The organism is Zavarzinia compransoris, from assembly GCF_003173055.1.
Classification (GTDB): domain Bacteria; phylum Pseudomonadota; class Alphaproteobacteria; order Zavarziniales; family Zavarziniaceae; genus Zavarzinia; species Zavarzinia compransoris.
Genome location: NZ_QGLF01000002.1, coordinates 1 through 225,667 on the forward strand (window position 1 = coordinate 1; position 225,667 = coordinate 225,667).

Sequence of the window (225,667 nt, forward strand, 5' to 3'; positions counted from 1 at the left end):
GACCACCACGTTGATAGGCCGGAGGTCGAAGTCTAGTAATAGGCGAAGCCGACCGGTACTAATCGCTCGATAGAGCTCTATCGCAAGACTGCGCAAGCAGTCGCCGTCATGTCCGGCGAGGAAAACGTCGAAAGACCGACCCTCAACAGGCAACACTCCTTCACGCAAGCACGCATCCCCGTCATTCGGGCCCATTATCCGGGCCAAACCTTCGAGAACTATAATCTGTATGCTTCGCTGGCCTGGTGGTCTTAGCGAGGGCCCCAACACCCGATCCCATCTCGAACTCGGCCGTGAAATCCCTCCGCGCCAATGGTACTNTCAACAAACCTCACAGATCCACAATTCATCACCCATCACCGCGGGGTGGAGCAGCCCGGTAGCTCGTCAGGCTCATAACCTGAAGGCCGTCAGTTCAAATCTGGCCCCCGCAACCAAAATTTCCAATAAACTCATACACTTGACAAAAGGCCGCCCGGAAGGGGCGGCCTTTTTAGCTTAGCGCAACGCTAACACATTTTGACCGCGTTCCCGTTCCGTGCTGATAATGGCGCATCTCCAGGTTATGGCGGGCGCTTTCTCATGCAGCGGCACGAGATTCTCGGCGGCAAGGTCCAGCTCTACCGGCGCGTCGACGGCGGTAACTGGCATTGCTCGGCCTCCGTAGGCGGCAAGCAGCGCCGCACGACCACGAAACAGGACAGTCTTGCGCTGGCCAAGCAGGTCGCTGAGGACTGGTATCTGGGCTTGCGGGGCAAGCTGCACGCCGGCCTGCTCAAATCCGAGAAGACCTTCCGGCACGCGGCCGACCAGTTCCTGCGCGAATACGAGATCATTACCGAGGGGGAGCGTAGCAAGCGCTGGACCGAGGGGCACGCCATCCGCCTGCGGGTGCATCTGTTGCCGTTCTTCGGCGACCTCGGGCTGTCCGAGATCTCGGCGGGCAAGGTGCAGGACTATCGCGTGCACCGAATCTCGACGCGGATGGAGCCGAACCCCCATTCGCGCAGCAATCGGCCCTTGAAGGACAAGCCGCCGGCCCGTAGCACGCTGCATAACGAGACCGTGACGTTGCGCATGGTGCTGCGCACCGCCGTCAATCACGGCTGGCTGTCCCATGTACCCGATATCTCGACGCCCTACAGGGCCTCGGCCAAGGTCGAGCATCGGGCGTGGTTCAGTCCCGCAGAATACAAGCAACTCTACAAGGCGACCGGCGCCTATGCCAAGGCGCCGTTCCGTGACCGTTTCCGCTGGAGTGCCGAGCAGGTTCATGACTACGTCTTGTTCATGGCCAACACGGGCTTGCGGCCGGACGAGGCCGCGAACCTCGAACATCGGGATGTCGAGATCGTCGTCGACGAGGAAACCGGCCAGCGCATTCTCGAGATCGAGGTGCGTGGCAAGCGGGGCGTGGGCTTCTGCAAGAGCATGCCGAATGCGGTGCGGCCTTATGAGCGCTTGCTGGGCCGGGCGAAGCCTGTTGAGGTGATCAGCCGTCAGCGGAAGCTGCGGATGCGCAGGGCCGGCGAGGAAATTCCGACTGAGGCGCCGACGAAAGCCTATCCGCAGCAGACGGACAAGGTGTTCCCGGGCAATCACATCAAGCTGTTCAACAGCCTGCTGGAGCGCGAGAAGTTGAAGCTCGATCGCGATGGCAAGGCGCGCACGGCGTACAGCTTGCGGCACACTTACATCTGTCTCCGGCTTATGGAAGGTGCCGATGTTTATGCGGTGGCACGGAACTGCCGGACCAGCGTGGAGATGATCCAGAAGTACTACGCTGCGCACATCAAGAATATGATCAGCGCGGCGGCGGTGAATGTGCGCCGGGCCAAACCTGGCGGCCGGCGTAAGGCACTGCCGGTGGCGTTCGAGGACGATCTATAGTCGACATGGTCAAAGCGCCGCGCGGCGGCGCGCAGGCACACCCCCCGGGGGTGTGCCTGGCATGGGCGCCCTTGCGGCGCTCATGCCAGGGTCGGGGGCGTCAGGCTTGGTTGTCATCTGCTTCGGGCTGTGCTTCATCGCCTAAAAATGCGTCGATGGCCGTGAGGAACTCGGCAGTGATCTCGGGCGGTGCCTCGTGTGTTCTATAAGCTCGGCGCGGATCGTGTCGCTGCATGCGTCTGTAGCGCTCGATCGTCATCAGGATATGGCGCGGCTGGCCATCGTTCAGGAGGATGACGGGGGCGTGGTCCGCTTCGGACGCCACGGTTGCCGGATCATTCCGCCATTCGGCTTCGGAAAACTCGCGCATGGGCGCCTCGTCGTTGAAAATGGTCGAGCGATTATATCGGGGCCACGCGGCGACCGGCACCCCGTAGGGGTGCCGCCGAATTTTTTGGGAGGGTGAGGCTCATGCGAGCCACTTCTCGACCCGCAGGGTACGGACGCAGGTGAACTCTCCGGTGTTGGCCGTTCCAGCACTCGCCGATGGCTTGCCCCTGAAGGAGAAAAGGCGAAGGGGGGCGGCGGTGCCGGTGCGTGGCCTGAGGCGCGCGTCGGGTCAGAGGCTGGGCGTCATGGCGGGAGCGATGGGGCCCGCTCAGGCCCGGCTCGCATAATTGCCCCATACCCGGAAGAGTAGTGTTGCTACCGAAGCCCGTCCACCAAAGCAGACGCCGATCCACAAGGGATCGAGGTGAAAGGGATGTGCACACCTGATGCACCGTTCCGGCGCCTGTCGTATCGAAAATTTATCTTTATATTTCAATGGGTTATTTCTTATGAAATGGAGAGGGCCTTCGACCGGATTCTCTCAGATTCACAACATCTAACCCAACCTATTGAAATTATTGAATTTTTATGCATCTCAAATTCACAGCCCAGAATTCAATAATTTCTCGAATTCTCTCAAGATTCCTGTAACCTATTGAATATAAATAGGTTTTATGGCGTCTCGGATTTTCTCGGGGAAAGTGCCGGAACGGCGGGAAATAATACATCTCATGGTAGCAATGCCGGGCTGTGCTCCGGAGGGAGTACAGCCTTCGCTCCTCAAATTTGCCGTCAGTCGCGAGGAATAAAGACCGGAAGACACCGCGTTTTCGATGATGCGTGCTGCGAATTTCATCTGCCGATATTGGGATTGGGGGGCGCTCGAAGACCCCTTTCTTCCTTCAGCGGTGGCCTTTGTCCGACGTTCCGATCGTCGCGATCAGGCCGAACCGAGGCATGGAATGCGCGCCAGGACAGGTGCGACGGGCGGTGCAACGCCGAGCACGACGCAAGAATATTCAGGCGCCAAATAGGCGATGAACTCCCGTCTGCCATCGAGATATTCGCGCACCAGACGGTCGTCGAGGTCGGGGTCCAGATAGGTCGTGTAGCCGGCCTTGAACATTTCAGCCTGCACCTGGCGTGCCGCCGAGGCCATTATAGCTTCCCATTCTTCGGGCGTGCGCATCTCGCTTCTCCGGTCAGAAGTGGACAATTTGACGGAGGCGAAGCGGCTCTTTCTCTGGCTTTTTCGCCTTAAGGATGGACCAAAACTCCGCATCTCGGCGCGGGAAATTGACCAATATGGTAGTCTAAAACGGCACAAAGACACGATGAGGCCGAGCATGAATCGCGGCACGATTGCGGCGTCTGCGGAGGTTCTGCCTACGCCCGAGGCGATTGACGCCGCCTTCACCTCGAGCCGCATCCAGGGCCTTGAAGGTGATCCCGACGATGACGCGGCCTTGCTCGCGCATGGTCGGGGTGAACTGACATCCGGTGAAACAAGGCAACGCCTGATCGACCGATACAGCACGCGCCGACGCCGGACATCGACAAAAGATCCCTATCTTCTCTCGACAGGGGCGCTGCGCAACAGGCTTGGCATCAGCGATCCGGCAACGCTGGAGCGCGCGGAAAAGGGTCTGGTCGACCTGCGCATGGCCCGTATCGACATCGACGGGCCGCGCGGCGCTTATACCTTCGCGCGTCTGAAGGAGACGCACCGCTATCTGTTCCAGGATCTCTACGACTGGGCGGGAGAGGCCCGCACTGTCACCTTGGCCAAGGCTGGATTTGATCGGCGCGCCTGCACCGCCTTCGCCCGCCCCGCCGACATCGAACCCATCGGCCATGAAATCTTCGGGCGTCTTGGCGAGCGGAACGCACTGAAAGGCTTGTCCCGGCCTGATTTCGTCGACAGCGTCACCGGCTTGTTCGCGGACGTGAACATGTTGCACCCGTTCCGCGAAGGCAACGGGCGCACCCAGGAAGCGTTCGTCAAGGCCATCGGGTGCGATGCCGGTCATCCGATCGATCTGGGCGCCGTCACCCTCGAGCGGATGATCCGCGTGTCCATCGACGCAACTGGGGGCGACCGGACGGCGATGCGCCAGATGTTCTCAGAAGCGACCGATCCACGGCAGGTCGGGATTCTCAACGCGGCAATCGCCGCGATCGCGACAAGGTTGCACGACTGGAATGAGCGCTTCATTGCGATCACGACACCGGGCCAGCACTATGAAGGGGTCTTGGCCGGTGTGTCGAGGCAGGGCGACACTTTCCTGTTTCGCACCGATGTCGAGATCTTCGTGGGCTGGGCGAGGGACCTGCCGGCGTCGGCGCGATCGGGTGACCGCATTGCGTTTGGGGCCCGAGGGGCGCCGTCACGTGTCGCCTGACGCGCTCCCGGGACCTGTTCTGGCTGAGGCCCTGGCAGTAGATGCTTTCCATCATGTAACCCATTGTGCCGGCGCGGTTGCGACTACGCCGATGGTGGATATCGCGGAGGAAGTCGGTCACGGCGATGTAGCCACCTGCGTAGCCGCGATCTTTCAACTCCTGGAACAGCCGCCGACCGGACAGGCCGGGATAGGTTGCGATGCGCTCGCGCAGGTAGGTGGCAAAGGGATCGATCACCGTACGGCGCGGCTGCCGCGGCCCATAGGCGGGTGCCTCCATGTCGCGGTCGATGTACTTGCGCACCGTCTTGCGATCGGTGCCGGTCTGTCGGGCAATCGCCGACACCGACAGCCCTTGTCGATGCAAATCCAGGATCATCACCAGCTCCCCGAGCTTGATCACCGAAGCGCCCTCCCGACCATCGGGAGGAGCATCGGCAACATCGCGCCGCCAGTCTTCCGGGGCGCGCCCCGGAAGACCGGCGCGGCACCTCAAACTGGGGAAGATTCAAGCGGCACTTCTGGGGAGAATTGCTCCGGCATCAACACTGGCGATCACCTGAGCCATGAGCCCCGGCACTGGCCAGGCCACGCGGTGTCGGCAAGGCCGGCGCCGGCATCTGGGTGATCCTGCTGCAGGTCGGGCAGATGTACTTGGGCCGGACATGGCGGATGACCTTGAAGTGGCCGGGTACATAGTCCAGCACCTCAGTGACATCCTCACCCAGGCAGGCCATCGGGCCGTCGCAGGCCGTGCAGGTACAGGCTGGCGTGTGAACGACATCTTCACGCGGCAGATGGGGCGGCAACGGCCGCCGATGCGGGCGCGACTTGCTGCCGCTCGCGGGTTCGGCGGGGCTCTCAGCCCCGGCTTCCGCCTCGATGGTCTCCAGCTCTTCAAGGGTCAGTTCGAGTTGCTCGATCTCGCGGTCGAGCGGACACCTCGAATAACCAGCTTGATGGCGGCGTCGGACATGAATCCGGCGCCGTGATGGCCCGTGTCGGGTCGGGCCTGGGGTTTGAATGGGCTTTTGGTCGGGGAAGCCTGCCCCACACCAGGGCCCCCTTCAGGCCGCCGGCTGGTGCTCGGCCAGCCAGATATAGCGCCTGACGTTGTAGGCGAGATTGGCGAGAGCGATCTTCGTGGTGGCCCTGGCCATGCCGATGGTCCGGACCACCAGGCCGAAGGCATGTTTCTGGTGGGCGAAGACGCCCTCCACGGCGGAGCGTATCTTCGATCTTGCCCGGTTGGCCTTCTTCTGGGGCCCGGTCAGATCCTGGCCGGGCCGGCGACGGAAGTGGATCCTGGAACGAAGGCCCCGGGCGTCGAGGAACGCTTCGTTGGCCCTGGTCCGGTAGGCGGTATCCGCCCAGACATCGCTCGCCGTGTTGCGGGCCATCACCGCCGGCAGCTGGGCACCGTCATGGGCCGCCGCCGAGGTGACGCTGAAGCCCCGGATCAGGCGATGCGCCTTGTCGATGCCGATATGGTTCTTGTAGCCGAACACCGGAATGGCAATCTCCACCCGGGCCTTGGTGCCGTCTGCCTTGCTCTTCCTTGCCTTGGCGCGCTTCAGTGTCCAGCGGGCATCGCGGTCCTTCTGGGCCAATTTGGCCGGTTTGGCCCGCCAGTCCTCCGGGATCCGTCCTTCCTTCAAGGCGGCCTTCTCCGCGTCCGTATTGCGCTGGCGCGGGGCGGCGATGATCGAGGCATCGACGATCTGGCCCGACATGGCCAAGTAGCCCTTGCCCTTCAGCCAGCCATCGAAGTCGGCGAAAAGATCCCGGATCACGCCGGCCTTGGTCAGGTGCTCGCGATACAGCCAGATCGTCTTGGCGTCAGGCACCGCATCCTCGAGCCCGAGACGCAGGAAACGCATAAACGACAGCCGGTCCCGGATCTGGAATTCAGTGGCGTCATCCGACAGCGTGTAGAGCGTCTGTAGGATCAGGATCCTGAACATCAGCACCGGGTCATAGGGCGGGCGCCCGCCCTTCGCGCCATCGGACCGCTTCAGTGCCGCCACCAGACGGGGCCGGAAGATCTCGAAGTCCACCAGGCTGGCCAGCTTCACCAGCGGATCCCCCGTCTCCGACAGCAGCCGATACCGCTCATCCAGATCGAAAAACCCCGGCTGACCCATGACGCCCCTCCATGGAGAACACCGCCCCATGGAATCATGAAACCGGTCACGTTGCAGCGGTTTTTAGAGGTGTCCGAGCCGCTCCGAGGATTGGCCGAACTGCATCCGCCGGAGGCGGGCCAGCTGGATCTTCAGCTTCTCCATCTCGAGGCTGCGCAACCGCGCCGCCGCCTTCACCGCCTTCAACTCGGCCTGGAGTGCCAGGGCGAAGGCCTGCAAAGCGGCGGAGGCTTGCGGCAGGGAAGCGGTCTCGAGCGACATGGCGTAGTCTACCATGCCACCTGTGGCATCCCAATGGCTGTCGTTCAGTCATGACGATATCGGCACCATCGGCGCCGCCGGCGCGACGGTCCGGCGCCAGTCCATGCCCTCGATCAGCAGGGCCAGTTGCGCTGAGGTCAGTTGATATTGCCCATCGGCCAGCGGCGGCCAGACGAAGCTGCCTTTCTCCAGGCGCTTGGCGATCAGGCACAGGCCGGAACCATCCCACCACAGGGCCTTCAGCCGGTCGCCACGCTTGCCGCGGAACAAGAACAGGTGGCCCGAGAAGGGATCCTGGTGGATCATCTCCTTGGCCTTTGCCGCCAGGCCATCGAAGCCGTTGCGCATATCGACCGGCCGGCAGGCGAGATAGACCCGGGTGCCCGGTGCAAGCGCGATCACAGCGCGCCCTTCACCACCGTCAGCAAGCGCTGCAGGGCCTCAGGCTCGATACCTTCGCGCCCCTTGAGCCGGGTGCCGTTGGGCAGTGCAATCTCGGCTTCGCCATCGCGTGCGGCGCGGCGTCTTCGTTTTGCCGGGTCGACCGTCCGGGTCGGCCCGGCCCCTTCGGACGGTGAACCGATCGTCGCCAGCGGGATGAAACGGAGATCTTCCGCCGAGCCGCCGGCGGCGGCCACGGCGACGGCACGGCGGATCGCTCGCCAACCATAGAGGACACTCTCCGCGACACCATGGCGCCGCGACACCGATGCGACCGTCGCGCCGGGCTGATCCGTCTCGGCAAGCAAGGCAGCCTTCTCGGCCTCGCTCCATCGCCGACGCCGCTCGACACGGGAAATCACTTCAACCTCGCCACCCACCAGAGCCTCCTTCTGGACTCCGAAAGGAGCCCGCAGAGATCTCACGAGGCAGCATCTCCCCCGGCCAGCGCAACACCCATCGTTACGGTGATCACCGGGCGCTTACCCCTGTCAGCCAATTACCGTTCCTGTACAATCAGAATTTAACCCCTATGGAATCTCCCACGAGTCAGCCCGTCAGGGAACCTGTATAGGCTGCATAGCAAAGAAAGGTCCTCTACTCTTTCTAGGCAAGTCCTGGATCTCGTGATATTCAGAGTGGAAAAAACAATTCGTCTCCATACCGATATGCAATTGATCATGCCGCGAGGATAAATTCATGAAGGCGATTCTCGTTGCTGGTGGAGCAGGTTACATTGGCGCGCAAACTTGCAAGCAGCTTGCAGCAGCTGGATTTTTACCAGTTACCATAGACAATCTGTCTACTGGTTATCGTCAGGCCGTCAAATGGGGGCCGCTTGTTGAAGCGGACATCAGAGACCGAAATGCCATCGCGAGCACCGTTGCCCAATACGATATCAGAGCGGCCATGCACTTCGCAGCGTGCAGCTTGGTCGGTGAGAGTGTGCAGAATCCGGTAAAATATTACGATAACAACATCGGCGCTGCAGTTTCATTTGCCTCAGGTCTGATTGAAAGTGGGGTCAAGAGTCTGATATTTTCTTCAACTGCTGCAGTATATGGCATCCCTAAGACAGATTTAATTACGGAAGATCATCCCACAATACCAATCAATCCTTATGGGGCTACCAAGTTAGCTTTTGAGCAAGCACTGCATTGGATTGCTCGCTCTTCAGATTTAACCTTCACCGTTCTGCGTTACTTCAACGCCAGCGGTGCGGATCTCGATGGGGAAATCGGCGAAAGCCACGATCCAGAAACGCATTTGATCCCCCTCCTGAGCAAAGCGGCAATCGGATCAGGTGCGCCGCTGAGTATTTTTGGCTCCGACTACCCCACACCGGACGGCACTCCGATCCGGGACTATATTCATGTCGTCGATCTCGCAGCCGCCCATATAGCGGCGCTCCAAAGAATGCTGAGCGGCGGGAGCAGCAGCATTTTCAATGTCGGTACAGGTGTTGGCGCCTCCGTCGCCGAAGTCATTCGAACTGCTGAATCTATCCTGGCGAAGGAAATGCCCCGCAGGATCGGCCCCCGCCGCGAAGGCGATCCCGCAGTTCTGGTTGCCGACCCAAGCCGGATCCTACATTCACTGGATTGGGCACCGAGGTTTAGCGACCTTCACACGATCATCCTGACAGCGATGTGGTGGCAGAAGAATCGCTTCTATTGACGGGGATTTCTGCGGAGCACCTCGGGCCCGATTGCGCGTCACCGGAGTCTATAAAGCGAATACCATCCCCTTCGATGACCGCGGCTGTGAGCAGGCCAGTTAAGTAGGCGCCGGTGTCGATCCCGATCCTGTTGTCTCTGATATCAGGGGTGGCGGATGGCGAATGTCCGTGAATGATAAGGGCGCCATGTTCCGCCCGACTGCGCAGAAAAGTGTCACGGATCCACATCAGGTCTTCGGGTGACTGTGCATCAAGAGCCACGCCCGGTAGGACACCGGCGTGGGCAAAGAAGAAGGGGCCATGGTGGTGGCAAAAGGAAGTTGCTTGGAGAAACGCCAAATGTTCCGGAGGCATATGGCTAAGCAGAGCTTCTGATACCTTGCGCCAGTCGGAGGGCCTCACGGGCAGCCCCTGCAAAGCTTTATAAGATCTCAATGTTTCAAGGCCGCCAAAATTGGCCCATTCGGGACCAAGGCTTGGTTCGCTTAAGAAACGGAGCATCACATCTTCGTGGTTTCCCCTAAGGAATATGCAAGTTTCCGACTGAAGGCTGTCTTTCAACTTCGGCGATGACAGGAGGTCGAGGACCTTGCGGCTTTCGGGCCCCCGATCAACATAGTCGCCAAGGAATACAATACTGACTCGCCCGTTATAGCCGCGCCGATCGAGGGCGATTTGCGGGAGCAGGCGGCCGAGGCAATCGAATCGCCCATGGATGTCGCCGATGGCATAAATGCGCTCTCCAGGTGGCAAGGTATAAGCGGGCCGCCCTCCGGCTGAACCGGCTTTTCCGCTGAAGGCGGCAATGCTCCTTTTCAGGAATCTCATGCTTTGAGCCGCCGTGACGTAGCTTGGGCCAGAGCGAAACCGACAATAGTGGCAAGGCAAATGGCGATGGCTGGGATTTGGAATGAAAAATCGACCAGCGAGTGGATGCTCGCCAGCAGAATAGCGGCAAGCCCGAGAGCGGGCCAAACACTATTGGCCCAACTTCTTTTGCGCATTCCCGGCCAAAGCTGACAGCAAATCGCGAGCATCGCAGCAAATATCGATAAGGCTCCCGGAAGCCCAAGGCCAAAGAGAAACTCAAGATAAAGATTGTGAGCCTTGTCGAACAACTTATCGCTGATTCCCAATCGATCATCCCGGACCAGTCGGAAGCTTTCCTCGAACGCGCCAAAGCCCGTCCCCACCAACGGTCTGTTGGCTATACCTTCGGCTAGAATTTCGATGACGGCTTCGCGTTCGTAATCTTGTAGCCCTTGCTTTTGCAATCTATCCGATAGAGGGGCGATCGAAATCGAAGCTATCAACATGACCAAGCCAGTAACCGGGAGCAATATCGAAGCACGGGGCCGCATTCTCGTGCCACGCCTAACCAAAGCCAATGCGAAGAATGCAAGGCCCAGTAAGGAAGCCAGGAGCCCCCCCCTCGACAACGTCAACGCCGTAGCCGACAGCAGGATTATCGCCGTGGCTACTAGAATCCAAAAACGCCAGTCCGCCAGATCTATTCTGGCGCGGCGACCTGCCCCCAATTGATTAAGGGCAAGATGTGCAGCTAGCGCACAGGCAACGATTGCCCAAAGGCCACAATATGAGGCGAAATTGTTTCTATTCGTGAAAGTTCCGGTAACGACCCCCGGATACGCTGTGGCATATCCAAAAAGAGTACGATTGCCGTCAAGCCAGTTCCCAATGCCAAAGAGGCCATTGCAAACCGCCGCAGCCAAGCCGGCGTAGAGTACGATTTTCATGTCGGCTTGGCGGGATCCGACAAGTACGGCCACCAAGCCGAAGATCCCGTAAGCCAGCATATCTAGTGCGCCCTCTATCGTCAGCGAGGGATTCACACTGATACTCCCTGCAACGGGTATCGAAATTGCTTCAGCAGTTTCACGCCATAGTGGATGGCTGATGCCGCCCCCCCACTGCCCCGCTTGCAGCAACATCCAGGCGACAGATCCACCGTAAAAAAGCCCGGGCAGTGCGATTTTGCGCAACAAGGTGGAGCTGAACAACCCTCCTGCGGCAAGCAGGCTGGCATAGCCGGCAGCGCACCCGGCAATCGACCAGATCACATAACGAGGTACCTCCGCGTTGGAGGCGAAGGGGAGGGGGCTGAGCGCTACCACAAGCGAAAGCACGACAACCAGCGGCAGAGTCGGCCAGCGCGAAGGTTTGGAAGGGGCGGACTGAAGCGGCAATTGTTGCACAGCAGCGATCATGTTTCGTCTCATACCGTTCCGGTAGATTGCCACAGATAGCCAACGGTATCATACACGGCAAATTGCCCCGGCCATTCAATCATCGCCGTGTTTTGGCGCCGAAATGGTGGATGAGCTGTTGCAGCAAATCCATAGGCGTCGCAAAAAACCTCGGCCCATATTAAATTGGGCTCGCCCGACGCATTAGGCGTAACCGCTATATGATATGCATAGGGAAGATGAGGCTGCGTGCTCGGTTTCAATATCCTGTTGCATTCGCTGCGGCAGAGTCTCAGGACGCCCCCTGTCAGTAGGCAGTTCTGGGGGCAACATGTGTGTGAAGGAGGGGGCCGGCTTCCGGTCCGATGACGAGGCCGAAGGGGGCGAGCAAAGTGCTTTGCGAAAGATTTTTCAACCAAGCCCGCCACCTGTTAAGGGCCCTGACGGCAGTGTCTATATTGGCTGTCAGCGCGTGCGATACGCCATCAGGGCTGCCGCTGAGGGAAAGTTTCCAGCCGGAGGCCGGGAGGGTAGATGTCACTAACTCCTACGAAGTGGGATCTGGTGACAAGTTGCGCATGACTGTCTTCAACGAGACACCGCTCTCGGGCGAATTTGTCATTGCAAGTGACGGCTCTCTTGCCTTGCCGCTTATTGGCAGTGTAGATGCGGCTGGCTTGACCCCGCGAGAACTCGAGAAGAGAATCGCTGAACACTTCCGCGATGGCTATCTGCGTGATCCGCGCATAAGTATTGAAGTGCTGAACTATCGGCCTTTCTACATATATGGAGAGGTCCAAAAAGGTGGTGAGTATCCCTATGCGGTCAGTATGAGCGTGTTGACGGCTGTCGCTTTGGCCGGTGGTTATACCTACCGTGCGGATACCCGTCGTGTAGTTATCACGCGCAATGGCGAAAAGGTGGGGGTGCCAACATCAGAGAATTTGCAGATTTTGCCGGGAGATATTGTCGAGATTCCAGAGCGCTTTTTCTGAGATACCTGTTTGGGAACTCTGCACAGCCGATCCGGCTGATATTCTCCCACCGCCTGGCGTCGGCGGTCGTGAGAGTTTCTCGCCGGTTCCCAATCCTCGGGTCCTCAAAAAGCGTTGGTCGGTGTCCCGATGATAAACCTGCGAAAAGCTGCTTTACGTGGTTATCTAGGGCGTTTCTCTGGAACTCATGATCGAAGGAGGCGAACGTGTTTGTGAAGAAATTTCTGCTGGCAACGACCGCGGCCAGCAGCTTGCTGTTTGCGCAAGCGCACATGGTCTATGCTGCGGAGGACGCAGTGATTGTTGAGGCGCAGACTGATGGTTCCGCCATCGTTGCCTTACCCGACGGCACCAAGGCGACCCTTCAGGAAGCGATCGTCAACTTGATTGACAATGCAGTTGCGACCGGTAATCCACTGATTATACAGGCGGCCATCAGTCAGTCTGTGTCTTCTATTGTCACCAATAACGGGGGTGCTTCCGCTATACCGTCGGCGGCGGCAGTCGTTCAGATCAGAACCTTGACCGCAGCCGTTATTGCATACGCGCGAGCGAGACTTGGTTCCATTACCGGCCTTAGCGACAACGAAAGCGCAGGATTGTCCGGTGTCATACTGGAAAGTGCGATCTCCGCGCTTCGGACCTCGATGACCGCGGCGCCCGATGTTGCCGCAGCGATTGTCGAGTGGACCGTCGCCTTCGCCAAGCTTCCAGCAGCCCTGGCTGCGGCTCCGGCAGGTGGCCCATTGCAAACGTCTCGCCTTGATCCGAATGCAATTACATTGGATGGCGTGGCCGAGCAGGCCGCAGCCGTCAATGCGGCGATAAGGAATGCGATCATAGAGAGGCCGGTCGTCAGCCCGAACCGTCAACCCGGATAGATCAGCCTTCCAGGGGCATTGCCGGGTATTTGTTTGTCAAAGATGTTCCCGGTCGTGGGGCTTTTTAAAAAGGGGATTCCTGATGGATGCGACCAAGAGCCAGAAGACAGACAGAGCCGGGCTCGTCGTCGATGTCAAGATTTTGGCGCTGGTGGGGATGGCAGCCATCCCCGGCGTGGCTCAGGCACAAGAGGGCGGCTTGGGACCAACTGGTGTACATGTGGGGGCTTTCCTCTTCGAACCCTCCGTCACGTTGTCTGAAGTCTATGATGACAATATTTTCGCGACCGATGGCGGCCAAGAGGATGATTTCATCACATCCATAGAGCCTGCCCTTGAAATCTCAAGCCTATGGTCGCGACACGCGCTCAACTTCAAAACAGGTATTGCAAGTTCGTTTTACGCCCACAACAGCTCAGAAAATCATACGAATTTTTTTGCTACCCTGGAGGGCAAGCTGGACATAACCAGACTTTCCAATTTCAGCGCAAAAATTAACTATCAAAAGCTCATTGAAGCTCGCACCGACACCAATGCAAATCCAAATGCGGCGGAGGCAACTGAATATCAGCGGTACGATGCCGGCTTGCTGTTCACGCAACAGTTCAACCGCTTCACCCTTAAAATTGGCGGCGCTGCTACTTATTTTGATTATGACGATACCGAGACACGTTCGGGCACGCCCATTGACAATGACGCTCGCGACCGGACCGACGTGGCTGGAACGTTGGATCTGGGGTATGAGTTCAGTCCAGGTTACAGCGCCTTCGTTCGACAAACCGTTGATTGGCGGAAGTATGAACGCAGCGTTGCCAGTGGTCGGGATTCAGCTGGTTACACAACAGACTTCGGTGTGCGACTGGAGGTAACGCGGATCATTGCCGCGGAGGTTTTCGGTGGCTACATGGTGCGCAACTACGATAGCTTCGAGGACCAGTCTGGTTTCAGCTTTGGCGCCAATCTGATTTATGATGTTGCTGAAGGCACTCGTATCCAATTGAACGCTGGTCGCGATTTTCAGGAAACGACAGCAATTGGAGCGTCAGGCTATCTTGTGTCTACGCTGTTCGCGAAGGTCGAGCATGAGGTGCTGCGCGACCAAGTGATTAGGGCGCAGGTCTCCTATACGAATAATGACTATTCCGGTATCGATCGCAAGGAAGACATCTACGGAGGCGGGTTTGGCTATATGTGGTATTTTGGCCAACGCATCTCCTTGGGGGTCAACTACGATTACCAGACACGGGATTCTTCCGTGGTCGACAGCGACTATGCGCGCAACAAAATCAGCCTTGACGTGACGCTGCGATATTGAAAATGGACAAGATTTTATTCTTGTCCGTCGTATCGTATATACATTAATCCTTATTAAGGATCCCATCTCATCATGAGCCGTCGTGAGCGTGGTAACTTTATCGATGGTGAATCTGATGTTCATGATTATCAGATCAATGTGCCTATTGATTTTACCGCCATCGTGAATAATCTTCGTCGTCATTTCTGGGGTATGGTCGGTATCTTTCTCATTGTTGTGGCCTTAGTCGTCGCTTACACACTGACACGGCCTGTACTATACAGGGCAACGGCTCAGGTGTTAGTTGATCAGGCGCAGCGCATTGTCGACATTGAAAGCGTTATTCCTGATATGCCGCTGACAGGAGCCATGGATCTCAACAACGAGGTTCAAATCCTGACTTCCACAGTGTTTGCCGAGCGATTGGTCCATAAGCTCAAGCTGCTTGAAGATCCTGAGTTCAATGCGGCGATACGCCCACCGAAAGAAGATATCCTGGGTCTTGCCTGGGCCAAGACATGGATCAAAGCCACCATCCGCGATTTGGGTATCGCTGGTGAAGGGGAGCTTCAGGAGCTTCCGCCGACAGCGGCCGACCAGTTGAGGGATACCATCCGTGTCCTGCAAGGTGTGATTTCGGTTGAAGTTATCCGTCTCAGTAAGGTCATCGCGATTTCTGTGGAAGTTTCCGATCCGCAGAAAGCTGCCCGTCTCGCCAATGCTATTGCGGACGAATATGTTGTCGACCAGCTCGAAGCGCGATTTGAGGCGACGGCGAAGGCTAACAACTGGCTGAATGAACGGCTAACGGAGCTTCGGGAAACTGTCCAAGCCGCCGAGCGGGCCGCCTCGGCCTTTGCGACGGAGCAGGGTATCTTCGAGACCGGTGGTAACGGTGAAGCCACCATTGACAAGCGGCTTTCCGAAATCAATACGCAGTTGTTGACCGCTCGGGCCGATCTCGCGCAGAGGGAGGCTCGGGTCCGGACCATGCGCGACAAGTTGGCGCGCGGCCGGGGCAGCGAAGCCTTTGGTGAGGTGGCTGATTCCAGCGCCATTCAAGCCTTGCGCGACAAACGCGCGGAACTGGCCCGCAAGCGCAGCGAGCTGCTCAGTCGCTACGGCGAACGTCATCCGGATGTGCTGAAGGTGAATGACGAGATTGCTGCGACGGACTCACAAATCAACGCGGAAATCCGTCGGCAGGCGGCCATTCTCGAGAATGAGTTGCAGGTGGCTAGTGCCCGGGTCCAGGTGCTAGAGGCAGAACTGAAGGCTATTGAAGACGAAGCATCTCGCACGAATTTGGCTCGGGTCAAGCTGCGCGAACTGCGCATGACAGCGGAGAGCTCACGAAAGCTTTATGAGACATTTTTGAATCGTTTCAATGAGACCGGCCAGCAGAGTGACCTTGAGGCGCCGAAAGCGCGGGTGATCAGTCGCGCGATTAGCGTCAATATTCCTTCGTCGCCCAAGACTGCGCTGAATGTCGCAATCGGTATCGTCCTTGGTACTCTCGTCGCCGTCGGCATTGCGGTATTGCGCGATCTCCTCGATCGGGGCATCCGCACGCGCCAGCAATTCGAGGAGCAATTTGGTATCGGCGTTCTCTCGGCTATTCCTGCCAATGGCCCCGTTCCCCACCGGGCACGGCGTCGGCGGTTCGGCCGTCGAGATCCGACACTCTCTGTTATCGACAAGCCGATGTCCGCCTTCGCCGAAGCCATTCGAACCCTGCGTTCGGCTGTCGCCATCGCGAATGTCGACAAACCCATTAAGACGCTGTTGGTAACTTCTTCCCTGCCCAATGAAGGCAAGACCACAACCGCTATTGCCATCGCACGCTCGGCTGCGCAGGGCGGGGCCAGGGTATTGTTTATTGATGCGGATATGCGGCGCCCATGTGGCGGCGCAATTCTTCTCGGCAGGGAAGAACAAGTCGCGGTTGGTTTTGTCGACTATCTTGCCGGCAATACCGAGCTTGAGGCTACCCTGCACAAAGATACCAAATCAGAGGTCGATGTCATCGTCCCCGGGTATCGGGCGACCAATCCAAGCGATCTCATAGCCTCGGCAGCGTTCAAACGCTTCCTAAATGAATGGGCCGCAACGACGTATGACCTTGTGGTCATCGATTCGTCGCCGCTCCTGCCGGTGGTTGATCCCCGTGCTTTGTCGACTATTTGCGACGCCACGATTTTCGTCACTCGTTGGAATAAGACACCACGGGATGCCATCCGCGCTGGGCTCAATTACCTTGGTGAGTATCACGCCAATCTCAGTGGTGCGATTCTGACTATGGTCGATCTGAAACAGATGGCTCGCTACGGCTATGGCGACACTTATTATTACTATAGACAGTACTCGAATTATTATACTGAGAAATAGAAAAATGACGATAGGCATCTTGATCGGACGCATCTTTCCTGCCGCCGTCATGGCGGTAGCGGCTGCCATATTGACAACGGCTGGCTTCGACCATCTTCGGCAGTTCGAGACTGGTCGAGAAATTCAGCGCCTGCGTAAGGTGATCGAGGATGCCGCCGCTGCCAATGACGAGGGGGCCGGGCAGCGGATCCTGACCGCGACCGAAGCCATCCTGACCTATCCCCATGCGGGTAATTTCGACTCCCGGACACAGGAAAAAGCGGCAATTGCCCTTACTACCGCCTTTCAATTTTGCGTGATCCAACAGCGCTGTTCCTCTGAAAAGCGCGAAGCCATGGCCGAGGGGGCCCAGGGATTCATCAAGACTCGATTGGCGGGCGCTCCAGCGGACACGTATTCGTGGATGCGTATTGCCTGGGTGCACTTGCTATCCGGGCGTCCCTGGTACGATCTGCGTCCCTATATGCGAATGGTCATCCGAACGGGTGTCTATGAACCCGCCCTCATCCGGGCGAGCCTCGCGATCATGATGCCGTTCTGGAATGACCTTGACGACGAGGAGCGCCTCTCTGTCCGTGGTATTGCCAGGCGGACCTACGGACTTCCCGGTGAACGCCGCCATCTGGCTGCCCAAGCCGTCGCAAAACTTGCCACTCCGGGTTGGAGTGTGATCATGGCCGACATGTTGGTCGATTCTAGGGCAGCCGAGGATATAAATCGGGAAATGCGGATACTGCTGCGCAGGAACTGATGCCCCCCCCCGGAAACCCGACTGTTCGACGCTACGGAAGTCTATGCCTGCGGATTCCGACGAAGCCGGCCAGGTATTCCAATCAATCACCGGCCCCCCATTCCGATTGTGCCCCTCCGGGGTGGGCCGCCTTTCGGCGGCGGTGTTGATCGCGGATGATAGTATGAGGGTAAGCGTCCGGACACCTCGAAGAACCGGCTGTATCCCTCCGGTGAGGGCCGTGGTCTGTGCTTTCGGTCGTCAGGTCGCTTTGGGCTTACGGCGGGTCCATTTGCGGGCGATTTGATGAAGCTCTGTAAGCATCCGGTGAGGACCGCGGAACCGGGGTTTCGTTAGCTGGCGGGCAGCGCCTGGGGTGCTTCATCGGCCTCGCTGAGGTCGCGATGGACGCTGTCGCGGATAACGCGGGTCGTAACATCGTTGAGATACTCCATGAGGGCGGTGTTGAGTTCCTGGAACTCCGGCCACAGAACTTGGTCTAGGAAGAGTTTGGGGACGCGCAGCATAACGGTCGTAAGGCGCTGCCTTGGGAGCCGATATGGCTTCAGCCCATAGCAGCCACGTCTCTCCACACTCACTCCCCCGATGGTAGTAGATGGATCTATGCTAGCTCTCGACACGCTATATGTTATAAATGTGTTGTCGTGTGTCGGGCGTTGGCGGGGTGCCGACAGGTTCGCCGACGGATGTGGTGCCGTATGAGTTCCGGAAGGCTTGCAAAGAATACAGTAGCCCTTTTCACCCGTCAGATTCTTGTCGTCGCAATCAATTTATATTCAGTCCGGGCGCTCCTTGCGGCATTGGGCATTAACGACTTCGCCTTGTTCAATGTCATCGTGAGCGTGGTCATGTTAGGCTCGTTTCTGCCCGGAGCATTGGGGACAATCACCCAGAGATATTTTTCCTTCTCGATCGGCCAGGGAGACGGCGCGGCCCTGAAACGGGTTCATGACGCGAGCCTGCTGCTGTGTGCCGCCGCCACTCTTCTCATTGCTCTCGGCCTGGAAACGCTGGGAACGTGGTTTGTCGCCCATCACCTGGCAGTCGGCCCAGAGAGGTCGTTTGTGGCTCAGGCACTTTTCCAACTTACGATCTTGTCGTTCATTGTCAGTAATTTCTCGGGCCTCTATTCCTCGATCGTCATGGCCCATGAAGACATGCATGTCTTTGCGCTCTTCTCGGTCATCGATGCCATTCTGCGCCTCGGGGCAGTGCTGTGTATCGAGTTGCTCGCCGCTGACGGGCTGATCGTCTACGGCCTTATGCTTTGCGGCATATCTGCCGGGCTTGCGGCCGCATACTGGATTTTCTGCAGCCGGCGCTACGCTGAATGCCGGCCGGGCCGGATCCGCCTTGAGACGGCGACCTTGCGCGAAATGCTCGGGTTCGCGGGCTGGACGGTCTTCGGGCAGATTACAACGGTAAGTCGCAATCAGGCGGTGACCGTCCTGATAAACCAGGCCTTCAACCCAGCGACAGTGGCAGCAAGGGCGCTGGCGGTTTCGGTCTCGGCGCAGGCCCTGGCTTTTTCCACCAACTTCTCGGCCGCCCTGCATCCGCCGATCATCAAGGCCCATGCCGCGGGCGAGAGCGAAAGGATGTTCTTCCTGATCTTCGCCGGTTCGAAGATCACCTTCTTTCTGGTTTGGATGGGGACGTTGCCGATGATGGCCATCATGCCGGGGATACTGGCCCTTTGGCTGGGCGACTACCCAGTGGAAACTGTGTTGTTCACGCGGCTGGCATTGATCGAGAACGTGATCGTGGCGATCAGCTTCCCCTTGATGACCGCGGCGCGGGCGACCGGGCAAATGCGGCTTTACGAAATATCGCTCGGATCATTGCAGCTTCTGGTCCTGGTTCTCTCGTGGCTGCTGGTCCGCGCCGGCTATCCTGCTTATTCCGTCTATCTCGCTGCCATCGCCGTCAACTTGGCAATGTTCGCTGTCCGGTTGGCCATCGTTAGCAATCTCACCGGATTGCCTGCCGCGGTCTACCTGCGAAGGGTCCTGCTTCCGGTTCTGCTTGTGGTCGGGGTTTCATCCGGTCTGGTCATGGCCATCATGTATCTGGCACCTGGGGCCGAGGCGCTGGTGTTGGCCCCGGGCTCTCTTGGGGCGGCGGCCTTGATCTGCATATTGCCGGCGTGTGTCATCTATGTCCTTGGCCTGACGGGGAGTGAACGGCGCACGCTGCATGTCGCTATCCGGCGCAGGCTGGCAAAATTCGGAGGACGCCCTTGAAGATCCTGGCACTGGGCGCCACCGGGGCGATCGGTGGCCGACTGATCGAGACCCTCGGCTCGCAAGAACACGAGATCTGCGTGACAACGCGCCGCGCGCGCGGTCCGGCGGGCCCGGTCAGATACATTCAAGGCAATGCGCAGGACGACGCTTTCCTGGGCAGGCTCTTGGAGCAGGACTGGGATGTGATTGTAGATTTCATGGTCTATGATACTGCCAGCTTCCACCGCCGGGTAGATGCCCTTCTGGGGGCGACCGGGCAGTATATCTTTACCAGTTCCGCCCGCGTCTTCGCGGATTCCTCGGTTCCGCTCGACGAACGTTCGCCCCGGCTTCTCGACGTTTCCTCGGATGCTACCTTCCTTGCCACAGACGAATATGCCCTGACCAAGGCCCGGCAGGAGGATATTCTGCACGCCTCCGGCCAAGGTAACTGGACGATCATCCGGCCCTACATCACCTTCGGTGAAGGCCGGCTGCAATTGGGCACGCTGGAGAAGGAGGGCTGGCTCTACCGGGCACTGCACGGCAGGAGCATCGTCTTTTGTGACGCGCTGGTGAGTAAATGGACAACGATGACCGATGGGGGCGATGTCGCGCGGATGATCGCGGCGCTTGTCGGCAACCCGGGAGCACTTGGTGAGGATTTCAATCTCACCGGGAGCAAGGCGATGACTTGGGGAGACGTGCTCTCCCTTTATCTTGACGGGATTGAGCTACACCTTGGTGTGCGACCGAAAATCGTTCTTCAGAGCCTGGAAAATTTCTGCCGGTCCAGTCATTCGGTGCCGCAAGTTACATACGACCGAATGTATGATCGCCGCTTCGATCCGGCAAAGATCGGCCAACTGTTTGATCTGAGCAGCCTCACCGATTGCTTGCCGACCCTCAAGGCCCGCCTGCGCGCACAACTGGACAGCGGCAATTTTCTGTCGCCTGACTGGCGGGCAGAAGGCCTGCGAGATCGGGAACTGGGGGAACGGGCTGCCCTGCGCGAGATATCCGGCAGCAAGCCGAAGCTGCGCTATCTGTACTACAGATATTTCCCGCGCGGAATGGCCAGGATGACGAGGGGACAATGACGCATTACACTGACGAGAAGCAGGCTCAGGTCGTGATTGCCCTGCTGAAAGGGCATGGCATTCGGCATGTAATCGCCTCGCCAGGCACGACGAATATGGCCTTCGTGGGCAGCATTCAAACCGATCCGTTTTTCCGGGTCTACTCGGCCGTTGATGAAAGGTCTGCGGCCTACATGGCCTGCGGCTTAGCCGCCGAATTGGATGCCCCGGTTGTCCTTAGTTGCACGGGGGCTACGGCATCGCGCAACTACATGCCGGGCCTAACCGAAGCCTTCTACCGCAAGCTCCCGGTCCTCGCCCTGACTGCGATGCAGGGGCGAGACCGTGCCGGTCATCACATCGCCCAGGTCATCGATCGGAGTTCATTGCCGAAGGATGTGGTCACGCTCAGCGTCGACTTGCCTGTCGTTAAGGATGCCGACGACATCTGGGCCTGCGAGATGAAGGTCAATCGCGCGATCCTGGAGTTGACCCGGCGCGGCGGCGGACCGGTGCATATCAACCTGCCTACCACCTACAGTCGGGCTTTCAACGAACAGGAGTTGCCGGCCTATCGCCTGATCAACCGTTGGACCCTTGATGATGGTTCGTTGCCCGTGCTCGGTGGCCGGGTGGGGGTGTTCATCGGCGCGCACAAAACCTGGACGGCCGAGGCGACCGACACGCTGGACAGATTCTGCGAAATCAACGACGCCGCCGTCTTCTGTGACCACACCAGCGGCTATCACGGCAAGTACCGCATTCTCAGTGCCCTGATTGGTGGGCAGGAGGGGGCTGACCAGTCTCCTATCCGGCCCGATGTCATGATCCATATTGGTGAGGTTTCGGGGGACTACGAAACCCACTCGCTGGCCGGCAAGGAGGTCTGGCGAGTCAGCCCCGATGGCGAGATCCGCGATACCTTCCGCAAGCTACGTCATGTCTTCGAGATGTCCGAGCAACGGTTCTTCAGCCTGTATTCCCAAGGCGCCCCTCGAGCGACCTCGTTCCATGAAACATGCAAGGCGGCACTGGCGGAGAAGCGGGCCAAGATGCCGGATCTACCTTTCTCGAACCTCTGGCTAGCCTCGCAATTCGCGCACCGTATCCCCGAAGGGGCGGTGGTCCATTTCGCGATCTTGAACAGTTTGAGGGCGTGGAATTTCTTCGATCTTCCGGAAGGCGTCCGCACGGCCTCGAATGTGGGCGGGTTCGGCATCGACGGCTGCATGTCCTCGCTGGTCGGGGCTTCGCTGGCCGATCCCGATCGGCTGTTCTTCCTGGTAACCGGCGATCTGGCCTTCTTCTACGACATGAATTCGCTGGGTAGCCGGCATCTTGGCCCCAATGTCCGCATCCTGCTTGTCAACAACGGCAAAGGGACAGAATTCACGCAGCACAATCATCCCGGCTCGGCGTTCGGCGACGAAGCGAACAGATTCATCGCGGCGGACGGCCATTTCGGCCAAAAATCCCGTCAACTGGTCAAGGGCTATGCGGAAGCGCTGGGGATGGAGTATGTCTCCATCTCGGGCAAACAGGAAGGCGAGGCGGCGGCCATGAGACTGCTTGCGCCCGGAATGCAGGGCCGCCCTATCCTGGTGGAGGCTTTCGTGGATGCCTCCGACGAAAGCAACGCATTGAAGATGATCAGAAATCTCGACCCAAGCCGGAAGATGATGGCCCGTCAGATCGTCAAGGGCATCCTCGGCCCCGGCGGGATCCGGACAGCAAAGCGCATTCTCGGCAGGTGAGTTGGGCCCTCACTATTGGGTGCAGTCAAGGGGGCTGCACGGTCACTTTACGGAATGGGGGCCTACGAGATTTGCGTGTGGATAATGATTGGGGGGGCCCTTTACCACGCTGTTGGTTGGGTATCGGCTACCGCAACTCCCCGGCGAGGTAAGTGCCCGTTGATCGGAGCAAGTAATGGGCGTTGTGGACAAACCGGTCGAGCACGGCTGTGGCTGATAAAGCCTTGCTCGGGGATTACGACAGCAGTCTCAGAGAAAGTTGATTTGCTTCAAGGCAGAGGTTTTGATAAAAATTTCTGGAATCCAGGCTCTTTAGGACAGATTAATATAGGGTTCGACAATGGCCCCAACGATTTCTCTGGTGCTATGCACGATTGGCGAAACCGAAAAATTGCCTCGGTTGGCCCATTCTCTATCGCGTCAAACTTCGCGTGATTTCGATATTGTTATTGTCGATCAAAGCACGCCGGGGCGAATTAATCCTTTTCTTCAGTCTTTGCCGAATTGGCTTCGCGTCACCGTTGTCCGTTCTCCGCGGGGGCTCTCCCGGGCACGCAATGTCGGGCTTGCATCGGCGCACGGGGAAATCATTGGCATGCCAGATGACGATGCTTGGTTGCCTGCGGGGTTGATTGCCGAGATCGCGGACAGGTTCAGGGGCAACCCGCATCTTGCGGCTATATCGGGTGTCACTCGAGATGATCGAGGCGAACTTTCAAATGGAAGTTTTCATAGAGAATCAATGGACATAACAAAAAAAACTGTCTGGAAAGCTGGTAATTCCAACGGTATTTTCTTTCGCATTGAGGCTGCCCGAAGCATTGGCGGTTTCAACGAAACATTGGGGATCGGATCCGGCACGCCTTTCGGATCCGGAGAGGAAACGGATTTTCTGCTTAGACTGATTGCTGCCGGCTACAGCTGCCGTTTTGAGTCAAATCTCGTTGTACATCACGATCAGGTCGACCAAAACGTAACGGCGGCCACTCTCCGGCGAGCCCATCTTTACGCGGCGGGTTATGGTCGGGTGCTCCGCCTGCATGGCTATTCGTTCCCATTCATAACTTGGCGTTGCGTTCGCAGCCTCGTGGCAGCGGCAAAGGCTGCCGTCAACGGTCAAGTGAACGAAGCACGCCGGCGACTGATATGGTGCAGAGGTATGATGGAGGGGTATTTTCGCCGGTATCCAGAAGAAATGCTCAGAAGGTAGCACCCAAGTTGGCCCGGTAAATCTTTTCGATTGCATCTACCATCACGGTGATCGAGAAGCGCTTGACCGCATCCAGGGATTCTTTTCGGGCCGCTTTCATAGCGTCCTCTGATTCCATCATCCTGAGGATGTCGGCAGCAATCGCTTTAGCATCAGAAGGGGCGCCGATGAGTCGACGAGACTCTGGAAAAATTGTCTCGGAGCCTGCATTGCGAACACTGACTATCGGCATGCCGACTGCGCACGCTTCAAGAAAAACGTAAGGTAAGGACTCGTATCGGCTCGTATGAACCATGATGTCGATGTCATGGAGACGACTGACGAAATCAATTTGGCCTGGGCAATCGATGATTTCTCCAAGCCCGTTTGTGGCGATGAAGGATCTCACTTGCCCATCCATCGGTCCGTCGCCGAATAGTACTCCCCTGGTGTGAGGTTGCTGGCGGTGAACCAACTTGACGCACTCCAGGAAAGTGAGAGGGTTTTTCTGGTAGGCGAGGCGCCCAACGAAGCCAAGAACAATGCCTGGTTTGCATCGCGCTACCCGGCCGGCCTCCGCTTTTTGTAAGATCAGGGACGGATCAACGCCGTTCGGGATACAGGCAAGGCGGCCCCGACGAACGCCAATCCGGAGGGCATATTTCTCTTCGTCCGGTGAGACCGCGATGACATTGTTGTGAGAGCGGCTGATGATGTGCTCTGCGGTCGCAAGTGCGCAACGCTTCATCGGACTCAGCGTTGGATCCATGCCGCGATAGGCATGCGGTGTGAAAATGGTCGCGGCGTAGGACTGGTGCACCATGCTTGCGATGAAGCCAGCCTTGGTTGAGTGAGCGTGCAGTAGTCTCTGGGACCGCCTTCCGTTCTGACTGGAAATTTTTCTCAATCGCGTCGCGACGAGTAGATCCGTAAGGTGCGGGGAACGCGACATGTCCAGTCTAATGGCTCGCGCGGGATCAATTCGTGAAAGCCTTTCCTGGAATAGACTATCACTCCGCAGCATGGAATATATCAATCTGGGGCTGTGGCCTCGCTGTAGAAGTTGGTCGAACAAGTCCAGGACATGTCGCGCTGATCCGCCGCCCGTGCTCTCGATCAAGAGATCTACAGCAATGCTACCAGTCTCGTTCACGAGAAATACTCCCTGAAGACCTGCTGATAGCGAGTGGCGGCCAAGTCCCAATCAAATCTGGCGCTGAACGCAATCCGCGACTGCCGCGCGAGGGGGGTATCCTCGACGCCCAATACCTGTACCATGGCATCGGCCAGTTCGCCATTGTTGGAAGGATCTATCAGCAGTGCGTCGGGCGGGCTGACCTCTGGCAGGGATGTAACGTTGGATGTTATTACCCTACAGCCGCAGGCGGTTGCCTCGATAACTGGCAACCCAAACCCCTCATAGAGGGAGGGAAAGACAAAACCTGCCGCACCAGAATAGAGGCAAGCGAGATCGTCGTCCGAAATAGGCCCAACGTTGATGATTGTGGGATCTTCAGTCCGTATTCGAACATTTGAAAAGACGCGGAGGTTCGACGCTTGTCCGAAAGTAACCAGTTTTGCTTCCGGTTGTAAATTTGAGACCGCTTGCCAAGCCCTTATTATGCTTCCGGTGTTTTTCCGAGGATCTGAGCCAAGAAAAGCCACAAGATAAGCACAAGCTGGAATGCCCAGCCGCATTTGAGCTTCGTGAACGGCCTCATTCGTTCGCCGGTGAAATTGCTTTGTAACACCTGAAGAAATTGTCGTGACCCTATCGGGACGAGCGCCATAGTGCTCGATCAGACGTCCGCGGGTAAAGTTTGAAACGACAACGATATGTGAGGCGCGGCTGACATGCCGTGCGACAATGAAATCATAGAGCCTTGCAAAGCTGCTCGAGAACCATTGGGGGCCATCTACGAAAGCAATATCGTGCACGGTAACGATATGGTTCGGATGACAGATCGGCCCCGACGTCGAAGGGCTCCACAGCCTCCTGCCCTTTGCGCGCAACGGCAAGGTAACTTGTTCCCAGAGATGGCCACGTGCACCCGAAGCTGATATCGGGCGCGCAAGCTCTATGTCGGATAGTCGATTGATGATTTCCTGCGCGACCCGCTTTTGTCCGTTTGATGGAACGCCGAGGACGCGGGCATTGACGAGAATGGATGTGGAAGAATGCGTATTTTTTGTCATCTCTTCCCCTCGACAGGCTGGCGATGCGCGAGGGCGCGTAAATCTCTTGCCTGAGCCATATGACGCCGACGCTCCGCCGGAGTCCAATTGCCGGCTGTGCGATTCAATCCGCGCTCCGATTGTTGGGGAAGCGAGAGCGCAGCCAGAATATAGAATAAGGACCCCAGTTCGAACACATGCAGTGAGACGGACGCCCCGATAAGCATACCCAGCATTCCGAAACGACAGGCTCTCATCAGAATTACATTGGCTTCCGTTTGACCTTGGGGGGCTACGACAATACCGCGAATGAACAGGGCATATGCGAGTGTGCCAAGGAGGCCCAAGTTCGAGAGCAATGTGAAAACAAAGCTCGATGTTCGGACACTCCCGATACCTATTCCTAGCCCCATGGTATCTAGAAAATTGGAAAATGCACTGCTATTCAGGCGGCTGCGGCTCGCACCCGAATCCGAATCCATTTTCGATAGCAGCATCTCGTCAATTACCATGGCTACTTGATCCAGCACTTTTGGCGCGAAAGCGTCAATGGTGAGGTAGGTGAATGACAATGTAAGCATGATCCCGAAGACCAGCCTCAGGAAAGTTGTCTCTTGCCGGGCTAAAAATTTGTAAATTCCTGCGAATATAACAAGAAATAATGCCACCACTATCGAGATGTACGCGGTACTTGATGTTGAAATCAACAAAAGACAAATAGTCGAAATGAATAGCGGTCTTGTTATTCGCAGTCTGTAGCCATGAAGATAAAGGCTCATTAAAATACCGCTGATGGCCATCGAATAGATTGAATACATGGAAGCTTCTGGAAACAGTCCGCTGATTCGTTTCAATCCTGCGACTGTGCTAGCCTGCCAGGTTATGTAGTTGGCAGATCTCAGCCAGTCCAGAAGAAAGCTCGTTCCTGTGTGGAAGGTGGCCAAATCGAGCAATGACGTGAGGACATGAAAGAAACCCAATAGCACTAAAGTATCAAGAATCTTACCACGGCTTCTGAGGGAAGCATTCGCAACAGTCGTAGATACCCCGGCAAAAAGCAAAACTTGTCCGACTGCGTATACTGTCTGAGTAATGTTGCCTGAGCTGAATTCTAGCTGCTGAATGGAGAACAGGGAGGCGGATTGGCTATCGCGCGAAATTGGATATACCCAAATATCCCCATAAAACAGTGGCGCGATGATGAACGCGGCGAAGATGCCATAAGCGATGGCCAACAGCAGCCAGAACCCTGGAGACGAGGGCGCAAGTGCAGATAGAAGGCCGAATCTTCGATGCCGTTGGAGCAATAGTCTCAGTACGACAAAGCCGGTAAAGAGCGGTGCTGCCAGTACCGATGCGCCACCAAGGGCTGGCAGGTTGACTGCAGCGCTGCTGCCGAGAAGTGTCAGCAGCATGGCTATTGTGACGGTTCTGTAAGCGTCACCGAATATGGCAAAGAAGCCAAGGGCGATTACCAGCACGCCAACCAGCGTTGGTTCCATGAAGCCCTACCCCTTCTGCTGCAGGATTCGACGGAGAATAGGCATATAGTGATCGAGAATCATGGCTCCCACCATGGGACACAACAATCCGGCAGCGACTCCCACTGTAGCTCCGGTCAGCGCTACGCTGGATGAAGGGTGTGGGGCCAGACGGCCAAGAATATTTAGGGCTGCATTTTGAAAGAGAATATGGAACAGGAGGATGCTCATGGTGTGGCGGCCGACACGCGTTAGAAAAGAGGCGAGTATCTCCGTGGACGCTACCAACTGTCCCAGCATCAGGACCATAATGGCTCCAGCAACTCCGCCGATCATTGCAAGCAGGTAGGGGGACATCACGCGCATGTTGAGGTCCGTGCGCGCCCCCAAAATGAATACACTGACAGTTGCGAGAATGGAAATGACAAGAAGCGCCCACATCGGGACATGCGCCAATAGACGATTGCTGGCAACCAAGTGCCCTACGAGGCAAAAGAGTAGGGCTACCGGAACAAGGTCAATGTTCCAGATCCAGCCAAGCGATCCTGCGACCCCCGGTCGGCGCAGCATCTCGACTGGCGGATCAGGCAATTGCAACGCGCCATACGCCAGCAGCAAGATTATGGCCAGATCAATACATTTGGCCATCAAGCCTAGATTTCGCTGCCATCTCCCAACAATCCATTGAGCTGACAGGAGCGTGAGGAAAAGAGCGGGCAGGAACCAGAGTTGAGACGATGACGACGTTGCCCCCGTACCCCAGAGCACCCCGATAAACGCAAGCAGCGCATCCTCTTTACGTACCAGGGCTTTTACAAGCGAGAGAGCCGCGCCGAATAGAAGAAAAGGAGCAATAATTCTAAAGAATAATTTATTAAAATCTACGCCATCTGGCTTAATAAGGAAACCGCTGATAAAAAAAAATGCCGCAACATGGAATAAAAATATAAAATTAATTAAAGTAGGTGACATGTCAGCAAGAATTGGGTTGTGTCCAATGACCACTAGAAGCATCGCAATGCCGCGCGAGGTATCTAGACCAGGATTTCGCTCTATCATGACAAGGCACCTCAAAGCGCCAGTATTACGCGGGAGGTATGGAGCGCAAGCGTGCTCGGTGAGGCTGGACTCTCTTTGACTTAGAATTTCAACGAATTCAGCAAGAAATTTGAAGAAACCAGCCTTTCCTGCTCCAGAATTTTGTAAACCACATCATAATCTATCACATTTTTAGGAGGGAGGCTGCCAGCGTAGATCATGCGGTCTATTAATCCCAGCTTCTTTAACAAGCTTGAAATTCTGTAATTTCCTCTTTCTTTATTTACTATGCAAACGAACTGTTTTCTGAAAATTATAGAAAATGCAACCCCATGGAATGATGTGGTTACGACGTAATCGGTACCGCTGAAAAGACCAAGAAATTTCTGAGGGGAGATGGCGGCGTATTTATTGAATAAATCGGCCTTTTCGATACTAGATGCAGAGAATATTATTTTGGGAATATTTATTTTTTTGGAAATAAATGTGGATAATTTTCTTGCCCATGTGTCTTTTTTTACTTGATAAACAAGAATATATTTTTCATCTTGCGTTCGTGAAATAATATTGTTAAAGACAGATGAATCGACTAATAATGTTGGGTCAAGTACTGTTCTTACTTCGCAGTACGCTAATTTCTGTATCTTGTCCTGCAAAATATCCTCTCGAACACCGATGGATGAAAATTTCTGCAGTTCGGTTTGATGCGTAGAGAGTTCGACGGAATCGTCCTCTCTATCGACCTCCATACTTGCAGCATAGGCTATAATCTTTGATTCTTCTCTTCGATCAAAATTTCCAAAGAAAACTGGATCTCCATTTGTGATCGTCGAATTCCATATTTGATCACTACCCAACACAAAGAAATCATATTCTTTTTTGAATGCACCATTAAAATATTTTATCGATGATAGAACTAGATTGTTATTAATAAATTTTTCGAATCTTTTGTGTTTTATAAATCTTTGGGGGAAGAGGATAACCCCGCCTATCAGGCTGCGCAAATTCTTGTAAGCGGCGAAAGGTTCATATGGATAAATCAAGTAGTCAGGTCGATAATCGATTATCTCGACTTGATATCCGTTTTCACTCAAGAAATTTTGAAGCGCATACGCTTGCAACACTGCGCCATGGTTGTGCGCGCAATGGAAGGTAAGTATCCCGATCTTCATTTCTTCTCCCCGAAAAGATATTTTAAGGAAACTCTAATTTGGTTGGGCTGCATCAGGGGACTACCGCAACGGGGGGCATGAAGGTTGGCCCTAGGATTTCCAACTGTGGCTCCACCCACGTCATAACATGATGGCTGGCCAAGTCGCACGCTGATTGCGTGGTGAAATTAGAAGAACATGCAGCCAGTGATCCATGGCGAGCTTGATCAGGGTACGCTTGCGCTTTTGCCGTCGGAGCGCCCTCAGGAGCTGGAGTGCTGCCCAAAAGAGCCGCAGTCGCCCGCTTACGCGACTGCCATCTGGCCGAACGGCATCATAAGGCACCAAACGCAAACGTGGTATTCTTGCTCGATGTAACGCTACTTCAATATCCGAATGGTAGTCGCGTCCCCCAACAAAACCGTTCTCTGACATCCGTGCGCCAACAGGCTCTGTGTGCGTGACAGGCCAAGCGTCAATGACCGCAAAATCATCGGGTGTTTCGAAAACAAGATTGCACCATACGAGATCAATACCGCTTTCGAGACCGCTTTCGTAAAGTGGGAAAATTTGCCGCAAGGCTTCACGATGAAAAATAGGGCACATCATTTCAATAAAATTAACATGACGCAGCAGAAATTTTGGTTGCTGAAGAAGTCCAGCATATGAGGAATAACTACTCCAGCCTAATGCTGGTTGTGAAATTTTCAATTTCCATTCACGAGCGACGGAAAAAAAGCCATCGATCGTCTCTGTATTTGCAAGGACATCCTCATCCATAAGGCAAATATAGTCATAGTGATCAATCAATTCAGCATGATCACGCAGGAACCCTGCATAGCCGGCCACCTTGGGGCCAGGACGATGCTCAAAAAAAAGTCCTGGGCCAGACTCCGGCGACACGTCCGGATCATAGGCGCTCAAGAAAATATCATACCCTCGCATCCCTAAGGCCAAGGGCACGGTCCATTCTCGATGAAGACTACGCTTTCCTATTCTGGAGACGATAAGTCCGCGCTCGACAATCTCTGAAATCGCTCCGGTATTCTCCATGGTATCTCCACTCATGGGGCATTCCTCTTCGAGATAAAGAAGACAGAATTTGTATTTGTGAAGTCAAGCCCGTTAAGCGCCCTCACTGAGGCTTCTATCCTGGATCCCACTGTAACGGAAAGCGACAGATCAAAGGTCACACGGACGCCTCGAACAATCCCTTTGCGGTTGACGGCTGCGAAGAAGGTCTGATGGTTCTCGGCTTTTGGGGCTGATCCGCCCCTGTGCTCTTATTCAGGCCACCGGCCGCCGATGCTCCACCAGCCAGATGTAGCGCCTGATGTTGTAGGCGAGGATGGCCAGGGCAATCTTCGTGGTGGTCCTGGCGATGCCGATGGTCCGGACCACGAGGCCGAAGGCATGTTTCTGATGGGCGAAGACACCTTCCACGGCAGAACGCACCTTCGATCGTAAGCGGTGTCCGCGTCACACCTTGCCTTTGAAGTTCCAGGGCATGAGTTCGTCGATGCGGCTTTGCTTATGGCCGTTGACGATGGCGGCGAGCGTGGCGGCCAGATAGGCAAACGGATCAACGGTATCAGCTTGCAGGTCTCGACCAGGGAAGCGATGACGGCCCAGTTCTCGGCACCGGCGTCATGTCCGGCGAAGAGTGCATTCTTGCGATTGAGGGCGATCGGACGGATCGTGCGCTCAACCGTGTTGCTGTCGACTTCGATGCGGCCGTCGGCCAGGAACAGGCAGAGCCCGTACCAATAGCGGGCGAGATAGCCCAGGGCCTCGCCGAGCGGTGATTTCGTCGAACAGCGGGCATGGTGATGGGCGAGTCAAGCCTCGAACTCGGCCACGAGCGGTGCCGATCTTTCGCCCCTGGCGGCCAGGCGTTGGTCGGGGGCAAGGCCCCGGATCCCGGCCTGGGAGTGTTGATGCCGGAGCAATTCTCCCCAGAAGTGCCGTTTGAATCTTCCCCAGTTTGAGGTGCCTCGCCGGTCTTCCGGGGCGCGCCCCGGAAGACCGGCGGCGCGATGTTGCCGATGCTCCTCCCGATGGTCGGGAGGGCGCTTCGGTGATCAAGCTCGGAGAGAGATGGTGATGATCCTGGATTTGCATCGACAAGGCCTGTCGGTGTCGGTGATCGCCCGACAGACCGGCACTGATCGCAAGACGGAGCGCAAGTACATCGACCGCGGCATGGAGGCACCCGCCTATGGACCACGGCAGCCGCACCGCACGGTGATCGACCCCTTTGCCGCCTACCTGCGCGAGCGCGTGGCAGCCTATCCCGGCCTGTCCGGCCGGCGGCTGTTCCGGGAGTTGAAGGATCGTGGCTACGCCGGTGGCTACACCGCCGTGACCGGCTTCCTCCGCGATATCCGGCCCGCACCGCAGCCGGGCTACGAGGTGCGCTTCGAGACGGCTCCCGGCGAACAGGCGCAGGTCGATTTCGCCCAATTCCGGGTGGTCTTTGCCGATGAGCCGATGACCCCGCGGATCGTTTGGCTGTTTTCCATGGTGCTCGGCTACAGCCGCCTGATCTGGGCGCGCTTCGTCCTGCACCAGGATCTGCCGACAGTTCTGCGCTGCCATTCCGCCGCCTTCGAAGCCATTGGCGGCGTGCCGCGCGAGATCCTTTACGACCGCATGAAGACGGCGGTCACCGACGAGGGCGATGCCGCCCTTCGCGCCATCGGACCGCTTCAGCACCGCCACCAGCCGGGGCCGGAAGACCTCGAAATCCACCATGACGCACCCCGTCGTGAACACAAGCCTATGGAATCATGAAACCGGCAAGGCGGCTTTGGTTTTTAGAGGCGTCCGAGCGTCGTCCCTCATCCCGGGTCCTTACGGCATTTCAGTCACAGCCTATGATTTTCATGATGCTCAATAGGCGCCCTGTCTGCGAAGAACAACCCTTACCGTTTTCAGTAGAATGACGACATCGTACCAGAGGGTCCAGTTCTGAACATAAATGCGATCAAGTTCCACACGGCGGCCATAATCGACATCGTTGCGTCCGCTGACTTGCCAAAGACCAGTAATGCCCGGTTTCAGTGCCAAGTAGAAACTTTTGCTGAGACCATAGCGATCAAGCTCAGCTTCAACAACGGGGCGTGGCCCAACCAAGCTCATCTCTCCGCGCAAGACATTAAACAATTGAGGCAGTTCGTCGAGACTCGAGCGCCGGAGAAAATTCCCGATTGGGGTGATGCGGGGGTCGTTTTTCAACTTATAGTCACGATTCCATTCTTCTCGGGCGGCCGGGTCGCTTGCCAGCAACGTCTCCAGAACCTGGGCCGAATTCGTGACCATCGAACGGAACTTGAGGCACCTGAAACGTTCGCCATTCTGTCCGATGCGCCAATGGCCATATAGCATGGGGCCGCCGTCACGCCTGACCACCAAGCCAATCGCGAGAAGAACCGGGCTTAGGGCGGCGATCAAAGCCAGTGACCCCATTATATCCAAAAGCCGCTTGCAGAAACGGGGGAGGGGCCGCGCGAAATTGTCTTGGGTGTGCAGTACAACCATCTGGCTCGAGTGATGATGGCTCATCGCCATACCCTGTATGGGTATCCCCTTGAACTGCGCAACGATGTCAACCGCCGTCAGCTTTGCCGAGAGCAGGCGGGCAACCTCGCTATCGGTTTCAAGCCTCTCAGGCGGCAGGGCAATGACGATGTGATACCGGTCGCTGCCGCACAGCCGATCAACGATCTGCGAAGTGAAGGGGATGGTGGGGATGCAGCCATCGCTCTGCCGTGAGTGCGATCGCTCGGCGGGGCCCGCATCGACTACGAACGCGATGTCAGCCCCGCTCGCCACATCGCCCTGGAGCGCGGACGCGATATCGATTGCGTTTTGTCCCACGCCAATAACCACGGTAGGGGAGCGGAACAGGCCCAAGCCATCCAAGAGCAGCATGAGGCCGTAGCGAACTGACCAGAACAGGAGAAAAAAGGCGCCCCATGATAATGGCGGCAAAAAAAACAGCCGAGGGGAACCAGCATTGGCTAGAAGCGCTATGTCCGTCAGCGCACCAAAGCAGAAAAACTGGAATGAAACCCTCATGCCCTCGAGAAGGGGGCGCCGGCATCGAGCATCGATCTTCGCCAGATACAGAACACCGGCAATGGCGAGCACAACGAAATGGTCAACAGCGAGTGGGGGGGGGGGGGGCTGCCCCACCGCCGCCAATCCCCAGATCCATCGCCAAGATCAAGGCGGGATGGCGAACAGCAGCAGCACTGACGGCTACGGCCAAAAGGCCGGAAAGCAGAATCGATAAGCGAGAGATCCGGGCGAAATAGGCGGGCTTGCGAAACTTCCGGATCAGTTCCCCGGTAAAAACAGCGTCTCCATCACTGCTCGCCGTCAGGCGCTCGGTCGTTAGCGACATATACCCTCACTCCCCTAAGCGACGGGACGAAAGGTAGCACGCTGAATTCGCCCCTAACGGGCAAACTCCACCATTATGATGATTTCCATTGAGGTGCTGCGCCGCGACTAAACCACGGCAATAGATCGGACTGCCAGCATGGGCCGGTCACGCGAATGTAACGCAGGCGGGTTCATGTCCTCAGTACAAAATCGGGTGCTGCCCATTCAGGATTTGCAATTATAAATTGCTGCCAGTCCATATGGGGAGTTTTTAATCCACTTGTTGATGCTGTGTATATACGCCTCGATCTCGAATGTAATAAAAGATGGTTTTCTCAGAATATTTTATTATGATTTTATCATATCTCCGGAATTGCCTCCATTTACTGGCTGAGCGATAGTGAGGCGCCTTCTTTATTCTTCGGGTGATGGGTCGATATAGGCACAGATGGAGCGCGAGGCGCCTCACGCCGCTAAATGCACCCATTATGAAAGCTTTAAGCGTCATTCGCTATCATGGCCTCATTCCGAGCATGGAGGCAGGGATGCTTACGATTGTCGCCGTTACAGCCAGCCTCGCGGGCCTCGCCGCGGGCCGGTTTCTGTCGTGCAAGGCATGGGTCGCGCTGACGCTGGTGATCGGGGGAATGCTCCCGCTCGCCGAAATCGCTTGTGGCGCATCGGCACTGTCAATGACTGTACGAGCTGGCGTCGCTATCGCGATGTTTCAGCTCTCGGCTCTCCTAATCACCGCCATGACCCACAATCAAACTGCCACGGCGGTGCGGGGGTAGATTTCCACCGTCAATCGGCTTGAGTCATTTCAGCCGCTTAATCGTCATGGCGCTATCATCTGCTCGGGCTGAGGTTGACCGATCCTCAACGAGCAGTAACCAGTCCTCGCCCCTGATAGCGGTAAGGTCTATACTCTCCCTGGCCCCCGCCCGCTCCCGCCAGCCACGCAGTCGCGATCGCGCAGCCGATGCTTGTTCAGGCTCGCTGGTGATGTTGGCTTCCTTCAGGCCGAGGGCAAATCCTTCCAGCAAAATCCGCAGCAGCGCTTCCTGATCCTGTGCAGTCGTCGCCAAGCGAACTCGCTGACATAGAACAGAGAGGGACCGATCGTCGGCATCCAATGTCGCGATTGAGGCCTGCCCGTCCTGACGATGCTTCACCGATGGGATTTCGGGAAAAGTGACCTGATAGGGGCACGGTGGCAGGGTGACAGCAGATCCGATGGCGCCTTCGCCTCGGGCAGCATGTGCCGTCAGGGTCTGGCCGAAAACGAGTAGGGAAACGAGGAAAACCACACTCGCCGGCGGTCGAGCAGAAAACGGCATACACCACTCCACCCGTTCCAGGTCTGTTGCGGGACATGACGTCTATAGCATAGAAGCATTGGGGCAATCATGAAGCGTTGGCGAAATTCGGCCTGCGCATGGCCGCGAAGGACTTCACGATATCCACGTTGACCCAGACCAATGGGTTGGCGCGGCTCTGGATCGCGGTAAAGGAGTAGCCGCTAGCATCCCAAGTCACCATCTTGTTGGTCATATTGTCGAGCACATAGTCGGTGTTCTCAATGGTGACGACCAGTACTGCGTGGGTTCCCGACTTCAAGCCATAGACCAAGGCGAGGCGCATGGCTGACCGATCATAACCTTTCGAAATCATCAGTTTCATTTTGGCCAGGGCTATATCCTCACAATCGCCAGAGCCATTGGATGGCGACCAGTAATCCTCCTGGCCGAACTTGACTTGATCCGAAACATAGCGAGTCTGCCGATTGACCGTATAATTCACGTCATCAGCGACGGTGAAATCGATCGGCTTCCCTGTGATGGCTGTCGGGCTGGGGATATCGCACAACTCCGGCATCTCGAAGCAGGCCGCAGCAAACCCCTCCGGCGCTGCAGCGATCGGCCCCTCGACCAACACTTCATCAGCCCTGGCGACCGCGACAGTGGCCATGAGGATGCAGGAAGCCTGCAGCAGAAGAAGGATGGCGGTCCGGAGTGGCGAGAACATGATCGACCTCGTTGGCTACGAGATAGATCGTAAATTAAAACCGTTTTGGATGTATTAACACCCAAAGCGGTTATTGGGCCAATCTCGATCCCTCAACCAATCCCGCGGTTAGGCGCATATAAGCGGTGGGAAAGAGAACGAAGCGGACCGTCGTCACCGAATTTTGGTGAAATTTTCCGGTCTGAAAGGGGGCTGGCTGTGAAAGCCCCCAGCTCTAGACGGGAAGAGTCTCTGATCGCCGTTCTTCCCCTTCGTCGCCGAGTGATGGTAAGCATAACGGTTCGCGATCCGTCGTCAGCGGGGCGGGTCAGCGCCTCAATTTTAGAAGCCAGTGAGCGGCCGCACATCCAATGGCTGCGCCAATAGTCGAGGCTAACCAATTGTCGAGCCGGGGTCCTCTGCCGGGGATGAGGAACTGGCACAATTCAAGCAGCCCAGAGATGGCAAACATTAGAACCACAGTTGGCCAGAAGCTGATCCTCGGCCACGAGAGCTTAACGAAAAAGGTCGCCCCCGCGAACGCCAGGATATGCTCGAAATTGCCCGACGCCCCAGTGTGTGGTCGTAGGTTACCGGGTAGCAATGATAGTACTGCAATTGCCAGCAAGCAGGACACTGCGACAGAGCGCAAAGCGAGGCGCATATTAAAGACCTTTCAGGAAACGAACCACACTTCATACAACCCTATCCTCGCCAATCCGCGTTGCCAGCCTTAAGCTGGATGTAACTTCCTTCTGCGGGATGGGCCGCCCACCCGCGCTAAGCTCCGCGTCGGAATGTATCGCGATGCCGCGTAGCTTGTTCCGCTGCATCCTTGACCTGGTTGACGATCAACGTCCAGGAAGGTCATGCCCTCGCTGAAAGCGGGGGCAGATCGCCCGAGGAGTCGACAAGGAAAACATGCCCTTAGCGTTGTAAAATGGGCTGGAGGCATGCCATCGCGTGCCGCCATGATAGTCGGGGATACCGATCGTGCCATGGCAACTGCTATCGCAACGGCATGCAGCCTTCCGGTTGAAGCGGACTTAGGTTATTCTGTCAACAATCGGGGGCGGATGGGCCGACGAACTGGAAAATCCGCATGAGCATGGTGAATGCCTCGGATCCCTCGGTCTCTGACGCCGATCCGATTGGTGGAGCGATCTCCAATTTCTCCCTGAATGCGAGACGACAGGCCGCCGCCAAGAGAAAGCATTAAAGTGGTCATGAGTTTTCTTCAGACCGACGCTGCGGCGCGGGGGTTTACCCAGTCCATCGAGGATTGCGCTGGGGGCGCGGTCAACGGTTCCGCTCTCGACCGTCGTCTGACAGAGACACGGGCGATCGTGGCACGGCTTGCGGATCAGACCAGGACCGGCGCCCTCCCGCATTTCACGATCCCCTATCGCATCGACGATCTCGATCGCCAGACCGAAATAGCGACCCGAGTCGCAGCCGACTGTAATCAAGTCGTTTTCCTCGGCACCGGCGGTTCCTCGCTCGGGCCGCAGGCAATCGCCCAATTGGTGCAGACGCCGTTCGGTGGCCCGGCGGGCCGCCCCCGCCTCGGCTTCCTCGACAATCTCGACGCGATTAGTCTTGCCGCGTCTCTCGATACGGGGGACATCGCAAACACCCATTTCCTCGTCGCCTCCAAATCTGGCAGTACCGCCGAGACGATCACCCAACTCCTCGTTGTCATCGATGCTCTGGAACAGGCGGGGTTTCGCCGGGATTCGATCGGCAGGCGCTTCACAGTGATCACGGAGCCTCGGAGCAACCTGCTTCGCAATTTGGCCGAGCGTTTTGGTGCCACCGTGATCGATCATGATCCCGATCTCGGCGGCCGCTACGCGGTGCTGTCGGTCATCGGCGCTCTGCCCGCGCTGATTCTTGGACTGGACCCGCGTGCGCTTCGCCGCGGCGCGGCACGAACGTTTGAACAGAACATCAACGCCGCCGATCCGATGCTCGCGCCGGCCGCCGTCGGCGCAGCGGTCTCGATCGCGGCTGCCGATAGCGGGCTGCCGCAGACCGTGTTTTTCGGCTTTGGTGACCGACTCGAACGCCTCGCCGCCTGGTGGCGCCAGCTCTGGGCGGAAAGCCTCGGCAAGCACGGCAAAGGCACAACGCCAATTACCGCGATTGGCCCCGTCGATCAGCACAGCCAGCTTCAGCTTTACCTCGACGGGCCGGCAGACAAGCTCTTCACCGTGGTTGATCTGGCAACCAAGGGCCAGGGGGGCGTCGTTCGCGCCGACCTCGCCGATGATCCGAGCCTCGCCTTCCTGGCGGGCCGGCATATTGGCGACGTTGTCGCCGCCCAGGCACGGGCGACCGCCGATACGCTGGTGAAGTTCGGCCGCCCCGTGCGCCGCCTGACCATCCCGCATTTCGACGTCGAGGCCTTAGGCAGCCTATTCATGCATTTCACGCTGGAGACGATCGTCGCCGCCGCCTTGCTGAATGTCGATCCTTTCGATCAGCCGGCGGTCGAGGACGGCAAGATCCTGACCCGCCAGTATCTGATGCAGGACAAGGCCTGAATGCATAGCGGCGCGGCATGAGGGCATCACGCCTTGGCGCATCCGCCGTCTCTCCAAGGCGATTGGATCGCGGAAACTCACTTGTCGATGTTGTCGCCTTCAAGGGTGCGATCCTGAAGGAGGTCCTTGATGAAATGCTGCCGGTTCCAGACCAGGCGGCCGATATACATCTCGTTGTTGAGGATGCCGTTCGCGGTCACCCCTGAAGGCAAGGACGTCGACGATCTGCGACCCATCGGTGATCAGCGCGGCGATAGCTGCGTGCAGTCTGCCGTCGACGACTGAGGCGAAAACGACACCAGCGTCATCGACATCAAAATCGCCGAAGAAGGCCTTGGTGTCCAGGCGTTGACGGGTGCATCGACCTCATATTCAGAAGAGACCTGATGGCGCTTGTCGGTCATCTTTGTCGTCCTTCAGGACTTTGTCGATTTCAGCGAGCATGAAGGCGCGCAGCTCGGGCGGCGTTTCCTCTATCGCATAGACCTTGCGGGGATCGCTGTTGGTCAACCGCTCATCGTCATCGATGCTCATCAGCACGAACCTCGGTTTGCGATACTGCGTGATCTGCACGGGTGCTTTCGCGGCGGCGGATGTGACCGTCCGGATATCCTTGAGCAGGTTGTTGGTGGAGAAGGTTTTCATGGGCGGCCTCGATACTGTCGATAATCGGGAATTATCGACAATGTGGCCGGAAAGTGAGTGTGAAGACGTCGCGCAGGCCCCTACCCTGCCCGATCAGCTCGCGCGTGCGTCCGGCAAAGGACTGCCGGCCAACCAATGTCGGACCACGGTCTGATAGTCGACGAACGGCAGGTCGTCGTCGTGCCCCAGCCGGTCCTGGATGGCGGGAAGATCTACCAGGAAGCGCTGATAGTGGGCAAATACGCCGGCGCCACCAAGGACGGCGGTTCCTGCCCCTGCGTGGGTGGCGAGCCAGTTGCGTACCTTCGTGACCACGTTGCGCGGGTCATCCTTATGGGCCTGGATGTCGTTACCGGCAATGTCCGAAATGAATCGCTGGTAGCGGTGCCTCTCGGTGTCGAGGATCAAGGCAATCTTGCGTTGCTGGACCGTGCCGCCATATGCTTTTGCCCCGAGAAACAGCCCCAGCTCCAGCGGCATATTGAACCGAGCCAAGCCGCTGTCCGGATCCACACCGGCCCTACTGATGTCGTGAATGCCATAGGGGGTTTCGCGGATAATGCCGACGATCTTAGCCAAGCGCGACTGCGCCGAATCCTCGATCTCCAGGGCCATGCGAACCTGATAGCCGAGCGCCATCACGGTAAATACGATAGCCTGGTAGAGTGGACGGTAGGCATCGTCGAAGGGACAGTTCAGGAAGACTTCCGGGAGCGGACGCTTCCCGGCTTGGTTAGCCAAGGGCCGCTTGCTCCTTTTCACGCCTCTCCGCCAGTACGGCGGCCACCGCGGCTGCGATCGCCCGGCGCCGTGCCGGCTTCGGCTGGAGGCGCGGTTCAACGACGACGAATTCCGTCCCGGTGACTTCCGCGGCCTCCCGCAAGGTGACGACGCGATAGCCCGGCGCCGACCTAGCCGTGTGGTACGTTTTTACCTTTCGATTTGCCATCGCTCACTTGTCCCATCCAGATGATGAAAAGATAAGGCTCCCCGCCCTGTGCTGCAAGGGACATGGTCCTCTTGCGGATTCCGACGAAGCTGGCCAGGTATTCCAATCAATCACCGGCCCCTTGTTCCGATTTGAAATCAGCCCCTTTGGGGTGTGAACCTGGGTCGTCAGGGATGTTGTCGCGTGGTCGTGGTGTGGATCAAACGGTTGGTGAAGAAGCCTCGGCCATGACGACGCGCAGCGCCCCCGTAGGCGGCGAAGCGCAAGGTGCGGGAGGTGCCTGTGCACCCACCGGGATAACCCACGTAAAGTCGATGACGGGGATCCCGCAGGGCTGGAAATTTTTACCATGACGCGCTACATGACTATCTACATGGTCAGGAGCGAGACATGGATGCGATCAGTCTGGCTGATGCCAAGGCTCGTCTGAGCGAGTTGATCGCTCGGATCGAGGCTGGTCACTCCATCGACATCACCCGCGGCAAGCCGGTTGCGCGACTCATCGCGGTGGTCAGGCCACGCAAAGCCATCGATGCCGCGCTGCTTCAATCGCTGACAGCAGGGATGCCGCCGCAGCCCCAGAGTGCCGCCGACCTCGTGCGCTTGATGCGGGATGGCGATCGCTACTGATGATCATCTCGACACATCGCTGATCGTCGCGGCGCTCTCCAACGAAGCGATGACGCCGCGCGTTCAAACCTGGTTGGCGGAGCAGGATCCGGCGCAGTTCCTGATCAGCGATTGGACTGTCGCGGAGATATCCTCCGCCATGGCGATCAAGCTGCGGACCGGACAAATCGGCCTGGAACAGCGCGCGGCGGCTCTCGCCATGTTCAATCAGCTGGTCGCCGAGAGCCTCACCGTGCTGCCCGTAACAAACGGGCAGTTGCGGGCTGCTGCGAACTTTGCTGGACAACATACCCTCGGGCTTCGGGCCGGCGACGCGCTGCATCTTGCCATCGCATCGGAAAACGGCGCGCGGGTGCATACGCTCGACCAGCGGCTTGCCGAAGCTGGCCCGGCGCTCGGCGTACCGACTGCTTTATTTGCTTGAACTCCTGATCGCTGGGGCACGAGGAGATAGAGATGGAAACCGCGAATTTCCCTCCCGACTACATGGCTGCCGGTGCCACCGAACGCGTTGCCAAAGCAACGGAGGCAACCCGCCAAGCGTTGAAAGCTCTGGCGACTGTCTGTGTGTGTTGCACCAGATTCCATCGGCATTGATGCGCCAAGTTGTTCCCTAATTCAGCACAAATTCTCACACATAAAATTTTCTGTGACGAATATAGCAATAAATATCAAATAGATAGAGATTCAACAATCTGCCTCATAACCTGAAGGCCGTCAGTTCAAATCTGGCCCCCGCAACCAAATAAAGCCCGCACAAGCAATCGCTTGGCGGGCTTTTTGTTGTCTTTCCAATCCGCCCAGCCGAGCCCGTGGAAGCGACGTGGAAGCACCACAGAGGAAAGCGTGGCGTAGATGGTAGCGGCAATACGTCGCAGTAGGCATCATCGGCCGAACTGACCTGACCCCCGTGCTTCATCCAGCTGGAAGCAGAGATCCGTGGTTAGTGTAGTGGCCCCCTCTACATGCGGATTCCGACGCTATCCGGGGTATTCCGATTTGGAGCCGGCCACCGTTCATGCCCCAACGGAAAACAGGAAGCGCCCGATGCACACCAGCTTGTTTTCCAGGCGTAGTTGTACCGAGACGGTGGTAATGCGCCTCCCCGTCCGCACGACATTTGGCACGGCGCAAATCGTGCCGGCGAAAGCCGGCCGCAGGTAATCGAAGGTAAGCGTGGAGCAAGTCGGCAGCTCACCCCTCCCCAAGGAGCGTGCCAGATGAGTAGCTGCAACCACTTCGCCAAAGCTGGCAAGAACGCCACCATGGAAAGTCCGGATCATGGGGTTGCCGACATGAACTTCGCAAAAATCCATGAAGTAACGAGTCTTGCCGTCCACGGTCTCCTCGGTCAATCCCAGAAACTGATGAAAAGGTACCGCCGTACACTCCGGCATTTCCCGCGCCAATTCCGTCATGCTGCACTCCCTTGCGTCGAGTCGAACGCCGGCCCCAGGGTATCGATGGCAAAGGAGCCGGTAACCGTTGCAAGCGGCGTCTTGTTATCTAGCGCATAGCCTCGGCCGGCGATAAAGGCGACACTGTCCGTCCGGTCGATGCATTCGACCACCGCACGCAGGCCACTGCCCGCCGGAATAGGACGCAGGTAATCGACGCGCAGGTCGATGGTGGCGATCGGCCGGAGTGAGCCGAGCGCGGAGAAGATGGCCAGTCCGCACGTCGTGTCGAGCAGAGTCACCAAGGTGCCCCGGTGCAACGCTCCGCGGCCATCGGCCAGCGTCTCGGAAAACGGCATCGTCATTTCAGCCTTGGCGTTGGCCACTGCCACCACATCGATGCCGAAGGCGTTGAACAGCGGATGCTGTTTGCCGAAAAATGCCTTGGCAATGGCGGCAGCATGGTCCAGTTCCGGTTTCATATGCGACATGCCTCCTTCGCTGTGTCTCGCTGCGCATAATATCGCCGTTCTGCCTCGACCGGGATATATCCGATCGGCTCTAGAAGACCGAGATTGTTGAACCAGCCCACCTATTCGAGGGGCGTGAACTCGACGGTCTCGAAGGAGCGCCACGGCCTTGTAGAGGCCGTTGGGCGATGGGAGTGCGCATGAAGTGGACCGGCCGCGTTGCAAAGTGGCGTTGAGGATCTTGACGATCCCACCTTGGCAGACGCCCTTCTCGACCGCCTCGTTCACAACGCCCAGGGTTGGGTGAATCGGCTGGCGGCAGCCGGCGAAAGATGGGGTGACAAACAATCATTTTGGTGTATGTGGCCGCCAATATGAATATTTATCGGTCGTCAAGCCCCTGCCCTGGCGGGGGGGAGGGGAATAGAGCGATGCACTTCCTGAACACACTGTCGAACAGCAGCCCAGGGGCCATCCTCGACGAAGTCCTGTTCTTCATCGACACGGGCCCCGGCTATGTGGTGACCGTCATCGGCCTTTTCCTCGTCTGGTTCGCCTGGCGAGCGCTGATGAAATAAGTAGTGGCGCCCGTCGCCCGGCCGCTTGAACGCGAACTGACGCTGTGTCGCCAGAAGCGCTTCGAAGCGCGCGTCCGCGCCGCCTGGCTTCGCCACGATGCCCATGTCGAGGATACCGACTTCCGTGTCGTCCATGGCCTCGCGTGGCGGGCTCCTCCTCAAGCTCGCCCGTTGCGACTGGATCCGCGAGCGCCATGGAGAAGGCGCGGGAACCAGACCAGAGGCGTGGGCGGCGTGACTCAAATCAACTCGCCTCCGACAACCCCGGCGCGGTTCAAATTGGCTGGCGGCACCAGTGCAAACCAAGTGACAATAAATCATACCGGGTTATATTGTTGCCAACATGAATGTTTATCGGTCGGTCGACAAAGTTCCTGCCGCAGTGGGGCGTAAGGGGGTCTAAAATGACTGCAAAATCGAAACACGGAAAATCAATCACTGCCTGGCGCAGGCTCTTGGTGTCCGTCGGTCATGGAGCGCTGCTCGTTTCGGTCTTTCTCTCAGCCAGTCCGGCAGCAGAAGCACAGGACGCGGTTCCTGTTTCGAGCGACCAGTTTGGCCTCGGCAACCGCGCGGTCGCCGAATCCAATTTCCGCCTCGACTTCTTCGGTGGCGCGGACGAGAACGGTGGCACCTATGGCGGTGCACCCAGCCTGACCATTCCGCTGGGCGATCAGCTCGGCCTGCAGGTCGACGGCGTCGCCGGCGTGACTGCGGACGAGATCGGCTTTGCCGGCGGCGCCGCCCAGCTGTTCTACCGTGACCCGCAGAAGTTCCTGATCGGCGTCGCCGCCGGCGGCGTCTATGTCGACAGCGTGGCGCAATACGGCGTCGCGGCGATCGCCGAATATTATCTCGACAATGTCACCCTCGAAGGCATGGTCGGCTACGAGACGGGCGACGCCATCGAAGGCCTCTACGGCCGTGCCGGCCTGTCGGTCTATGCCAACCCGAACCTCCGTCTCGGCGGCGGCGTCAGCTACTCACGCGGCAATGAGCTGGGCGGCGACGTCCAGGTCGAAGCGCTGCTGACCGACATCCCGGGCATGGTGCTCTATGCCACCGGTATCTTTGACCAGCAGGGCGCCATGGGCCTGGCCGGTCTGCGCTTCTACCTGAATTCGAGCACCAACCTGCTGACCACTGACCGCACCAAGCAGCAGTCGGAACCGACCCTGATCGACATGCACCGTCACCTGAACCGGCCGAACTTCCTGTTCTCGGCGGGCTCTGGCTTCGGCATCCGGCAGATCAGCCTGGTGGGTGGCGCGCTCAACGGCCGCGACGGCTTCGGCGACGTGGGTGGCGGTGGCGGCGGCGGCGGCGGTGGCGGCGGCGGTGGCGGCGGCGGCGGCGGTGGCGGCGGCGGCGGCGGTGGCCAGACCCAGGCTTGCGGCACCACCGACGGCCTGATCTGCTCGATCGAGAAGGTGCTGCACAACCTGACCGACAACACCATCCTGCAACCGGTGACCAACCTGGTCGGTGCCCTCGTCGATCCGCAGACCGGCGTGCTCTCGCCGCTGACCAAGCCGCTCGACTCGATCACCGATGTCGAGACCGGGGCGCTTGGCCCCGTGACCGAAATCGTCGATACGCTGGTCGGGCCGGAGAAGGGCCTGCTCGACCCGACCCTCGATGCCGTCAACGACCTGCTCACGGGTAATACCCGCTCGACCACCGACGGCGGGTTGATCGACCTCGTGCAGGGCACGGTGGGCAATCTGCTGGACAATACTCCGCTCGCCTTCGTCGGCAATCTGGTGGATACCCTGGTCGATCCCGACAGCGGGGCGCTCGCCGTCCTGACCGGGCCGCTGAACGGCCTGACGGACATCGATACCGGCGGCCTCGGCGCCGTGACCGAACTCGTCGATGCGCTGGCCGGGCCGGAGAAGGGCCTGCTCGACCCGACCCTCGATGCCGTTAACGACCTGCTCGGCGGTCCGAGTGCGGCGGCCGACAACGACGGGCTGATCGACGTGGTCGATGGTACGGTGGGCAATCTGCTGGACAATACCCCGCTCGCCTTCGTCGGCAATCTGGTGGGCGGCCTCGTCGATCCGCAGACCGGCGTGCTCTCGCCGCTGACCGCGCCGCTGAATGACATCACCCGGGGCCAGAGCGGCGTTCTCGGCCCGGTCACCACCCTGGTCGACAATCTGGTAGGGGCAGATCAGGGCGCGCTGGATCCGACCCTCGACGCGGTAAACGATCTGCTCAGCTTCTGAGCGAACGTCTCTTCGACCGTTTCCGTCGGCGGTCGAAGGGGGCCGGCCCTCGCGGCACCAGGGAAGGTAAGGACCGACAGCCCCTCGGTTCTTGCCTTCTCGCGTCAGTGCGATGCTTGGCCATGGCTTCCATCTTTCGAAAGCCCAGCTCGTGGGTCAATTCTTTCACGCCCGACTGTCCGACCCCAGGGGCCCACTCCAATACGGGGCCAATCTTCGATGCCGATTGACATCCAGCATCGCCTTGCGGCGATCCCGGGGCCGGGCGCCACCCACGTCACAGCCCGTACCAATTGCGCAGGCTGCGCACCCGATTGGCATTGATCGAGAAATAGAAAGCGATCTGCCCGTCAGAAAGGCCGAGATCGATCAGCGCCGCGAGGCTGCTGGGGGAAACGGGCCACCGGACACCCTGGAGGGGAGGCGTATCCGGCGGCACCGCAGCGAATTGATCGCGGGCAATTGCCAGTTTCATTATTGTCATCGTCCTCTCCTTTCGGAAACCGCACTCGATCTAAAAAACGACCAAAAAATCACTCCGAGAAGACTCGATACGCCGTTGAACAGTCACTCGTGTCACCCAGGGGGCGGCCGGCGCGCCCACCGAGTTGGTAACGGCGACCCTTCGGGTGCTGCGATGATCGCGGTGCCGTCGGGTGTCCGGGTCTGGCTCTCGGTCGGTCGGACGGACATGCGTCGGGGCATGAACGGCCTGGCGTTTCAGGTCCAGGAGGCGCTCGGGCGTGATCCTCATGCCGGCGATCTCTTCGTGTTCCGGGGTGCCAGGGGCAACCTGGTTAAGGTTCTCTGGCACGATGGTTTAGGCATGTCGCTTTACGCCGAGCGGCTGGAGAAGGGCCGGTTCATCTGGCCCTCGCCAGCCGGTGGCGCGGTCGCGATCGCGCCGGCGCAGCTGGGCTAACATGCTGGAAGGGATCGACTGGCGCAATCCCCGGCACAGCTGGCGTCCGCAGCACGCCGGTTGACTGCGACGGGGTGGCTCACAGGCATGATCCGGGGTTGCCTGGGCGGCGGGATGTGATCTTATTGATCCCATGGATGGCGCGTCGAACGAGATCGAGGCCCTGCGGACCGCCCTGGCGGCGGCCGAGGCCCGGGCCTTGGCGGCAGAGGCAGTCGCGGCGGCGACACAGGCCAAGGTCTCCGGCGACCAGGCGCTGATCACCCACTTGAAGCTCGAGATCGAGAAGCTGCGCCGGCAGATCTATGGCCAGCGATCGGAACGCTCGGCGCGCCTGTTCGACCAAATGGAGTTGGTGCTCGAGGAGCTGGAGGCCTCGGCCAGCGAAGACGACCTCGCGGCCGAGATGGCTGTCGCCAAGGCGAGCGTGGTTGCAGGCCATGTCCGCCAGCGCCCGTCGCGCCAGCCCTTCCCCGAACACCTGCCGCGCGAGCGGGTGGCCCTGCCGGCGCCGGCGTCATGCCCCTGCTGCGGCGGCACCAAGCTCTCCAAGCTTGGGGGAAGACATCACCGAGACCCTGGAGGTCATCCTCCGGCAGTGGAAGGTCATCCAGACCGTGCGGGAGAAGGTCTCGTGCCGGGACTGCGAGGCCATCGCTCAAGCGCCGGCGCCGTTCCATCCGACACCCTGCGGCTGGGCCGGGCCCAACCTGCTGGCGACGGTCCTGTTCGAGAAGTTCGGCCAGCATCAGCCGCTGAACCGCCAGGCCGAGCGCTACGCCCGGGAAGGCGTGCCGCTCAGCCTCTCGACCCTGGCCGATCAGGTCGGCGCTTGCGCCTTCGCCCTGGCGCCACTCTTTGCGCGTATCGAGGCCCACACACTGGCCGCCGAGCGGCTGCACGGCGACGACACAACGGTGCCGGTGCTGGCCCCGGGGCAAGACCGACATCGGGCGGCTCTGGACCTATGTCCGCGACGATCGCCCCTTCGGCGGGCCGGCGCCGCCGGCCGCGGTGTTCCACTACTCGCGCGATCGAACCGGCGAGCATCCCCACCGGCACCTGTCGACCTATGCCGGCATTCTGCAGGCCGACGCCTATGGCGGCTACAACAAGCTCTACGAGGCAGGCCGTCAGCCGGGAACCGTCAACGAAGCGGCTTGCTGGGCTCATTCGCGCCGGAAGTTCTTCGTCCTGGCCGATATCGCCGCCGGCGCCAGGAAACGGGCGCAGGGCAAGACCGCGGTGATCTCGCCGCTGGCGATCGAGGCCGCCCGGCGCATGGACGCGGTGTTCGCGATCGAGCGCGAGATCAACGGCCACATGGCCGCCGAGCGCAAGTCCGTCCGCCAGGATCTCAGCATGCCCCTGGTCGCCGCTCTCGAAGCTTGGATGCGCGAGGAACGCGCCCGGCTGTCCGGCGGCAACGACGTCGCCAAGGCCATGGACTACATGCTCAGGCGCTGGACCGCGTTCACGCGCTTCCTCGACGACGGCCGGATCTGTCTCACGAACAATGCCGCCGAGCGTGCCCTGCGCGGCATTGCCCTGGGCAGACGGTCCTGGCTCTTCGCCGGCTCCGGCCGCGGCGGTGAGCGCGCCGCCGTCATGTACAGCCTGATCGTCACCGCCCGGATGAACGACGTCGACCCGCAGGCCTGGCTGGCCGACATCCTCGCCCGCATCGCGGAACATCCCGCGCACCGGCTCGACGAACTCCTGCCCTGGAACTGGAACATCGGCGGCCGCACCACCGACAGGAATGCCGCATGACGACCACGGCCATCGCCCGTCTCAAGATCAAGCTCGACGACGTGAAGCCCGCGGTCATGCGGCGGATCGAGGTGCCGCTGGCCCTGCGGCTCGACCGCTTGCATCTTGTCCTGCAAGTGGCACTCGGTTGGACCGACAGTCATCTCTACGAGTTCCGCTTCCGGGACGTCGGCTTCGGCATTCCTGATCCGGACTGGGAGCACGACATCCTCGATGCCCGCAAGGCCAAGCTCGAGGCTGTCATCGCCGATACCGGTGCCCGCAGCTTCAAATATCTATACAACTTCGGCGACGGCTGGGAACATACGGTCAAGGTCGAGAAGATCGCGCCGGCCACGCCCGATGTCGATTATCCTCTCCTGCTCGGCGCCAGCGGGCGCTGCCCGCCCGAAGATGTGGGGGGGGGGGCCGTGGGGATACCAGGAGTTCCTCGAAGCCCTGGCCGATCCTGACCATGAGCAGCATAACGACATGATCACCTGGGCCGGTGAGGACTACGACCCGGATTACCTCGCCCCGGCGGCGATACAGGACGAACTCCATCAACTCGCCCGGAAATGGACCCGCCGCAAGACCAAGGCGAGCTGACAGCCGGAAACGCAAGCCACGGCCCCCGCCGGATGGATACATACCAGCGGCGCGATCAGATCGAGATCGAGCACTTCACCGGTTAAGAGACAAAGCACTGTCGGCGGCGCGGTACGCAGCCGCGATATGGCCGGCCATGAAGGCTTCCGCCCGTTCGAGCGCCGCGAGGTCGAGCCCTGTATCCCAACCCTCTGCCGCCAGCCTGCGGGCGAGCGCCAGGGTCGAGACATTGCCCTTGGCGCCCGGAGCATAGGGGCAGCCGCCCAAGCCGCCGATGGCGCTGTCGAAGGTGCGGATGCCGTAAGTCAGCGCCACCCCGACATTGTCGAGGGCAAGGCCGCCCGTGTCGTGGAAATGGCCGGCCAGCAGCGACGGTGCGATCGAACGGGACAGGGACGCCAGCAATAGCTCGACGGATTTGGGCGTGCCCCGGCCGATCGTATCGCCGAGCGAAACCTCATAGCAGCCCATGCCGAGCAGCGCCGCCGTGACCCGCTCGACCGCGGCCGGGGCGACCGGCCCGTCATAGGGACATTCGACGATGCAGGAGACATAGCCCCGCAGCGGCAATCCGGCCGCCCGGGCCGCCTCGGCCACGGGGGCAAAACGCTCCAGGCTCTCGGCGATCGAGCAGTTGATGTTCTTCCGGCTGAAACCTTCCGAGGCCGAGGCGAAGATGGCCGCCTCGTCGGCACCGGCCGCCAGTGCCGCCTGGAAGCCGCGCAGATTGGGCGTCAGCACGGCATAGCGGATACCGGCCGCCCGCCGGATGCCGGCCATCACCTCGGCGGCGTCCGCCATCTGCGGCACCCATTTGGGCGAGACAAAGCTGGTCGCCTCGATCCGGGTCAGGCCGGTTTCGGACAGGCGGTCGATCAAGGCGATCTTGTCCGCGGTCGGCACGAAGCCGGCCTCGTTCTGCAAGCCGTCGCGCGGGCCGACTTCATAGATGGTGACGGGCTCAGACAAGGCTGTCCTCCACCGGCGCACCCTCGGCCGCCTGCGGGGCGAAATCGACCAGCAGGGTGCCGTCGTCGACCGTGTCACCCACTGTGCAATGCACGGCCTCGACCACGCCGTCGGCGGCGGCGCGCAGGCTGTGCTCCATCTTCATCGCCTCCATGACGACCAGGATGTCGCCCTTGGCGACCGTGCTGCCCGCGGTCACCGGGACCGAGCGGACGACGCCGGTCATGGGGGCGACGATCCGGTTCTCGGCCGCACCGCCCGTGTGCTCCACCGCCAGCGGGTCGATCAGGGCGAAATCACTGATCCTGCCGTCGAGCAGCAAGGAAACCGCATCGCCGACATGGGCCACTTTGGCGTCGAGGTTGCGCCCGCCCTGGCGTGCCCGCAAGCCGTCCGGACCGACTGCGACAGCCTCGAAGACGGTGGAACACCCGCCGTCCTCGACCGCGATTTGGCCTGCGCCGAGCAGGCGGAGGTCGCGGGCGACGAGGTCGTCGCCGGAGACGAATTCGACCCGCACGGTGCCGGTGCCCCACAGGCGGAAGCCGAACTGCGGCCGCGCCGGGTCGAGGTCGAGGGCGGTCATCGCCGCGAACAGAATGGCGGCATCGTCCGGCGGCGCGGCGGCGGTCAGCGCCTCCTGCTTCCGCCCGATCAGGCCGGTGTCCATCTTGCCCACTGCGAAATCGGTGTCGCGGCACAGCGCCTGGAGGAGGCTCAGGTTGGTCGCGGTGCCGGCGACATGGGTCGCGGCCAGGGCCCGGCGCAGGCGGAACAGGGCGTCGGCCCGGCTCGGCCCCTGGGCGGTGAGCTTGGCGATCATGGGATCGTAATGGGCGCTGATGCGGTCGCCCGCGCGCACCCCGGTGTCGATCCGGGCCGTTTCCGGGAAGGCGACATGGAGCAGGGGGCCGGGGGCGGGCAGGAAGCCCTTGCCCGGGTCCTCGGCATAGAGGCGGGCCTCGAAGGCGTGACCGTTCAGGGGAATCTCGTCCTGGGTCAGCGGCAGCGGCTCGCCGGCGGCGACGCGGAGCTGCCATTCGACGAGGTCGAGGCCGGTGATCGCCTCGGTCACCGGATGTTCGACCTGGAGCCGCGTGTTCATCTCCATGAACCAGAAGCCGTCGGGGCGGAGCGGGCCGGAACCGTCGACGATGAATTCGATCGTGCCGGCATTGTGATAGGAGACCGCCTTGGCCGCCTTCACCGCCGCCGCCGTCATGGCGGCGCGCAGCTCCGCGGTCATGCCGGGGGCGGGGGCTTCCTCGATCACCTTCTGATGGCGGCGTTGCAGGGAACAGTCGCGCTCGTAGAGGTGCACGACCGTGCCGAAGCGGTCGCCGAAGACCTGGACCTCGATATGGCGCGGGCTCGTCACATAACGTTCGATCAGCACGGCGCCGTCGCCGAAGCTGGCGCGGCCCTCGCGCTGGGCGCCTTCCAGCGCCGCGGCGAAATCGGCCGGCTTTTCGACCAGCCGCATGCCCTTGCCGCCACCGCCGGCGCGCGCCTTGATCAGCACCGGATAGCCGATCTTGTCCGCCTCGGCGGCCAGGAAGTCGGCGTCCTGGCGCTCGCCGTGATAGCCGGGCACGACGGGGACGCCGGCCTCGATCATCAGCGCCTTGGCGGCGTCCTTGAGCCCCATGGCGCGGATCGAGGCGGGCGAGGGGCCGATGAACACGAGGCCGGCCGCTTCGACCGCTTCGACGAAGCCGGGGTTTTCAGACAGGAAGCCGTAGCCCGGGTGGATCGCCTGGGCCCCGGTGGCGAGCGCCGCTTCGATGATGCGCTCGCCCTTGAGATAGCTCTCGGCCGCAGGCGCCGGGCCGATGTGCACGGCCTCGTCGGCCAGCGCCCGGTGGCGGGCATTGCTGTCGGCGTCCGAATAGACGGCGACGGTGGCGATGCCCATGCGGCGTGCGGTGTCGATCACCCGGCAGGCGATTTCGCCACGGTTGGCGATCAGGATCTTCTGGAACATCCGCCCCTCCTCACATGCGGAACACGCCGAAGCGCGTTTCCTCGATGGGCGCGTTCAGCGCCGCGCGGAGCGACAGGGCGACCACGTCGCGGGTCTGGCGCGGGTCGATGATGCCGTCGTCCCACAGCCGCGCCGAGGCATAGAGCGGGTGCGACTGGGTTTCGAACTGGTCGATCACCGGTTGTTTGAAGACGGCCTCTTCTTCCGTACTCCAACTGCCGCCGCGGGCTTCGACGGCGGCGCGGCGCACGGTCGCCAGCACGCCCGCCGCCTGTTCGCCGCCCATGACCGAGATCCGGGCATTGGGCCACATCCACAGGAAGCGCGGGCCATAGGCGCGGCCGCACATGCCGTAATTGCCGGCCCCGAAGGAGCCGCCGACGATCACGGTGACCTTGGGCACCGCCGCGGTCGAGACCGCATTGACCAGCTTGGCGCCGTCGCGGGCGATGCCGCCCGCCTCGTATTTCGAGCCGACCATGAAACCGGTGATGTTCTGCAGGAACAGCAGCGGGATCTTGCGCTGGCAGCACAGCCCGATGAAATGGGCGCCCTTCTGCGAGCTTTCCGAAAACAGCACGCCGTTGTTGCCGAGGATGCCGACGGGGATGCCGTCGATATGGGCGAAGCCGCAGACCAGGGTGGTGCCGAAGCGTTCCTTGAATTCCTCGAAATCCGAACCGTCGACGATCCGCCCGATCACTTCGCGGATGTCGTAGGGGGTGCGGGCATCGGCCGGCACCACGCCCAGGATCTCCTCCGGGTCCATGGCCGGCGCCACGGCGGGGCGGAGCGGGATCGCCGGTGCCGGCGGCAGGCCCAGGTTGCGCACCGCCTGGCGGGCCAGGGCGATGGCATGGGCGTCGTTCTCCGCCAGATAGTCGGCGACGCCGGAGAGGCGGGTATGGGTGTCGCCACCGCCCAGCGTCTCGGCATCCACCACTTCGCCGGTCGCGGCCTTCACCAGGGGCGGGCCGGCCAGGAAGATGGTGCCCTGTTCCTTGACGATGATGGTCTGGTCGCTCATCGCCGGGACATAGGCGCCGCCCGCGGTGCAGGAGCCCATGACCACGGCGATCTGGGCGATGCCCCGGGCCGACATATTGGCCTGGTTGAAGAAGATGCGGCCGAAATGGTCGCGGTCGGGGAAGACCTCGTCCTGGTTCGGCAGGTTGGCGCCGCCGGAATCGACCAGATAGAGGCAGGGCAGGTTGTTCTCGGCTGCGATCTCCTGCGCCCGCAGGTGCTTCTTCACGGTGAGCGGATAATAGGTGCCGCCCTTCACCGTGGCGTCGTTGCAGAGGATCAGGCAATCGCGCCCGGCCACCTTGCCGATGCCGCCGATCACCCCGGCCGCCGGGATCTCGGTGTCATAGACACCTTCGGCGGCGAACAGGCCGATCTCCAGGAACGGGCTGCCGGGGTCGAGCAGCCGGGCGACCCGCTCGCGGGGCAGGAGCTTGCCGCGGGCGACATGGCGGGCGCGCGACTTCTCGTCGCCGCCCTTCACGGTCTTTTCGGCGAGGGCCGCGAACTCACGGACCAGGCCGGCCATGCGCGCGGCATTGGCGGCGAAGCCGGGATCGTTCGGGTTGAGCTTGCTGGTGAGCCGGGCCATGGCGGGTCTCAGGCCGTCTGGGCGAAGATTTCGCGGCCGATCAGCATGCGCCGGATCTCCGACGTGCCGGCGCCGATCTCGTAGAGCTTGGCATCGCGCAGCAGGCGGCCGGTGGCGTAATCGTTGATATAGCCGTTGCCGCCCAGGCATTGGATCGCTTCCAGCGCCGCCTGGGTCGCCTTTTCGGCGGCATAGAGGATGCAGCCGGCGCTGTCCTTCCGCGTCGTCTCGCCCCGGTCGCAGGCGGCGGCCACGGCATAGACATAGGCCCGACAGGCATTCATCGTCGTATACATGTCGGCGAGTTTGCCCTGCATGAGCTGGAAGGTGCCGATCGGCTTGCCGAACTGCTCGCGCTCGTGGACATAGGGCACGACGATGTCGAGCGCCGCCGCCATGATGCCGAGCGGGCCGGCCGCCAGCACGACGCGCTCGTAGTCGAGGCCGGACATCAGGATGTTCACGCCCTTGCCCTCTTCGCCGAGGACATTCTCGAAGGGCACCAGGCAATCCTGGAACACCAGCTCGCAGGTGTTGGAGCCGCGCATGCCGAGCTTGTCGAGCTTCTGCGCGGTCGAGAAACCGGTCATGCCGCGCTCGACCAGGAAGGCGGTGATGCCGCGCGGCCCGGCCTCCGGATCGGTCTTGGCATAGACGATCAGGGTCGAGGCGTCGGGACCGTTGGTGATCCACATCTTGTTGCCGTTCAGCACGTAGCCGTCGTTCTGCTTCCGCGCGCGGAGCTTCATCGAGACGACGTCGGAACCGGCACCCGGCTCCGACATGGCGAGCGAGCCGACATGCTCGCCCGACATCAGCTTGGGCAGATATTTCGCCTTCTGCTCGGCATTGCCCCAGCGGCGGAGCTGGTTGACGCAGAGGTTGGAATGGGCGCCGTAGGACAGGCCGACGGAGGCGGAAGCGCGCGAAATCTCCTCGATCGCGACGCAATGGGCGAGATAGCCCATGCCGGTGCCACCGTACGCCTCCGGCACCGTGATGCCGAGCAGGCCGAGGGCGCCGAACTTCTGCCACAGGTCGGCCGGGAATTCGTTGTCGGCGTCGATCTGCCGGGCCCGCGGCGCGATCTCCTCGGCGGCGAAACGGCGGACCGTGGCGCGCAGCGCGTCGATTTCCTCGCCCAAGCCGAAATTCATGACGGCGTCGAACATTGTTTCCTCCCGAATGCGCAGTGCCGACGCCTTGCGCCGACAGTTCTGGTGCCGGATTGCACGGTGGACAGCGCCGCCCGTCGCGGCCCACCGTCCGCACCAACCCGTCCGGGCGTGGGCGGTTTTTGTCCTGTCCGACGACGCAGCCACCATAGTGGCCGGAAGCGGGCGGGTCGGCAGGACTTCCTCTCCTCATTTGTGGTTGGTTACCCCGGAGAGCCCAACCTGTCTGAAAACTAGCGTGGCGCCGATTGCCGTCCCCGCCAATTCCTGTGCAGAATGCGCCACGACAGGTGGCCCATGCCCAAGATAACCTCGATCCCCCGAACGCCCGCCGCCTTCGTCCGTGCCATCGTTTCCGTCTACGAGCGCCGGAGCATGGACCCGGGGCCGGCGCTGCGCCAGGCTGGCATTCCGCCGGAGGTCCTGGCGGCGCCGGACGGGCGGGTCGCCATCGAACCCTTCGAAGCACTGTCGAGCCATGCCATGCGCGAGCTCGACGACGAGGCGCTGGGCTGGTTCTCGCGCCGCCTGCCCTGGGGCAGCTACGGCATGCTGCTGCGCGCCTCGCTGCCGTCGCCGGGGCTCGATGTGGCGATCCGGCGCTGGTGCCGGCATCACGGGCTTTTGACTGAAGACGTCGCCCTGGAGCTTCGGGTCGAGGGGGCGGAAGCGGTGGTCCGGGCACATGAAGCGGTCGACCTCGGCGCGCTTAGGGAATTCTGCCTGGCTGGCCTGTTGCGCAACCTGCACGGCGTCGCCTGCTGGCTGGCGGATTCCCGGATCGCGCTGAATGCCGCGCGCTTCCCCTGTCCACGACCGGCCCATGCCGAAGCCTATGACCTGATGTTCGGGGGCGAGATCGCCTTCGATGCGCCCGCGGCCGAGCTTCGCTTCGATGCCGCCTATCTCGAGCTTCCCGTGGTGCGCGACGACGCGGTGCTGCGCCGGCTGCTGCACAAGCCGATTTTCCTGATGGCACGGCAATATCGGCGCGACCGCCTGCTGTCGCAGCGGATCAGCAGCGTGATCGCGGCTAGCGGGGCCGTCTCGCCCAGTGCCGAAGCGATCGCCGGCCAGCTCGCCCTGTCGCCGCGCAGCCTGCAACGCCATCTCCAGGAGGAGGGCACCTCGCTCCTCGACCTCAAGGCCAAGGCCCGGCGGCTCAGGGCTGAAGAATTGCTGCGCCGGGGCGACATTCCGCTGAAGCGGGTCGCCCGCCTCGCCGGCTACGGCGACGAGTCGAGCTTCGGCCGTGCCTTCCGCCGCTGGACCGGGCAGAGCCCGGGCGAATTCCGCCGGCGTGCCGTCCCCGCCGATGTCCCGCCGCCGGCCCGCGGGCGCGATCCGGGAAAATCCGGCAGGTGACCGGAGGCCCCGACCCTTCCTAAGGCGGGGCCTCCGCTGATCTTGCTGTAGGATCCCGATGGCGCTGCTTGCCCGCCATCGGGATCAGGTCAGGAAACTTCATTTTCGGGAGGGTCGAAAATAGGAGCCCTGATCGCCCACTATCGCGCGAACGACTGACGAGTACTGTCGTCTTCGTCTTCAGCGATGCGAATGGCCTCGGAAGGGAGTGGCGCTTTGCCCAGAACGTCGTCCGAGATCTTTTCTGCGATCATAATGGTGGGGGCATTGGTGTTGCCCCCGACCAATGTCGGCATGACGGACGCATCAACGACACGGAGGTTGGCCACGCCATGGACTCGGCAGCGTTCGTCAACCACGGCCATGGAGTCCGTACCCATTCGAGCGGAACCGACTGGATGGTAAATGGTCTCCGCATGGGCGCGCAGCCAGCTGTCCAGCTCCCCGTCACTGCGTACCGCCTCACCGGGTTCCAATTCAACGCCCAGATAGGGCTGCATCGCTCGTTGCTTGAGTACGTCACGCACGATACGCACAGCGTCCCGCATGGTCCGGCGATCGACTTCGCTCTCGAAGTAGTTCGGTTGAATGATGGCATGATCGGTAGGGTCTGCCGAACGCAAGCCAATGTAGCCGCGGCTCTCGGGCCGGAGCTGGCAGAGATGCACGGTGAAGCCATGGCCGGGCGACTTCTCGCGCCCATGGTCCTGCATCACCGCTGCCAAGAAGTGAAGCTGGACATCTGGAATTTCCAGCCCCGGCCTGGTTTTGATGAAGGCTCCCGATTCCAGTCCGTTCGATCGAGCGAGGCCCTTCTTGAACAACAGATATTGCATGCCGGTGAGAGTCTGGGCTACCGGCTTGGATTGGCTATGCAGCGTAATCGGCAACAGGCAGCGATTGATCACCGTGGCATCGAGATGATCTTGGAGGTTTTTACCGACACCAGGAAGATCGATCAATACATCAATGCCGTGCCTCTTCAACTCGGCCGCCGGGCCGATCCCCGACAGCATCAGAAGCTGTGGCGAGTTGACGGCGCCGCCCGCGAGGATAACTTCACGAGCGGCCTTCATGGTGTGCCGCCGGCCACCCTGCAAATATTCGACACCGATCGCCTTGCGCCCCTCCATGATGACTCGCGTCGCCAGCGCCTCCACGATCACCGCGAGGTTGGGGCGACCCAGGGCCGGCCGAAGATAGGCTACCGCTGCGCTGCAACGCCGACCGTCCCGAATGGTCAACTGGTAGGGGCCGAAACCCTCTTGCTGACGGCCGTTGAAATCGTCCGTCTGCTTGTGACCAGCCTGGACGCCGGCCTCGACAAATGCCTCGAAGAGAGGGTTCGTCCGCTCGGCATGGCTGACGATGAGCGGGCCCTTACCGCCATGGAAGGCATCGATCGCGCCTTCATTGCCTTCGCTTCGCTTGAAGTATGGCAGAACGTCGGAGTAGCCCCAGCCCGTCAGGCCAAGCTGGCGCCATTGATCGTAGTCACGGCCATGTCCGCGAATGTAAATCATGCCATTGATCGACGATGAGCCGCCTAGAACCTTACCGCGCGGCCAAAACAGAGACCGCCCGTCGAGATGCTCCTGCCGTTCGGTATGGTAGTACCAATTTGCCTTGGTGCCGCCTAATAGTTTTATTACACCAGCAGGCATGTGAATAAGTGGGCTTTTATCCTTCCCGCCGGCTTCCAGCAACAGGACCTTGTTTTTCGGATCTGCCGACAATCTATTTGCCAGCACGCAGCCGGCGCTGCCGCCACCTACGATGATGTAGTCGAAATCCGCCATTTTTTGCTTTTCCTCCCGGTGCAATTCAATCCGCGCGGCGACCGTATGGCATCGGCCAACGCAGAGCTTTGGCGGCTTGGCGGCCGCCGAAGGCTTCCCCTTATCGTTAGGCTATCGGCTGGAGGACAGGGCCTACCCGAACGGGGAGGGGAGAATGCTTTTGATTGCGCGATAATTGAGAGCGTGCGGATATCGAAGAGCCTGCATGGTGTCGGAGGTCTTCGCCCAGAAACATTCCGCAATACGGGAGGCAGGAACGTGAACGAAGCAATAAATTGGGCGCACAGCGGCCCGGATGTTTTCGAGAAGATTCCGCTCGAAGATATCGATGTGTCGAATCCCGAATTGTTCCGGGACAATGTGGCTGAAAAACTGTTCTCTCGGCTGCGGAAGGAGGACCCTGTTCACTTCTGCAAGACGAGCATGTTCGGGCCATATTGGTCCGTGACGAAGTTCAAGGATATCGTCCAGGTCGAGACGAATCCCAAGGTCTACTCGTCCGACCATAGTTACGGCGGCATCACCATCATCGACGGCGAATCCAATTCCGCCGTGGTCTTGCCGATGTTCATCGCGATGGACCCGCCGAAGCATGACGTTCAGCGCAAGGCGGTCAGCCCCGTGGTTGCCCCCGAAAATCTGGCGAAATTGGAAGGGTTGATCCGGCAGAGAACGGCCCGGGCCTTGGCCGAGCTGCCGGTGAATGAAACTTTCAATTGGGTCGAGCTGGTTTCCAAGAATCTGACGACGCAGATGCTGGCGACGCTATTCGACTTTCCCTGGGAAGACCGTGCCAAGCTCACATATTGGTCGGATGTGACCACGGCGCTGCGCGGCACCGGCCTCGTCGATACGGAAGAGCAGCGCATGGCCATTCTGGGGGAATGTGCCGCCTATATGACCCGTCTGTGGAATGAGCGGGTGAATGCCGAACCAGGAAACGACCTGATTTCGCTCCTCGCCCATTCGGATGCGACGCGAAACATGGCGCCCGAGGAATTCATGGGCAATGTCCTGCTCTTGATCGTCGGCGGCAATGACACGACCAGAAATACCATGAGCGGTAGCGTGCTGGCGCTCAATACGCACATGGCGGAATATGAAAAGCTCTGTGCGAATCCGTCGCTGATTCCGTCGATGGTTTCCGAAACCATCCGGTGGCAAACGCCCCTGTCCCACATGAGGAGGACTGCCCTGGAGGACACCGAACTCGGCGGCAAATTGATCCGCAAGGGGGACAAGGTCGTCATGTGGTACGCGTCGGGCAATCGCGACGAGGACGAGATCGAGAACGCCAATTCCTATCTCATTGATCGGGCACAGCCTCGTCATCACCTGTCGTTCGGCTTTGGCATCCACCGCTGCGTGGGCAACAGGCTGGCGGAATTGCAGCTTCGCATCGTATGGGAAGAGGCTTTGAAACGCTGGCCGAAGGCGGGTCAGATCCAGGTCGTGGGCGAGCCCAAGCGGGTCCTCTCTCCCTTCGTGCAGGGGTACGAATCGCTGCCTGTCCGCATCGCGGCGTGATCTGGTTCGTCTATTTTCGGGCGCCGACGGATCGGCGTCGGCGCCCGCGGAACAATAACAAGGAGGCCATCAGCTCCTGTTACCTTCGGCGAGTCATCGCCGGGTTGGAGCGCCAGAAGTTGGCCTGATAGCGAGGAGATAAATCATGTTCGATGTCACTTTCATTTCGCCCGATGGCCACGCCACGAAGGTGCAGGTCGCCGAAGGGCAAACACTGATGCAGGCAGCCGTTCACAATTCGGTGCCCGGGATCGATGCCGACTGCGGCGGCAGTTGCGCTTGTGCGACATGCCATGTGTATGTGGAGCCGGTCTGGATTGATCGTCTGCCGCCGCAGCAGGAAGCGGAAAAGTCTCTACTTCAGTTTGCCAATGCGGTCGAAGACAACTCGAGGCTGGCGTGCCAAGTCACGATCAATGAAAGCCTGAACGGCCTGACTGTGCGGGTCCCCGTTGCCCAGCACTAACAGGGAGACGGAGAAAATGCGGTGGAAGTGACGCCGGTGCGGCAGGTCCCCTGCGCGGCTATCACGGCAAGCATTGCTGAGGCGCCGATGGGAGCGTGCGTTCTCTTGATGGCGCCGCCCGGGTGGCGGCTACCTGGAGAGATTTTCGGGAATTAAGGATTTGCGTATCCGGCGGCCCTTATCCTCCACAGCCGGTACGCCACTTGCCCCGGGATGCCTTCGTGTTGCGATGGCATCCTGGGGCTCTTTTTTGAATCAACGTCAACATCCGTCCTGGCTCGCCTCCGAACATTCGTCTTTCCATATATTGTCGGGGCAAGAAACCAGCCAATAATCACCTGAGGGGAATCATATGCGCGGGCTTATGCAGGATCGACAGCTTCTCATTTCTTCATTTCTGACATTCGCCGCCAGGAATCATGGAGAACGGCAAATTGTGACGCGGACGGTCGAGGGGCAGATCCACCGCTACACTTATGCCGATTGCGAGCGCCGATCGCGCCAGGTCGCCAACGTGCTGAAGAGCTTCGGGCTCGGCTTGGGCGATACGGTGGGCACGCTCGCCTGGAACACCTACCGCCACCTGGAACTCTGGTATGGCGTCTCTGGCTCGGGGATGGTCTGCCACACGATCAACCCGCGCCTGTTTCCCGAGCAGATCGCCTATATCGTCAATCACGCCGGCGACAAGGCCCTGTTCGTCGACCTCACCTTCGTGCCGCTGATCGAGAAGCTGGCCGACAAGCTGCCCTCGATCCGGCATTTCGTAATCATGACCGACCGGGCGCATATGCCCACGACCACGATCCCCAACGCCCTCTGCTACGAGGATCTGGTCGAGGCCGCCTCGGCCGACTTCGAATGGCCGGAGTTCGACGAGAACACCGCGTCCTCGCTCTGCTACACCTCGGGCACCACGGGCAATCCCAAAGGTGTGCTCTATTCGCACCGTTCGACCGCGCTGCATTCGATGGTCGCCAACAATGCCGATGCGCTGGGTATGCGCTCGGCCGACGTGGTGCTGCCGGTCGTGCCCATGTTCCATGCCAACGCCTGGTCGATCCCCTATGGCGCGCCCATGGCCGGCGCCAAGATCGTCCTGCCGGGCGCTGCAATGGACGGTGCCAGCATCTATGAGCTGCTGGAGACCGAAGGCGTCACCATGACGGCGGCGGTGCCGACCGTCTGGCTCATGCTGCTCCAGCACCTCGAGAAGGACGAGAACCGCAGGCTCTCCACATTGAAGCGCGTCGTCATTGGTGGTTCTGCCGCGCCACGCTCGATGATCGAGACCTTCGAGACCAAATATGGCGTCACCGTCTGCCACGCCTGGGGCATGACCGAGATGAGCCCGCTCGGCACGCTCGGTGCGCTGAAGGCGGGAATGGAGAAGCTGCCGCTCGACAAGCGCCTGGACATCCAGTGCAAGCAGGGCCGCGCCGTCTTCTGTGTCGAGATGAAAATTACCGACGACGACGGCAACGAGCTACCGCGCGACGGCAAGGCCTTCGGCCACCTGAAGGTGCGCGGCCCCTGGATCGCCGGCGCCTACCTCAAGGGGGACGGCGGTAATATCCTCGACGGGGACGGCTACTTCGATACCGGCGACGTCGCCACCATCGATCCCGAGGGCTTCATGCAGATCACCGATCGGGCCAAGGACGTGATCAAGTCGGGCGGCGAATGGATCTCCTCGATCGACCTCGAAAACGCCGCGGTCGGCCATCCCGCGATCGCCGAGGCGGCGGTGATCGGCGTCTTCCATCCGAAGTGGGACGAGCGCCCGTTGCTGATCGTCGTGCGCAAGCCCGGCAAAGATGTCGCCAAGGGTGAACTGCTTGCCTTTCTGGTCGGCAAAATCGCCAAATGGTGGATGCCGGACGATGTCGTCTTCGTCGACGAACTGCCCCACACCGCGACCGGCAAGCTGCTGAAGACCCGGCTGCGCGAGCAATTCAAGGACTATAAGCTCCCGGTGACCGCGACAGCGGGGTGAGGCATTGCCTCTTGGGAACGGAAGTGGGGGCATCAGTGACCGAAGGGGGAGCCGCCCCGGGCTGTTGGAAGCAGCAGCGATGCTGATGAACTGCAAGAAGCGACCGCTCGCCGGTGTTCGGTCTCGGCGACGGTCCTGTGATGTTGCGCGATCGGCCCTTCAGCGAGTCATGTCTTTCCCCCCTCGCTGACGGCCAGGCGCCGGAACACGCCCGGCGATGTTCCTGTCCAGCGCTTGAATGCGTGCGAGAAATTGGCCAGATCGCTGTAGCCAAGGGTCAGCGCGATGGCGTCCAGTGTTATCGTCGCGTCGGCAAGCATGAGTTTCGCCCGGTCCCTCGACGTCTCGTCGAGAAGAGCGCTGAACGTGGTGCCCGCATCCGCCAGCCGCCGCTTCAGTGTGCTGACCGAGAGATTCATGGCTTTCGCCACCTCGTCGATGCGGATCAGGCCCGGCCGTGCCTCCAGCCGCCAGCGCACCCGGGCGGCGATCTCGTCGGGCATGCTTTTGCTCGACTGCAGGGCCGTCAGGCTGGCCACTGCGCTGTTGTAGGCAATTGGGTCGGCGAAGCGGCAGACCGTTTCCAGCGTCTCGCGCGGCACCGCAATGTAATGCATGGGCGCATCGAAGCGCAGTCCGACGGCAAGACTGTCGGGATGATCCGCCAACCCCTCAGGCATGGGCCAGGCGATGTGAAACGTCAGTTCCAGCGCCTCGCTTGACAGAATCCTCAGCAGGCGGATGAAGGCGGCAGCGCAATAGAACAGGGGCAGGCGGTCGAGAACCGGATCGCCGGAATCGATGGTCAGCATGATCAGCACGGCTTCCTCACGCTCGAGGAAAGTCGCGCTGATGACATTCGAGATCAGCGGCAGGAATTTCAGCAGATGCAGCGCTTCACTGACCGAGCTGGCGCTGACCAGGGGCAGGCTCAGCAGACTGCTCGAGGTGAGGCGCACTTTCTTGCCGGCGAAATAGCCGATGCAGGATGCCTTGTCGGCATCGAGGTCGGGGCAGGCTTCCCGGAACCAGCGCATGGGCGCCTGCGCCCCGGGGACCTCGATCGCCGGGAGTTCGATCCCCTCCCGCGCTAGGATGGCTCGGAACCGCGCCTGTTCCCCCTCGCCCAGAACTCCGGACTCAAGCAGCTGCAAGAGGACATGCATCGGCAGGCCCGGCTCCCGGCGCTGGATGAGGAAACGCATTTGATCTGTTCTCACAAAAAACTGACCCAGATCAACATAGCCGAGCGATCAGGCTGCGCACAAGATGAGCGGCAATGAAAGCAATATCTACAGCCAACATTGGTTGAACAATGGGGAGTCAGGGCATGGGCAAGATCATTTTCGTCGAGCATGACGGCACGGTGCATGAAGCTAGGCTGATCGAAGGCCAGTCCCTCATGCAGGTGGCGACGGCCCATTGGGTACCCGGCATCGGTGGCGATTGCAGCGGCGCCTGTGCCTGCGGCACCTGTCATGTGATCGTGGACGACCAATGGCTCCCGGCCCTCGGCCCGCAGGGCGACGAGGAGGCACGGATGCTGAGCATGTCGCCGGAACGCCAGCCGGCCTCGCGCCTTGCCTGCCAGATTAAACTGTCGGCGGCGATGGACGGCATGACCGTTCGCCTGCCCGAATTCCAGATGTGATCCCGGACTTCCCCCTACGACAGGCCAAGCCATGACCATTCTCGACAAAGTGATCGCCACTGCTCAGGCGACGGTTCTCGACAGGGCGATCACCACGGCGCAGTCCGTCATCCCCATGAGCTTGCAATTCCGCAGCGTACATCTCTATGAGAAACTGAGGCGCATGGCTTTCGCCGATGCCCGGCCGCCCACCTTCGCCGAGCGCCCCTTGCCCGATGTCGCCGACCTGCCCTTGGAGCAGATAGACCTGAGCAGCCCCTTCCTGTTCCGCCAGGGCCGCTGGCAATCCTACTTCAAGCGCCTGCGCGAGGAGGCGCCGGTCCATTACCAGCCGAACAGCGCCTTCGGCCCCTTTTGGTCGGTGACGCGCTATGAGGACATTCTCCATGTCGACAAGAGCCACGACCTGTTCTCGGCCGAACCCTTCATCGTCCTGGGGGAACCGCCGAAGGGCATGAACCTTGAGATGTTCATCGCCATGGACCCGCCAAGGCATGATCACCAGCGCCAGGCCGTGCAGGGGGTAGTGGCCCCCAAGAACTTGAAGGAGATGGAGGGCCTGATCCGCCAGCGCGTGCAGGACGTGCTGGACAATCTGCCGGTCGGCAAGGCTTTCAACTGGGTGGACCATGTCTCGATCGAGCTGACCTCGCGAATGCTGGCGACCCTTCTCGATTTTCCCTACGAACAGCGACGAAAGCTGGTCTATTGGTCGGATCTGTTGGCGGGCAGCGCCGAGACCACGGGCGGACCGCTCGATCTCGACGAACTGATGAATGGCGCCATCGACATGGCCCGCCATTTCAAGGCGCTCTGGCACGACAAGGCGGCGCGGTCGGCCGCCGGGGAAGCACCCGGCTTCGACCTGATTACCCAGATGCAATGCCACGAGAGCACCAGGGACCTGATCAAGCGGCCGATGGAATTTATCGGCAACCTTGCCCTGCTGATCGTCGGAGGCAATGACACCACACGCAATTCGATGTCGGCCGGCGTGCTGGCCATGAACCGCTTCCCGGACCAGTTCGAGAAACTGAAGGCGGACCCCGGCCTCATCCCCAACATGGTGTCGGAAATCATCCGCTGGCAGACCCCGCTCGCCTATATGCGGCGCGTCGCCAAGAAGGACACCATGCTGAACGGCCAGTTCATCCGGAAGGGCGACAAGGTGGTTATGTGGTATGCCTCCGGCAACCGCGATGAAAGCGTGTTCGAGCGCCCCGACGATTTCATTATCGACCGGGCCAACGCCCGCAACCATATGTCCTTCGGTTTCGGCGTCCACCGCTGCATGGGCAACCGCTTGGCGGAACTGCAGTTGCGCATCCTGTGGGAGGAATTGCTGACCCGCTTCGAGCGGATCGAAACCCTGGGCGAGCCGACCATGGTGCAGTCGAACTTTATCCGGGGTTACGACACGCTGATGGTGAGGCTGGCGGAAAGGAAGTAACGGCCGACGCCCCACCCTCGATTTCTGGTCCCGAAACTTGCCTGCCCTTGGCTATTCGGAGCCTGTTGATCGGCGGTTGGCGCTCCAGGAATTGTTTGGCAACCTTTGTTCTCTGGCCGAACCGCCGGAGCGGGATGAGCACCCCTCCCCGACCGGGTAGGGGGGGGGTGTCAGTCGATGTGCTAGGCTGAAAAAAATCGCCAGTAAGATGCAAAATGGTGAGCGGGAGGAATAATGAACGTCAAGACTCTGGCCGTCGCTTTCGGCGCGATGGTTGCACTTTCCGGGTCGGCCTTTGCGAAGGTAAGCCAGTCGGAGGCGGACCGTCTCGGCAAGGATCTCACGCCGGTCGGTGCGATCAAGGCGGGCAACGCCGATGGCTCAATTCCGGCATGGACGGGTGGGATTACGACACCGCCGGCCGGCTATACGCCCGGCATGCACCATATCAGTCCGTATTCGGCGGACCCTCTCAAATTCGCCATTACCGGTGCCAATGCCGACCAGTATAAGGGCAAGATTCCCGACGGCCAGTTCGCCATGCTGAAGGCCTATCCTGGGTATAAGCTCAACGTCTACCAGACTCGGCGATCCTGTTCGCTGCCCGAGCGGGTCTACGAGGCAGGCAGGCTCAATGCGGTTTCCGCGACCATGACCGAAGATGAAAACGGTCTCAACGGCGCGATTGTCGGCAATCCGTTTCCTATTCCCAAATCTGGTGTCGAGGTCGTCTGGAACCATCGCCTTCGCTATCGCGGTTTCAAGATTCGGCGCTATTTCAACACCGCCGCGGTCAACCGAGACGGAAGCTTCACTTCCATCAAGACGCAGGACGAAGCGATCCTTCATTACTCCGGCCCCGGCATCAATGCGATCGGCGATGTCACTGACGTCAGTCAACTCAAGAATATCGCCATTTCCTATTTGAACATTACGACTTCTCCGGCCCGTCTCGCCGGTTCGGTCATCCTGGTCCATGACACGATCAACGCGAAAGAATTGCCGCGCCAAGCCTGGCAATATAATCCTGGCACGAGGCGCGTATTGCGCGCACCCGAGTTGTCTTACGACAACCCGCTCTTCAATAGCGATGGCCTGGCGACGACCGATCAGTTCGACATGTTCAATGGCGCGACCGATCGCTTCACATGGGAACTGAAGCCGCAGCGGGAAATGTATATCGGCTACAATGCCTATGAATTGATGTCCGATAAACATAGCTATAAGGATATCCTGCCCGCGAATTTTGTGAATCCGGATTACAGTCGTTACGAACTGCATCGCGTATGGGTGGTGGAGGCGAAAGTCAAGGAGGGGGTCAGGCATGTATATGCCCGCAGGACGATGTATTTCGACGAAGACAGTTGGAATCTTGTGGCCTCCGACCTTTACGATGCCCGGGGGTCTCTGTGGCGGTTCCAGGAAGGCCCGATCGTCAACTACTACGATATTCCGCTCTGCTCATCGGCCATCGAAGTGAATTACGATCTCCAGTCCGGGCGCTATATCGCCTTCAGTCTGAAGAACGAAGAAAAGATGCTGAACTGGAATGTTCAGGATCTCGACGCCGGGCAATTCACGCCCGATGCGATGCGTCGTCTCGGACAGAACTGATATCGATGTAAAACCCAGCCGGGAAGCCTCTGTTCGTCTCGATGCTTCCCGGCATGATGGTGGTGTCTGTGCGTAGTGGGGGACGGGGGGCTCGCGGTCGGTTGCCAAAGGGCTATCACATGAAACATGTGGTATGAAAATTAATAATAGAACGGGGAAGGAGAGGGAAATGCTCGAGGTCTGGAACACGAGAGTGATGGGCACAAGGGTTCCATGGTCGGTTGCCGCAATGGCCGCAGTGGGTGTTCTGGCTTTGACAACGGCAGCAGCAGCCTATGATTTTGAGATCGGTGACGAGGTCACAGGCTCCGTTCAAACGGTCCTTTCGGTCGGTGCGCAGATGCGGATGGCCGACAGAGATCCTCGGAATTACGGCTATTATTATGGTGGCTTGAGCAATGTTTCGGATATTGATGACGGGAATTTAAATTACGACAAATATGACCTGATCAGTCAGGTCAGCACCATTTCGAGCGAGTTGAAACTGAAGTGGCGAAATTACTTCGCTTTCTTCAGGGGGGCCGCGTTCTACGATTCTGTCGCGGCCAATAACGATCTTGCGGACTTCAAGCCGGAACTTCGCCCCTATACCAGCGGTCGCTACCCGGAGGGGGCTGACAACAGGGCGGATTGGGACGCAGAGCTTCTCGACTATTACGTCGGTGGTAATTTCGACCTCGGGGGGCGGAATCTCACCGTCAAGGTTGGCAGCCAAATCCTGAACTGGGGTGAAGCGCTGTTCACTATCAACGGCATTTCCATCGTCAATCCTCTTGACGTAAAGAAAATCCGTGTTCCAGGCGCCGAACTGAAGGATGCGCTTATTCCCGTTCCCATGATTTCCGTGGGACTGGATCTCGCAAATAATCTTTCGATGGAGGCCTTCTATCAGTTGGATTTCAAACCCTTCAAGCTCGACGCTTGCGGCAGTTTCTTTTCGACGACGGATAATTTCTGTGACGGGGTAAAATACGTCACTACGACGGAAGATCCATTTGATCCCAGATCGTATACCGCCGGTACCGGGATGAGGACAACCGACTACGACAATCCGAACAAGATCATCACGGCAGCAAATTTCCCGATGTATGTGGAGGACGATCCTGACGTCCATGATTGGGGGGTGGCGCTCAAATATTTCTCACCAGACTTGAATAATACTGAATTTCAATTCTATTTTGCGCGCTATACTTCCAGACTGCCTTCTGCTTACTGGCAATCGCCGGACAAATTCGCGGATGGAACAGGGCAGATCAATGCCGCCGCTCTGCCTGTGCCCCTGGTTCAGGGCTTGCTGGATCAACTCGGCGTCGACCAGTTGAATGTGTTGACATCGGCCCTTTCTGGCTTGCTTGGCGGGCCGGTGACGGATCTTGTCGGGGCGCTGACGAACCCGCTGACGGGAGCCTTGATCCAGCCGCCGTTCGGGACGTCGCCCCCGTCGAAGGTCCTGGAGAACCTCGACAACGGTCGATTCACGACCTATTATCCGAGCGGGCTGAATATGCTCGGTTTTGCCTTCAACACGACCTATGACCCGCTTGGTGTCGCCATCAATGCCGAGGTGAGTTGGAAGCATGATGTGCCCATTCTGATTTCTGAATCGGCGATCGTCACCAACGTGTATAACGCTGCAGGTGGCGTTCCCATCAGCCAGGGAACGAAGGCAAAGACGCCTGTCTGCATCGGAACCATCTGCGTGCCGAATCCGGGGATAGCCCCCTTCGTCGATCCCGGCTTCCACAATCCGGACGGTCAGTTCATTCCCGGTCGGCGCATCGACTTCGCCGAGAAGCATGAGGTCTGGCAGGCGGCGGTGCGCTTCACCAAGATCTTCGGCGGGTCCAGTTTCGTGACGCGCCTGCTCGGCGCGAACCAACTCTTCGCCCTCGTGGAACTCGGGGCGATTCATGTCGATCTGGATCCCAACGTACAATATGCCGGCTACGGTCAAACCGGATTTACCGGGTTTTCGACCCGACCGTTGCTCGGTGTCGTACCCTCCATCGCGGCCACAGACCTGGGTGTTCCGTTCTACGCGACGGCCAAGGAGCCGACCCAATGGTCGGGGGGTATTCAAGGGTTGTTCTTTTGGGATTATCCCGGGGTTTTTGATGGTGTCACACTGACGCCGTCGATCGGGTTTTCCCATGGCATCTTTGGCAATACACCGGCTTCCCTTCCGGGGTTTACGAAAAGTGTAACATCAATGAATTTTGGTCTTAAAATTAACTATCTCGACAACTGGGCGATGAATATCAATTACTTTAAAAGTTGGGGCGGCGGTTCCGGGGGCTCCGGCGGCGCATCACGGAACCCTTATATCGACCGAGATTTTATCGGCGTGAATGTGGCTTATTCTTTCTGACATCAAACGCGTGCGGTGGGGCCCCCCCCGACAGTACGCGAACTCACCCCGGGGCGCCCTTGTTCTCCTCCGCGCCCCGGGGTATTTTTTTCTTCTAGGGAGAACAAAAAGTGACGCACATATTCCTCGATGGGAACGCAGGGCAATTCTCTATCGATGAGAGCTTGCCAGACGAATTGAAGCGCGAGAGTATACTGGGCGAGATTTTTCTGCGTCATCACAACAAGAGTATCTTTCTCCTGGAGGCTCCGGCCGGCTACGGCAAATCGACCCTAATTCAGCAATGGCGTCGAGCTTTGACGGAGAAAGGAGAAAGAAGTTTTTACCTGTGCTTTTCGCGCAAGGACAATAATCCAAGTTCTCTAAAGTTAAATTTGCTTGGTGTATTGAAATCAGAATGGTCAATTGATTTACCAGGCAGTATTCAGAATCTCGATCTGTCGGCACTGATGAATCACCTGCTTGGAACTGTGAGTGGCGGTGGCACCGGGGTCACTCTTTTCCTGGACAGTTGTGAGGCCGTCGTTAATCCGCATGTTCTCAGATATATCGCGCGGGCGATAGAATCCTGTCCGGCAACGGTTCGCTTCGTACTGTCCGGAAGGACGGCCATACGAGTCCCCCGTGCCAAGGCTGTACTCTCGGGTGAACTCGTTCGACTTAGCGCGCAAGATCTCGCCTTTACCCGCTCCGAAATTGCCCGCATAGCAGACAGATGGCGTGGTTCGCCATTGGCGGAAAATGAACTTGATGCGATCTATCAGAAGACTGGCGGCTGGCCGGTCATGCTGCGGCTGGCAAGTCTGGAATGGCGAAGGCTCGATGATCCCGCGAAATTGCGGGAAGCATTGTCAGGGGCGAATGAAATCGTTTCGGCCTACTTCATGGAAGAAGTGCTGGAAAAATTGCCTTGCGCTCACCGCGAACTGCTTCTGAAATCCAGTCCACTCGAAGTCGTGTCGACGGCGTTATGTCGGTCGGCGACGGGCCTGGTCCAAGCGGCCTCTCTTCTAGAGGAGCTGGAAAGGCAGTGGTTTCTCGTTCATCGCGGCGCCCGGTCCGAAGAATTTGCCGCTTTTCATCCGCTTCTTCGAGAGTTTCTCCTCTCAAGGCTCCAGGTCGAATATCCCGGGGCTTTCGAGCGGATCCTTCTGAAGGCTGCTATCTGGTTTCGGCAGCAGGATCAGGTCGACATGGCAATGGACCATGCAATACGAGGCGGTCACGTCGGTTGGGCTTGCGAGTACCTGTCACCACTCATCTTCGATCTTGGATTCAAGTTGGGACAATTTTCGAATATTGGCCGGTGGGCACAATATTTGACGCAAGAGCAATTGCGGCATTACCCTTCTCTGAAACTCGGATTGGTATGGCTGAATATCTTCAACAATCCAGATGTGGCCGCCGGTCTGTTGAGCGGTATGACGGAGAAGGATGTTGCGGTCGGAACCAGTGAAGAAGAGGCGCATGCGAATTTTGCGATGGCGAGGGCGGTATTGGCAACGACTTCCGATAAGTACGTTGATGCCTGGAATTATTTTCGGGACTGGGACCGAAGACATCCCGAATTGACATATCAGCGCGCGAATGTGCTGACGGCCTGGGCCTATACGGCCTATGCTCTCAAACGCATTCGTGATGCTAAGCGCCTCTGCGATGCTGCGGGCGAAGCAATCGAACGAAGTGATGCTCATTTGGCTGGATTGTGGCTCCCGATTATAAGGGCGCGGCTGGCTCTGTTTGAAGGGAAACCGGGTGAAGTCGAACAAATTGTAACGAGGGTAATTGCCGGTGGCTCCGTTGTTCGGGGGCAGGACAAGCAAGCGTGGGGGCTCCTGAATGTATGCTTGGCCGAAGCGCGTTACATGCAGGGCGAGGTTCCTGGCGCGCTTGATGCGCTCGGGCAATTCTCCGGCGGTCAGATCCGGAACGACGTCACGGTCGAGATGGCCTTCGCCGTGGCGCGACTTAAGGGGCGCCTTGCTCTGGCGAGGGGTGATTTTCGCCGAGCCATTCAATCGCTGAGGGCGGACCTTCAGGCTTCCCGGGCGGCTGGCATGACCCGCCTCACAGATCTGATTGCCGGCGAACTCACCACTGTCCTTTTGTGCGCAGGACGTATTCGGGACGCCTGGCGAATTGAGAAAGACCATGACCTTAGTGTGCCGGCGGGCGAAAGCAAAGCTCCCTCGCTTGAGGAGAGGCAATTGGTTCAGGCTCGCCTAATGATATCTCATCAAGAATATAACCGAGCAGCAGCATTGGCCATGAATCTTTATTCGCGAGCCACATCAATGGGTAATTTTGGTCTTACTATTACTTCACAGTGTGTTGCCGCTTTGGCGCGGTGGCATTTGGGCCAGCGACAAGACGCGCATCGCCTCATGGTCAATGCGAGAATGACGGCAAGCGGTTCTGGATGTCAGCAGATATTTGAGGATGAAGTCAAATATTTGAAGCCAATTCAAGATGATGTGGTGTCCGAGTGGTGTGAATCGAGTGAAATTGCTGATAACGAAATTTCAACGCCGACAGGGGATTCGGTACTTTCAGCCAGGGAAAAGCAGGTAATATTTTTCGTTTCGAAGGGACTTTCAAATATAGAAATTGCAAAAATTCTCCTTGTTTCAAGCGAAACAGTGAAGTTTCACGTAAAAAATATTACTCGAAAATTAGATGCAAAAAATAGAATTAACGCTGTAGAAATCGCACACGATATTGGGTTGCTGGGCAGGGGTCGTGAATAGAATTTATTAAAAGAAATAAGATCGTGATGCGAAAATTAGATCAATTTCTGATATTGAATTTTTTAATTTTATGCCATTTCGCGGAGTGGCGGCCTTTCTTCTTAATATTGCATGGGTCATGGGAGCGCTCGTGGATCTCAAGCAAATCCGTTATGTGGTTGCCGCCGCTGAATGTCGAAGTTTCCGACGTGCCGCCCAGCAACTGCGGGTTCAGCCGTCCGCCGTCAGCAAACGCATCCTGGAACTCGAGGCTCGGCTCGGTGTAGCGCTGTTTGTGCGCACCACGAGCGGCGTAACCTTGACCGAAGCTGGACGGTGCTTTGTCGTCCAAGCACGCAAGGGGGTGGACCAACTGGATGCGGCTGCGACGCTGGCCAAGTCTATGGGACGCGGTGAATTCGCCGTTCTTCGAGTCGGCTTCTTTTCTCCCCTGGCGTCTGGTTTCCTGGCTCGGCTGGCCGCGGTTCATCGGGGGCGGGAGCCGGGGGTCCGTCTGGACTGGAACGAAGGCATTCAGCCCGACCTCGTCCGGGCAATCGAACGCCAGGAACTCGATGTCGCGTTTGTCTGCGACGGTTCCGCCGCTCCAGGCTGCGAGACCGTGCCGTTGTGGCTGGAGCGGTTGTTCGTCGTGATGCCGGCGGGGGAACTCCTCTCCGAGAAAGCAGAGATCCGATGGCAGGATCTTGAGGGCCAACATTTTATTGTCAGTGACACCGAACCGGGATGCCGCATGCACGAATTCCTTGTCCGCCATTTGTCCGCCCCCGGTCACGAAGTCAGCATCGAGCGTTGTCGCGTCGGCCTGCTGAGCCTCTATCAGCTCGTGGCTTTGGGGCGGGGATTCGCCTTGACCGCGGAGACGGCCACCGTCTCCATTGCGGGGACCGTATGCCGTCCGCTTGTCGCCTCACCAATGACCTTCGTCGCGATCTGGTGGCGCGCTAACCAGAGTCCTGCTCTGAGGAAATTCATTGATCTTGCCCGTTCTCTTTCGCCGGAGCACGGGTTGACATAAAGTGCGTGGTGGACGACGCTGGTCTGGCGTTACGCGCTTTCGCGAACCCCCTGTCTGTCGCGATGAATCGCTGCAACATCGGGACGATCAGCTTGAGCGGGTCGCTGACCGGCTGCCCCGTGTGGCGGCCAAGCGCCTCGGCGTAGGCGACGAGGTCGCGGTGAAGCGATGCCGGCAGTTCCACCGTCGCTTTGACGGGCCGGTCGTCCTCGATCGGGCCGAGCTTGAGCTTGGTCATGGGGTCTCTCCATAGGGGGGGATGACGAGGTCGCGGGTGACGACGACCCGGACCGGGAAGCCGGGCCGGATGGTGACGGTGGGCGGCACCGAGAGTTCGCGGCTGACGATCCGCTGGCCTGCGTCGTCGGCCGTGTCCTGAGAGCCGTTCCGCAGGGCGGAGAGCAGGGCGTTACCGCTGTCCGATGCCAGTTCCGAGCCGATCGAGAGTAGCGTCGAGAGAGTGGCAGCTTTGGCCACGTTCTCCCAGTGATCGTCGACCTGGTCCTCCAGCCCGGCGTAACCGGCAACGTCCGATCCCGGCAGGCGCTCGAGCACGATCGAAGAACCGTCCGGCCGGATCAGCCGGGTCCAAACCAGCAGCACCCGGCGCTGGCCGGCGTCGGCACCACCCTGGTACTGGCCGATCAGGCGCGAGCCCTGGGGGATCAGCAGGCGCTGTCCCGTCGGGCTGTCATAGACGGCCTCGGTCACCTGGGCTGTGACCTGCCCGGGCAGGTCGGAGCGGATGCCGGTCAGCAGCGCCGCGGCGATGACGCTGCCCGCCTGCAGGACGGCACTTGAGGCGGGCGGCGACACCCTGTCGGGGGCGGTGGTCCGGCGATCGACAGGGGCTTCGAGGAGTGCCTGGTGCCGATCCGTCGCGGCGTCTCTGCTCGCGAGCGCCGCCGCCGTCCCGGATGCCGAGCCAGCCGGCGCCGGCGGCGATAGCCGCGCCGTCACGCCGACGAACAGCTTGCTGGCATCGGCCGCGGCGGCATCCTGCCGGCGCTGCTGCTCGCCGGGATCGACGGCTGGCGGGACATCGGGCCGTCCCTGTTGCCCGAGAACCGCTCTCCCGAAATCCCCCGGCAGCGGCGGCCCCAGCTGCGGCACGGCGCCATAGTCGTGCGGCAGCGCCGCGAGGCCGTCGGCCGTGGTGCGCACGTCGGTGCTGAAGAGCTCGGCCGGGGCGTTGGTGCCCTGCCGGCTGCCGAGCGCGTAGATCAGCGCGGCACCCAGGGTGCCGCCGGCGACGAGGCCGAGCAGGACCACGACCCGGCGCGACAGCCGCTTCACCGGCCGCCGGTCGCCGCGGAGCCGCATGGCGTCTTCCGGTGGCGTGGCGCCGGTCATGACGCGGGCCTGCTGTCGGTGCGGACGATCCGCACCTTCTGCTGGGGCTCGGCACCGAGGCGGAGCTCGGCGGCGGCGAACAGGCGGTCGACGATCATGTGGCGGCCGCGCACCCGGTAGTTCACCAGTTCGGCACCGCCGTCGGCACCGACGACGAAGAGTGGCGGCATCTCGCCCTGGCCGATACCGGCGGGGAACTCGATATAGACCTGCCGGCCGTCGTCGAAGGCGCGGAGCGGCCGCCAAGGCGGCGTATCGCCCTCGATCGCATAGCGGAAGTTCAGGGCGGCGATGTCGATGCCCTCGGCGACCGGCCGGACGGCATCGGCCGCATCGTTCCGGCGGCGGAGGGCCAGCAACTCGTCCTGTGGATAGGACCAGGAGACGGAAGCCATATAGGTCGAGGGCGTCGCCTGTAGCTCGACGTGATAAGTCCGCCGGTCGGTATTGATCACCAGGTTGGTGGCGATGTCGGCGCGGATCGGCTTGACCAGGATATGGATCCGCTTGCTCTCTGCCATACCGCTCTCGGTATCACCGATGATCCAGCGCACGGTATCGCCGGCGGCGATCGGCCCGGTGCCGGCCAGTTGCTCGCCCGGCTGCAAGGCGATGTCCGAGATCCGGCCGGGGGCGGCATAGACCTGGTAGAGGGCACCGTCGGTGAAGGGATAGACCTGCACTGCGTTGACGAAGCCGTCCCGTACCGGCTGGATGCGCGCGGCCGCATTGGCCTGTTCCACCCGCACCGCCGGGGCAGCCGGTTCCGGCCGCGGGCGCTCGCTGGGGAGGGGCCGCAACTGCCCCGGCAGGGGCAGCGGACGGGGCACGTCGACGACAGTCACCGGCGCCGGCGGGTCGGCGGCTCGCACCGCCGGTGCGGCATCGTCGTAGCGGATGGCGGGCGGTGCCTGGCCGGCGCAGGCCCCGAGGGCGAAGGTGCCCAAGAGAGCAAGCAGGACGATCGGGCGGATCATGGCGTGAGCTCCTTCGACCAGTCGATGGCATTGACGAAGATGCCGAGCGGGTTCTTGCGCAGATGGTCGGCATCGGCAGGCGGGCGGATGGCGATCGTGAGGATGGCGCTCCAGCGCTCGGTGGCGGCGAGCTGGCCGCTCTCGTAGCGCTTCTCGCTCCAGGCGATGCGGAAGCTGTCGGGCGAGGCGCGGATCACGCTGGAGACCTCGACGGAGACCTGCTGCTTGCCGACCCTGGCGAAGGGATCGGCAACCCTGGCGAAGTCGTTGAGGGCCAGCGCCCCGCGGTCTGTGGTGAAGTCGTAAGCGCGCAGCCAGTTCTGGCGGAGCACGATGGGGTCGGCGGGCACGCTACGGACCTGCTCGATGAAGCGGGCCAGGTGGAAGGCGATCTGGGCATCGGCCGGCTGGTAGTCCGGCGTCGCTGGGGCGATGCTACGGGCTTCCCCCAGCCGGTCGACCTCGACCACCCAGGGCACGATGGTGCCCCGCGCCGACTGCCAGACCAGGGCGGCGGCGAAGCCGCCGGCCAGGATCAGGCAACCGAAGGCGATCAGGCGCCAGTTGCGGGCCTGGGCGCGGGCGGAACCGATCCGCTCGTCCCAGACCTGGGCGGCGCGCTGGTAGGGGGTATCGGGTTCCGGCGTCCTGCCGTAGCGGACGGATGCGCGCTTGAACATCAGCGGTCACCTTCGGTGAGGGAGATGGAGGTGTCGCCGCCATGGCCGTCGGTGGCACGGATGGCATGGGCAGCGGTAGTGGCGCCCTGATGCAGGCTTTGGGCGCGCTGCATGCGCCGCGCCCAGGCGGGGGCAGCAGAAGGGCCTTCAGGCACGGGGGTGGCGTCGCCGGCGACCGTTCCAGCGGTGGAACTGCCGCCCGTCGCCGCGAAGGCGCTGCGCGCTCCTTCCCGGGCAGCCTCACCCATCGCGGCGGACGACCTGGCGGCGACAGTCTTGAAGGGCCGGGAGGCGGCAGCCGCTCCGGCCCTTGCGACGCCGGCAAGGCCATGAGCAACACGGGCCGCACCACTCTCGCCGGCGGCCCCGAGGGCGTAGGCGGTGGAGGCGCCGCCGGTCATGCCGGCACCGGCCCTGGCGCTGGCGGTGGCTGCACCGGCAGCGGCCCCGGCCGTTATGCGGGCGGCCGCCGCTCCGGCGGCGAGGGTCCCACCGGCGGCCAGGGCGGTGCCGACGGCCGAGCCGGCGCCGAGCTGCGGCCCGCCGGAGACGAGGCCATTGGCGATGCCGGGCCCGAAGATGCCGAGGCCGAGCATGGCCAGCGAGGCGAGGACGATCGCCATGGCTTCGTCGATGGTTGGCTGCTCGCCGCCGAAGCCGGCGGTGAACTCGCCGAACAGGCTGGAGGCGATGCCGACGATCACGGCGAGGACCAGCACCTTGATGCCGGAGGAGACGACATTGCCGAGCACCCGCTCGGCGATGAAGGCGGACTTGCCGAACAGGCCGAAGGGGATCAGCACGAAGCCGGCGAGGGTGGTGAGCTTGAACTCGATCAGGGTAACGAAGAGCTGCACCGAGAGGACGAAGAAGGCGAGCAGCACCAGGACCCAGGCGAGCAGCAGGCAGGCGATCTGGATGAAGTTCTCGAAGAAGGACCAGTAGCCCATCAGGTCGGACAGGGCCTGGAGCAGGGGCTGGCCGGCATCAAGGCCGGTCTGGGCGACGCGGCCGGGCCGCAGCAGGTCTTCGATGGCAAGGGCCGAGCCGCTGGCCGTCAGGCCCAGCCCCGCGAAGCTCTCGAAGACCACGCGGGCGAGCGTGTTCCAGTTGCCGATCAGATAGGCGAAGACGCCGACGAAGAGGGTCTTCTTCACCAAGCGGGCGAGAATGTCCTCGTCGGCACCCCAGGCCCAGAACAGGGCGGCCAGCGTCATGTCGATGGCGATCAGCGTTGTAGCGAGCCAGGCGACCTCGCCGTGGAGCAGGCCGAAGCCTGAATCGATGTAACGGGTGAAGACTTCCAGGAAGCGGTCGATGACGCCGGTGCCCTCCATGACGCGGTCCCGCCGTCAATCGTGGAACATGCGGGCGCTGCCCGGCACATAGCCGGTGCCGGGGGTGAGGAAGCGGCGGCGCTGCTCCCGTCCCTGCTCGGCGGCGGCGGCCCGCTCGGCCTCGGCGATGGCATCGGCCCTGCCGTTGGCGGCTACCACGGCGGTCAGGTCGGCGAGTTGCTGGGCCTGGAGGGCGAGCAGCTGGTTGCCGGCCTGGGTGGCCTGCAAGGCCCCGGCGGCATCCTGGCTGGCGCCCAAGAGGGCCGCCGTCTCGAGCCGGTTGGTGTCGATATTGCCGACGACTCCGGCCTGCACCCGCATGGCATCCTGAAGCCCGGCCACGGTATTGGACCAGCGCGCCCTGGCGCCGTCGATCAATTGCCGGTCCGTCGCCGAGATCGAGGCGGTGCCATAGGTGGTGGCGAAAGCCTGGTCGATCTGCTGAACGTCATAGGCGATGTTCCGGGCCTGCATCAGCAGGGACTGGGTGCGCTGGACCGAATACTGAAGTTCCCGCAGCGCGGTATAGGGCAGGCTCATAAGATTGCGGGCCTCGTTGATCAGCATCTGCGCCTCGTTCTGCAGCGAGACGATCTGGTTGTTGATCTGCTCGAGCGCCCGCGCGGCCTGGATCACGTTCTCGGCATAGTTCGAGGGATCGAAGACGATCCAGGCGGCCCGCGCCGGCGGCGCCAGCATGAGGGCGGCCGCGAGGCTCGCGGCAATCAGGGATTTGCGCGTCATGGCGCCACCTCATCGGAGTTGAGATTGTCTAGAGAGGGGATCAGGTCCGCGGCCCAGTCGAGGCCGCGCCGGCGCAGCCAGGCTTCGGCGAAGGCTTCGCGGCTCGTGGCCAACACCTCGTCGATCGCGGCGTGATCGGCTTTGGACGAGGCGGCGGTGAAGGCCAGCGCCACCTCGCCGAGGCCGAGTTCGAACAGGCGGTTGCCTTGGCGGGATTGGCAGTAGTAGTCGCGCTTCGGGATAGCCCGGGCGAGGATCTCGATCTGCCGGTCGTTGAGGCCGAAGCGGCGGTAGATCGCGGCGATCTGCGGCTCGACCGCGCGGGCGTTGGGCAGCAGCAGGCGGGTCTGGCAGCTCTCGATAATGGCCGGCGCAATCGCGGCGCCGTCGATATCGGCAAGGCTCTGCGTGGCGAAGATGACGCTGGCGTTCTTCTTGCGCAGGGTCTTCAGCCATTCCCGGATCTGCCCGGCGAAATCCTCGTCGTCGATGGCGAGCCAGGCTTCGTCGATCACGATCAGCGCCGGCGCACTGTCGAGGCGGGCCTCGATCCGGTGGAACAGATAGGCGAGCACGGCGGGCGCCGCGGCCGTGCCGATCAGGCCCTCGATCTCGAAGGCCTGGACATCGGCATCGCCAAGGTCCTCGCTGTCGGCATCGAGCAGCCGGCCGAAGGCGCCGCCCAGGCAATAGGGGCGCAGGGCCTGCTTCAGCCTGGCGGATTGGAGCAGCACCGAAACACCGGTCAGGGTGCGCTCCGCGACGGGTGCCGAAGCCAGCGAGGTCAGGGCCGACCACAGGTGTTCCTTGACCTCCGGCGTGGCCGGCACGCCCTCGCGGCGCAGGATGCCCGCCAGCCAGTCGGCAGCCCAGGCGCGGCCGGCGGTGTCGTCGATTTTTGCCAGGGGCTGGAAGGCGACGGTGGCCTCGCCGGCGATGCGGCCGCCGAGGTCATGCCAGTCGCCGCCCATGGCGAGCACCGCGGCCCGGATCGAGCCGCCGAAGTCGAAAGCGAAGATCCGGGCATCCTGGTAGCGGCGGAACTGCAGGGCCATCAGGGCGAGCAGCACCGACTTGCCGGCGCCGGTCGGCCCGACCACCAGGGCGTGGCCGACATCCCCGACATGCAGAGAAAACCGGAACGGGGTCGAGCCTTCGGTCTTGCCGAAGAGCAGAGGGGGCGCTGCCAGATGCTCGTCCCGTTCCGGCCCCGCCCACACCGCGGAGAGCGGCATCATGTGGGCGAGATTGATTGTGGAGAGCGGCGGTTGCCGCACGTTGGCGTAAGCATGGCCGGGCAGGGAGCCGAGCCAGGCCTCGACCGCATTGACCGTCTCCACCATGCAGGTGAAGTCGCGGGCCTCGATCGCCTTGGCGACGAGGCGGAGCTTCTCGTCGGCGAGGCGGGGATCCTCGTCCCAGACCGTGACCGTGGCGGTGACATAGGCGGCGCCGACGACATCGGCCCCCAGCTCCTGCAAGGCGAGATCGGCATCGGCCGCCTTGTTGGCGGCATCGGAATCCTGCAGGGCGGAGGCTTCGTTGGTCATCACCTCCTTCAGGATGGCGGCGATGCTCTTCCTCTTGGCGAACCACTGGCGGCGGATGCGGCCGAGCAGCTTCGCGGCATAGGGCTTGTCGAGCATGATCGCCCTTGTCGACCAGCGGTAAGGCAGGGCGAGGCGGTTCAGGTCGTCGAGGATGCCGGGCGTGGTCTGCCCCGGGAAGCCGAACACGGTGAGGGTGCGGAGATGGGCATCGCCCAGGCGCGGGGCGAGGCCGCCGGCCAGCGGCCGGTCGGCGAGGATCGCATCGAGATAGACGGGCACCTCGGGCACGGCCACCCGGTGGCGCGCGGTCGAGACGGTCGAATGGAGATAGGTCAGGGTCTCGGCGTCATCGAGCCAGGCGCAGGCCGGCATGATGCCCTCGACCAGTTGCAGCAGGCGCTCGGTCCGGTCGATGAACCCGTTCAAGACCTCGCGGCCATGACGGACCTCGCCGCCCTCTGGCGTGACATAGAGCAGACGCTCGGCCCGGGCGGCGCTCTCGGCCGGCGGCAGATAGAGCAGGGTCAGGAAGTAGTGGGATTCGAAGTGCGCGCCCTCTTCCTCGAACATGGCCTTGCGCTCGGCCTCGACCAGGGCCGAGGCCGGGTCGGGGAAGCGGCTGTCGGGATAGGCTTCAATAGGCACGCGCTGCGCCTCGACGAAGACGGCCCAGCCGGAGCCGAGGCGGCGGAAGGCGCCGTTCAGCCGGTTGGCGGCGGCCGCCAGTTCCGCGGGCTCGGAGGATTCGAGGTCCGGGCCGCGGAAGCGGGCGGTCCGTTGCAGGGAACCGTCCTTGTCGAGCACCACGCCGGGCGCCACCAGGGCGGCCCAGGGCAGGAAGTCGGCCAGGCGGTCGGCGCGGCGGCGATACTCGGCGAGATGCATCATGGTCTCAGACGTCCAGGTGCGACGGGATGCGCAGGTGGCGGCGCATGGCATCGACGAAGAGGGGATCGCGCCTGGCCGCCCAGGCGGCGGCGAGATGGCCCAGCGCGAAGAAGACGAGCCCGACTAGCCAGAGCCGGAGGCCCAGCCCCAGGGCCGCAGCCAGCGTGCCGTTCAGGATGGCAATCGAACGGGGTGCGCCGCCGAGCAGGATCGGCTCGGTCAGGGCGCGATGCACCGGGGCGGTGAAGCCGGGCAGGTCCATCAGACCAGCGCCCCGCCGCCGAAGGAGAAGAACGACAGGAAGAAGCTCGAGGCCGCGAAGGCGATGCTGAGGCCGAAGACGATCTGGATCATCCGCCGTGCCCCGCCGGAAGTATCGCCGAAGGCGAGCGCCAGGCCGGTGACGATGATGATCATCACGGCGATGATCTTGGCGACGGGGCCTTCGATGGAGAGCAGGATGCTCTGAAGCGGCGCTTCCCACGGCATGGAGGAACCGGCGGCCCGGGCCGTCCCGGAGAGGACAAGGGCCATGAAGCCCGCGGCCGCAGGGCCAAGGCGGCGGACAAGGGAAGTGTTCATGAGTGCTCTCCTGGAATGTCGTCGGTGGCAGGCTTCAAGCGGTAGTCGCCGTCCGGGCCGAGGCCGGTGACGCGGGCGAGTTCGGCCAGGCGGCGGTTGCTGCCCCGGCCGGCGAGCACGGCGATGACGTCGATGGTCTCGGCGATCAGCGCCCGGGGCACGGTGACCACCGCTTCCTGGATCAGCTGCTCGAGACGGCGGAGAGCGCCGAGGGCATTGCCGGCATGGATGGTGCCGATGCCGCCGGGATGGCCGGTGCCCCAGGCCTTCAGCAGGTCGAGGGCCTCGGGTCCCCGGACCTCGCCGATCGGGATGCGGTCGGGGCGCAGCCGGAGCGCCGAGCGGACGAGGTCGGAGAGAGAGGCGACGCCGTCCTTGGTGCGCAGAGCGACGAGGTTCGGCGCGGCGCACTGAAGTTCCCGCGTATCCTCGATCAGCACGATGCGGTCGCCGCTGCCGGCGACTTCCGCCAGCAGGGCGTTGGTCAGCGTGGTCTTGCCCGTCGAGGTGCCGCCGGCGACCAGGATGTTGAGGCGGCCCCTGACGGCTCGGCGGAGCGTCTCCGCCTGGGGCTCGGTCATGATGCCGGCGGCGACATAATCGGCGAGGGTGAAGACGGCGATCGCAGGCTTGCGGATCGAGAAGGCGGGGCCGGAGACCACGGGCGGCAGCAGGCCCTCCAAGCGCTCGCCGGTCAGCGGCAGTTCGGCGGAGAGCCGGGGCGCGCCGGCATGGGTCTCGACGCCGACGTGATGGGCGACCAGGCGGATGATCCGCTCGCCCTCGGCAGGGGACAGGCTCTCGCCGGTCGCCGCCATGCCGCCGGCGAGGCGGTCGATCCAGAGGGAACCGTCCGGGTTCAGCATCACCTCGGCGATGCCGGGATCGTCGAGGAAGCCGGCGATGGCGGGGCCAAGTGCGGTCCGCAGCATGCGGGTGCTGCGGTCGAGTGCTGGCTTGTCCGGTAGCTGAGACATCCGATCCCCCTCGCGTGACGCGACGGGGATGATTAGAGGGGGCGGACTCCGCTCCACTTCAACAAGGGGAATCCGGGCGTCGTAGCCTGGCGTGAAAAGACAGGCTACGGGATCAGCCCGCGTCCTTACCCTCGACATCGTCGGGGATTTCCTGGCGGAGGGCCGGGCCCTTGGCGAGGCGCCGGCCGAGTGCCGCGACGAAGGCGTCATAGCGCTCGCCGCCCTTGGCGCGGGCGGCAGCCTGCGTCGGCTCCGGCAGGGGCGGCGTGGCGATGAGCCAGTGGCGGACGAAGAGGGCGATGGTCTCGACCATGATGGTCTGGTCGCGTTCCACGCGCTGCAATTGCCTGCCCAGGTGATCGAGGCGGCGGGCCAGGGCCGCCTCCTGCCGTTCGGCGCCGTCGGGCGACAGGAAGGAAGCGATCGCAGCTTCCGCGATCATGGAGAGGGATTGCTGGCGTCTCGCCGCATAGTCGGCGAGCAGGCGCATGACGTCGGTATCGAGATAGACCGAGAGCCTTTCTTTCTTCATGGGTGCCCCTCAGAGTTCGATGCCGTCGCCGGGGTCCATCGCCGCCTGGCGGGCGACCTGCCTCATGGCACGGCGCGCGCTGCGCAGGCGGACGGCGTCCTCGTCCGGGTCGTCCGGCGGGTCGGGATCGAACTCGTTGAGGTCCGGCCTCGGGTTGGCGATGGGCTCAGGGTCTTCCAGCTCCGGCTGGCGGCGCTGGCCGCCGCTGACCGCTTCGTCGTCGGTGAAGAGCGGGGCTTCCTCTTCCTGCCCGCGAGGTGACGGGCGGGAGGGAAGCGGCAAGCCGGTCCAGTCGTCCGGGCTCGGTGTATTGCTGGCGCCGGTTGCCGGCGGCGGCAATATCCGTTCCCGAAAGCGCCTGTCCTCGAAGTAGCGGGTCTTGCGCGCCCGGATCGGCGGGATGCCGGCGACCATGACGATCTCGTCATCGGGCGGCAGCTGCATGATCTCACCGGGGGTAAGCAGGGGCCGGGCCGTCTCGGCCCGGGAGATCATCAGATGGCCGAGCCAGGGGCTCAGCCGGTGGCCGGCATAGTTCTTCATAGCCCGCAGTTCGGTCGCGGTACCCAGGGCATCGGAGACGCGCTTCGCAGTCCGCTCGTCATTGGTGGCGAAGCTGACCCTGACATGGCAGTTGTCCAGGATCGCATTGTTGGGGCCGTAGGCCTTCTCGATCTGGTTCAGGGACTGGGCGATCAGGAAGCTCTTCAAGCCATAGCCGGCCATGAAGGCCAGCGCACTCTCGAAGAAGTCGAGCCGGCCCAGCGCCGGGAATTCGTCGAGCATGAACAGCACCCGGTGGCGCTTCGCCTTCTCCTGCAGGTCCTCGGTCAGGCGCCGGCCGATCTGATTCAGGATCAGCCGGATCAGGGGCTTGGTGCGGCTGATGTCGGACGGCGGCACCACGAGGTAGAGGGTGGTCGGGGAATCGCCCGTGACGAGATCGGCGATCCGCCAGTCGCATTGCCGGGTCACCGTGGCGACCACGGGATCGCGGTAGAGCCCGAGGAACGACATGGCGGTGGAGAGCACGCCGGAACGTTCGTTCTCGGACTTGTTGAGCAACTCCCGGGCGGCCGAGGCCACCACCGGGTGCGGCCCGGCTTCGCCCAGGTGCCGGGTGGCCATCATGGCGGCCAGCGTCGCCTCGATCGGGCGCCGCGGGTCGGACAGGAAGGCGGCGACGCCGACGAGGGTTTTGTCCTTCTCGGCGTAGAGGACGTGAAGGATGGCACCGACCAGCAGGGAATGGCTGGTCTTCTCCCAATGGTTCCGCCGCTCGAGCGAACCCTCGGGGTCGACCAATACGTCGGCGACGTTCTGGACGTCCCGCACTTCCCATTCTCCGCGCCGGACCTCGAGCAGCGGGTTGTAGGCGGCCGACGCCGCATTGGTCGGGTCGAACAGCAGCACCCTGCCGTGCCGGGCGCGGAAGCCCGCCGTCAGGGTCCAGTTCTCGCCCTTGATGTCATGGACGATGGCGGAGCCCGGCCAGGTCAGCAGGGTCGGCACCACGAGGCCGACGCCCTTGCCCGAGCGGGTCGGGGCGAAGCAGAGCACATGCTCCGGACCGTCGTGGCGGAGGTAGTCCTTGCCGAGGCGGCCGAGCATCACACCATCCGCGCCCGTGAGGCCAGCCGCCGCGATCTCCTCCGGCATTGCCCAGCGGGCGGAGCCGTAGGTCGCGACATTCTTCGCTTCCCGGGCCCGCCAGACCGACATGCCGATGGCGATCGCGATCGCAAGAAGACCACCCGAGGCGGCGATCAGGCCGCCGGTCTCGAAGATGCCAGGGGCATAAGCGTCGAAGAAGTACCACCACCAGAACAGGGCCGGCGGGTAGTAAATCGGCATGCCGGCGATATGGAACCAGGGAGTGCCCAACTGGTCCTGGTAGCCCAGCTGCCAGGCCGCCCACTGCGTGGCACCCCAGATCGACAGCAGCACGATCAGGAAGACGGCCAGGATCTGGCCCCAGAGGATCTTTGTTGCCGACATGCTGCCACTTAAGATAGTGGGCGGAATTACAAAGTGAGGCGCAACAGAAGGGCGCTCAATAGAAACTCTTTATTGATCGGTACGTGGAGGGAATTGGCGAGGAAGCGCGTATAATTTGGCTTCTTTGCGGGTTGCATTGGCTGACGAGTAAAGAAATCGCGCCGTAAAAATTTTCGGCGCGATATGATATTACTTCATATCTATGTTATTTATTGATGCTGGAGAAAATATCATCTCCCATACCGTCGGCGATGTTGGGAATTATGATCTTTGGGTCCGTGCAACCGTTCTGTCTGTAAGGATCCGCATGGCCCAGAAGAACGCGATTTTCCACATTAAGGAGGTGATGGAAAGAAAAGCTAACATGACTAGAACGGGCGTGGCAGGTCCGCAAAGTAGCTCGCTAAGGGGCAGAAGGTTGGCTTTTTGCACTACCTCTGGCCCTACCTTCCAGACAGGGACGGCATAGAACCAGGATTCCAGGCCGGAGATAGCCAGAAAGAGCAGCAGAAACACGGTCGGTATGTCGTTATTGGTGCGCCATCGTTTGGGGAATTTCTTAGATATATGAGAGATCGCTAATTTGAGGCGAAAATAAGTCGTTTTGATCTGTTCTAAATCTGACGGCATTTTGTGCTCCTTGCCTCATATTGATTGCGCTGAATACTAGCGTTGAATTGATATATTGAGTAGTGATATCAGAGGTGATTCGTGAATTTCATGATCGCGAAACACCTCAAATTGCTGATGAATCCTTCAGTGAAGTGTCGCGGATATAGGTTGCATCATTTGTGAGCGAGTCAGGCGGAAAAAGGAATGCAGCGGAAAAAGGAATGCGTTGGCATAGTATGCCAATTATGCTATCGTGTAGCCTCAAACTAATGCTGTAAGATGCCGCCATGCCCACGCGCAACGTCGTGCTGACCGAACATCATGAGGCCGTCATCGACCGGCTGGTGAAATCCGGCCGCTATCAGAATGCCAGCGAGGTGCTGCGCGAGGGCCTGCGCCTGATCGAGCAGCGGGAAGCGCTCGATGCAGCGAAGCTCGACGCCTTGCGGGAGTCCGCACGGGTCGGGTTCGGCGATCTGGAGGAAGGGCGGTTTGTCAGCCTGACGAGCGATACCCTGGACGAGTTCGTCGGTAACCTGGGCCGGGAGGCCGAGGCGAGGGTGCGCAAGGTAGGCCGATAACTGTGGCTGCCGAACTCCGCCTCTCGGCGACGGCCCGGGAGGACATCGTCGACCTGCTCGCCTGGACGACCGAGCATTTCGGGGAACAGGCCCGCCTGCGCTATGAGCGTCTGATCGTGACCGCCCTGCGCGATCTCGCCGAGGATCCCGAGCGGATGGGCAGCATCGACCGCGCCGAACTCGGCCTGCATGTCCGTAGCTATCACCTGCGCCACAGCCGCGACCGGGTGCCTGGCGAGAAGGGCGTCGTTCGCCGTCCCCGGCATTTCCTGCTGTACCGCGTCTCACCCGCCGGCGTGATCGGTGTCGGCCGCGTGCTGCACGACGCGATGGAACTCGATCGCCATCTGCCGTCGCTCTACGGCGACGAATAGGCCTTACAAGCCGAGACCCTTCTTCCGTCCTGAGTTCCAGTCGATGCCGCCGTCAGGCCGGCCGATGCCGCTCACCTGCTGACCGAGGCGCTTCTCGATGGCTGGTGACCAGGGCACGAGCTTGAACCCGAGGCCGTCGTCGATCATGGCGAAGCTGCCGGAGGCGAGCGCGAAGCGCCGACGATAGAGGCCCGAGATGGGACTGCTGGGTTCCGGTTGCTCGAAGGCAAGGCCGGTCTCCTTGGCCAGGGTCTCGCCGAGCGCGTCGACCTCCCGGCGCCGAAGCGTATCGAGCAGGTTGCGGGCATAGATGACACGCTGGTCTGTTCGGCGGGCGAGGCCTTGCTCGGTGAGATGATTGGTTCGCCGCGCCAGGGCTTCGCGCACCTCCGCGCCGAAGCCGGTTTCGGCCAGGGGCAAGGGATCGCGCGAGACGGCCTGACGGTCGAGCCAGGTGGCGCCGGCCGCGGTGACCTGCTGTTCCAGCGAATAGTCCGAATGGGTCGCCAGCATCATGTGGTGCCGGCCCCCTTTGTCGGTGAACCTTCGCAGCTCGACGATCGAGCCCGGCGCACTGTCGCCCGCGGCATCGAGGTCGGGCAGGCGGAGGTGATGGGTGCGACCGTCGGTGCCGTCGACGATGGCGAAGGCCGTGCCCTTCAATTCGTCGTCCAGGCCCCGCTCGACGAGGCGGCCGATGATCGGGGCGTCTTGCTGTTCGCCGGCGAGGACATAGCTGGAGGCGGCGCGTTCGATCCCCTGTTCGGCGAGGCCGCGGTGAATGCGCTTGATGACGTCGCCGCGTTCGCCGAGTTTCCGCAGTGTGGCCTCGGCTTCTTCCGCCATCACCCATTGGCCGGGGCCGAATTCCCGGGCGAGGCCGAGGGCTTCGAGCTTCCGGAGCCGGCCCACCTTCAGGACATGGAAGGCGTCGGGCTGCTCGCCGGCGCGCGGGGCGAGGTCGATGAGCCCGAGGCCGCCATCATGGCGCAGTTGCCGGTCGAGCGCGGTCCAGCGTTCGCTCTCCACCTGCTGTTCCAGCGCACGGCGGATCTCGTGGTCGGTGCGGGGCCCCAGTTCCCGCGTGATCAGGTCGCGGGCCCGATCGCGGAGGCCCTGCTTGATGTAGTCCCGGGCGATGACGAGGTTCTCGCCGTCGTCGCGCACGCCGCGCACCAGGATGTGGAGATGGGGGTGGCCCGTGTTCCAGTGATCGACGGCGACCCAGTCGAGCTTGGTGCCGAGATCCTGTTCGGCCTGGGCCATCAGGTCGCGGGCGAAGCCGCGCAGGTCCGCCATCTCGGGGGAATCGTCGGGTGAGACGATGAAGCGGAAGTGATGGCGATCGTCCTTGCAGCGCTCGGCGAAAGCCTTGCCGTCGGCCTCATCGGTGGCAGGGCCGAACAGCCTGGCCTTCTCACCGTCGCGGGTGACGCCGTCCCGCCGCAGGTAGGCGATATGGGGCGCGAGCGAGGCGCCCCGCAGGCCGGCGCGGACGACACGGGCCTTGATCACGGCGCCGCGTGTCCGGCCGGTGATCAGCCGGTTGGCGATGACGGTGGCTCGCTTGCCCCGACCGAAGTGGGAGCGGTTTCCCTTTGAGATCTTGCCGGCCCGGGAGACAGTGCCGCCGGCCTTCCGTGTGGCGGCCAGCGCCTGGGCGACGAAGGGCCGGACGCGCTGGGCCTGGGGCGATCGGATGCGTCCCGGTCGGATGCGGAAGTCGTCATCCGTCATCGCCGACTTCCTGCACCTCGCGCGAGAAGCGCGGATCGCCTCGGTTTGAAGGCCGGCAGTGAGGTGCGGTGGAACGGCACACATCGCGGATCGTGGGTGTAAGTCCTTGAACTTGCTGCATCCCCATCCGCCACACCTCGCATTCCTTTATCCTGCCTTAGTGCTATCGCGTGCCGGTTCTCCCCTCGGATCACGCTGTGATGTTCAGAATTACGATCGGCAATAGAGCATTTCATGGGCGTGCCCTCGGAATGAAGAGGCCCGATGAGGCCGGCGCGAGGCTGACGACAGTCGCCGTCGCGCTGCCATCGGCTTGCCGACGCGGCGCCAGCCGATCGTCGGTGGACGGCACGCCGGCTGTGGTGATGAAGAGCGGTGCCGAGGTCCAGGCGTGACCGGCCGGGCGTAGCCCGCCGGCAGCCGGGATCGCAGCCGTGCCGTCGATCGCCGGCTGCAGGGCGGCGACATAGGCGACGGTTTCGGAGGGCAGGGCGCGGCCGGTCGACAGATGGTCCGCGTAGCGGCCGGGGCCGGTATGATAGGCCGCGAGGAAGCCGAAGGCGCCGAAGCGATCGTACATCTCGCGCAAGTAAGCCGTGCCCGCCATGACGTTGTCGCCCGGCTCGAACGGATCCGCGCCCAAGGCGTAGCGGGCGCGAAGATCCGCCCACGTCTCCGGCATCACCTGCATCAGGCCCATGGCACCGGCGACGGAGACGGCGCGTGGATCGCCGCCGCTCTCCGCCCGGATGACGGCGCGGATCCAGGCCTCGGGCAGGCCGAAGGCCAGCGAGGCCGCTGCAATGTGCCGGTCGATCCCGCTGTCGTCGGTGGGGCTCTCCGCTGTTGCCGCGAGGACTTTCGGCGGCAGCGAGGCGATGCCGGGAAGGAGAAGGAGCAGGGCGAAGCCCGCGAGCTTCGATGCCCGGCGGCGAAGCGGCAGCATCGTTCAGGCCTTGTCGGCGTGCCTCGACGGGCGGCTCCAGTGCAGCGACCAAGCCGTGCCATCGGCACCGGCCTGGAACAGATTGGCGCGGATCGGCTGCACGAAGACGGGATCGTCGATCTGCAAGGCGAGGAAGTCGCCGGCCCGCTCGCCGGTGCGCTTCCAGGCGGCGCCGATCTCCGGCCCATCGGCATGGTCGAGGTGAATGCGGAAGGCCGGCGAAGCTCCGGCCTCCGCATGTTCGACGGGCACGAGAACGACGTCGATGTCGAAGGCGAGGCTGCGGATGCGGCCGGTGAAGCCGGTCTCCGTGCGGGTGAACTCACCGATCTGCGGCATGGGATGCTCCTGTTGCTGGGCTTGGGAGGGGAGGTTCGGCCCGCTGCGGCGAGGCCTTCGGCTCGCTGTCGGGCGGCTCGATCCAGAGCGGGACGGCGACGCCGATCACGGCGGACAGCGGCAAGGGGCCGAAGTAGCGGCCGTCCAGGCTGTCGCGGATCTCGGGGTTCAGCAGGAAGATCTCGTCGGCGTCGAGTCGGCGGCAGCCCTGCCAGACCGGCAGGACGCGGCCGCGCCGGTCGTGCGCTAGTGCGCTGGCGACTGGTGCGCTGTCGATCGTGACGGCGGCATCGACCCGGCACACTGTCTGCCCAGTGAGGGCCGCGACATGCTTCAGCAGGGGCACGCCATCTGGCAGGTAGCCGCCGTCCGCCAGGAAGCGCGCCAGCGCGTCCGGCGGGGCCACGGCGACGACGTCGCCGATGGCCGGCAAGGCACCCGGAAGGATCAGATAGAGCCCGATAGGCGTGCTGGCCGAGGCATTCCAGAGTAGTCGGGGCGTCACCGGACGGAGCGCCGGGGCGACGAGGGCGGCGGCCGCAAGGCCCGCCGTCACGAGGATGCCGGCGCGGGTCATGGCAGGATGCTCCGGCGTTTCAGCCAGGCGCGATGACGAAGCAGCGTGTAGGGGCGCGGCTCGCCACCGGCGAGCAGCCGATGGTGCATGTGACGCCAATGGTCCGGTGCGACGGCAGCGGGCGGAACGCCCTGCGCCCCGATCGCATCGATCAGGCGGAACACCTGCTCGACCTTCGGCCAGCCCTCGGCGGTTAGCAGGATCTCCGCACCGGGGCGGACGAAAGGCAGGCTCTGGTGCGGAGCACCGGCCGGTAGGGCGCGCAGGATGTCGAGCCGGGAGAACACGGCACCATCATCGCCGGCAGTCCAGCGGACGAAGGCGAAGACGGCGTCCGGCGCGAAGCCGACGACGCGGCGGTGGCTGTCGGGCATGCGCTCGGCGATGTAGTCGCCGAAGCGCAGCCAGTATTCGCATTGCTTCTCGCGCCAGGTCAGTTCGACTGTCGTCAGCCCGGCGAAGGGATCGGTGGCGGACATCATGGCTGTCCTCCATCGGCTTCCGGGAAGTGACGCTCCAGCAGGTCGCGCAGCATGTCGGCGACGGTCAGGCCGCGTGCGAAGGCCGCGATCTTGATCCGGCCGCGCAGCGCCGGCGTGACGTCGATGGTCAGGCGTGCCGTGAAGGCCCGGGCGTCAGCCCGGCCTTTCGGCTCGGGCGTTTTCACCCAGCGCTCGGCGTCGCCGGGCCGCGCGGCGAAGACGCGCTTGCCCGTCATGGCGCGAGCCTCCCGACCTCGGCGGCAAGGGCAGCGATCTCGTCCGCCGCGATACTGTCCGCATTGATCTCCGCGGCAAGACGGCCCGTCCGGGCGGCATCGGCGAAGACGATGCGCTGCCCGACGGTGGCCGCCAGCACCGGGGGATCGTGATCTGCCAGCGTGGCGGCGGTCTCCCGGGCGATCACCGTGCGCGCGGCGCAGCGGTTGAGCACGAAGCGCGCGGTGAGGCCCGGCTTGAAGAGGCCCGCCTCGTCGAGGAGGCGCAGCATTTCGGCCGAGGCCCAGCCGTCGAAAGGCGAGGGCTGGACGGGGATCAGCACGACCTCGGCCGCCAGCAGGGCGGAGCGCATCAGCGCGGCGACCCGAGGCGGCCCGTCGATGATCAGGTGATCGACATCGCCGGCCAGGCTCGGCACTTCCCGGTGCAGCGTCTCGCGCGGCAGGCCCACCGTCCCGAACAGGCGCCCGGACCCGCTCCGGGCGCGCTGGGCGGCCCAGTCGAGCGCGGAACCCTGCGGGTCCGCATCGACCAGCAGGACCCTCCTTCCTTCCCGGGCCCATTGTCCCGCGAGATGCAGGGCGAGGGTGGTCTTGCCGGTGCCGCCCTTCTGGTTCAGGAGGGCGACGATCATGGCGCCCGTCCCTGGCCGATGTTGTCCCGGCTTTGCACCGGACCAACATCATCAATGTTAGATTCTACGTTAGAGTCTAAGTTAAGGGAGCGTTTTTTCGTTCCGGCGCAATAGGTTACGGGTGGTTTGGGTTCCTGATAGCACGAGTCCCGGGTTCCCGATAGCACGATAGCCGGGGTTCCCGATAGCACGAGGGGTTCCACAGGATATCCACAGGGTTCCGGTTCGAAGGCGAGCAGCAGGCGGCCGCTCGCATCGGCCTGCGCCGAGAGCCTGTAACCGGGCAGGGGCTGGCGGCGGATGATGTCGCGCAGTTCGAACGCGAAGCGCTTGAAGGGCGAGAGACAGCCGGACTTCTGGTGCAGATGGCGGAAGTCGAGGCGCCAGCCATGGGGCTGGCGGCCGCCGTGCTTGCGCACCAGGCGGTAGAGCCAGCGGTCCAGTCCGCCGGTTAATCGGAAGTAGGCCCGGTCGATGGTCAGCACCAGGGCATCGCCCAGGACGGCCCGGTAGAACCAGTCGGGCACGATCAGTTCGATGCCGGCAGGACGGCCGTGGCCGTCCGCCCGCTCGACCCATTCGTTGATCCAGGAGAAGCGATGCAGGCGCCGCTCGCTGGCTTGGCGCAGCGAGGTGGCGATACTGGTCGATTGCAGGCGGTCGAAGGCGGCGCGGAGACGCTGATAGTCCCGCAGCGAGGTGCCCCGGCCGATGAAGGTCAGGATCTCATAGGGACTGGCCGCCATCAGGCGCGAGGTGCGGAGGCCCGCATCGCGCGCCTCGACGATCTGGCTGGCGGCCCAGATCAGCACGTCGGCATCCCAGATCGTGGCCATGCCGTGTTCGGCGACGGCCTCGACCCGGATGGTGACATCGCCCGAGCGGAAGTCGATGGGCGTGGTGCGGGGTGTCTTGGCCAGGCTGAAGAAGGGATAGGCCATCAGATCCTGGGCATCGCGCGGGGCGAGGTCGCCGGGCAGGGCGCGGAACAGTTCGAGCTGTTCGCGCTCCGACCGGCGGGGATGGCGATGGGACATCGTGGGATCCCGCTCTCAGCGCCGGGGCTTGCCGGCATAGGGAATGAGGTCCGGCTTCTGGCGCTTGGCCGGCAGCACGGTGCCCCGGCCGGGATCCGAGGTGGAGGTCTTGGCACCGCGGTCGGCCCAGGCTTGCAGGTCTTCGAGGGCGTAGACGACGCGGCCGCCGAGCTTGCGATAGGCGGGGCCGGTGCCATAGGTCCGGTGCTTCTCGAGGGTGCGGCCGGACAGGCTCAGGAAGCGGGCGGCTTCGGGGGTGCGCAGGAAGCGCGGCGGCAGGCCGGCGGGATTGGCGGACACGATCGAACCTCCGTGGGTGAGGCCGTCCGGATCGGTGAGGGACGGCGGTCAGGGAGGAGGCTGGCGGAGAAGGACAGCGCGGAGGGATGGTGAAGGCGACGGACGGATTATCGCCACCCCCGCCCTATCGGCGTCGGCGGAGCAGGCGGCGGTAGCCGCCGCGCAGCAGGGCGAGACCGTCCCGGACGAGACGGATCGTGGTGTCGCGAAGCGGGCAGGTCTTCCAAGGAAAGGCGGCGATGCGGCGAAGGCCGAAGAGCGCCTCGGCGATCGCCCGATAGGCCGCGCCGGTGCAGTGACCGTCGAGGGCGCGCAGGACCTGCCGCAGGCGGCAGCGGCGCTGCGGCGTGAGTCGAGTGTCGGGCGGCACGGTGCCCGATGCCCGGATCAGGCGCGCCACGGCATCCAGCCGACCCGCGCCGTGCCGGTCGAGAATGACAAGCGCAGCGAGCATCCGGCCCGGCGCCGGACCGCCCGATATCAGGACGCGGAGGTCGCTCCCGGCGACGATGCCCGGCTGGTCACCGTCGAGGCCAGCGGCGACGATCTCGATCACGGGCAGTGGCGCCGCTTCTCCCGCTTGGGGGAACAGCGGCGCCGGCACGAGCAGGACAAGGCCAGGGTCGATCTCGGGCGCCCAGAAGACGCGGGCCTGATCGGCGGGGAGGTCAGGATCGACAGGGAAACAGGAGGCCCCAGCGGGCACGGAAGGCGGCCCTTGCTGCAGGATCGTCAGGGCCGGCCATCAGGGCGGCGTAGTCACGCCGGTAGTCGGAATTGCGGCGCAGGAATTCCCAGGCGAGATCCGGGGCGGCGAGATTGTCGAGGTAATCGTAGGCCTGGGGATCCCTCCACAGGGATGGGGGTGTGTTCATCAACGCCCTCCTGTTTTCAGCATGGTCAATGCTCGGAAAACGAGTTTTCAGAAAAGGCGTGGCGGGGGAAGTCCTCGCAACGGCAACGGGTGATGCCGAAATTCGGTCACTGTCCGGGGGTATTTGCACCCGGGATCATAACGTCTCTATAGCCCTGCCCGGCGAGCCAGCGGGCACGGGCGAGGTGGCTGTCGTAGACGAGGCGCGCCCGTTTCGGTTCGATACCTGCGTCGATGCCGAAGACCAGCGACACGGCCTCGCGCCAGTCGGCGCCTTCCGCAGCGGCATCGAGCAGCCGGAAATAGCGCCCGGTCTGCTGCCGGTCGTAGTCCGTGAGCGCCGGCTGATCCGGTGCGTGATCCTGGAATGCTTGCGTCATGCTTGCCCCCATGACGATGGCGGTCACGTTAGCCAGTTTGACGCTCGTCTCAAGGCCGATTGATCCTGCTTCGGCGAGAGATGTCGTCGAAGATGAGGGCATTCGCGCCGGATTCGGTCGGGTGCCGATTTGTAGAGAATACTCCGTGGCGGAATACTCGACAAGCTCGTGTCCTCTGGGACATGGAGATACGAGAGATCCTGGCGCAGAATCTGAAGCGGCATCGGAAGGCACAAGGCCTGTCGCAGGAAGAGCTTGCCCATCGCGCCGGAATCGACCGGACCTATGTCAGTTCGCTGGAGCGCCGTGTCTATGCCGCCGGCATCGACGTCGTCGACCGCCTGGCCAAGGTCCTCGGCCTTGAGGCCGCGGATCTGCTTCGCCGGCCATGAGGGTCAACGGACAGTTCCGGGAGAGGAGATAGGGGTTTGGGGAAAGAGGTGGAGGGAACCGTCCCTCTTTCCCCATGGGAGGGCGTTTGAGGGAGGGGCGAGCCCCTCCCTCATGGGGTGAGCGGCGAGAGGGGGCTTGCCCTCTTTCGTCAGCGGAGGCGGCCGGTCGATCCGGCCGGCGCCGCTTCCGATCGAGGCGAAGGTCAGAGGCGGCATCCGCCGCCTCTGACCTGCCTCTCAGTCGGTATCCGGACCGCTGGACTCCGGATCGAGGTCGTCGTTCCCGTAGACCGCCTGGATCACCGCCATCAGGTGCCGTCCTCCGATCTCGAGACGGCGTTGCGCGGCGAGGATGCTCACGGCGGCCTCGTTCGCCTCGAGTGCGCGGATCGTCTCTTCCATGTCGTCATGCGGCCCGAGGTTTTCGAGCGCGATGACGTCGCCATCCTCGTCGTAGCCGCCGTGAAGATACATCGGTGCCGTCTTCAGCCTTTCGGCAGCAAGTTCGGCTGAGCGGATGAGGCGGAAGCCTTCTTCCCGCTGCTTCCAGTATTCGGTGCTGCCGCCGTCGATGGGCGTGATCTTGTGCTGAATCATGAGATGTTTCCTTTCGCTCTCTGACGGAAGGAACCCGCACCGGCGCATCGAGGGGTCAGGGACGGCGCAAGCCGCCGCTGCGCGGCGAGCGGAGGAACCGATTTACAGGTGTCGTCCTTCAGGGCGGCGCCTGTAAATTGGAGGGGCCGCTCGTCCTTGACGCCGGAGAGGCGGTGCCATGATGGGCCGTCAGAGAGAGAAGAGAGCCCGCGGCCCCGACCAGGGGCCGCGTCCGTCACGGGAGAGTTTGAGAGGGGAGGCTTGCCCCCTTATCATGAGGACATCCGGCCGGTCGATCCGGCTGGAGGTCCTGTCGATGCCGTCAGCAACTGCCGTCGCCGGCAGCGAGGTGGGTTCACGCTTGCTCGGATCCTCGTGGCAGAGATCCCCGCCCGGCCGGGGCCGGGCGGTGTGCTCCCGGCAGCTCAGTCGCCGTTGGCCTTGCGGCCGCGCGACCAGATGAGCGAGTAGCCTTCCCCGTCCTCGTCGTCGAACAGGTTGGCGTAGATCGGGGCGGTGAAGCTCGGGTCGTCCAGCTTCAGGCCGAGGTAGCTGCGCCCCTCGTTGGACTTCTTGGTCCAGGCGGCCCCGATCTCGGCCCGGCCGACCAGGATGCGGTGGCTGGGGGCGTTGTCGCCGTTGCCCTTGTTCTCGGGCACGATGCGGACGTTCCTGGCCTGGACGGAGAGGGTGACGATCTCGCCGGTGTATTCGTTGCCGGACTTCTTGAAGGTACCGATGGTGGCCATGTGAGTTCTCCTTGGTCTGTCTCGAGCCCGCGACCATCGCGGCCTCGATGGCGATCGGCAGGCCGAAGGCGATCGACGCCGCACCCGCTTGCGGGCCGGAACGAAGAGGAGGGCGGCGGCGGGACGCTTTCTTGCCTCGCGAGGAATGCGGGCTTGCCTGCAGGGGAAGAAAGTGGCCAGGCGACGTTGCGGCACAGGCGATCGAGGCGAAGCCGGCCTTCGGCCAGATCAAGCCCTCGAGAGGCCGTGGGGGCGGGTGACGGGACCTCCGAAGGCCAGGGAGGGCTCATAGGGCCATCTGGGAACATCGGGATCGAGGCAAGGCGCCGGTGGGTTTCTCATCTCGGTCTTGGCCATATCGCGTGGTGCCGGGATGAGAGAGGGACTTCGGCCTCGCCATCTACCGTGTCCTGGTCGGCCGGGCCGGGATCGGGGCGTTGGCGAATGGTTGGCAGCGTGGGGTGTCTGCGTGCCGCTGAATGGGGCGATGAGCCGCAACGGGTGACGCACCGACCTGTTCGACGACGAGGACGAGGAAGGTTGCCTTTCTCGGGCCTTCCGTGGGCATGGCCGGCAGCGGTGGGGCCGTCAGGGGTGCTCCGTCCGGCTGGGCCGGGCGGGGGTCTTACCATGAGCGTCACTTGCCAGGCTGGCCTTGGCCAGCCATCTGCATCCAGGCGCCGCTGCCGGTGACCGCGGCACCCATGATCGAACAGGCGAGCTGCCAGCCCTCTGACGGCACGATCAACACGGAGAGACCGTAGACGGTGCTGTAGCCGGCGATGGCTGCCGGCACAGCAAACATCAGAGCGACGGTGATCTGGAGCCAGTTCGGGCGAACGGTGGCGACAAGCCATTGCCCGGCGGCGAGTGTGATGCCGCCGGTGATGCTGCCGAGCAGGAAAGCCGGGACGATGCCGGTGCCCTGGTCGAAGGCCCAGAGGCCGACAGTCATGCCGGCGAACAGGGGGAGTGCAAAGCGGGCTAGGCTGAACAGCAGCCAGCAGAGGAACAGGGAGCCGGCGAGCGAGCCGACGATGCCGAGCGCAATCATGGCGGTGGCCTCCGTGCAAAGGGCGAACGGTTGCGCCAGCCACCACCTCCAAGGCGCAGGTTGAAGAATAGCATGGCCTGGACAAGACCGGAACGTCCGGTCGTCGATGTGACGATCAGCATTGCCGTGAAACAGTATTCCCGGCTTCACGGCAAATCGGCTTTACGGAAAGGCGGCGCTCACGCGCCCTTCGGGATGCGCCAGACCGGGATGCCGGCCATCCGGGCCTTGTCGGCGAGATTGTCCTGGATGCCGGTGCCGGGGAAGACCAGGACCCCGATCGGCAGTTCGGCCAGCATGGCGTCGTTCCGCTTGAACGGGGCGGCCTTCGCATGCTTGGTCCAGTCGGGCCGAAAGGCGATCTGCGTGACCTTGCGGGTGTCGGCCCAGCGGGCGGCGATGTGCTCCGCCCCCTTGGGCGAGCCACCGTGCAGGAGGACCATGTCGGGGTGGCGGGCGTGGACCTTGTCGAGGCGCTCCCAGATCGTGTGGTAGTCGTTGTAGTCGAGCCCGCCGGTGACGGCGATCTTCGGCCCGTTCGGCAGGAGGACCGTGGTGTCGGCCTTGTGTTTGGCGGAGAGGAAATCCCGGCTGTCGATCATGCTGGCGGTCAGCATGGTGCGGTTGACCTTGGAGCCGGAGCGGGGGCGCCAGATCGAGCCGGTGTGGCGTTCGAAGTGGTCGGCGGCCTGGTCGCGGAAGAATTCCATGCCGTTCCGCCGTTCGATCAGCGTGATGCCTTCGGCGGTCAGGCGCTCGAGTTCGACCGATCGGACTTCGGAACCATCCTGTTCCCGCTGGCTGCGGCGCTGCTCCTGCTCGTTGGCGTCGAGATCGCGTTCGATGCGATCGATCGCGCGGTGGAACAGGTTCACGGTGGCCCAAAGCAGGTCGTCGAGATCGGCTTCGAGGCGGGTGTCGCGCAGGCTGGTGACGAGAGCGTCGAAGATGTCGGCGACGGCGCCGGTGACGATGCGGGCTTCGGGCAGGGGCCTCGGGTCGGGTTCGTCCTCGAAGGGGCGGTGGCCGTAGAGCTGGAGTTCGGTCAGCAGGTGGGCGGTCGGCGAGGCGTCGTGCGCTTCGTAACCGGTGTCGTCATGGATCGTCATTGTGCGCTTCCTTGCTATCGCTCGGCCGCGCCCGTCGCGGCCTTCATGGCGACGGAGGACGGCGGGCGGGCCGGGACTGCACCGCAGGGGCGAAGCCCGGCGGCCGGAGCGCAGCGGAGGATGGCGAAGGAGGCGGCTATTTTGCCTGGCGATGTAAAGGCGGGGCACCCGCCGACGGAAAATAGCCGCCCCCCGCCATTGCGGTGCCGGACCGTTTGCCGTCCCGATCGCCTCTGAAGAAGGCCGGGGCGCGGCCCTCTGCCGATGGCGGAAGCACGGATGATCCGATGCCGGGAACGGGACGTGCTTTATCGCAGCTTCAGTCGCATGGCCTGTTGATGGATGAGGAAGCGGAGAACATCTTCCGGTGCGAGCTGGGGCCGGAGGACTGAACGGAGTCCGTCGGTGCCGTTGGTACAGAGATCCTCGTTGAAATCCCCGAGGTCCGGTGTGAGGGGAAGCGCCTCGATTCCCGCAGCATGTGCCAGGGCGACCAGATGGTCTCGAGCTTTGAAGCCGGCAGGATCGTTGTCGTGGACGACATAGAGCCGTTCAAGGGTCGGCGGCAGGATCAGAGCCGCGAGATGTGCGGCCGAGAGGGCAGCGGCCATCGGCATCATTGGCAGGGCAATGCGGAGGGAGAGAACCGTCTCGATGCCTTCGCCTGCAGCCATGACGTCTTGTGCCGTGCCAAAGCGCACACCGTTGCCGAGCAGATGGCCCATGGCCCTTCGCGGTGTCGTGATCGCGGCCTTGCCGTCGCCTGCGGCATCGAGCCAGGTGCGGTGAATGCCGGTGATCCTGCCGTCGAGATCGGTGACGGCGGCGATCATGGCGGGGTCAGCCTGGCGCAGCGAGGTTCCGTCCGCCTGGTAGTAACATGACGGGTGGTAGCGGAGCGCGGTGGTTTCGTGCAGAGCCGTGATCCCGCGTTTGCGGAGATACGTTTCCACGATTGTGCCCGCAATCGGCTTTGCCATGGCGAACAGCCGGCGAGGTGCGTTGGCGGGCCGGTAAGGCCCCGGCGCCGGTGGATATACCGGTGAGTGGGGACTTCCGAGGAATCGTCGCGCTTCCTCGGCGACGTCTCGGAAAGTCCCGAGACCGGAGGCTTCCCGGATGATGTCGAGCAGGTCGCCGTGCTCGCCGCTGGCGGCATCCAGCCATCTGCCGATCGCACCCTTGCCGCTGGCCGGCCCGGTCAGGCGGACGAAGAGCGAGCGGCCGGGTGTGTTGCGGGCATCGCCGACCAGCCAGTAGCGGCCTTCGCGCCGGCCGGCGGAGAGGTAGTGCCGGCAGACGGCCTCGGCGTCGCGGGCGAGCTGTCGGGCCAGTTCCTTGGCGTTTTGCATCGTCATGCTCCCGACGAAGAAAGGACCCGCCGTTGCCGGCGGGCCCCCGTCTCATGCCTGGTGCCGGTTATTCCGCGGCAACCGCCAAGGTCTCATCGTCGGCCGGAGCGCCGGCAGCGGCCATGACCGTTTCATCGCCACTGCGCGCCGTTTCCACGACAGCATTGGAACCAGATGTCCGCAGCGGTTCCGGCAGCCAGCCCGTACCGGCCAGCAGGCGTTCCGCTTCGCGCGCCATGTCGGCCTTCTTCAGGTGGCCGATCAACTGGGCGGACTGCTGGCCCTTGGCTTCGCGAACCGCGTCGAGAATGCGGCGCTTCGAGACCCTGCCCAGGTAGTTGTCCACCGTCGGCACCCAGCCGGCCTCCGCCATGTCGAGCCCGACCGCCCGCGCCAGCCGGTCGGCCTGGGCGAGACGGCGGGCGACCCCTTGCGCGGTGACGGAGCCGCCGTAGCGATCGGCCTTGGCGTAGAGTGCATTCACGCCCCGAGAGAGGCAATGGGCCAGCAGGGCGAGCCGGCTGGCGTCGTCGAGCGTGTCCAGCCGGTCCCACAGGGCCTGGTCGTTGTCGATCGGCAGGTCCGCCTTCCAGGCTTCGTGGCGTTCGTCGATCGCCCTGGCGGCATTGCCGTCCTTCAGGTCGGCGGACTGCACCGGCAGGTAGACCTCGCGGACCGAGGCTTCCAGGCAGGCGGTATGGCCCCCATAGCCGAAGCCGTCGATAGCCAGCTTGTGCAGAAGCGCCGTCAGCGCCGCATGCGGGCTGTTCGCCACGGCATCCTGCAAGGCCAGGGTGCGATGCGCGGTCAGTTCGACGACGAGCCGGTCGGGCAGGGGACTGAGGACATCTTCCTCTTCCTCATCCGGATCGGCGGGGGCGCCGGCAACGGTGATGCTGGAGGGCTGCCGGATATCTTCCGGCGCCTGCTTGCCGTCTTCCGCCATCGGGGTCTCGGGCTCGAGCGGTGCCTCGTCCTCAGGGCGGATATAGCCGCGGTCGACGTTCAGGCTGCCGTCGCTGCCGATGCTGATGAAGACCCCGGCGCGGATGATCCCCTCGGGCGGGAAGATCGCCGGCCGATGGTCAAAGGCTTCGAGCGCTTCCTCCAGTTCGGCGAAGCGCTGGTCCGCCCCGTCGGGGAGTTCCTCTGTGTCGTCGTAGTTCGCGGTCAATTGGTCGTATTCGGCGAGGGCGGCCTCCTTCGCCTGCCGTTCCTCCTCGGTCAGGACGGCGGCCTCACCCTGGAGCTGGTGCAGGCCCCGCGTGTGGCCATAGGAAAACTCGGCCGCGGCCTCGATCCATTTCCAGCCCTCGGCGGCGACGGCATCGGCCTCCGCCTTCAGCTTCTCGGCGACCAGGCGTTCCAGCAGGGCGACATCTTGGAGCCAGCCGCCGTCGTCGCCCTGGAACAGGTCGCGCAGCACGATGCCGCCGGCCTGCTCATAGGCGTCGATCCCGACGAAGCGGGCCCTGCGGTCGGAAGCCCGCACAGCCTTTTCGGTCAGCAGGCGCCGGATCTGATAGGGCTCTTTCGACCAGGAGCGCTGGAGGGCTTCCCAGACCTGTTCCTGTCGCGCGTGGTCCGAGGAGATGGTGAAAGCCATCAGCTGGTCGAGGCTCATGCCGTCCTCGGCATAGACGTCGAGCAGGGCGGGCGAGACCGAGGCGAGGCGCAGGCGCTGCCGCACGACCGCCGCCGAGACGAAGAAGGCGGCGGCGATCTCCTCTTCCGTCCGGCCCTTCTCGCGCAGGGCCTGGAAGGCGCGGAACTGGTCGAGGGGATGGAGCGGGGCGCGCTGGACGTTCTCGGCCAGCGAATCTTCCTCCGCCGGGATGGCATCGGCCCCGGCCTGCACGATGCAGGGCACCGGCGCCGTCTTCGACAGGCGCTTCTGCTTGACCAGCAGGGCGAGGGAATGGAAGCGCCGGCCGCCGGCAGGCACCTCGAAGGTGCCGGTCTCGCGGCCTTCGGCATCGAACTGGGGCCGGACGTTCAGGCTCTGCAGCAGCCCGCGCCGGGCGATGTCCTCCGCGAGGTCCTCGATCGAGGCGCCGGCCTTCACCCGGCGGACGTTCGACTGGCTGAGCACCAGCTTGTTGAAGGGGATGTCGCGCGAGGCGCTCAGGGTGATTTTTCGTGTCGCATTGCTCATCGGGATGTCTCCGCGACGGGCGGCCGGGAGCCTCTCCCTCGACCTTCAGCCCGTCACGAAGACCGCGGCCCGCCTCTTCCTCTGGAGGCGGGCCGCGGAACCGGAAACCCGGATGTACGCAATTCCTGAAAACCGGAGATCCGGTTCAGATCACGCTGTCGAGCAGCTTCTTCGCCCGTGCCTCGAGATCGAGGCGGGTATCCTGATGGGGCTTGTCGCGCGCGACGGCCGTGATTCCCTGGATGAAGTCGAAGACGCTCTCCGGTGGGCGGCCTTCCTCGGCCAGCACCGTCTCGATGATCTTCGCCGTCTCCGTCCGGCCGAAGCCGCGCTTGCGCAGGAACTCGCTGCGGTCCTCGTCGGTGCGGGCGACGATGGCCGCCCGTGCCGCCCGGATGCCGTTGACGAAGGGCGCCGGGCTCGAGTCCGCGAAGCGTGTGAGCGCCGGTGCCGCCTCATGGGCGAAGCGCGAGGCGGCATACTTCGAATGCCGGATCGTGATCTCCTGGAAATCTTCCGCGCCCCAGATGTTCCTGTTCTGGCACACGGCGCGGAGGAAGAAGCTGGCCATGCCCAGGGTCTTCGCGCCGACTTCCGAGTTCCAGGTATAGAATCCCCGGAAATACAGATCGGGCGATCCATCAGGCAGCCGGCCGGCCTCGATGGGGTTGAGATCATCGACCAGGAACAGGAACACGTCACGATCCGAGGCATAGAGCGTCGTGGTGTCCCGGGTCACATCGACGCGCGGGTTGTAGATCCCCGTCGACCAGTCGAGGACACCCGGCACCTTCCACCGCGTGTCGCCCGTGCCGTTGCCGGCGATCCGCTGCACGGCGGAAACCAGTTCGTGGTCGTAGATGCGGCCATAGTCGGGACCGGTCACGGCGCGCAACTCCAGGCGCCTGTCGTCGGTCTCCAGGGTCTTCACCTGCTCCGCCCGATGCGTGCTCAGGCCGTATTGCAGGTTGATCCCGGCGAGCGCCGCCGGCAGCTGCCGGAGATAGGCGGCCGGCGCCCCGACTAGGCTCGCCAGCTGGCCGAAACTCCAGTGGGTCGGCGTGACCGGCGCCGGCTTGCCCGGCAGGATCAGGGACAGGTGTTCGGGGTCTTCGCGGCTGGCTTCGACGCGGACGTCAGCACTCTCCACCGTGCGCGTCCGGCTCCGCTCGGCACGGGTCTGCACCGCCTCGAACAGGTCCGACAGGGACAGGAACCGCTCGTCGTCGGGCCGCGAGAACCACTCCGACGACACCCGGCCGATCCGCTGGCCGCGCGACGCATCCACCTTGTAACCGCCGGCGCCATACCGGCCGGCATCCAGGACTTCCACGTTGGTCATGGGGCTTCTCCATGACGGGGCCGCCGGGAGCCTCTCTCTCGGCACTCAGCCCGTCATGGCGGGCTAGCCTGGCTCTTACTCTTTCAGGCTCGGAGAGGATGACGACCGTCTGGCGGAATGTCTTGGCAGATGCCTGTGGCCATGAGATGTGCCCCAGGGCTGGGACGGCCAAAAGTGATGTCCACTGTGGTTAGGCCTGCTTCTGACTATGGCTTATAGTTGTTGTTGGGAAAGTACGCTTTCAGGCGGCGAGCATGGAGTTAGCATGCCTCCGCCGGGCTCGTTAGAAGGCGGTTGGGCATTGGCACAAAAAGCCCTTAACGAAGTTCATGTATTGTTCTATACTCCCCCAATGTCCAAAAATATCACTTCAAGCCAACTTTTGGGTGAGATCGGCGAAACGGCGGTCCGTTTGCGCTTCCTCAACATGGGTTTTCAGTTTGATGGACGCTCCCGGCTGGAGGCGGGCATCGATGGCATCGCGGAGGTGATGGACAAGGGAAAGCCGCTCGCCCGGATGATCGCGGTTCAGGTCAAGGCCACCGAGTCGTCTCGGTATTCGTCTGAGGGCGACGCCGGTTTCAATTATTTAATTCGCCCTGATGATCTGGTTTATTGGCAGGGGGCAAATCTTCCGATCGTTCTCGTCCTTTATCGTAAATCCGATGAGACATATTTCTGGAAGGAAATAGCAGTCGATCCTATGCGGGAGGATCGCAAACTTCACTTCAACAAGCAAACTGACGTTCTGGACGGGAACGCGGTAGATCGGCTGGCCGCGCTGACCGTGCCTAAGAGCGGCTTCGGTTATTACGTTCCGCCGCTGGGTGGTGGTGAAGAGGCGCTGGTTAATATCCTGCCCGTAACTCTGCCCACTGAGATGTTCGTTGCGTCAACGCAGTATACGCTCAAGAAGGCGGCATCTATCTTGCTCGATGCAGACGAGCCTGCGCGTTTCGACTGGGTTATCCGGGGCGGCACATTCTGGTCTTTCGCCGATCCCCGGGAGAACGTATGCAAGCGCATCGTGGATCTCGACCAGGTTGAGGCGATTGACACAGCGATCCTTGCTTTCCACGAAGATCAAGATGAGCATAACAACTTCGCTTATCTCTTGAGGAAGGCACTCGATTATCAGATTCGCAAAGATCTCGGTTGGAACAAGGACAAGAGGTTGTTTTATTTCCGTGCGGCCGCTGAAAATACCTCCCGCACCTTTGCATATGAGGCGTCCAAGAAAAGGACATCCACCGAAGTCGTGAACGTCGCCTTTAATAAATTAGACGAGTCGCGCGTGGAATTCGTCCGGCATCACGCATTTGTGCCACGGTTCGAGCGAATATTCGATCAATGGTATTTAGTAATCAGCCCGACTTATTTTTTTACTACCAACGGCTTCGTGCCGCACTCATATCCGGGCGCACTTCTAGCGGGCAAAAAGCGGCTTGATAACAGTGCCTCCCTACGCGGGCAGGTCGTCATGTGGCATCGCTTCCTCACCCAGCCTGAGCGGGATGCGAACAATCTCTTCGCGGAGGTCTCTTCCGCGCCCCGCCTAAAATTTGGTGAGCCGCCCACCGTCGCGCTCGCCACGCGCGTGCCAGAGGACGTTTGGGGCTCGTCCAAGAAAACTGGACCCGAGCCCGATGAAGCACAGGAGAGGCTGTTCGGATGAAATTCGAAACGAAGATATTCGAAGAGCCGCATCTTGAATTCGGCGACAAGCACCATCATCCCGATCCGCGATTGGGCTTGTTTGAAGCGGGGCCGCTGCAAACGCCCGTAGGAGATGTGGTGAAGGTCGCCGTGGTCGGCAGCTCGAAAACGATTGAGGATGCTAAGGCTTTTTTCAAGGAGGCCGTCACAGGTTTTCAGGGCAAGGGCGAGAAGCATCCCAATCTGCACCCTGACTTTCCTGGCCTCGGCAACAAGAATCCTTTCCGTTGCAAATTCGAGATTTCAGATGGCGCGATTGCTGCCATCACCCAGGCGAAGATCGACAAAATCAGGAAAGAGCCGCATCATAACAAGGCCGTAGAAATGGCCGTGGATGAGATTGTTCAGGAGCTTCGGACGTTGGATGAGAGTAGCCACCGGCCTCACGTTGCTATTGTGGCGCTGCCCGTTAGCTTGATTGAGCGCGTGTGGAACGCGAAGGTCGATGCCAAGGCTACTATAGAAAAAGATGACAGCGGCGGATCGGACGCTCCCGATTTCCGTGGTATGCTTAAGGCCAAAGCCATGGACCTAAGCTTTCCCATCCAGATAGTGTGGGAAGACGTGTTCGACGAAACTGCCAGCATCCCGCGTAAGATCAAGGAGAGCCGAGCGAGGAAGATCCAAGGACAGGCGGGCCGCACATGGAATCTGCTCACGACCCTCTACTATAAAGGCACGGGGCGCATTCCATGGCGGAAGATGCAGCAGGATGGCGAGTTCACGGCCTGCTACATCGGCATCAGCTTTTACCGTGAAGTAGGCGGTCAGCAACTCTTCACTAGCGCTGCCCAGATGTTTGATGAAAGGGGGCGCGGGTTTATCCTGAAGGGAAAACGTGCCCAGACTGAGAGTCGTGGTCGTCATCCCTACATGACACAGGATGATGCGCATCAATTGATCATCGAAGCATTGGCAGCCTATAAAAATCACCACAAAAACTACCCTGCGCGCGTGATTGTGCTGAAGACATCGCAATTTCGCGAAGAGGAGGCTGACGGCATTTTTGAAGCGCTGAATGAAGTTGGGGCAGAGCTACGCGATCTCGTTTGGGTGCAGGAGACGTCGTCTGTGAAGGTTCTCAGGGACGGAAATTATCCGGTGATGAGAGGCACCTTTGTTGAGCTTGATGGTAAGGGGTTGCTCTACACAAACGGTAGCATGCCATATTACGGGACTTATCCTGGCCAGTACGATCCTAAGCCGCTTCTGTTGTGTCCTTATGCGGGTAGTGACAGCACCATCGCTCAGATTGCGAAGGAAGTGTTGGCACTGACAAAGATCAGCTGGAACTCTACCCAGATGAACCAGAAGCTGCCGATCCCTATCAGGGCGGCACGAGCCGTGGGTGAAGTATTAAAGTACGTAACAAGCTCAAAAGTTAGCTCAGATTACGCGCGGTACATTTAAGTTCGCGATTCCATGTTATAGAGACAGTCACTACAGCAAGGGAGGGCAATGCCTCAATTCGGATGGGCAACTGCGCAGTGGCAAGGACATCGACCTGCTTTCGGATCCGCCCTTCTTCGCAATCTGTGCCTGTAAGACCGTTTTCTTGCCAATGCCATCGTGCGATCGTAGCCAGAAGGGAATGTCTGCTCGCAGACGCCGGGTGACCTGACCCCCGCGAACTCATCCAAGCTGGAGTAGAGTCCAACCGAGAAGGAAGGGCTTTGAGATGAAGCGGAAGCAGTTCAGCGAAGAGCAGATCATCGGGATCTTGAAGGAGGCGGAGGCGGGAGCCGTGGTGACGGAGCTTTGCCGCCGCCACGGGCTGTCGAGCGCGACCTTCTATGCCTGGAAGGCGAAGTACGGCGGGCTGGAGGTCTCGGAGGCGAAGCGGTTGCGGGCGCTGGAGGAGGAGAACGCGAAGCTGAAGCGGCTGCTGGCGGACGCCATGCTGGACAACGCCGGGCTGAAGGAACTTCTGTCAAAAAAATGGTGACGCCCGCCGGCAGGCGAGAAGCGGTCGCGCATCTTCGGGGGATGCCGGGGATGAGCGAACGGCGGGCGTGCCGCGTGATCGGGGCTGATCGGACGAGCGTCCGCTACCGCTCGCGCCGGGGCGACGACGGTCCCTTGCGGGAGCGGTTGCGGGCCTTGGCCCTCGAGCGCCGGCGCTTCGGCTATCGGCGCCTGCATATCCTGTTATGCCGGGAGGGGCTGGCCGTGAACCGGAAGAAGGTGCAGCGGCTCTACCGCGAGGAAGGATTGTCGGTGCGCCGCCGCCGGGGCCGGAGACGGGCCGTCGGCACGAGGGCGCCCCTGGCGCTGCCGGCCCTGCCGAACCAGCGCTGGAGCTTGGACTTCGTGCACGACCAGCTCGGCGACGGCCGTCGCTTCCGGGTGCTGAACATCGTCGACGACGTGACGCGGGAATGCCTGCGGGCGGTGGTCGACACGTCCTTGTCCGGTCGGCGCGTCGTGCGGGAGCTGACCGAACTGATCGCCGAGCGGGGCAAGCCGCGGATGATCGTCAGCGACAACGGCACCGAACTGACCTCGAACGCGGTACTGGCCTTCGCCGGCGCCTTCGGCATCGAGTGGCATTACATCGCACCAGGCCGGCCGATGCAGAACGGCTTCGTCGAGAGCTTCAATGGGCGCATGCGGGACGAGCTTCTGAACGAGACCCTGTTCTTCAGCCTGCGCCATGCCCGCGCGGTCGTCGCCGACTGGATAGAGGATTACAACACCGAGCGGCCGCATTCCTCGCTCGGCTACGAGACGCCAGCCGCCTATGCCGCCGGCCTGCACAAGCAATGGGAGGGGCATGCCCCTCCCATTGCTTCAATCTCCAACATGCGGAATTCTGACCACGGATCTCTGCTTCCAGCTGGATGAAGCACGGGGGTCAGGTCACTGATCTTCCGCGATGATCGCGACACGTTCGCCGCTGAACAAGTGGTCTATCAGCGTCTTCACGATACTGATCGCTGCCACGGGCAATGTGAGGGTATGGTCTTGCCCGTCCGCGCGGCGGACATGCAATTCCATGCGGTCGCCTTCCGCCAGCCTGGGCAGCGGCGCGACTATCTTGCGGTCGCGGTCGGAAAGACCGGTGAATTTGACGACTTGGCTGGTCATGACGGATTCTCCTGACCAGCCAAAGTAAGCCAGCGCCATCGCAACTGCAATAACTGAAACTTTGATAGCTGGTCTGTGATGAGGCCATTCCAGTTCGCCTTATCGTTAGACCCAAGGAGGTCATCCGAGTGCCGCCGCCAATCGCTCGGAAATCCGGGTGGCCGCCGCCTTGACAGGATCGTTCGCGAGGTGAGCGTAGCGCGCCGTTGTCTGGACCTGAGTATGACCGAGGAGTTTGCCGATCATCGGCAGGCTTTCGCCGACCAGCAGGCCGCCAGAGGCGAAGGTATGGCGCAGGTCGTGGATGCGAACATTGTCGAGGCCGGCCGCCTTGCGAATGCGGCGCCAGGGCCGTTGCAGATCGGTCAGGTGGGTGTCCTTGAACTTTCCGGCGATGACGTGGGGGTTGCCATCGGCCTGGGGTAACTTCTTCAACAGTTCAACGGCGGCCTCGCCGAGATGGACGGTTTTCGCGCCGGTCTTGCTGTCGGGCAGGTCGATCTGATGCTCATCCAGGTCGACGTATGCCCATTTCAAGGTCTGGATCTCCCGCAGCCGGCATCCCGTCAGCAGCAGGAGACGGAAGGCGGCAACGGCATAGCTGCTTTCCGAGCCATCGGCCTCGAACTGGGTCAGAACCTCCCCCAGGCGCTTCATTTCCTTGGCTGAAAGGAAGCGCTCGCGCTTGTGTTCGGGGTAGCGAGCGATGTCTTCGCAGGGATTGGTGTGCTTGTCGCGAATGCCCCAGGTCTCCGCAAGGTTCATCATCTTGGACAGGACGCCGAGGGTGCGATTGGCTTGATAGGGGATATGGGCGTGCGCACCGTGAAGCTCGGACACGTCGGCCGAGCTGACGGTGCGGGCCCGCTGGTTTCTGAAGAAGGGATTGATGAAGAGTTCGACGGCCCGCCTGTACTCCGCCTGGGTCGTCGGCTTGCAACGGGTGGCGACATGCTCTTTCAAGAACCGGTCGCCGAGTTCCTTGACGGTTGCGGACTGGCGCTCTCTGTCCCGGACGGCGGCCGGATCGCCATCGTTGCCTCGCACATTACCGAGCATCCGGATCGCTTCCCTGCGAGCGATCTCTGCGGTCACAGGTCCGAACTGACCGATCATCACCCGTCGGGTGCGGCCGTGCCGACGGTATTGGATGAGGAAAAAGCACTTGCCGCTCGGCATGACGCGTATGCCAAAGCCGGGCAGTTCGCTATCGAAGATGATGTAATCTTTGTCTCGTGCCTCGAGCTTATCGATGACGCGCTTGGTGAGTTTTTCCTTGGACATGTCGCGTTCCCCATTTCCGGTGAACGACGATCTCGGCCCGATCCCGTGGAAGCGTAGTGGAAGCACCAGGATGGAAATCGTAGCGAAGACCGTCTTGGAAAAGGGTGAGTCTTCAGGTCTAAAAAGACAAGCTAAGACAAAGGCTTATCGGGCTCTGGAGGAGGCGCGGCGGGGGTGGCGTATGAACGGAAAAAGGGGTGGAACCTATCTCATAACCTGAAGGCCGTCAGTTCAAATCTGGCCCCCGCAACCAATATCAGCCCGCACAAGCAACAGCTTGGCGGGCTTTTTGTTGTCATTCCAATCGGTCCAGCCAGGCCAGGGGACGCAACGGGGAAGCGCCACGGCCGCGGAGACGGTCATATGTGCCGCCGCCCGGCCAACCCAGGTTCTGCCAATCGAAGATCGGACCGGATACCGGCGAACAACCCTTATTTATCGAAATGCGTTGAACAAGCACGCTTTTCGATAAATGGCACCCGAGCCTCTGCTCCTAGAATTGGGGCAGGACTATTGGAAGGGGTGTTCCCGATGGATTCCTCGAGGCCGGTGCCGGACCGGTCAGATGAAAAGCCTTTCGAGCGCGGCGTTGCCTGGCTGGACGGCGGCTTCGTGCCTTTGTCGGAGGCCAAGGTTTCGATTTTCGACCATGGCTTCACCCGGTCGGATGCGACCTATGACGTGGCGCATATCTACCGGCGGCGGGTCTTCCAGCTGGATCGGCATGTCGCGCGTTTCATGCGCTCGCTCGAAGGCTTGCGGTTCAAGATCCCCTTCGACCACCAGGGCCTGCGCGAGCTCCTGCTCCGGGCGGCGCGGATGACCGCGCTCGACGATGCCTGGATCATGATGATCTGCACCCGCGGGCGTCCGCCGCTGGGCAGCCGCGATATCCGCCAATGCCGGAACAACCTGATCGTCTGCGTCATGCCCTTTATCTGGCTGGCCTCGGCCGAGCAGCGCCGGGAAGGGGTGACGGGCACGATCGGTTCCACCATGCGCATCCCGCCCCAGGCGGTCGACCCGCGCATCAAGAATTTCCACTGGCTGGACTTCGTGCGGTCCATCTTCGAAGCGCAGGACCGCGGCGCCGATATCGCCATTCTGTGCGGCCAGCAGGGCGAGGTGACGGAAGGCGCCGGCTTCAACGTCTTCATGGTGAAGGGGGGCGAGGTCGTCACCCCGGCGGCCGGCGTTCTCGAAGGCATCACCCGGGCGACGATCCTCGACATATGCGAGGCCGAGGGGATAGCGGCACAGACCCGGCAATTCGACGCGGCCACCCTCCGCGACGCCGACGAGATTTTCCTGACGACGACCTCCGCAGGGGTCGTCCCCCTGGTGCGGCTCGATGGCCGGGCCATCGGCGACGGCCGGCCCGGCCCGACGACTATGAGGCTGCATGATCTTTATTGGCAACGGCACGAAACCGCGCCCTGGAGCGAGCCGGTCGACGCCTGAGCGCGGCTTTGTCTTGCCGTAACGGCGGGACCGGGCGCAATATCGGATCGTCTCGCTCCCCCACCGTCCGTCTGTTCAGGCCAGATGTGAGCGTCAGTATCTGTCTTCTCGTGGTTCCGCCGGCGACGGATCTCGATGTCGGGCTGGTGCTCGACATGTTCCGCATGGCCAATCTCTTTTCGGGAACCGAACAATTCGCCGTGCGGGTCGCGTCCCTGAACGGCCAGGCGGTGCAGCTGACCAACGGCCGCAGCCTTGAGCCGACGGTGCCGATCGTCGACTACGACACTGAACTCCTGTTCGTCGTCCTCAACCTCCAGCCTTCCAAAGCGGACGAGGAGGATCTCGTCCGCATCATGCGCCAGACCCTGCGCCGCAAGGCGACGATCGTCGCGATCGATTACGCGCCGATCGTCCTGGCGCGAGCCGGCCTGTTGCAGGGGCGCCGCGCGACATGCCACTTCGACGTGCTGGAGCCGGCGCGCGAAGCCAATCCGGATGTGGAGTTCGTCGAGGAAATCTTCGTCCGCGACGGGCGCTTCGTCACCTGCGCCGGCCATCTGGCCATTGCCGACATGATGCTCGAAATCATCGAGGACAAGGGCGGCGAGCGGCTCGCCGCCATGCTGGCCGAGGAATTGCTGGCATCCGCCCGGCGCGGCGGCGGCGCCGCCCAGCGCAATGCCGATAAAGAGGCTGCCCACCACCAGGACCAGCGCATCGAGGCGGCGATCCGGCTCATGCGATTGAATATCGAGATGCCGCTGCCGCTGAGCGAGATCGCGGCAACGGTGGGCCTGTCACTAAGGCAGTTACAACACCTGTGGCGGCGCTACCATGCGGGCACGCCGCAATCCTATTACATGCACCTTAGAATTGAACATGCGAAGTCTCTTCTGCTGTTCAGCGCGATGCCGGTGCAGGAGGTCGCGCTGGCCTGCGGCTTTTCGTCCGGGGCCGTGTTCGCACGGGCCTTCCGGGCGATCGCCGGGATGCCGGCCCGGACGTTCCGCTTGCGTTTTCACAACAGCCTGTCGCCCTTGACCCCCCTGCGCGATAAAGCGAAGAACGTCGCATTTGATCAATAACGCCTCGTATACTGCAAAATATCGTGACCCTTTCTCTGTGTAGGCTTTCCTTCACGAGCCTGTTCCCGAACGGCAATCCGGCCGATCCAGAGAGACCAGCCGGCGTCCCGCCGGCGCGCAATATTGGGGGTATCGATGCGTAATCCTGTTCGATTCAATCTCCTTACCGTCGCTCTTGCCGCGGCTGTTGCCCTGCCGCTGTCCGAGGCGACGGCCGAGGGTGAGCTCAACCTCCTGACCTGGGAAGGCTATGCGGACGACGTCTTCGTCAAGCCGTTCACGGAGAAGACCGGCTGCGTCGTCAACCCGACCTATGTCAGCTCGAACGACGAGATGGTGTCGAAAGCGATCAGCGCCGGTTCCGCCACCATCGACCTGGTCTCGCCCTCGAACGACGCGACCATGGTCCTGATCGATGCCGGTGCGGTGGAAGCGCTGGATACCGCCAAGCTGCCCCACCTCAAGGATTACTACCCGGCGTTCCAGAAGCCGGCCTGGCTGACCAAGGGCGACCGGCTTTACGGTCTTCCCTATGGCTTCGGCTATATCCGCGTCGCCTTGAAAGAGGGCGCGGTCGCGGGGGCGGACAGCATCAAGGCCCTGTGGGATCCGGCCCTGAAGGGCAAGCTCGCCATCTGGGACAATCTCGAAAGCCTCTATCTCGCGGCGCGCTATGTGGGCGTCAAGGACGTCTACAACATGACGGACGAGGAACTGGAGGCGGCCAAGCAGGCCCTGATCGCCCTGAAGCCGAATATCGTCAAGTTCTGGGCCAGCGATGCCGAATTTGCCGAGCTATATGCCTCGGGCGGGATCGTCGGCGGCAATACGACCGAACTCGCGCTCAGCTCGATCTGGGCCGGCGGGCATCCCGAGCTGACCGAAATGGTCACCAAGGAACAGCGAGGCGGCTGGTCCGACAGCTGGATGGTGGTCAAGGGCGCCGGCGAGAACCCCTGTACCTATGCCTGGCTGGATTGGATGTCCTCGGCGGAATCCCAGGCCATCGCTTCCAAGGTCACGGGCTATGCCTATGCGAATGCAAAGGCCTTCGACCTGCTCGACGACGCGACCAAGGCCCTGCTGACCAAGCTGAAGACCAACGATCCGAAGATCCTGAACGAGGTCGACTGGTGGCAGCCGGTGGCCCGTCGCGGCAAATACCTCGAAGTCTTCAACCAGGCCAAGGCCGCCTCCGCACCCTGACGCGCCAGCGACAAGGAGAAGGCGGCATGAGTTACGCTATCCGTCTCATCGACCTGGAGAAGCATTTCCAGGGGGATCGGAATGTGTTCAAGGCCGTTGACCGGCTCAGCATGGATATCCAGAGCGGGGAGTTCGTCTCCCTGCTCGGGTCCAGCGGCTGCGGCAAGACGACGACCTTGCGCATGATCGCCGGCCTCGAGATGCCGAGCAGCGGCCAGATCCTGGTCAACGGTACCGATGTCACCGATTGGCCGGCATCGAAGCGCGACATGCGCATGATGTTCCAGGATCTCGCCCTTTTCCCCCACATGACGGTGGAGGAAAATATCGCCTTCGGCCTGACCCTGCGCAGTTCCCGGCCTCGTCTCGGCAGGGACGAGGTTCGCAAGCGGGTCGCCGATTACCTGGATCTCGCCCATATGGGCAGCTTTGCCAAGCGCCTGCCGCACCAGCTCTCGGGCGGGCAGCGCCAGCGCGTGGCCCTGGTGCGCGCTTTGGCGACCGAACCGTCGATCGTGCTGTTCGACGAGCCGCTGGGCGCGCTCGATGCCGGGCTGCGGCGGGCGATGCAGCTCGAGCTGAAGCGGATCCACGCGGCGCTGCGCAAGACTTTCGTCTTCGTCACCCACGACCAGGACGAAGCCTTGTCGATGAGCGACCGGATCGCCGTCATGCATGGCGGCAAGATCCTGCAATACGACACGCCGGAAGCGATCTACGACCGGCCCAATTGCCGCTATGTCGCGCAGTTCATGGGCGCGGCCAACCTGCTCGACGCGTCGGTCGAGCGGCTCGACGGCGGCGAGGGCATGTTGCGCCTCGACGGGCTGGGCGCCATCGTCGCTCCGGTTCCCGACGGTCTCGGCGTCGGCCAGAAGGTCACCGTGATGTTCCGCGCCGACCGCGCGCTCTTCACGGGCGAGGGCATCAACTGGATCGACGGCGAGCATCGCCAGAGCGTCTTCCTGGGCAACCGGATGGAACATGTCGTCGGCCTGCCCGGCGGGCAGGAAGTGACGGTCGAGGCCAAGATCGGCGAAACCTTGGTGGTTCCTGGGGCGGCGGTGCGCTTCGCCGTCCGCCCTGCCGATATTCGCGTGCTGGTGCATTGAGATGGCGGGTTCCGTTTCCGAAGACGCCGGCAGCATGAGCGCGGCCAAGGTCCGCCGTCCGCCCTCGGCCAAGGCGCTGGAACGCCGGCACATGGCCATTTGGCTGCTGCCGCCCCTGCTGTGGTTCGTGCTGTTCATGCTCGTGCCCTATGCGATCACCGCGTTCTACAGCTTCGGCCGCATGGAGGGGGTGGTCTTCGCCCCCGGCTTCTCGCTCGAGAATTACCGCAAGGTTTTCTTCGACGATCCCTATGGCCCGATCATCCTGCGTTCGGCCTGGATCGGCCTGCTGACGGCCTTGTTCTCCTCCCTCCTGGCCTATCCGGTCGCCATGGCGATGGCCTTCAACCTGCCGAGCGAGCGGGCGCGGCAGGTCGTCTATATCCTCGTCATCCTGCCGTGGTGGGCGAGCTATCTGGTCAAGGCCTATGCCTGGAAGACGATCCTCGGCCCGGCCGGCCTGATCAACAAGGGGCTGATGTCGCTCGGCCTGATCGACGAGCCGATACGGATGTTCCTCTACAACGATTTCAGCGTCGTGCTGACGCTCACTTATATTTTCACGCCCTTTGCCGTGCTCTCGATCTATGCCCAGCTGGAACGCATCCCGGCCAGCCTGATCGAGGCGGCGCGCGACATGGGGGCGAACGGCCTCGAAATCTTCCGCCGCATCGTCCTGCCGATCAGCGTGCCGGGCGTGCTGGCCGGCGGGGTCATCACCTTCTCGCTCGGCTTCGGCGATTTCCTGGCCCCGGCCCTGCTCGGCGGTTCGGACTCGCTGATGATTTCCAGTGTCGTCATCAGCCTGCTCGGCGTCGCCAACGACCGGCCGCTGGCGGCGGCCATCGGCGTCACCATCATCGTGCTTGCGGCCCTGCTGATCTCCGCCGTCAACCGGCTGGAGAAGCGGACCCAGGTCCGGCTCTAGAAGGGAGGCGAACATGAAGGCCGTGGCCCCTACGCCGCTCATCTGGTCGCTTGCCGGCGCGGTGATGCTGTTTCTCTACCTGCCGATCCTGGTGATCGTGGCCTTGTCCTTCAACACCAGCCCCCGGGTCGGCCTGCCGTTCGAAGGCTTCACCTTCGATTGGTATGCGGCATTGCTCGACAATCGCCAGATGATGAAGGCGATCTGGAACAGCGTCTATGTCGCCGCCGGCACGGTCCTCATCGGCGTGCCGCTGGGGGTCATGGGCGCGATCGCCATGGATCGTTTCCACTTTCCCGGCAAGGAGACGTTCCGGCGCCTCGTCCTGCTGCCGGTGGTGCTGCCGGGCGTCATCACCGGCGTGTCCCTGCTCAATTTCTATGTCTGGGGCGGCGTCCGGCTCTCGCTGCACACGATCATCATGGGACAGGGGACGGCGCTCATCTGCATCACGGTGACCGAGGTCTTCGCCCGCCTGCAGCAATTGGGCCGCTCGCAATACGAGGCCGCCCACGACCTCGGCGCCAACGAATGGGAGATCTTCTTCCGCGTCACCCTGCCCAACATCAAGACCGCGCTGATCGGTTCGGTCATGATCGTGCTGTCGCTTTCGCTCGACGAGATCGCGGTCACCTATCTGCTGACCGGGCGCGACAACACGCTTCCCATGGTCCTGTGGTCGATCCTGCGCCGCGAGGCGACGCCGCTCGTCAATGTCGCGGGCACGGTGATGATCGTCCTCACCCTTGTTCTGGTCACCATCGGCCTCCGCCTTTCGCGCGGACGCCAGCACAATGCCCACTGATCCCCCGGGAGACACCGCCATGAGCGCGCATCAGATGCTGAAATCGGAACCTCTGGCCAAGGCCCAGATCACCACCTTGTCCGCGGACGCCGGAATCGACGAGATCATCGAGGTTCTGTTCCGGGACGGCGCCCTGATCATCAAGGATCTGGCGACGGCGGCGGAAATCGACGCGGTCAACCGTGAACTCGGCCCCTGGCTCGACCAGACGCCGTTCGGCAACGGGGATTTCGTCGGGCATCGGACCAAGCGTTGCTGCGGCCTGCTGGGCAAGTCGGCGGCGGTCGGCGAATTGGCGACCAAGCCCGTGGTGATGGAAATCTGCGACCGCGTGCTGTTGCCCCAATGCACCCGCTACCGGCTCTCGGTTTCCCAGGCGATCAGCATCCATTCGAACCAGCCGGCCCAGCACATGCACCGCGACGATGCCTTGTGGCCGTTCCAGCACCCGGTCGAGCATCATCGCCTGATCCACAGCATCTGGGCACTGACCGATTTCAATGAAAGCAACGGCGCGACCCGCGTCGCCCCCGGCAGCCATCTCTGGGGCGAGGGGCGGGAACCGGTGGACGGCGAATGGTGCCAGGCCGTCATGACCAGGGGGTCGCTTCTGATCTATTTCGCCGACACGTTCCATGGCGGCGGCGCCAATACCACCGGCGAGGCCCGGATCGGCATGATCCTCGGCTATATCGTCGGCTGGCTGCGCCAGGAGGAGGAACAGTTCCTGGCCGTGCCGCCCCATGTCGCCATGAAGCTGCCGCGCAAGGTCCAGGACTTGCTCGGTTACAAGACGCACGAACCCTATCTCGGCTGGGTCGACCAGAACGACTGCCGGGTGGTGCTGATGGATGTGCCGGAAGACCAGCGCGGCGCGGTCGACCTGTCGGAGGACGGCGGCGGCGAGCTTCAGCCCGGCCAGTGGAGCGTGCTCATCTGATCCCCGCCCACGGCCAGACGACGACAAGGAAAACGAACATGCAGCTCAGCCGCGAGGATCTTCTCCTTGCCTATCGGCGGATGCGCCGGATCCGCGATTTCGAGGATCGGGTCCATATCGAATTTGCCGCCGGCGAAATGCCGGGGTTCGTCCATCTCTATGCCGGCGAGGAGGCGAGCGCGGTCGGCGTTTGCATGAACCTGACCGACGAGGACATGATTTCCAGCACGCACCGGGGCCATGGTCATTGTCTGGCCAAGGATACGGACGTGAACGGCATGATGCTGGAACTCTATGGCCGCAAGGACGGGATCTGCGGCGGCAAGGGCGGGTCCATGCATATCGCCGACCTGTCCAAGGGCATGATGGGGGCGAACGGCATCGTCGGCGGCGGCCCGCCCCTGATCTGCGGCGCGGCCCTGACGGCCAAGACATTGGGAACCGGCAATGTCGCCGTAGCCTTCACAGGCGACGGCGGTTCCAACCAGGGCACGACCTTCGAGGCGATGAATTTCGCCGCCGTGCTCAAGCTGCCGGTGATCTTCGTCTTCGAGAACAACGGCTATGCCGAAACCACCGCCAGCCATTGGTCGGTCGCCTGCAAGGATATCGTGAACAGGGCGCAAGCCTTCGGGATGCCCGGCATCTCGGTCGAGGGCACCGATTTCTTCGCCGTCTGGGACGCCGCGCGGGAAGCGGTGGCGCGGGCGCGGGCCGGTGGCGGCCCGACCCTGATGGAAGTGAAGGTGCCCCGCTTCTACGGCCATTTCGAGGGCGATGCGGAAACCTATCGGGCCGAGGGCGAGGTCGCGGCGCTGAAGCGCGATCACGACTGCCTCAAGATTTTCCGTCGCCGGGTGGTGGAGGCGGGCCTGCTGTCGGATGCCGATCTCGATCTGGTCGATGCCGAAGTCGGCGACGAGATCGAAGCGTCGGTGATGCTGGCCAAGTCCAGCCCGATGCCGGGGCCGGAAGACCTGCTGACCGACGTCTATGTCCGTTACTAGGCATGTTCAGGCGAAGTGGAAACCGGTTCGCCTGACGATGCTCTAAGCCGCAACCCGATATTCAGGGGCCGATATGCCGAAGAAAACTTTCAAGCAGGCGCTGAACGAGGCGCATTTCCATGAAATGCGGCGCGACCCCCGCGTCATCGTGATGGGCGAGGATATCTCGGGCGGCATCGGGGCTTCCGGCGAGATGGATGCCTGGGGCGGTTCCGAGGGGGTGACCAAGGGGCTTTATACCGAGTTCGGCGAAGCGCGGGTGGTCGATACGCCCTTGAGCGAGAGCGCGATCATCGGCGCCGCCGTCGGGGCCGCCACCACGGGCCTGCGCCCGGTCGCGGACCTGATGTTCGCCGATTTCCTGGGGGTCTGCTTCGACCAGATCTTCAACCAGGCGGCCAAGTTCCGCTATATGTTCGGGGGCAAGGCGGTCACGCCGGTGGTGATCCGGGCGATGATCGGCGCGGGGTTCCGCACGGCGGCCCAGCACTCCCAATGCCTATATCCGATCTTCACCCATATCCCGGGGCTGAAGGTCGTCATCCCATCCAATCCCTATGACGCCAAGGGCCTGTTGATCCAGGCGATCCGGGACGACGATCCGGTGATCTTCCTGGAGCACAAGCTGCTCTACGGCGTAACGGGCGAGGTGCCGGACGGCCCCTATGCCATTCCCTTCGGCGAAGCCAAGGTGCTGCGTGACGGCGGCGATGTCACCATCGTGGCGCTGGCGCTCATGGTGCAGGTGGCGATGGATGCGGCGGAATTGCTGTCGAAACGCGGGATCGAGGCGACGGTGATCGATCCGCGCACCACCTCCCCCCTCGACCTCGACACGATCGTCGAAAGCGTGGAGGAGACCGGGCATCTGGTGATCGTCGACGAATCCAGCCCGCGCTGCAATATCGCAACCGACATCGCCGCCCAGGTCGCCGATGTCGCCTTTCATGCCCTGAAAGGGCCGATCAAGATGGTGACGCCCCCGCATACGCCGGTGCCCTTCTCCCCGGCGCTGGAAGATCTTTACCTGCCGTCGGCGGAGAAGGTGGCGCAGGCCGTGGAAATCTCGCTGCGTTCGCGCCGGGGGGCCGCGTGATGGAAGGGATCTTTGCCGTTACCATGCCCAAATGGGGCATGTCCATGACCGAGGGACGCCTGTCCGGCTGGCTGGTCCGGCCGGGCCGGGCCGTCGAGCCGGGCATGGAAATCCTGGAGATAGAAACCGACAAGATCACCAATGTGCTCGAGGCCCGGGACGGCGGCATCCTGCGCCGCCAGGTGATCGAGGAAGGGCAGACGGTGCCGGTGGGCGCCCTTCTCGGGGTCATCGCCGATGCCTCGGTGCCGGACGATGTGATCGATGCCTTCGTCGCCGAACGCAAGGTCGCCCTTGCGGGTGGCGAGGGCGGGGACGGCGGCGGCCCCCAGGTGATCGATATCGGCGGGCGCTCGATCCGCGTCCTCGATCTCGGCGCGCCGGGAACGGAGGCTTTCGTCCTGGTCCATGGTTTCGGCGGCGATCTGAACAACTGGCTGTTCAATGCGCCCGGTCTTGCCGAGGTCGGCCGTGTCCTGGCGCTCGACCTGCCGGGGCATGGGGAATCGACCAAGGATGTCGGCACCGGCGATGTTTCGGCGCTGGTCGGCGCGCTGGTCGATCTGATCGGCCAGTTCGGGCTGGAAAGGGTCCATCTCGTCGGCCATTCGATGGGGGGGCTGGTTGCGGCCCTCGCCGGGGCGGAAATCGGCGGGCGCCTGGCCTCGCTGTCCCTCGTGGCCCCGGCCGGCCTCGCGGGGCGGGTCAACGATGCCTATATCGGCGGCTTCATCGCCGCCGAAAAGCGCAAGGATCTGAAGCCCTGGGTCGAACTGCTGTTCGCGGACCCGGCCCTGGTCACCCGCGACATGGTGGAGGGGCTGCTGAACTTCAAGCGGCTCGACGGCGTGCAGGCGGCCCTGGCCCTGCTCCGGTCGGAAACGCTGGCCAAGGCGGCCGGCCTCGAGGCGGTTCTCGCCGGCCTGGACGTGCCGGCGGTGATCCTCTGGGGCGACCAGGACAAGATCATCGCCCCGCCGGCGGCGGCGCCCAAGCCGCTGCGGATTCTGCCGGGCAAGGGGCACATGCTGCATATGGAAGCTGCCGCCGAGGTCACCCGCGCGATCCGCGATGTGGCCGGTCTCTGACGGAAAGGGCCGATAATGTCGAACCATCTGAAATTCTATATCGACGGGGCTTTCGTGGACCCGCTGGTGCCGGCGGCGCTGGATGTCATCAACCCGGCGACCGAGGAAGCCTATACCCGGATCGCGCTGGGCACGGCGGCGGATGTGGACCGGGCGGTGGCGGCGGCCAGGGCGGCCTTCCCGTCCTTCGCCCGGGTGCCGCAGGCGGAGCGCCTGGCGCTGCTGAAACGGATCCTGGAACTCTATAACGAGCGTTACGAGGATATCGCCCAGGCGGTGACGGCCGAAATGGGGGCGCCGCTGTCCTTTGCCCGTGCGGCCCAGGCCTGGGCCGGCCAGGTGCATATGGAGGCGACGATCAAGGCCCTCGAGGAATTCGTCTTCGAATACCCGCGCGGGGGCACGCGCATCACCCTGGAGCCGATCGGCGTCGTCGGCATGATCACGCCCTGGAACTGGCCGCTCAATCAGATCGTGTGCAAGGTGGCGCCGGCCATCGCCGCCGGCTGCACCATGGTGCTGAAGCCGTCCGAAATCGCGCCGATCTCGGGGATCATCTTTGCCGAGATCATGGCGGAGGCGGGGGTGCCCAAGGGGGTGTTCAACCTCGTCTCGGGCACGGGGCCGGATGTCGGCCAGGTCATCGCCGCCCATCCCGGGGTCGATATGGTGTCCTTCACCGGCTCCACCCGGGCGGGGATCATCGTCGCCAAGTCGGCGGCGGATACGGTGAAGCGGGTGGCCCAGGAACTGGGCGGCAAATCGGCCAACATCATTCTGGCCGATGCGGATCTCGAAGCGGCGGTCAGCGCCGGGGTCGCCGGCTGTTTCGGCAATTCGGGCCAGTCCTGCGATGCGCCGACGCGGATGTTCGTCCACGCCGGCCAGCATGCCCGGGCCCTGGAGATCGCCAAGGCGGCGGCCGAAACCCATAAGGTCGGCGATCCGCTGGCGGGGGATACGGTGCTGGGGCCGCTGGTCTCGCAGTTGCAATTCGACAAGGTGCAGCGCCTGATCCAGTCCGGCATCGACGAGGGGGCGACCCTGGTCACCGGCGGCACCGGGCGTCCCGACGGGCTGAACCGGGGCTACTACGCAAAGCCGACGGTGTTCGGCGGCGTGCGGCACGAGATGACCATCGCGCGCGAGGAAATCTTCGGGCCGGTCCTGTCCATCCTGCCCTACGACACGGAAGCGGAAGCGATCGAGAAGGCGAATGATACGGTCTATGGCCTTGCGGCCTATGTCGCCTCGGCCGACCTCGACCATGCCCGCGCCGTCGCGCGGCAGTTGCGTGCCGGCACGGTGAACATCAACTACCCGGACTGGGATACGCATGCGCCCTTCGGCGGTTTCAAGCAGTCGGGCAACGGCCGCGAATACGCCGACTGGGGCATCCACGATTTCCTCGAAATCCGCGGCATCGTCGGCTACGGCGCGTAGCAGCCGTACCGCCGGGGCCGAGGCGCCGCCTCACGACCCTCAAAGGCCGCACGCCCTGCGCGTTCATCTGCAAACGGTGGACGGTCGAGCGCGAGAATTTCAGGCGCAATCCAACCCATCGAATGACGGGACTGAACACCTAGGCCGTCGCGTTTTTCCGGACGATGCCCTTGCGGGTGATCTGCAGGCCGGCCGCCTCGCAATCCCAGGTCCGGCTGGAATTGCCTTCGGCCTTCAGCTCCTGTTTCCTGATCTTCATCGTCGGCGTGCGGGGCAGCACGTCGCGGAACTCGATGAAGCGCGGCACCATGAAGTGGGGCATGTTGTCGGCGGCGTGGCGAAGGATGTCCTCGTGGGTCGCGTGCCGGCCCGGCTTCAGCACGACGATCGCCTTCACCTCGTCTTCCGCCAGTTCGGAAGGGTGGGGGATCACCGCCGTCTCGGCGACGGCGTGATGGCTGTTCAGCACCCGTTCGACCTCGAACGAGGAGATATTCTCGCCGCGCCGGCGGATCGCATCCTTCAGGCGGTCGAGGAAGAAGACATAGCCGGTCTCGTCCATGTAACCCCGGTCGCCGCTGTGGAACCAGAGGTCGGCAAGCACCTCGAGGGTCTTGTCCGGCATGCCGAAATAGCCCTGCAGCAAGGTGTCGGGATATTTGGGCCGGACGCAGATTTCACCGGCCACGCCGGGCGGCTGCCGGTCGCCCAGCTCGTCCTGGATCTGGATCTCGAAATAGGGGCTGGCCCGGCCGCAGGAGCCGCGCGGCGTCGCCTCGCCGGCCCTGGAGAAGACGATCAGGTTGTTTTCGGTGCTGCCGTAGCCCTCGACGAGGGTCAGGGCGAAGCGCTGCTCGAATTCGGTCTTGAATTCCCAGGGGATCGGCACGGCGTAGATGAGGCGCATCGGGTTGTCGGCATCGCCGGCCGCCGGCTCCTGGCTGTAGAGCATATGGCAGAGCCCGCCGACCGCCGAGGTCACGGTGACCCCGTGGCGCCGGACCTCCGGCCAGAAGGCCGAAAGGCTGAAGCCGTTGCGCAGGACCATGCGCCCGCCCGCCAGCATGGTGCCGAGGGCCAGGAACTTCGCCGCGATATGGAAGAACGGCAGGAAGTTGTAGGTCGTGTCGGCCGTGGTCAGGGCGGTGATTTCGCGGAATGCCTGGCCAAAGGACAATTGCTGGCGCTGGCTGATCATCACCCCCTTCGAGCGGCCGGTGGTGCCCGAGGTGAAGATGATGGCGGCGGTATCGCGCCGGCCGACGGGAAGGGCGGGGAGGTCCGCCGCTGCCGCTGCCGGGTCCAGCAGGGCCGCGGGGTCGATCACCCGTTCCGGCGGCACGAGAGCGCCGCAGGCATCGATATATTGGTCCCGATAGGCCGGGGCGACCAGGGAGAGGGAGGGCTCGGCGGTTTCGATCAGCTGCTTGAGAAGCAGGCCGCGATAGGCGGGGTTGATCGGGGTTTCCACCGCGCCGACGCGCGACAGCGCGAACCAGAGCGCGAGATATGGCGCGCCTGCCTCCATCAGCACGACGACACGCTGTCCCGGCCGGACGCCCAGCGCATGCAGCCGCGCCGCCATCAGGCGGGACCAGGCCGCGATCTGGCGATAGCTGTAATCCGTCTCGCCGACGATGGCATAGGTCTGGGCGCCAAGCGCTTCCGCCCGTGAATCGAGAAGGTGGTGAAGCGTCGTCGGCAGGTCATCGAAGCGGAACTGCTGCACGTCCTGGGTCCTTGCTGTTCAGACGTTGGGGTGATCGGGGGCCGGCTGCGGGTCCAGGACGGACTTCGCGATATTGACCGCGCTCATGGCGGCGGGCCACCCGGCATAGAAGGCGGCATGGGTCAGGGTCTCGACGATTTCTTCCTGGCTGAGGCCGTTCTCCCGCCCGAGCTTGAGGTGGAACGGCAGCTCGTTGACCCGGTAGAGCGCCGTCAGCATGGCGATGGTGACCAGGCTCCGGTCGCGCTTCGACAACTGCGGCCGGCGCCACAGGTCGCCGAAAAGCACTTCGTCGGTATAGTCGATCAGCTTCGGGGCGAAGCCCGACAGGCTGGCGCGCACCGCTGCCGCGGGATCGTCTTTGCCGTCCATGTTTCCGTCCTCCCGCCGCCGCCGCGCCGTTATTCAAACATTTGTTTGGTTATTGATGCCACAGCGTAAAGCCGAGTTCAATCCGTTTCGTCACCTTGGCCGTCGCGCAGGAGCACTTGCGGGACGCCGGACAGGCGAATATTCAGGGAGGGGAATCCAGAGGAACAAGCAATGACGACCCGGCGCGCGGAAGCCAACAATCGATTGGACACCATCATCGATGCCGGTGCCCGCTGTTTCGCCAAGGCCGGCTACGACGCGACGACGATGCGGGACATCGCGGCCTTGACGGGCATCCTGCCGGGCTCGATCTACTATCATTTCAAGTCGAAGGAAGACCTGTTCGTCGCGGTGCACGACGCGGCGATCGAGCGGATCTGCCGGGGCGTCACCCGCGCGATCAAGCCGGGCGCCGAGCCATGGGCGCGGCTGGAGCAGGCGGCATCCGGCTACCTGGACAGCATGCTGGGCAACGACGCGATGTATGCCGCCCTGATCGTGATGGAGTTTCCCCGCCGCCGGTCGCAGCCGCTGCGCTCCAAGCTGATCGCGCAGCGCGACCGCTTCGAGCGGCTGTTCGTCGACATCATCGAGGACCTGCCGCTGAAGGAGACGGTCGATCGCCGCTATTGGCGCCTGGCGCTGATGGGCATGCTGGCCTGGACCCATGTCTGGTACCGGTCGAACGGCGATTCGCCGAAGGTCATCGCGCAGAAGCTGGTCGAACTGCTGCGCGACCAGACCGGGGCCTGACCGCCCCCGGTCAAGGCCAGGGGCGCTTGGGGACGTGGATCAGCGCCTCGCCCTCGAGCACGACCTGCCCGTCGACCAGGCAGAGCGTCGTCAGGCGGATCCGGCATTTTTCCTCGTCGATCGCCGCGACCGAGGCCCGGACGACGACCTCGTCGCCGATGAACACCGGTTTCCGGAACGACAGGGTCTGTCCCATGTAGATACCGTTCCGGGCCGGCAGCTCCATGCCGATGATCTCGGTGATGAAGGAGGCGGTCAGCAGGCCATGGGCCAGCCTTCGGCCGAAGCGGGAACCGGCGGCGAAGTCCTCGTCGACGTGCAGCGGGCTGTAGTCGCCGGTCAGGGCGGCGAAGGTCCGGATCGTGTCGTCGGTGATGCGGTGGCGCCGTTCGGCGGTCTGGCCGACATGGAGATCGTCGAGGAAAAGATCGCCTGCAATCGGATAGGTCATGGTCGGGGCTTTCCGTCAGGCGGCCGAAATGCCGCCGTTGATGCTGATCGCCTGGCCGGAAATGCGGCTGGCGGCGGGACCGGCGAGGAAGACCACCGCCTCGGCCACGTCGGCCGCGGTCGGCACGCCGAGATGGGCCATGGCGGTCGCCTTCGAGAACAGCTTGGCGGCGAACGGATCGGCATTGATGCGGTCGAAGGTGCCGGTGCCCGAAACCAGGGACGGCGTCACCACGTTGACCCGGATGCCGTTCCGCTTGGTCTCCATCGCCAGGGTCCGCGAGAACATCACGACCCCGGCCAGCGCCGCGCCGATGGCCGCCTCGCCGACCGTCGCCAGCTTGGCGGCGTCCGAGGCGACGCTGACGATGGAACTGCCCCGTCCCATCAGCGGCAGCACCGCCCGGCAGACATGCATGACGCTGAGCAGCCAGTGGCGGATCACGCCCTCGATCTCGTCAGGGCCGGTCAGGTGGAACAGTTTCGGCATGAAGTCGCCGCCGGCCGAGTTGACCAGCAGGCCGAGAGGGCCGGGGAGGATCGCGGAAGCCCGCTCCGCCAGCGTCCTTGCCCCGCCGGCGGTCGAGGCGTCGGCGGCGACGAACGCGAACCCCGTGCCGGGGGCGATGGCGCGCAGCCGTTCCAGGGCGGCCTGGCCCCGCGCCTCGTTCCGCCCGTTCAGAATGATCAGGCCGGTGCCCGAGGCGGCGAGAAGGGCGGCGACCTCGAGGCCGATGCCCGAGGTTCCGCCGGTGATCAGCGCGCTGGCCGGCATGGCCGGCCGGGGCGGACTTTGCGGTTCCGTCGCCATCGTCATACCGCCTTCCGGGCCCGCATCGCCTCGATCTCGGCGGCGTCGTAGCCAACCTCCTTCAGCAGCGCATCGGTATCGGCGCCAAGGGCGGGGGCCGGCTGGAGCGCGTTCGGCGTGACCCCATCCATGCGGATCGGGCAGGCGATGTGCTGCAGCCGGCCCTCGACGGGGTCGTCGACCCAGATCACGGTGCCGCGGGCCTTGGCATGGGGGCTTTGCAGGGCTTCCCGGGGCGAGAGCACGGGGGTGACGCAGGCTTCGTGCTCGGCGAAGATCGCCAGCCATTCGGCCTGGGTGCGGCGGCGGAAGGCGGCGGCGATCAGGCCGCGCAATTCCGCCTCCTCGTCCCCTTCCGCCCATTGCCGGTCGATCCAGTCCTCGAGCCCCAGGACCCGGCACAGGTTGACCCAGAATTTCGGCTCATAGGCGCCGGTGACCAGGTGGCGGCCGTCGGCGGTTTCGTAGACGGAATAGAAGGGCTTGTCGAAGGGGGCGTCGAACGGGCTCGGCTCCGCCTCATGCCCGGGGACGTTCCAGCGCGTGGTCATGAAGGACAGCCAGGAAAACAGGCCGTCGGCCACGGAAATGTCGACCACCCGCGCCTTGCCGCCGCGCTCGCGCTCGACCAGCGCGGACAGGATGCCCGCAATCGCCATCAGGCCGCCGCCGCCGATATCGGCGACGGGCAGGGCGGTGGCGCGGGGCTGGGCCGCCGTGCCGTTCACATAGTGCAGCACCCCCGTCATCCCGAGATAATTCAGGTCGTGGGCCGCGAGCTGGGCATAGGGCCCGGTCTGGCCGAAACCCGACAGGGAACAGAAGACCAGCCGGGGGTTGCGGGCCTGGATGACCTCCGGGGCAAGGTTCAGCCGCGCCATGACCCCCGGGCGGAACCCTTCCAGAAGCACGTCGGCGGTCTCGCAAAGCCGCAGCAGGGCTTCGCGCCCGGCCGGATTCTTGAGGTCCAGGGTAATGCTGCGCTTGCCGCGGTTGAGGGCAAGGAACTGCACGCTCTGGACCTTCACCCGGGGTTCGGTCCAGCGCCAGTAGTCGCCGTCGCCCGGCTGTTCGACCTTGATCACTTCCGCGCCGAGGTCCGCCAGGGTCTGGGTGCAATAGGCGCCCGGCAGCAACCGGGTCAGGTCGAGGACCCGGATACCGGCGAGCGGGGCGGGTTGCCCGTCGGTGGCTGCTGTGTTCGATCGAGCCTGATCCATTCCTGTTCTCGCTCCCGTGATTTCTGCTTCTTCTCCTGCTGGCGCAGGGTGGCATACAAAGCCCGGTAATTCAAACGGTCGTTTGTTTTATGGCGGGGTTTGCCGCCTGGTCGGCCGATGCCGCTGGGGAATCATCGTGCAGCGGCGGGCATTTCGATTTTCGGGCTTGAATTCAAACTATCGTTTGGTTTATTGGGGGCGAAGCAGAAACCAGACCGCGGCGAAATCGCGGCGCGCCGGGGAGGAACGCATGAAGCGTGTTTCGCGGATCTCCGCACATGGGCCGGGCGCCGCCTCGGCACCGCTCCACTCGCGTTGCGCCTGAGTGGGGCGAGGCACCGCCCGCCGCGCCAGGTCGGGCGGGCGGTGCCGGCCGCCGTCCTGTCGCCGCCTGAACACCGCCTGAGGGGAGGGAAATTCATGGAAGACGTCGTGATCTATGGCCTGCTGCGCGGCGGCATCTATGCCATGGCGGCCTTCGGCTTCACCCTGGTGCTGGGGGTGATCGGGGTCGTCAACTTCGCCCATGGCGCCCTCGTCGTCTTCGGCGGGCTGCTGACCGAATATCTCGGGCGGATGCTGGGCCTGCCCTATCCCGTCGCCCTTGCCGGCGCCGCCTGCGGCACCGGGCTGCTGGCCGTGGTCGCGCAGCGCTTCTTCATCGCGCGGACGTTCAAGCTGGAACCCCTCATGGTGCTGGTGCAGACCTTCGGCATGGCGGCGGTCATCACCGAGCTCGGCATCCAGGCCTGGGGCGGCGAGGAGCGGATGGTGCGGCTGGAGACCGGCCTGCCGCCCGGCTGGTTCCTGGGCGAGACCTTCGTGCCGTCCTTCGACCTGCTGATCTTCCTGGTCAGCCTGGCGTCGACCGGGCTTCTCTTCCTGCTGCTGTCGCACAGCGGCTTCGGGCGCGCGCTCAGGGCCTGCCGGGACCGGCGCGAGTCGGCGCAGCTTTGCGGCATCAACCTGAACGCGACCTTCGAGCGGACCATGTTCGTCTCGGGGCTTTGGGCCGGGCTGGCGGGCGGCATGTTCGTCACCCTTGGCCCGCTTGCGCCCTATATGCACTTCACCTGGACGGTCGACGCCTTCCTGGTCATCACCATCGGCGGGCTCGGCAGCATCGTCGGCGCGCTGGTCGGGGGCTTCATCTTCGGCGTGCTCAGCTTCGGCGCGTCCTTCTATGTCCCGACCGCGGCGCCGGCCGTCATCTTCAGCGTCCTGCTGCTGTTCCTGATCCTGCGGCCGCAGGGTCTCTTCGGTACCGGCCCCGCGCTGCGGAAATGAGGCTGCGATGACCCGATTCTTCACCTTCGCCTGGAACCTCCGCACCGGTGCCGTGCTGCCCCAACTCGCCTGCCTCGGGCTGTTCCTGCTCGCCGTCGCGCTTCTGCCGCTGCTCGTCAACGATTACTGGGTGCGCCTGTTCACCTTCGTCTTCATCAACATCGGCCTGGCGACCTCGTGGAACCTGATCGGTGGCTTCGCCGGCTATGCCAGCTTCGGCCACGGCGTCTTCTTCGGCCTCGGCGCCTTCGTCAGCGCGATCGGCACCGTCCGCTACGGCCTGCCGCTGCCCGTCTGCATGCTGGCCGCGGGGGCGGTGAATGCCGCCATCGCGCTGCTGTTCACGCCGATCATGCGGCAGAAGGGGCTTTACTTCGCCCTTTCGACGCTGGCGGTCATGCTGGTGTTCGAGACCGTGCTGCAGCGCTGGACCTTCACCCGGGGCCTCGGGCCCTATGATCTCGGCTGGAGCGTGGAGCCGGCGATCGGCCTTGCCGGTTTCTATTACCTGTTCCTTGCCCTGCTGGCCCTGGCGGTCGGGGGCATGATCGTGATCGCCCGCTCCCGCCTCGGCTATGCGCTGCATGCGATCAGGAAGGACGAGATCCTGGCGGCCTCGATCGGCATCCGCACGACCCGCTACAAGGTGATCGCCTTCGCCCTCAGCGCGATCTGGCCCGGCATCCTGGGGGCCGTCTTCGCGCCCTTCATTTCCTTCGTCTCGGTCCAGAGCGTGATGGATGTCTCGATCACGCTGAACATGATCCTGATCACCATCTTCGGCGGGGCGGGCACCATCCTCGGCCCGATCGTCGGCGGCATCGGCCTTTCGGTCATCGACCAGATCGCCTGGGGCAATTTCCTCGAATACCACCGGCTGATCTACGGCGCCCTCATCGTCTGCATCATCACCTTCCATCCGGGCGGGCTGGTCAGCCTGTTCTGGTCGATCGCCGGCCGTCTCCGGCGCCCCGACCGGGAACAGCGCGCCGGCGATGCCCCACCCCCGCCCAAAGCCTGAGGACGACATCATGACTGCCACGGCCCCCTTGCTCCAGGTCCGGGAAATCTCGCGCCGCTTCGGCGGCATCACCGCCCTCAACGATGTCTCCTTCGAGGTGCATGACGGCGAAATCGTCGGCCTGATCGGGCCGAATGGCGCCGGCAAGACGACGCTGTTCAACCTGATCTCGGGCCTGCTGCCGCCGTCGGGGGGCGAGATCAGCCTTCGCGGCATCCCGCTGTCCGGCCTTCGCCCCGACCAGATCTGCGCGCTGGGCGCGGTGCGCACCTTCCAGTCCGCCTCGCTGCTGTCCGGGATGACGGTCTGGGACAATGTCCATGTCGCCAGCCTGTTCCGGGAAGAGGAACGGGCGGGCGGCGAAAGCGCGGCCGACTGCACCCGGCGCGTGCTGCGCCTGTCCGGGCTCGAGGCGCGGCGGAACGCCCCGGCCGAAGCCCTGACCGTGAGCGAGACCAAGCGGGTGGAGATCGCCCGCGCGCTGGCGACAAACCCGCGCCTGCTGATGACGGACGAGATCCTGGCCGGCCTCAACGCGATCGAAAGCGAGGAAATCCTGGCCATCCTGGCGCGGCTGCGGGGCGAGGGGATCGGCATCATCTTCGTCGAGCACGACGTGCGCGCGGTGATGAAACTGTGCGACCGGGTCGTCGTCATCGCCCAGGGGCGCAAGCTGACCGAAGGGGCGCCGGACACCGTTGCCCGCATGCCGGAGGTGATCTCGGTCTATCTCGGCGGGCGCTATGCTCAGGGTCTCTGAGTTCCTGGGCGGCTACCACCGGGGTGCCCGGGTGGTCGACGGCATTTCCTTCGACCTGGGGGAGACGCCGGTGACCAGCATCGTCGGCTCTAACGGGGCGGGCAAGACCAGCCTGCTGCGCGGCATCTGCGGCCTTCTGCCTTGGTCGGCGGGCGCGGTGCAATTCGCCGGCGAGGCGATCGGCCACCTGCCGCCGCACGAGATCGCCCGGCGCGGCATCCGCATGGTGCCGGACGGGCGCGGCACCTTCCCGACCCTGTCCGTGCTCGAAAACCTGCGGGTCGGCGGCCACGGCCTCAAGGCGGCCATCGTCGCCGACCGCGTCGAGCGGGAACTGGCCCGCTTTCCCCGCCTGCGGGAGCGGCTGCACCAGGCCGCCGGCATGCTGTCCGGGGGCGAGCAGCAGATGCTGGCGATCGCGCGGGCCATGGTCGCCGATCCCCGCCTGCTGATCCTGGACGAGCCGTCGCAGGGGCTTGCCCCGCTGATCGTCGACCAGATCTTCGAGCTTTTGCCGCTGCTGACCGCGCAGGGCGTCCATATCCTGCTGATCGAGCAGGATGTCGGGCGCGGGCTCGAGGCCAGCGACCGCGGCATCATCCTGGAAAAGGGGCGCATCACCCTCGAAGGCGACAGCAGGCTGCTGCTGGCCGACGAGCGCGTCCGCGAATCCTTCCTTGGCATCGCCTGAACGAAGAGACCCGACATGACCGATGAAGCCCCCCTGCTCTGGAGCCCGCTGACCATCCGGGGCCTGACGCTGCGCAACCGGGTGATGATCTCGCCCATGGCGATGTACAGCGCGGCCGACGGCCGGGCGGACGACTTCCACCTCGTGCACCTGGGGCGTTTCGCCCTGGGCAGCGCCGGCCTCGTCTTCGCCGAGGCGACGGCGGTCAGCGAACAGGGACGGATCACCCATGGCTGCGTCGGCCTGTGGCACGACGACCAGATCCCGGGCTTTCGCCGCATCGCCGATTTCCTCCATCGCTTCGGGGCCGCCGCCGGCATCCAGCTTTGCCACAGCGGCCACAAGGGCTCGTCGCAGCGGCCCTGGCACGGCGGCGGCCCGCTTGGCCCCGCCGACCTCGAGGCGCGGGGCGAGGCGCCCTGGCCGAGCCTCGGCGTGACCGAGACGCCCTTCGGCACCGGCTGGCCCCAGCCCCGGCAGGCGACGGCGGCCGATCTCGACCGGCTGGTGGCGGATTTCGCCGAAGCCGCCCGCCGGGCGGATGCCGCCGGCCTCGACGTGATCGAGGTGCATTGCGCCCACGGCTATATGCTGCATTCATTCCTGTCGCCGGTGTCCAACACCCGGACGGACGGTTATGGCGGCGATCTGGCCGGGCGCATGCGCTTTCCCCTGCGCGTCGCGGCGGCGGTGCGCGCCGCCTTTCCGGCGGAAAAGCCGGTCTTCGTGCGGGTGTCGGCGGTCGACGGCGTCGACGTCGGCTGGACCATGGAGGATACGATCGTCTTCGCCAAGGCATTGAAGGCGATCGGCATCGATGCCGTCGACTGTTCGACCGGCGGCATGATGCTGGCCCGCCAGCAGATGCTGATCTCGCGCAGCCCCGGCTTCCAGGTCCCCTTCGCGGCGGGGGTCCGGCGCGAGGCCGGTATCGCCTCGATCGCGGTCGGCCTGATCCGGGACGCGACCCATGCCGAGGAAATTCTTCAGGCGGGCGACGCCGATCTCATCGCCATCGCGCGGGAGGCGCTGGTCGATCCCAATTGGGCGGCGGAGGCCGCGCTGCGGACGGCTGGCGACGGCGGCTGGCAGCAATGGCCCGAACGCTTCGGCTGGTGGCTGATGCGCCGGGCCCGGCAGCAGGGCGAGAGCTTCGGCCCGAAGAAGACGTCCTAAAGCGCGAGGAGCCGCGATGGCCAAGCTGATCACCCTCTACAAGCGCCCGGCCGGCATGGCGGTCGAGGAATTCCAGGCCCGCTTCCTCGAGGAAGAGGTCGCCGCGGCGCGCCGGCTGCCGGGGCTGCTGCGCCATGTCCAGTCGCACGGGCTGGTCCAGGGCTACCGCAAGGGCGAGCTTCTGTTCGACGGCATGTCCGAATGCTATTTCGCCGACGCGGGCGCCGCCCGGGCCGCGCGCGGCGCGGTGGACGCCAGCGGTTTCGCCGATCCCCTGCGCACCGTCCACATGCCGGTCGAGGTTCATGTCGCCAAGGACGGCCGGGCGGTGCCGGGGGCGGTCAAGAACATCGAATTCGTCAATCGCCGCCCGGGCATGGCCCTTGGCGCCTTCCGCCATTACTGGCGGTCGGTGCACGGCCCCTTGGGCGCCACCATCCCGTCGATCCTGCGTTACGAGCAGAACCACCTCGATCTCGGCGACTACGAGCTGGGGGTGCCGCCCTATGACGGGCTGGCGATCACCTGGTTCGAATCGACCGCGGCCATGCGCGCCGGCGCGGAGACGCCGGAATATGAGGTAACGCGCGAGGACGAGGCGAATTTCCTGCCCGACGGCCACCTGCCGATCATCATCACGCGGGAAGTCCACGACAGCGCCGCCTGAGCCCGGGCAAGGGCGGCGAAGGGGGGGAGGGGCGGGGCCTGCGGGTCCCGCCCCTTTCATTCAGCGCGCGGCGGCGCGGGCGCGGGCGGCCGGGCCGCGATCGTGCAGGTCGCTGTCCGGCGTCCGGTCGCGCAGGACGTATTTCTGGATCTTCTGGTTCGCCGTCTTCGGCATTTCCCGCCGGAATTCGATGAAGCGCGGCACCCAGAAGCGCGGCATCTTTTCCTCGCAATAGGCCCAGAGGTCGGCGGCCGGAAGGCTTTCGCCCTGGCGCAGCACGACGACCAGCTTCACCTCGTCCTCGCCAAGCTCGGAGGCGACGGCGACGGCCGCGCATTCGAGGATGGCCGGGTGCAGGTTGACCACCGCCTCGAGCTCGTAGGACGAGATATTCTCGCCCCGGCGGCGGATCGCATCCTTCTTGCGGTCGAGGAAGTAGACGTAACCGTCTTCGTCCTGCCAGGCATTGTCGCCGGTGTGAAACCACAGATTACGGAAGGCTTCGACCGTCGCCTCGGGCGCGTTGTAGTATTCCTTCATCATCGAATGGGGCCGCCGGGGCCGGATCAGGATCTCGCCCTGGCGGCGCGGCGGCACCGGCTCGTCGTTCTCGTCGGCGATTATGACCTCGAAGGTTTCCGTGTTCGGGCGCCCGCAGGACCCGGGGCGGCGTTCGCCGTGGTAGTCGCTCATGGTGACGATGCCGTTTTCGGTCGCGCCGAAGACCTCGACGATGCGGCAGTTGAAGCGGCGCTCGAACTCGACGTTCTGCGGCCCGATGTAGAAGGCCCGGGCCGGCTGGTCGGCGTCGTCGGGCCGGGCCGGCTGTTTCAGCAGGATCGGAATCATCGAGAAGATGCCGTGGGCGATGTCCGCCTTGTAGCGCCGGACTTCGTCCCAATAGGTGGAGGCCGAGAATTTCGGCACGATCGCGATGCGGCCGCCCATCAGCATCGCCGGCAGCACCCCCAGCCAGGCGCCGATGGCATGAAACAAGGGCAGCGGGGTGAAGATCGCCTCGCCCTCGCGGAAGGCGGTCGCCCTGGTCCAGTCGCGGGCGAAGCTGATGACGTGGCCGTTGGTCGCGAGCACGCCCTTGGACGGCCCGGTCGTGCCCGAGGTGAAGCTGATCGCGTGAGGATCGCCATGGGCGACGGCGATGCCGGGATCCGCCGCCGGGGCATCGAGCACGGCCGCGAAATCATGCAGCGCCACGTGCCCGGCCAGGGCGGCGACGGCGTCTTCCAGGCCGGTTTCCGGCCAGGGGCCGGCGATGATGACGTGGCGCAGCTCGGGCAGCCCGGCGACGACGGCGGCCAGCCGCCCGACGAATTCCGTGCCGATAATGATGTGGGTTACATCCGCCTTGTCGAGCTGGTAGCGCAGGATCTCGCCCTTGTAGTCCGTGTTGATCGGGACATAGAGCGCGCCGATGCGCGCCGCGCCGAACCAGGCCTGGAGGAATTCGAGGCTGTTGCGCATGAAGATCGCGACTTTGCCGCCGCGGTCGAGGCCACGCCCGATCAGGCCGTTGCCGACCTGGCTGGCCTGATCGTCGAAGGCGCCGAAGCCGATGCAGGCGTCGCCGAACTGCAGGAATGTCCGATCTCCAAAGCGCTCGGCCGCCCGGTGCAACAAGGTCCCGACGACCCGCTCTTCGGATGCCAGTGCCAGCAAGATTCCCTCCCTTGGGCTTTCGCTCGTCCGTCGTATCTGTATCAAACAAACGTTTTGATAACAACATGCCGGATCGCCATATTGCTGGCATCATTGGTAAAAATTGAGTCCACAAAACAAACAACTGTTTGATATAAAACTGACGCCCGGCAGCAGAATCCGGGACGGCCAAGGTCCATCGGGGAAACGTCCATCGAAAGGGAGAACGCCCGTGCTTCAGCCCAAACCTTCCAGTGATCATGCGCCCAGCCGGCGCAGCCTGCTTCAGGCGGCGGCGGGTGTCGCGGGGGCGGCCGTCGTCGGCCTGCCGCGCCTCGGCCGTGCCCAGGCGGCCGGTACCGTCCATTTCGGCGCTTCGCTGCCGCTGACCGGCGCCTACGAGAAAGTCGCCAAGGTCTATCGCGACGGCTACGACTTCTGGACCCGCACGGTCGGCGGGCGGATCGAGGTCGCGGGCATGCCGATGGCGGTGAAGTGGTCGGTCTATGACGACGAGAACAATGCCTCGCGCACGGCCCAGCTGACCGAGAAGCTGATCAGCGACGACAAGGTGAACTGCATCGCCGGCGCCTATGGCACCGACACCGTGCTGGCGCAGGGCGCCATCGCGGGCCGGCACGGGCGGGTCCTGGTGCAGGCGGGGGCGGCCTCGACGCGGGTCGACGAGGAAATCGGCGGCAAGACCGCCTTCACCCTGGTCGGCGGCGCCAAGACCTACCAATTGCTGGCGGTCGATTTCCTCGCCCGGCAAAATCCGAAGCCGAAGACCGCGGGCATCGTCATCATCGACGACCCGGTCTATCAGGAACATGCGATCGGCATCCGCGAGCGCTGCGCCCAGCACGGGATCGACATCGTGTTCGAGGATGTGCTGCCGCCGAACGTGCAGGACCTGCGCCCGACCGTCTTGAAGATGAAGCGGGCGGGGGAGATCGACCTGGTCTTCAATACCGGCTGGGACCTGATCTGCATCAAGCTGGTCCAGGAAATGTCGACCCTGGGGGTCGTGCCCAAGGCTTTCGTCGGCGGCCACCTGACGACGACGCCGGCGGTGAAACAGTCCCTGGGCAGCAAGCTGCGCAATGTCATCGGCGTCACCTTCTGGACCCCGGCCCTGCAATACAAGGATCCCCATTTCGAGGGACCTCGGGCCTTCCTGGCCAAGTTCGAGGAAACATTCGGCTATACCCCGACCTATCACGCCGCGGCGGCCTATTCCGTGCCGCTGCTCTACCAGATGGCGCTGAAGGACGCCGATCCGGCCGATCCGTTCAACCAGGAGCATATCCGTCAGAATCTGCTGAAGGTGAAGACGGAGACGGTCTGGGGGCCGATCTCGTTCAACGAGCGCGGCCGCATCCAGCGCGAGGGCGTGCCGGTCATCCAGTGGCTGGGCGACGATCCGGTGGCGACGGTGGTCTATCCCGAAGCGCTGGCGACGGCGCCGGGGGTCTATCCGCGCGGCCCCTGGGGCTGAGGCCGGAAGGCGGGCGGCGGGCGAGGGCCCGCCGCCTCATTGCGCGGTCTGGAAGCGCAGCTGTTCGACCAGCTTGCAGGCGATGGCCTGGGGGCTGTCGGTCCCTGCCCGGTACCAGACATGGGTCCAGGCCAGCATGCCCATCAGGGCCAGGCGCCAGTAACGGCGGTCGACGGACTCGCGCAGGGGCAGTTCATCGATGATGCCGGTGAACAGGCGCTCGAAACGGTCGCGGTGGGAGACCAGGGCGGAGCGCAGCTTGCGCGACCGGCGCTTGGGAAATTCCGTCACGATCAGGGTGGCATAGACGGCGTCGGCCCCCAGCATGCTGTCGAGATAGCCGGTCGCGGCCTGTTCCAGCCGGGTCCAGGGTTCGGTGCCCGGCTTTATCGCGCGGAGAACGCCGCGGCAGACGCGCTCGATCGCGGCATCGTGCACGGCCAGGAACAGGTCTTCCTTCGACTTGAAATGATAGTAGATCGACCCCGGCAGGATCCCCGTCAGGGCGGCGATGTCGCGCATGGTGGTCGCGTCGTAGCCGGCCTTGGCAAAGCTGTGCGCCGCCGCGTCGATGATGATGTCCAGCCGGTTGCCGGAATCGGCGTGTGGACTCGTTGCTGGCTTCGCCTGCCTTCGACTCATGTCACACCACTCTGCTGGTCACGGTTGGCGAGCACGGCCGGCGGTCGCGGCCGGCGATCACTGCCGGTCGGCGATGGCGGGTCGGCGACGGCGGCGCTCCGGGAAATATCCAAACGCTTGTTCTATTGCACAGAAACCCCGGCCCCAACAACCCCATTAGCGCAGCCGCCCCATGCGCTGCCGTCAGCTCAAACAAACAACCGTTTGATTTCTGAATTTGAGGCGCTAGTCTGATGGCGATCCTGGCGGGGCGTTTCGGGTTTGGTGGAGCGTCGGGCCCTGAGGGCGGCACCCGGGAATGAGTACAGCAGGGAGGCGAGCGTGAATTTCGAACTGGCTCCGGAGCAGCTTGAACTGCAGCAGATGGTGCGGAACTTCGCCCGCGCGGAGATCGCGCCGGTGCAGGAGCGCATGGATCGCGACCATGCGTTTCCGTTGGAGCTCTGGCGCAAGTGGTCGGCCCTTGGCATGCCCGGCATCCTGATCCCGCCGGAATACGGCGGCAGCGGCCTCGATTCCCTGACCTACATCCTGGCGATGGAGGAAGTGGGCACGGTCAGCCAGACCTTCGCGCTGATCTGGCAGGTCCATGTCATGGTCGCGAACATGTATGTGCACCTTGGCGACGAGGCGCAGAAGCAGCGCTGGCTGCCGCAATTCGCCAGCGGCGAGAAGCTGGGCGCCTTCGGCCTGACCGAGCCGGACGCCGGCTCCGACGCCGGCGGCCTGCGCACGCGGGCGGTGCGCGACGGCAACGACGGCTGGATCATCAACGGTAACAAGATCTTCATCAGCAACGCCGGCACCGAGATCAGCGACGGGCTGGTGCTGATGGCGGTCACCGGGGAAAAGCCGGGCGGCGGCAAGGCGATCTCGTGCTTCACCGTGCCGGCGGGCACGCCCGGCTTCGAGCTTGGCCAGTCCTTCGACAAGATGGCCTGGCACGGCATGGACAACCGCGAACTGGTGTTCCAGGACTGCCGGGTCGGCAACGACATGCTGCTGGGCACCGAGGGCGCCGGCCTGAAGCAGGCCCTCGGCGGGCTGAACCTGGGGCGGATCGTCTTCGGCACGCTGGGCGCCGCGCTGAGCCGGGCCTGCCTCGAGGTGACTCTGCCCTATGCCAAGGAACGCAAGCAGTTCGGCCAGTCGCTCAGCTCGTTCCAGATCACCCAGACCAAGCTCGCGGACATGGCGGCCCATGCCGAGGCGACCCGCCGTTTCGCCCATTACGTCGCCTGGAAGCACAGCCGCGGCGAGGATGTCCACAGCGATGCCGCCATGCTGAAGCTGGTCGGCACGCGGCTTGCCGGTCAGTCGGCGCGCGACGCCTACCAGATCCACGGCGGTTACGGCTTCATGCACGACTATGAGGTGAACCGGCTTTACCGCGAGGCGCAGATCCTCGAGATCGGCGAGGGCACCAACGAGATCCAGCAACTGCTGATCGCGCGGGCACTGGGGTGCTGAGGCCGGTCATGACCGATATGCGCGAAACCGCCGCCCGGCTCTATCGCTCGATGTGCGAGATCCGCACCTTCGAGCTGATCGCCGCGGAACGTTACAAGCAGGGCGATCTGCCGGGTTTCATCCACCTTTCGCTCGGGCAGGAAGCCTGCGCGGCGGGGGCCTGCGGCGCCCTGACTGCCGACGACTACGTCACCAGCACCCATCGCGGCCATGGCCATTGCCTGTCCAAGGGCGCCGACCCGCGCCGGATGATGGCGGAATTGTTCGCCAAGGCCGAAGGCTATGGCAAGGGGCGGGGCGGCTCGATGCATATCGCCGATGTCGCCGCGGGCGTCCTTGGCGCGAACGGCATCGTCGGCCAGTCCATGGGCCTTGGCGTCGGGGCCGCGCTGTCGCTGCAGATCCGCAAGGTGCCCGGCTGCGTCGTCGCCTTCTTCGGCGAGGGCGCTTCCGGGGCGGGCATCGCCCATGAGGCGATGAACATGGCGGCGATCTGGCGCCTGCCGATCATCTTCTTCTGCGAGGTGAACCGCTACGCCGAGCTTTCGCCCTACAGCGTCCATGTCTCGCTGGACCGCCTGGCGGATCGGGCGGCGGCCTATGGCTTCCCGGGCGTCACCGTCGACGGCGAGGATGTGCTGGCCGTCCATGCCGCCGTCGACGCGGCGGCGCAGCGCGCCCGCGCCGGCGCGGGGCCGACCCTGATCGAGGCGAAGACCTATCGCTGGCACGGCCATTACGAGGGCGATCCGCAAAGCTACAAGACCAGGGCCGAACGCGAGAACGGCCGCGCTTTCGACCCCATCGCCCGCCTGGAACGCGAGGCGCCCGCCCTCGGCCTCGACGCCGGCGTGCTCGCGGGGCTGAAGGCGGCGGCCGAGCAGCGCATCCGCGATGCCGCCGAATGGGCGTCGGGCCTTCAAAGCCCCGCCCCGGAAACCATTCTTGAAGACGTTTACGCGGAGTAGGCCGATGGCACGCCTCAAGTATTACCAGGCGCTGACCCGTGCCCTGCAGGAAGAGATGGCGCGGGACGAGCGCGTCATTCTGATGGGCGAGGATGTCGGCGCCAGCGGCGGCATCTTCGCGCAGACGCGCGGCCTGCACGCCGCCTTCGGCCCGGACCGGGTGCGCGACACGCCGATCGCCGAGAACGGCTTCGTCTCGGCCGCGGTCGGCGCGGCCATGACCGGGCTCCGTCCGGTGGTCGAGGTCGGTTTCGAGGATTTCCTCACCTGCTGCGCCGAACCGCTGGTCAACCAGGCGGCCAAGCTGCGCTACATGCTGGGGGGCCAGGTCGGCATTCCGCTGCTGCTCTATACCTTCGGCGGCGGCGGCGTGAACGCGGGGCCCCAGCATTCCCAGAACCTGGCCGCCTGGTTCGCCCATATTCCCGGCCTGAAGGTCGTGATGCCGTCGACGCCGGCCGATGTCCTCGGCCTGGTCAAGGCGGGGATCCGGGACGACAACCCGGTGATCTGCCTGCTCAGCAAGAAGCTGATCGGCAGCAGCGGCCCGGTGGCGGAGGCGGGCGAGGATTTCCTGCTCCCGATCGGGCAGGCGGACGTGAAGCGGCGGGGCAGGGACCTGACCATCGTCGCCTTCGGCCAGATGGCGCTGCATGCCCTGACGGCCGCGGAAAGCCTGGCCGCGCGGGGCATCGAGGCGGAAGTGATCGATCCCCGTTCGGCAAGCCCGCTGGATACCGCGGCCATCATCGCCTCGGTGCGGCGCACCGGCCATCTGTGCGTCGTGCACGAGGGTTACGGCCCCTGCGGCCTGGGCGCCGAAGTGGTGACCGTGGTCGTCGAACAGGCGATGGATGCCCTGCGCAAGCCGCCCCGCCGGCTGACCGCGCCCTTCGCGCCCAGCCCCTTCACCCCCGTGCTCGAGACGATCTACATGCCGGGCGCGGCGCGGATCGAGGCGGCGGCCATCGACCTGCTGGCGGCGTGAGGGCGCGATGACCGAGACCATCGACGTCCAGACCCGGGGCAGGGCCCGCTGGATCATCCTGAACCGGCCGGCCCGGCTGAACGCGATCAACAGCACCTGCATCCGCGAATGCCGCGCCGCCCTTGCCGGCGCGGCGGCGGATGCCGCGATCCGCGCGATCGTCTTCGCCGGCGCGGGCGACCGGGCCTTCACCGCCGGGGCCGATATTTCGGAACTGGCGGGCTTCGGCCCGGCCGAGGTGCTGGCCTACAACCGCGGCTGGCTCGACCTGTTCCGCGAGATCGAGCTGTGCCGCAAGCCGGTGATCGCGGCCGTGCACGGCTGGGCCACCGGCGGCGGCACCGAATTGTCGCTGGCCTGCGATTTCGTGCTCTGTGCCGACGATGCCCGTTTCGGCCTGGCCGAGATCAACATCGGCGTGATCCCCGGGGCGGGGGCCGCCGTCCGCCTCACCCGCTGGCTGGGACGCCTGCGGGCCAAGGAAATCCTGATGCTGGGCCGGACCATGTCCGGTGCCGAGGCGGTCTCCCTGCACCTGGCCAACCGCTGCGTCGCCGCCGACCGGCTCCAGGCCGAGGTCCAGGCCCTGGCGGACGAACTGGCGGAAAAGGCACCGCTCGCGCTGGGGGCGGCCAAGGCCAGCGTGAACGTCGGCGCCGAGGCCGGCTTCGACGTCGCCCTCGAATACGAATTGCAGGAATTCGTGCGGCTGTTCACCAGCCACGACCAGAAGGAAGGCATGCGGGCCTTCCTCGAAAAGCGCAAACCCGACTACCAAGGAATCTGAGCATGAAGATCCGCGTCAAGGTGCCGAAGCTCGGCCTGACCATCGAGGAAGTGATCCTCGCATCCTGGGACAAGCCGCAGGGCGCCACCGTCGCCGTCGACGATGTCATCGCCACGGTCGAGGCCGACAAGGCGAATTACGAAATCTATGCCCCGGCACCGGGCCGCCTGACGGTTCAACTGGTGGAACAGGGGGCGACCGTCGCCGTCGGGGCCGAGCTTGCGATCATCGAGACCTGAGATGGCGCTGCCCGGCACCGTGCATGTGAACGGCCGCTGGTTCGACGACCTGCGCGAAGGCGAGGTCTTCTGGACCCAGGGCGTCACCCTGACCGAGGAGGCGGTCATCCGCTTCGCCCTCGAATGGGATGTCCAGCCGTTCCATGTCGATGCCGAGGCGGCAAGCACCTCGATGTTCGGCGGCCTGATCGGCAGCGGCTTGCAGACGGTGATGCTCACCTACCGGCTCTACCACATGCTCGGCCTGGTCGAGGGAACGGCCAAGGCCGGGCTCGGGATCGACGGCATCCGTTTCCTGAAGCCGACGCGGCCGGGCGATACCCTGCGCGTCCAGGTGACGGTGGCGGCATTGCGGGCATCGAGGCAGGCCGGCCGGGGCATCGCCACCATGGCCATGGAAACCTACAACCAGCGGAAGGAACTGGTCCTGACCATGACGCTGTCGGCCCTCGTGGCACGGCGGCCGTCACAGCCCGAAACCGCATGAACGAGAACGCGGCGGACCGGTAGAAGCCGGCCGCCCAAGGGGATCCGGTGCCTGTCGGTGCCGGATGGCTGCGCGGCCGTTGCCGCGGGCAAGGGAGGCCCGTGTCCGAAGCACGGGCATAAAGGGAGGCAGAAATGTGGAAGGGTAGCATTATCCTAGCGGCGCTGGCGTTGCCGGCGACCGCCATGGCGGCGGATCCGGCGATCGAGGACCTGAAGCGCCAGATCGACGCGCTGCAATCGAAGGTCCAGGCCCTGGAAGGCCGCCAGCAGGCGACCGAGGTGAAGCAGGAACAGGCGCTGACCGAGGACGACCTGAAGGGGAGCATGCCGGGCTCGATCCGGATCCCGGGGACCTCGACCTCGCTGAAGATCGGCGGCTATGTCAAGCTCGACGGCGTCTACGACTTCGGCGGCCCGAGCGGCAGCACCGCCTCGGCCGACGGCATTCCGATCGGCGGCGTGCCGGTGCGGGACAACCAGTTCCAGTTCAATGCCCGCCAGAGCCGGATCAATATCGCGACCGAGACGCCCTTCGACGACATCAAGGTGCGCAGCTTCATCGAGGTCGATTTCTACGGCACGGGCGGCAACGAAGCGGCGTCGAACAGCGCCGGCATCCGCCTGCGCCAGGCGGTGGTGACGGCCGGCGCCTTTACCGTCGGGCAGACCTTCACCACGCTTTACGATGCCGCCGCCGCCACCGAGACGCTGGATTTCGCCGCGCGTCCCGGCGAAACCTCGATCCGCCAGCCGCTGGTCCGTTATACCTGGAAGCAGGGGCCCGGCGCGCTGGCGGTGTCGCTGGAAAACCCGGAAAGCGACTTCACCGGCAATGTCGCCGCCAACAGCGCGGTGCCGACCGCGCTCGGCAGCGTGCCCAACCCCAACTTCGACCATGTGCCCGACCTCGTCGGCAGCTATACCTACAGCTTCGACTGGGGCCATCTCTCGGCCCAGGGCCTGCTGCGCCAGGTCAGCGTCGACAACGGCACGGTCGAGGATTCGGTGGTCGGCTACGGCCTCGGGCTTTCCGGCTCGATCAAGCTGGGCGGCAAGAGCAAGCTGATGTTCCACGGGCTGTACGGCAGCGGCATCGCCCGCTACTTCGCGCTGGGCTTCGGCGGTTCGGCGTCTTTCGACGGCACCTCGCTCGACGCGCAGACGGCCTGGGGCGGCGACGTGACGCTGCAATACTGGTGGACCGACACGGTCCGCTCCAACGTCGCGGTGTCCTATCAGGATGTCGATTACAACAGCATCGCGCTGGCGTCGGCGAACAAGGAACTCATGTCGGTGCATGCCAACCTGATCGCGACCATTCTGCCGCCGCTCGACGTCGGCATCGAGTACATCCATGCACGGCGCGAGACCTTCGGCGGCCTGGACGGCGATCTCGATCGCCTGCAGGCGTCGGTCATCTATCGCTACTAGGGGGAAGGGCGTGCGGGGGTGGCAACGCCCCCGCAGCCCCGGCCTCAATAGGCCCGGCGAAGGACCTCGATGATGTCGTCCTTCGAGGTGACGGGGCGCGGGTTGGTCGCCACGATCATGTCGCCCAGGGCATCGGTCGCCAGCCGATCGAAATCGGCCTCGGTCACGCCTACGTCGCGCAGGCGCCAGGGCTGGCCGAGATCGCGGATCAGGGCCAGGACCGCGTCGCGGCCGGCCTGCCCCGCCGCCACGGGGGCCAGCCCGGCGGTCTCGGCCCCCAGAAGCGCGGCGATCCAGCGGTGCTTGTCGCCGACATGGTCGCGGTTCCACGCCATGACCGCCGGCATCATGACGCAGGAAGTAATGCCGTGCGGTACGTTGCAGCGCGCCCCCAACTGGTGGCCGATGCCATGGCTGAGGCCCAGGCTGACATTGGCGAGGCCGCAGACCGACATCCAGGTGGCGATCTGCGCATTGACCCGGGCGGCAAGGTCGCCCGGGTCGCGGATCGTCCGCCGCAGGCACAGGGCCAGCGTCCCCAGGGCATGGGCCGCCAGCGCATCGGTGAACGGGTGGGCATCGCGGGACGAGATCGCCTCGATGCAGTGATCGACCGCCCGCATGCCGGTCGAATGCCACAGCCAGGCGGGGGTCGCCAGGGTCAGTTCGGGATCGAGGATCAGCGCCCGCGCGGTCAGCTTGCGGTCGATGTAGAGGTCCTTGACCTTGCGCTCCTCGTCCGTGATGCCGACGAAATTGGTCGCCTCGCCGCCGGAAAGCGTGGTCGGAAGCGCCACCATGGGCAGGCAGGGGCCGCCGATCGACGGGATCTCGACGGTCGAGGGCGAGGTGAAGCGCGCCCGCATCCGGGCAAAGCCCGCCGCGTCCCCGATGTCTTCCGCCAGGGCCAGGACGGCGCCCTTGCCCGTGTCGTTGGGCGAGCCGCCGCCGAGCGAGACGATGCCGTCCGCCTGGACCGCACGCGCGGCGGCGGCGGCCCGCAGGACCGCCGCCGAATGGACGTGCTGTACCGACTCGCTGAAGACGGCGGCGATGCGCCCGCCCGCCGCGGCGGCCACCCGGCCGACATAATCCGTCGAGCCGGCGATGGTCCGCCCGGTGACGAGCAGGGCCCGGCGCACGCCGAGCGCTTCCAGCACCGGGCCGAGATGCGCGATGCTGCCCGGGCCGTAATAGACATCGTCCATCGGCAGCAGCGTGAAGCGGCCGCCCCGTTCAGGCATTTCCGTTGGGAACATGAAGCGTATCTCCGGCCGACGGACGTCAGCCGGCCGAAGCCTTCTCCAATTCGTCCAGAAGGACGGGCACGCCCAGGGTGCAGGTATGCATGCCGAGGATGGAGGTCAGCTGGTAGACCTCCATGATCTCCTGCACCGTCGCACCGTATTTCAGCGCGTTCCTGATGTGGACGCGGAGGCCGGGTTCGTAGAGGTGGGTGGTGGCCGCGTCGATCGCGATATAGATGAATTCCTTCACCTTGGGTTCGAGCCGGCCGTGCTTCCACGGCACGGACGAGAATTCGAGGAAGACGGCGAAGAAATTGGGGTCGAGGGTCAGCAGGGCATCCCAGAAATCGTTCCAATAGCCGCGGTTGGCGACGAACTGTTCCTTCAGCGCCAGCTGCCGGGCATCCATCGGGCGGTCGATCTCGGCGCCGCGGCCGGCCTTGCGCATTTCATCGACCAGCGCCGGCATGCCCATGGTGAAGGTATGCATGCCGAGGACGGAGGTCAGCTGGTAGACCTCCATGATCTCTTCCCGGGTCGCACCGTATTTCAGCGCGTTCTGGATATGGATGCGCAGGCCCGGCTCGTAGAGACAGGTGGTCGAGGCATCGATGGCGATATAGATGAGTTCCCTCACCTTCGGCTCCAGCGTGCCGTGTTTCCACGGAACGGAGGAAAGGTCGAGGTAGGCCTTGAAGAAGTCGGGGCTGAGGCTCAGCAGGCCGTCCCAGAACGTGTTCCAGTAACCGCGGTTGGCGATGAATTCCTGCTTCAGGTCTGCCTCGACGGTACCGGGCGACGGTTCGCGCTCAAGCATGTTCGGTCCTTTCGGAAACGCTGTGGACTGACGCGGCGAGGCCCGCCCCGGCAGCGCGGGGCGGGCCCGTGAGGTTACTTCACTTCGGCCAGCTCGCCGTTCTCGATGCGGACCAGCACGCTGCCGTAATGGGGGTTGTTCTTCTCGTCGAAGGTGAAGGTCCCCTTGCCCATCGGCGTCGGCAGGTCCTTGGTCGCCGCCATGGCGTTGCGGATCTTCTCGCGGTCGCCGCCGCCCGCCGTCTTGATCGCGTTGGCGACCACCATCATCATCGTATAGCCCGTCGCCGCATATTGATCGGGGTCGTTGCCGAACTTTTTGCGGTAGAGTTCGACGAAGTGGACATTGGCCGGCGCCTGCGACGCCAGCAGGTATTCGGTCGGCAGATAGGTGCCTTCGACCGCTTCACCGCCGATCTTGGTATATTGCGGCGTGCTGAGCGAGCTGCCGCCGATGATCCGGGTCGCGGCGTCGAGGCCGGCCTGGCGCGCCTGCAGCAGGACGTTCGCGCCGTTTTCGGGGAAGGTCGAAAGCAGGATGAGATCGGGTTCGAGGGCGACCAGCTTGGTCGCCAGCGCGGTGAAATTGGTCTCGGCGGTGACGATGCCTTCCTCGGCGACGATCTCGACGCCCGCCTTCTCGAAGATTTCCTTCACCGTGTTCTTCCAGGCGACGTAACCGTCGCCATCGCGCATGAAGACCAGGGCGGCGCGCTTGGTCTTCAGGGTGTCGACCGAGTAATGCGCGATGCCCATCATGGTCTGGGCCGGCAGCTCGAAGTTCTTGAAGGCCCAGGGGCCGGCGGCGGTGATGGTCTCGGAGACGCCCATCGCCATCATCGGCACCTTTTCCTCGTTCACGAGGGGGGCGACGGCCGAGGAATGCGCGGTCCCGATCGGGCCGATGATCGCCGACACCCGGTCCAGCTTGGCGAAGCGGGTCGCCAGGGTGATCGCCTGAGCCTTGTCGCTGCCGTAATCCTCGACGATCACCTTCAGGGTGATGTCGCCGAGCATGTTGGTGTCCTTGATCTCGTCGAGCGCGACCTGCATGCCGCGATAGGCGGGAACGCCGTAGGGCGGCGCGGCCGAGCCGGTCAGGGCGGGCAGCAGGCCGACCACGACTTCCTCGGCCCGGACCGCCGGGGCAGTCACGGCCGCGAGGCCCAGCGTCGCCACCAGGCCCAGAATGCCTTTCTTCACCATTTTCATTGTTCCTCCCTCCAGAGTTCTTCTAGCTGGCCGTCGCGGCCAGGGTGCCGAGATAGGATTCGACGACGGTCGGGTTGCGGGCGATATCCTCGCTGGTGCCGTGAAGGACGACCCGGCCCCTTTCGAGGACATAGGCGTAACGGCCGAGGTCCAGCGCGCGGCGCGCGTTCTGCTCGACGACGAGAATGCCGAGGCCCGAGGCGTTGAGGCGGCCGAGCGCCTCGAACACCTGGCTGACCAGCATGGGGGCGAGGCCGAGGCTGGGCTCGTCCAGCATCAGCAGGCGGGGAAAGCCCATCAGCGCGCGGCCGATCGCCAGCATCTGCTGCTGCCCGCCCGAGAGGGAGCCCGCGATCTGCCACCGGCGCTCGGCCAGGATCGGGAACAGGTCGAAGACCAGGTCCCGCTGCCGCGCGGCGGCGGCGGGGCCGGCCCGGCGGTCGCCGGCGGCGAGGATGCCGAGATCGAGATTCTCGGCGACGCTCATCTCGCTCAGGATCTGGCGCCCCTCGGGGACATGGATCAGGCCGGCGCGGGCGATCCTGTGCGGTGACACCCGCCGGATGTCGGCGCCGTCGAAGCTGATCTCGCCCTGGTCGGGGCGGATCAGCCCGCTGATCGTGTTCATCAGGGTGGTCTTGCCGGCGCCGTTCGGCCCGATCAGCGCGACGAGGTCGCCGTCGCCCACCCGGAGGTCGAGCCCGCGCAGGGCGTGAATGCCGTCGTAGGATGCGGTCAGTGCCTTGATTTCCAGCATGTTCAGCTTCCGAGATAGGCGGCGATGACGGCCGGATCGGCGCTGACCTCGGCCGGTGTGCCGCTGGCGACCGGCCGGCCGGAGTTGACGACATAGAGCTTCCGGCACAGCGACATGACGAAGGGGATGTTGTGCTCGATCAGCAGGACCGACATGCCGCCCTCGGCGAGCGCGGCGAAGATGCGCGCCAATTCCTCCGCCTCGACGTCGTTCATGCCGGCGACCGGCTCGTCCAGCATGAGCAGGGAGGGCGAGGTCGCCATCGCCCGCATCATCTCGACCCGGCGCTGATGGCCGTAGGCCAGCGCGCCCGCCGGCATCCGGGCATATTCGGTCATCTCGAACTGTTCCAGCAGCCTTTCGGCGGCTTCCTGGAAGCGGCGGCGTTCCGCGCGGGCGGAAGGCAGGCCGATCAGATTGGCCATCAGCGAACTGGTCTCGTGGCGGTGGAAGCCGACGATGATGTTGTCGGTCACCGTTTCCTCGCGCAGCAGGCGGATGTTCTGGAACGTGCGGGCGACGCCGGCACGCGCGATGTCGCGGGCGCTCGCCTCGGAGACATCGGTGCCGTTCAGCAGGATCCGCCCGGCCGTCAGCTTCAGCATGCCGGTGACCAGGTTGACGATCGTGGTCTTGCCGGCGCCGTTCGGCCCGATCAGGCCGACGATCTCGCCGGCGCCGACCTCGAGGTCGATCCCCGCGGCGGCATGGACGCCGCCGAAGCTCTTCGAGACCTTCTGGAGCGAAAGCACGGTCATGATTGCGTCTCCCGGGCTTCGGCGGCGGGCGCGGTCTTGGCGGCGGCGGACTTCGCCGCGCGGATCTGGCTGTTGCGGCGGTTGCGCAGCGTATCGACGATGCCGTCGGGCATGTAGATCATGGCGACCACCAGGATGCTGCCGTAGAGGACCAGCTTCTGGTCGGCGACGGGGCGCGCGATCTCGGGCAGGAGGGTCAGCACGGCCGAGCCGACGATGGGCCCGTAGATCGAGATCCGCCCGCCGAGCACGACGAAGGCCAGGGCCGAGACCAACAGCGGAAAGCCGAACTGTTCGGGCATCAGCGCGCGGGTATAGAAGGCGATGAGCCCGCCCGCCGCCCCGGCGAAGATGCCGCTGAGCACGAAGGCCAGCCCGATGTAGAAGGACACCGACATGCCCAGCGCCAGGGCGACGGTCTCGTCCTGGCGGATCGTGTCGAAGGCCCGGCCGACGCTCGACCGGTTCAGGGCGTAGAGGATGTAGAAGGCGCCGGCGGTGACCAGCAGGACGTGCCAGACGTTGACCAGCTTCGGGATGTTGTTGAAGCCGAAGGCGCCCCCGGTGAGCGATTCCGTCAGCAGCAGCACGGCGACCACGATCTGCACGAAGGCAAGGGTGGCGATCGCCTGGAAGACGCCGCGCAGGCGCTGCAGGGGCACGCTGATCAGGAAGGCCAGCACGCCGCCCACCACGATCGCGAACAGGAAGGACAGGGGCGCCGGCCAGCCGAAGGTAACGTTGGTGATCGCGGCGGCATAGGCCCCGAGTCCGGCGAGGCCCGCCGTCGCCTTGGAAAACACGCCGGCCCGCAGCACGACGTACTGGCTGAAGGCCAGCAGGCAGTTGATGGCCATCAGGGTGAGGAGCGGCTCGTAGGCAATGATGAAGTCGTTCATCGGCGCGACACCTTCACGTCGTTCCGCAAGCCGCCGAACAGGCCCGCGGGCCTGACCAGGAGGACCAGGAACAGCATGGAGAAGAGGATGATTTCGGCGGCCTCGACCGAAAGCAGGGCAGTGGCCATCGTCTCGACGATGCCGATGCCGATGCCGGCGACGACCGCCCCGATGATGCTGCCGATGCCGCCCAGCACGACGACCACAAAGGCCTTGAGCAGCCAGGGATCGCCCATGTGGAAGTGGACCGAATTGAAGGCGATGCCGATGATGACCCCGGCGAAGCCCGCCAGGGTCCCCGCGACGAAGGACGCCTTCAGGAAGACCGCGTTGGCATTGACCCCGAGCAGCGATGCCGTCGTCTCGCTGAGGGCGACGGCGCGGACCTGCCGCCCGAAGCTGGTGCGGAAGACGATGTACATCAGGGTCAGCACGACGACGGCGCTGAAGCAGAGGATGGTGATCTGCAGCAGCGAGATCCGAAGCCCGAACAGCCGGTAGATCTCGACCGGGAAGGTGCCGAAGGGATAGCGCAGGACCTGGGTGTCCGACACCTGCTGGGCGATGCTGACCAGGACGAGGTTGGCCCCGACCGTCGTCACGATGGCGGCGAATTCGGACGCCTTCCGCTTGCGGAGCGGCCTGAGGGCCAGGAGGTCGACGACGACGCAGACGATGCCGCCGGCCAGGCCGCCGGCCAGGAAGGCAAGGGGCAGGGGCAGGTCGAGCAGGGTGATGGCATAGAGCCCGGCGAAGGCCCCCCACATGAACAGGGCGCCATAGGCGAGGTTCAGGATCCGCTGCACCCCGAAGATCAGCGTGAAGCCGAAGGCGAACAGCGCATAGACGCTGCCGACGATCAGGCCGTTGAACAATTGTTGAAGCAACATGGTGTTTTCACCTCCCCCTGGGTCTGCCGGCACCGCCGTCGCGTGCATCCGATGCGCGCAGTGGTGGCTTCCGGCCGGCCGTCTCGCTCCCTTGTCTCGTTATTCTTCGTCGTCGCGCCCGCCGGTTATATCCGCGGCGGTACAGGACGGCGGCCGACGGTATCGCCCGCTTGCCGGCATCGTAGCCTGCGTCATATTGTATGACAATACTACATTAAGCCCTTTCTTTTCTTTTCCCCGTTCCGCCCGCCCGGCGCTGTCCGCCGGTATCGGCCGGCCGGGCTGTCTGCCGCGCCATCCATGCGTCCGGCGTCTGCGGACTATACCAAACGATTGTTTGAATGAAAGGCCTATCTGCGCATCGCCCGCGCATGCCGTTTCCGCGCGCCGGACCCTTATAGGCATGTTGACAGACTATAATATTGTCATACAAATTATACCCAAGGCTGCCGGCAAGGCGGCGGTGCGAAGGGCGGAAATGCTTCGAAAGGTCTACTCATGACGCAGGGAACCGGGAATGGCACCTACGAGCGCGGCCTGCGCATCCGGCGGGATGTGCTGGGCGCCGCCCATGTCGATCGCTCCCTCGGCCAGGTCAGCGCCTTCGGGCGGCCGATGCAGGAACTGGTCACCGAATATTGCTGGGGGGCGGTCTGGGGCCGGGAAGGGCTGGACCGGCGGACGCGCAGCCTGCTGAACCTGGCCATGCTGACCGCGCTGAACCGGTCCCATGAACTGGCGGTCCATGTCCGGGGCGCGGTGACCAACGGCTGCACCGAGACCGAGATCCAGGAAACCCTGCTCCAGACCGCGATCTATGCCGGCGTGCCGGCCGCGCTCGAGGCGTTCCGGGTGGCAGAAAAGGTGCTTGCCGACCTGCGCGAGGCGGCGGAGGGCGCGCGATGACGGCCCGGCGCCCGGACATCGGCTTCATCGGGCTTGGCCGCATGGGCGGGCCGATGGCGGCCCTGCTGGCCAGGGCCGGGCACGGCGTGCGCGGGTTCGATATTTCGGCGGCGGCCCGCGACCGGCTGGCGGCGGCGGGGGGGACCCCGGTCGCCTCGCCGGGCGAGGCGGTGGCGCCGATCGTCATCCTGATGCTGCCGGATTCGGCCGCGGTCGATTCGGTCGTCCGGTCCGGGGCGTTCGCGGCGGCGTTGCGGCCGGGCACGCTGATCATCGACATGAGTTCGTCCGAGCCCACCGCGACAAGGGCGCTGGCCGGCGACCTGGCGAAACGGGAAATCCGCCTGGCGGATGCCCCGGTCTCGGGCGGGGTGCGCGGGGCGGAGGCGGGGCGCCTGACGATCATGGTCGGCGCCGGCGCCGACGATTTCCCGGCCGTCGCCGACTGCCTCGCCCCCCTCGGCAAGGTGATCCATGCCGGCGGCGTCGGCGCGGGCCATGCGGTGAAGGCACTGAACAATCTGCTCTCTGCGACGCATCTCCTCGTGACCAGCGAGGCCATGGCGGCCGGCATCCGCTTCGGCCTGTCGCCCGAAGTCATGCTGGCCATCTTCAACGCCTCGAGCGGAAAAAGCGGATCGACGGAAAACAAATGGCCCAATTTCATCCTGACCGAACGCTACGATTCGGGTTTCGCCTTCAATCTGATGGTCAAGGACATGACGATCGCGACCCGCCTTGCGCGCCATCTCGGCACCGGGATGGCACTCGGGGAACGGGCCGTCGGACTCTGGGAAGCGGCGCGCGCCGCGCTGCCGCCCGATGCCGACCATACGGAGATCGCCCGCTGGACTCTGGACGACGGCGACGGGTCGGCATAGCGGAATGCTGCGTCGCAAAATTGTGTGACAGGCAGTCGATCATTCCATATAGTTGCCCTATGACCGATTCCAACTCGCTCGCCAAATCCTGGAACGCCGGCCCTGTCGGGCGGATCGCCGCCCCGCTCCGCGAACAGGTGATCGCGGCGCTGCGGCAGGCGATCGTCGATTTCCAGCTGAAGCCGGGCCAGCGCCTCATCGAGCGCGAGTTGATCGAGCAGCTGGGCGTCTCGCGGACCACGGTGCGCGAGGCGTTGCGGGAATTGACCTCGGAAGGACTGGTGACCGTGGTGCCGCAACGCGGTGCCGTCGTCAGCTCGCCCTCGCTCGACGATGCGGTCGACCTCTACGAGGTCAGGGCTTCCCTTGAATCGTTGATCGTGCGGCATTTCGTGCAGCGCGCCAGCGACCAGGAAGTGGCCCAGCTGAAGGCGACGGTCGACGATCTCGACGCGACGGTGCAGGCATCCGCCGATGTCCGCCGGATCCTGGGGGCGAAGGACCGCTTCTATGCCGTCCTGCTGGAGGGGGCACGCAGCCCGGTCCTGCGCACGCTGCAGGAAAGCATCCAGAACCGCGTCCAGATCCTCCGCTCGTCCTCGCTGTCGAAGTCGGGACGGCCGAAGGCGATGGTGCGCGAGTTGCGGGCGATCGCCAGGGCGATCGCGAAGCGCGACGCCGATCTTGCGGCACAGCTCTGCACCGAGCATGTGCGGACCGCCGCCCGGACGGCGCTTGCCGACCTGACGGCCGCCGGCGCCAGCCGCGACTGATGTAACCTCCGCCGATCTTCGGCGGGCGTCGATCGATCCCCATGGCCGAAGAGGCCGGCACGGCCCCGCCGGGCCGAGGCGGCCGTGCGTTCCGAAACGGATATGCCCCCATGAGCAACGTGACATGAGCAACGAGACAGGCGATCGCCTTGTGCCCCCGGATACGCCGACCGATCTGTTCATCGGCGGGCAATGGCGCCCCGCGGCGGGCGGCCGGCAGATGCCGGTCTTCGACCCGGCGACGGCCCAGCCCTTCGCCACGGTCGCGGACGGCAGCGATGTCGATGCCCTGGCCGCGCTCGACGCCGCCGCCGCCGCCCAGCGCGACTGGGCCCGCCGCGCGCCTCGCCAGCGGGGCGAGATCCTGCGCCGCAGCTTCGAGGCGATGATCGCGCGGCAGGACGACCTGGCCCGCCTGATCACGGCCGAAATGGGCAAGCCGCTGGCCGAATCCCGCGCGGAAGTGCTTTATGCCGCCGAATTCCTGCGCTGGTTCTCCGAGGAGGCGGTGCGGCTTGACGGGCGCTGGTCGGTGGCGCCGGAGGGCGGTTCCCGCCTCGTCACCATGCTGCAGCCGGTCGGGCCCTGTTATCTGATCCTGCCCTGGAACGTGCCGCTGGCGATGGCGACGCGGAAGATCGGCCCCGCGCTTGCCGCCGGCTGCACGGCGGTGGTGAAGCCGGCGGCGCAGACCCCCCTGTCGCTCAACCTGCTGGCGGTGCTGATGACCGCGGCCGGCCTGCCGCCGGGCGTGCTCAACATCGTCGCCACATCCGATCCCGCGCCCGTCACCGATGCCCTGATGGGCGATCCCCGCCTGCGCAAGATGTCCTTCACCGGGTCGACCCCGGTCGGGCGCGAACTGGCGCGGCAGGCGGCCGGCAACCTGCTGCGGTTCTCGATGGAACTGGGCGGGAACGCCCCCTTCATCGTTTTCGAGGATGCGGATATCGGTCAGGCGGCGCGCGAGGCGATGACCGCCAAGCTGCGCAACAACGGCGAGGCCTGCACCGCCGCCAACCGCTTCCTCGTCCACCGCTCGGTTGCCGGCGACTTCGCTGAAGCCCTGCGCACGCGCTTTGCCGATCTGGTGGTCGGGCCGGGGTTGCGGCCGGATGTCACCCTGGGCCCGCTGATCAACCGCCAGGCGGTGGCGCGGATCGATGCCCTGGTGCGCGACGCCGTGGCGGGCGGTGCCTCGCTGCTGTACCGGGGCAAGGTGCCGGACGGCGACGGCCACTATTACCCGCCGACGATCCTTGGCGATGTGCCGCCCGATGCCCGCATCGTGACCGAGGAGATCTTCGGCCCGGTCGCGCCGATCGTCAGCTTCGATACCGAGGACGAGGTCCTGGCGATCGCCAATCGATCGGCGGTCGGCCTTGCCTCCTATGTCTTCACGCGCGACCTGGACCGGGCGCTGCGGGTGAGCGAGGCGCTCGAGGTCGGGATGGTCGGCCTGAACCGGGGCATCCTGTCCAATCCCGCCGCCCCCTTCGGCGGGGTGAAGGCCAGCGGTTACGGGCGGGAAGGCGGCGCCGAGGGGATCGCCGAGTATGTCGAGGTGAAATATCTCGCCCTCTCGGCCTGAACGGCTTTCCGGGCGTTGACGGTTCCATTCCTGTCTGATCATATTGTCATACAAACATACAAGAATCGGGGCGCCGAAGCGGCCGTGACCGCCCGCCGCCCGCAACCAAGAGGACAAGGGAAGTGGCACGTATCTCTTTCATCGGCCTTGGCGCCATGGGCCTGCGCATGGCGACCCGCCTCGCGGAAACCGACGGCATCGAACTGACGGTCTACGACCTCGACCCGGCCCGCATGGCGTCGCTCGAGGGCAAGGCCCGGCTGGCGACCTCGATCGCGGATGCGGCCGCGGGGGCGGAGGGCATCTTCTCGGTCGTGCCGGCGGACCAGCATACGCTGGCGGTGGTCGGCGAACTGGAGAAGGTCATCCAGCCGGGCCAGGCCTTCGTCGATTTCAGCACCATCGGCCCCGCGACGATCGAGGCGGTCGGCCGGCGGCTGGCGGAAAAGGGCGCGCAGACGATCTCGGCCGGCATGACCAAGAGCCTGACCGGCGCCGCCACCGGCACCCTGTCGCTTTTCGTCGGCGGCCCGGACGAGATTCCGGCGGCGCTGAAACCCGCCTTCGACGCGATGGCCAGCGACATCATGATGGTCGGCTCGCTCGGCGCGGCCAAGGCGCTGAAGCTGGTCAACAACATGGTGGTCGCAACGCTCGACGTCGCCATGACCGAGGCGCTGGCGCTCGGCGCGCAGTTCGGCATCCCCTTCGAGCAGGTGACGGGCGCGCTGGCCGCCGGCGGCGGCGACAACTGGCCGCTGCACAATCACATCGTGCCGCATGTCCTGCCCGATGTGTTGGGCCCGGGCTTCTTCGGCACCCGCTTCCTGATGAAGGACCTGAAGCTCTATACCGCCTTCGCCCGGTCGCAGAACCTGCCGGCGTTCTTTGCCGGCGCCGGCCTTGCCGCCTATCGCGGCGCGGCCGCCCACGGCTTCGGCGAGCATTACCACATGATCATCGTCCGCTGGTACGAGCGGGGCGCCCGGGTGGGCGAACGCCCGGCGAGCCCGCTCCCCGACGGGCTTTCGGCGGCCGAGGTGACCGCCCGCCTCGTCGCCGGCGTCGCGGCGATCCAGGCGCTGGTCTCGGCCGAGGCCCTGCGGATCCTGGCGCGCATGGGGCTCGGCCAGAAGGCGGCGGCCTTCTACCTCGACAGCGGCTCGGCCGGAAACGATTCCCTGCGGGCCCTGGTTCGCACCCTCGAGGGCGGCAATGAGGAGGCGGTGACGCCCGCGCGCCTGCTGGCCGATCTCGACCAGGTGGCCGCGCTGGCCGACAAGGCCGATGTGCCCGGCGCCGTCTTCGAGGTGGGCCGGCACCTGGCCGCGTCGCTCATCGATCGCCACGGCGAGGTGACCGACCTCTGGCGGATCGCGGCCGCCTGACCCCGGCGATGACGGAAACCGGACTGGACGGCGATGCCGCGGCCTATCTGGCGGTGTTGCGGCGGCAGGCCCAGCCGCCGCTTCACACCCTGACGCCGGCTCTTGCCCGCCAGCGGCACGAAGCGACGGCGTCGGCGGTGCCGGGCATTCCCCGGCCGGTCGAGCGGGTGGAGGATGCGGTGCTTGCCGGCATCCCGGTCCGCTGGTACCGGCCGGCCGGGGCCCGGGGGCTGGTGGTGTTCATCCACGGCGGCGGCTGGGTGACCGGCACGCTGGACAGCTATGACCGGCTGTGCCGCGACCTTGCGGCGGGGGCCGGCTGTTCGCTGGTCTCCCTCGGTTACGGGCTGGCGCCGGAACTGCGCCTCCCGGCCCAGGTTGATCAGGTCGTGGCCGCCTGCCGCGCCCTGGCCGCGGCGGGCGAGGGGGCGCCGGTGCTGGCCGGCGACAGTGCCGGCGGCTATCTCGCGCTGGCTGCCGCGCTTCGCCTCGGGGGCGGGGGGATGGCCTTTCGCGGCCTTGCCCTGCTCTATCCGGTGGTGGATGCCGCGCTCGATACCCCGTCGGCACAGTCGCGGGCGACCGGCTTTCGCCTGGAGACCGAGACCATGCGCTGGTACTGGCGCCATTTCCTGGGTGATGCGCCGGCCCCGGCCCGCCCCGCGCCCGCCGCCCTGGCCGGCCTGCCGCCCTGCCTCGTCCTGACCGCCGGCTTCGATCCGCTGTGCGATGAGGGGCTGGCCCTGGCCGCCGACCTGAAGGCTGCCGGCGTGCCGGTCGTCGACCGCCACTATCCCGGCCAGATCCACGGCTTCCTGCGTCTTGGCCATGTCATGGCCGCGACGGCCCCCGCCCTGGACGCGGTTTGCGCGTTCCTGGCCCTGCCCGGCGGCTGAAGCGGAACCAAAGCTCCTTCAGGCGAAGTGGAAACCGGTTCGCCGTCCGAACATGCGCTAGGTTCTGTGGACACTAAAGTGCCGAGTTCTCCTTGCGGGCAGAGTCAATCCTCGATGAAGGTCTTCGCGATCTGGTCCTGCAGGGGTTTCACCAGGTAGCCGAGCACGGTTCTCGAGGCTGTCTCGATGAAGATCTCGGCCGGCATCCCGGGTTTCAGCGCGCTTGCGACCGCCGGGGGGAGGGCCGAGCGCTCGATGCCGATCCGGGCGCGGTAGAAGGTTCGGCCGGTTTGGGGGTCGCTGCTGGCGTCGGGGGTGACGGCATCGATGGTGCCTGTGACCTCGGGCGTCGTGCGCTGGTCGAAGGCCGGAAAGCGCACCCGGCCGGCCATGCCGGGCTTGACGCGGTCTATGCCGGTCGGCTCGATTTCGGCCTCGATGATCAGGCGGTCGTGTGCAGGCACGACCAGCATCAGGGTTTCGCCGGGCCCGACGACGCCGCCCGTGGTGTGGACGATCGATTCATGGATCGTGCCCGCCGTCGGTGAGAGAATGTCGATGCGCCGGAGCTGATCCCCGGCGGCGATGCGGCGCTCCGACAGTTCCGCCAGCCGGGTTTCGACCTCGCGCAGTTCCGCCAGCACATCCTTCATCCGCTGGGTATCGACCTGGATGACCTGAAGTTCGAGTTCGGCGATCCGCTGACCGGTCTGGGCGACGGTCGACAGCAATTGGCCGCGCTCGCCGGCGATCCGCGCCTCGTCGCGTTCCAGGGCTTTCAGGCGGGGCAGGGGGACGAGTTCCTTCTGGCGCAATTCGCGGACACCCCGCAATTCTTCCCCGATCAGGCGGAGTTCCCGGTCCTTGGCCTTGATCTGGGCTTGCAGGCCTTCGGTGTTGCGGCTGGCCTGGGCGATCTGCTCGCGCAATTGGGCGATCTCGCCGTCGCGGGCGGCGCGGAGCGCGGCCAGCACCCGGGCCTCCGCCCGCCAGGCATCGAGCGCCGGCCCGGGCTGGTCCGGCTGCCCGGCCGGTTCGGCGAGGCCGTCCCGTTCGGCCATCAGGCGGTGGCGGCGATGGGCGAGGGCGATCACCTGGCTTTCGACGATCCCGAGATTGGCCCGGGCCTGGGTCCCGTCCAGCCGGACCAGAAGCTGCCCGGCGGCCACCCCGTCGCCGTTGCGCGCATGGATTTCGCTGACGACCCCGCCCTCGAGGTGCTGGATGCGCTTCACGTCGGATTCGACCACGATCCGCCCGGGCGCGACGACCGCGCCCGCGACCTCGGCCAAAAGGCTCCAGCCGAGAAACCCGCCGAGCACGAGAACGACAAGGCCGAGCCCGGCCCGGGCATGACGGCGGAGGCTGGCGCCCGCGGTGGCCGTCATGCCAGGCCCCGCATCGGCGCCGGGTTTGCGGGCTTGGCCGGGGTCAGCACGCGCTGGAGCACCTCGTCCCTGGGGCCGAAGGCGCGGACCATGCCGTCCGCCAGCATCAGGGCCTTGTTGGCCTGGGCCAGCGCCGAGGGGCGGTGGGCGACGATCAGGACCACGGCGCCCCCGGCCCTGGCCCGGGCGATGCCCTTGGCCAGGGCGGCCTCGCCCTCGGCGTCGAGATTGGCATTGGGCTCGTCGAGCAGCAGCAGGAAGGGATTGCGGAACAGGGCCCGGGCCAGGGCCACCCGCTGCCGCTGGCCGGCGGAAAGCGCCGCGCCCCCTTCGCCGATGGGCGTGTCGTAGCCCTGGGGCAGGCCGCGGATCAAGTGATCGACACCGGCGGCCCCCGCCGCGTCGAGGATTTCCGCCGTCGTCGCCTCGGGATCGAAGCGGGCGATATTCTCGGCGACGGTGCCGGCGAAGAGATCCACATGCTGCGGCAGGAAGCCGATGAAACGGCCCGCCGCCGGGGGCGACCATTGGCCGAGTTCCGCCCCGTCGAGGCGAATGCTGCCGCGCGCCGCGGGCCAGAGCCCGGCCAGGGCGCGGACCAGGGTCGATTTGCCCGCACCGCTGGGGCCGATGATGCCCAGCGCATCCCCGGCTTCCAATTGAAAGCCGACGTCTTTCAGCACCACCTGGCGCCCGCCGGGGACGGCGACGGTCAGGCCGGCGACCGTAAGCGTACGGGCAGGGGGCGGCAGGTCGACCGCGCTCGATCCCTCGGGAAAGGCGCCGAGCAGGGCTTCGATGCGCTTCCAGCCCTGGCGGGCGGCGATGAAGCCGCGCCAATGGCCGATGGCCAGTTCGACCGGGGCCAGCGCCCGCCCCAGCATGATCGACGAGGCGATGATGACCCCGCCCGTGACCTCGCCCGCGATCACCAGATAGGCGCCGAGGGCCAGCATCAGGGATTGCAGCAGCAGGCGGAAACTCTTCGAGATCGTGCCGAACAGCGAGGCGGTATCGGCCCCGCGCAGGTGGGCGGCGGCGGCCCCCCCGCTGGCCCGGCCCCAGCGTTCCCGCAGGCGCGGCACCATGCCGAGCGCGACCGCCGCCTCGGCATTGAGGACCGCCGCATCGCTCTGCCCCTGCGCCTCGGCGACGAGCTGGGCGGCGAGGCGCTGCGGCTGGCGGCCGAACCCTTCGGTCAGCGCCGTCAGGCCCGACAGCACGAGAATGCCGATGAGGCCGAGCACGCCGAGCCAGGGGTGAAGCACGAACAGCAGCCCGGCATAAAGGGGCAGCCACGGCAGGTCGAACAGCGCGCCCGGGCCGCCGCCGGCCAGGAAGGCGCGGACCTGTTCGAGGTCGCGCAGCGGCCGCGGGCCCCGGCCATGGCCGGGCAGCAGCACGGCCTGGCGCAGGTCGGTCTCGAACAGGCGCGGCCCCAGGCGTTCCACCAGCAGGCCGGCGATCCGGGCAAACATCCGCGTCCGCACCAGATCGATCGCGCCCTGCACGAGATAGAGGAAGACGACGATCGCCACCAGGGCGACCAGGGTCTGCACGCTGTAACTGGCCAGGACACGGTCGTAGACCTGCAGCATGAACAGGGGCCCGGTCAGCATCAGGACGTTGATCGCCCCGCTGAGCAGGGCGACCACGCCGAACCAGGGGCGGCAGGCCCGAAGGGCCGCCGCCGCGGGTTGATCGTTTGACGGGTTCCGCATGTCGGGCGTGGTCAGAGGATGCGGAAATCGTCACCGTGCCAGGACAGGAACTTGTTCTTCAGCACGGATGTCCGTCCCCAGCCGAACAGGCCGGGAAGATCGTCGGTGACGACGTCGGCGACGCTGGACAGCAGGCCGCCCACCGCACCGCCGAGGGTCGGCAGCAGGCCGCCGAGATTGCCCGACAGGATAGGGGCGACACCGTCGACGATGATATCGCTGACGATCGGCAGGATATCGTCGACGAGGAGGCTCGTCGTCACCGAGACCGCCCCCCCGACGACATCCGAGAGGACCGGCGCCGCGAATTCGAACAGATCGTCCGCCGCCGCCTGCGGCCCTTCGGCCCCCATGGTCAGGGCCGGCACGATGTCGTCCGCGACGAGATCGCCGATCACCGGCAGGACGTCGCCGACGAAATCCGCCGTCGCCGGCAGCAGATCGCCGAGAACCGTGCCGACGGCCGGCACCACCGCCTCGCCCACCCCGGCGACCACGTGCCCCAGGTTGCCCAGCAGCCCGGTGAGCGTTCCGCTCAGCCAGGCGCCGGGGTCGACCGCCGCCGCGCCGGTCAGCAGGGGGGCGACCGTATCGGTCAGCACGTCCTGGACCAGGGGAACGACGTCGTCGACCACCACCGCCGTCACCGGGCCGACCAGCGTATCGACGGCGCCGGTGAGCGCGGGTACCGCGAACTCGAAAGTATCGCCCAGCAAGGTTTCGAGCGTGTCGAAATCCCCCGCCAGGGCCGGGATCAGGCCCTCGACGATCAGCTTCTGGCTGATCGCCGGCACGGCGTCGGTCAGCAGGAAATCGCTCAGCACCGGCAGGAGGATGCCGACCGCTTCGCCGAGCGCGGGCAGGACGATCGCCGCCGTGCCCTCGACGACGAGGCCGAGGTCATGCAGCACGGCGACGAGGCCGGGCCCCAGGGCTGCGAAATCGCCGGTGAAGAGCGGCACCACCCCATCCTCGAACACGGTGGTCAGGAAGGGGCCGAGATCGTCGGTGAGGAACTGGAGCACCGCGGGCAGCAGGATTCCCACCGCCTCGACCGAGGCGGGGGTGACGGTTTCCGGTGCGGTGGCGAGGCCCTCGACGAGATTGGCGACGATCAGGGTGACGGCGACGCGAGCATCGATCCGGCCCCGGTCCAGCCAGACGTCGATCGCCGTCGGGCGCAGGCTAGTGCCGTCGTCGAAGACGATCGCCTCGACGCCGCCATAGCCGCCGGAGAGGAAGCCGTCCTTCAGGGTGACGGTGCCGCCGTCGCCGGCCCCGGCGGTGCTTTCCGCCACGATGACGATGATGTCGTTGCCATCGGCCGAGAGGGTGACGGCGGCGGGATCGATGCCGCGCAGGTGCAACCTGTCCGCCTTGCCGCCGTCGATCCCCTCGACGATCGTGTCGTTGCCGTTGTGCCGGGCGTAGAGGTAAGTGTCGTCGCCGGTGCCGCCGGCCAGCGTATCGTCGCCGGCCCGCCCGTCGATCAGGTCGCCGACGGCGCTGCCCTCGACGCTGTCGTTCCCGAGCGTGCCCAGGTGGGTGACAATGGTGCCGTCGCTCGGCTCGGCCCGGGCCAGTAGGTCGGCCTTGGTCCAGATGGCGCCATTGCCGAACACGACGCGCTCGATCCCGCCGTGCTCCGCGAACTGGTCCGTCAGGTCGATGCGGCCGTCGGCACCGCCGTTGACGAGCAGGATCAATTTGTCGGCATGCTGGATCACCCGCACTTCGGCCGCGGCAATGTCGCCGAGGACCAGGGTGTCGTGATCGCTGGCGGCGCCCTTGTCGGCGATGCGGTCGTTGCCGTCGCCGCGCGTGAAGAAATAGGTGTCGTTGCCGACGCCGCCGGACAAGACGTCGTCGCCCGCGCGCCCCATCAGGAAATCGCCGCCTGCCGTACCGGAGAGGGGTTCATTCGCCGCCGTCCCGACGAACACGCGGTTGTAGATCGCCTGTTCAAGGGTGAAGGGGAGGTTCTGGGCGGCGAAGGTGGCCTGGAAATCGTTCCAGACATTTCCATTGGGCAGGCCGAGACCTTTGGTCAACTCTTCCAGCAGGGTACGGGCAGAACCCCATTGGCCCCAATAGTCGGCCGCAGCATCAAGATCGGCGGGCGCATCATTGGCGAGGAGGGCCGGCAGGTTGGCGAAGCCCGACGGGAGAATAAAGGTATCGGCGGCGAAATCGTGACCGATTTCACTGAAGACCTGATGCATGGAGCCGAAAATCATCAGCCGCGTGCCGACCGCTGTTGCCAGCGTATCGAAAGCACCCTCAAGCAGATTGCCCTGGTGCCAGAAAAGGGGATCGTCGCTGCCCCTGAAGTTGTAGCTCTGCCCAACGAATTTCTCGAGAACGGCCAGTTTTCGAGCGTCGACATAGGGGCCTCGGCTGCCGGCGGCGATAGTCTCGACTCCCGCCCAGCGATAGAGGATGGGCAGGACCGCCGCTGTCAGCGCAGCTTTGTCTGCAACCGTCTGGGCATCAAGGTCCTGAACCAGCGATTTCAAGACGGGGTCCAGGCTCATGGCGATCCACAAGTCCGGCACGGTGCCGTAGCCGCGAAGGTTGGGCAATGCCACGACATCGGGGTCATATTCGATATCGCCTTCATAGCGGGAAAGGGCGGTGTCATTGGCGAAATAGGCCTCGGCAACTTCGCCGGTGCTGCCATTGGCTCGCTGATAGCTGCCCAAAGCCCCGATCATATTGCCGTTGACCATATGCTCGATCGGGGTAGCGGCCAGATTGATCGCCGTGATGCCGTGCTGCGCCAGAGTCTTCAGTTCGCCGGCATCGGTCTGACCGTCGCCATCGGCATCGACCCAGAGCTTCAGGCTGGCGAATTCCGGGTCCAAGGCATTGATGACCCCGTCACCGTTGGAGTCGAGTGTCGACAGGGCGGCAAAGCCGCCGATCTCGGCATTGCCGAACAGTTCGCTGATGCCGTTGACGATGCCGTCGCCATTGCGGTCGACCACCAGGAAGCCGTCGTCGGGGCCAACCCAACCGGTATGCACGGCGAACCCCGTCCCATGAAGATCGAATAGGGCATTGGAGGTTGCAAGAGGGGTCAGATTGACCCCGTTTCCGCCCAGATCCAGGATGATCGGATCGATGATGCTTTGCGCGAAATGAGCCAAGATCGAACTCATCGCGGCGGCAAGGCCGAGCGGGGTCGCAGCCGTGCCAAGCAGGAAGGAGTTGATGAAATTGGCGACCGCCGGGGAAATTTCCTGCAGTTGCTGCATGATATCGTCGGGCAGCATGGACAATGCTTCGGCCGGATCGTTCCACAGGTCTTCAGCGAATGAAACGAAACCGTCGAGAATGTCTTCCGCGTATTCGCTGCCCAGATAGGAAGCGCCGACACTGAGGACTAAAACCACGCCACCGGCAACCCACCCCACAGGGCCGGTCAGAACCAATCCTCCAACGACCGCCGCCGCGATACGGGTGACAAGGATCCCCCCCAAAGCACCGCCCGCTTCGCTGGCCAAAAACTCTTTCAGGATGTCAAAGGCCCCTTGAACGTCGCCGCGCTCCACAGCGGCCATTGCGTCCTTCGCCGCGATGGCAGTTCCAAGCAGTGTCCCGAGAACGCCGAAACGATGGAGGTATTTTGCGCCCGCTGCCAGATCTTCAGGTGAAGGATGGTTCTTTAAGAAATTTATGCGTCCCGCTTCGCTTCCGATCGTGTCGCCGGCATTCAAATGCCCAAGGCCGGAACTTTCGAGACCTTTGCCGATACCGATGGTCCTTGATACCGTCCCATTGGGACTCGTGTATTCGTAAACTGGAGAATTGTGCCAGATATCGGCTGATTTGGCATTTACCGCATGGGCAAGATTTTCACGCGCCTGGGTAGGTGAAAGACCATCGGCGATATCGTTGTTATAAGCTGTCCTCAGGATATCAATATCGATCCCATTTATTTTTGTAATATTCGGATTTGCCATGGCTGTTGGCAATTCCGTAAGGACAAAGGCTCTTTCGAACGACGCATTTGGAGTTACAGTTATGATTTCACCAGAGTGGCTTGCAATGAATCTCTCGGAGGCTTGATCCCAAACCCCTCTATCCCCTTGCGCTGATGTCCCGTACAGAAATGAATTCTTTAACTTAACTTGATCGGGATTCGAATTCGGAAACCTTGGGTCTGAGTTTGGGAAAACTTCATTTAAGGCCCCATTATAAGCGTCTAATTTTGCCAATTTTGCAAAATGGGTGTTGTCAATAGTAGATATTTTGTCCGGATTTTCTTTCCATATTCTTTCTGATATTTCCGACGAGTCAATATTTTCGGAAATCTGACCGCTATAAACAACTGCAATATTTTTAATCTTCCCATCGAGCTGATCAACCGATGTCCTGGAGAGAACATCGCGTATTTGCTCGGCTGTTATTGTCTCGTTCCTCTCGTGAGCAAGGGTCATCAGTAACTCAAGTTCTTTTCCTGCTTGTTCCGCTGTAAGGGTCATAATTTTTTCCCCTCGAAAATTCGGCTATTAATAATTTTTTCGATCTCCTCTTGAGAAAGGGGAATATTTGGAATTAAGCCTGTAGTATCAATATTTTGATAAACAAAAATGGCAATCCCTTCCTTGCGGCACTCTGGTCCATTTCCCATTGTCCCATATTCTATAAATGCAAGCATTGCCAACAAAGTCATGAGAATTTTTTCCTCATGATTTAATGTAACTGCTGGCGGATATATTGATGGGTAACCGCCAAGATCGCGGAATTGGCGCTCAATAAAGATAGGGTCGGTCAGGCCAAAAATTCCCCATAGATGACTTTTCCAATTCCCATTAATAAGATTTTGTCCGACATCAAAATATAAAGATTTTCCCTGATGGTAGAAACAAAAAACTTGCGATGAATAATATGTTTCTCTATTTTCATTTTTGAATAAGTAAGAGAGATGCGAATTTTTTGATTTGTCAACAACCCATTTACTGCCAATGCCGGACCACTTCCTTCCATTCGGGGTGTCGATAATTGGTGCATTCTCAACTTTGTATAACATGAAAGCTCTCCTATGAGAAATTTCGTTCTTTAAAATCCGAAGATGGCCTCTCCAGACTTCACCCGTGTGCGCTTCGGTGAACTCGTCTACGCATTACATCTTTCCTAAGGCGAGTGGACAAAAATGATGCGCCTTAGTGTTTGATTTTCCGACCGAAGGGCGACTACGGGTGTTGACCCTAGAAAGCAATGGGGATTCACTGTTTTTCGAAGTTGGTGCCCAATATCTTTCAAGTAGATTTCGAGGATCGTTTCGATTTCCTCGACGGAAAGAGGTGTGCTTGGAATCCGCCCGGTCTTGTCTATGTTTTGTTTGACATAAACAGTGGCGCCACGCTCCCGATCCTTTGGCGAATTTGCAATTTCGCCGTAATCGATAAACGCTCGCATTGCCAATAGAAGCAGAAGTGTTTTCTCGTGATCGACTAAGGGGCTTGGGGCGGGATAAAAAGCAGGATAGCCGCCGATACGCATAAATTCTTTATCAAGGAATTCAATTGATGTTGATCCGAATATATTAAATAATCTCTTCCTCCAATTTCCATCAATAAATGAAGTTCTTGCGTTTAAGTAAATAGATCTGTTCTCCTTCACAAAGCAGAAAACGTCATGGTAAATTCCTTTTTCCCTGTCTTCGTCTTTAAATAAGTATGAGAGGTGGGATTTATTTATTTGATCATTAACATACTTACGGCCAGATCCTTGCCATTTGCGGCCATTGGGCATGTCGAACTCAGGTGAATCTTCAACTGTGTATGGCATGGGATCCTCTAAGCGAAATTAATCACGATTCGACCCAGGCGCATCTGGCGCCATTGGCCATCCAGGAAGGGGCGCAGCTTGGGATCTATTTCTATTTTTCCCAACAACTTTAGGGAATTTCCTTCCGAATCCAACGCATCAATTCCCCATTTTGGGCGAATGTGTGCGATGCTCCATGAATTTCAACCCATTCGGGAGTGATTGGAAGATGTGTGGTGCGGAGGTGTTATGTGTGGTTGTTGTTATAATTTACTAATTTTATATGTATTATTCGGCACTCCGATTATTTTGCTTTCAGAAACCAGCCTTCGGCTTGGGTCCGCGTTCGGCGGGCTGGAGCATGTGGCCTGTTTGCCGCTCCAGGTCTTCGATGAAGGTCCCGGCGCCAATAGGGAGGGCGGCCTCGCTCAACGCGATTCATCATCCCTCACAACGCGTTTCGGTGCCCAGATCTCCCGATCATTGTGCCATGGCCGCGCTTCGCTATGCCGCCTTCACCCCTGTCCGGGCCCGCGCCGCCGACAGAGCGACGGATCGGCCCGCTCGGTTCGGCACCGGGCGATACGATCGCCCAAAGCCGAAAACGGTCCCCTGGAAATCAATCAAGGGGCGTCGATGTCTTGGCGGCGTTTGAGAATTGTTTCGATGTCCTCGACGGAAAGGGGCGTGTTTGGAATCCATCCGGTCTTGTCGATGTTCTGTCTGACGAAGACGGTGGCGCCGTGCTCCCGGTCCTTTGGCGAATTGCCAATTTGGCCGAAGTCGATAAACGCTCGCATCGCCATTAAGAGCAGCAGCGCTTTCTCGTTATCGTCCAAAGGGCCCGGCTCAGGATAAAATGAGGGATAACCGCCCATGCGCCTGAATTCTGTTCGAAGAGATTCGCTTGTGGTGATTCCAAATATATTGAATAATTTTCTTTTCCAATCTCCATCAATGAAGGATGTATTTACGTTAAGGAATATGGATTTTTTCTCTTTAACAAAGCAAAAAATTTGATGAGAGGTCCCTTTGTCTCTATTTATTTCCCTGAATAAATATGAGAGATAAGAATTATCGTTTCTGTCAAAAACGAATTTATCTGAGGGGTTTCGCCATTTTTGGCCGTTAATCAGATAAATTTCCGGTGAATCCTCGACTGTGTAGGGCATGGGATCCTCCAGGCAAACTCGATCATGACACGTGCTAGGCGTGCTTGCCGCTATTGATCATCCGGGAAAGCGTGTGGCTGGGGATCTGTTTTTTCATGCGATCTCGACAACTGCAGGAAATTTCACGCCCAATCCAACGTTTCGATGCCCTATTTGGGCTACCCATTCATGCCCGAATTTCAAGTCATTCGGGCGTGATTGGAAGGGATACGGTGCAGGTGCGGTAGAGGGGGGCGTCGCATGGCGTTGCATCGGGGCTGCCTTGCCCCTTCCCCCAGGCGGCCCCGGCCGGAAGCCGGGACCGCAGGGGGCTCAGGCCCGGCGGCTTATTGCCAGCCGGCGCGGTCCAGCAGCTTCACCGCGGCGGCATTGTTTTCGCCGAGCTTGGCGATCGGCAGGCCGTCGCGCTTGAAGGGGCCGAACTGCTGGACGACGGAGGCGGGCGCCACGCCGTCGAGGATCGGGAACTCGTTGTTGGCTTCGGCGAAAATCGCCTGGGCCTCAGGGCTTGCCAGATAGTCCAGGAACTTGATCGCCGCGTCCTTGTGCGGGGCATGGGCCAGGACCCCGGCGCCCGAGACATTGGTGTGGGTGCCGAAGCCGTCCTGGTCGGGGAAGAAGAGCGCGACCTTCTCGACGATCGCCTTGTCTTCCGGCTTGTCGGACGCGGCAAGGCGGGCGAAGTAATAGTGGTTCACGATGGCGACATCCGCCGCGCCGGCGGCGACGGCCTTGATCTGGTCGGTGTCGCCCCCCTGCGGCGGGCGGGCGAAATTGGCGACGATGCCCTTGGCCCAGGCCTCGGTCTTGTCCTCGCCCCAATGGGCGATCAGGCCGGCGGTCATCGACTGGACGTATTCGTTGCCGGACGAGCGCGAAACGATGCGGCCCTTCCACGCCGGGCCGGTCAGGGCCTCGTAGGTCGACAGGTCGCCCGGCTTCACCCGTTCCTTGCTGTAGACGAGCACGCGGGCGCGGGTCGCGAACGCATACCAAAGTCCCGAAGGTTCATGGAACTGCGCCGGGATCGCCGCCTTCAGGCGGTCCGAAGTCACCGGCTGGAACAGGCCCGCGTCCTGGGCGCGCCACAGATTGGCGGCATCGGTGGTGATGAAGATGTCGGCCGGGCTGTTGGCGCCTTCGTTCCGGATCCGCTCCACAAGTTCGGGCGCCTTGCCCTGGAGCAGCTTCACCTCGATGCCGGTCTGTTCCTTGAACTTGCCGAACAGGATCTCGTCGGACGGGTAATGGCGCGAGGAATAGATGTTCAGTTCCTCGGCCAGGGCCGGCGCGGCCACGAGGCCCATACTCATCACGAGGCCCATACTCATCACGAGATTGGCAATAAATCGGCGCATGGTTCTGTCCTTCCTTCCACAGGCTTCAATCGAATGGTTTGGGGGCATCGGATGGCGAAGTGCCGGGCGCGGCGCGGCTGTCCGCCGGCGCGACGAAAAGCTCGAGCCGGGTGCCGATCAGGCGATAGCCGCCGCGGGCCGCGATACGTTCCAGCAGGGCATGGATCTGGTCGTCCTCGAACTCGATGATCCGGCCGTTCTCGACATCGATCATGTGATGATGGGGCGGCTTCCGCGCGACTTCGTAGCGGGCGCGCTTGTCGCCGAAATCGCGCCGGACCAGGATGCCCTCTTCCTCGAAGAGGGCGAGCGTGCGGTAGACCGTGGCGATGCCGATCCGAGAATCGACCGCGATGGCGCGGGCATAGACCTCGTCCGCGCAGGGGTGGTCGTCCATCTCCTCGAGCAGGCGTATCAGGATCCGCCGCTTCTTGCCGAGATGCAGGCCCCGTTCGGCGCATAGGGTCTCGATGGGGCTGAGAGTCTTCGAGACGGCCGCGGCACGCCTCCCGATCCTGACACGCATTCTCCGCCTCCGCGCCTCGGACGACACCACCAGCCCTCCCCTTAGGCAGACGTTTCGGCGTGGTGAAAACAGTAAGCCCGTCGCCGTCTTTTCCGGCCCGGCCCGAAAAAAGACGCGACTGTTTCAAAACCTTTACTGAGAACGCCCCCCTCGCTCGTCTTCCCTGTGTACTCGCGAATGCGAGTCAGTTGCACGTATTGGGGCAGGCACAGACAAGGATGAGGGCTATGGGGAAAGCAGTTTTCGGGCGGTCGAAGGGTCACGGGGGCCGCGCCGGCCGGCGGTTGGCGCCGACGGCGATGGCGACCGCCCTGGCGGCCGGCGTTCTGGCCGCCGGTACTTTGGGCGGCGGGCCCGCGTTTTCGCAGCAAGGCCCGGCCACGGCCGAGCGCCGGATCGCGTTCGACATTCCGGCACAGGATCTGGCCGCCGCGCTGCGGGCCTATGCGGGCAAGGCGGGCATCCAGGTCGTCTATGATCCGTCGCGCCTCGCAGGCGCCGGCAGCGGCGGCGTGCAAGGCACGTTCACGGCCCGGGACGCCCTGGCGCGCCTTCTCGCCGGCACGGGCGTCAGCTTCCGCTTCACCGGGCCGGCCACCGCCGTCATCGAGGGCGGCGGGCCGGCCGCCGCAGCGCCGGCCGGCAGCGAACTGCTGCCGGTGGTGACGGTCGAAGGCGCGGGCCGCCCCGTCGACGGTTACATCGCCAGCCGGACCACCACCGCGACGCGGACCGACACGCCGCTGATCGACGTGCCGCAGAGCGTTACCGTGGTCTCGCAGGAACTGATCCGCGACCAGGCGATGCAGAGCATGGAAGACGCGGTCCGCTACATCCCCGGGGTCGGCATGGCCCAGGGCGAGGGCAACCGCGACACCCCGATCCTGCGCGGCAATGCCTCCACCGCCGATTTCTTCGTCGACGGCATCCGCGACGACGTGCAGTATTTCCGCGACTTCTACAATATCGATCGCCTGGAAGCCCTGAAAGGCCCGAACGCGATGATTTTCGGCCGCGGCGGCGGCGGCGGCGTGCTGAACCGCGTCACCCGGCAGGCCGACTGGACGCGCACCCGCGAAGTGACGGTGCAGGCCGGCTCATTCGAGAATATGCGCACCACCTTCGATATCGGCGACGTCATCAACGACGACGTCGCCTTCCGCGTGACCGCGATGTACGAGAACACGGAAGGGTATCGCGACTTCTACGAACAGGAGCGTTACGCCGTCAATCCGACCGTCGCCCTGCGCCCGACGGACGGCCTGACCATCACCCTCGGCTACGAGCATTTCCGCGACGAGCGGACCGCCGACCGCGGCATCACATCCTTCCGCGGCCGCCCGGTCGATACCGACCCTTCCACCTTCTTCGGCAATCCCGATCTCAGCCCGACCTGGGCCGAGGTCAATGCCTTCAACGCCCTGATCGACTATGACTTCGGCGGCGGCGTAACCCTGCGCAACCGCACCCGCTATGCCGTCTACGACAAATTCTATCAGAATGTGTTCGCGGGGGCGCCCAATGCGGCGGGCACCACGGTCGGCATCTCGGCCTACAACAACATGTCCACCCGCGAGAACCTGTTCAACCAGACCGACCTGAACTTCAAGTTCGAGACGGGCAGCATCAGCCACGACTTCCTCGTCGGCGGCGAGCTTGGCCGCCAGGAGACGACCAACTTCCGCGAGACCGGCTTCTTCCCCGGCGGCGGCACGACCTTGACCGTCCCGCTGTCGAACCCGACCACCTTCGTGCCGATCCGCTTCGCCCAGAATGCGAGCGATGTCGACAACCGCAGTGTCGCCAATGTCGCCGCCCTCTATGTGCAGGACCAGATCGGCCTCACTTCGCAGGTCCAGCTCGTGCTCGGCCTGCGCTACGACCGCTTCGAGGCCGATGTCCACAACAACCGGAACGGCGCCGATTTTTCCGGTGCCGACGACCTGCTGTCGCCCCGCGCCGGCCTGGTCTACAAGCCGGTCGAGGATCTGTCGCTCTATGCCAGCTACAGCGTCTCCTACCTCCCGCGGGCGGGGGAACAGCTGGCCTCCCTCAATGCCAGCAATTCGGCCCTCGATCCGGAGGAATACAAGAACTATGAGGTCGGCGCGAAATGGGACGTCAATCCCAACCTTTCGCTGACCGCCGCGATCTACCAGCTCGACCGCACCAATGTCGCGATCACCGATCCGGCCGATCCGACGAAGCTGATCCTGGTCGACGGCCAGCGGACCAAGGGCTTCGAGCTGGGCGTCAGCGGTTACGTCCTGCCCGACTGGAGCATCATGGGCGGTTACGCCTATCAGGACGGCGAGCTGACCTCGAACCAGAGCGCCAGCGCCCGCGATGGCGCCGTCCTCGGCCAGCTGCCCAAGCACAGCATATCGTTGTGGAATAAATACGACATCACGCCCGAATGGGGCGTCGGCCTCGGGGTGATCCACCGCAGCAGCATGTTCACGAGCACCAGCAACACGGTGGAACTGCCGGGCTATACCCGTGTCGATGCCGCGCTCTACTGGACGCTGAACGAGAACCTGCGGGCGCAGTTGAATGTCGAGAATGTGTTCGATACGGAATATTACGCGAACGCCCACAGCGACACCAACATCATGCCCGGCTCTCCCCGCTCCGCGCTGGTCGGCCTGACTGCGAGATTCTAACCGCGAAGTTCTGAGCATGCACGACCGGGGACCGCGCCAAACGGGCGCGGTCCCCATTCGCCCTGCGGCGAGACGCCCGGCGGGTGACACGAAAAGCGAAATTGCGAGTTAATATCAGCATTGATATGGTGCCCCCCTATCCTTCGGGTCTAAGGGGCGGCGCGGAAAGGTGACCGGCAAGAACATCGGAATGCTCTTCCTCGCCCATGGCCGGGAACTGCAGCGCTACCTGTCGCGGTGGCTGCGGGATGCGGACACGGCCGCGGACCTGACCCAGGAAACATTCCTGCGCTTCGTCGAGACCGGCCCCGCCGCCGTCCTGCAGGACCGTTCCTACCTGTTCCAGACGGCGCGGAACCTGGCGATCGACCATCAGCGGCAGGCGGATCGCCGGCGCACCGACCTGACCGATCCGGATGTCATCGGCACCCTGGCCGCCGACCAGCCCAGCCCCGAGGCGGTGGTGGCCGCGCGCCGGGAACTGCAAAGGCTGGACGCGCTGCTGGACGGCCTGCCGCGGCGGACCCGGGAGATTTTCCTCCTGAACAAGGTGGAGGGCTTGAGCTACACGGAAGTGGCGTCGGCGCTCGGCATTTCGGAAAGTTCGGTGCAGAAGCATCTGGCCAAGGCGCTGCAACGGATCATGCCCCAGTTCCCGCGGCCATGACGCGGCGGCACGTGACCGGAGATCGGGGGACGACAGTGACTTCGCCTGACCCGCGCCGGACCGAGATCGAGGCCGCGGCCTCGCGCTGGGCCGTCCGTCTCGGCGGCGCGCCGTTGAGCGATGCCGAACGACGGTCTCTGTCCGCCTGGCTGGCGGAGAGCCGGGATCACCGGGCCGCGTTCGAGCACGCCGAGGCCGTCCTGTCGGAACTGTCCAGGATCGGCCGCGCGGCCAAGGCATCGCCGCGCCGCGTCGTTATCCGGCGGCGGACCCGCCTCTACCGGCTCGCGGCGGCGGCGGCCGTGCTTCTGGCGCTGACCACGGGGCTGCTCTGGGTCCGCGACCCCCTGGTGATGCTGGCGGCGGATTTTCAAAGCGCGACCGGCGAGGCCCGGCTGGTCCGCCTGACGGACGGCAGCGAAGTGGAACTGAGCCCGGCCAGCGCGATCGCCGTTCACTTCACCGGGGCCGAGCGCGGCATCGAACTTCTCGCCGGCGAGGCGGTCTTCACCGTCGCCCCCCTGGGCGACGGGGAGGCCCGTCCCTTCGTGGTCGAGGCCAACGGCGCCCGCGCCCGTGCGCTCGGCACCCAGTTCGCCGTCGAAAGGGTGGCGACCGGGGCCAGGGTCGTGGTGCTCGAACACAGGGTGGAAGTGGCCGCCCCGGGCGGGGCCGAGGGGGGGCGCGTCGTCCTCGCCCCCGGGCAATCGGTGCGCTACGACCGGGACGGCGGGCTGAAAGCCGTCGCCGCCGCCGATATCGGCGAGGCGACGGCATGGCGGGACGGCTATCTCGTGTTCGATCGCATTCCCCTCGGCGAGGTTGCGGACAAGCTCGGCCGCTATCGCCATGGCCGGATCGTCATCGCCGACAGCGCGCTGGCAAGCCGCCAGGTCAGCGGCGTCTTCAGGACCAGCGAATTGGATACGGCGCTCGACGTGATCACGCGCGAACTCGGGGCGCGGACCGTGTCGGTCTTTCCCCTGGTCACGGTCGTCTATTGATCGCGCGGCAGGGCGCCGCTTACCGATTCCCGCCGGCCGGATCGTCTTCCCATCAGGGGCGCGGCCGGCCGCGGGGGCGATGAAAGGATTTCGATGAGATCGAGGCCGAGGTCGCCGCCGGGCAGCGGGGGGAGGAGCCCCGGCGGGTATTGGGCGGCGGCTATCCTGGCGGCTTCCACCCTGATCCAGGCGCAGCCGGCCGGCGCGCAGGCACAGCCGGCGGCGATCGCCTTCGACCTGCCGGCCCAGGATCTCAACCGGGCCCTGCTCGCCCTGTCGCGCCGGGCCGGCCTGCAGATTTTCTACGACGTGGCCAAGGTCGACGGCCTGACCGCCCCCGAGGTCCGGGGGCGGATGCCGGTCGGAGACGCCCTCGATCGCCTGCTGGCCGGCACCGGCCTGTCCTACCGCTTCGTCGGGCGCGACGCCGTCGCGCTGGACGGGCGCCCCGCCCCCGATGCCCCCGGGGTGGCGGGAGACGCGGAAATGCTGGACACCATCGTCGTCGAGGCCGAGCGGCCCGGATCGGGCTATGGCGCGACCACCGCCGTCCGCGCGCCGATGGCGCCGGCGGACAGTCCGCAGACCGAGGCCGTGGTGACGCGCCAGGTGATCCGGGACCGGGCGATGACCAGCCTTGCCGATGCCCTGCGGGTGATGCCCGGCACCGGCGTGGCCCAGGGCGAGGGCAACCGCGACACTTCGATCCTGCGCGGATATAGTTCCACCGCCGACTTCTTCGTCGACGGGCTGCGCGACGACGTCGAATATTACCGCGACCTCTACAATGTCGAGCGGGTCGAGAGCCTGGCCGGGCCCCATGCGGTCTTCTTCGGCCGCGGCGGCACCGGCGGCGTGATCAATCGGGTAACGCGCCGGGCCGATGGCACCGAGGTCGCCACGCTGGACCTCCAGGCGGGCTCATGGGGCGAGCGCCGGGCGACGGTCGATGCCGGGACGGCGCTGGCGGGCGCCGCGGCGGTCCGCGTCATCGGCCTTCATGAAGAGTCCGAGGGGTTTCGCGAAGCGTTCCGGCTGAAGCGGCAGGGCATCAACCCGACCGTCACCCTCGGCCTCGACCGGCCGACCTCGATCGCCTTCGGTTACGAGCATTTCCGCGACGAGCGGACCGCCGACCGCGGTGTCCCCTCCTTCGAGGGCGCGCCCCTTGCGGTCGATATCGCGACCTTCTTCGGCGATCCGGACCAGAGCGTATCGACCCTGGCGCTCGACAGCCTCACCCTCGACCTCGGCCACGACTTCGGCGGCGGCTTGCGGCTGGAAAGCCGCAACCGCTATGCCGTCTACGACAAGTCGTTCCGCAATGTCTTCCCGCGTGCCGTCGACCCGGCGGGCACCATGGTCGCGATCGCCGCCTATAGCGGCGCGACGCGGCGGGAGAACCTGTTCAGCCAGACCGAGCTCGGCTTTTCCCTCGAAGGCGATGTAACCCACGATATTGTCGCCGGCATCGAATTCGGCCGGCAGCGGACGGACAACCGGCGGGAGACCGGCTTCTTCGATTCGATCGCCTACGGCCAGCCGAGCGTGATGGTCCCGGTCGACGATCCGCGGTCCCGCCTGCCGATAACCTTCCGCCCGGGCCCGACCGATCCGGTGAACGGGGGCACCGCCGTGACCCGGGCGCTCTATGTCCAGGACCGCATCGGGATCACGGACGATCTCTTTGCCGTCGTCGGCCTGCGCTACGAGGTTTTCTCGCTCGATTTCGAAGACCGGCGCGACGGCCGCTGGCTGTCCGCCGACGACGAATTCCTGTCGCCGCGGCTCAGCCTCGCCTATAAGCCGGCGGCGGCATGGACCCTGTATGCGACCTACAGCCGGAGCTATCTGCCGCGGGCAGGCAGCCAGCTGGCGTCGCTGACCCTGCGCAACGAAGCCCTGGCCCCCGAACGGGCGACCAATTACGAACTGGGCGCGAAATGGCAGATCGCGCCCGATCTCCTTGGAACCGCCGCGGTCTACCGGACCGAGCGCAGCAATGTCGAGGCCGTGGACCCGGCGGATCCCGCCCGCTCGCTGCTCGTCGACGGCCAGCGGACGCTCGGGGCCGAAGTCTCCTTGAGCGGCAGCATCGCGCCCGGGCTCGCCGTGACCGCGAGCTATGCCTATCAGGATGCCCGGATCGAAAGCGACCACCTGCCGGTTTCCATCCGGCCGGCGCCGGTTCTCGCCGGGGCGCGGGTCGGACAGGTGCCCCGGCATTCGGCATCGCTATGGGCGCGCTACGACTTTGACGAGACTTGGGGCATGGCGCTCGGCCTGTCCTACCGCGACGGCATGTATACCTCGAACAGCAACCAGGTCGCGCTGCCCGGCTTCCTGCGCACCGATGCCGCCCTGTACCTGGCGCTGGACGATGCCGTGCGCGCCCAGGTGAATGTCGAGAATGTCTTCGATGTCCGCTACTACACGGCCGCGCACGGCGACAACAACATCATGCCGGGGGCGCCGCGCTCGCTGCGGTTCGGCGTCACGGTCGATTTCTGACCCGGCCGGATCAGCCGAGCGCGCGCAAAGCCGCCAGCGCCGGCGACGAGAGGGCGGCCAGGGCGGCATCGGCGAAGATCAGGCCGATCCGGCGGCGGTGGTCGAAGCCGGCGAGCTTGAAGCGCCCGAGATCGGGGCCGATCAGGCTGTCCGGCGCGACCGTGATGCCGAGGCCGGTCCTGACCAGGGCCAGGATGCGATCGTCGTTCACGCTGCGAAAGCTGAAGCGGGGGCGCACCCCGCGCTCGGTGAAATAGCGGCTCGTCTCCGGCAGGACTTCGCAGTTCCGCCGCACGATCATCACCTCGCCGGCCAGGGTTTCCCCGGGCACGGCATCGTGACCCGCCAGGGGATGATCCGGCGGCGCGGCGATGGAATAGCCCTCGGCGAACAGAAACTCATGGGGCAGGTCCTCGTCTTCCGGCCGGACGCGGGTCAGGGCGATGTCGATCCGGCGCCGCCCGAGCCGGTTCAGCAGGTCGCGCGATGCGCCTTCGACGATCTCGACGGCATCGGGGCAGGCTGCCGCCGCGTTTCGCCGGATCACGGCGGCGATCATCGCCGTCGGCAGCGTCGACAGCACGCCGATCCGCAGCACGCGCCCGGGATCGTCCGCTTTCAGGCCCCGTTCCAGGCTGTTGAACTCGCGCTCGATCAGGCGGGCATGGGCGAGCAGGCGCACCCCGGCTTCGGTCAGCTGCACGCGCTGGCTGTTCCGCTCGAACAGCCGGGCGCCCAGGGCTTCCTCGAGCTTGCCGATGCCGACCGAAAGGGTCGGCTGGGTCACATTGACCTGCTGGGCGCCACGGGAAAAATTGCCCGCGTCGACCACGGCCAGGAAATAGCGCAGCAGATAGCGGTCGATCATAGATGAGAATTATAGCCAAGCGGCATAAAAGACAATTTTTCTCAATCCACGCCAATTGCTAGCCTTGACCCCTGTGGGAGACAACAGGAAAGGGTCGGGCCGTGAACAAGATCGGCACCGAGATCGATCGCCGCGCCGACGGCTTTGCGGCCAATGCGGCCGTCAACAGCGCCCTGGCGGCGGACCTGCGCGAGCGCCTGGCGCAAGCCGCGCAGGGCGGGCCCGAGGCCGCCCGCCGCCGCCATACGGAACGCGGCAAGCTGCTGCCCCGGGAACGGGTGGAGCGGCTGCTCGATCCCGGCGCGCCCTTTCTTGAAATCGGCGCGCTGGCCGCCGGCGGCATGTATGGCGACGAAGCGCCGGCCGCGGGCGTCATCGCCGGCATCGGCCGGGTCGCCGGGCGCGAGGTCATGATCCTCGCCAACGACCCGACGGTGAAGGGCGGCGCCTATTTTCCGATGACGGTGAAGAAGCACCTTCGCGCGCAGGAGATCGCGGAGCAGAACCGGCTGCCCTGCCTCTATCTGGTCGACAGCGGCGGCGCGAACCTGCCCCATCAGGCGGAGGTCTTTCCCGACCGCGAGCATTTCGGCCGCATCTTCTTCAACCAGGCCACCATGTCCGCCAAGGGCATTCCGCAGATCGCCTGCGTCATGGGCTCCTGCACCGCCGGCGGCGCCTATGTCCCGGCGATGAGCGACGAGACGGTGATCGTCCGCAACCAGGGCACCATATTCCTGGGCGGTCCGCCCCTGGTGAAGGCGGCGACCGGCGAGGTGATTTCGGCCGAGGATCTGGGCGGCGCCGATGTCCATGGCCGGAAGTCGGGCGTCGTCGACCATGTCGCGGCGAACGACGACCATGCGCTCCAGATCGTCCGGGATATCGTCGCCGGGCTGAACCGGCCGAAGACGGTCGATCTCGAGCTTGCCGATCCCGTCCCGCCCCGCCACGACCCGGCCGAGCTTTACGGCATCGTGCCGCCCGACCTGCGCACCCCCTACGACGTCCGGGAAGTCGTCGCGCGCATCGTCGACGGTTCCGTGTTTCAGGAATTCAAGCCGCTCTACGGCACCACCCTGGTCTGCGGCTTCGCCCGCATCTGGGGCATGCCGGTCGCCATCCTGGCCAACAACGGCGTGCTGTTCTCGGAAAGCGCGCTGAAGGGGGCCCATTTCATCGAACTGGCCTGCCAGCGCCGCATCCCCCTGGTCTTCCTGCAGAATATCTCGGGCTTCATGGTCGGCGGCAGATACGAGGCCGGCGGCATCGCCAAGGACGGGGCGAAGCTGGTCACGGCAGTCTCGACCGCCACCGTGCCGAAATTCACCGTGCTGATCGGCGGCAGTTTCGGCGCCGGCAATTACGGCATGTGCGGCCGGGCCTATTCCCCGCGCTTCCTGTTCACCTGGCCGAATTCGCGGATTTCGGTCATGGGCGGCGAACAGGCGGCCAGCGTGCTCGCCACCATCCGCCGGGACACGCTGGAGGCACGGGGCGAAGCCTGGCCGGCCGAGCAGGAGGCGGCCTTCAAGGCCCCGGTGCGGGAACGCTACGAAGCCGAGGGCAATCCCTATTTCGCCACCGCCAGGCTTTGGGACGACGGCATCATCGACCCGGCCTCGACCCGCGACGTGCTGGGCCTCGCCATTTCCGCCAGCCTGAACGCCCCGATCCCCGAGGCCCCGCGCTTCGGCGTCTTCCGGATGTGAATGATGATCGAAAGCCTGCTGATCGCGAACCGCGGCGAAATCGCCTGCCGCATCATCCGCACCGCCCGCCGGCTGGGCATCAGGACCATCGCCGTTTATTCCGCGGCGGATGCCGGTGCGCCCCATGTGCTCGACGCCGACGAGGCGGTGGCGATCGGCCCGGCGCCGGCCGCCCAGAGTTACCTGCAGGCGGACCGCATCCTGGCGGCCGCGCGGGAGGTCGGCGCCGCCGCCATCCACCCGGGCTATGGCTTCCTGTCCGAAAATGCCGGTTTCGCCGAGGCGGTGGCCGCGGCCGGCCTGGTCTGGGTGGGGCCGCCGGCGGCGGCCATCCGGGCGATGGGGCTGAAGGGGGCGGCCAAATCGGCCATGCAGGCGGCCGGGGTGCCGGTAACGCCCGGCTACCACGGCGACGATCAGGACGAGAACCGGCTGGCCGCGGCGGCCGCGGCGATCGGCTATCCGGTCTTGATCAAGGCGGTCGCCGGGGGCGGCGGCAAGGGGATGCGCAAGGTCCTGGATCCGGCCGGCTTTGCCGAGGCCCTGGCCTCGTGCCGGCGCGAGGCGGCGGCGAGTTTCGGCGACGACCGGGTCCTGATCGAGAAATTCGTCGCCAGCCCGCGCCATATCGAAGTCCAGGTCTTCGCCGATCGCCACGGCAACACGGTGCACCTGTTCGAGCGCGACTGTTCCCTCCAGCGCCGCCACCAGAAGGTGATCGAGGAAGCCCCCGCCCCCGGCATGACGGACGAAGCCAGGGCCGCCATCTGCGACGCCGCGGTGCGCGCCGCCCGGGCCGTCGGCTATGAAGGGGCGGGCACGGTGGAATTCATCGCCGACGCGTCGGCGGGGCTGCGCCCGGACCGCATCTGGTTCATGGAAATGAACACCCGTCTCCAGGTCGAACATCCGGTGACGGAACTGGTGACCGGGCTCGATCTGGTCGAATGGCAATTGCGGGTCGCCTCGGGCGAGCCGCTGCCGCGCCGCCAGGACGATATCGTCCTGACCGGCCATGCGATGGAGGCGCGGCTCTATGCCGAGGATCCCCGTACCGGCTTCCTGCCCTCGACCGGGCCGCTCGACCGCTTCCGCCTGCCGGCCGGCCTCAGGGTCGACACGGGGGTCGTCGAAGGCGGGCAGGTCACCGCGTTCTACGATCCCATGGTGGCCAAGCTGATCGTCGGCGCGGCCACGCGCCCGGCGGCGGCGCGGGCGCTCGCCGCGGCCTGCCGGGCGGTGGAGGTCTGGCCGGTGAAGACCAATGCCGCCTTCCTGGCCCGGCTGCTCGATCAGGCGGATTTCGTCGCCGGGGCCGTCGATACGGGCTTCATCGAGGCGCGGCTCGACCATGTCGTGCCGCCGGGGCCGCCGCCGCCGGCAGCACTCCAGGCCGCCGCCCGCTTTCTGGTGGACGAGGGCCGCGCCGCCGGGGGCAGGGCCGGCGATCCCTGGCGGGCTCTGACCGGCTTCAGGCTGGGCGGGACAGCGCCCGTCGTCGTCCCCCTGCACTGCCGGGACGAGCTTCATCGCGTCGAACTGCAGGGGGCGGCGCCCGCCGCCCGGGCCGTGCGGATTGGGGAAGACATCGTCGTCTTCCATGACGGCGAGGCTTTCGGCTTCAGGCCGGCCCGCATCGCCGGCGAGATCGACGGCGGCGCCGGCGGCGGCAGCATCCTGTCGCCCATGCCGGGCCGGGTGGTCGAGGTGGCGGTCGCGGTCGGCGAACGGGTGACCAAGGGCCAGTCCGTGGCCACGGTGGAGGCGATGAAGATGGAACTGGTGCTGAAGGCCGCCTTCGACGGCAAGGTCGCCGAGGTGCCGGCGCGGCCCGGCGACCAGGTGGTGGAAGGCCAGCTGCTCGTCCGCCTCGAAAAGGAGGGGTGAAGGCGATGGCCGGGCGTTATTTCGACGACTGGACGATCGGCGACGCGATCGTCCACGAACTGCGGCGGACCGTGACCGAGACCGACAACCTGCTGATCACCACCCTGACCCATAATCCCCAACCCCTGCATCTCGACGCGGAGGCGGCGGGGGCCAGCGAGTTCGGCCGCATATTGGTCAACGGCATTTTCACCTTCGGCCTGATGGTGGGGCTTTCGGTCGGGGATACGACGCTCGGCACCCTGGTCGCCAATCTCGGCTACGATGCGGTCGTGATGCCGGCGCCGGTCTTCGTCGGCGATACCCTGCGGGCGGAGACCACGGTCGTCGACATCCGGCAAAGCCGCTCCCGGCCCGATGCCGGCATCGTCACCTTCGAGCACCGGGCCCTCAACCAGCGCGGCGAGGTCGTCTGCCGCTGCCGGCGGATGGCGCTGCTGCAACGGCGGAGGGCGGCATGATCCCCCGCTCCTGGCTCTTCGTGCCCGGCGACAGCCCGGCCAAGATGGCGAAAGCCATGGCCGGCCCGGCGGACGCCCTGATCCTCGACCTCGAGGATTCGGTGGCGCCGGGGCGGAAAACCCTGGCCCGGGATGCCGTCGCCGAATTCCTGCGGGCGCCGCGGGCCGCCGGCCCGGTGCCGTGGATCCGGATCAACCCGCTGCGCGGGGGCGAGGCGGAGGCGGATCTTGCCGCCGTGGCGTCGGCGGCGCCGGCCGGCATCGTCCTGCCCAAGGCCGAGGGGGGCGAGGATGTCGCCGCCCTCGTGCGTCTGCTGTACCGGGCCGGGGGCGATGCCGCCGCTGCGATCCCCATCCTGCCCATCGTCACCGAGACGCCGCGCGCCCTGTTCCGGCTGGACGGCTACGGCGGGTCGAGTCCCCGGCTGGCGGGCCTGACCTGGGGGGCGGAGGATCTTTCGGCCGCCGTCGGCGCCGTGTCGGCGCGGACCGGGACGGGGGCCCTGACGCCGCTCTACGACCTGGCGCGCAGCCTTTGCCTTGCCGCCGCCGCGGCGGCCGGGGTGACGGCGATCGAGACGGTCTATCCGGACTTTCGCGATCTCGACGGTCTCGCCGCCTATGCCGCGCGCGGGCGGCGGGACGGCTTCGTCGGCATGATGGCGATTCATCCCGCCCAGGTTTCGGTCATCAATGCCGCCTTCACCCCCGGCGCCGCGGAACTGGCCGAGGCCCGCCGCATCGTCGACCTGTTCGAGGCCAACCCCGGCGCGGGGACCCTGGCGCTGCAGGGCAGGATGCTCGACGCGCCCCACCTGGCGCAGGCGCGCCGCCTGCTGGCCCGGGCGCGGTCCTGAGAGACCGTCCGGCCCCGGCGCCTGGGAGCCCGGGGTCCGGACGGTCCCCCAGCGGTCAGGCGAGCGGTCAGGCGGGCGGTCAGGCGGGCTCGAGCAGCGCGGCGCGCAGCCGCGCGACGGTCTCGTCCGCGACGCCGTTAGCGCGGGCCCAGCCTTCCGCACCGCCATAGGTTTCATCGAGGGCGGCGAGGAAACGCAGGAAGGACGGCGCGTCGGCGGCATAGACGGCCGCCGGCATCGAGGCGATATGGTCGCGATAGCGCGGCCAGCCGCCGAAGCGTTCGATGATCCGGGGCATGTTGGCTGCCGTCGCCTGATAATCGGCCAGGATCTCGGCCTCGCCGACGCGAAGCAGGCGCAGGATCACGGCGGCCAGCAGGCCGGTGCGGTCCTTGCCTGCGGCGCAATGGAACACCAGGGGTTCGTCGGCGTGTTCGGCCACCCGTTCGAGGGCGCGCGGCAGCGCGGACCCGGGCGCGAGGCAGCTGAGATAGAGCGCGGTCAGGATCTCGTCCGGCGCCAGCCCCTCGGCGGAGGCCATGCCCAGGGGCAGGTTGAAATAGCGGATGTCGCCGTGGCGGCCGAGCGGGCCGCGGCCCTCCTCGGCGACCTCCGGGGCAAGGCGCAGGTCGATGACGGTCCGCAGCCCGACGGCCTGGCGCAGGTAGCCGACGTCCGCCGCGCTCAGGGCCTGGAGCGTGTCGCTGCGATGCAGGCGGCCGTGCCGGATGCGATAGCCGCCGGCCGCGGGCAGGCCGCCCAGGTCGCGGAAATTGAAGGCCCCGTCGAGGGGGGACGGGCGGGAAAGGGGCAGGGGCATATCATTCGCTTTCAAGCAGCAACAACAACCGGGTCCCGATATCGGCGAGGACCCGGTCCTGATGGCGGGCGAGATTGAGGCCGGTCAGCCGCCCGATCTTGCCCAGGCGATAGGCGATGGTCTTCTGGTGGGTGCGCAGCCGGGCGGCCGTCGCGATCTGCGAGCAGTCGCTTTCGAAAAAGGCCTGGAGCGTCGCGAGCAGCACGGCGCGCGACTGGCCGGGCTCGGTCGCCAGGTCCCGCAGGATTTCCTGGGCGATGCGGCGCATGTCCGCCTTGCCGCGCAGGTTGATGAGAAGGCCGAGCACGCCGATCTCGCCATAGCAGGCGACCGGGGCGCCCTGCCGGTGCTTGGCGACCTCGATCGCGATCATCGCCTCCCGCAGCTGGACGGGAAGCTCGCGCGGGTCGCCGCACAGGCTCGATATGCCGCCGACCATGCGGTGCTGCGGATAGTCGCGCCGGCAGGCGGCGATCAGCGACTGGGCGGCCAGGGCGAGCGCGGCAGGATCGCCCGAGGGGCTGAGGATGCGGATCTGGTTGCCCCTGACCCCGGCCAGGCAGGCGGTGCGGCCGAGATCCGAGGTCTGCACGGTTTCGAGCAGCCGGTCGCTGAATTCGGTCTGCGGCGGTTCCGGGGCGCCGTCCTCGCGCGCTGCCGCCTGTCCGTCGTCCAGCATGAGCACGACGACGGACAGGCGGCCCTTCAGCGAGACGCCCAATTCGCGGGCGCGGTCGACGGCGGCGGCGCGCACCGGCTTGCTGCCGTCGAAAAGATCCCAGAGCACGGATTGCAGGGTTTCGGTCCGCGCCCTTGCGGTGTTGCGCCGTTCGAGCAGATGCATGGCGACCGCGAGCGAGACATGGTTGATGGCCAGTCTGGTCGCTTCGTCGGGCTCCATGGCGCCGTACCAGGCAATCCAGCCGAGGCGTTCCGTGCCCGCCAGGACCGGCTGGATCAGCAGGCGGCCGTTCGCCCAGGATTCGGCGATGGCGTGATTGGGAATCCGGCTGGCCTTCCGGATGATCGAGCGCAGGCGCTGGAGCAGGATGTCCGCGCCCTGGTCGAGATCGGGGCTGGCGGCCTCGATCGCGAGATCCCGGTCGAAAACGATGACCCCGCCGACGACATGTTCGGCGGTGCGCGCCGTGACGAGGGAGAGGGGGCCGCCGCCGAGCATGAGCTGGACGATCTGTTCCTGGAACCGGCCGGCTTCCTCGATCGTCGTGCAGCGCTGGGCGAGTTCGAGGTTGGCGGCCGCCAGCTGTTCGGCCGCGCTGGCATGCGAGCGCAGCAGGCGGGCGTTCTCGATCGCGAGCGAGGTCAGGCCGGCAAGGGCCAGGAGCAGGCTGGTGTCCTCCTCGGTATAGATCGAGGGGCGCCGGCGCCAGACTTCCAGCACGCCGATGACCGCATCGCGCGACAGGATCGGCACGGCCAGGGCCGACTGCACCTTTTCCGTCTGCGCCAGCGGCACGAAATCCCGGCTGATGGTCTTGTTCTCGAAGTAATTGGAGACGACGCAGGGCCGGCTGGTTTCGAGCACCCGGCCGGCGACGCCGATGCCGGCGCGCATGCGCAGCTTGGCCGTCTCGACCGAGAAATGGCCGGTGCAGCTGCGCATCACCAGTTCCTCGCCGTCGGACAGCATCACGCCGCAGATATCGGAGGTCAGCAGCCGCTTCGTCTCATGCACGACGAGCAGCATCAGGGCTTCGAGGTCGGCGCTTTGCAGGATGCGGGCGGCGACATCCTGCAAGACCTGGAGTTCCGACGCGCTGTTGGCCTGCGAGCGCCGCCGCTCGCTGGTCGCGACCGCGAGATCGATGCAGGTCGAGGCGACGACAAGCGCGCGGCGCAGCGCGGGCGAAGCGGCGATGCCGTCGACGGCGGCCAGGATGCGCCCCGGCCGGATGGGCAGCATGGCCATCGTGCCATCGATCAGGAGGTCGTGATGGGTGCTTTCGCCGCTCGCCGGCCAGCCGGCGGCAGGATCGTCGAGATCGGGCTGGTCGAGGCGGCGCCAGCTGCGCCAGCCGCCGCCGGCATTCAGCAGGATGCGGACCGAGGCCGCCCCCGAGAGTTCGAGCAGCGCCCGTTCCGCCTCGACGAAGACATCGGCGATGTCGCCGTCGGTGGCGGCGGAGACGCGGCGTGCGAAGGCATCGAGCCGGGCCAGTTCGTCCTCGGCGGCGTCCGGCAGGATGGCGACCGCGTGCCCGGGCCGGCTCGACGAGCCGGCCATGGGCTCCAGGCTCGGGTTCCGCACCGCCATGGCCTTCCCTCCCTGTCTTCCGCCACCGGCCGGCCTTGCGTCCGGTCCCGGCGGCTGGGGCGGGCTTGTGCCCGCCCGCTCCTTTGTTGGCTCGTTTATAGGCGACGGGCCGCCTGCTGTCCAAGGACCAGTCGGGCGACGCCGAGCTGCCCCGGCGGCAGGCTGAACAGCCTGAAACCGAGGCCGTGCAATTGCTTCAGCAAGGCCGGATCGCTGCCGCCGGCAGCGTCGATCCCGACCTGCCGCGCGGTCCGGGGCAGGCCGCCGAGGGCTTCGATCAGGCGCGCCAGGAAGGGCTTCAGCACCGCCCGCGGATTGCCGGCCATCAGCCCCTTCCCGACATAATCCGCAAGCACGTCGGCCGGCAGCAGCCGTTCCGACGCGAAGCCGTGGGACGAACTGAGCAATTCGTCCATGTCGAGCCAGAGGAAGGCGCCGTCCTCGATCATCTGCGGGGCCTGTTCGAGGGCCGCCGCATTCTGGATCGCAAGCCCGGCATCGAGTGCGGGAAAGCTCGCGATCTCGGCCTTGAACGCACGCCATTCCGCGATGTCGGTGGTTCCCCCGAGGAGGACGAGGGCGGCGCTGCCGGCGGCGACGGCCGCCTTCGACAGGCCGTGGAGGATCGCCCGCAGATAGGCCGGATGGCCGAGCGGCAGCAGGAGGCGGGGATCCAGTTCCTCCCAGCCCGGGATGCGCAGGCGTGCGCGTTCCGAGGTGACGCGCGGCAGCCTGAGGTGGACCGGGCGTCCGGCCGCGGTCCGGAAGATGGCCGCGCCGATCGTCTCCGCCAGCCGGGCGAGGTCGCTTTCGCCGGGGGCGACGCCGTCCTTCAGGCCTTTGATGGCGCCGATCAGGGCATCGAGATGCCCTTCGGCGATGGCGATGTCGGTCACGGCGATCACGGCGTGGCCAGCGGTCTCGCTGCCGGCGGCAATGTCGCCGAGGCCGCGGGCCGGCGCCCAGAAGGCGGCGCCCGACAGGGCATCCGCCCGTTCCAGCAGAACGCCGAGCGAGCGGGTCTGCTGCGTCGGCAGGCCGAGGGGAAGGGCGGTGCCGTAGATGGCGCCGGTGGTGCCGTCGATCGACAGCGCGTCGCCTTCGGCAAAGGCCTGGCCGCCGATGGTGAACCGGCGGGCGTCGAGGTCGATCGCCAGAGCCTCGCAGCCGACCACGCAGGGTTTGTCGAGCGCCCGCGAGACGACGGCGGCATGGCTGAGGGCGCCGCCCTTCGCGGTCAGGATGCCGCCGGCCGCCAGCATGCCCCGGATGTCCAGCGGGCTGGTGGTCGGGCGCACCAGGATCACCGGCTCGCCCGCCGCCGCCCGTTCCGCCGCCCGGTCGGCGTCGAGCACGGCGATGCCGCTCGCCTGGCCGGGAGAGGAGCCGATGGCGCTCGCGATCGGGGGCGTCGCCTGGAGCCGGGCGTCGTCGAAGACCGGCCGCAGCAGGCGCTTCACCTGGTCGGCGGAAACCAGCCCCAGGGCGCGGGCGGGCGGCAGCCGGCCTTCGTCCGCCAGTTCGGCGGCGATCCGCACCGCCGCCAGCGCCGTCCGCTTGGCCGGCCGGACCTGCAGCAGGTAGAGCGTGCCGGCTTCGACGGTGAACTCGATGTCGACCGCATCGCCGTATATTTCTTCGAGTTTCTGCGCGTGGGCGTTCAACGCGCGAAGCAGGTCGCCGTGGCCTTCCGCGCGGCTCAGGTCCACGGGGGTCCTGGCGCCGGAAACGATGTCCTCGCCCTGGCGCCCGACCAGATATTCGCCGTAGAGCAGCGCCTCGCCGGTGTTGGGATTGCGGGAGAAGGCGACGCCGGCGCCCGAATTCCCGTCGGCATTGCCGAACACCATGGCCTGCACGGTGACCGCGGTGCCGAGGTCGTCCGCGATGCCGTGGTGCTTGCGGTAGGCCTTGGCACGCGGGCTGTCCCACGAGCGGAACACGGCGGCCACGGCCCGTTCCAGTTGCTGCCAGGGGTCGATCGGGGCGTCCTCGCCCTCGGCCTCGATCCAGCCGACGACGGCCGCCTCGAGACGGTCAAGCGCCAGGGTTCCGGCCTCCGCCTCGGCGCGGGCCGCGGCCAGGGCGTCGGTGAAATTCTCGCCGTCGAGACCGAGCACGATCTCGATATACATCTTCCAGAACCGCAGCCAGCAATCGACGACGAAACCCCGGCCGGCCCCCTGGGCGATCCAGGCGCCGGCGCTTGCCGCGGTCAGGCCCAGGTTGAGCACCGTATCCATCATCCCCGGCATGCTGACCTGCGCGCCCGAGCGCACGGAAACCAGCAGGGGCCGGTCCGCGGGGCCGCCCTCGAAGACCCGGTCGATCCTCGCGCCGAGGAGGGCCACCGCCTGGCGGATCTGGCCGTCCAGGCCGCGGGGCAGCCGCCGTCCGTCCGCCCGGAAGGCATGGAAGGCGTCGGTGCCGATGACGAAGGCCGGGGGCACGGGAATGCCCGCCCGCGCCATCCGGGCGAGCCCGGTCGCCTTGCCGCCGAAGCGGCGGGTGTCGGTGGGGTCGATCGCCTCGATCGGGTGAACGAAGCGCTCGACCGGCGCTGCCAGGGTCTCAGACATCGCGCGGGCGCCCCACCACGGCGAGGATGTCCTCGTGGAATTCGAACCAGACATTGTGCATGGAATCCACCGTCGGTTTGCAGACGAAATCCTGCTCGCCCTGGTCGACCAGGGCGAGGGCACGTTCGAAGCGGTTGGCATATTTCCCGTATCGCGGGATCTCGTCGACGACCTGGCCGAGATGGCGGACCATGCGCTCGACCAGTTTCGCCATCTTGTCGCGGGCGCGATCGTCGCCGTCGGAGGTCTGCCATTCCGAGACGGCGCGGATGAACTGCTGGTTGAGCGCGGTCTCGAACTTGTCGTACCAGCGCAGGATCCCACCCTCGGCCCTGAGCGCGGCATAGGTCCCGCGGTAGAACGCGAGGACCTTGGCCGTGCCCGGCTCGAGAAGCAGGAAGGCGCCGCCCATGTCGAGGACGGCCGCCTCCTCCAGCTCGCGCTGGAGGAGATCGCTGACCTGCGCCTCGGACAGTTCCGTCACCGACGCGATGTGGGGGACGGGGGCCATCTTGCGCAGGTAGATCGCGTTGAGGACGTCGAAGGTTGCAGCGTCGATCACGGTTCCGCCTTCCTCCCGCGGCCCGGGCCGCGCATTGGCTGCGATGGTCATGCCGGTCACCCCCAGAAATACTTCGAGCGGCGGAGGTCGGTCCCGTCGGGGAAGGGCAGGTAGCCTTCGCCCGAAAAGATCTTCTGCGGCACCACGGCCTGGGCGAAGCCGCGCTTGTTGATCTCGTAGTAGTAATTCGCGACGCGCTGGTCGATTTCCCAGAAATCGTAGTCGACGCAGGCTTTCTCGTAGGTGCCGGCGATCCGCAGGTGCGGCAGGATCATGTCGATGTAATAGGTGTACATGCCGTTGGTGATGAGCTGGCGGCGGGACATGCGGGCGAGCTTGCCGTAGAGGCTGAGGGTCGCCTGCTGGATCCCTTCCGAGCGTTTCTCGAGATCGTCGATCTTCACCTGGTAGACCTCGCTCATCGGCGTGTTCCAGGTCTCGCGCACGAAGACGGCGCCGCCGACGATGTGCTCGATATAGTTCTTCGGCCGGGTGAAGGTGGTCGAGATATCGTTCACCCGGATCTCGTCGAGCGCCATCGCCTCGGGATCGATCACCAGCAGCAGCGAGTAGCAGTGCGGCACGCCGGCGGCATCGCAGGCGTCGCTCCAGTGATAGACTTCCTCGTTGGTGAAGAGGTCGCGGATGATCAGGATCTTGCCGTCCGGCAGTTCGTAGGGACCGGTGTCGCCAAGGCCCAGGCGGTTGTCGAAATGATCGAGGAAGGCGAGCAGTTCGGCCGAGGCGTTGAAGCGGGTGAACTTCTCGTGTTTCTCGCTGCCCGGCTCGAAATACTCGACCTGGGAGGCGAGGCTGTCGATGACATCCTGGTCGTGGATGGCGCAGCGGTACCTGTCCTGCGAATTCAGGATATAGCCGTCCTGGCGCTTGCCCCAGAGCACGCGCTGCATGAATTTCAGGATCTCGTTGCTTTCCTCGACGAAGTCGTGCGGCTTGATCGCCTCGAGCGCCAGCAGGCCGCAGCGGCCCATGCCGAAGCCGACGGCGCCGATGCACCAGTCGTGGACGGCATTGACCTTGATGCCGATTTCACGGCGCGCGGTGGCGCCGATCTTCATCACACCCTCGGCCCCGACCTCGTTGGTGGTCATGCGCAGGATCTCGGGCCAGCGGTAGAATTCGTTCATGAAGGCCAGGATTTCGTATTCCTGGCGCGGGATCATGCCGGAAACGCCCTCGGTGGCGCGCATCACCAGCACGTCCCAGATGTTCCAGGCCAGGTAATTGTTGAGGTCGTTCAGCTCGTCGAGGCTGAACTGGTCCTTGAGGACATCCTCGCGGCTCACGCGTTCGAGCACCTTGGACTTGGCGCGGGCGCGCATGGTGCGGTCGCCGATGATGCCGTCGCGGACCGGCTCCAGTTCCTTGAAATTGCCGATATAGGCGAGATCCTGGAACCGCAGGCCGTTGTCGCCCTCGGCGTAACGCTTCTTGTATGTCGACATGATTTCCTCCCGATTGCTCTTTTTTGCCGCGTCTTCGATGGGTCAGGCGACTTCGACGATCTTGCCGTATTCGACGCCGCTGCAATCCAGGCGGACGCGCCGCCCCTGCAGCCGGTCGATGACCGATTTGAAGTGAGCGTCGTTGTTGCCGCCGGTGACGTAGCGGGAATCGCTGTCCACCAGATGGGTGGTCATCACGCAGGGCATCTGGAATTCGCGGGACAGGATGCCGAGGTGGGATTCCGGCGCGCCCGAAAGCGTGACGACGCCGATCGCGCCCATGGTCAGGGCCGGCGACAGGAACGTGGTCGTGCCGCCCTGGACCAGCAGGATGTGCTGGCGCAGCTTGCCGCTCTGGATCAGCTTGATCACGGATTGCGGGTTGGGCAGGAAGATGATTTCCCCTTCCGGCTGCTTGGCCGTCTCGAAGCTGTTGTACCCTTGCGCGATAACACTCATTTGATCCTCCCGTTGGCGATGGTTCGTGCTTTTTCCGGGCTTTTACGCATGCGCCGGCTTACCGTTCCCGAGCCTAGTCGTGCGGCTGTTCCCGCCGCCGTCGCCTGGCGATGCTTGTAATCTGTCCGATGTCCTGGTCGCCGCCGGCTTCCGCTTCCGCTTCGGCCTCTGACACGGGCGCTGCCGATGCCCATTGCAGGATTTCCTGGGGCCACCAGGCGACTTCCTCGGCCCCGGCTTCGAGAAGGGCTTTCGGACTATGCATGCCCCAGGAGACGGCCAGCGCCCGGATGCCGCATTCGCGGGCGTGCCGGATGTCGCCGACCGTGTCGGTGACCAGGGCGACCTCGTCCGGCGACAGGGGCGGCTGGGGTTCCTCGTCGTACCAGTCGTGGCCGGCGCGCAGCGTGGCGTAGGACGGGTCGGCCAGGAACCGCCGGATGCTGACCCGCTTGTCGGGCTCGACATCGCCGGCGAAGACATGGGCGAAGCAGTTGCTGAGCCCGGCCTTGTCGGTAATGCGGTGAATTACGGCCGAGGCGTTGGTCGACAGGATGCCCAGCACGCAATGCGATGCAAGGCTGCGCACGACGTCGGCCATGCCGGGGATCATGCCCGGCAGGTATTCGCTGCGCAGCAGCGCCATGAAGTGATCGATCGCGGCCCGTGCCACCGCCTGGTCCGGGCACAGGCGGGGCAGGGCCAGCAGCAGGTTGTCCTGGAACAGGCCGAAGAACTGGTCGCGGCTGTCGATCCCGAGCCCGAACTCGCGGTTCGTCCGCTCGAACAGGGCCCAGGACGCCTCGCGGGTCTGCACCAGCGTCCCGTCCAGGTCGAAGAGTATGGCACGGATCGGCATGGCGGAGGCTCAGGCGGAAAGGCTGGCCCGGGTGGCGGGATCCGCGTTCAGCCGGGTCAACTGGGGCAGCTCGAAGAAGTCCTGGATCTCGCCGTAGCCGGTCAGGCCGGCCATTTCCCAGCGCCCGAGGACATTGAAGGCGATCATGTTGGCCCAGCACTGCCAGGGGAAGCTGGTCAGCCCCTCGGCCTTGAGGCGCCACTCGCGGTCGGCCCGGTCGACCAGCAGAAGCTCGACCGTGCTGGCGTAGCGGTCCCGTTCCCGCAGGGTCACCCCCGAGCCGGCCTTCAGACCGAAGATCTCGCCTTTCTCGACCACATAGCCGTGGGTGAGGGACAGGTCGCGGCCATTCTTCTCGGGATCGAACGAGAAGATCGCGTGAACCGCCAGGTCCTTGGAGAAATGGGCGTGCAGCCAGCTCATGTTGGGCGCGCCCCGTTCCGGGCGGGGGCCCCAGGAATGGTCCATGGTCGAGACGCAGGCGATCGGGATGGTCCGGCCGCGCAGGGTGACGGTGCCCTCATAATATCCGCTCTGGTCGAAATGGCCGTTGTAGGCGGTGCCCCAGGCGAATTTGCCGGCATGGGCCCCGACCATCGGATCCATCGCCGGATCGTGGATGTCGAAGGCCGGCATGATGGCCTCATAGGTTACATCGACCCTGGTGCCCTCGCCGTCGTCGAAGCGGATGTGCCAGACGCGGTTCGGTTCGAGACAGCGGATGTGCAGCCCGTTCGCGAGCTTGAAATCCAGCAGGCTGCAGCCCTCGGGCATCGGCAGCACCGACTGGTAGTCGACATAATCCGCCTGCCAGGGCGTCGCGGCGAAGCCCGAATTCATGCAGATCGTGGAGTTGACCGTGCGCAGGTTGGTCCGGAACAGGGCATAGATGCCGATATTCAGTTTCTCCTCGGCGTTGTAGAAGCCGAAGAAATTCGTTTCCGCCCAATTCAGCTTGTCGGCGTCGGGCTTGTGGAATTCCGCATCGGAATCGAGGATCACGGTGTCACTCCCTGAGTTATTGTTTTCTATGCCACGCTACCGCCCCGGCCGTGTTCTGCCCATATCCGGGCGGGAGAAAAGCAACTCGGTGCTCTATCCCGCCGGGATAAGGCCGGACCGGCGGAAAGGCGGACAAAGGGCGCCCGTCCGGCCCGACGGGGGCCGGGCGGGCGCGAGTTGGGCAGGGGAGAGCACCTGCCTTGGACAAAGGAAGCGATCCCGCCCGGTTCCGGCCGGGAGGTTCAGAATGCCTTCATGAAACGCAGGTTGATCCGGTCGCCTTCGCGCAGGCCGTTCTCGACGGCAGCGTCGTTGCCGTAGAGCGCGACCAGATTCCAGCTCGGCGCGAAACTCCAGCCGAAGCCGACCCGGAAATTGGTGGTCGAGACTTCATTGTTCTGTGCAATGCCGTTGATCTCGGTCTCGCCGCCGATGAAATGGTTGACGCCCGCCCGCAGGTCGAAGTCGGGGGTGACGCTGTAGCGAAGCCAGGCCTGGAACTGGCCCAGGGGCTTTTGCGAAAGCGTATCGCTGTTCGGGCCGAGATCATTGTTGTCGCCGAAGAAGGTGACGTCGGCAGACAGTTGGACGCTGAGGTCCGGGGTGAACAGGGGGAAGGTGCCGGCGGCCTGGAGCATGTATTTCCAGCGGTTCTCGCCGAGATTCAGGGCCTCGCCGCCGTCGTAGTTCCCGGTCGGCACGAAGACGGCCGGCGTCACCCCGAAGAAGACCCCGTCCTCGGGCCGGTTGTAGAGCCAGAAGGTGCTGGTCAGGATGAGGTCGCCGATACCTTCCGCGGTGCCGAGGCCGTCCAGATTGCCGGTGCCCTCGAGGCGGCCGAAAGGCAGCAGGAACTGCGGATCCGCCAGGAAGGGACCGATCTTGACGAAATGCGCGACGCGCAGGATGCCGACATTCGAGGTGAGGTCGCCGTCGGCGACCTTGTTCCCGTCGGCGTAGACGCCCGTCCGCTTGGCATATTGGTAATAGAGAAGGGCCAGCGTCGTGCCCTCGGGCACGGCGCCGGCGGCATAATCGTCGGCATCGAGATCAAGCGCCCAGGTCGGCGCCGCCGTCCCGCCGCCGAAAACCAGCGCAGCGGCGGCTGCCACCGGCGCCAGCGTCTTGCCGGCCGTCCTGGTAGCGATGTCGAGGAAATTCCCGCAGATCATTTCATCCTCCCTGGATGCTGTCGTTTATACTCCCGCTCTTCATTATTTCTGTAGAGGGCGGGGTTTATTTGACTGACCCGCTAATTTTATTTTCCTCTTCAAGACAGTCCATATCCGGCCGGGATAAAAATCGATTCTTCATTTGGTATTTAAGAGACCGTTTGGAAACCCGGCCGGATCGGCCTGTCCGGGGCGCAGACGAAAAGAGCCCCGCGAACCGGCCGCGGGGCTCTTCGGACGGGGGGCTCAGGCGGCGCCGTTCACCACCAGGGTCTGGGCATTGGTGTATTCGGCAAGGCCTTCCAGGGCATTCTCGATCCCGATCCCCGACTGCTTGTGGCCGCCGAAGGCGACATGGGGAGAGAAGCTGTGGATTTCGTTGATCCAGACCGTGCCGGCCTCGATCCGTTCGGCGACCTGCCGGGCGGTTTCGATGTCCCTGCCCCAGACCGAGGCGGCAAGCCCGTATTCGGTGGCATTGGCGCGGGCGACGACATCGTCGAGATCGTTGAACTTCAGCAGCGGCAGGACCGGGCCGAAGGCTTCCTCGACCACCACCCGGCTATCCTCGGGCGGATTGTCGACGATGGTGACGGGAACGAAGAAGCCGGGCCCATCGCCGATTTCGCCGCCGATCAGGAAGCGCTGGCCGTTGGCCTTGGCGTCCGCCAGCAGGTCCCGCAGCTTCTCGAACTGCATCCGGTTCTGGATCGGGCCGAGATCGATACCCTGGCGCGCACCGTCGCCCACCTTCACGGTGCGGGCGTAGTCGACCAGCGCCGTGGCAAGCTCGTCGTAGATGTCCTCGTGGATATAGAGTCGCTTGGCGGCAACGCAGAACTGGGCGCTGTTCTGGAAGGCGGCCCAGAATAGTTTCTCCGCGGTCTGCTTCACGTCGACGTCGGGCAGCACGATCGCCGGATCGTTGCCGCCCAGTTCGAGGGTGATCCGCTTGAGGTTGCCCGATGCCGAGGCCATGATCTTGCGCCCGGTGGCGGTCGAACCGGTGAAGCTGATCTTGCGCACGCTCGGATGGGTGGTCAGCCAGGCGCCGAGATCATTGCCGCCGGAGACGATGTTGAGCACGCCCGGCGGCAGCACGTCGCGCAGCAGTTCGCCGAGCTTCAAGGTGCAGAGCGGCGTATAGGGCGAGGGCTTCAGCACCATGGTGTTGCCGGCGACCAGGGCGGGCGCGATCTTCCAGATCGCCAGCAGCACCGGAAAATTCCAGGGCGTAATGCCGCCGATCACGCCGAGCGGCACCCGCCGCGTTTCCACCCGGCGCTCGGCCGTATCCTCGACGACATGGACCGGCAGGGACTGGCGGGCGATCTCGCGGCACCAGACGACCGAGCCGCCGATTTCCCATTCGGCGCCCTTGCGCGCCTTGCCCTGTTCGAGCGTCAGCAGGCGCATGAAGGCTTCGGCATGGGCCTCGATCAGGTCGCCGATGCGCGCGACCAGCGCCTGGCGCTCCGCGATGGGGCGGGCGCTCCACGCCGGGAATGCCCGGGCGGCGGCGTCCACCGCCGCATCGAGCTGTGCGCGCGTCGCATCCGGCGCTTCGGCGATGACGTCCTCGGTCGCCGGATTATAGGCCGGGAAACCGGCCGGCGCGGTGGCCGCCCGGCCGTCGATCGTCATGGTGTAGTCGGAGAAGAAATCGATGCTCATGGCTGGGTCCTTCCCTGTATCAATGGTTTGCGGCGCCCTGGCTCCGCGCGTCGTCGCGCAGGGAGCGGCGCAGGATCTTGCCGGTGCTGGTCTTCGGCAGATCGGAGACGAAGGCGATCCTTCTCGGGATCTTGTAGGCGGCGAGATGGTGCCGGCAGTGCAGAAGAAGCTCGGCCTCGTCGAGCGCTGCGCCGCTGTGGCGGACGACGAAGGCCTGGGCGATCTCCCCCTTGTCGGCATCGGGCACGCCGGCGACTGCGACCATGGCGACGGCGGGATGCATGGCGATCACCTGTTCCAGCTCGGCGGGATAGACGTTGTAGCCGGCGGTGATGATGAGGTCCTTCTTGCGATCGACGATGAAGATGTAACCGTCTTCATCCATCCGTGCGATGTCGCCGGTGGCGAGCCAGCCCGCCGGATCGATGGTTTCCGCCGTCGCGGCCGGGTTGTTCCAATAGCCCTGGGTGACCAGCGGCCCGCGGACCACGAGTTCGCCCGCCTGGCCGGGGCCGGCGTCGCGGGCCGGATCGGCGAGATCGGCGATCCGCGCCTCCACGCCGGGCACGGGCAGGCCGATCGAGCCGAGCCGGGGCGGCCAGTAGGGCGAATGGGTCACGGCCGGTCCCGCAACCTCGGTCATGCCCCAGAGTTCGAGCAGGGGGCACCCGAAGCGGGAGACCACCGCCTCGATCTTGGCGGTCGGCATGGTCTGGCCGCCGACCGTGCACCGCGTCAGGCTGCCGAGCGCGGCGGCCGCGATGTCGGGGTGCGCCAGCATCTGGTAGTACATGGTCGGCACCCCCTCGAACAGGGTAACCCTTTCGATCTCGATCAGCCGCAGCACCTCGCCGGCGTCGAAGCGCGGCAGCAGCACGAGGCGCATCCCGCTCTGGAACGCTGCGTTCATGACGATGTTGCCGTAGACATGGGGCAGGGGCAGGGCGGAGAGCACCGTGTCGCCCCGGTGCCGGACGTGGATCGTGGCGGTGGCGGCCATGCTGGAGAAGACGCAGCGGTGGCTGAGCATGGCGCCTTTCGGCCGGCCGGTGGTGCCCGAGGTATAGCCGATGGTGAAGAGATCGTCCGGCCGCACCGCCACCGGTGCGCGGTAGCCGGAGGCCAGAAGGGCTTCGAATTCGGCGTCCCCGCCCGGGGCGATGACGATGGCGCCTGCCGGCACGGGCACCGCATCCCGGCGCTCGGCGGGCAGGATCAGGGCTTTCGCGCCGGAGTCGGCGGCGGCATAGCCGACTTCCTGCGGGCTGAGCAGAATATTGGCCGGCACCACCACGGCCCCGAGCCGGGCGAGGGCATGATAGGCGGCGATCCATTCCCAGCCGTTCGGCAGGTGCAGGACGACCCGGTCGCCGGGGCCGATGCCCAGCGCGGCAAGGCCGCCGGCGAAACGCCCGGCGCGCTGGTCGATCTCGTGGAACGTCAGGCTGCCCTGGCCGGGCAGGGTCAGGGCCACGGCATCGCCGAAGCGCCGGGCGGCATCGAACGCCAGGGATGACATGACAGGTTCAACCATGGCGCTCACCTCCCCGCGGCCCGGCCCGGGATCAGGACCGCCTTCAGCACGCGCCCGGCTTCGGAATCCGCGGCGGCATCCTCGATCTGCTCCAGGGGGTATCTGCGGATCAGGCGGTCGAAGGGGAAGCGCCCCTGGCGCCAGAGTTCGACGAGCTGGGGGATGAAGACATCGGGAACGCTGTCGCCCTCGATGATGCCGCGCACGGTGCGGCCGAACAGGATGCCGTTCATGTCGAGGGCGATTTCCGTTCCCAGGGGGGCGACGCCGATCACGCCGCAGACACCGGTCAGGCGCAGGCTGTCGACCGCCTGCCGCACCACCTTGGGCAGGCCCGTGCATTCCAGCGAATATTGCGCGCCCTCGCCGCCGGTGACCGCCTGGATCGCTTCCACCGGGTTTTCGCGGCCGCCGTTCACCGTGTGCGTCGCGCCGAGGTCGCGGGCAAGGGCCAGGCGGTCGTCGTTGAGATCGACGACGATGATGGTGGCGCAGCCGACGACCCGCGCCGCCATCACGGCCGCCAGGCCGACCGAGCCCGCGCCGAAAACGGCGATGCTGGTGCCGGCCCCCGGGCGCAGCGCATTGATGACCGCGCCTGCCCCGGTCTGGATGCCGCAGCCGAGCGGCCCCATGATGTCGACCGGCACATCGGCCGGGATCTTCACCACATTGGCCTCGCCGGCCAGGGCGAAATCGCCGAACGAAGACTGGGCGAAGAAGCAGCCGCTGACCCGGGCGCCATGGGCATCGCAACAGGGACTGCTGCCGTCGGGGCGGCCGCCGCTGAAATTGCGGCCGTAGAGTTCGATGCAATAGCCGTAGCGGCCGCCCCGGCAATTGGTGCATTTGCCGCAGCTCGCGAAGCTCAGCACCACATGGTCGCCCGGGGCGACCTTGGTTACCTTGGCGCCGACCCGTTCGACGATGCCCGCACCCTCGTGGCCGAGGACGGCGGGCAGCGGCGTCGGGAAATACTGGTCGCGCACCACGAGGTCGGTGTGACACATGCCGACACCGGCGATGCGGACGAGAACCTCGTCCTCCCTCGGCTCGTCCAGGCTCAGGCATTCGATCGTGAAGGCCCCGCCCTTTTCGCGCACCACGGCTGCATTGATCTTTTGCATGCTCCCGGTTCTCCGTTCTTCTGTGATTGTGCGGAACGTGCCGGCCGGCCGGGCGGCTGCCGGGTTCCTCCCTTGCGGAGACGAGCGTAGTCGGCGGAAAAAGGGCGGCCTATCGCCGGGCGGGATAAAACGGGCCCGGGCATTTATCCCGCGCGCGGGCACCCGGGACAATCACGGGCCATCGGTTCGAAGCCGGGGCCGGGTGCCGCCGGGACGGCAAGCGCTTGTGCCCGCGGTTCGGCGTATCGGCGGCGCGTCCCGGGGAAACGGGGACGGCGATCAGGGCATCCGGCGCGATGAACGCTGATCCGATATCGACGGGGAAGACGCCGATCGGACAGGCCTTGAGCCGGTTCTTCGCAGGCTTGTCACCGTCGAAGTCCGGCAGGCGGCCGCTGCCGTGCCGTGGCGGGCGGCGATGGTCTTCGGGTCGATGCCGTCACGCCAGCCGGCGCTGGGCATAGGGTTTCCACAACCCTTCATATTGCGACAGGCGGTCGGCGATGACCCGGAGCGCCAGGGGATTATGGGCCATGCCGATATGGCTGGAGAAGATTTCGATGCTTTCATGCATCGGGCCTTCGGCCTCGAGGCAGGACTGCCAGGCGACGAGGCCGTCGGTCCGGCTGTAGAGCGCGGTGGTCGGTACCGGCGGGGCCTTGGCGATCTTTTCGCGCAGCGAGCCGACGGCAAGGCGCAGCGCATCGATCAGGCTGGCGGGGGCGGTGTCGGTCAGGACGCCGTCCTCCATCGGCCGCGTCGGCGTGCCGAGGGTGATGACGGAACGGACCGCATTCGGCCGGCTGCGCGCCGCTTCCCGGGCATAGATGCCGCCGATGGATACCCCGATCAGGCTGACCCTGGTGCCGTGAAGATCGGAGAGATGGCCGATCCGGGCCTGCAGGGCGGCGAGAATGTCCGGGCGCGGGCCGAAGTTGAAGCCCTGGTCCCAGCCGTAGACCGCATAGCCGCGGTCGGTCAGGAAGCGGCGCAGGGGCCAGGTGACGGCATCGCCGGTCAGGAATTCGGGGATCACCAGGACCGGATGGCCGTCGCCGCGGGCGGTGGTCGCCAGCAGGCCCCAACTGGCGGCAAGCCCCGCCAGTTCGATGGTCGCCCTGGCCTCTGCCGCGAAGAGCAGGGAGCGGCGCAGGAAATTGAAAGTGCTCGAGATACGGTCGGTCATCGTCAGTCCATCATACCGAGCATTGGCGGCAGAAGCTGCTTCATTGTCAATGCGGGGACCGCGACCGCCGGCAAGCCTCGCCTGCGAAGGCGCGGTCCTGCCGGGGGCGTCGCGCCCGCCATGACATTGCCGGGCCTGACCATGCGGACGCCATGCCATAATTTTGTATTTGATCGCCGTCGCAAAATCCATGCGCGGCGAGTTCGTGCAATTCATATGGGAGGACGCCCGTCCTTCGTCTGACCCGGCCTGTCCGGCAGCCATGCGCGCGGATGGAGGGAGGATGCCGGCAGATCCGCCGGACCAGTTCGGCGAGGTCGGATCCGGGGACAGCCTCTTTCCATCGGCATGCCGCGCTTGGCGGCAATCTCCGCTGCCCGAGGGCGACCTGCAAGGATTTCTGCGGATTTCCGGTCACCGGCGGCCTTGAAATCATCAAGGCATGGCGTCCCCAAGGGGATTCGAACCCCTGTTACCGCCGTGAGAGGGCCGGATCAAAGGGTGGGTGTGCGTCCATGGCCGCCCACTAATGTGTATGTAATTCAATGGCTTATTGAATTTACGTCCATCCTTGTCTGCGATTGTGCGGGGGTATATATTTGACTGATATTTGACGATTTTTCGGGGTCGAGCCATGACGAAGACGCTATCCGAAGCCGCGATCACCACGCGGGAGGCCCGCAAGCGCCTGCCGGCGGGGGCGCATTGGCGGGGCATAGACCCCGAAGTGCATCTTGGTTATCGCAAGGGGAAGCGGGGCGGGGTGTGGTTCGTCCGCTGGCGGCACGGCAAGGGCTATCGGCAGGAGACCATCGGCACGGCGGACGATGCGATCACCGAAGGGACGTTGGATTTCAATGCCGCCGTGCAGAAGGCGCGGGCCACGGTGGAGGCGGCGCGACTGGAAGCGATGGTTGCCGCGGCGGGGCCGGTGTTGACGGTTCGAGCGGCGCTCGAATCCTATATAGAGGCCCGCAACGCGCGCGAGACGCGCCGCAAGGGGCGGAGTGTCAGAAGCGATGCAGCGGGGCGCCTGTCGCGGCATGTCCTTGGCCAGCCGGCGCGGGGCAAGACCGCCGCCGTCCCGGCCGCGGCGCTCGCCAATGTCGCCCTGCACGCGCTCAGGGAGGCCGATTTGCGCAAGTGGCGCAAGGCGCTGCCGGAGGACATGAAGGCCACGGCGAAACAGCGCCTCGTCAACGATGTCAAAGCGGCACTGAATGCGGCGTATGCCGCTCATCGGGACCGTCTGCCCCCCGCGCTGCCGGGTATCATCAAGAACGGGTTGAAGATGGAAGCGGTCGAGGACGACGAGGCCGTCCCCCTTGCCCGTGACAACCAGATTCTGAGCGATGCGCAGGTTGGTGCGCTGTTGCAGGCCGCCAGGGAAGTGGATGCCGCGGGAGAATGGGATGGGGATTTGTTCCGTCTGGTCGCGGTTCTGGCCGCGACGGGCGCCCGCTTCTCCCAGGTGATCAGATTGCGTGTCGGCGACGTGCAGCGGGCTCAGGGGCGCTTAATCGTACCCGCCTCGCGCAAGGGCAAGGGGCAGAAGGGAGCGGGCACGCCCGTCCCCGTGGGCACGGACGTGCTCGATGTGCTGGTGCCGGCCGTCACGGGGCGCGCAAGCGATGCCTCGTTGCTGGAACGATGGCGCCGCGCCCAGGTGGGCGCATTCCAGTGGCGGCGCACCGGGCGGGGGGCTTGGCAAACCGCTTCGGAACTGGCCCGCCCGTGGCAACAGATAAAGGTGCTTGCCGGGCTGCCCGATGTCATTCCCTATGCCTTGCGGCATTCCAGCATCGTGCGCGGTGTGCGCGCCAACCTGCCGATCAGGCTCGTGGCGGCGCTGCATGACACGTCTGTTCCAATGATCGAGCGCCACTATGCCCGCTGGATCGCGGACGGGCTCGAAGAAATCGCGGCGCGGGCGGTTGTGACGCTGCTCCCGCCCGAGGCGACGGGCAAGGTGATCCCGCTGGTCCGAGGCGTCGAGCGGTGACAAGCGGGCAGCCCCGCCCCGAAGGCGATATACGCTGGAAATTATATTCTTTGGGGCTTATATATGGTGGACGTTTGGATTGTCGGGTTGCACGCGGCCTTTGCCGGCGAGGTCGAGGCGTGGCCGGCCGAGGTGCGGGTGGAGATGCTCGCCCAGGCGGGCCTGCTCGCCCAGATCGGGCCGGGGCTGGGACGCCCCAGGGTGGACACGCTGAATGGTTCGCGGCACGCCAACATGAAGGAATTGCGGTTTTCGGCCGGCGGCGGCGAATGGCGGGTCGCCTTCGCCTTCGACCCCAGGCGCCAGGCGATCCTGCTGGTGGGCGGCGACAAGTCGGGTGTTGGCCAGAAGCGGTTCTATCGTTCCCTGATCGCCACGGCGGATGCCCGGTTCGACGACCATCTGGACGCCCTGGCAGCGGAGAAGAAGCCATGAAGATACTCAAGGATGTGATCGCGGGCCTGCCCGAGGCAGAGCGAAAGGCGGTCGAGGCCCGCACGGCAACCCTGGTGGCCGAGGAAATGACGCTGCGCGACCTGCGCCGCGCCCTTGCCGTGACCCAGGAACAGATGGCGGAGACGATGAAGGTGCGCCAGGCTAATATTTCCCAGATCGAACGGCGGGCGGACCTGCTGATTTCGACCCTGCGCCAGGCGGTCGCCGCCATGGGCGGCTCGCTCGATCTCGTCGCCACGTTCCCGGATCGTCCGCCCGTGAAGATCGCCGGACTTGGGGACATTGGCTGAGGGCAAAGGACTGTCCCCGCCGAACCGCCGGCCTCTCCCCGCTGATGGGCTCGCTTCCGCTGGCGCATGGCGCCGGGCGTCCGGTCGATCCGCCTTCACATTGATCGCCAGGGACACCATTAAGCCGGTTATTCGAGACGCCCGAAGGAGACCAGCGCGCCGACCTCAAAGCCACACAAAACGGCCTGAAAACCCTGCCCACAAAGGCGGCACTGTCAGCCAATTACCGTTTCTGTACAGATGGATGAAAAATAGACGCATTAATAAATGGTTTCATGCGCAATTTTTTTTGATCAATTTTGCATAAGGAACAAATTTTTCTCCTGACAATTTCACACTCATTATATTTCTAAATCCGCCAGACAATCCTTGATTCAAATTTAATTTGCTAGTTAGGATTTCATCCGGCAGTATCAATTCATAAATTGCCGTATCCCCCTTCCCCTTCCTTCCAGAAACGCTTTGGTCTGGAATCAGCACTCCGAACAGGTGGACCCAAGATATTGCGCTCGCAACCTCCTGATCATTCCCTCCAAAAAAACTTTTTTGAACACTGAGAACAAGAGAGCCGCCCTTACAGAACAAAATTGCTTTTACTTTCTCATCATTTCGGTACGAGACGGCTATAAGCGAGGATTTATACTCATCCAATTTCCATTGCCTATATGAAAAACTATCATATGTAATGCCGTATTTTACCATCTCATCAAATGAGAAAAGATATATATCTTGAGGTTGGGTCAATCCGGCCGCAGTTAATATTCTCGCGTCGACTCCCATTCTCACAACATATTCGGTAAGCACGCCTGATATAATTTGCTGATCTGAAAAATCTCGCGACGAAAATAAACGGGCGTCGGGCGATCTCAATGCTTCAGCAATATAATGTTGATGAACGCCGACAGTATTACTCTCTGCGATGCGATATACCCCACCAATAAATGAAAAAACACAAGCAGAAACACAAACGCCTGCCCCTTCATGCTCAAACGGGAAGCCGGAACTATTCGGATTATCGAGAATTGAGGAGCCAACCTTGGTTCCAAAGCCAAATTTCCTTATTACCTCCCCCAGCTTAACCCCACCTATTAGATTTCCTCCTGTAGAATTAAGTAGAACCGTCCATTTATATCTATCATGTCCCCCATTTATAATAAATTTTCTGAATTCGTCCGCCGTTGTTGACGTAATTTCCCCATCGGCAACAATCCAATCTGGTAATCCGCCATCTGCCGTATTGGGACTCGCGATTCGAAATTTCATCGGCGCACAAAATGCTGGCGTCGAAAATATTATGGTAAAAACTAGAAACAGAAGATATTTTACCATGCCTTCACCATATAGTTTGGTAGCTCGTTATCATTGCCCTACGATCACAGCATTTTGCGCCACGCGGCCTGAACTTTCCGCCTCTCGTCGGAGCTATCGACCGACATTTCCCAGATGGACGGCCCGATGGACGGCCCGCCCGCGCCTGATTGACGGCAGAGTAGCCTGATAATTGCTCAACCAGAAGACGAAAGGGGGCGGCGACAGCCTCTGTAGAGGCAAAATCGCCAGTCCGGCTGCCATGGCCTGCCTAAGCGGCACAATTCTCGCCGGTTTTGCAGCGAAGTGGGCACACTTCGCCCTTCGTTTGCCCCGAGCAATACACCGCAGCGCCTTCCGCGATTGGGCCGGGGACGAAACTGACGTTGCCCGCGAGGTCGCGGAAGCGGCGCTTGCCCATGCGGTCGGGAACGCGGTGGAACAGGCATACCGCCGGCAGCGGGCGCTGGACAAGCGGCGGGCACTGATGGCCGCCTGGGAGATATACTGCAACGGCAAGCCCGCCGGCGTCCCCGAGGGCGAGGCGGCTTGATGTTGGCGTCAGCTTGCCCGATATACGCCAGTGAGGTATAGGAATGACGGTGGCGGGTGGAAAGCTGCACTCGGTTGTCGAGACGCCGGAATTTCTTCGGGCGGCGGCGGGCCTGTTGGACGAAGGCGACAAGTCGGCCCTGGTCGATTATCTCGCGGCCAACCCCAGGGTGGGCGATCTCATGCCGGGTACGGGCGGGGCGCGGAAGCTGCGTTGGGCGATAGGAAATCGGGGCAAGAGCGGTGGTGTCCGCACCATCACCTACTATGCCGGCGAAGATGTGCCGGTTTTCCTGCTGACGGTCTATGGCAAGGGCGAGAAAGCCAACCTGACCAAGGCGGAGCGGAACGAGTTGCGGGAAGTCCTGACCGATCTGGCGGAAATCTACAGGCAAGGGGCAAGAGCATGAGCAAGGTGGGAAAGAGCATCCTGGCCGGCGCCCGGCAGGCCCTGGCCTATGCCGAGGGGGATCGGGCGGGGTTCGTGGAGCACAAGCCCGATCCGATCAACGTGAAGGCGATCCGGGAGAAACTGGGCTTGTCCCAATCTGCCTTTGCCGGGCGTTTCGGTGTCAGCCTGCGCACGGTCCAGGGCTGGGAAATCGGCGCCCGCCAGCCGACCGGCGCCGCCCGCACCCTCTTGCGGGTGGTGGAGCGGGAGCCGGAGGCCGTGCGGCGGGCGCTCGCGGGACAACGGTAGCCGTTTATCCCTGGAATATTTATCGGCTGGATGTCGGCGAGAAACTGAACATGAAACCCGCGTTGATGTTGTGGGTGCTTATGCTGCCAGAAAAGTCGCCCATCTTAGCCTCTGACGTGCCGAGATAGCGGTAGTCGACGAAAGCAGACGTTCCCTCGGATAGCTGCATCTTGCCGCCGACAATGCCCTGATAGGCGAATATGGTATCGTCTCCGCCAGTGCCAAAAACGGTGCGGGCAGCGCCTTCGGGAGATGCCTCAAGGAAGCCCACGCCCAGGCCCACGCCGACATAGGGCGTGAAAGGCGAGTCCGTGGCAATTTCATAGAGGACGTTGCCGAAGACAGTGAGCAACGAGAAATCGATTGCGCCAGTTGCTGAGCCGGTGAGGGCACTCCCATTGATCGACACGTCTTTCAGTTTCGACGCCTCGAAAGAATTATACCCAACCTCGATCTCAAAGCGCGGACCTGCCCAATTGTAACCAGCAGCAGCGCCGACGCGGAACCCATTGTCAAATTCGAGTGTGCCGGTGGCCGAGATAGTCCCGTCGTCATAATCGATGTCGGTCTCCTGCGGGATAGCCAAGCCGCCATAGAGCGACAGATAGGATTCCCGCACCGGATCGACCGCGAATGCCGTCCCCGGCAGGCTCGCCACGGCGATCGCCACAGCACCCGCCCCGGCGGCGATCTTCGATTTCATAATCTTGCCGATGCCATTGCCGGCATTGGGTTGAGCCGCAAACTTCATCTGTACCCCCGTGTTCCATAGCCCGGCTGGTGCCGGGCGGTTGGCTGCGCGCGAACACGGGTAAGCACGCCCCACATATTTCCCGGACGCCGGTTAAGGCGCCCTGTGAGGGTGTTGCATTTTGTGGGCCGCCCGACGTAGCGGGGACCCGTGTTCAAGCGCAGTCGCGCACCTTCGATGGGCAGCCACGCCCCGGCGAAGGTCTTCAAATCTTGCATGGATCGGCCCGATTTGGCGACGAATAAATTGCCCGGGCCGGCAACCCTCGATTGCCCTACTGGCCGGGCAAGAGCGGCGGGGATCGCTTCGGCCAAGTTAACGCAGCTTAATTAGCGAGCTTGGTTAGCAGTTAGCAGTTAGCGCGGCGTCGGGCGGGGCAAGGGTGCGGACGGAAAAGCGCTGGGGGGTCCCTCACCCCCCTTAGGGGGTGGGGTCCGGCGCCCGCGCGCACCCTTGAACGGATCAGGGGGCGGGGCGAGGGGGAGCACAGCTAAGGCCCTTCGCCTTAGCTGTTAACTCGGCGACGTTAATTGCTGCCCCTTAAGCCTTAAGCCGGCCGCTTAAGTCTTAAGCCGGCCACCGGCAGCCCTCGATTGCCCTACATGCCGGCGGCGGCGGCGCGGCTTCTCCCGGCATCGAGCCTCTGCAACGCGATCCGCGCCGCCGCGTCGTAAGGCGGGCGGATGTGGTTCAATCGGTTGAAGGCCAGTCCGGTCGTCCGAAACTCCGGCTGGTGGCGGGGGCTGGCGATCCGGTGCCAGATCAGCACGTTGGACGGTAGCCCCTTCGTGGTGGTGTAGGGCTCGACGGCGATCAGACGCCACAAGGCCGCCTCCCACGGGATCATGGTGCCGATGGACGGGATGAACGGCAGCCGCGCCTGTTGCTGGAAACCTTTCGGGTTCGGCCGCACCGCCGAATGATCCGGGTAGAGCGTGATGGTCCGGCGCGAGCGAAGCCCCTTTTTGAAGGGATGCCTCTCAATCGCGATTGCGCGGCCGTCTGGCAGGGGTAGGGGGACGGCCAGCCATCGGGCCAGCCGTTCGACCCAACATGCCCTGGTGAGTCTCTTTGGGGCCTTAGCGGCGATTTGCTCGGCCACGGCTCCGATGCCGGGGTGATCGGGCAGCAATCGGGCGACTTCCTGCGCGAGAACCAGACGGGCGATCGGGTAGGCGGGGCGGGCCAGAATGGTCTTGCCGCCGTTGACAAGGCGCACGGTCAGCCAGGGCGTTATGATCGGTTCGCGGAGCGCCGCCCGGAGGATGGCCGCGATTTCGGCGGCGGGAAGCGTGTAGCCGAGGCGGTCCAGCGCGCCGCGCCGGAGAGTTTCCGCCAGATCGGCCAGCGGCTGGCGGCGGGGCTGGGTGCCCCGCTCAAGCCGTCCGGCGATGATTTCGACCGCGACGGCCCGGCCGAACGACCGGGCTGCCGCGCCGAAGGATTCGATCACCGAGTTCATCTTGCGGCGCTCCCGTGAAACCTTAGCTGAACCCACCCACGCGCCTCGCACCGCGCGCGTTGCTCAGTTCCGCGATGTAGGTGCCCCAGATCGTTCGGACCTTACCTTTCGGGAGCGGCTGGCGTCGCATCACGTCGGCGTGGATCTCGAAGTCTCCGATGGGGCCGGCGGGGCCGACGCTGGATTTCTCGACGGACAGGGTGCGGCGTTGGAGGGCGGTGGGCGCGTCGTCGTCCGCCCCCCACAGGAGCCGCATGAGCGCATCGGGTGGCATCGCGCTGATCTCAGCGTCGGTCGGGCTGGCTTTCGGGCCGGAGGCGCTGGGCCGGGCTGCCGGCCGCGCCCTGCCGGCTTTGCACATTTCCACGAACAGCACGAAGTCTGAGCCCGTGGCGAACGCACGGGCGCCGGCCAACTTCCGGCCGGCCTTGGGAAAGTGATGCGCGACCAAGACGACGACGCCATGGGCCTGGGATACTGCTCGAAGCTGGTTCATCACGGCGGTTGCTTCGGCGTTGCTGTTTTCGTCCCGCAGGAACAGGCACAGTCGCAGCGCGTCGATGACGACGAGCCGGAGGGTGGTGCCCATGGCCGCGTGGTGCGCTTTTACGTCTTCGATTTCGGCTTCCAGCCACATGCGTCCGTCCGCCGAGGTGAGCGAGACGCCGGGGCTTTCCGTGACACAGATCGGGAGCGCTGTGGGGTCGCCTGACCGGCGCTTCTGCGCGGTCCGTCGCCACAGGTGGCCATTGATGTCACTGCCCGCGACGATCAGGGTGCCGCCGGGGACGAGAACATCGCGCCCGAAGAAAGGTCTGTCGGTGGCGACGCAATGGGCCAAGTGCATGAGCACGGTTGACGTGCCGGCACCGGACGGCCCGGCCATGAAGCCGACAGTGCCTGTCTCGCCGAAGCCGGGTAGGACGCTATCGACAATAGCGCGGTCGCGGGTCATGGGCTTTCGCTGATCGGGGCCGGGGGCGATGCCGTGTTCCGACATCCAGCCGGTAGAGGTGGGAGTCATGACGTGCATCCTTTCGATGATCGGGGCGGGCGGTCTGGCGGACTGCCGGACGAACCAGACTCAAGCTGTTAACTCGTTGCGCCTTAACTAAGCCGGGGCGCCGGGCTGGGGGCGGCTAGTTAAGGGCGGGGCTTAATTCCTGTTGTCCACCTACCTTCGGTAATCCCGGACTTGTGTTCGCTAACCGCTAACCGGCACCACCGCGCCGCGCCGGTCGTCGAGGCGTGGCGATGGGAGGTGTTGGGCGGGGTGTTCGGTGCCCCTGGAAATCGCGCCGTATTCCGTGCCCTTCCATGGCAGGCAGGCCCCCTTCCCTGCCATGGGGGGGTACGGGGGGTATGGAACACCCCCCGCATGGAAGGCATGGAAGGGCATGGAAGGGGCATGGAAGGGGGCATGGAAGGTTCGATTTCCATGCCTTCCATGACACTTCCGAAGTTCCACGGAAGGCATGGAAATCATTGCCCCGCCCCCCACGCCAGCCGCTGCCGGCGCTTGCTGTCGGGGCCTTCTGTGACGACCTTAATCCGCTCCGCGCTGATCAAGCGTTCCTGCGCGGTCGCAAACTCGGCCTTACTGGTCGTCGCAGACTGCGCGGCGAAAATGTGCGGCGCCCCGGCCGGGTGCGTGTGCGAAGCAGACAGGCCCCGCCCGCTGTGCCTCTCGAACAGGGCGAGGAATTCGGCCTCGACTTCCTTCATCCGATCGTCGGTCAGCGTTTTTCCGTCGCCCGTGGCGGCGTAACCGCCCTGCGTCCATCGAAGGGCGATAGCCTCGCCGGCACGGCTTCGATTCGCCTTCCTGACCGTCAACACCCGGCGGTCGGGGTCTTTCGCGTCGCCTTCGAGGGTTAAGGAGGCGCGTGCCGAGTTGCGCCATGCGGTCGAGCCGCCCCCGCCGTCGCCATCCCTCATGCCTGCGCGGCTGGGATGCCGCAGCAACAGAACCGCCGCGTCATACTGCATAGCTAGCGCGGTGAGCGCGCGCATGAAGTGGCGGACTTGTGCCCGATCATTCTCGCTGGCGTCAAACAGGTCCGCCGCGGCGTCGAAAACGATCAAAACCGGGTGGATGTTGGCGCAGGCGGTTTCGATCTCGCGCCAGCGGGCGGTGGGGCCGATTCCATGCCGCGCCTCGCGAACAAGCGCCGCGTCCCACCCCGCCAGATTAAAACTGTGGAACCTGTTGTCCAGGTCGGCGAGCCTGTCGGCGCCGCCGGCCAGTTTGCTCATCTCACGGTGCGACTCATCCTCATCGTTCTCGGCGAGTATCAGGAACGCCGGCCCTTGCGCCTCCATCGGAACGCCCAGAAACTCGTCCTCGCCTCGCGCAGTGGCCAGCGCGAGTTGGATGGCGAGGGTCGTTTTCCCGCTGCTGCCATCGGCGATCAACTCGGTTACCCGGCCTCGCGGCATGACCCACCACAACCTCCGCGCGGGGACTACGGCCCGCCCCGCCCATTCGCTTGCCGCGACAACGCGCGGGGCGGACGCGGCGGGCGCGGCAGGTGCCGGAAGCGTCGGCAGATCGACCGCGTTCAGGGCCTGTTCGAGAAGCGCGCGTTCGACCGCCTCGTCCGGGCGGAGTTTCAAGCCCATCTCGAAGCCGTTGCGGAAGGTCCGAATATGGCCGTCGCCCCAGGTCTCGATTTCCCATTCAAGCTCGGCAAGCTCGAAGGGCGATTGGTCAAGCCGCCTGCGTCCGGCCCACAAGCCGATGTCCAGGGCAGCATCGTGGCGCCGGCCAGGAGCGCCGAGCTTACCGGCCTCGATCGCAGCAACGATTTCGGCGACGGTCTGATACGGCAGGGTGGGGCGGCCGGGACCTGCCGGTGCCAGTGCCTGGCCGCCCTCCGGCGCCCGCCAGCCCAGCGCCTCGCCGGCTCGCCGCGCTTCTTCGCGGAAGGTTTCAAGCTGGGCCAACGTGATGCTCGGCACGTCCTCGGGCCGCGCGTCGAAGATAGCTTCGTCTTCCCAGAAGTAGGGTTTGCCCGTATCGGGATGCACTCCGGAACCGACGAACTGGCGCCCGGAGAATAGGAACTCCACGCCGGCAGTTTCCTCGCCTTTGCTCAAGCTCAACTTCGCCGGTACTGCCTCTCCGGCGAGCCGATAGACCATCAGGAGCTTCGGGGCTCGCCCGATCCGCACAAACGGCGTGGCGCCAAGCTCCCGTTCGGCGGCGGCTCGCCAAGCTGCGGCGAGCGGTTCGTCGAGGGCGTCAAGATCGAGGCCGAACACCCCGCCCCCGACATCACCGGGGCCGCACCGAACGCCAACGCCGAAGTCCTTGTAGGCGGGAGCGGTCCAGCCAGCCGCCTGCCCCTCGTACTGCGCCTGGTTCCACGGCTTATTCCAACCGGGAAACCCGTCTCTGTTGCTCCGACCGGGCCGCTTGGTGCCCGGCTGGATCGGGATCGTGCGCAACCAACGCCCGCCCATAGCTGCCTGATGACAGACCGAGCCGGTCAACGCATTGAGTTTCGACGGGTTTTCGGCTACGATAACGTTGTTGAAGTGAGTGGTTTGGAAGAGCGCCGCCGTGCCACCGGCGGCGCTTTTTTCGTTGCTCATGTCGCCCTCCTTACGCGCGCGGCAGGGCGGTCAGGAACGCGACGAGATCAGGCGCCAGAATAAGCGTTCGCTTATCGAATTTCGTGGCTTTCAATCTGCCGCTCGAAATCGCTTCGTAGAGCTTCGAGCGGCAGATGGACGTGACGCTTGCCACTTCGTTGATGGTGAGCGCCGCCTTCGCGATCCCGAAGCCGGCGGGAGTGTAATCTTGGGTGTGCATGGATAGGCCCGTTCGTTTGATGGAAACTGGACCTAGGTAAACGCGAACAATCACTCCCGTCATTCATGCTAAAGCTGCAAGAAATACCCTGAAAAATCAACGAGTTGCCGAGCTGCGCGCCCGCTCCTCGCGCGCCGCCTTCTGCTGCTTGCGCCACACGCGCGTCATTCTCGCCGCTCGCTTCTCCGGCGTTTCCCGCGCGGCCCTGATGGCCTGCCCCATCCTGTGTTTCTCCCAGGCGCTTTTGTCTTCCGGGTCCAGCGCCTCGAAGCCGCCGAAGCCCTCGAAGGACGGATACACCGAGGGACCCCATGGCCCCTCGTAGTGCTCAAGAACGGTCAGGCACAGCGCTACCCATGCCTTGCCTTTCGGGCGGTGCGGGTTGAAGGCGTTGACTATGCACCGGGCAAGAACCGGGGCGGACAGGACGATGAGCGGGGCGTTTTCGGTCCGTTCCTCGGAGGACTTCGCCCGGCGCCCCTTGCCGTAGCGTTTCTGCGGGAGGCCAAGGACGGGACCTGCCGGCCTGCCGCCTTTGTGTGGATTGGGGAAGTCTTCGTATGGGACGGGATCACGTTTTCGCTTTTCCTGAGGCAGCTTATTCCACATAAGCACCATCTCCTCCGCTCGCGCTTTCTTCCTTTCGGGGCGGCTCCGCACCATTGCGTCCCGCCGCGCAGCGGCAATGTTGCCCAGAATGGCTTCCGCGATACGGAGTGCCTCGTCCCTGGTGACTTCCGGCAAGACAGCCGCGATTAGCTCCGCAAGCTCTCTTTCCTCGCGGGCCGCAGGCAGTTCAAGCTGGTTCGAGATCGACATGCGCGTCCCCCGAGAAATGCTCCCATTTCGGTTTATATGCGGGGGCGGACGCACGGACGCAAGGACGGACCCTATCAAAAAAATATACAGGGCCGGGGTCCTACGAAACTGCCGTAAGCTCCGGTCGGGCGGGTTGTCTATCTAAAGTGGTATATGGAACCATGGAACCTGCCAGAGGGGGTCCCCCCTGCTTGCCCCCGCCCCCTTGCGTTGGCGCCGGCCGGCGTTTTTGTCCGGCTTCCTGGCGCGGCGCCGTCGCGTCGCCCTTGGTGCGGGTGCACGAAGGTGCCGCCGCCACGTTCCGGCCTCTGGTGGTCGAGACGATCAGAAGGCCCCTGTGAATTTGCAGGGACCTCGAAAGCTCCTCAACGAAGGTCGAGGAACTTGGTCGAGATTTGCAAGTCGCTAAAAGATACTTGCAAATCCTCCGGGCCTTGGGCGCCTCGGGTCCACAAGGTTGCCGGAAGATACTCTGTCCTTGAACTCGCGCAGAGGCGCCCCGGTCGGCCGGAATTCCGACCGACCTTGAAAGCTCCTCGACGAAGGCTTCGGCTTCGGCCGCACGGACTTGCTGACGGCAAGGCTATCCATCGGAATTCCGATAGATAGGGAGAAAGCCTCGGGCGAGATTTGCAAGTCAGCATTGCTCACTCGCAAATCCTTGAGCGCCTGCCCGTTCCGGGGGCGGTCCAGGTCTGGGCATACCCCTGGGGCGGCCGTAGGCGTCGGGAAGATCGGCTGAGAAATCGGCCGGTGTCTGGCCGTTTCGCGGATGGATGCAAGGGGTCTCGTTTTCGGAAACGAGACCCTCGGCGCCCGCTGGCGGGTGGAGCATAGGGCCGGGCGGTTTTACGGCTTCCTCGTAGAACCCTTTCCCTCGAAAGCGAGGGAAAGCACTCGCCCCAAATTTGGGTTCAGCCATATTCTCGATGTACGGGCGGCTGCCTTGCTCTCGAAGTAGGCCCCCTGGAATTCCAAGGGACCTCGAAAGTTCCTCGACGAAGGCGGCTGGCCGTTCTGCTCGTTGACATGGGTATGCTGAAATTTCAGCACACCCGCTTCCCCGACGAGATCGACCGGGCGGGAGGCGGCCAAGGGCATCGCGGTCTTCCTCAGATCGAGGAAGACCGATCACGCTCCGGCCCGCGAAGGCGGCTGCCGGGCGGGAGCCGGCCCCGTCCTCAATCTGAGGATGGCGGCTTTGGCGGTTCGACCGAACAGAGTATCTTCGGGATACTCCGTCTGAGCGCCTTCAGGGCGAGATTTGCGCCTGACCATAAGTCGCTCGCAAATTCGAGACCCCCGCGCCGGCTGCCCGGAACTCTGCCGCCCCTTGAACCGGCGCGCGCCAGGGCCGTCATGTGGGAGGCGGCGGAATGCCCCGCCACGGCCCCACGCCACGGCTGCGCTTATTCGACTGATATTTGACGGGTCAACAACCAAGGCGCCTAAGTCCTTGATTTCCTTGGCGTCCCCAAGGGGATTCGAACCCCTGTTACCGCCGTGAGAGGGCGATGTCCTAGGCCTCTAGACGATGGGGACCAGAGCCGGGAGAGGCGGCTTGATAGCCTCTCCCGGGCGTTTGATCAAGCGATTTCTTTGGCGGCCCGGGTCGCGGCGGCGATGAAGGCGGCGACGGCGGCGGGGGCGGTGTCGAAGGCGGTGACGAGGCGGTAGAGGCCGGCTTCGGTCGCAGGATCGAGGGGCGGCGCGCCCCAGGGGTAGAAGTGGAAGCCGGCGCGGAACAGGGCGTCGGCGATCGCCGCCGGCAGGCGGACGAAGACTTCATTGGCGTCGACCGGGTGGTCGAGGTCGACGCCCGGAAGATCGATCAGGCCGAGGGCGAGATCCGTCGCCATCCGGTTGGCATGGGCCGCGTTCCGGCGCCAGAGGTCGCCGTCGAGATAGGCGGCGAGCTGGGCCGAGAGGAAGCGCATCTTCGAAACCAGATGGCCGGCGCGCTTCCGCCGGAACAGGAAATTCTCGGCGAGGGTAGGCTCGAAGAAGATCACCGCTTCGGCAGCCAGGGCGCCGTTCTTGGTCGCGCCGAAGGACAGCACGTCGACGCCGGCCTTCCAGGTGATCTCCGCCGGGGTGCAGCCGAGGCCGACCAGGGCATTGGCGAAACGGGCGCCGTCCATGTGCAGGCGCAATTCGTTCTCGCGGGCGAAGGCGCCGAGGGCCGCGACCTCGGCCGGGGTATAGACCGTGCCGCATTCGGTCGCCTGGGTGATGGAGATCGCCGCGGGCTGGACCTGATGCTGGTCGCCCTTGCGGATCGGGGCGAGGCGGGCGGCCAGCGCCGCCGGCGTCAGCTTGCCGTCGGCGGCGTGGACGGTCATGATCCGGGCGCCGGACAGGGCTTCGACCGCGCCGCATTCGTCCGCCTCTACATGGGCTTCGTGCCCGGCCAGGATGCCACCCCAGGGCGGCACCAGGGCGGAGAGGGCGAGGGCATTGGCGGCGGTGCCGGTGGCGACCGGGAAAACCGCCACCTCGTGCTCGAAAATCTCGGCGAAGCGGGCGCCCAGGCCCTCGGTGAGCGGATCGGCGCCATAGGCGGGCATGGCGCCGGCACCGGCGGCTTCGGCCAGAGCGGCGACAATCGCCGGATGGGCCCCGGTCACATTGTCGGATGAGAAATTCATGGATCGACCTCGACTGCCGCCTCTGTAAAGCCGTGTACCCCGGGCCGCCACGCCCGGACGATGCCGCCGTCGCCGACGATCAGCCAGACGAGACCGTGGTCCCAGGCCCCGGCGCGGTCGCGGGCGGAGGGTATCGGCAGGCCGCCCGGATGGGAATGGTAAAGCCCGAGGATGCGCCGCCCCGCGTCCCGGGCCCGCCGTTGCAGGGCGAGGTGCAGGGCGGTGTCGATTTCGAAGGCGTCGAGCCCGCCCGCGGGCGCCAGATTGGCGCTGGCCACCGCCTCGTCGGCCAGGACAGGGGCGCCGGCCGGGCCCAGCAGCAAGCCGCAGCATTCGGCGGGCAGGGCGGCGCGGGCATGCGCGCAGACGGCGCCGAGAACGGCCCGGGTCAGGCGTATCGGCGGCCCCGCCGTCACGGCGCCGGGGTCAGGCGGGTGGAGCCGGTGGCTTTTCCCGTCGCCGGATCGACATAGAAAAGTCGTTCTCCCCCTTGCGCATCGCGCAGGCGCAGCACCAGATAGTCACCGGCGCCGGTCATCTCGATCAGGGTCTCGCCGGGGGGAAGGTCGATGGCTGCCGCGATGCCGCCTTTTTTGCCGCCTACCTTCACCGCCAGACCATAGATGAACAGCGCCATCATCGCGAGGAAGATCACGCCGAGGATGATCACGACGGCCTTGAGAACACGGGGGTTGCGGGGCGACTCTTCAGTCATGACGGATATGCTCGCGACAATGCATCGGTTGACGGTGGCAGAGGCGGACGGTACCGACCGCCTGGACAAATATCTGGCCCGGGCGACCGGCCTTTCCCGCATGCGCCTGAAAGGCCTGATCGAGGCCGGCCAGGCGACGATCGACGGCGCGACCATAGAGGACGTCTCGGCAAGGGTCAAACCGGGCCAGTCGGTCACCTTGGATATCCCGCCCGCGCGCCCGGCCGATCCGAAGCCGGAAGCGATCGACCTCGTCATCGTGCATGAGGACGAGCACCTGGTCGTGGTCGACAAGCCGGCCGGCCTCGTCGTCCATCCCGCCCCGGGCAATCCGGACGGGACCCTGGTCAATGCCCTGCTGGCCCATTGCCGGGGCCGATTGTCCGGCATCGGCGGGGTCGAGCGGCCGGGCATCGTGCACCGGATCGACAAGGATACCTCCGGCATCCTGGTCGTCGCCAAGACCGAGGCGGCGCATCACGGCCTCTCCGACCTCTTCGCCCGTCACGACCTGACGCGCGGCTACAAGGCCGTCGTCTACGGCAACCCGGCGGCCAATGCGGGCAGCGTCGACCGGCCGCTCGGCCGCTCGCGCCACGACCGCAAGAAAATGGCCATCGTCGAGGACGGCAAGCAGGCCATCACCCATTGGCAGGTGGAGGCGCGCTTCGGCCGCCCGCCCGTCGCCGCCCTGCTGGATTGCCGCCTGGAAACCGGGCGCACCCACCAGATCCGCGTCCATCTGTCCTCCCTCGGCCACGGGCTGGTCGGGGATACGGTCTATGGCCGGCCGCAGAAAGGGGCGCCGGCACCGGCGCTCGCCTTCGGGCGGCAGGCGCTGCACGCATGGCTGCTCGGCTTCCGCCACCCGGTCAGCGGTAACCTTCTCGAGTTCGAAAGCGAACTGCCGGACGATATGAGCGGATTGCTCGATAGTTTGGAATCGCTATAAGCTGGACGCATACCCGATCGTACCAGTAGGATATTGCGCATTGCCCCGGCGCCGGTGACTGTAGGGGCAGGTTCAATCCCGGCCGAAGCCGGTGGATCAAGGGTCTGTGGTTCAACCGTGACAGATGGAGGGGTTCCATCTGTCACGATTGAACCACGAGGAGGTTCGTCAGATGAGTGTTCCCGCCACGATGAAAATGCCGGCCCTGCCCGATGAAGGCAGCCTCAGCCGTTATCTGGCCGAGATCCGCAAGTTCCCCATGCTGGAACCGGAAGAGGAATTCATGCTGGCCAAGGCCTGGCGCGAGCACGGCGATTCGGATGCCGCGCACAAGCTGGTCACCAGCCATTTGCGCCTCGTCGCCAAGATCGCCATGGGTTACCGCGGCTATGGCCTGCCGGTCTCGGAACTGATCGCCGAGGGCAATGTCGGCATGATGCAGGCGGTGAAACGGTTCGAGCCGGACAAGGGCTTCCGCCTCGCCACCTATGCCATGTGGTGGATCCGGGCCGCGATCCAGGAATATATCCTGCGCTCGTGGAGCCTGGTGAAGATCGGCACGACGGCGGCGCAGAAGAAGCTGTTCTTCAACCTGCGCCGGCTGAAGGGCAAGATCTCCGCCCTGGAGGAGGGCGACCTGCGGCCCGAGCATGTGGCCCAGATCGCCCATAAGCTGGCGGTGCCGGAGGCCGACGTGGTCTCGATGAACCGCCGCCTCGCCGCCCCCGACCACAGCCTGAACGCGCCGTTGCGCGTCGACGGCGAGGGCGAGTGGCAGGACTGGCTGGTGGACGACACGCCGGACCAGGAAAGCCGCCTCGCCGAAAAGGAGGAGTTGGACATCCGCCGCAGCCTGCTGGCCCAGGCCATGGGCGGCCTGTCCGACCGCGAGCGCGACATCCTGCAACGCCGCCGCCTGGTCGAGGAACCGGTCACCCTGGAAGACCTGAGCCAGGAATACGGCATCAGCCGCGAACGGGTGCGCCAGATCGAGGTCCGCGCCTTCGAGAAGCTGCAGAAGGCGATGCGCGGCGCCGCCCGCAACACCAAGGTCGGGCTGCTGGCCGAACAGAAGGCCTGACGGCGGTCAGCGCCGGGCAGCCCGCCAGCGCGCGGGCTGCGCCGGATCCTCGATCACGCTGTGGCGGAAACGGTCGTCGTCGATCTCGACCAGGGCGATGCGGCCGGTGGTGTAACTGCCGACGTCGATCGACAGGCGATGCGGCCGCACCGTCACCTCGGGGTGGATGGTGTGGCCGTGGACGACGAAGACACCGCCCGGGTTCCGCCCCGCGTCCAGGAACTCGTGGCGGATCCATTGCAAGGGGCAGGCTTTCGGCACCGCCCCCGGCGCGGCCCAGGGCGTAACCGCGCCGATGACGGCGTCGAAATCGCGGTAGGCCGGCGGCAGGCCGGCATGGACGAAGACGAGGTCGCCCGCCCGGTGGTAATCCCCCAGGCCTTCAAGGAAGGCGAGGCGCGCCGGGCCGACCAGATCGGCCAGCGGCGGGCGCAGGGGATCGTCGGTCCAAGGACCGAACACCATGTTGCCGCCGTTCTGGTACCACAGCGGATCGATCGCATTGCGGCGCAGGCTTTGCAGCATCAGCTGCTCGTGATTGCCGGCGAGGGCGATCAGCTCGGTTTCCCCGGAGGCGGCGATCAGCCGGTCGAGCACACCGAGACTGTCCGGCCCGCGATCGACATAATCGCCGAGGGTGACCAGGCGGCGGCCGCCCCGCCGGGCGTAAAGCGCCAGTGCCGCGTCCAGGGCCGAGCGCAGGCCATGGATGTCGCCGATCACATGGCCGGAAAAGCCGGTCGCCCGGGGCAGCGGCCGCCAATCGTGTTCCGTAACCTCGATGGTCATGATCCCCTGCCTATTCCGGCGGGCGGACCATCACCACCCTGCGCGGCGGCTTGCCGACCAGCGTGCCGCGCCAGGTGCCGTCGGCGGCGGGGGTGAGGCGCAGGTTCTGCTCGTCGCCGATCTCGGCGCCGGGATTGAAGCTGATGGTGACGCCGCCGTCGATCAGCACGACGTCCGTAATCTCGCCGGTGGCACCGTCCCAGTCGCAGGCGCCGTCGGCGGGCGCCGGGCACAGGCCGGGCAGGGCGGTGAAGACGCCGGCCGCCCGCGCCTCGCCCGCGGCATGGGCGATGTCGAGGGTGACGAGCGGCATGTCGCGCCCGTCGTCCAGCACCACGCGCCACGAGCCGTCCAACTCGCCGGGCGCGACCAGGCCCTGGGCCGCGGCCGGGGGCAGTTCGTCGCCCGGCTGGGTGCCGTCGGCGACATTGGCCGGCGGCGGCGGCGGGATATCGGCCCGGGCGGCCGTCAGGGCGCAAAAGGGCAGGGCATGAAGGGGCAGGGTCGCCGCCGCCAGGACGAGGGCGGCCGGCAGGCTGCGGGCGAAGGGCATCAAGGCACCACGGTATCGAGCCAATCCGCCGTTTCCGCCGCCATTTCCTGCCAGCCGGGCTCGGACAGCATCCAATGGCTGAAACCGTCGTAGAGGCGGAAGGTGCTGCCGCCCGCATTGTCGCGGTAGCGCGCGGCGATGCGCTGCACGGTGCGGGCGGAATTCACCCGGTCGGCGCTGCCGGCGAGGGCCAGCACCGGGCATTTCACCGTCCAGGGCTCGACCCGGCTGGCCCGGCGCATGTCCCAGACCGAATGCATGATCTCGAACACGGCGCGGCCGGATTCGGGCACGAAGCGGGCGAAGGTCGCGCGCCGCTCCTCGCGGGGCAGGCGGTTCAGGGTGTGATCGGCGGCGACCCGGTAGACCGGGTGGATCGGCCCGTCCCAGAACACGCCCAGCGTCGCCACCATGCCGACCGCCGACAGGATCTCGAAATCGGTCGAGGGAATGACGCCCCAGGGCGGGCTCGGCGCCAGCAGGACGATGGCCCGGGCCAGGCCGCGCCCGGCCAGCATCTGGGCGACGAGGCCGCCCATGGAATGGCCGACCAGCACCGGCTTTTCCGGCAGCGCCTTGATCTTCTTCGCCAGGTCGTCGGCATAGTCGACCAGGCTGGTGCGGCCGAGGTCGTGGTGCGGGCGGCCGTGGGGCGGCGTGTCGTGATGCAGCAGGTCGGGGCAATGGGTCTGCCAGCCGCGCGCCGCCATGGCGCCCGCCCAGCCCTCCATCGCCCAGCCGGCGCTGAAAGCGCCGTGGATCAGCATCATCTGGCCGCGACAGTGTCCATCCTTGGTCATGGTGCCGGTCCCTTACGCCGCGAACAGGGGGGCGAATTCCGCCACCACCGCTTCATAGAGGGCGCGCTTGAAGGGCACGATCAGCCCCGGCAGGTCGCGGTGCGGGGCCCAGCGCCAGGCGGCGAATTCCGGATGCCTGGTTTCGATATTGATGTCGGCGTCGGTCCCGGTGAAACGCATTGCATACCACTTCTGGCGCTGGCCGCGATAGCGCCCCTTCCAGACCTGGGGCACCAGTTCGGCCGGCAGGTCGTAGGTCAGCCAGTCGGCGGATTCGGCGATGATCTCGGCCTTGGTGGTGCCGGTTTCCTCGCCCAGTTCGCGGAAGGCGGCTTCCGCCGGTTCCTCGCCCTTGTCGATGCCGCCCTGGGGCATCTGCCAGGCTTCGACCAGATTGTCCAGCCGCTGGCCGACGAAGACGAGACCGGCCGGGTTGATCAGCATGATGCCGACGCAAGGCCGGTAAGGCAGGGCGGAAATATCCATGAAGGCTACTCGACAGGTACGGGAAAGGACGAAGGGGCAAGGATCATGGCGCGTCGACCGTATCGGCGAGCGCGCTGACCGGGGCCAGGACCAAGCCTTTCTCGGGCAGGGTCGCGGCCCAGGCGGCGATCCGTTCGATCGAGCCCGGGTAATCGGCGGCGATGCCGATGGCGGTGCCGTTCTGGCGCGCGAACCGTTCCAGTTCGGCCAGCCGGCCGTCGACGGCGGCGCGGGTCGGGGTCGCGTCGATGAAGCGGACGGCGGTCGCGGTCGGCAGGCCCAGGGGCCGGGCGACCGCCGGGATCGCCGAATTGTCGGCCGTGCGGCTGTCCAGGATCATCAGGCCGCGGGCGCGCAATTGCTTCGCGGTTTCGGCCATGGCCGCGCTGTCGGCGGTATAGCGCGAGCCCATATAGGTCATGACCCCGATATAGCCGGTGGTGCGGCCCAGCGTCCATTCCAGGCGCGACTTGTTGTCGGCGGCGGACAGCGCGGTCATCAGCGCCTTGGGGCCGGGATCGCTGGTCGGGAAGTCGATCGGCTCCATCGGCACCTGGATCAGGAATTCATGGCCGGCGGCGCGGGTCCGCATCGACCATTGGTCGAGGTTCCGGGCATAGGGCGTGAAGGCCAGGGTGATGTCCGGCGGCAGTTTCTCGATCGCCTCGACCGAGGTCGATTCCCGCAGGCCGAGGCCGGCGACGACGATGGCGATGCGCGGCCGGGCCGTGATGTCCCGGAACGGGCGGGCATAGACGCGCCAGGGCTGGCGCCCGTCCGGCCCGATCACCGGCAGGCCGCCGTCCCGCCCGGCCTGCACCAGCAGGGGATCGGGCGCGGGCGTCAGGGCGGTGATCGCCGAGGTCGGCGTGTCGGGGGTCGATGCGGCGGGGGCCGACGCGGCAGGGGGCGACGCGGCAGGGGCAGACGCGGCAGGGGGCGACGCGGCTGGGGGCGAAACCGCGGTCGGTGACGAAGGGGCCGGCGACGTTGGCGCCGGCGATGCGTGGGCCGGCGACGTTGAGGCGGGCGATGGGGATTCGGCGGCCGGGGCCGGGGCGGGCACGCCGTGATGTTCCGCCGCCGCGGGCGGCGCGGCCTGCGCCGGCGCTTCGGGCACGGGGAGGATTTGCTCCGCCGCCGGCGCTGGCGGGGTCGCGGCCTCCGCCTCCGCCTTGGGCGGGTCCGGGGGCGCAGTTTCCGGGGGCGCGGTTTCGGCTACAGCGGCGGGCGTCGCCGCCGGTCTTGCCGGCGGCGGCAGGGCGGCGCTGACGCCGGGCCCGGGGGTCGCGTCGCCGCTGAACGCGGCCCAGGCGATCAGGCCGCCGAAGACGGCCGCGGTGCCGAGGACGGCAAAGGGCAGCAGCGGCAGGCGGCGCCTGGTCCGGTTCCGCGCGTCACCGGCGGCCATCGACTCGCGGCCCGCCTCAGTTGGCGATCTTGCCGTCGACCACCTTGAGGGTGGGCAGCAAGGCCAGGGCCTGCTTCAGCTGCTCGTCCTTGGCGCGGTCCTCGGGGATTTCCTCGGCGCTGCGCGGGGCGGCATTCTCGCCCTCGCCTTCGCCCTGGAGATGGTTCGGCAGGTCGGCCTCGGAGCGGAGCTGGGGCGCGTCTTCCGGCTTGGCGCCGTCGGGCGGGGGCTGGGTGACCAGACGGTCGGGATCGATGCCCTTGGCCTGGATCGAGCGGCCGGACGGCGTGTAGTAGCGCGCGGTGGTCAGGCGCAGCGCCCCCTGGTTCGGCAGCGGGATGATGGTCTGGACCGAGCCCTTGCCGAAGGACCGGGTGCCCAGGATCACCGCCCGCTTGTGGTCCTGCAGCGCGCCGGCGACGATTTCCGAGGCGGAGGCCGAGCCGCCGTTGATCAGCACGATCACCGGCTTGCCCTCGGCGAGGTCGCCGCGGGTGGCGCTGTAGCGCGAGACATCGTCCGGCTTCCGCCCGCGGGTCGAGACGATCTCGCCCCGGTTCAGGAATTCGTCGGAAATCGCCACCGCCTGGTCGAGCAGGCCGCCCGGATTGTTGCGCAGGTCGAGAATCACGCCCTGGACCTTGTCCGCCCCGATCTCGCGGGTGAGGTCGGCGATGGCCTTCTTCACGCCGGCGTCGACCTGTTCGTTGAACTGGGTGACGCGGACATAGATCACGTCGCCCTCGCGGCGCGAGCGGACGGCGCGGATCTTGATGATGGCGCGGGTCAGGGTGACGTCGAAGGGCTTGGCGATGCCGTCGCGCTTGATCGAGATCACGATCTTCGAATCGACCGGGCCGCGCATCCGCTCGACCGCCTCTTGCAGCGTGAGGCCGAGGATCTCCTTGCCGTCGAGGGCGATGATGAAGTCGCCGGTCTTCAGCCCGGCGCGGGAGGCGGGCGTGTCGTCGATGGGCGAGACCACCTTGACGAAGCCGTTCTCCATCGTCACCTCGATGCCGAGGCCGCCGAACTCGCCCCGCGTCTGCACCTGCATGTCGCCGAACGCCTTGGCGTTCATATAGCTCGAATGCGGGTCGAGGGAGGTGAGCATGCCGTTGATCGCGGCTTCGACGAGTTTCTCGTCGGTCACCTCGTCGACGTAATCGCTCTTCACCCGTTCGTAGACATCGCCGAACAGGTTGAGCTGGCGATAGGTTTCCGCCGATCCGGCGGCCTGGACCACGAAGGGCACGACTGCGCCCGCCGCGAACGCGAGGAAGGCCACGACTGCTCGATTCATTCGCATCATCCGCTTACCTTGGTCGCACCGGGGCCGAGCCAGGGGGTCAGATCCACCGGCTCGCCATTGTGCCTTAGCTCGACATAGAGAACCGGCCGGGTGCCTTGTTCGGCACCTTCCATCTGACCGACCGGCTCACCAGCCAATACCTTCTGCCCGACGGTCACGTCGATCCGCTCCATCCCCGCAAGGAGGAGATGATACCCGTCGCCTTGCGACAGGATCAAGAGCTGCCCATAGCCTGAAAAGGGCGCGGCGAACGCAACGTCGCCCGCCGCCGGCGCCGTGACCCGCGCGCCGGCGCGGGTGGCGATGCGAAAGCCCTTGGCAGTCAGGCCGTTGGCCTGGCGATCGCCGAATCGGGTGGTGATCTCGCCCGCCGCCGGCCAGGGCAATTTGCCCTTCAGGCTGGCGAAACGGGCCATGACCGCGGGGCGCGGGGCCGCGGCCGGGGTGGCCGGGGCTTCCGCCGCCACCGCTTCCTGGCCGGGGCGGCGGGCGGCGGTCTCGGCCGCCGCCAGTTCGGCGGCGCGGCGGGCGTTTGCCGCCGCCTCCGCCGCCTCGCGCTCGCGCCGGGCCTTTTCGACTGCGGCGATCAGGTCTTCGATCGATTTCGCCTTGGCCGCGAGTTCGTCCACCCGCTTCGATTCGGCCTGGACCAGGGTGGCGAGGCGCTTGCCGTCCTCGGCCTTCTTCGCCAGCAGGCGGTCGATCTCGCCCCGTTCGAGGGCGAGGGCCGCCAGTGTCGCATCGAGCGCGGCCCGGTCCGCGGCGAGACGGGCGCGCAGCGCCGTCAGGCCGTTCAATTCCCGCGACAGGGCATGGGCCCGGCTGCGCAGCTCGGGCACAAGATCGCGCAGCACCGTGCCGGTATGGGCGATTTCGAGGGCATTCTGGCGCCGCGCCATCAAAAGCACCGGCGGGCGCCGCGACAGGCGGGTCAAGGCGCCGAGCAGGCGCGACAGGGCGGCGCGGCGATCGGCCAGGGCCGCCAGCTTCTCCGCTTCCGAGGCGCCGAGTTCGGCCAGGCGGCGTTCCAGGGCGTCCGCCTCGCCCTCGCGCTGGCGCAGGACGGCGGCGCGCTGCACCAATTGGTCGCGCAGGCGCTCGATCTCGGCGGCCAGGCGTGCCTGTTCGCCGGCCGCCTCGGCCTGGCGGCGGCGTGCCGCGTCGAGTTCCGCCTGGACCGCACGCAGGTTCTCGGGGTCGGCCTGCTGGCCCGCGGCCGGCAGCGCCAGGCCGAGGACCAGCGCCCCGGTCAGCATGAAGGGGGGAAAGGCCCCGGCCTTCGCCGGGGCGTTGCGACGTCCGTCTATGAAGCCGTCAGGCGCTGGCACGGCGGTCCGACACGGCGGCGGCCGGTGCCTGGGCGAGCAGGGAATGACCGGTCATCGCCGCCGGCTGCGCGATCCCGAGGAAGGGCAGCAGGGTGGGGGCGATGTCGGCCAGGCGGCCGTCCGCCAGGGCAAGGCCGGCGCCGGCGTTGAACAGCAGGGCCGGCACCAGGTTGGTGGTATGGGCGGTATAGGCGCCGTCGGTTTCCGGGTCGTACATCTGTTCGATGTTGCCGTGGTCGGCGGTCACCAGCATGACCCCGCCCGCCGCCTCGACCGCGGCCGACAGCCGGCCCAGGCAGGTGTCGATGGTCTCCACCGCCTGGATCGCCGCCGCCATGATGCCGGTATGGCCCACCATGTCCGGGTTGGCGTAATTGACCACGATCAGGTCGTAGGTCTTGCCCTCGATCGCGGCGACCAGCTTGTCCGTCACCTCATGGGCCGACATGGCGGGGTCGAGGTCATAGGTCGCGACCTTCGGGCTCGGCACCAGGATGCGGTCCTCGCCTTCGAAGACGGTTTCCTCGCCGCCGTTGAAGAAGAAGGTGACATGGGCGTATTTCTCGGTCTCGGCGATGCGCAATTGGCGCTTGCCCGCCTTGGCGACCACGGCGCCCAGCGGATCCTCCACCCGCTCGGCGGGGAAGATCGCGGGGATCAGGCCGTTCAGCTGGCTCGAATATTCGACCATGCCGGCGACGCCGGCGAATTTCGGCAGGTGCGGCCGCTCGAACCCGTCGAACGTGGCGTCGAGCAGGGCGACCAGGATCTCGCGCGCCCGGTCGGCGCGGAAATTGGCCATCACCAGGCCGTCGCCGTCCTGCATGCCGCGGTAATGGCCGATCGCCGCCGGCTTGACGAATTCATCGGTGATACCGGCGGCATAGGAGGCTTCGATCGCCTCCCGCGCCGAGGGGGCGCCGGCGCCCTGCCCGTCGACCAGGGCCGAGAAGGCGGCATTCACCCGCTCCCAGCGCTTGTCGCGGTCCATGGCGAAATAGCGGCCGGTCAGGGTGCCGAAGCTCCAGCCGGCGATCCCGTCCAGCCCGGCCTCGAAAGCGGCCAGGAAGTCGAGGGCGCTTTTCGGCGGCGTGTCGCGGCCGTCGAGAAAGCCGTGGACGACGACCTTGACGCCATGACTGGCGGCGATCTTGACCAGGCCGGCCATGTGATCCTGGTGCGAATGGACGCCGCCGGGCGAAAGCAGGCCGAGGATATGGAGGACACCGCCGCTCGCCCGGGTCGCCTCGATCACCTTCAGCAGCACGGCGTTTTCCGCCAGCGAGCCGTCGGCCACCGCCTGGTCGATGCGCGGCAGGTCCTGCATCACCACCCGGCCGCCGCCCAGGTTCATGTGGCCGACCTCGGAATTGCCCATCTGCCCGTCCGGCAGGCCGACCGCAAGGCCCGAGGTCCGGATCAGGCTGCGCGGGCAAAGCTCCAGCAGGCGGCGCCAGTTCGGGGTCCGCGCCTTGGCGATCGCATTGTCTTCGCCGCCCTCGCGCCAGCCCCAGCCGTCCAGGATGCACAGCACGACGGGCTTCTTGGCGGTTACGGGAAGGGTGGCGTCGGTCATGGCTCTAACCTTGGCGAAAAAGGACGAACAGAGAATTAACTCAGGCCCTGAGCTCTCGTGTCTTGCGATCTCAGGCCCGATGATAAGGATGCCCGTCGAGGATGGTGCCCGCGCGGTACAGTTGCTCTGCCAGCATGGCACGGACCATCAGGTGGGGCCATGTCGCAGCGCCGAAGGAATAGCAGAATGCGGCCCGGCTGCGAACAGGCTCGTCGTGCCCGTCGGCGCCGCCGATGAGAAAGGCGAGCCGGCCGACGCCCTGATCGCGGAAGCGGTCCAGCCTTGCCGCCAGCGCCTCGGACGACAGCACCTCGCCGCGCCCGTCCATGGCGACGATGGCGGCGCCGGCCGGCACCGCGCCCAGCAGCAATTCGCCCTCGCGCTTCTGGCGGGCGGCGCCGGTCAGGCGCCGCTCCTCGACCTCGATCATTTCGAGCGGCGGCTTCAGGCGCGCGGCATAGGTCTCGAACAGCAGGCGTTCCGGGTCCTTGGCGCCGAAGCGGCCGACCGCGACGATGGCGAGCTTCAGGCCCAGCATGTCGCGCGCGGGATCACTCGCTGTCCGGGCGGAAATCCGCCTGCCACATTTTCTCCAGCTTGTAGAACTCGCGCACTTCCGGGCGGAACAGGTGGACGATGACGTCGTTCAGGTCGATCAGCACCCAGTCGCCGCCCGACTTGCCCTCGGTCCGGGCCGGGCCCAGCTTCGCCTCGTCCACCGCCTTGACGACGTAATCCGCCAGGGCCGTGACCTGCCGGTTCGAGCGGCCGTTGGCGATGACCATGAAATCGGCAATCGAAGACTTGCCGGCCAGATCGATGGTCAGGATTTCTTCCGCCTTGTTGTCGTCCAGCGTCTTCACCACGAGGTCGAGCAGGGCGCGGGCGATTTCCGCCGTCTCGGCCGTCTTCTTCTTCGGCTTCGCCTTCTTCGCCGGCGTCTTCCGCTCCGCCTCCAGGTCGACGGTGACGAGGACGGCCTCCGCCTTCTTCAGGCGCACGCGCTTCGGCTTCGGCGCCGCCTCGGCGGGAGCTTCCTCGGGGGGGGCTTCCTCGACCGGCGCCGCCTCGACCTTTTTGGCGCGGCTGCGCTTTGGCTTTTCCGCGGGCGGCGCCTCGGCCTCGGCCTCGGGTTCGGCGTCCGCCTTCAGCTTCTTCGCCGGCTTCTTCTTCAGGGGCGCGTCGGTCTCGGCCGCCGGGGCGGCCGCGGTCTTTCGCGTGGTCTTCTTCTTTTCTTCGGGGACGGCGGCGTCTTCCGTCGTCTTCTTGCGCGGGGCCAGGATCAGGTCCTCCTCAAGGGCCGGGGTCCGATGCCGCCGGGCGGCGGGCGGCCCGGATGGCGGTGGCGGATGTCGGGTTCAATTTCATGGGCACGAACCCCCAGGCGGGGGGCTGCGCCGTTTTCAAGTGCCGAAGGGCCGGGCCGTTCAGGCGCACGTCGGCAAAGCGGTGCGCGGCCGGTCCGCCCAATGCGGCCAGAGCATAGGTCGGGCGGTCGAAGACGGCAACCGGCACGTCGTGGAAGATGTGCCGCCAATGCCGCCAGCGGTGGATGGTGGCGAGATTGTCCGCCCCCATCAGCCAGACGAAGGACAGGCGCGGAAAGCGCCGCTTCAGGGTCCGCAGGGTCTCCGCCGTATAGACGGTGCCGAGCGTGCTTTCGAGGGTGGTGGCGAGCAGGCGGGGATGGCCGGCGATCACCGCCCGGGCGGAGGCCAGGCGCGCGGCCTGGGGCGCCATGTCGTTCGCCGATTTCAGCGGGTTCTGCGGCGAGACCAGCCACCACACCTGATCGAGGCCAAGCGCCCGGAGCGCGGCGAGGCTGAGGTCCAGGTGGCCGTCATGGGCGGGGTTGAACGAGCCGCCGAACAGGCCGACGGTCAGGCCGCCGGTGCTGCCGGCGGTCCCGATCCGCGCCCCCGTTGCCAGATCCTGTGCGTTCAAGGCCGGGTCTGGCCCGTCCCGCGCAGGACATATTTCATGGTGGTGAGCTGTTCCGCCCCCACCGGGCCGCGCGCATGCAGCCGGCCGGTCGAAATGCCGATCTCGGCGCCGAAGCCGAATTCGCCGCCGTCGGCGAATTGGGTCGAGGCATTGACGGCGACGATGGCGCTGTCGACGCCGGCGACGAAACGGTCCGCCGCCGCCGCATCCTCGGTCACGATGGCGTCGGTGTGATGGCTGCCGTGGCGCTCGATATGCGCGATCGCGCCGTCGACGCCGTCCACCAGCTTCACCGCGACGACGGCATCGAGATATTCCGTGTCCCAGTCAGCGTCAGTCGCCGGCACCACCCGGGGATCGGCGGCGCGGGCGGCGGCATCGCCCCGCACCTCGCAGCCGGCATCGAGCAGCATGGCGACGATGGCGCCGAGCTGGCCCCGCGCCCCGGCATCGACGAGCACGGTCTCGGTCGCGCCGCAGACGCCGGTGCGGCGCAGCTTGGCATTGCGGACGATGGCCAGCGCCTTGTCGGGATCGGCGGCGCCGTCGACATAGGTGTGGTTGTTGCCGTCGAGATGGGCCAGCACCGGCACCCGGGCATCCGCCTGGACGCGGGCGACCAGCGATTTGCCGCCGCGCGGCACGATCACGTCGATCAGGTTCTGCGCCGCCAGCAGGGCGCCGACCACGGCCCGGTCGGCGACGGGAACGAGTTGCACCGCCGCCGCCGGCACGCCCGCGGCGGCCAGGCCGGCGACGAAGGCGGCATGAATGGCGCGCGACGAATTCAGCGCTTCCGAACCGCCGCGCAGGATCACCGCATTGCCCGACCGGACGCAGAGCGCGCCGGCATCCGCGGTCACATTGGGCCGGCTTTCATAGATGATGCCGATGACGCCGATGGGCACGCGCAGGCGCTGGATGTGCAGGCCGTTCGGCCGGTCCCATTCGGCGGCGACGGTGTTCACCGGGTCGGCGATGTCGGCGACCGCCTCCACCCCCCGGGCGATGCCCTCGATCCGCCCGGGATCGAGCAGCAGGCGGTCGAGCAGGGCGGGGCCGAGGCCGAGCGCCCGCCCGCGTTCGAGGTCGAGCGCATTGGCGGCCAGGATCGCCGGCGCGGCGGCGCGGATCGCCCCGCCCGCCGCCCGCAGCGCCGCCGTCTTCACCTCGGCCGGCAGGGCGGCCAGAAGGCGGGCGGCCTTGCGGGCCTCGGCCGCCATGCCGGCGACCAGGGTGGTCGCATCCAGGGGCTCGGTCTCGGCGGCTTTCGCCAGGGTCGCGTCACGCATCGTCGTCAGCCATCGATCGCGAGGTCGTCGCGGTGGATCATTTCGTCCCGGCCACGGTAGCCGAGGAGGGTCTCTATTTCACCGGATTTGTGCCCGGCGATGGCGCGGGCATCCTCGGACGAATAGGCGATCAGGCCCCGGCCCAGCGCCCGCCCGTCGGGCCCGACGACGACGACCGCATCGCCCCGGTTGAACTCGCCCTCGACCGTGCGCACGCCGGCGGGCAGCAGGCTCTTGCCCTGGGCCAGCGCCCGGGCCGCGCCCGCATCGACCATCAGCCGGCCCTTGGGGCCCAGGCTGCCGCCGATCCACATCTTGCGCGCCTGGCGCGGGCTGCGGTCGGCCAGGAACCAGGTGCAGGGGGCGCCCGCCTCCAGCGCCGAGATCGGCCGTTCGACATGGCCGGCGCTGATCACCATGGAACAGCCGGCGGCCAGCGCGATGCGCCCCGCCTCCACCTTGGTGATCATGCCGCCGGAGCCGACACCCGAAACCGGCTCGCCCGCCATCGCCTCGATCTCGGGCGTGATGCCGGTGACGATGTCCAGGCGCCGGGCCGTGGCATCGGTATTCGGGTTGGCGGTATAGAGGCCGTCGATATCCGACAGCAGGACCAGGCAATCGGCCGAAGTCAGTTCCGCCACCCGGGCCGCCAGCCGGTCGTTGTCGCCATAGCGGATTTCCGAGGTGGCGACCGTGTCGTTCTCGTTGATCACCGGGACCGCGCCCAGCTTCAGCAGCGTCGCCATGGTGCTGCGCCCGTTCAGGTAACGCCGGCGGTTCTCGGTGTCGTCCAGGGTCAGCAGGACTTGCGCCGTGGTCAGGCCGTGCTCGCCCAGCACTTCCTGCCAGGC

207 protein-coding genes, 2 tRNA genes, 6 pseudogenes and 1 other annotated feature (1 of these 216 cut by a window edge) are annotated in these 225,667 nt (G+C 64.5%); of the genes and pseudogenes, 86 read left to right on the forward strand and 129 right to left on the reverse strand.

Features of this window, described 5'->3' with window-relative positions; all coding sequences use genetic code 11:
* Window positions 1-241 precede the first annotated feature (241 nt).
* Window positions 242-327: a sequence feature (5S ribosomal RNA rRNA prediction is too short), on the forward strand.
* A gap of 33 nt (window positions 328-360) precedes the next feature.
* Window positions 361-437, forward strand: a tRNA-Met gene (locus tag DKG75_RS05800).
* 145 nt (window positions 438-582) lie between these two features.
* The gene (locus DKG75_RS05805) at window positions 583-1,890 is read left to right on the forward strand and encodes a tyrosine-type recombinase/integrase (RefSeq protein WP_109920168.1); all 1,308 of its coding nucleotides are present in this window, start codon (window positions 583-585) and stop codon (window positions 1,888-1,890) included.
* Between the two features lie 100 nt (window positions 1,891-1,990).
* Here the strand turns inward: DKG75_RS05805 and DKG75_RS05810 are convergent, their stop codons facing one another.
* Together DKG75_RS05810 and DKG75_RS05815 are read right to left on the reverse strand one after the other, a co-directional pair.
* On the reverse strand, window positions 1,991-2,260 hold the full coding sequence (locus DKG75_RS05810) for a type II toxin-antitoxin system Phd/YefM family antitoxin (protein ID WP_109920169.1): 270 nt from the start codon (window positions 2,258-2,260) through the stop codon (window positions 1,991-1,993).
* Between the two features lie 900 nt (window positions 2,261-3,160).
* On the reverse strand, window positions 3,161-3,409 hold the full coding sequence (locus DKG75_RS05815; protein WP_133636959.1) for a hypothetical protein: 249 nt from the start codon (window positions 3,407-3,409) through the stop codon (window positions 3,161-3,163).
* Window positions 3,410-3,566: 157 nt separating this feature from the next.
* On the opposite strand from DKG75_RS05815, the gene DKG75_RS05820 reads away from it, so the two are divergent.
* Complete coding sequence (locus DKG75_RS05820; protein ID WP_166646485.1) at window positions 3,567-4,622, forward strand: Fic/DOC family protein; 1,056 nt, start codon at window positions 3,567-3,569, stop codon at window positions 4,620-4,622.
* Window positions 4,623-4,731: 109 nt separating this feature from the next.
* Here DKG75_RS05820 and DKG75_RS23425 read toward each other — a convergent pair.
* The 6 genes and pseudogenes from DKG75_RS23425 to tnpA all read right to left on the reverse strand — a co-directional run.
* A pseudogene (locus tag DKG75_RS23425) lies at window positions 4,732-5,025 on the reverse strand (helix-turn-helix domain-containing protein); the annotation flags it as partial.
* Between the two features lie 139 nt (window positions 5,026-5,164).
* Window positions 5,165-5,647, reverse strand: coding sequence for an IS66 family transposase zinc-finger binding domain-containing protein (locus tag DKG75_RS23850; protein WP_208112077.1), 483 nt, complete (start codon window positions 5,645-5,647; stop codon window positions 5,165-5,167).
* Between the two features lie 42 nt (window positions 5,648-5,689).
* Window positions 5,690-6,766, reverse strand: a complete 1,077-nt coding sequence (locus DKG75_RS05835; RefSeq protein ID WP_109920173.1) for an IS5 family transposase — start codon at window positions 6,764-6,766, stop codon at window positions 5,690-5,692.
* Window positions 6,767-6,841: 75 nt separating this feature from the next.
* Window positions 6,842-6,967: pseudogene (locus DKG75_RS23905) on the reverse strand (IS66 family transposase); the annotation flags it as partial.
* Between the two features lie 108 nt (window positions 6,968-7,075).
* Window positions 7,076-7,429 (reverse strand): IS66 family insertion sequence element accessory protein TnpB, encoded by a 354-nt coding sequence (tnpB, locus tag DKG75_RS05845; RefSeq protein WP_109920175.1) that lies wholly within the window; start codon window positions 7,427-7,429, stop codon window positions 7,076-7,078.
* Window positions 7,426-7,848, reverse strand: a complete 423-nt coding sequence (tnpA, locus tag DKG75_RS05850) for an IS66-like element accessory protein TnpA (protein WP_109921038.1) — start codon at window positions 7,846-7,848, stop codon at window positions 7,426-7,428. Before tnpA ends, tnpB (DKG75_RS05845) begins: the two co-directional genes overlap by 4 nt.
* 319 nt (window positions 7,849-8,167) lie before the next feature.
* Between tnpA and galE the strand changes: the two genes are divergently transcribed.
* Window positions 8,168-9,145 (forward strand): UDP-glucose 4-epimerase GalE, encoded by a 978-nt coding sequence (galE, locus tag DKG75_RS05855; RefSeq protein ID WP_109920176.1) that lies wholly within the window; start codon window positions 8,168-8,170, stop codon window positions 9,143-9,145.
* Here the strand turns inward: galE and DKG75_RS05860 are convergent.
* Complete coding sequence (locus DKG75_RS05860; protein WP_109920177.1) at window positions 9,102-9,974, reverse strand: metallophosphoesterase family protein; 873 nt, start codon at window positions 9,972-9,974, stop codon at window positions 9,102-9,104. The two genes, galE and DKG75_RS05860, sit on opposite strands and share 44 nt — an antisense overlap.
* Complete coding sequence (locus tag DKG75_RS05865; protein ID WP_166646484.1) at window positions 9,971-11,374, reverse strand: O-antigen ligase family protein; 1,404 nt, start codon at window positions 11,372-11,374, stop codon at window positions 9,971-9,973. Before DKG75_RS05865 ends, DKG75_RS05860 begins: the two co-directional genes overlap by 4 nt.
* 476 nt (window positions 11,375-11,850) lie before the next feature.
* On the opposite strand from DKG75_RS05865, the gene DKG75_RS05870 reads away from it, so the two are divergent.
* The 9 genes from DKG75_RS05870 to DKG75_RS05910 all read left to right on the forward strand — a co-directional run bounded on the left by DKG75_RS05870 (window position 11,851) and on the right by DKG75_RS05910 (window position 23,930).
* Window positions 11,851-12,348 carry a polysaccharide biosynthesis/export family protein gene (locus tag DKG75_RS05870; protein WP_425319010.1) on the forward strand — a complete coding sequence of 166 codons (498 nt, stop codon included), beginning with the start codon at window positions 11,851-11,853 and terminating at the stop codon, window positions 12,346-12,348.
* Window positions 12,349-12,554: 206 nt separating this feature from the next.
* A complete protein-coding gene (locus tag DKG75_RS22665; RefSeq protein ID WP_133636951.1) occupies window positions 12,555-13,229 on the forward strand; it encodes a hypothetical protein in 675 nt (224 codons plus the stop codon).
* Window positions 13,230-13,311: 82 nt separating this feature from the next.
* A complete protein-coding gene (locus DKG75_RS05875; RefSeq protein WP_109920180.1) occupies window positions 13,312-14,544 on the forward strand; it encodes an outer membrane beta-barrel protein in 1,233 nt (410 codons plus the stop codon).
* A gap of 72 nt (window positions 14,545-14,616) precedes the next feature.
* Window positions 14,617-16,911 (forward strand): GumC family protein, encoded by a 2,295-nt coding sequence (locus DKG75_RS05880; protein WP_109920181.1) that lies wholly within the window; start codon window positions 14,617-14,619, stop codon window positions 16,909-16,911.
* A 19-nt stretch (window positions 16,912-16,930) separates the two neighbouring features.
* A complete protein-coding gene (locus DKG75_RS05885; protein ID WP_133636949.1) occupies window positions 16,931-17,662 on the forward strand; it encodes a hypothetical protein in 732 nt (243 codons plus the stop codon).
* Between the two features lie 698 nt (window positions 17,663-18,360).
* Window positions 18,361-19,905, forward strand: a complete 1,545-nt coding sequence (locus DKG75_RS05895) for a lipopolysaccharide biosynthesis protein (RefSeq protein WP_133636947.1) — start codon at window positions 18,361-18,363, stop codon at window positions 19,903-19,905.
* Entirely contained in the window at window positions 19,902-20,987 is a 1,086-nt protein-coding gene (locus DKG75_RS05900) for an NAD-dependent epimerase/dehydratase family protein (protein ID WP_109920184.1), read from the forward strand. The genes DKG75_RS05895 and DKG75_RS05900 overlap by 4 nt, the downstream gene beginning before the upstream one ends.
* The gene (locus DKG75_RS05905) at window positions 20,984-22,720 is read left to right on the forward strand and encodes a thiamine pyrophosphate-binding protein (protein WP_109920185.1); all 1,737 of its coding nucleotides are present in this window, start codon (window positions 20,984-20,986) and stop codon (window positions 22,718-22,720) included. Before DKG75_RS05900 ends, DKG75_RS05905 begins: the two co-directional genes overlap by 4 nt.
* Before the next feature lie 340 nt (window positions 22,721-23,060).
* A complete protein-coding gene (locus DKG75_RS05910) occupies window positions 23,061-23,930 on the forward strand; it encodes a glycosyltransferase family 2 protein (protein ID WP_109920186.1) in 870 nt (289 codons plus the stop codon).
* On the opposite strand, the gene DKG75_RS05915 is transcribed toward DKG75_RS05910, so the two are convergent.
* The 8 genes and pseudogenes from DKG75_RS05915 to DKG75_RS23435 form a co-directional block, all read right to left on the reverse strand.
* On the reverse strand, window positions 23,920-25,062 hold the full coding sequence (locus DKG75_RS05915) for a glycosyltransferase family 4 protein (protein WP_166646483.1): 1,143 nt from the start codon (window positions 25,060-25,062) through the stop codon (window positions 23,920-23,922). The genes DKG75_RS05910 and DKG75_RS05915 overlap by 11 nt on opposite strands.
* A complete protein-coding gene (locus DKG75_RS05920; RefSeq protein WP_109920188.1) occupies window positions 25,059-26,105 on the reverse strand; it encodes a glycosyltransferase family 4 protein in 1,047 nt (348 codons plus the stop codon). Before DKG75_RS05920 ends, DKG75_RS05915 begins: the two co-directional genes overlap by 4 nt.
* Window positions 26,102-27,586 (reverse strand): O-antigen ligase family protein, encoded by a 1,485-nt coding sequence (locus tag DKG75_RS05925; protein WP_109920189.1) that lies wholly within the window; start codon window positions 27,584-27,586, stop codon window positions 26,102-26,104. Before DKG75_RS05925 ends, DKG75_RS05920 begins: the two co-directional genes overlap by 4 nt.
* A gap of 6 nt (window positions 27,587-27,592) precedes the next feature.
* Window positions 27,593-28,624, reverse strand: coding sequence for an acyltransferase family protein (locus tag DKG75_RS05930; RefSeq protein WP_109920190.1), 1,032 nt, complete (start codon window positions 28,622-28,624; stop codon window positions 27,593-27,595).
* 80 nt (window positions 28,625-28,704) lie between these two features.
* Window positions 28,705-29,775 carry a polysaccharide pyruvyl transferase family protein gene (locus DKG75_RS05935; RefSeq protein WP_109920191.1) on the reverse strand — a complete coding sequence of 357 codons (1,071 nt, stop codon included), beginning with the start codon at window positions 29,773-29,775 and terminating at the stop codon, window positions 28,705-28,707.
* 120 nt (window positions 29,776-29,895) lie between these two features.
* Entirely contained in the window at window positions 29,896-30,822 is a 927-nt protein-coding gene (locus DKG75_RS05940) for a DUF707 domain-containing protein (RefSeq protein WP_109920192.1), read from the reverse strand.
* A 219-nt stretch (window positions 30,823-31,041) separates the two neighbouring features.
* Window positions 31,042-31,218, reverse strand: a pseudogene (locus DKG75_RS22935) (transposase); the annotation flags it as partial.
* Between the two features lie 15 nt (window positions 31,219-31,233).
* Window positions 31,234-31,682: pseudogene (locus tag DKG75_RS23435) on the reverse strand (IS66 family transposase); the annotation flags it as partial.
* Window positions 31,683-31,851: 169 nt separating this feature from the next.
* Between DKG75_RS23435 and istA the strand changes: the two are divergent.
* Window positions 31,852-32,547, forward strand: coding sequence for an IS21 family transposase (gene istA, locus DKG75_RS05950; RefSeq protein ID WP_208112067.1), 696 nt, complete (start codon window positions 31,852-31,854; stop codon window positions 32,545-32,547).
* Window positions 32,548-32,646: 99 nt separating this feature from the next.
* Here the strand turns inward: istA and wbaP are convergent, their stop codons facing one another.
* The 4 genes from wbaP to DKG75_RS23855 all read right to left on the reverse strand — a co-directional run bounded on the left by wbaP (window position 32,647) and on the right by DKG75_RS23855 (window position 36,814).
* Window positions 32,647-33,951: an undecaprenyl-phosphate galactose phosphotransferase WbaP gene (gene wbaP, locus DKG75_RS05955; protein ID WP_342352181.1), complete on the reverse strand. Its 1,305-nt coding sequence runs from the start codon at window positions 33,949-33,951 to the stop codon at window positions 32,647-32,649.
* A gap of 1,010 nt (window positions 33,952-34,961) precedes the next feature.
* The gene (locus tag DKG75_RS22670) at window positions 34,962-35,483 is read right to left on the reverse strand and encodes a hypothetical protein (protein ID WP_133636943.1); all 522 of its coding nucleotides are present in this window, start codon (window positions 35,481-35,483) and stop codon (window positions 34,962-34,964) included.
* A gap of 67 nt (window positions 35,484-35,550) precedes the next feature.
* Window positions 35,551-36,171, reverse strand: a complete 621-nt coding sequence (locus DKG75_RS05965) for a transglutaminase-like cysteine peptidase (protein WP_109920195.1) — start codon at window positions 36,169-36,171, stop codon at window positions 35,551-35,553.
* A gap of 307 nt (window positions 36,172-36,478) precedes the next feature.
* On the reverse strand, window positions 36,479-36,814 hold the full coding sequence (locus DKG75_RS23855) for a VanZ family protein (protein WP_109920196.1): 336 nt from the start codon (window positions 36,812-36,814) through the stop codon (window positions 36,479-36,481).
* 562 nt (window positions 36,815-37,376) lie between these two features.
* Between DKG75_RS23855 and DKG75_RS05975 the strand changes: the two genes are divergently transcribed.
* Complete coding sequence (locus DKG75_RS05975; RefSeq protein WP_166646480.1) at window positions 37,377-38,696, forward strand: glucose-6-phosphate isomerase; 1,320 nt, start codon at window positions 37,377-37,379, stop codon at window positions 38,694-38,696.
* A gap of 77 nt (window positions 38,697-38,773) precedes the next feature.
* Here the strand turns inward: DKG75_RS05975 and DKG75_RS23720 are convergent, their stop codons facing one another.
* From DKG75_RS23720 to DKG75_RS05985, 4 genes are all read right to left on the reverse strand, one after another.
* Window positions 38,774-38,896 carry a hypothetical protein gene (locus DKG75_RS23720; RefSeq protein ID WP_279573930.1) on the reverse strand — a complete coding sequence of 41 codons (123 nt, stop codon included), beginning with the start codon at window positions 38,894-38,896 and terminating at the stop codon, window positions 38,774-38,776.
* A 42-nt stretch (window positions 38,897-38,938) separates the two neighbouring features.
* Window positions 38,939-39,100, reverse strand: a complete 162-nt coding sequence (locus DKG75_RS22940; RefSeq protein WP_166646479.1) for a hypothetical protein — start codon at window positions 39,098-39,100, stop codon at window positions 38,939-38,941.
* Window positions 39,069-39,341 carry a prevent-host-death protein gene (locus DKG75_RS05980; protein ID WP_109920198.1) on the reverse strand — a complete coding sequence of 91 codons (273 nt, stop codon included), beginning with the start codon at window positions 39,339-39,341 and terminating at the stop codon, window positions 39,069-39,071. Before DKG75_RS05980 ends, DKG75_RS22940 begins: the two co-directional genes overlap by 32 nt.
* Before the next feature lie 93 nt (window positions 39,342-39,434).
* The gene (locus DKG75_RS05985; RefSeq protein ID WP_109920199.1) at window positions 39,435-40,082 is read right to left on the reverse strand and encodes a hypothetical protein; all 648 of its coding nucleotides are present in this window, start codon (window positions 40,080-40,082) and stop codon (window positions 39,435-39,437) included.
* A 598-nt stretch (window positions 40,083-40,680) separates the two neighbouring features.
* Between DKG75_RS05985 and DKG75_RS05995 the strand changes: the two genes are divergently transcribed.
* Both DKG75_RS05995 and DKG75_RS06000 read left to right on the forward strand, forming a co-directional pair.
* Window positions 40,681-40,920, forward strand: a complete 240-nt coding sequence (locus tag DKG75_RS05995; protein ID WP_109920201.1) for a type II toxin-antitoxin system Phd/YefM family antitoxin — start codon at window positions 40,681-40,683, stop codon at window positions 40,918-40,920.
* The gene (locus tag DKG75_RS06000) at window positions 40,904-41,344 is read left to right on the forward strand and encodes a type II toxin-antitoxin system VapC family toxin (protein ID WP_109920202.1); all 441 of its coding nucleotides are present in this window, start codon (window positions 40,904-40,906) and stop codon (window positions 41,342-41,344) included. Before DKG75_RS05995 ends, DKG75_RS06000 begins: the two co-directional genes overlap by 17 nt.
* A 592-nt stretch (window positions 41,345-41,936) precedes the next feature.
* Here the strand turns inward: DKG75_RS06000 and DKG75_RS06005 are convergent.
* The 3 genes and pseudogenes from DKG75_RS06005 to DKG75_RS06015 all read right to left on the reverse strand — a co-directional run.
* Complete coding sequence (locus DKG75_RS06005) at window positions 41,937-42,338, reverse strand: PaaI family thioesterase (protein WP_109920203.1); 402 nt, start codon at window positions 42,336-42,338, stop codon at window positions 41,937-41,939.
* Window positions 42,335-42,799 carry a PaaI family thioesterase gene (locus tag DKG75_RS06010; protein ID WP_109920204.1) on the reverse strand — a complete coding sequence of 155 codons (465 nt, stop codon included), beginning with the start codon at window positions 42,797-42,799 and terminating at the stop codon, window positions 42,335-42,337. Before DKG75_RS06010 ends, DKG75_RS06005 begins: the two co-directional genes overlap by 4 nt.
* A pseudogene (locus DKG75_RS06015) lies at window positions 42,796-42,954 on the reverse strand (IS3 family transposase); the annotation flags it as partial. The pseudogene DKG75_RS06015 and the gene DKG75_RS06010, both read right to left, overlap by 4 nt.
* Before the next feature lie 264 nt (window positions 42,955-43,218).
* Here DKG75_RS06015 and DKG75_RS22945 point away from each other — a divergent pair.
* Together DKG75_RS22945 and DKG75_RS23225 are read left to right on the forward strand one after the other, a co-directional pair.
* Window positions 43,219-43,365: a hypothetical protein gene (locus DKG75_RS22945; RefSeq protein ID WP_166646478.1), complete on the forward strand. Its 147-nt coding sequence runs from the start codon at window positions 43,219-43,221 to the stop codon at window positions 43,363-43,365.
* Between the two features lie 458 nt (window positions 43,366-43,823).
* On the forward strand, window positions 43,824-45,596 hold the full coding sequence (locus DKG75_RS23225) for a hypothetical protein (RefSeq protein WP_208112066.1): 1,773 nt from the start codon (window positions 43,824-43,826) through the stop codon (window positions 45,594-45,596).
* A 277-nt stretch (window positions 45,597-45,873) separates the two neighbouring features.
* Here DKG75_RS23225 and DKG75_RS06030 read toward each other — a convergent pair whose 3' ends face one another.
* On the reverse strand, window positions 45,874-46,071 hold the full coding sequence (locus DKG75_RS06030) for a hypothetical protein (protein WP_109920205.1): 198 nt from the start codon (window positions 46,069-46,071) through the stop codon (window positions 45,874-45,876).
* Between the two features lie 162 nt (window positions 46,072-46,233).
* Between DKG75_RS06030 and tnpB (DKG75_RS06035) the strand changes: the two genes are divergently transcribed.
* The 3 genes and pseudogenes from tnpB (DKG75_RS06035) (at window position 46,234) to DKG75_RS06045 (ending at window position 48,743) form a co-directional block, all read left to right on the forward strand.
* Entirely contained in the window at window positions 46,234-46,518 is a 285-nt protein-coding gene (tnpB, locus tag DKG75_RS06035; RefSeq protein ID WP_422645596.1) for an IS66 family insertion sequence element accessory protein TnpB, read from the forward strand.
* Window positions 46,519-46,651: 133 nt separating this feature from the next.
* A pseudogene (gene tnpC, locus DKG75_RS06040) lies at window positions 46,652-48,291 on the forward strand (IS66 family transposase).
* Window positions 48,288-48,743, forward strand: coding sequence for a plasmid pRiA4b ORF-3 family protein (locus DKG75_RS06045; protein ID WP_243746530.1), 456 nt, complete (start codon window positions 48,288-48,290; stop codon window positions 48,741-48,743). The pseudogene tnpC and the gene DKG75_RS06045 overlap by 4 nt, the downstream one beginning before the upstream one ends.
* 211 nt (window positions 48,744-48,954) lie before the next feature.
* Here the strand turns inward: DKG75_RS06045 and DKG75_RS06050 are convergent, their stop codons facing one another.
* Genes DKG75_RS06050 through DKG75_RS06065 form a run of 4 tightly spaced genes read right to left on the reverse strand, consistent with a single transcriptional unit; the run spans window position 48,955 to window position 54,622 of the window.
* On the reverse strand, window positions 48,955-49,848 hold the full coding sequence (locus tag DKG75_RS06050; RefSeq protein ID WP_109920206.1) for a hydroxymethylglutaryl-CoA lyase: 894 nt from the start codon (window positions 49,846-49,848) through the stop codon (window positions 48,955-48,957).
* Complete coding sequence (locus tag DKG75_RS06055) at window positions 49,841-51,832, reverse strand: acetyl/propionyl/methylcrotonyl-CoA carboxylase subunit alpha (RefSeq protein WP_109920207.1); 1,992 nt, start codon at window positions 51,830-51,832, stop codon at window positions 49,841-49,843. The genes DKG75_RS06050 and DKG75_RS06055 overlap by 8 nt, the downstream gene beginning before the upstream one ends.
* A gap of 10 nt (window positions 51,833-51,842) precedes the next feature.
* On the reverse strand, window positions 51,843-53,450 hold the full coding sequence (locus DKG75_RS06060; protein WP_109920208.1) for a carboxyl transferase domain-containing protein: 1,608 nt from the start codon (window positions 53,448-53,450) through the stop codon (window positions 51,843-51,845).
* Window positions 53,451-53,458: 8 nt separating this feature from the next.
* A complete protein-coding gene (locus tag DKG75_RS06065) occupies window positions 53,459-54,622 on the reverse strand; it encodes an isovaleryl-CoA dehydrogenase (RefSeq protein WP_109920209.1) in 1,164 nt (387 codons plus the stop codon).
* Window positions 54,623-54,922: 300 nt separating this feature from the next.
* On the opposite strand from DKG75_RS06065, the gene DKG75_RS06070 reads away from it, so the two are divergent.
* The gene (locus DKG75_RS06070; RefSeq protein WP_208112065.1) at window positions 54,923-55,990 is read left to right on the forward strand and encodes an AraC family transcriptional regulator; all 1,068 of its coding nucleotides are present in this window, start codon (window positions 54,923-54,925) and stop codon (window positions 55,988-55,990) included.
* 140 nt (window positions 55,991-56,130) lie between these two features.
* Here DKG75_RS06070 and DKG75_RS06075 read toward each other — a convergent pair whose 3' ends face one another.
* Window positions 56,131-57,789, reverse strand: coding sequence for a choline dehydrogenase (locus DKG75_RS06075; protein WP_109920211.1), 1,659 nt, complete (start codon window positions 57,787-57,789; stop codon window positions 56,131-56,133).
* Window positions 57,790-58,047: 258 nt separating this feature from the next.
* On the opposite strand from DKG75_RS06075, the gene DKG75_RS06080 reads away from it, so the two are divergent.
* The 3 genes from DKG75_RS06080 (at window position 58,048) to DKG75_RS06090 (ending at window position 61,778) form a co-directional block, all read left to right on the forward strand.
* On the forward strand, window positions 58,048-59,316 hold the full coding sequence (locus DKG75_RS06080; RefSeq protein WP_208112064.1) for a cytochrome P450: 1,269 nt from the start codon (window positions 58,048-58,050) through the stop codon (window positions 59,314-59,316).
* Window positions 59,317-59,461: 145 nt separating this feature from the next.
* On the forward strand, window positions 59,462-59,782 hold the full coding sequence (locus DKG75_RS06085) for a 2Fe-2S iron-sulfur cluster-binding protein (protein WP_109920213.1): 321 nt from the start codon (window positions 59,462-59,464) through the stop codon (window positions 59,780-59,782).
* A gap of 352 nt (window positions 59,783-60,134) precedes the next feature.
* Window positions 60,135-61,778 carry a 3-(methylthio)propionyl-CoA ligase gene (locus DKG75_RS06090; protein WP_109920214.1) on the forward strand — a complete coding sequence of 548 codons (1,644 nt, stop codon included), beginning with the start codon at window positions 60,135-60,137 and terminating at the stop codon, window positions 61,776-61,778.
* A gap of 167 nt (window positions 61,779-61,945) precedes the next feature.
* Here the strand turns inward: DKG75_RS06090 and DKG75_RS06095 are convergent, their stop codons facing one another.
* A complete protein-coding gene (locus DKG75_RS06095; protein WP_109920215.1) occupies window positions 61,946-62,983 on the reverse strand; it encodes a helix-turn-helix domain-containing protein in 1,038 nt (345 codons plus the stop codon).
* A 125-nt stretch (window positions 62,984-63,108) separates the two neighbouring features.
* Between DKG75_RS06095 and DKG75_RS06100 the strand changes: the two genes are divergently transcribed.
* The 6 genes from DKG75_RS06100 (at window position 63,109) to DKG75_RS06125 (ending at window position 72,626) form a co-directional block, all read left to right on the forward strand.
* The gene (locus DKG75_RS06100; RefSeq protein ID WP_109920216.1) at window positions 63,109-63,429 is read left to right on the forward strand and encodes a 2Fe-2S iron-sulfur cluster-binding protein; all 321 of its coding nucleotides are present in this window, start codon (window positions 63,109-63,111) and stop codon (window positions 63,427-63,429) included.
* A gap of 31 nt (window positions 63,430-63,460) precedes the next feature.
* Window positions 63,461-64,879 carry a cytochrome P450 gene (locus DKG75_RS06105; protein WP_109920217.1) on the forward strand — a complete coding sequence of 473 codons (1,419 nt, stop codon included), beginning with the start codon at window positions 63,461-63,463 and terminating at the stop codon, window positions 64,877-64,879.
* A gap of 234 nt (window positions 64,880-65,113) precedes the next feature.
* A complete protein-coding gene (locus DKG75_RS06110; RefSeq protein WP_109920218.1) occupies window positions 65,114-66,493 on the forward strand; it encodes a DUF1329 domain-containing protein in 1,380 nt (459 codons plus the stop codon).
* Between the two features lie 169 nt (window positions 66,494-66,662).
* Entirely contained in the window at window positions 66,663-68,861 is a 2,199-nt protein-coding gene (locus DKG75_RS06115) for a DUF1302 domain-containing protein (RefSeq protein WP_166646477.1), read from the forward strand.
* Between the two features lie 110 nt (window positions 68,862-68,971).
* Window positions 68,972-71,608 carry a helix-turn-helix transcriptional regulator gene (locus tag DKG75_RS06120; RefSeq protein ID WP_133636941.1) on the forward strand — a complete coding sequence of 879 codons (2,637 nt, stop codon included), beginning with the start codon at window positions 68,972-68,974 and terminating at the stop codon, window positions 71,606-71,608.
* Window positions 71,609-71,738: 130 nt separating this feature from the next.
* Window positions 71,739-72,626 carry a LysR family transcriptional regulator gene (locus tag DKG75_RS06125; protein ID WP_208112063.1) on the forward strand — a complete coding sequence of 296 codons (888 nt, stop codon included), beginning with the start codon at window positions 71,739-71,741 and terminating at the stop codon, window positions 72,624-72,626.
* On the opposite strand, the gene DKG75_RS06130 is transcribed toward DKG75_RS06125, so the two are convergent.
* The 12 genes from DKG75_RS06130 to DKG75_RS06185 all read right to left on the reverse strand — a co-directional run bounded on the left by DKG75_RS06130 (window position 72,580) and on the right by DKG75_RS06185 (window position 84,244).
* Window positions 72,580-72,864: a DUF2274 domain-containing protein gene (locus DKG75_RS06130; RefSeq protein ID WP_109920222.1), complete on the reverse strand. Its 285-nt coding sequence runs from the start codon at window positions 72,862-72,864 to the stop codon at window positions 72,580-72,582. The two genes, DKG75_RS06125 and DKG75_RS06130, sit on opposite strands and share 47 nt — an antisense overlap.
* Window positions 72,861-73,979 carry a TraB/TrbI/VirB10 family type IV secretion system protein gene (locus DKG75_RS06135; protein WP_109920223.1) on the reverse strand — a complete coding sequence of 373 codons (1,119 nt, stop codon included), beginning with the start codon at window positions 73,977-73,979 and terminating at the stop codon, window positions 72,861-72,863. Before DKG75_RS06135 ends, DKG75_RS06130 begins: the two co-directional genes overlap by 4 nt.
* Window positions 73,976-74,956 carry a P-type conjugative transfer protein TrbG gene (gene trbG / locus DKG75_RS06140; RefSeq protein WP_109920224.1) on the reverse strand — a complete coding sequence of 327 codons (981 nt, stop codon included), beginning with the start codon at window positions 74,954-74,956 and terminating at the stop codon, window positions 73,976-73,978. The genes DKG75_RS06135 and trbG overlap by 4 nt, the downstream gene beginning before the upstream one ends.
* Window positions 74,953-75,636: a conjugal transfer protein TrbF gene (trbF, locus tag DKG75_RS06145; protein ID WP_109920225.1), complete on the reverse strand. Its 684-nt coding sequence runs from the start codon at window positions 75,634-75,636 to the stop codon at window positions 74,953-74,955. The genes trbG and trbF overlap by 4 nt, the downstream gene beginning before the upstream one ends.
* A complete protein-coding gene (gene trbL, locus DKG75_RS06150) occupies window positions 75,636-76,973 on the reverse strand; it encodes a P-type conjugative transfer protein TrbL (protein WP_109920226.1) in 1,338 nt (445 codons plus the stop codon). The genes trbF and trbL overlap by 1 nt, the downstream gene beginning before the upstream one ends.
* A 15-nt stretch (window positions 76,974-76,988) precedes the next feature.
* A complete protein-coding gene (gene trbJ, locus DKG75_RS06155) occupies window positions 76,989-77,717 on the reverse strand; it encodes a P-type conjugative transfer protein TrbJ (RefSeq protein WP_109920227.1) in 729 nt (242 codons plus the stop codon).
* Window positions 77,714-80,155: a conjugal transfer protein TrbE gene (trbE, locus tag DKG75_RS06160; RefSeq protein ID WP_109920228.1), complete on the reverse strand. Its 2,442-nt coding sequence runs from the start codon at window positions 80,153-80,155 to the stop codon at window positions 77,714-77,716. The genes trbJ and trbE overlap by 4 nt, the downstream gene beginning before the upstream one ends.
* 4 nt (window positions 80,156-80,159) lie before the next feature.
* Window positions 80,160-80,417 (reverse strand): VirB3 family type IV secretion system protein, encoded by a 258-nt coding sequence (locus DKG75_RS06165; protein WP_109920229.1) that lies wholly within the window; start codon window positions 80,415-80,417, stop codon window positions 80,160-80,162.
* Window positions 80,417-80,737, reverse strand: coding sequence for a TrbC/VirB2 family type IV secretion system protein (locus tag DKG75_RS06170; RefSeq protein WP_109920230.1), 321 nt, complete (start codon window positions 80,735-80,737; stop codon window positions 80,417-80,419). Before DKG75_RS06170 ends, DKG75_RS06165 begins: the two co-directional genes overlap by 1 nt.
* Window positions 80,734-81,714 (reverse strand): P-type conjugative transfer ATPase TrbB, encoded by a 981-nt coding sequence (gene trbB, locus DKG75_RS06175; RefSeq protein ID WP_208112062.1) that lies wholly within the window; start codon window positions 81,712-81,714, stop codon window positions 80,734-80,736. Before trbB ends, DKG75_RS06170 begins: the two co-directional genes overlap by 4 nt.
* 112 nt (window positions 81,715-81,826) lie before the next feature.
* Window positions 81,827-82,246, reverse strand: coding sequence for a CopG family transcriptional regulator (locus DKG75_RS06180; protein ID WP_109920232.1), 420 nt, complete (start codon window positions 82,244-82,246; stop codon window positions 81,827-81,829).
* 9 nt (window positions 82,247-82,255) lie between these two features.
* A complete protein-coding gene (locus DKG75_RS06185) occupies window positions 82,256-84,244 on the reverse strand; it encodes a conjugal transfer protein TraG (protein WP_109920233.1) in 1,989 nt (662 codons plus the stop codon).
* Between the two features lie 899 nt (window positions 84,245-85,143).
* Between DKG75_RS06185 and DKG75_RS06190 the strand changes: the two genes are divergently transcribed.
* Both DKG75_RS06190 and DKG75_RS06195 read left to right on the forward strand, forming a co-directional pair.
* Window positions 85,144-85,437 carry a type II toxin-antitoxin system ParD family antitoxin gene (locus DKG75_RS06190; RefSeq protein ID WP_109920234.1) on the forward strand — a complete coding sequence of 98 codons (294 nt, stop codon included), beginning with the start codon at window positions 85,144-85,146 and terminating at the stop codon, window positions 85,435-85,437.
* Window positions 85,438-85,439: 2 nt separating this feature from the next.
* On the forward strand, window positions 85,440-85,811 hold the full coding sequence (locus tag DKG75_RS06195) for a type II toxin-antitoxin system RelE/ParE family toxin (protein WP_109920235.1): 372 nt from the start codon (window positions 85,440-85,442) through the stop codon (window positions 85,809-85,811).
* Between the two features lie 3 nt (window positions 85,812-85,814).
* Here DKG75_RS06195 and DKG75_RS06200 read toward each other — a convergent pair whose 3' ends face one another.
* The 12 genes from DKG75_RS06200 to DKG75_RS06255 all read right to left on the reverse strand — a co-directional run bounded on the left by DKG75_RS06200 (window position 85,815) and on the right by DKG75_RS06255 (window position 93,354).
* Window positions 85,815-87,548, reverse strand: coding sequence for a relaxase/mobilization nuclease domain-containing protein (locus DKG75_RS06200; RefSeq protein ID WP_109920236.1), 1,734 nt, complete (start codon window positions 87,546-87,548; stop codon window positions 85,815-85,817).
* A gap of 232 nt (window positions 87,549-87,780) precedes the next feature.
* Complete coding sequence (locus DKG75_RS06205) at window positions 87,781-88,494, reverse strand: lytic transglycosylase domain-containing protein (RefSeq protein ID WP_109920237.1); 714 nt, start codon at window positions 88,492-88,494, stop codon at window positions 87,781-87,783.
* Window positions 88,495-88,497: 3 nt separating this feature from the next.
* Window positions 88,498-88,833, reverse strand: coding sequence for a DUF736 domain-containing protein (locus tag DKG75_RS06210; protein ID WP_109920238.1), 336 nt, complete (start codon window positions 88,831-88,833; stop codon window positions 88,498-88,500).
* Window positions 88,817-89,410: a S26 family signal peptidase gene (locus DKG75_RS06215; protein WP_109920239.1), complete on the reverse strand. Its 594-nt coding sequence runs from the start codon at window positions 89,408-89,410 to the stop codon at window positions 88,817-88,819. Before DKG75_RS06215 ends, DKG75_RS06210 begins: the two co-directional genes overlap by 17 nt.
* Window positions 89,407-89,892, reverse strand: coding sequence for a DUF2840 domain-containing protein (locus DKG75_RS06220; RefSeq protein ID WP_208112061.1), 486 nt, complete (start codon window positions 89,890-89,892; stop codon window positions 89,407-89,409). The genes DKG75_RS06215 and DKG75_RS06220 overlap by 4 nt, the downstream gene beginning before the upstream one ends.
* Window positions 89,889-90,128, reverse strand: coding sequence for a hypothetical protein (locus DKG75_RS06225; protein ID WP_109920240.1), 240 nt, complete (start codon window positions 90,126-90,128; stop codon window positions 89,889-89,891). The genes DKG75_RS06220 and DKG75_RS06225 overlap by 4 nt, the downstream gene beginning before the upstream one ends.
* The gene (gene parA / locus DKG75_RS06230; protein ID WP_109920241.1) at window positions 90,125-90,763 is read right to left on the reverse strand and encodes a ParA family partition ATPase; all 639 of its coding nucleotides are present in this window, start codon (window positions 90,761-90,763) and stop codon (window positions 90,125-90,127) included. The genes DKG75_RS06225 and parA overlap by 4 nt, the downstream gene beginning before the upstream one ends.
* Window positions 90,760-91,800, reverse strand: a complete 1,041-nt coding sequence (locus DKG75_RS06235; RefSeq protein WP_109920242.1) for a replication initiator protein A — start codon at window positions 91,798-91,800, stop codon at window positions 90,760-90,762. Before DKG75_RS06235 ends, parA begins: the two co-directional genes overlap by 4 nt.
* A gap of 15 nt (window positions 91,801-91,815) precedes the next feature.
* Window positions 91,816-92,100, reverse strand: coding sequence for a helix-turn-helix transcriptional regulator (locus DKG75_RS06240; protein WP_109920243.1), 285 nt, complete (start codon window positions 92,098-92,100; stop codon window positions 91,816-91,818).
* Window positions 92,101-92,224: 124 nt separating this feature from the next.
* Entirely contained in the window at window positions 92,225-92,656 is a 432-nt protein-coding gene (locus DKG75_RS06245; RefSeq protein ID WP_109920244.1) for a DUF2285 domain-containing protein, read from the reverse strand.
* 112 nt (window positions 92,657-92,768) lie between these two features.
* Window positions 92,769-92,975: a transcriptional regulator domain-containing protein gene (locus tag DKG75_RS06250; protein ID WP_109920245.1), complete on the reverse strand. Its 207-nt coding sequence runs from the start codon at window positions 92,973-92,975 to the stop codon at window positions 92,769-92,771.
* A 106-nt stretch (window positions 92,976-93,081) separates the two neighbouring features.
* Window positions 93,082-93,354: a DUF2285 domain-containing protein gene (locus DKG75_RS06255; RefSeq protein ID WP_109921040.1), complete on the reverse strand. Its 273-nt coding sequence runs from the start codon at window positions 93,352-93,354 to the stop codon at window positions 93,082-93,084.
* A gap of 182 nt (window positions 93,355-93,536) precedes the next feature.
* On the opposite strand from DKG75_RS06255, the gene DKG75_RS06260 reads away from it, so the two are divergent.
* A complete protein-coding gene (locus tag DKG75_RS06260) occupies window positions 93,537-93,746 on the forward strand; it encodes a helix-turn-helix domain-containing protein (protein WP_109920246.1) in 210 nt (69 codons plus the stop codon).
* Window positions 93,747-93,983: 237 nt separating this feature from the next.
* On the opposite strand, the gene DKG75_RS06265 is transcribed toward DKG75_RS06260, so the two are convergent.
* From DKG75_RS06265 to DKG75_RS06295, 7 genes are all read right to left on the reverse strand, one after another.
* Window positions 93,984-94,343 carry a hypothetical protein gene (locus tag DKG75_RS06265; RefSeq protein WP_109920247.1) on the reverse strand — a complete coding sequence of 120 codons (360 nt, stop codon included), beginning with the start codon at window positions 94,341-94,343 and terminating at the stop codon, window positions 93,984-93,986.
* A gap of 425 nt (window positions 94,344-94,768) precedes the next feature.
* Entirely contained in the window at window positions 94,769-95,092 is a 324-nt protein-coding gene (locus DKG75_RS06270; RefSeq protein ID WP_109920248.1) for a DUF736 domain-containing protein, read from the reverse strand.
* A gap of 637 nt (window positions 95,093-95,729) precedes the next feature.
* Window positions 95,730-96,146, reverse strand: a complete 417-nt coding sequence (locus tag DKG75_RS06275) for a hypothetical protein (RefSeq protein ID WP_109920249.1) — start codon at window positions 96,144-96,146, stop codon at window positions 95,730-95,732.
* A gap of 179 nt (window positions 96,147-96,325) precedes the next feature.
* Complete coding sequence (locus tag DKG75_RS06280) at window positions 96,326-97,255, reverse strand: DUF2493 domain-containing protein (protein ID WP_109920250.1); 930 nt, start codon at window positions 97,253-97,255, stop codon at window positions 96,326-96,328.
* 308 nt (window positions 97,256-97,563) lie between these two features.
* Window positions 97,564-98,607, reverse strand: coding sequence for a DUF7146 domain-containing protein (locus DKG75_RS06285; protein ID WP_425319009.1), 1,044 nt, complete (start codon window positions 98,605-98,607; stop codon window positions 97,564-97,566).
* 67 nt (window positions 98,608-98,674) lie between these two features.
* Window positions 98,675-100,762, reverse strand: a complete 2,088-nt coding sequence (locus DKG75_RS06290; RefSeq protein ID WP_109920252.1) for a ParB/RepB/Spo0J family partition protein — start codon at window positions 100,760-100,762, stop codon at window positions 98,675-98,677.
* A gap of 145 nt (window positions 100,763-100,907) precedes the next feature.
* Entirely contained in the window at window positions 100,908-102,104 is a 1,197-nt protein-coding gene (locus tag DKG75_RS06295) for a DUF932 domain-containing protein (protein WP_109920253.1), read from the reverse strand.
* Between the two features lie 265 nt (window positions 102,105-102,369).
* Here DKG75_RS06295 and DKG75_RS06300 point away from each other — a divergent pair, with 265 nt between their 5' ends.
* From DKG75_RS06300 to DKG75_RS06310, 3 genes are all read left to right on the forward strand, one after another.
* Entirely contained in the window at window positions 102,370-103,779 is a 1,410-nt protein-coding gene (locus DKG75_RS06300; protein WP_208112060.1) for a DUF4365 domain-containing protein, read from the forward strand.
* Entirely contained in the window at window positions 103,776-105,230 is a 1,455-nt protein-coding gene (locus tag DKG75_RS06305; protein ID WP_109920255.1) for an argonaute/piwi family protein, read from the forward strand. The genes DKG75_RS06300 and DKG75_RS06305 overlap by 4 nt, the downstream gene beginning before the upstream one ends.
* A gap of 268 nt (window positions 105,231-105,498) precedes the next feature.
* A protein-coding gene (locus DKG75_RS06310; protein ID WP_109920256.1) for an IS3 family transposase occupies window positions 105,499-106,664 on the forward strand; the annotation gives its coding sequence in 2 pieces (ribosomal slippage) (window positions 105,499-105,751 and window positions 105,751-106,664; 1,167 coding nt in all).
* Window positions 106,665-106,679: 15 nt separating this feature from the next.
* On the opposite strand, the gene DKG75_RS06315 is transcribed toward DKG75_RS06310, so the two are convergent.
* Together DKG75_RS06315 and DKG75_RS06320 are read right to left on the reverse strand one after the other, a co-directional pair.
* A complete protein-coding gene (locus DKG75_RS06315) occupies window positions 106,680-106,907 on the reverse strand; it encodes a hypothetical protein (protein ID WP_208112059.1) in 228 nt (75 codons plus the stop codon).
* A gap of 120 nt (window positions 106,908-107,027) precedes the next feature.
* A complete protein-coding gene (locus DKG75_RS06320) occupies window positions 107,028-108,191 on the reverse strand; it encodes a site-specific integrase (RefSeq protein WP_109920257.1) in 1,164 nt (387 codons plus the stop codon).
* Window positions 108,192-108,722: 531 nt separating this feature from the next.
* Here DKG75_RS06320 and DKG75_RS06325 point away from each other — a divergent pair.
* The 11 genes from DKG75_RS06325 (at window position 108,723) to DKG75_RS06375 (ending at window position 120,365) form a co-directional block, all read left to right on the forward strand.
* Complete coding sequence (locus DKG75_RS06325) at window positions 108,723-109,652, forward strand: aminotransferase class IV (RefSeq protein ID WP_166646475.1); 930 nt, start codon at window positions 108,723-108,725, stop codon at window positions 109,650-109,652.
* 86 nt (window positions 109,653-109,738) lie between these two features.
* Window positions 109,739-110,740, forward strand: coding sequence for a GlxA family transcriptional regulator (locus DKG75_RS06330; protein ID WP_279573933.1), 1,002 nt, complete (start codon window positions 109,739-109,741; stop codon window positions 110,738-110,740).
* Window positions 110,741-110,875: 135 nt separating this feature from the next.
* Window positions 110,876-111,946: an extracellular solute-binding protein gene (locus DKG75_RS06335; RefSeq protein WP_109920260.1), complete on the forward strand. Its 1,071-nt coding sequence runs from the start codon at window positions 110,876-110,878 to the stop codon at window positions 111,944-111,946.
* 26 nt (window positions 111,947-111,972) lie between these two features.
* A complete protein-coding gene (locus tag DKG75_RS06340; protein WP_109920261.1) occupies window positions 111,973-113,058 on the forward strand; it encodes an ABC transporter ATP-binding protein in 1,086 nt (361 codons plus the stop codon).
* Between the two features lie 34 nt (window positions 113,059-113,092).
* On the forward strand, window positions 113,093-113,986 hold the full coding sequence (locus tag DKG75_RS06345) for an ABC transporter permease (RefSeq protein WP_166646473.1): 894 nt from the start codon (window positions 113,093-113,095) through the stop codon (window positions 113,984-113,986).
* Window positions 113,987-113,999: 13 nt separating this feature from the next.
* On the forward strand, window positions 114,000-114,791 hold the full coding sequence (locus DKG75_RS06350; RefSeq protein WP_109920263.1) for an ABC transporter permease: 792 nt from the start codon (window positions 114,000-114,002) through the stop codon (window positions 114,789-114,791).
* 19 nt (window positions 114,792-114,810) lie between these two features.
* Complete coding sequence (locus DKG75_RS06355; protein ID WP_166646472.1) at window positions 114,811-115,731, forward strand: phytanoyl-CoA dioxygenase family protein; 921 nt, start codon at window positions 114,811-114,813, stop codon at window positions 115,729-115,731.
* Between the two features lie 38 nt (window positions 115,732-115,769).
* Window positions 115,770-116,738: a thiamine pyrophosphate-dependent dehydrogenase E1 component subunit alpha gene (locus tag DKG75_RS06360; protein WP_109920265.1), complete on the forward strand. Its 969-nt coding sequence runs from the start codon at window positions 115,770-115,772 to the stop codon at window positions 116,736-116,738.
* 73 nt (window positions 116,739-116,811) lie between these two features.
* A complete protein-coding gene (locus DKG75_RS06365; protein WP_109920266.1) occupies window positions 116,812-117,834 on the forward strand; it encodes an alpha-ketoacid dehydrogenase subunit beta in 1,023 nt (340 codons plus the stop codon).
* Window positions 117,834-118,922 carry an acetoin dehydrogenase dihydrolipoyllysine-residue acetyltransferase subunit gene (locus DKG75_RS06370; protein ID WP_109920267.1) on the forward strand — a complete coding sequence of 363 codons (1,089 nt, stop codon included), beginning with the start codon at window positions 117,834-117,836 and terminating at the stop codon, window positions 118,920-118,922. The genes DKG75_RS06365 and DKG75_RS06370 overlap by 1 nt, the downstream gene beginning before the upstream one ends.
* A gap of 15 nt (window positions 118,923-118,937) precedes the next feature.
* Window positions 118,938-120,365 carry an aldehyde dehydrogenase family protein gene (locus tag DKG75_RS06375; RefSeq protein WP_109920268.1) on the forward strand — a complete coding sequence of 476 codons (1,428 nt, stop codon included), beginning with the start codon at window positions 118,938-118,940 and terminating at the stop codon, window positions 120,363-120,365.
* A gap of 139 nt (window positions 120,366-120,504) precedes the next feature.
* Here the strand turns inward: DKG75_RS06375 and DKG75_RS06385 are convergent, their stop codons facing one another.
* Together DKG75_RS06385 and DKG75_RS06390 are read right to left on the reverse strand one after the other, a co-directional pair.
* Window positions 120,505-122,094 (reverse strand): AMP-binding protein, encoded by a 1,590-nt coding sequence (locus DKG75_RS06385; protein ID WP_109920269.1) that lies wholly within the window; start codon window positions 122,092-122,094, stop codon window positions 120,505-120,507.
* 18 nt (window positions 122,095-122,112) lie between these two features.
* A complete protein-coding gene (locus DKG75_RS06390; protein WP_109920270.1) occupies window positions 122,113-122,466 on the reverse strand; it encodes a carboxymuconolactone decarboxylase family protein in 354 nt (117 codons plus the stop codon).
* A 171-nt stretch (window positions 122,467-122,637) separates the two neighbouring features.
* Between DKG75_RS06390 and DKG75_RS06395 the strand changes: the two genes are divergently transcribed.
* On the forward strand, window positions 122,638-123,219 hold the full coding sequence (locus DKG75_RS06395) for a TetR/AcrR family transcriptional regulator (protein ID WP_109920271.1): 582 nt from the start codon (window positions 122,638-122,640) through the stop codon (window positions 123,217-123,219).
* A 10-nt stretch (window positions 123,220-123,229) separates the two neighbouring features.
* On the opposite strand, the gene DKG75_RS06400 is transcribed toward DKG75_RS06395, so the two are convergent.
* The 3 genes from DKG75_RS06400 to DKG75_RS06410 are packed head-to-tail and all read right to left on the reverse strand — an operon-like array spanning window position 123,230 to window position 125,700.
* Complete coding sequence (locus DKG75_RS06400; protein ID WP_109920272.1) at window positions 123,230-123,670, reverse strand: MaoC family dehydratase; 441 nt, start codon at window positions 123,668-123,670, stop codon at window positions 123,230-123,232.
* Between the two features lie 15 nt (window positions 123,671-123,685).
* Complete coding sequence (locus DKG75_RS06405; RefSeq protein ID WP_208112058.1) at window positions 123,686-124,486, reverse strand: SDR family NAD(P)-dependent oxidoreductase; 801 nt, start codon at window positions 124,484-124,486, stop codon at window positions 123,686-123,688.
* Window positions 124,483-125,700 (reverse strand): CaiB/BaiF CoA transferase family protein, encoded by a 1,218-nt coding sequence (locus DKG75_RS06410; RefSeq protein ID WP_109920274.1) that lies wholly within the window; start codon window positions 125,698-125,700, stop codon window positions 124,483-124,485. The genes DKG75_RS06405 and DKG75_RS06410 overlap by 4 nt, the downstream gene beginning before the upstream one ends.
* A gap of 420 nt (window positions 125,701-126,120) precedes the next feature.
* Between DKG75_RS06410 and DKG75_RS06415 the strand changes: the two genes are divergently transcribed.
* From DKG75_RS06415 to DKG75_RS06440, 6 genes are read left to right on the forward strand one after another with little or no spacing between them, the layout of a single operon-like run.
* Window positions 126,121-126,987 carry a branched-chain amino acid ABC transporter permease gene (locus DKG75_RS06415; protein WP_166646471.1) on the forward strand — a complete coding sequence of 289 codons (867 nt, stop codon included), beginning with the start codon at window positions 126,121-126,123 and terminating at the stop codon, window positions 126,985-126,987.
* Between the two features lie 7 nt (window positions 126,988-126,994).
* Window positions 126,995-128,008, forward strand: a complete 1,014-nt coding sequence (locus DKG75_RS06420; protein ID WP_109920276.1) for a branched-chain amino acid ABC transporter permease — start codon at window positions 126,995-126,997, stop codon at window positions 128,006-128,008.
* 10 nt (window positions 128,009-128,018) lie between these two features.
* Window positions 128,019-128,768 carry an ABC transporter ATP-binding protein gene (locus DKG75_RS06425; RefSeq protein ID WP_109920277.1) on the forward strand — a complete coding sequence of 250 codons (750 nt, stop codon included), beginning with the start codon at window positions 128,019-128,021 and terminating at the stop codon, window positions 128,766-128,768.
* Entirely contained in the window at window positions 128,752-129,459 is a 708-nt protein-coding gene (locus DKG75_RS06430) for an ABC transporter ATP-binding protein (protein WP_109920278.1), read from the forward strand. The genes DKG75_RS06425 and DKG75_RS06430 overlap by 17 nt, the downstream gene beginning before the upstream one ends.
* Window positions 129,460-129,474: 15 nt before the next feature.
* Window positions 129,475-130,635 carry an NADH:flavin oxidoreductase/NADH oxidase gene (locus tag DKG75_RS06435; RefSeq protein WP_109920279.1) on the forward strand — a complete coding sequence of 387 codons (1,161 nt, stop codon included), beginning with the start codon at window positions 129,475-129,477 and terminating at the stop codon, window positions 130,633-130,635.
* A gap of 16 nt (window positions 130,636-130,651) precedes the next feature.
* Entirely contained in the window at window positions 130,652-131,302 is a 651-nt protein-coding gene (locus DKG75_RS06440; RefSeq protein WP_109920280.1) for an EthD family reductase, read from the forward strand.
* A gap of 60 nt (window positions 131,303-131,362) precedes the next feature.
* On the opposite strand, the gene DKG75_RS06445 is transcribed toward DKG75_RS06440, so the two are convergent.
* Window positions 131,363-132,979, reverse strand: a complete 1,617-nt coding sequence (locus DKG75_RS06445; protein WP_166646470.1) for an AMP-binding protein — start codon at window positions 132,977-132,979, stop codon at window positions 131,363-131,365.
* 211 nt (window positions 132,980-133,190) lie between these two features.
* Between DKG75_RS06445 and DKG75_RS06450 the strand changes: the two genes are divergently transcribed.
* Window positions 133,191-134,456: an amino acid ABC transporter substrate-binding protein gene (locus tag DKG75_RS06450; protein ID WP_166646469.1), complete on the forward strand. Its 1,266-nt coding sequence runs from the start codon at window positions 133,191-133,193 to the stop codon at window positions 134,454-134,456.
* 36 nt (window positions 134,457-134,492) lie between these two features.
* Here DKG75_RS06450 and DKG75_RS06455 read toward each other — a convergent pair whose 3' ends face one another.
* Window positions 134,493-135,098 (reverse strand): TetR/AcrR family transcriptional regulator, encoded by a 606-nt coding sequence (locus DKG75_RS06455; RefSeq protein ID WP_109920283.1) that lies wholly within the window; start codon window positions 135,096-135,098, stop codon window positions 134,493-134,495.
* A gap of 321 nt (window positions 135,099-135,419) precedes the next feature.
* On the opposite strand from DKG75_RS06455, the gene DKG75_RS06460 reads away from it, so the two are divergent.
* The 7 genes from DKG75_RS06460 (at window position 135,420) to DKG75_RS06490 (ending at window position 141,470) form a co-directional block, all read left to right on the forward strand.
* Window positions 135,420-136,568 (forward strand): acyl-CoA dehydrogenase family protein, encoded by a 1,149-nt coding sequence (locus tag DKG75_RS06460; RefSeq protein WP_109920284.1) that lies wholly within the window; start codon window positions 135,420-135,422, stop codon window positions 136,566-136,568.
* 8 nt (window positions 136,569-136,576) lie between these two features.
* Complete coding sequence (locus DKG75_RS06465; protein ID WP_109921041.1) at window positions 136,577-137,536, forward strand: thiamine pyrophosphate-dependent dehydrogenase E1 component subunit alpha; 960 nt, start codon at window positions 136,577-136,579, stop codon at window positions 137,534-137,536.
* 4 nt (window positions 137,537-137,540) lie between these two features.
* On the forward strand, window positions 137,541-138,524 hold the full coding sequence (locus DKG75_RS06470) for an alpha-ketoacid dehydrogenase subunit beta (RefSeq protein ID WP_109920285.1): 984 nt from the start codon (window positions 137,541-137,543) through the stop codon (window positions 138,522-138,524).
* A 7-nt stretch (window positions 138,525-138,531) separates the two neighbouring features.
* Complete coding sequence (locus tag DKG75_RS06475) at window positions 138,532-139,311, forward strand: enoyl-CoA hydratase/isomerase family protein (protein ID WP_109920286.1); 780 nt, start codon at window positions 138,532-138,534, stop codon at window positions 139,309-139,311.
* Window positions 139,312-139,313: 2 nt separating this feature from the next.
* Window positions 139,314-139,550, forward strand: a complete 237-nt coding sequence (locus tag DKG75_RS06480; RefSeq protein ID WP_109920287.1) for a lipoyl domain-containing protein — start codon at window positions 139,314-139,316, stop codon at window positions 139,548-139,550.
* A 1-nt stretch (window position 139,551) separates the two neighbouring features.
* Complete coding sequence (locus DKG75_RS06485) at window positions 139,552-140,037, forward strand: MaoC/PaaZ C-terminal domain-containing protein (protein ID WP_109920288.1); 486 nt, start codon at window positions 139,552-139,554, stop codon at window positions 140,035-140,037.
* A gap of 134 nt (window positions 140,038-140,171) precedes the next feature.
* Window positions 140,172-141,470, forward strand: coding sequence for a DcaP family trimeric outer membrane transporter (locus DKG75_RS06490; protein WP_109920289.1), 1,299 nt, complete (start codon window positions 140,172-140,174; stop codon window positions 141,468-141,470).
* Between the two features lie 44 nt (window positions 141,471-141,514).
* Here the strand turns inward: DKG75_RS06490 and DKG75_RS06495 are convergent, their stop codons facing one another.
* From DKG75_RS06495 to DKG75_RS06525, 7 genes are all read right to left on the reverse strand, one after another.
* Complete coding sequence (locus DKG75_RS06495) at window positions 141,515-142,729, reverse strand: iron-containing alcohol dehydrogenase (RefSeq protein WP_109920290.1); 1,215 nt, start codon at window positions 142,727-142,729, stop codon at window positions 141,515-141,517.
* 25 nt (window positions 142,730-142,754) lie between these two features.
* A complete protein-coding gene (locus DKG75_RS06500) occupies window positions 142,755-143,534 on the reverse strand; it encodes a carboxymuconolactone decarboxylase family protein (protein WP_109920291.1) in 780 nt (259 codons plus the stop codon).
* Window positions 143,535-143,608: 74 nt separating this feature from the next.
* Window positions 143,609-144,739, reverse strand: a complete 1,131-nt coding sequence (locus tag DKG75_RS06505; protein WP_166646468.1) for an ABC transporter substrate-binding protein — start codon at window positions 144,737-144,739, stop codon at window positions 143,609-143,611.
* 28 nt (window positions 144,740-144,767) lie between these two features.
* Window positions 144,768-145,502 (reverse strand): ABC transporter ATP-binding protein, encoded by a 735-nt coding sequence (locus tag DKG75_RS06510; protein WP_109920293.1) that lies wholly within the window; start codon window positions 145,500-145,502, stop codon window positions 144,768-144,770.
* Between the two features lie 2 nt (window positions 145,503-145,504).
* On the reverse strand, window positions 145,505-146,260 hold the full coding sequence (locus DKG75_RS06515) for an ABC transporter ATP-binding protein (RefSeq protein WP_109920294.1): 756 nt from the start codon (window positions 146,258-146,260) through the stop codon (window positions 145,505-145,507).
* Window positions 146,257-147,159, reverse strand: a complete 903-nt coding sequence (locus DKG75_RS06520; RefSeq protein WP_109920295.1) for a branched-chain amino acid ABC transporter permease — start codon at window positions 147,157-147,159, stop codon at window positions 146,257-146,259. Before DKG75_RS06520 ends, DKG75_RS06515 begins: the two co-directional genes overlap by 4 nt.
* Window positions 147,156-148,049, reverse strand: coding sequence for a branched-chain amino acid ABC transporter permease (locus DKG75_RS06525; RefSeq protein WP_109920296.1), 894 nt, complete (start codon window positions 148,047-148,049; stop codon window positions 147,156-147,158). The genes DKG75_RS06520 and DKG75_RS06525 overlap by 4 nt, the downstream gene beginning before the upstream one ends.
* 498 nt (window positions 148,050-148,547) lie before the next feature.
* On the opposite strand from DKG75_RS06525, the gene pcaC reads away from it, so the two are divergent.
* The 6 genes from pcaC (at window position 148,548) to DKG75_RS06555 (ending at window position 154,484) form a co-directional block, all read left to right on the forward strand.
* Entirely contained in the window at window positions 148,548-148,955 is a 408-nt protein-coding gene (pcaC, locus tag DKG75_RS06530; protein WP_109920297.1) for a 4-carboxymuconolactone decarboxylase, read from the forward strand.
* Window positions 148,952-149,836 (forward strand): NAD(P)-dependent oxidoreductase, encoded by an 885-nt coding sequence (locus DKG75_RS06535; protein ID WP_109920298.1) that lies wholly within the window; start codon window positions 148,952-148,954, stop codon window positions 149,834-149,836. The genes pcaC and DKG75_RS06535 overlap by 4 nt, the downstream gene beginning before the upstream one ends.
* 59 nt (window positions 149,837-149,895) lie before the next feature.
* Window positions 149,896-150,609 carry a GntR family transcriptional regulator gene (locus DKG75_RS06540; protein ID WP_109920299.1) on the forward strand — a complete coding sequence of 238 codons (714 nt, stop codon included), beginning with the start codon at window positions 149,896-149,898 and terminating at the stop codon, window positions 150,607-150,609.
* Window positions 150,610-150,733: 124 nt separating this feature from the next.
* Window positions 150,734-152,200 carry an NAD-dependent succinate-semialdehyde dehydrogenase gene (locus DKG75_RS06545; protein WP_109920300.1) on the forward strand — a complete coding sequence of 489 codons (1,467 nt, stop codon included), beginning with the start codon at window positions 150,734-150,736 and terminating at the stop codon, window positions 152,198-152,200.
* Window positions 152,201-152,322: 122 nt separating this feature from the next.
* A complete protein-coding gene (locus DKG75_RS06550) occupies window positions 152,323-153,588 on the forward strand; it encodes an NAD(P)-dependent oxidoreductase (protein WP_133636937.1) in 1,266 nt (421 codons plus the stop codon).
* An 8-nt stretch (window positions 153,589-153,596) separates the two neighbouring features.
* Complete coding sequence (locus tag DKG75_RS06555) at window positions 153,597-154,484, forward strand: alpha/beta hydrolase fold domain-containing protein (RefSeq protein ID WP_109920302.1); 888 nt, start codon at window positions 153,597-153,599, stop codon at window positions 154,482-154,484.
* Window positions 154,485-154,588: 104 nt separating this feature from the next.
* Here the strand turns inward: DKG75_RS06555 and DKG75_RS06560 are convergent, their stop codons facing one another.
* The 8 genes from DKG75_RS06560 to DKG75_RS06585 all read right to left on the reverse strand — a co-directional run bounded on the left by DKG75_RS06560 (window position 154,589) and on the right by DKG75_RS06585 (window position 166,424).
* Window positions 154,589-155,872: an HlyD family type I secretion periplasmic adaptor subunit gene (locus DKG75_RS06560; protein WP_109920303.1), complete on the reverse strand. Its 1,284-nt coding sequence runs from the start codon at window positions 155,870-155,872 to the stop codon at window positions 154,589-154,591.
* Window positions 155,869-157,593: a type I secretion system permease/ATPase gene (locus DKG75_RS06565; protein WP_109920304.1), complete on the reverse strand. Its 1,725-nt coding sequence runs from the start codon at window positions 157,591-157,593 to the stop codon at window positions 155,869-155,871. Before DKG75_RS06565 ends, DKG75_RS06560 begins: the two co-directional genes overlap by 4 nt.
* 11 nt (window positions 157,594-157,604) lie before the next feature.
* Window positions 157,605-162,080 (reverse strand): calcium-binding protein, encoded by a 4,476-nt coding sequence (locus DKG75_RS06570; RefSeq protein WP_109920305.1) that lies wholly within the window; start codon window positions 162,078-162,080, stop codon window positions 157,605-157,607.
* Complete coding sequence (locus tag DKG75_RS22675; RefSeq protein WP_133636935.1) at window positions 162,077-162,628, reverse strand: hypothetical protein; 552 nt, start codon at window positions 162,626-162,628, stop codon at window positions 162,077-162,079. Before DKG75_RS22675 ends, DKG75_RS06570 begins: the two co-directional genes overlap by 4 nt.
* A gap of 104 nt (window positions 162,629-162,732) precedes the next feature.
* Window positions 162,733-163,389 (reverse strand): hypothetical protein, encoded by a 657-nt coding sequence (locus DKG75_RS22680; RefSeq protein ID WP_133636933.1) that lies wholly within the window; start codon window positions 163,387-163,389, stop codon window positions 162,733-162,735.
* A 602-nt stretch (window positions 163,390-163,991) separates the two neighbouring features.
* Complete coding sequence (locus DKG75_RS22685; protein ID WP_133636931.1) at window positions 163,992-164,540, reverse strand: hypothetical protein; 549 nt, start codon at window positions 164,538-164,540, stop codon at window positions 163,992-163,994.
* Between the two features lie 326 nt (window positions 164,541-164,866).
* A complete protein-coding gene (locus DKG75_RS06580) occupies window positions 164,867-165,853 on the reverse strand; it encodes a Fe(3+) ABC transporter substrate-binding protein (protein ID WP_243746528.1) in 987 nt (328 codons plus the stop codon).
* A gap of 70 nt (window positions 165,854-165,923) precedes the next feature.
* Window positions 165,924-166,424 (reverse strand): Fur family transcriptional regulator, encoded by a 501-nt coding sequence (locus DKG75_RS06585; RefSeq protein ID WP_109920308.1) that lies wholly within the window; start codon window positions 166,422-166,424, stop codon window positions 165,924-165,926.
* 299 nt (window positions 166,425-166,723) lie between these two features.
* Here DKG75_RS06585 and DKG75_RS06590 point away from each other — a divergent pair, with 299 nt between their 5' ends.
* From DKG75_RS06590 to DKG75_RS06605, 4 genes are all read left to right on the forward strand, one after another.
* Window positions 166,724-169,087, forward strand: a complete 2,364-nt coding sequence (locus DKG75_RS06590; RefSeq protein ID WP_109920309.1) for a TonB-dependent siderophore receptor — start codon at window positions 166,724-166,726, stop codon at window positions 169,085-169,087.
* 169 nt (window positions 169,088-169,256) lie between these two features.
* Window positions 169,257-169,754 carry an RNA polymerase sigma factor gene (locus DKG75_RS06595; protein WP_208112057.1) on the forward strand — a complete coding sequence of 166 codons (498 nt, stop codon included), beginning with the start codon at window positions 169,257-169,259 and terminating at the stop codon, window positions 169,752-169,754.
* Between the two features lie 35 nt (window positions 169,755-169,789).
* Window positions 169,790-170,758: a FecR family protein gene (locus tag DKG75_RS06600; RefSeq protein ID WP_208112056.1), complete on the forward strand. Its 969-nt coding sequence runs from the start codon at window positions 169,790-169,792 to the stop codon at window positions 170,756-170,758.
* Window positions 170,759-170,851: 93 nt separating this feature from the next.
* Window positions 170,852-173,269: a TonB-dependent siderophore receptor gene (locus DKG75_RS06605; protein WP_109920312.1), complete on the forward strand. Its 2,418-nt coding sequence runs from the start codon at window positions 170,852-170,854 to the stop codon at window positions 173,267-173,269.
* A gap of 10 nt (window positions 173,270-173,279) precedes the next feature.
* Here DKG75_RS06605 and DKG75_RS06610 read toward each other — a convergent pair whose 3' ends face one another.
* Window positions 173,280-174,137 carry a LysR family transcriptional regulator gene (locus DKG75_RS06610; RefSeq protein WP_109920313.1) on the reverse strand — a complete coding sequence of 286 codons (858 nt, stop codon included), beginning with the start codon at window positions 174,135-174,137 and terminating at the stop codon, window positions 173,280-173,282.
* Between the two features lie 101 nt (window positions 174,138-174,238).
* Here DKG75_RS06610 and DKG75_RS06615 point away from each other — a divergent pair, with 101 nt between their 5' ends.
* The 4 genes from DKG75_RS06615 to DKG75_RS06630 are packed head-to-tail and all read left to right on the forward strand — an operon-like array spanning window position 174,239 to window position 179,054.
* Complete coding sequence (locus DKG75_RS06615; RefSeq protein ID WP_109920314.1) at window positions 174,239-175,849, forward strand: carboxyl transferase domain-containing protein; 1,611 nt, start codon at window positions 174,239-174,241, stop codon at window positions 175,847-175,849.
* Between the two features lie 3 nt (window positions 175,850-175,852).
* Window positions 175,853-177,736, forward strand: coding sequence for an acetyl/propionyl/methylcrotonyl-CoA carboxylase subunit alpha (locus DKG75_RS06620; RefSeq protein ID WP_109921042.1), 1,884 nt, complete (start codon window positions 175,853-175,855; stop codon window positions 177,734-177,736).
* A 5-nt stretch (window positions 177,737-177,741) separates the two neighbouring features.
* On the forward strand, window positions 177,742-178,197 hold the full coding sequence (locus DKG75_RS06625; RefSeq protein WP_109920315.1) for a MaoC family dehydratase: 456 nt from the start codon (window positions 177,742-177,744) through the stop codon (window positions 178,195-178,197).
* The gene (locus tag DKG75_RS06630; protein WP_109920316.1) at window positions 178,194-179,054 is read left to right on the forward strand and encodes an HpcH/HpaI aldolase/citrate lyase family protein; all 861 of its coding nucleotides are present in this window, start codon (window positions 178,194-178,196) and stop codon (window positions 179,052-179,054) included. Before DKG75_RS06625 ends, DKG75_RS06630 begins: the two co-directional genes overlap by 4 nt.
* A gap of 79 nt (window positions 179,055-179,133) precedes the next feature.
* Here the strand turns inward: DKG75_RS06630 and DKG75_RS06635 are convergent, their stop codons facing one another.
* The 13 genes from DKG75_RS06635 to DKG75_RS06695 all read right to left on the reverse strand — a co-directional run bounded on the left by DKG75_RS06635 (window position 179,134) and on the right by DKG75_RS06695 (window position 195,769).
* Window positions 179,134-179,874, reverse strand: coding sequence for a tyrosine-protein phosphatase (locus DKG75_RS06635; protein WP_109920317.1), 741 nt, complete (start codon window positions 179,872-179,874; stop codon window positions 179,134-179,136).
* A gap of 1 nt (window position 179,875) precedes the next feature.
* A complete protein-coding gene (locus DKG75_RS06640; protein WP_109920318.1) occupies window positions 179,876-182,149 on the reverse strand; it encodes a helix-turn-helix domain-containing protein in 2,274 nt (757 codons plus the stop codon).
* A 95-nt stretch (window positions 182,150-182,244) separates the two neighbouring features.
* Window positions 182,245-184,728, reverse strand: a complete 2,484-nt coding sequence (locus tag DKG75_RS06645) for a pyruvate, phosphate dikinase (protein WP_109920319.1) — start codon at window positions 184,726-184,728, stop codon at window positions 182,245-182,247.
* The gene (locus tag DKG75_RS06650; protein WP_109920320.1) at window positions 184,721-185,341 is read right to left on the reverse strand and encodes a hypothetical protein; all 621 of its coding nucleotides are present in this window, start codon (window positions 185,339-185,341) and stop codon (window positions 184,721-184,723) included. The genes DKG75_RS06645 and DKG75_RS06650 overlap by 8 nt, the downstream gene beginning before the upstream one ends.
* 5 nt (window positions 185,342-185,346) lie before the next feature.
* A complete protein-coding gene (locus DKG75_RS06655; RefSeq protein WP_109920321.1) occupies window positions 185,347-186,756 on the reverse strand; it encodes a hypothetical protein in 1,410 nt (469 codons plus the stop codon).
* A gap of 42 nt (window positions 186,757-186,798) precedes the next feature.
* Window positions 186,799-187,215: a PEP-utilizing enzyme gene (locus DKG75_RS06660; RefSeq protein ID WP_109920322.1), complete on the reverse strand. Its 417-nt coding sequence runs from the start codon at window positions 187,213-187,215 to the stop codon at window positions 186,799-186,801.
* Between the two features lie 73 nt (window positions 187,216-187,288).
* A complete protein-coding gene (locus DKG75_RS06665) occupies window positions 187,289-188,074 on the reverse strand; it encodes an HAD family hydrolase (RefSeq protein WP_109920323.1) in 786 nt (261 codons plus the stop codon).
* Between the two features lie 9 nt (window positions 188,075-188,083).
* On the reverse strand, window positions 188,084-189,076 hold the full coding sequence (locus DKG75_RS06670) for a DUF7064 domain-containing protein (RefSeq protein ID WP_109920324.1): 993 nt from the start codon (window positions 189,074-189,076) through the stop codon (window positions 188,084-188,086).
* A 242-nt stretch (window positions 189,077-189,318) separates the two neighbouring features.
* A complete protein-coding gene (locus DKG75_RS06675; protein ID WP_109920325.1) occupies window positions 189,319-190,248 on the reverse strand; it encodes a transporter in 930 nt (309 codons plus the stop codon).
* A gap of 246 nt (window positions 190,249-190,494) precedes the next feature.
* Complete coding sequence (locus DKG75_RS06680; protein ID WP_243746527.1) at window positions 190,495-191,922, reverse strand: aldehyde dehydrogenase family protein; 1,428 nt, start codon at window positions 191,920-191,922, stop codon at window positions 190,495-190,497.
* A 19-nt stretch (window positions 191,923-191,941) separates the two neighbouring features.
* A complete protein-coding gene (locus DKG75_RS06685) occupies window positions 191,942-193,456 on the reverse strand; it encodes an AMP-binding protein (RefSeq protein WP_109920326.1) in 1,515 nt (504 codons plus the stop codon).
* A 5-nt stretch (window positions 193,457-193,461) separates the two neighbouring features.
* A complete protein-coding gene (locus DKG75_RS06690; protein ID WP_109920327.1) occupies window positions 193,462-194,583 on the reverse strand; it encodes an NAD(P)-dependent alcohol dehydrogenase in 1,122 nt (373 codons plus the stop codon).
* A gap of 439 nt (window positions 194,584-195,022) precedes the next feature.
* On the reverse strand, window positions 195,023-195,769 hold the full coding sequence (locus DKG75_RS06695; protein ID WP_109920328.1) for an esterase/lipase family protein: 747 nt from the start codon (window positions 195,767-195,769) through the stop codon (window positions 195,023-195,025).
* A 634-nt stretch (window positions 195,770-196,403) separates the two neighbouring features.
* On the opposite strand from DKG75_RS06695, the gene DKG75_RS06700 reads away from it, so the two are divergent.
* From DKG75_RS06700 to DKG75_RS06710, 3 genes are all read left to right on the forward strand, one after another.
* Entirely contained in the window at window positions 196,404-197,771 is a 1,368-nt protein-coding gene (locus tag DKG75_RS06700) for a tyrosine-type recombinase/integrase (protein WP_109920329.1), read from the forward strand.
* An 87-nt stretch (window positions 197,772-197,858) separates the two neighbouring features.
* A complete protein-coding gene (locus DKG75_RS06705) occupies window positions 197,859-198,206 on the forward strand; it encodes a type II toxin-antitoxin system RelE/ParE family toxin (protein WP_243746526.1) in 348 nt (115 codons plus the stop codon).
* On the forward strand, window positions 198,203-198,517 hold the full coding sequence (locus tag DKG75_RS06710) for a helix-turn-helix domain-containing protein (protein ID WP_109920331.1): 315 nt from the start codon (window positions 198,203-198,205) through the stop codon (window positions 198,515-198,517). The genes DKG75_RS06705 and DKG75_RS06710 overlap by 4 nt, the downstream gene beginning before the upstream one ends.
* A gap of 273 nt (window positions 198,518-198,790) precedes the next feature.
* Here DKG75_RS06710 and DKG75_RS22690 read toward each other — a convergent pair whose 3' ends face one another.
* On the reverse strand, window positions 198,791-199,846 hold the full coding sequence (locus tag DKG75_RS22690; protein ID WP_133636929.1) for a COG3904 family protein: 1,056 nt from the start codon (window positions 199,844-199,846) through the stop codon (window positions 198,791-198,793).
* A gap of 172 nt (window positions 199,847-200,018) precedes the next feature.
* On the opposite strand from DKG75_RS22690, the gene DKG75_RS23230 reads away from it, so the two are divergent.
* From DKG75_RS23230 to DKG75_RS06725, 3 genes are read left to right on the forward strand one after another with little or no spacing between them, the layout of a single operon-like run.
* Window positions 200,019-200,378: a hypothetical protein gene (locus DKG75_RS23230; protein ID WP_208112055.1), complete on the forward strand. Its 360-nt coding sequence runs from the start codon at window positions 200,019-200,021 to the stop codon at window positions 200,376-200,378.
* Between the two features lie 43 nt (window positions 200,379-200,421).
* Window positions 200,422-200,787 (forward strand): type II toxin-antitoxin system RelE/ParE family toxin, encoded by a 366-nt coding sequence (locus DKG75_RS06720; RefSeq protein WP_243746525.1) that lies wholly within the window; start codon window positions 200,422-200,424, stop codon window positions 200,785-200,787.
* Window positions 200,784-201,077, forward strand: coding sequence for a helix-turn-helix domain-containing protein (locus tag DKG75_RS06725; protein ID WP_109920332.1), 294 nt, complete (start codon window positions 200,784-200,786; stop codon window positions 201,075-201,077). Before DKG75_RS06720 ends, DKG75_RS06725 begins: the two co-directional genes overlap by 4 nt.
* A 19-nt stretch (window positions 201,078-201,096) precedes the next feature.
* Here DKG75_RS06725 and DKG75_RS06730 read toward each other — a convergent pair whose 3' ends face one another.
* From DKG75_RS06730 to DKG75_RS06775, 10 genes are all read right to left on the reverse strand, one after another.
* Window positions 201,097-201,828, reverse strand: coding sequence for an outer membrane protein (locus tag DKG75_RS06730; protein WP_109920333.1), 732 nt, complete (start codon window positions 201,826-201,828; stop codon window positions 201,097-201,099).
* Window positions 201,829-202,426: 598 nt separating this feature from the next.
* The gene (locus DKG75_RS06735) at window positions 202,427-203,290 is read right to left on the reverse strand and encodes a hypothetical protein (protein ID WP_109920334.1); all 864 of its coding nucleotides are present in this window, start codon (window positions 203,288-203,290) and stop codon (window positions 202,427-202,429) included.
* 22 nt (window positions 203,291-203,312) lie between these two features.
* Window positions 203,313-204,314 (reverse strand): AAA family ATPase, encoded by a 1,002-nt coding sequence (locus tag DKG75_RS06740; protein WP_166646467.1) that lies wholly within the window; start codon window positions 204,312-204,314, stop codon window positions 203,313-203,315.
* A 458-nt stretch (window positions 204,315-204,772) separates the two neighbouring features.
* A complete protein-coding gene (locus DKG75_RS06745; protein ID WP_109920336.1) occupies window positions 204,773-206,887 on the reverse strand; it encodes an AAA family ATPase in 2,115 nt (704 codons plus the stop codon).
* Between the two features lie 10 nt (window positions 206,888-206,897).
* Window positions 206,898-207,107 (reverse strand): helix-turn-helix domain-containing protein, encoded by a 210-nt coding sequence (locus DKG75_RS06750; protein WP_109920337.1) that lies wholly within the window; start codon window positions 207,105-207,107, stop codon window positions 206,898-206,900.
* Window positions 207,108-207,203: 96 nt separating this feature from the next.
* Complete coding sequence (locus DKG75_RS06755; protein ID WP_109920338.1) at window positions 207,204-207,926, reverse strand: hypothetical protein; 723 nt, start codon at window positions 207,924-207,926, stop codon at window positions 207,204-207,206.
* A gap of 1,466 nt (window positions 207,927-209,392) precedes the next feature.
* Window positions 209,393-209,468: transfer RNA gene (locus DKG75_RS06760), tRNA-Glu, on the reverse strand.
* 44 nt (window positions 209,469-209,512) lie between these two features.
* Window positions 209,513-210,574 (reverse strand): threonine aldolase family protein, encoded by a 1,062-nt coding sequence (locus DKG75_RS06765; RefSeq protein ID WP_109920339.1) that lies wholly within the window; start codon window positions 210,572-210,574, stop codon window positions 209,513-209,515.
* Window positions 210,571-210,990: a M67 family metallopeptidase gene (locus tag DKG75_RS06770; RefSeq protein ID WP_109920340.1), complete on the reverse strand. Its 420-nt coding sequence runs from the start codon at window positions 210,988-210,990 to the stop codon at window positions 210,571-210,573. The genes DKG75_RS06765 and DKG75_RS06770 overlap by 4 nt, the downstream gene beginning before the upstream one ends.
* Window positions 210,987-211,289, reverse strand: a complete 303-nt coding sequence (locus DKG75_RS06775) for a hypothetical protein (RefSeq protein ID WP_109920341.1) — start codon at window positions 211,287-211,289, stop codon at window positions 210,987-210,989. Before DKG75_RS06775 ends, DKG75_RS06770 begins: the two co-directional genes overlap by 4 nt.
* 19 nt (window positions 211,290-211,308) lie before the next feature.
* On the opposite strand from DKG75_RS06775, the gene DKG75_RS06780 reads away from it, so the two are divergent.
* Both DKG75_RS06780 and rpoH read left to right on the forward strand, forming a co-directional pair.
* The gene (locus DKG75_RS06780; protein ID WP_243746524.1) at window positions 211,309-212,241 is read left to right on the forward strand and encodes an RluA family pseudouridine synthase; all 933 of its coding nucleotides are present in this window, start codon (window positions 211,309-211,311) and stop codon (window positions 212,239-212,241) included.
* A 172-nt stretch (window positions 212,242-212,413) separates the two neighbouring features.
* Window positions 212,414-213,322 (forward strand): RNA polymerase sigma factor RpoH, encoded by a 909-nt coding sequence (rpoH, locus tag DKG75_RS06785; protein ID WP_109920343.1) that lies wholly within the window; start codon window positions 212,414-212,416, stop codon window positions 213,320-213,322.
* Window positions 213,323-213,328: 6 nt separating this feature from the next.
* Here rpoH and DKG75_RS06790 read toward each other — a convergent pair whose 3' ends face one another.
* The 13 genes from DKG75_RS06790 to proB form a co-directional block, all read right to left on the reverse strand.
* Entirely contained in the window at window positions 213,329-214,111 is a 783-nt protein-coding gene (locus tag DKG75_RS06790; RefSeq protein ID WP_109920344.1) for a metallophosphoesterase, read from the reverse strand.
* A gap of 10 nt (window positions 214,112-214,121) precedes the next feature.
* Window positions 214,122-214,664: a hypothetical protein gene (locus DKG75_RS06795; protein ID WP_109920345.1), complete on the reverse strand. Its 543-nt coding sequence runs from the start codon at window positions 214,662-214,664 to the stop codon at window positions 214,122-214,124.
* Window positions 214,664-215,464, reverse strand: a complete 801-nt coding sequence (locus DKG75_RS06800) for an alpha/beta hydrolase (protein WP_109920346.1) — start codon at window positions 215,462-215,464, stop codon at window positions 214,664-214,666. The genes DKG75_RS06795 and DKG75_RS06800 overlap by 1 nt, the downstream gene beginning before the upstream one ends.
* 12 nt (window positions 215,465-215,476) lie before the next feature.
* Entirely contained in the window at window positions 215,477-215,950 is a 474-nt protein-coding gene (locus tag DKG75_RS06805) for an RNA pyrophosphohydrolase (protein ID WP_109920347.1), read from the reverse strand.
* A gap of 43 nt (window positions 215,951-215,993) precedes the next feature.
* On the reverse strand, window positions 215,994-217,361 hold the full coding sequence (locus DKG75_RS23725; protein ID WP_109920348.1) for a divergent polysaccharide deacetylase family protein: 1,368 nt from the start codon (window positions 217,359-217,361) through the stop codon (window positions 215,994-215,996).
* 16 nt (window positions 217,362-217,377) lie between these two features.
* Entirely contained in the window at window positions 217,378-218,664 is a 1,287-nt protein-coding gene (locus DKG75_RS06815) for a S41 family peptidase (RefSeq protein WP_109920349.1), read from the reverse strand.
* 5 nt (window positions 218,665-218,669) lie between these two features.
* The gene (locus tag DKG75_RS06820; RefSeq protein WP_109920350.1) at window positions 218,670-219,929 is read right to left on the reverse strand and encodes a murein hydrolase activator EnvC family protein; all 1,260 of its coding nucleotides are present in this window, start codon (window positions 219,927-219,929) and stop codon (window positions 218,670-218,672) included.
* 58 nt (window positions 219,930-219,987) lie between these two features.
* Window positions 219,988-221,577, reverse strand: coding sequence for a 2,3-bisphosphoglycerate-independent phosphoglycerate mutase (gpmI, locus tag DKG75_RS06825; RefSeq protein ID WP_109920351.1), 1,590 nt, complete (start codon window positions 221,575-221,577; stop codon window positions 219,988-219,990).
* Window positions 221,578-221,647: 70 nt separating this feature from the next.
* Window positions 221,648-222,115, reverse strand: coding sequence for a 23S rRNA (pseudouridine(1915)-N(3))-methyltransferase RlmH (locus tag DKG75_RS06830; RefSeq protein ID WP_341809843.1), 468 nt, complete (start codon window positions 222,113-222,115; stop codon window positions 221,648-221,650).
* Between the two features lie 13 nt (window positions 222,116-222,128).
* A complete protein-coding gene (gene rsfS / locus DKG75_RS06835) occupies window positions 222,129-222,578 on the reverse strand; it encodes a ribosome silencing factor (RefSeq protein ID WP_109920352.1) in 450 nt (149 codons plus the stop codon).
* Window positions 222,579-222,870: 292 nt separating this feature from the next.
* Window positions 222,871-223,521: a nicotinate-nucleotide adenylyltransferase gene (locus DKG75_RS06840; protein WP_243746523.1), complete on the reverse strand. Its 651-nt coding sequence runs from the start codon at window positions 223,519-223,521 to the stop codon at window positions 222,871-222,873.
* Window positions 223,518-224,798 carry a glutamate-5-semialdehyde dehydrogenase gene (locus DKG75_RS06845; protein ID WP_425086485.1) on the reverse strand — a complete coding sequence of 427 codons (1,281 nt, stop codon included), beginning with the start codon at window positions 224,796-224,798 and terminating at the stop codon, window positions 223,518-223,520. The genes DKG75_RS06840 and DKG75_RS06845 overlap by 4 nt, the downstream gene beginning before the upstream one ends.
* Window positions 224,799-224,818: 20 nt before the next feature.
* A protein-coding gene (proB, locus tag DKG75_RS06850; protein ID WP_109920354.1) for a glutamate 5-kinase crosses the window boundary here: on the reverse strand, window positions 224,819-225,667 show its 3' portion. Its footprint extends 306 nt past the window's final position; 849 of the gene's 1,155 nt are visible here — the last part of the coding sequence; the start codon falls outside the window, past its right edge — the gene reads right to left on this strand; it ends in the stop codon at window positions 224,819-224,821.

What these genes read in the sequence shown, in the direction of transcription:
- DKG75_RS06085 (WP_109920213.1), top strand. Translation starts at nt 59,462, where the DNA reads ATGTTCGATGTCACTTTCATTTCGCCCGATGGCCACGCCACGAAGGTG.
- DKG75_RS05930 (WP_109920190.1), bottom strand. Translation starts at nt 28,624, where the DNA reads ATGATAGAGCGAAATCCTGGTCTAGATACCTCGCGCGGCATTGCGATG.
- DKG75_RS05940 (WP_109920192.1), bottom strand. Translation starts at nt 30,822, where the DNA reads ATGAGTGGAGATACCATGGAGAATACCGGAGCGATTTCAGAGATTGTC.
- parA (WP_109920241.1), bottom strand. Translation starts at nt 90,763, where the DNA reads ATGATCGTCGCCCTCCTGAACCAGAAGGGCGGCACCGGCAAGACCACC.
- DKG75_RS06190 (WP_109920234.1), top strand. Translation starts at nt 85,144, where the DNA reads ATGCCCACGCGCAACGTCGTGCTGACCGAACATCATGAGGCCGTCATC.
- trbL (WP_109920226.1), bottom strand. Translation starts at nt 76,973, where the DNA reads ATGGAGGGCACCGGCGTCATCGACCGCTTCCTGGAAGTCTTCACCCGT.
- DKG75_RS06360 (WP_109920265.1), top strand. Translation starts at nt 115,770, where the DNA reads ATGCAGCTCAGCCGCGAGGATCTTCTCCTTGCCTATCGGCGGATGCGC.
- DKG75_RS06570 (WP_109920305.1), bottom strand. Translation starts at nt 162,080, where the DNA reads ATGACCCTTACAGCGGAACAAGCAGGAAAAGAACTTGAGTTACTGATG.
- DKG75_RS06440 (WP_109920280.1), top strand. Translation starts at nt 130,652, where the DNA reads ATGGCCAAGCTGATCACCCTCTACAAGCGCCCGGCCGGCATGGCGGTC.
- DKG75_RS06210 (WP_109920238.1), bottom strand. Translation starts at nt 88,833, where the DNA reads ATGCCGCAGATCGGTGAGTTCACCCGCACGGAGACCGGCTTCACCGGC.
- DKG75_RS06090 (WP_109920214.1), top strand. Translation starts at nt 60,135, where the DNA reads ATGCGCGGGCTTATGCAGGATCGACAGCTTCTCATTTCTTCATTTCTG.
- DKG75_RS06180 (WP_109920232.1), bottom strand. Translation starts at nt 82,246, where the DNA reads ATGAAGAAAGAAAGGCTCTCGGTCTATCTCGATACCGACGTCATGCGC.
- DKG75_RS06305 (WP_109920255.1), top strand. Translation starts at nt 103,776, where the DNA reads ATGAAATTCGAAACGAAGATATTCGAAGAGCCGCATCTTGAATTCGGC.
- DKG75_RS06820 (WP_109920350.1), bottom strand. Translation starts at nt 219,929, where the DNA reads ATGCTGACCGGGGCGCTGGTCCTCGGCCTGGCGCTGCCGGCCGCGGGC.
- DKG75_RS06350 (WP_109920263.1), top strand. Translation starts at nt 114,000, where the DNA reads ATGAAGGCCGTGGCCCCTACGCCGCTCATCTGGTCGCTTGCCGGCGCG.
- DKG75_RS06765 (WP_109920339.1), bottom strand. Translation starts at nt 210,574, where the DNA reads ATGAATTTCTCATCCGACAATGTGACCGGGGCCCATCCGGCGATTGTC.
- DKG75_RS06425 (WP_109920277.1), top strand. Translation starts at nt 128,019, where the DNA reads ATGACTGCCACGGCCCCCTTGCTCCAGGTCCGGGAAATCTCGCGCCGC.
- DKG75_RS06285 (WP_425319009.1), bottom strand. Translation starts at nt 98,607, where the DNA reads ATGCAAAACGCCAAGGAACTGGCCCGACAGCTCGCCCGCGACGCCGAG.
- DKG75_RS06335 (WP_109920260.1), top strand. Translation starts at nt 110,876, where the DNA reads ATGCGTAATCCTGTTCGATTCAATCTCCTTACCGTCGCTCTTGCCGCG.
- DKG75_RS05875 (WP_109920180.1), top strand. Translation starts at nt 13,312, where the DNA reads ATGGATGCGACCAAGAGCCAGAAGACAGACAGAGCCGGGCTCGTCGTC.
- DKG75_RS06390 (WP_109920270.1), bottom strand. Translation starts at nt 122,466, where the DNA reads ATGGACGGCAAAGACGATCCCGCGGCAGCGGTGCGCGCCAGCCTGTCG.
- DKG75_RS05835 (WP_109920173.1), bottom strand. Translation starts at nt 6,766, where the DNA reads ATGGGTCAGCCGGGGTTTTTCGATCTGGATGAGCGGTATCGGCTGCTG.
- DKG75_RS06295 (WP_109920253.1), bottom strand. Translation starts at nt 102,104, where the DNA reads ATGACCAACGTGGAAGTCCTGGATGCCGGCCGGTATGGCGCCGGCGGT.
- DKG75_RS06100 (WP_109920216.1), top strand. Translation starts at nt 63,109, where the DNA reads ATGGGCAAGATCATTTTCGTCGAGCATGACGGCACGGTGCATGAAGCT.
- DKG75_RS06095 (WP_109920215.1), bottom strand. Translation starts at nt 62,983, where the DNA reads ATGCGTTTCCTCATCCAGCGCCGGGAGCCGGGCCTGCCGATGCATGTC.
- DKG75_RS06435 (WP_109920279.1), top strand. Translation starts at nt 129,475, where the DNA reads ATGACCGATGAAGCCCCCCTGCTCTGGAGCCCGCTGACCATCCGGGGC.
- DKG75_RS06225 (WP_109920240.1), bottom strand. Translation starts at nt 90,128, where the DNA reads ATGACGGGCAAGCGCGTCTTCGCCGCGCGGCCCGGCGACGCCGAGCGC.
- DKG75_RS06690 (WP_109920327.1), bottom strand. Translation starts at nt 194,583, where the DNA reads ATGCAAAAGATCAATGCAGCCGTGGTGCGCGAAAAGGGCGGGGCCTTC.
- DKG75_RS06075 (WP_109920211.1), bottom strand. Translation starts at nt 57,789, where the DNA reads ATGGCGGATTTCGACTACATCATCGTAGGTGGCGGCAGCGCCGGCTGC.
- DKG75_RS06290 (WP_109920252.1), bottom strand. Translation starts at nt 100,762, where the DNA reads ATGAGCAATGCGACACGAAAAATCACCCTGAGCGCCTCGCGCGACATC.
- DKG75_RS06755 (WP_109920338.1), bottom strand. Translation starts at nt 207,926, where the DNA reads ATGTCGATCTCGAACCAGCTTGAACTGCCTGCGGCCCGCGAGGAAAGA.
- rpoH (WP_109920343.1), top strand. Translation starts at nt 212,414, where the DNA reads ATGAGTGTTCCCGCCACGATGAAAATGCCGGCCCTGCCCGATGAAGGC.
- DKG75_RS06780 (WP_243746524.1), top strand. Translation starts at nt 211,309, where the DNA reads ATGCATCGGTTGACGGTGGCAGAGGCGGACGGTACCGACCGCCTGGAC.
- DKG75_RS06535 (WP_109920298.1), top strand. Translation starts at nt 148,952, where the DNA reads ATGACGGCCCGGCGCCCGGACATCGGCTTCATCGGGCTTGGCCGCATG.
- DKG75_RS06775 (WP_109920341.1), bottom strand. Translation starts at nt 211,289, where the DNA reads ATGACTGAAGAGTCGCCCCGCAACCCCCGTGTTCTCAAGGCCGTCGTG.
- DKG75_RS06660 (WP_109920322.1), bottom strand. Translation starts at nt 187,215, where the DNA reads ATGAGTGTTATCGCGCAAGGGTACAACAGCTTCGAGACGGCCAAGCAG.
- DKG75_RS06055 (WP_109920207.1), bottom strand. Translation starts at nt 51,832, where the DNA reads ATGTTCCAGAAGATCCTGATCGCCAACCGTGGCGAAATCGCCTGCCGG.
- DKG75_RS06270 (WP_109920248.1), bottom strand. Translation starts at nt 95,092, where the DNA reads ATGGCCACCATCGGTACCTTCAAGAAGTCCGGCAACGAATACACCGGC.
- trbJ (WP_109920227.1), bottom strand. Translation starts at nt 77,717, where the DNA reads ATGACGCGCAAATCCCTGATTGCCGCGAGCCTCGCGGCCGCCCTCATG.
- DKG75_RS05860 (WP_109920177.1), bottom strand. Translation starts at nt 9,974, where the DNA reads ATGAGATTCCTGAAAAGGAGCATTGCCGCCTTCAGCGGAAAAGCCGGT.
- DKG75_RS06010 (WP_109920204.1), bottom strand. Translation starts at nt 42,799, where the DNA reads ATGAAACCGGAACTGGACCATGCTGCCGCCATTGCCAAGGCATTTTTC.
- DKG75_RS06185 (WP_109920233.1), bottom strand. Translation starts at nt 84,244, where the DNA reads ATGTCGGCAACAAAGATCCTCTGGGGCCAGATCCTGGCCGTCTTCCTG.
- DKG75_RS06365 (WP_109920266.1), top strand. Translation starts at nt 116,812, where the DNA reads ATGCCGAAGAAAACTTTCAAGCAGGCGCTGAACGAGGCGCATTTCCAT.
- DKG75_RS22680 (WP_133636933.1), bottom strand. Translation starts at nt 163,389, where the DNA reads ATGCCATACACAGTTGAAGATTCACCTGAGTTCGACATGCCCAATGGC.
- DKG75_RS06675 (WP_109920325.1), bottom strand. Translation starts at nt 190,248, where the DNA reads ATGATCTGCGGGAATTTCCTCGACATCGCTACCAGGACGGCCGGCAAG.
- DKG75_RS06465 (WP_109921041.1), top strand. Translation starts at nt 136,577, where the DNA reads ATGACCGATATGCGCGAAACCGCCGCCCGGCTCTATCGCTCGATGTGC.
- DKG75_RS06590 (WP_109920309.1), top strand. Translation starts at nt 166,724, where the DNA reads ATGGCGACCGCCCTGGCGGCCGGCGTTCTGGCCGCCGGTACTTTGGGC.
- DKG75_RS23855 (WP_109920196.1), bottom strand. Translation starts at nt 36,814, where the DNA reads ATGCGCCTCGCTTTGCGCTCTGTCGCAGTGTCCTGCTTGCTGGCAATT.
- DKG75_RS06315 (WP_208112059.1), bottom strand. Translation starts at nt 106,907, where the DNA reads ATGACCAGCCAAGTCGTCAAATTCACCGGTCTTTCCGACCGCGACCGC.
- trbG (WP_109920224.1), bottom strand. Translation starts at nt 74,956, where the DNA reads ATGATCCGCCCGATCGTCCTGCTTGCTCTCTTGGGCACCTTCGCCCTC.
- trbE (WP_109920228.1), bottom strand. Translation starts at nt 80,155, where the DNA reads ATGATGCATCTCGCCGAGTATCGCCGCCGCGCCGACCGCCTGGCCGAC.
- DKG75_RS06375 (WP_109920268.1), top strand. Translation starts at nt 118,938, where the DNA reads ATGTCGAACCATCTGAAATTCTATATCGACGGGGCTTTCGTGGACCCG.
- DKG75_RS06260 (WP_109920246.1), top strand. Translation starts at nt 93,537, where the DNA reads ATGGAGATACGAGAGATCCTGGCGCAGAATCTGAAGCGGCATCGGAAG.
- DKG75_RS06795 (WP_109920345.1), bottom strand. Translation starts at nt 214,664, where the DNA reads ATGCCCTTCGCCCGCAGCCTGCCGGCCGCCCTCGTCCTGGCGGCGGCG.
- DKG75_RS06005 (WP_109920203.1), bottom strand. Translation starts at nt 42,338, where the DNA reads ATGACGGAATTGGCGCGGGAAATGCCGGAGTGTACGGCGGTACCTTTT.
- DKG75_RS22940 (WP_166646479.1), bottom strand. Translation starts at nt 39,100, where the DNA reads ATGACCGACAAGCGCCATCAGGTCTCTTCTGAATATGAGGTCGATGCA.
- DKG75_RS06170 (WP_109920230.1), bottom strand. Translation starts at nt 80,737, where the DNA reads ATGAACACTTCCCTTGTCCGCCGCCTTGGCCCTGCGGCCGCGGGCTTC.
- gpmI (WP_109920351.1), bottom strand. Translation starts at nt 221,577, where the DNA reads ATGACCGACGCCACCCTTCCCGTAACCGCCAAGAAGCCCGTCGTGCTG.
- DKG75_RS06710 (WP_109920331.1), top strand. Translation starts at nt 198,203, where the DNA reads ATGAAGATACTCAAGGATGTGATCGCGGGCCTGCCCGAGGCAGAGCGA.
- DKG75_RS06720 (WP_243746525.1), top strand. Translation starts at nt 200,422, where the DNA reads ATGACGGTGGCGGGTGGAAAGCTGCACTCGGTTGTCGAGACGCCGGAA.
- DKG75_RS06665 (WP_109920323.1), bottom strand. Translation starts at nt 188,074, where the DNA reads ATGCCGATCCGTGCCATACTCTTCGACCTGGACGGGACGCTGGTGCAG.
- DKG75_RS06280 (WP_109920250.1), bottom strand. Translation starts at nt 97,255, where the DNA reads ATGACGATCCATGACGACACCGGTTACGAAGCGCACGACGCCTCGCCG.
- DKG75_RS22675 (WP_133636935.1), bottom strand. Translation starts at nt 162,628, where the DNA reads ATGTTATACAAAGTTGAGAATGCACCAATTATCGACACCCCGAATGGA.
- DKG75_RS06420 (WP_109920276.1), top strand. Translation starts at nt 126,995, where the DNA reads ATGACCCGATTCTTCACCTTCGCCTGGAACCTCCGCACCGGTGCCGTG.
- DKG75_RS06640 (WP_109920318.1), bottom strand. Translation starts at nt 182,149, where the DNA reads ATGGCGGTGCGGAACCCGAGCCTGGAGCCCATGGCCGGCTCGTCGAGC.
- DKG75_RS05815 (WP_133636959.1), bottom strand. Translation starts at nt 3,409, where the DNA reads ATGCGCACGCCCGAAGAATGGGAAGCTATAATGGCCTCGGCGGCACGC.
- DKG75_RS06300 (WP_208112060.1), top strand. Translation starts at nt 102,370, where the DNA reads ATGCCTCCGCCGGGCTCGTTAGAAGGCGGTTGGGCATTGGCACAAAAA.
- DKG75_RS06355 (WP_166646472.1), top strand. Translation starts at nt 114,811, where the DNA reads ATGAGCGCGCATCAGATGCTGAAATCGGAACCTCTGGCCAAGGCCCAG.
- DKG75_RS05865 (WP_166646484.1), bottom strand. Translation starts at nt 11,374, where the DNA reads ATGATCGCTGCTGTGCAACAATTGCCGCTTCAGTCCGCCCCTTCCAAA.
- DKG75_RS06235 (WP_109920242.1), bottom strand. Translation starts at nt 91,800, where the DNA reads ATGTCCCATCGCCATCCCCGCCGGTCGGAGCGCGAACAGCTCGAACTG.
- DKG75_RS06565 (WP_109920304.1), bottom strand. Translation starts at nt 157,593, where the DNA reads ATGCGGAACCCGTCAAACGATCAACCCGCGGCGGCGGCCCTTCGGGCC.
- DKG75_RS06790 (WP_109920344.1), bottom strand. Translation starts at nt 214,111, where the DNA reads ATGACCATCGAGGTTACGGAACACGATTGGCGGCCGCTGCCCCGGGCG.
- DKG75_RS23725 (WP_109920348.1), bottom strand. Translation starts at nt 217,361, where the DNA reads ATGGCCGCCGGTGACGCGCGGAACCGGACCAGGCGCCGCCTGCCGCTG.
- DKG75_RS06215 (WP_109920239.1), bottom strand. Translation starts at nt 89,410, where the DNA reads ATGACCCGCGCCGGCATCCTCGTGACGGCGGGCCTTGCGGCCGCCGCC.
- DKG75_RS06250 (WP_109920245.1), bottom strand. Translation starts at nt 92,975, where the DNA reads ATGAACACACCCCCATCCCTGTGGAGGGATCCCCAGGCCTACGATTAC.
- DKG75_RS06405 (WP_208112058.1), bottom strand. Translation starts at nt 124,486, where the DNA reads ATGACGATGGCGACGGAACCGCAAAGTCCGCCCCGGCCGGCCATGCCG.
- DKG75_RS06045 (WP_243746530.1), top strand. Translation starts at nt 48,288, where the DNA reads ATGACGACCACGGCCATCGCCCGTCTCAAGATCAAGCTCGACGACGTG.
- DKG75_RS06475 (WP_109920286.1), top strand. Translation starts at nt 138,532, where the DNA reads ATGACCGAGACCATCGACGTCCAGACCCGGGGCAGGGCCCGCTGGATC.
- DKG75_RS05805 (WP_109920168.1), top strand. Translation starts at nt 583, where the DNA reads ATGCAGCGGCACGAGATTCTCGGCGGCAAGGTCCAGCTCTACCGGCGC.
- DKG75_RS06830 (WP_341809843.1), bottom strand. Translation starts at nt 222,115, where the DNA reads ATGCTGGGCCTGAAGCTCGCCATCGTCGCGGTCGGCCGCTTCGGCGCC.
- DKG75_RS06685 (WP_109920326.1), bottom strand. Translation starts at nt 193,456, where the DNA reads ATGGTTGAACCTGTCATGTCATCCCTGGCGTTCGATGCCGCCCGGCGC.
- DKG75_RS05965 (WP_109920195.1), bottom strand. Translation starts at nt 36,171, where the DNA reads ATGTTCTCGCCACTCCGGACCGCCATCCTTCTTCTGCTGCAGGCTTCC.
- DKG75_RS06725 (WP_109920332.1), top strand. Translation starts at nt 200,784, where the DNA reads ATGAGCAAGGTGGGAAAGAGCATCCTGGCCGGCGCCCGGCAGGCCCTG.
- DKG75_RS06410 (WP_109920274.1), bottom strand. Translation starts at nt 125,700, where the DNA reads ATGGATCAGGCTCGATCGAACACAGCAGCCACCGACGGGCAACCCGCC.
- DKG75_RS05820 (WP_166646485.1), top strand. Translation starts at nt 3,567, where the DNA reads ATGAATCGCGGCACGATTGCGGCGTCTGCGGAGGTTCTGCCTACGCCC.
- DKG75_RS06800 (WP_109920346.1), bottom strand. Translation starts at nt 215,464, where the DNA reads ATGACCAAGGATGGACACTGTCGCGGCCAGATGATGCTGATCCACGGC.
- DKG75_RS06135 (WP_109920223.1), bottom strand. Translation starts at nt 73,979, where the DNA reads ATGACCGGCGCCACGCCACCGGAAGACGCCATGCGGCTCCGCGGCGAC.
- DKG75_RS06480 (WP_109920287.1), top strand. Translation starts at nt 139,314, where the DNA reads ATGAAGATCCGCGTCAAGGTGCCGAAGCTCGGCCTGACCATCGAGGAA.
- DKG75_RS06030 (WP_109920205.1), bottom strand. Translation starts at nt 46,071, where the DNA reads ATGAAACTGGCAATTGCCCGCGATCAATTCGCTGCGGTGCCGCCGGAT.
- istA (WP_208112067.1), top strand. Translation starts at nt 31,852, where the DNA reads ATGGTGATGATCCTGGATTTGCATCGACAAGGCCTGTCGGTGTCGGTG.
- DKG75_RS06505 (WP_166646468.1), bottom strand. Translation starts at nt 144,739, where the DNA reads ATGGTGAAGAAAGGCATTCTGGGCCTGGTGGCGACGCTGGGCCTCGCG.
- DKG75_RS06130 (WP_109920222.1), bottom strand. Translation starts at nt 72,864, where the DNA reads ATGACCAAGCTCAAGCTCGGCCCGATCGAGGACGACCGGCCCGTCAAA.
- DKG75_RS06805 (WP_109920347.1), bottom strand. Translation starts at nt 215,950, where the DNA reads ATGGATATTTCCGCCCTGCCTTACCGGCCTTGCGTCGGCATCATGCTG.
- DKG75_RS05910 (WP_109920186.1), top strand. Translation starts at nt 23,061, where the DNA reads ATGGCCCCAACGATTTCTCTGGTGCTATGCACGATTGGCGAAACCGAA.
- DKG75_RS05810 (WP_109920169.1), bottom strand. Translation starts at nt 2,260, where the DNA reads ATGCGCGAGTTTTCCGAAGCCGAATGGCGGAATGATCCGGCAACCGTG.
- DKG75_RS06060 (WP_109920208.1), bottom strand. Translation starts at nt 53,450, where the DNA reads ATGGCCCGGCTCACCAGCAAGCTCAACCCGAACGATCCCGGCTTCGCC.
- DKG75_RS05905 (WP_109920185.1), top strand. Translation starts at nt 20,984, where the DNA reads ATGACGCATTACACTGACGAGAAGCAGGCTCAGGTCGTGATTGCCCTG.
- DKG75_RS05995 (WP_109920201.1), top strand. Translation starts at nt 40,681, where the DNA reads ATGGATGCGATCAGTCTGGCTGATGCCAAGGCTCGTCTGAGCGAGTTG.
- DKG75_RS06730 (WP_109920333.1), bottom strand. Translation starts at nt 201,828, where the DNA reads ATGAAGTTTGCGGCTCAACCCAATGCCGGCAATGGCATCGGCAAGATT.
- DKG75_RS06540 (WP_109920299.1), top strand. Translation starts at nt 149,896, where the DNA reads ATGACCGATTCCAACTCGCTCGCCAAATCCTGGAACGCCGGCCCTGTC.
- tnpB (WP_422645596.1), top strand. Translation starts at nt 46,234, where the DNA reads ATGATCGCGGTGCCGTCGGGTGTCCGGGTCTGGCTCTCGGTCGGTCGG.
- DKG75_RS06625 (WP_109920315.1), top strand. Translation starts at nt 177,742, where the DNA reads ATGGCCGGGCGTTATTTCGACGACTGGACGATCGGCGACGCGATCGTC.
- DKG75_RS06610 (WP_109920313.1), bottom strand. Translation starts at nt 174,137, where the DNA reads ATGATCGACCGCTATCTGCTGCGCTATTTCCTGGCCGTGGTCGACGCG.
- DKG75_RS05980 (WP_109920198.1), bottom strand. Translation starts at nt 39,341, where the DNA reads ATGAAAACCTTCTCCACCAACAACCTGCTCAAGGATATCCGGACGGTC.
- DKG75_RS06275 (WP_109920249.1), bottom strand. Translation starts at nt 96,146, where the DNA reads ATGATTGCGCTCGGCATCGTCGGCTCGCTCGCCGGCTCCCTGTTCCTC.
- DKG75_RS06650 (WP_109920320.1), bottom strand. Translation starts at nt 185,341, where the DNA reads ATGACCATCGCAGCCAATGCGCGGCCCGGGCCGCGGGAGGAAGGCGGA.
- DKG75_RS06430 (WP_109920278.1), top strand. Translation starts at nt 128,752, where the DNA reads ATGCTCAGGGTCTCTGAGTTCCTGGGCGGCTACCACCGGGGTGCCCGG.
- DKG75_RS05925 (WP_109920189.1), bottom strand. Translation starts at nt 27,586, where the DNA reads ATGGAACCAACGCTGGTTGGCGTGCTGGTAATCGCCCTTGGCTTCTTT.
- DKG75_RS05920 (WP_109920188.1), bottom strand. Translation starts at nt 26,105, where the DNA reads ATGACAAAAAATACGCATTCTTCCACATCCATTCTCGTCAATGCCCGC.
- DKG75_RS06605 (WP_109920312.1), top strand. Translation starts at nt 170,852, where the DNA reads ATGAGATCGAGGCCGAGGTCGCCGCCGGGCAGCGGGGGGAGGAGCCCC.
- DKG75_RS06255 (WP_109921040.1), bottom strand. Translation starts at nt 93,354, where the DNA reads ATGACGCAAGCATTCCAGGATCACGCACCGGATCAGCCGGCGCTCACG.
- DKG75_RS05975 (WP_166646480.1), top strand. Translation starts at nt 37,377, where the DNA reads ATGAGTTTTCTTCAGACCGACGCTGCGGCGCGGGGGTTTACCCAGTCC.
- DKG75_RS06630 (WP_109920316.1), top strand. Translation starts at nt 178,194, where the DNA reads ATGATCCCCCGCTCCTGGCTCTTCGTGCCCGGCGACAGCCCGGCCAAG.
- DKG75_RS06000 (WP_109920202.1), top strand. Translation starts at nt 40,904, where the DNA reads ATGGCGATCGCTACTGATGATCATCTCGACACATCGCTGATCGTCGCG.
- DKG75_RS06555 (WP_109920302.1), top strand. Translation starts at nt 153,597, where the DNA reads ATGACGGAAACCGGACTGGACGGCGATGCCGCGGCCTATCTGGCGGTG.
- DKG75_RS06580 (WP_243746528.1), bottom strand. Translation starts at nt 165,853, where the DNA reads ATGAGTATGGGCCTCGTGGCCGCGCCGGCCCTGGCCGAGGAACTGAAC.
- DKG75_RS06585 (WP_109920308.1), bottom strand. Translation starts at nt 166,424, where the DNA reads ATGCGTGTCAGGATCGGGAGGCGTGCCGCGGCCGTCTCGAAGACTCTC.
- DKG75_RS22690 (WP_133636929.1), bottom strand. Translation starts at nt 199,846, where the DNA reads ATGGTAAAATATCTTCTGTTTCTAGTTTTTACCATAATATTTTCGACG.
- DKG75_RS06745 (WP_109920336.1), bottom strand. Translation starts at nt 206,887, where the DNA reads ATGAGCAACGAAAAAAGCGCCGCCGGTGGCACGGCGGCGCTCTTCCAA.
- DKG75_RS06395 (WP_109920271.1), top strand. Translation starts at nt 122,638, where the DNA reads ATGACGACCCGGCGCGCGGAAGCCAACAATCGATTGGACACCATCATC.
- DKG75_RS06655 (WP_109920321.1), bottom strand. Translation starts at nt 186,756, where the DNA reads ATGTCGACATACAAGAAGCGTTACGCCGAGGGCGACAACGGCCTGCGG.
- DKG75_RS06750 (WP_109920337.1), bottom strand. Translation starts at nt 207,107, where the DNA reads ATGCACACCCAAGATTACACTCCCGCCGGCTTCGGGATCGCGAAGGCG.
- galE (WP_109920176.1), top strand. Translation starts at nt 8,168, where the DNA reads ATGAAGGCGATTCTCGTTGCTGGTGGAGCAGGTTACATTGGCGCGCAA.
- DKG75_RS06070 (WP_208112065.1), top strand. Translation starts at nt 54,923, where the DNA reads ATGCCCAAGATAACCTCGATCCCCCGAACGCCCGCCGCCTTCGTCCGT.
- DKG75_RS05880 (WP_109920181.1), top strand. Translation starts at nt 14,617, where the DNA reads ATGAGCCGTCGTGAGCGTGGTAACTTTATCGATGGTGAATCTGATGTT.
- DKG75_RS06400 (WP_109920272.1), bottom strand. Translation starts at nt 123,670, where the DNA reads ATGACCTATCCGATTGCAGGCGATCTTTTCCTCGACGATCTCCATGTC.
- DKG75_RS06370 (WP_109920267.1), top strand. Translation starts at nt 117,834, where the DNA reads ATGGAAGGGATCTTTGCCGTTACCATGCCCAAATGGGGCATGTCCATG.
- DKG75_RS06220 (WP_208112061.1), bottom strand. Translation starts at nt 89,892, where the DNA reads ATGATGTCCGCCACCGATCCCTTCGCCGGGCTGACGACAGTCGAACTG.
- DKG75_RS06325 (WP_166646475.1), top strand. Translation starts at nt 108,723, where the DNA reads ATGGATTCCTCGAGGCCGGTGCCGGACCGGTCAGATGAAAAGCCTTTC.
- DKG75_RS06545 (WP_109920300.1), top strand. Translation starts at nt 150,734, where the DNA reads ATGAGCAACGAGACAGGCGATCGCCTTGTGCCCCCGGATACGCCGACC.
- DKG75_RS06200 (WP_109920236.1), bottom strand. Translation starts at nt 87,548, where the DNA reads ATGACGGATGACGACTTCCGCATCCGACCGGGACGCATCCGATCGCCC.
- trbF (WP_109920225.1), bottom strand. Translation starts at nt 75,636, where the DNA reads ATGTTCAAGCGCGCATCCGTCCGCTACGGCAGGACGCCGGAACCCGAT.
- DKG75_RS06165 (WP_109920229.1), bottom strand. Translation starts at nt 80,417, where the DNA reads ATGGACCTGCCCGGCTTCACCGCCCCGGTGCATCGCGCCCTGACCGAG.
- DKG75_RS06470 (WP_109920285.1), top strand. Translation starts at nt 137,541, where the DNA reads ATGGCACGCCTCAAGTATTACCAGGCGCTGACCCGTGCCCTGCAGGAA.
- DKG75_RS06455 (WP_109920283.1), bottom strand. Translation starts at nt 135,098, where the DNA reads ATGAGTCGAAGGCAGGCGAAGCCAGCAACGAGTCCACACGCCGATTCC.
- pcaC (WP_109920297.1), top strand. Translation starts at nt 148,548, where the DNA reads ATGACGCAGGGAACCGGGAATGGCACCTACGAGCGCGGCCTGCGCATC.
- DKG75_RS06110 (WP_109920218.1), top strand. Translation starts at nt 65,114, where the DNA reads ATGAACGTCAAGACTCTGGCCGTCGCTTTCGGCGCGATGGTTGCACTT.
- DKG75_RS06515 (WP_109920294.1), bottom strand. Translation starts at nt 146,260, where the DNA reads ATGACCGTGCTTTCGCTCCAGAAGGTCTCGAAGAGCTTCGGCGGCGTC.
- DKG75_RS06560 (WP_109920303.1), bottom strand. Translation starts at nt 155,872, where the DNA reads ATGACGGCCACCGCGGGCGCCAGCCTCCGCCGTCATGCCCGGGCCGGG.
- DKG75_RS22685 (WP_133636931.1), bottom strand. Translation starts at nt 164,540, where the DNA reads ATGCCCTACACAGTCGAGGATTCACCGGAAATTTATCTGATTAACGGC.
- DKG75_RS06635 (WP_109920317.1), bottom strand. Translation starts at nt 179,874, where the DNA reads ATGCCCCTGCCCCTTTCCCGCCCGTCCCCCCTCGACGGGGCCTTCAAT.
- DKG75_RS06700 (WP_109920329.1), top strand. Translation starts at nt 196,404, where the DNA reads ATGACGAAGACGCTATCCGAAGCCGCGATCACCACGCGGGAGGCCCGC.
- DKG75_RS06340 (WP_109920261.1), top strand. Translation starts at nt 111,973, where the DNA reads ATGAGTTACGCTATCCGTCTCATCGACCTGGAGAAGCATTTCCAGGGG.
- DKG75_RS05895 (WP_133636947.1), top strand. Translation starts at nt 18,361, where the DNA reads ATGAGTTCCGGAAGGCTTGCAAAGAATACAGTAGCCCTTTTCACCCGT.
- DKG75_RS05935 (WP_109920191.1), bottom strand. Translation starts at nt 29,775, where the DNA reads ATGAAGATCGGGATACTTACCTTCCATTGCGCGCACAACCATGGCGCA.
- DKG75_RS06500 (WP_109920291.1), bottom strand. Translation starts at nt 143,534, where the DNA reads ATGCTTGAGCGCGAACCGTCGCCCGGTACCGTCGAGGCAGACCTGAAG.
- DKG75_RS06695 (WP_109920328.1), bottom strand. Translation starts at nt 195,769, where the DNA reads ATGACCGACCGTATCTCGAGCACTTTCAATTTCCTGCGCCGCTCCCTG.
- DKG75_RS06265 (WP_109920247.1), bottom strand. Translation starts at nt 94,343, where the DNA reads ATGATTCAGCACAAGATCACGCCCATCGACGGCGGCAGCACCGAATAC.
- DKG75_RS06320 (WP_109920257.1), bottom strand. Translation starts at nt 108,191, where the DNA reads ATGTCCAAGGAAAAACTCACCAAGCGCGTCATCGATAAGCTCGAGGCA.
- DKG75_RS06105 (WP_109920217.1), top strand. Translation starts at nt 63,461, where the DNA reads ATGACCATTCTCGACAAAGTGATCGCCACTGCTCAGGCGACGGTTCTC.
- DKG75_RS06205 (WP_109920237.1), bottom strand. Translation starts at nt 88,494, where the DNA reads ATGCTGCCGCTTCGCCGCCGGGCATCGAAGCTCGCGGGCTTCGCCCTG.
- DKG75_RS06115 (WP_166646477.1), top strand. Translation starts at nt 66,663, where the DNA reads ATGCTCGAGGTCTGGAACACGAGAGTGATGGGCACAAGGGTTCCATGG.
- DKG75_RS06680 (WP_243746527.1), bottom strand. Translation starts at nt 191,922, where the DNA reads ATGAGCATCGATTTCTTCTCCGACTACACCATGACGATCGACGGCCGG.
- DKG75_RS06415 (WP_166646471.1), top strand. Translation starts at nt 126,121, where the DNA reads ATGGAAGACGTCGTGATCTATGGCCTGCTGCGCGGCGGCATCTATGCC.
- DKG75_RS22670 (WP_133636943.1), bottom strand. Translation starts at nt 35,483, where the DNA reads ATGCCGTTTTCTGCTCGACCGCCGGCGAGTGTGGTTTTCCTCGTTTCC.
- DKG75_RS06735 (WP_109920334.1), bottom strand. Translation starts at nt 203,290, where the DNA reads ATGAACTCGGTGATCGAATCCTTCGGCGCGGCAGCCCGGTCGTTCGGC.
- DKG75_RS06345 (WP_166646473.1), top strand. Translation starts at nt 113,093, where the DNA reads ATGAGCGCGGCCAAGGTCCGCCGTCCGCCCTCGGCCAAGGCGCTGGAA.
- DKG75_RS06485 (WP_109920288.1), top strand. Translation starts at nt 139,552, where the DNA reads ATGGCGCTGCCCGGCACCGTGCATGTGAACGGCCGCTGGTTCGACGAC.
- DKG75_RS06645 (WP_109920319.1), bottom strand. Translation starts at nt 184,728, where the DNA reads ATGTCTGAGACCCTGGCAGCGCCGGTCGAGCGCTTCGTTCACCCGATC.
- DKG75_RS06490 (WP_109920289.1), top strand. Translation starts at nt 140,172, where the DNA reads ATGTGGAAGGGTAGCATTATCCTAGCGGCGCTGGCGTTGCCGGCGACC.
- DKG75_RS06495 (WP_109920290.1), bottom strand. Translation starts at nt 142,729, where the DNA reads ATGTTCCCAACGGAAATGCCTGAACGGGGCGGCCGCTTCACGCTGCTG.
- DKG75_RS06520 (WP_109920295.1), bottom strand. Translation starts at nt 147,159, where the DNA reads ATGAACGACTTCATCATTGCCTACGAGCCGCTCCTCACCCTGATGGCC.
- DKG75_RS06065 (WP_109920209.1), bottom strand. Translation starts at nt 54,622, where the DNA reads ATGTTCGACGCCGTCATGAATTTCGGCTTGGGCGAGGAAATCGACGCG.
- trbB (WP_208112062.1), bottom strand. Translation starts at nt 81,714, where the DNA reads ATGTCTCAGCTACCGGACAAGCCAGCACTCGACCGCAGCACCCGCATG.
- DKG75_RS06525 (WP_109920296.1), bottom strand. Translation starts at nt 148,049, where the DNA reads ATGTTGCTTCAACAATTGTTCAACGGCCTGATCGTCGGCAGCGTCTAT.
- DKG75_RS06815 (WP_109920349.1), bottom strand. Translation starts at nt 218,664, where the DNA reads ATGAATCGAGCAGTCGTGGCCTTCCTCGCGTTCGCGGCGGGCGCAGTC.
- DKG75_RS06620 (WP_109921042.1), top strand. Translation starts at nt 175,853, where the DNA reads ATGATCGAAAGCCTGCTGATCGCGAACCGCGGCGAAATCGCCTGCCGC.
- DKG75_RS06740 (WP_166646467.1), bottom strand. Translation starts at nt 204,314, where the DNA reads ATGACTCCCACCTCTACCGGCTGGATGTCGGAACACGGCATCGCCCCC.
- DKG75_RS22945 (WP_166646478.1), top strand. Translation starts at nt 43,219, where the DNA reads ATGCACTTCCTGAACACACTGTCGAACAGCAGCCCAGGGGCCATCCTC.
- DKG75_RS06510 (WP_109920293.1), bottom strand. Translation starts at nt 145,502, where the DNA reads ATGCTGGAAATCAAGGCACTGACCGCATCCTACGACGGCATTCACGCC.